Source organism: Sphingopyxis sp. CCNWLW2, from assembly GCF_037095755.1.
Taxonomy (GTDB): Bacteria; Pseudomonadota; Alphaproteobacteria; order Sphingomonadales; family Sphingomonadaceae; genus Sphingopyxis.
Map to the genome: position 1 here is coordinate 57,672 of NZ_JBAWKJ010000003.1, position 230,686 is coordinate 288,357.

195 protein-coding genes, 3 tRNA genes, 1 other RNA gene and 3 pseudogenes (2 of these 202 only partly in view) are annotated in these 230,686 nt (G+C 64.5%); 110 read left to right on the forward strand and 92 right to left on the reverse strand.

All coding sequences use genetic code 11. From position 1 onward, the window contains the following. Positions 1–603: the final stretch of a 4-hydroxyphenylacetate 3-hydroxylase family protein gene (locus V8J55_RS17775; RefSeq protein ID WP_336447577.1), read on the forward strand. 906 nt of this gene lie to the left of the window's left edge; the window shows 603 of its 1,509 coding nt (coding positions 907–1,509); the start codon falls outside the window, past its left edge; its stop codon occupies positions 601–603. A gap of 331 nt (positions 604–934) precedes the next feature. On the opposite strand, the gene V8J55_RS17780 is transcribed toward V8J55_RS17775, so the two are convergent. Both V8J55_RS17780 and V8J55_RS17785 read right to left on the reverse strand, forming a co-directional pair. Further along, positions 935–2,482 carry a class I adenylate-forming enzyme family protein gene (locus tag V8J55_RS17780; RefSeq protein WP_336446940.1) on the reverse strand — a complete coding sequence of 516 codons (1,548 nt, stop codon included), beginning with the start codon at positions 2,480–2,482 and terminating at the stop codon, positions 935–937. Between the two features lie 46 nt (positions 2,483–2,528). Continuing rightward, positions 2,529–3,314: an SRPBCC family protein gene (locus tag V8J55_RS17785; protein WP_336446941.1), complete on the reverse strand. Its 786-nt coding sequence runs from the start codon at positions 3,312–3,314 to the stop codon at positions 2,529–2,531. Positions 3,315–3,432: 118 nt separating this feature from the next. On the opposite strand from V8J55_RS17785, the gene V8J55_RS17790 reads away from it, so the two are divergent. Genes V8J55_RS17790 through V8J55_RS17815 form a run of 6 tightly spaced genes read left to right on the forward strand, consistent with a single transcriptional unit; the run spans position 3,433 to position 9,462 of the window. Further along, positions 3,433–4,194 carry an enoyl-CoA hydratase-related protein gene (locus V8J55_RS17790; RefSeq protein WP_336446942.1) on the forward strand — a complete coding sequence of 254 codons (762 nt, stop codon included), beginning with the start codon at positions 3,433–3,435 and terminating at the stop codon, positions 4,192–4,194. Position 4,195: 1 nt separating this feature from the next. Further along, positions 4,196–5,074: an FAD binding domain-containing protein gene (locus V8J55_RS17795; protein ID WP_336446943.1), complete on the forward strand. Its 879-nt coding sequence runs from the start codon at positions 4,196–4,198 to the stop codon at positions 5,072–5,074. Further along, positions 5,071–5,553 (forward strand): (2Fe-2S)-binding protein, encoded by a 483-nt coding sequence (locus V8J55_RS17800; protein WP_336446944.1) that lies wholly within the window; start codon positions 5,071–5,073, stop codon positions 5,551–5,553. The genes V8J55_RS17795 and V8J55_RS17800 overlap by 4 nt, the downstream gene beginning before the upstream one ends. Continuing rightward, the gene (locus tag V8J55_RS17805) at positions 5,550–6,311 is read left to right on the forward strand and encodes an N-acyl homoserine lactonase family protein (RefSeq protein WP_336446945.1); all 762 of its coding nucleotides are present in this window, start codon (positions 5,550–5,552) and stop codon (positions 6,309–6,311) included. The genes V8J55_RS17800 and V8J55_RS17805 overlap by 4 nt, the downstream gene beginning before the upstream one ends. After that, complete coding sequence (locus tag V8J55_RS17810) at positions 6,308–8,707, forward strand: xanthine dehydrogenase family protein molybdopterin-binding subunit (protein ID WP_336446946.1); 2,400 nt, start codon at positions 6,308–6,310, stop codon at positions 8,705–8,707. The genes V8J55_RS17805 and V8J55_RS17810 overlap by 4 nt, the downstream gene beginning before the upstream one ends. Then, the gene (locus tag V8J55_RS17815) at positions 8,704–9,462 is read left to right on the forward strand and encodes an SDR family NAD(P)-dependent oxidoreductase (protein ID WP_336446947.1); all 759 of its coding nucleotides are present in this window, start codon (positions 8,704–8,706) and stop codon (positions 9,460–9,462) included. The genes V8J55_RS17810 and V8J55_RS17815 overlap by 4 nt, the downstream gene beginning before the upstream one ends. A 180-nt stretch (positions 9,463–9,642) precedes the next feature. Here V8J55_RS17815 and V8J55_RS17820 read toward each other — a convergent pair whose 3' ends face one another. Together V8J55_RS17820 and V8J55_RS17825 are read right to left on the reverse strand one after the other, a co-directional pair. Then, positions 9,643–10,515, reverse strand: coding sequence for an enoyl-CoA hydratase (locus V8J55_RS17820; RefSeq protein WP_336446948.1), 873 nt, complete (start codon positions 10,513–10,515; stop codon positions 9,643–9,645). A gap of 101 nt (positions 10,516–10,616) precedes the next feature. Further along, on the reverse strand, positions 10,617–11,354 hold the full coding sequence (locus V8J55_RS17825; protein WP_336446949.1) for an SDR family NAD(P)-dependent oxidoreductase: 738 nt from the start codon (positions 11,352–11,354) through the stop codon (positions 10,617–10,619). Between the two features lie 284 nt (positions 11,355–11,638). Between V8J55_RS17825 and V8J55_RS17830 the strand changes: the two genes are divergently transcribed. The 3 genes from V8J55_RS17830 to V8J55_RS17840 all read left to right on the forward strand — a co-directional run bounded on the left by V8J55_RS17830 (position 11,639) and on the right by V8J55_RS17840 (position 17,295). Then, positions 11,639–12,844, forward strand: a complete 1,206-nt coding sequence (locus tag V8J55_RS17830) for a cytochrome P450 (RefSeq protein ID WP_336446950.1) — start codon at positions 11,639–11,641, stop codon at positions 12,842–12,844. Between the two features lie 378 nt (positions 12,845–13,222). Next, positions 13,223–15,565, forward strand: coding sequence for a TonB-dependent receptor (locus V8J55_RS17835; protein ID WP_336446951.1), 2,343 nt, complete (start codon positions 13,223–13,225; stop codon positions 15,563–15,565). Positions 15,566–15,660: 95 nt separating this feature from the next. After that, the gene (locus V8J55_RS17840) at positions 15,661–17,295 is read left to right on the forward strand and encodes a long-chain-fatty-acid--CoA ligase (RefSeq protein WP_336446952.1); all 1,635 of its coding nucleotides are present in this window, start codon (positions 15,661–15,663) and stop codon (positions 17,293–17,295) included. Positions 17,296–17,336: 41 nt separating this feature from the next. On the opposite strand, the gene V8J55_RS17845 is transcribed toward V8J55_RS17840, so the two are convergent. Continuing rightward, positions 17,337–17,810, reverse strand: coding sequence for a MarR family winged helix-turn-helix transcriptional regulator (locus V8J55_RS17845; RefSeq protein WP_336446953.1), 474 nt, complete (start codon positions 17,808–17,810; stop codon positions 17,337–17,339). Between the two features lie 161 nt (positions 17,811–17,971). On the opposite strand from V8J55_RS17845, the gene bktB reads away from it, so the two are divergent. Continuing rightward, on the forward strand, positions 17,972–19,153 hold the full coding sequence (gene bktB / locus V8J55_RS17850) for a beta-ketothiolase BktB (RefSeq protein ID WP_336446954.1): 1,182 nt from the start codon (positions 17,972–17,974) through the stop codon (positions 19,151–19,153). An 11-nt stretch (positions 19,154–19,164) separates the two neighbouring features. Then, entirely contained in the window at positions 19,165–21,465 is a 2,301-nt protein-coding gene (locus V8J55_RS17855; RefSeq protein WP_336446955.1) for a 3-hydroxyacyl-CoA dehydrogenase/enoyl-CoA hydratase family protein, read from the forward strand. Positions 21,466–21,665: 200 nt separating this feature from the next. On the opposite strand, the gene V8J55_RS17860 is transcribed toward V8J55_RS17855, so the two are convergent. The 7 genes and pseudogenes from V8J55_RS17860 to V8J55_RS17890 all read right to left on the reverse strand — a co-directional run bounded on the left by V8J55_RS17860 (position 21,666) and on the right by V8J55_RS17890 (position 27,683). After that, positions 21,666–22,685, reverse strand: coding sequence for a winged helix-turn-helix transcriptional regulator (locus V8J55_RS17860; protein WP_336446956.1), 1,020 nt, complete (start codon positions 22,683–22,685; stop codon positions 21,666–21,668). 54 nt (positions 22,686–22,739) lie between these two features. Continuing rightward, the gene (locus tag V8J55_RS17865; RefSeq protein ID WP_336446957.1) at positions 22,740–23,330 is read right to left on the reverse strand and encodes a nucleotidyltransferase family protein; all 591 of its coding nucleotides are present in this window, start codon (positions 23,328–23,330) and stop codon (positions 22,740–22,742) included. Beyond that, positions 23,331–24,257, reverse strand: a complete 927-nt coding sequence (locus V8J55_RS17870) for an XdhC family protein (protein WP_336446958.1) — start codon at positions 24,255–24,257, stop codon at positions 23,331–23,333. 23 nt (positions 24,258–24,280) lie between these two features. Continuing rightward, positions 24,281–25,770 (reverse strand): annotated as a pseudogene (locus V8J55_RS17875) (NAD-dependent succinate-semialdehyde dehydrogenase). 3 nt (positions 25,771–25,773) lie between these two features. Next, positions 25,774–26,364, reverse strand: a complete 591-nt coding sequence (locus V8J55_RS17880) for an NADPH-dependent FMN reductase (protein ID WP_336446959.1) — start codon at positions 26,362–26,364, stop codon at positions 25,774–25,776. Positions 26,365–26,439: 75 nt separating this feature from the next. Next, positions 26,440–27,267, reverse strand: coding sequence for an SDR family oxidoreductase (locus V8J55_RS17885; protein WP_336446960.1), 828 nt, complete (start codon positions 27,265–27,267; stop codon positions 26,440–26,442). Beyond that, a complete protein-coding gene (locus tag V8J55_RS17890; protein WP_336446961.1) occupies positions 27,264–27,683 on the reverse strand; it encodes a carboxymuconolactone decarboxylase family protein in 420 nt (139 codons plus the stop codon). Before V8J55_RS17890 ends, V8J55_RS17885 begins: the two co-directional genes overlap by 4 nt. Positions 27,684–27,951: 268 nt before the next feature. Here V8J55_RS17890 and V8J55_RS17895 point away from each other — a divergent pair, with 268 nt between their 5' ends. The 4 genes from V8J55_RS17895 to V8J55_RS17910 are packed head-to-tail and all read left to right on the forward strand — an operon-like array spanning position 27,952 to position 31,016. Next, a complete protein-coding gene (locus V8J55_RS17895) occupies positions 27,952–28,263 on the forward strand; it encodes an NIPSNAP family protein (RefSeq protein WP_336446962.1) in 312 nt (103 codons plus the stop codon). Between the two features lie 31 nt (positions 28,264–28,294). Next, positions 28,295–29,089 carry an alpha/beta fold hydrolase gene (locus tag V8J55_RS17900; RefSeq protein ID WP_336446963.1) on the forward strand — a complete coding sequence of 265 codons (795 nt, stop codon included), beginning with the start codon at positions 28,295–28,297 and terminating at the stop codon, positions 29,087–29,089. A 35-nt stretch (positions 29,090–29,124) separates the two neighbouring features. Then, positions 29,125–30,054: a LysR family transcriptional regulator gene (locus V8J55_RS17905; protein WP_336446964.1), complete on the forward strand. Its 930-nt coding sequence runs from the start codon at positions 29,125–29,127 to the stop codon at positions 30,052–30,054. A 38-nt stretch (positions 30,055–30,092) separates the two neighbouring features. Next, entirely contained in the window at positions 30,093–31,016 is a 924-nt protein-coding gene (locus tag V8J55_RS17910; RefSeq protein WP_336446965.1) for a LysR family transcriptional regulator, read from the forward strand. Positions 31,017–31,039: 23 nt separating this feature from the next. Here V8J55_RS17910 and V8J55_RS17915 read toward each other — a convergent pair whose 3' ends face one another. Further along, entirely contained in the window at positions 31,040–32,041 is a 1,002-nt protein-coding gene (locus V8J55_RS17915) for a 3,4-dihydroxy-2-butanone-4-phosphate synthase (RefSeq protein ID WP_336446966.1), read from the reverse strand. A 433-nt stretch (positions 32,042–32,474) separates the two neighbouring features. On the opposite strand from V8J55_RS17915, the gene V8J55_RS17920 reads away from it, so the two are divergent. The 4 genes from V8J55_RS17920 (at position 32,475) to V8J55_RS17935 (ending at position 37,329) form a co-directional block, all read left to right on the forward strand. Then, complete coding sequence (locus tag V8J55_RS17920) at positions 32,475–33,743, forward strand: serine hydrolase domain-containing protein (protein ID WP_336446967.1); 1,269 nt, start codon at positions 32,475–32,477, stop codon at positions 33,741–33,743. Between the two features lie 56 nt (positions 33,744–33,799). After that, positions 33,800–35,053: an LLM class flavin-dependent oxidoreductase gene (locus V8J55_RS17925; RefSeq protein WP_336446968.1), complete on the forward strand. Its 1,254-nt coding sequence runs from the start codon at positions 33,800–33,802 to the stop codon at positions 35,051–35,053. After that, positions 35,050–35,856: an alpha/beta fold hydrolase gene (locus V8J55_RS17930; RefSeq protein ID WP_336446969.1), complete on the forward strand. Its 807-nt coding sequence runs from the start codon at positions 35,050–35,052 to the stop codon at positions 35,854–35,856. Before V8J55_RS17925 ends, V8J55_RS17930 begins: the two co-directional genes overlap by 4 nt. Before the next feature lie 153 nt (positions 35,857–36,009). Then, complete coding sequence (locus V8J55_RS17935; RefSeq protein WP_336446970.1) at positions 36,010–37,329, forward strand: MFS transporter; 1,320 nt, start codon at positions 36,010–36,012, stop codon at positions 37,327–37,329. A gap of 102 nt (positions 37,330–37,431) precedes the next feature. On the opposite strand, the gene V8J55_RS17940 is transcribed toward V8J55_RS17935, so the two are convergent. From V8J55_RS17940 to V8J55_RS17965, 6 genes are all read right to left on the reverse strand, one after another. Further along, a complete protein-coding gene (locus V8J55_RS17940) occupies positions 37,432–39,624 on the reverse strand; it encodes a TonB-dependent receptor (protein ID WP_336446971.1) in 2,193 nt (730 codons plus the stop codon). A gap of 420 nt (positions 39,625–40,044) precedes the next feature. Beyond that, the gene (locus V8J55_RS17945) at positions 40,045–40,545 is read right to left on the reverse strand and encodes a flavin reductase family protein (protein WP_336446972.1); all 501 of its coding nucleotides are present in this window, start codon (positions 40,543–40,545) and stop codon (positions 40,045–40,047) included. Beyond that, positions 40,542–41,369 (reverse strand): 3,4-dihydroxy-2-butanone-4-phosphate synthase, encoded by an 828-nt coding sequence (locus V8J55_RS17950; RefSeq protein ID WP_336446973.1) that lies wholly within the window; start codon positions 41,367–41,369, stop codon positions 40,542–40,544. Before V8J55_RS17950 ends, V8J55_RS17945 begins: the two co-directional genes overlap by 4 nt. Beyond that, the gene (locus tag V8J55_RS17955; RefSeq protein ID WP_336446974.1) at positions 41,260–42,207 is read right to left on the reverse strand and encodes a C-terminal binding protein; all 948 of its coding nucleotides are present in this window, start codon (positions 42,205–42,207) and stop codon (positions 41,260–41,262) included. The genes V8J55_RS17950 and V8J55_RS17955 overlap by 110 nt, the downstream gene beginning before the upstream one ends. Before the next feature lie 120 nt (positions 42,208–42,327). Next, positions 42,328–43,779 carry an APC family permease gene (locus V8J55_RS17960; protein ID WP_336446975.1) on the reverse strand — a complete coding sequence of 484 codons (1,452 nt, stop codon included), beginning with the start codon at positions 43,777–43,779 and terminating at the stop codon, positions 42,328–42,330. Between the two features lie 72 nt (positions 43,780–43,851). Next, complete coding sequence (locus tag V8J55_RS17965) at positions 43,852–45,384, reverse strand: aldehyde dehydrogenase family protein (protein ID WP_336446976.1); 1,533 nt, start codon at positions 45,382–45,384, stop codon at positions 43,852–43,854. A gap of 253 nt (positions 45,385–45,637) precedes the next feature. Between V8J55_RS17965 and V8J55_RS17970 the strand changes: the two genes are divergently transcribed. From V8J55_RS17970 to V8J55_RS17995, 6 genes and pseudogenes are all read left to right on the forward strand, one after another. Next, a complete protein-coding gene (locus tag V8J55_RS17970) occupies positions 45,638–46,906 on the forward strand; it encodes an aminotransferase class III-fold pyridoxal phosphate-dependent enzyme (protein WP_336446977.1) in 1,269 nt (422 codons plus the stop codon). A gap of 35 nt (positions 46,907–46,941) precedes the next feature. Continuing rightward, the gene (locus tag V8J55_RS17975; RefSeq protein WP_336446978.1) at positions 46,942–47,823 is read left to right on the forward strand and encodes a fumarylacetoacetate hydrolase family protein; all 882 of its coding nucleotides are present in this window, start codon (positions 46,942–46,944) and stop codon (positions 47,821–47,823) included. A 113-nt stretch (positions 47,824–47,936) separates the two neighbouring features. Continuing rightward, a complete protein-coding gene (locus tag V8J55_RS17980; RefSeq protein WP_336446979.1) occupies positions 47,937–49,058 on the forward strand; it encodes an LLM class flavin-dependent oxidoreductase in 1,122 nt (373 codons plus the stop codon). A gap of 90 nt (positions 49,059–49,148) precedes the next feature. Beyond that, positions 49,149–49,898 carry an SDR family NAD(P)-dependent oxidoreductase gene (locus V8J55_RS17985; protein ID WP_336446980.1) on the forward strand — a complete coding sequence of 250 codons (750 nt, stop codon included), beginning with the start codon at positions 49,149–49,151 and terminating at the stop codon, positions 49,896–49,898. Positions 49,899–50,153: 255 nt separating this feature from the next. Then, positions 50,154–51,971 carry a sigma-54-dependent Fis family transcriptional regulator gene (locus tag V8J55_RS17990; RefSeq protein ID WP_336446981.1) on the forward strand — a complete coding sequence of 606 codons (1,818 nt, stop codon included), beginning with the start codon at positions 50,154–50,156 and terminating at the stop codon, positions 51,969–51,971. A gap of 272 nt (positions 51,972–52,243) precedes the next feature. Beyond that, a pseudogene (locus V8J55_RS17995) lies at positions 52,244–52,348 on the forward strand (bifunctional 5,10-methylene-tetrahydrofolate dehydrogenase/ 5,10-methylene-tetrahydrofolate cyclohydrolase); the annotation flags it as partial. Positions 52,349–52,513: 165 nt separating this feature from the next. On the opposite strand, the gene V8J55_RS18000 reads toward V8J55_RS17995, so the two are convergent. Continuing rightward, the gene (locus V8J55_RS18000) at positions 52,514–53,773 is read right to left on the reverse strand and encodes a TetR family transcriptional regulator (RefSeq protein ID WP_336446982.1); all 1,260 of its coding nucleotides are present in this window, start codon (positions 53,771–53,773) and stop codon (positions 52,514–52,516) included. Positions 53,774–53,926: 153 nt separating this feature from the next. Here V8J55_RS18000 and V8J55_RS18005 point away from each other — a divergent pair, with 153 nt between their 5' ends. From V8J55_RS18005 to V8J55_RS18020, 4 genes are all read left to right on the forward strand, one after another. Beyond that, positions 53,927–56,167 (forward strand): TonB-dependent receptor, encoded by a 2,241-nt coding sequence (locus V8J55_RS18005; protein WP_336446983.1) that lies wholly within the window; start codon positions 53,927–53,929, stop codon positions 56,165–56,167. Positions 56,168–56,181: 14 nt separating this feature from the next. Then, a complete protein-coding gene (locus tag V8J55_RS18010; protein ID WP_336446984.1) occupies positions 56,182–57,285 on the forward strand; it encodes a serine hydrolase domain-containing protein in 1,104 nt (367 codons plus the stop codon). A gap of 620 nt (positions 57,286–57,905) precedes the next feature. Then, complete coding sequence (locus V8J55_RS18015; RefSeq protein ID WP_336446985.1) at positions 57,906–58,316, forward strand: hypothetical protein; 411 nt, start codon at positions 57,906–57,908, stop codon at positions 58,314–58,316. 446 nt (positions 58,317–58,762) lie between these two features. After that, entirely contained in the window at positions 58,763–59,593 is an 831-nt protein-coding gene (locus V8J55_RS18020) for an SDR family NAD(P)-dependent oxidoreductase (protein ID WP_336446986.1), read from the forward strand. A gap of 329 nt (positions 59,594–59,922) precedes the next feature. Here the strand turns inward: V8J55_RS18020 and V8J55_RS18025 are convergent, their stop codons facing one another. Next, complete coding sequence (locus V8J55_RS18025) at positions 59,923–60,342, reverse strand: hypothetical protein (RefSeq protein ID WP_336446987.1); 420 nt, start codon at positions 60,340–60,342, stop codon at positions 59,923–59,925. A gap of 132 nt (positions 60,343–60,474) precedes the next feature. Further along, positions 60,475–61,533 carry a poly(ethylene terephthalate) hydrolase family protein gene (locus V8J55_RS18030; protein ID WP_336446988.1) on the reverse strand — a complete coding sequence of 353 codons (1,059 nt, stop codon included), beginning with the start codon at positions 61,531–61,533 and terminating at the stop codon, positions 60,475–60,477. Between the two features lie 842 nt (positions 61,534–62,375). Here V8J55_RS18030 and V8J55_RS18035 point away from each other — a divergent pair. The 4 genes from V8J55_RS18035 to V8J55_RS18050 all read left to right on the forward strand — a co-directional run bounded on the left by V8J55_RS18035 (position 62,376) and on the right by V8J55_RS18050 (position 64,243). Further along, positions 62,376–62,699, forward strand: coding sequence for a DUF736 domain-containing protein (locus V8J55_RS18035; protein WP_336446989.1), 324 nt, complete (start codon positions 62,376–62,378; stop codon positions 62,697–62,699). A gap of 89 nt (positions 62,700–62,788) precedes the next feature. Continuing rightward, positions 62,789–63,718: a HEPN domain-containing protein gene (locus V8J55_RS18040; RefSeq protein ID WP_336446990.1), complete on the forward strand. Its 930-nt coding sequence runs from the start codon at positions 62,789–62,791 to the stop codon at positions 63,716–63,718. Between the two features lies 1 nt (position 63,719). Next, on the forward strand, positions 63,720–63,884 hold the full coding sequence (locus V8J55_RS18045) for a hypothetical protein (protein ID WP_336446991.1): 165 nt from the start codon (positions 63,720–63,722) through the stop codon (positions 63,882–63,884). Positions 63,885–63,967: 83 nt separating this feature from the next. Beyond that, positions 63,968–64,243 (forward strand): HU family DNA-binding protein, encoded by a 276-nt coding sequence (locus V8J55_RS18050; RefSeq protein ID WP_336446992.1) that lies wholly within the window; start codon positions 63,968–63,970, stop codon positions 64,241–64,243. A 380-nt stretch (positions 64,244–64,623) separates the two neighbouring features. Here the strand turns inward: V8J55_RS18050 and V8J55_RS18055 are convergent. Beyond that, a pseudogene (locus V8J55_RS18055) lies at positions 64,624–65,166 on the reverse strand (OB-fold nucleic acid binding domain-containing protein); the annotation flags it as partial. A gap of 319 nt (positions 65,167–65,485) precedes the next feature. On the opposite strand from V8J55_RS18055, the gene V8J55_RS18060 reads away from it, so the two are divergent. The 3 genes from V8J55_RS18060 (at position 65,486) to V8J55_RS18070 (ending at position 67,607) form a co-directional block, all read left to right on the forward strand. Next, positions 65,486–65,671 (forward strand): helix-turn-helix domain-containing protein, encoded by a 186-nt coding sequence (locus V8J55_RS18060; RefSeq protein WP_336446993.1) that lies wholly within the window; start codon positions 65,486–65,488, stop codon positions 65,669–65,671. Between the two features lie 109 nt (positions 65,672–65,780). Beyond that, positions 65,781–65,975: a hypothetical protein gene (locus V8J55_RS18065; RefSeq protein ID WP_336446994.1), complete on the forward strand. Its 195-nt coding sequence runs from the start codon at positions 65,781–65,783 to the stop codon at positions 65,973–65,975. A gap of 21 nt (positions 65,976–65,996) precedes the next feature. Further along, positions 65,997–67,607, forward strand: coding sequence for a recombinase family protein (locus V8J55_RS18070; RefSeq protein WP_336446995.1), 1,611 nt, complete (start codon positions 65,997–65,999; stop codon positions 67,605–67,607). Here V8J55_RS18070 and V8J55_RS18075 read toward each other — a convergent pair. From V8J55_RS18075 to moaA, 3 genes are all read right to left on the reverse strand, one after another. Then, positions 67,593–67,667 (reverse strand) — tRNA-Asn (locus tag V8J55_RS18075). The two genes, V8J55_RS18070 and V8J55_RS18075, sit on opposite strands and share 15 nt — an antisense overlap. A gap of 83 nt (positions 67,668–67,750) precedes the next feature. Beyond that, a complete protein-coding gene (locus V8J55_RS18080) occupies positions 67,751–68,521 on the reverse strand; it encodes an NAD kinase (RefSeq protein ID WP_336446996.1) in 771 nt (256 codons plus the stop codon). A gap of 30 nt (positions 68,522–68,551) precedes the next feature. Continuing rightward, positions 68,552–69,568 (reverse strand): GTP 3',8-cyclase MoaA, encoded by a 1,017-nt coding sequence (gene moaA / locus V8J55_RS18085; protein ID WP_336446997.1) that lies wholly within the window; start codon positions 69,566–69,568, stop codon positions 68,552–68,554. Between the two features lie 59 nt (positions 69,569–69,627). Here moaA and V8J55_RS18090 point away from each other — a divergent pair, with 59 nt between their 5' ends. Then, positions 69,628–70,833, forward strand: a complete 1,206-nt coding sequence (locus V8J55_RS18090; protein WP_336446998.1) for a GGDEF domain-containing phosphodiesterase — start codon at positions 69,628–69,630, stop codon at positions 70,831–70,833. Positions 70,834–70,931: 98 nt separating this feature from the next. Here V8J55_RS18090 and mfd read toward each other — a convergent pair whose 3' ends face one another. Further along, positions 70,932–74,426 carry a transcription-repair coupling factor gene (gene mfd / locus V8J55_RS18095; RefSeq protein WP_336446999.1) on the reverse strand — a complete coding sequence of 1,165 codons (3,495 nt, stop codon included), beginning with the start codon at positions 74,424–74,426 and terminating at the stop codon, positions 70,932–70,934. Then, entirely contained in the window at positions 74,423–74,683 is a 261-nt protein-coding gene (locus V8J55_RS18100) for a succinate dehydrogenase assembly factor 2 (protein WP_336447000.1), read from the reverse strand. The genes mfd and V8J55_RS18100 overlap by 4 nt, the downstream gene beginning before the upstream one ends. A gap of 157 nt (positions 74,684–74,840) precedes the next feature. Here V8J55_RS18100 and recG point away from each other — a divergent pair, with 157 nt between their 5' ends. Continuing rightward, positions 74,841–76,907, forward strand: a complete 2,067-nt coding sequence (gene recG / locus V8J55_RS18105) for an ATP-dependent DNA helicase RecG (protein WP_336447001.1) — start codon at positions 74,841–74,843, stop codon at positions 76,905–76,907. A gap of 129 nt (positions 76,908–77,036) precedes the next feature. On the opposite strand, the gene V8J55_RS18110 is transcribed toward recG, so the two are convergent. Beyond that, the gene (locus V8J55_RS18110) at positions 77,037–77,378 is read right to left on the reverse strand and encodes a PilZ domain-containing protein (protein WP_037516333.1); all 342 of its coding nucleotides are present in this window, start codon (positions 77,376–77,378) and stop codon (positions 77,037–77,039) included. Positions 77,379–77,452: 74 nt separating this feature from the next. Then, positions 77,453–78,679 (reverse strand): tyrosine--tRNA ligase, encoded by a 1,227-nt coding sequence (gene tyrS, locus V8J55_RS18115; RefSeq protein WP_336447002.1) that lies wholly within the window; start codon positions 78,677–78,679, stop codon positions 77,453–77,455. A gap of 53 nt (positions 78,680–78,732) precedes the next feature. Here tyrS and V8J55_RS18120 point away from each other — a divergent pair, with 53 nt between their 5' ends. Genes V8J55_RS18120 through V8J55_RS18130 form a run of 3 tightly spaced genes read left to right on the forward strand, consistent with a single transcriptional unit; the run spans position 78,733 to position 81,730 of the window. Continuing rightward, the gene (locus tag V8J55_RS18120; RefSeq protein ID WP_336447003.1) at positions 78,733–79,269 is read left to right on the forward strand and encodes a DOMON-like domain-containing protein; all 537 of its coding nucleotides are present in this window, start codon (positions 78,733–78,735) and stop codon (positions 79,267–79,269) included. Then, positions 79,266–80,471: an exo-beta-N-acetylmuramidase NamZ family protein gene (locus V8J55_RS18125; RefSeq protein ID WP_336447004.1), complete on the forward strand. Its 1,206-nt coding sequence runs from the start codon at positions 79,266–79,268 to the stop codon at positions 80,469–80,471. The genes V8J55_RS18120 and V8J55_RS18125 overlap by 4 nt, the downstream gene beginning before the upstream one ends. 8 nt (positions 80,472–80,479) lie before the next feature. Then, entirely contained in the window at positions 80,480–81,730 is a 1,251-nt protein-coding gene (locus tag V8J55_RS18130; protein ID WP_336447005.1) for a M24 family metallopeptidase, read from the forward strand. On the opposite strand, the gene V8J55_RS18135 is transcribed toward V8J55_RS18130, so the two are convergent. From V8J55_RS18135 to V8J55_RS18150, 4 genes are read right to left on the reverse strand one after another with little or no spacing between them, the layout of a single operon-like run. Next, positions 81,727–82,575 (reverse strand): DUF817 domain-containing protein, encoded by an 849-nt coding sequence (locus tag V8J55_RS18135; RefSeq protein WP_336447006.1) that lies wholly within the window; start codon positions 82,573–82,575, stop codon positions 81,727–81,729. The genes V8J55_RS18130 and V8J55_RS18135 overlap by 4 nt on opposite strands. Then, the gene (locus V8J55_RS18140) at positions 82,568–83,374 is read right to left on the reverse strand and encodes a lipid II flippase Amj family protein (protein ID WP_336447007.1); all 807 of its coding nucleotides are present in this window, start codon (positions 83,372–83,374) and stop codon (positions 82,568–82,570) included. Before V8J55_RS18140 ends, V8J55_RS18135 begins: the two co-directional genes overlap by 8 nt. A gap of 41 nt (positions 83,375–83,415) precedes the next feature. Continuing rightward, the gene (locus tag V8J55_RS18145) at positions 83,416–84,108 is read right to left on the reverse strand and encodes an immunity protein Imm33 domain-containing protein (RefSeq protein ID WP_336447008.1); all 693 of its coding nucleotides are present in this window, start codon (positions 84,106–84,108) and stop codon (positions 83,416–83,418) included. An 8-nt stretch (positions 84,109–84,116) separates the two neighbouring features. Next, on the reverse strand, positions 84,117–85,295 hold the full coding sequence (locus V8J55_RS18150; protein WP_336447009.1) for a vWA domain-containing protein: 1,179 nt from the start codon (positions 85,293–85,295) through the stop codon (positions 84,117–84,119). A 127-nt stretch (positions 85,296–85,422) separates the two neighbouring features. On the opposite strand from V8J55_RS18150, the gene V8J55_RS18155 reads away from it, so the two are divergent. Continuing rightward, on the forward strand, positions 85,423–86,820 hold the full coding sequence (locus tag V8J55_RS18155; protein WP_336447010.1) for a methyl-accepting chemotaxis protein: 1,398 nt from the start codon (positions 85,423–85,425) through the stop codon (positions 86,818–86,820). A 156-nt stretch (positions 86,821–86,976) separates the two neighbouring features. Here V8J55_RS18155 and V8J55_RS18160 read toward each other — a convergent pair whose 3' ends face one another. The 3 genes from V8J55_RS18160 to V8J55_RS18170 all read right to left on the reverse strand — a co-directional run bounded on the left by V8J55_RS18160 (position 86,977) and on the right by V8J55_RS18170 (position 89,253). Further along, positions 86,977–87,822, reverse strand: coding sequence for an AAA family ATPase (locus tag V8J55_RS18160; protein ID WP_336447011.1), 846 nt, complete (start codon positions 87,820–87,822; stop codon positions 86,977–86,979). 199 nt (positions 87,823–88,021) lie between these two features. Further along, positions 88,022–88,693, reverse strand: a complete 672-nt coding sequence (locus V8J55_RS18165; protein ID WP_336447012.1) for a DUF6975 family protein — start codon at positions 88,691–88,693, stop codon at positions 88,022–88,024. A gap of 269 nt (positions 88,694–88,962) precedes the next feature. Further along, positions 88,963–89,253: a PspC domain-containing protein gene (locus V8J55_RS18170; RefSeq protein ID WP_336447013.1), complete on the reverse strand. Its 291-nt coding sequence runs from the start codon at positions 89,251–89,253 to the stop codon at positions 88,963–88,965. A 198-nt stretch (positions 89,254–89,451) separates the two neighbouring features. Between V8J55_RS18170 and V8J55_RS18175 the strand changes: the two genes are divergently transcribed. After that, positions 89,452–89,721, forward strand: coding sequence for a hypothetical protein (locus V8J55_RS18175; protein ID WP_336447014.1), 270 nt, complete (start codon positions 89,452–89,454; stop codon positions 89,719–89,721). 52 nt (positions 89,722–89,773) lie between these two features. Here the strand turns inward: V8J55_RS18175 and rpoD are convergent, their stop codons facing one another. The 4 genes from rpoD to V8J55_RS18195 all read right to left on the reverse strand — a co-directional run bounded on the left by rpoD (position 89,774) and on the right by V8J55_RS18195 (position 94,660). After that, a complete protein-coding gene (rpoD, locus tag V8J55_RS18180; RefSeq protein ID WP_336447015.1) occupies positions 89,774–91,798 on the reverse strand; it encodes an RNA polymerase sigma factor RpoD in 2,025 nt (674 codons plus the stop codon). A gap of 29 nt (positions 91,799–91,827) precedes the next feature. Continuing rightward, entirely contained in the window at positions 91,828–93,717 is a 1,890-nt protein-coding gene (gene dnaG / locus V8J55_RS18185) for a DNA primase (protein ID WP_336447016.1), read from the reverse strand. Continuing rightward, complete coding sequence (locus tag V8J55_RS18190; RefSeq protein WP_336447017.1) at positions 93,714–94,103, reverse strand: endonuclease domain-containing protein; 390 nt, start codon at positions 94,101–94,103, stop codon at positions 93,714–93,716. The genes dnaG and V8J55_RS18190 overlap by 4 nt, the downstream gene beginning before the upstream one ends. 104 nt (positions 94,104–94,207) lie before the next feature. Further along, the gene (locus V8J55_RS18195; RefSeq protein ID WP_336447018.1) at positions 94,208–94,660 is read right to left on the reverse strand and encodes a GatB/YqeY domain-containing protein; all 453 of its coding nucleotides are present in this window, start codon (positions 94,658–94,660) and stop codon (positions 94,208–94,210) included. 131 nt (positions 94,661–94,791) lie between these two features. Here V8J55_RS18195 and carA point away from each other — a divergent pair, with 131 nt between their 5' ends. From carA to V8J55_RS18220, 5 genes are all read left to right on the forward strand, one after another. After that, positions 94,792–95,964: a glutamine-hydrolyzing carbamoyl-phosphate synthase small subunit gene (gene carA, locus V8J55_RS18200; RefSeq protein ID WP_336447019.1), complete on the forward strand. Its 1,173-nt coding sequence runs from the start codon at positions 94,792–94,794 to the stop codon at positions 95,962–95,964. Continuing rightward, a complete protein-coding gene (locus V8J55_RS18205) occupies positions 95,961–96,701 on the forward strand; it encodes a hypothetical protein (protein ID WP_336447020.1) in 741 nt (246 codons plus the stop codon). Before carA ends, V8J55_RS18205 begins: the two co-directional genes overlap by 4 nt. Continuing rightward, complete coding sequence (gene carB, locus V8J55_RS18210) at positions 96,702–100,022, forward strand: carbamoyl-phosphate synthase large subunit (protein ID WP_336447022.1); 3,321 nt, start codon at positions 96,702–96,704, stop codon at positions 100,020–100,022. A 95-nt stretch (positions 100,023–100,117) separates the two neighbouring features. Next, entirely contained in the window at positions 100,118–100,594 is a 477-nt protein-coding gene (gene greA / locus V8J55_RS18215) for a transcription elongation factor GreA (RefSeq protein WP_037516308.1), read from the forward strand. Between the two features lie 13 nt (positions 100,595–100,607). Further along, positions 100,608–101,243 (forward strand): rhomboid family intramembrane serine protease, encoded by a 636-nt coding sequence (locus tag V8J55_RS18220; RefSeq protein ID WP_336447023.1) that lies wholly within the window; start codon positions 100,608–100,610, stop codon positions 101,241–101,243. Here the strand turns inward: V8J55_RS18220 and V8J55_RS18225 are convergent. The 4 genes from V8J55_RS18225 to V8J55_RS18240 form a co-directional block, all read right to left on the reverse strand. Then, a complete protein-coding gene (locus V8J55_RS18225) occupies positions 101,240–101,785 on the reverse strand; it encodes an NUDIX hydrolase (protein ID WP_336447024.1) in 546 nt (181 codons plus the stop codon). The two genes, V8J55_RS18220 and V8J55_RS18225, sit on opposite strands and share 4 nt — an antisense overlap. Positions 101,786–101,897: 112 nt before the next feature. After that, positions 101,898–102,584, reverse strand: coding sequence for a TPM domain-containing protein (locus V8J55_RS18230; protein WP_336447025.1), 687 nt, complete (start codon positions 102,582–102,584; stop codon positions 101,898–101,900). Positions 102,585–102,596: 12 nt separating this feature from the next. Beyond that, positions 102,597–103,430: a TPM domain-containing protein gene (locus V8J55_RS18235; RefSeq protein WP_443030842.1), complete on the reverse strand. Its 834-nt coding sequence runs from the start codon at positions 103,428–103,430 to the stop codon at positions 102,597–102,599. 7 nt (positions 103,431–103,437) lie between these two features. Then, complete coding sequence (locus tag V8J55_RS18240; RefSeq protein ID WP_037517941.1) at positions 103,438–104,034, reverse strand: LemA family protein; 597 nt, start codon at positions 104,032–104,034, stop codon at positions 103,438–103,440. A 142-nt stretch (positions 104,035–104,176) separates the two neighbouring features. Between V8J55_RS18240 and mscL the strand changes: the two genes are divergently transcribed. Together mscL and ssrA are read left to right on the forward strand one after the other, a co-directional pair. Beyond that, positions 104,177–104,590: a large conductance mechanosensitive channel protein MscL gene (gene mscL / locus V8J55_RS18245; RefSeq protein ID WP_336447027.1), complete on the forward strand. Its 414-nt coding sequence runs from the start codon at positions 104,177–104,179 to the stop codon at positions 104,588–104,590. A gap of 25 nt (positions 104,591–104,615) precedes the next feature. Continuing rightward, positions 104,616–104,972, forward strand: a transfer-messenger RNA (tmRNA) gene (gene ssrA, locus V8J55_RS18250). A gap of 52 nt (positions 104,973–105,024) precedes the next feature. On the opposite strand, the gene V8J55_RS18255 is transcribed toward ssrA, so the two are convergent. Next, a complete protein-coding gene (locus V8J55_RS18255) occupies positions 105,025–105,435 on the reverse strand; it encodes a MerR family transcriptional regulator (protein ID WP_336447028.1) in 411 nt (136 codons plus the stop codon). A 70-nt stretch (positions 105,436–105,505) separates the two neighbouring features. Here V8J55_RS18255 and V8J55_RS18260 point away from each other — a divergent pair, with 70 nt between their 5' ends. Continuing rightward, on the forward strand, positions 105,506–106,129 hold the full coding sequence (locus tag V8J55_RS18260) for a cation transporter (protein WP_336447029.1): 624 nt from the start codon (positions 105,506–105,508) through the stop codon (positions 106,127–106,129). 6 nt (positions 106,130–106,135) lie between these two features. On the opposite strand, the gene rhaT is transcribed toward V8J55_RS18260, so the two are convergent. The 3 genes from rhaT to V8J55_RS18275 are packed head-to-tail and all read right to left on the reverse strand — an operon-like array spanning position 106,136 to position 109,777. Next, entirely contained in the window at positions 106,136–107,197 is a 1,062-nt protein-coding gene (gene rhaT / locus V8J55_RS18265; protein WP_336447030.1) for an L-rhamnose/proton symporter RhaT, read from the reverse strand. A gap of 22 nt (positions 107,198–107,219) precedes the next feature. After that, complete coding sequence (gene lldD, locus V8J55_RS18270) at positions 107,220–108,362, reverse strand: FMN-dependent L-lactate dehydrogenase LldD (protein ID WP_336447031.1); 1,143 nt, start codon at positions 108,360–108,362, stop codon at positions 107,220–107,222. Next, a complete protein-coding gene (locus V8J55_RS18275; protein ID WP_336447032.1) occupies positions 108,359–109,777 on the reverse strand; it encodes an FGGY-family carbohydrate kinase in 1,419 nt (472 codons plus the stop codon). The genes lldD and V8J55_RS18275 overlap by 4 nt, the downstream gene beginning before the upstream one ends. A gap of 115 nt (positions 109,778–109,892) precedes the next feature. On the opposite strand from V8J55_RS18275, the gene V8J55_RS18280 reads away from it, so the two are divergent. The 11 genes from V8J55_RS18280 to V8J55_RS18330 all read left to right on the forward strand — a co-directional run bounded on the left by V8J55_RS18280 (position 109,893) and on the right by V8J55_RS18330 (position 128,730). Beyond that, on the forward strand, positions 109,893–112,007 hold the full coding sequence (locus V8J55_RS18280; protein ID WP_336447033.1) for a bifunctional rhamnulose-1-phosphate aldolase/short-chain dehydrogenase: 2,115 nt from the start codon (positions 109,893–109,895) through the stop codon (positions 112,005–112,007). A 15-nt stretch (positions 112,008–112,022) separates the two neighbouring features. Next, on the forward strand, positions 112,023–113,318 hold the full coding sequence (gene rhaI, locus V8J55_RS18285) for an L-rhamnose catabolism isomerase (RefSeq protein WP_336447034.1): 1,296 nt from the start codon (positions 112,023–112,025) through the stop codon (positions 113,316–113,318). A 60-nt stretch (positions 113,319–113,378) separates the two neighbouring features. Then, a complete protein-coding gene (locus V8J55_RS18290) occupies positions 113,379–114,164 on the forward strand; it encodes a DeoR/GlpR family DNA-binding transcription regulator (protein WP_336447035.1) in 786 nt (261 codons plus the stop codon). Positions 114,165–114,374: 210 nt separating this feature from the next. Further along, the gene (locus V8J55_RS18295; protein WP_336447036.1) at positions 114,375–117,020 is read left to right on the forward strand and encodes a TonB-dependent receptor domain-containing protein; all 2,646 of its coding nucleotides are present in this window, start codon (positions 114,375–114,377) and stop codon (positions 117,018–117,020) included. A gap of 70 nt (positions 117,021–117,090) precedes the next feature. After that, a complete protein-coding gene (locus tag V8J55_RS18300; protein WP_336447037.1) occupies positions 117,091–120,288 on the forward strand; it encodes a family 78 glycoside hydrolase catalytic domain in 3,198 nt (1,065 codons plus the stop codon). Beyond that, a complete protein-coding gene (locus V8J55_RS18305; RefSeq protein WP_336447038.1) occupies positions 120,288–121,751 on the forward strand; it encodes a carboxylesterase/lipase family protein in 1,464 nt (487 codons plus the stop codon). The genes V8J55_RS18300 and V8J55_RS18305 overlap by 1 nt, the downstream gene beginning before the upstream one ends. Beyond that, entirely contained in the window at positions 121,751–122,614 is an 864-nt protein-coding gene (locus V8J55_RS18310; RefSeq protein ID WP_336447039.1) for an alpha/beta hydrolase, read from the forward strand. The genes V8J55_RS18305 and V8J55_RS18310 overlap by 1 nt, the downstream gene beginning before the upstream one ends. Next, positions 122,611–124,209, forward strand: coding sequence for a tannase/feruloyl esterase family alpha/beta hydrolase (locus V8J55_RS18315; RefSeq protein ID WP_336447040.1), 1,599 nt, complete (start codon positions 122,611–122,613; stop codon positions 124,207–124,209). The genes V8J55_RS18310 and V8J55_RS18315 overlap by 4 nt, the downstream gene beginning before the upstream one ends. Continuing rightward, positions 124,206–125,879, forward strand: coding sequence for an AMP-binding protein (locus V8J55_RS18320; RefSeq protein ID WP_336447042.1), 1,674 nt, complete (start codon positions 124,206–124,208; stop codon positions 125,877–125,879). Before V8J55_RS18315 ends, V8J55_RS18320 begins: the two co-directional genes overlap by 4 nt. Next, a complete protein-coding gene (locus V8J55_RS18325) occupies positions 125,879–126,202 on the forward strand; it encodes a hypothetical protein (RefSeq protein WP_336447043.1) in 324 nt (107 codons plus the stop codon). The genes V8J55_RS18320 and V8J55_RS18325 overlap by 1 nt, the downstream gene beginning before the upstream one ends. Then, entirely contained in the window at positions 126,202–128,730 is a 2,529-nt protein-coding gene (locus V8J55_RS18330) for a beta-glucosidase H (protein ID WP_336447044.1), read from the forward strand. The genes V8J55_RS18325 and V8J55_RS18330 overlap by 1 nt, the downstream gene beginning before the upstream one ends. 39 nt (positions 128,731–128,769) lie before the next feature. Here V8J55_RS18330 and V8J55_RS18335 read toward each other — a convergent pair whose 3' ends face one another. From V8J55_RS18335 to V8J55_RS18350, 4 genes are read right to left on the reverse strand one after another with little or no spacing between them, the layout of a single operon-like run. Further along, entirely contained in the window at positions 128,770–130,719 is a 1,950-nt protein-coding gene (locus tag V8J55_RS18335; RefSeq protein WP_336447045.1) for a serine hydrolase domain-containing protein, read from the reverse strand. A 12-nt stretch (positions 130,720–130,731) separates the two neighbouring features. Next, the gene (locus tag V8J55_RS18340) at positions 130,732–132,216 is read right to left on the reverse strand and encodes a serine hydrolase domain-containing protein (protein ID WP_336447046.1); all 1,485 of its coding nucleotides are present in this window, start codon (positions 132,214–132,216) and stop codon (positions 130,732–130,734) included. A gap of 25 nt (positions 132,217–132,241) precedes the next feature. After that, positions 132,242–133,282, reverse strand: a complete 1,041-nt coding sequence (locus tag V8J55_RS18345; RefSeq protein ID WP_336447047.1) for a DUF1611 domain-containing protein — start codon at positions 133,280–133,282, stop codon at positions 132,242–132,244. Beyond that, positions 133,282–134,427 carry a dipeptidase gene (locus V8J55_RS18350; protein WP_336447048.1) on the reverse strand — a complete coding sequence of 382 codons (1,146 nt, stop codon included), beginning with the start codon at positions 134,425–134,427 and terminating at the stop codon, positions 133,282–133,284. Before V8J55_RS18350 ends, V8J55_RS18345 begins: the two co-directional genes overlap by 1 nt. 320 nt (positions 134,428–134,747) lie before the next feature. On the opposite strand from V8J55_RS18350, the gene V8J55_RS18355 reads away from it, so the two are divergent. Then, positions 134,748–137,528 (forward strand): TonB-dependent receptor plug domain-containing protein, encoded by a 2,781-nt coding sequence (locus V8J55_RS18355; protein WP_336447049.1) that lies wholly within the window; start codon positions 134,748–134,750, stop codon positions 137,526–137,528. Positions 137,529–137,603: 75 nt separating this feature from the next. Here the strand turns inward: V8J55_RS18355 and V8J55_RS18360 are convergent, their stop codons facing one another. The 3 genes from V8J55_RS18360 to V8J55_RS18370 form a co-directional block, all read right to left on the reverse strand. Next, positions 137,604–137,951, reverse strand: coding sequence for a RidA family protein (locus V8J55_RS18360; RefSeq protein WP_336447050.1), 348 nt, complete (start codon positions 137,949–137,951; stop codon positions 137,604–137,606). Positions 137,952–138,092: 141 nt separating this feature from the next. After that, positions 138,093–138,168, reverse strand: a tRNA-Thr gene (locus V8J55_RS18365). A gap of 77 nt (positions 138,169–138,245) precedes the next feature. Beyond that, a complete protein-coding gene (locus V8J55_RS18370) occupies positions 138,246–139,115 on the reverse strand; it encodes a hypothetical protein (RefSeq protein WP_336447051.1) in 870 nt (289 codons plus the stop codon). A 63-nt stretch (positions 139,116–139,178) separates the two neighbouring features. Between V8J55_RS18370 and V8J55_RS18375 the strand changes: the two genes are divergently transcribed. From V8J55_RS18375 to V8J55_RS18415, 9 genes are all read left to right on the forward strand, one after another. After that, positions 139,179–139,754 (forward strand): NifU family protein, encoded by a 576-nt coding sequence (locus V8J55_RS18375; protein WP_336447052.1) that lies wholly within the window; start codon positions 139,179–139,181, stop codon positions 139,752–139,754. 25 nt (positions 139,755–139,779) lie between these two features. Then, positions 139,780–140,373, forward strand: a complete 594-nt coding sequence (locus V8J55_RS18380; protein WP_336447053.1) for a malonic semialdehyde reductase — start codon at positions 139,780–139,782, stop codon at positions 140,371–140,373. A 15-nt stretch (positions 140,374–140,388) separates the two neighbouring features. Beyond that, complete coding sequence (tsaB, locus tag V8J55_RS18385) at positions 140,389–141,006, forward strand: tRNA (adenosine(37)-N6)-threonylcarbamoyltransferase complex dimerization subunit type 1 TsaB (RefSeq protein ID WP_336447054.1); 618 nt, start codon at positions 140,389–140,391, stop codon at positions 141,004–141,006. Continuing rightward, on the forward strand, positions 141,003–141,485 hold the full coding sequence (locus V8J55_RS18390; RefSeq protein ID WP_336447055.1) for a GNAT family N-acetyltransferase: 483 nt from the start codon (positions 141,003–141,005) through the stop codon (positions 141,483–141,485). The genes tsaB and V8J55_RS18390 overlap by 4 nt, the downstream gene beginning before the upstream one ends. Before the next feature lie 108 nt (positions 141,486–141,593). Then, on the forward strand, positions 141,594–142,028 hold the full coding sequence (locus tag V8J55_RS18395; protein WP_336447056.1) for a MucR family transcriptional regulator: 435 nt from the start codon (positions 141,594–141,596) through the stop codon (positions 142,026–142,028). Between the two features lie 148 nt (positions 142,029–142,176). After that, positions 142,177–142,602, forward strand: a complete 426-nt coding sequence (locus V8J55_RS18400; protein ID WP_037518006.1) for a Fur family transcriptional regulator — start codon at positions 142,177–142,179, stop codon at positions 142,600–142,602. Then, the gene (locus V8J55_RS18405; RefSeq protein ID WP_336447057.1) at positions 142,571–143,359 is read left to right on the forward strand and encodes a lysophospholipid acyltransferase family protein; all 789 of its coding nucleotides are present in this window, start codon (positions 142,571–142,573) and stop codon (positions 143,357–143,359) included. Before V8J55_RS18400 ends, V8J55_RS18405 begins: the two co-directional genes overlap by 32 nt. A 7-nt stretch (positions 143,360–143,366) precedes the next feature. Next, complete coding sequence (miaB, locus tag V8J55_RS18410; RefSeq protein ID WP_336447058.1) at positions 143,367–144,704, forward strand: tRNA (N6-isopentenyl adenosine(37)-C2)-methylthiotransferase MiaB; 1,338 nt, start codon at positions 143,367–143,369, stop codon at positions 144,702–144,704. Between the two features lie 130 nt (positions 144,705–144,834). Further along, positions 144,835–145,842 (forward strand): PhoH family protein, encoded by a 1,008-nt coding sequence (locus tag V8J55_RS18415; RefSeq protein ID WP_056369187.1) that lies wholly within the window; start codon positions 144,835–144,837, stop codon positions 145,840–145,842. A 359-nt stretch (positions 145,843–146,201) separates the two neighbouring features. Here V8J55_RS18415 and V8J55_RS18420 read toward each other — a convergent pair whose 3' ends face one another. After that, a complete protein-coding gene (locus V8J55_RS18420; RefSeq protein WP_336447059.1) occupies positions 146,202–146,708 on the reverse strand; it encodes a nuclear transport factor 2 family protein in 507 nt (168 codons plus the stop codon). Positions 146,709–147,047: 339 nt separating this feature from the next. On the opposite strand from V8J55_RS18420, the gene V8J55_RS18425 reads away from it, so the two are divergent. Beyond that, positions 147,048–149,318 (forward strand): TonB-dependent hemoglobin/transferrin/lactoferrin family receptor, encoded by a 2,271-nt coding sequence (locus V8J55_RS18425; RefSeq protein ID WP_336447060.1) that lies wholly within the window; start codon positions 147,048–147,050, stop codon positions 149,316–149,318. Positions 149,319–149,340: 22 nt separating this feature from the next. Continuing rightward, entirely contained in the window at positions 149,341–150,318 is a 978-nt protein-coding gene (locus V8J55_RS18430) for a DUF6607 family protein (RefSeq protein WP_336447061.1), read from the forward strand. Positions 150,319–150,388: 70 nt separating this feature from the next. Here V8J55_RS18430 and V8J55_RS18435 read toward each other — a convergent pair whose 3' ends face one another. Continuing rightward, on the reverse strand, positions 150,389–150,682 hold the full coding sequence (locus V8J55_RS18435; RefSeq protein ID WP_336447062.1) for a hypothetical protein: 294 nt from the start codon (positions 150,680–150,682) through the stop codon (positions 150,389–150,391). Between the two features lie 17 nt (positions 150,683–150,699). Continuing rightward, positions 150,700–151,080: a DoxX family protein gene (locus tag V8J55_RS18440; protein WP_336447063.1), complete on the reverse strand. Its 381-nt coding sequence runs from the start codon at positions 151,078–151,080 to the stop codon at positions 150,700–150,702. Positions 151,081–151,218: 138 nt separating this feature from the next. Between V8J55_RS18440 and V8J55_RS18445 the strand changes: the two genes are divergently transcribed. After that, entirely contained in the window at positions 151,219–151,674 is a 456-nt protein-coding gene (locus V8J55_RS18445; protein ID WP_336447064.1) for a carboxymuconolactone decarboxylase family protein, read from the forward strand. Further along, the gene (locus V8J55_RS18450) at positions 151,674–152,549 is read left to right on the forward strand and encodes a sigma-70 family RNA polymerase sigma factor (protein ID WP_336447065.1); all 876 of its coding nucleotides are present in this window, start codon (positions 151,674–151,676) and stop codon (positions 152,547–152,549) included. The genes V8J55_RS18445 and V8J55_RS18450 overlap by 1 nt, the downstream gene beginning before the upstream one ends. Before the next feature lie 3 nt (positions 152,550–152,552). Here the strand turns inward: V8J55_RS18450 and V8J55_RS18455 are convergent, their stop codons facing one another. Genes V8J55_RS18455 through V8J55_RS18465 form a run of 3 tightly spaced genes read right to left on the reverse strand, consistent with a single transcriptional unit; the run spans position 152,553 to position 154,996 of the window. Continuing rightward, a complete protein-coding gene (locus V8J55_RS18455) occupies positions 152,553–153,044 on the reverse strand; it encodes an anthrone oxygenase family protein (RefSeq protein ID WP_336447066.1) in 492 nt (163 codons plus the stop codon). Continuing rightward, positions 153,034–153,921 carry a TolB family protein gene (locus V8J55_RS18460; RefSeq protein ID WP_336447067.1) on the reverse strand — a complete coding sequence of 296 codons (888 nt, stop codon included), beginning with the start codon at positions 153,919–153,921 and terminating at the stop codon, positions 153,034–153,036. The genes V8J55_RS18455 and V8J55_RS18460 overlap by 11 nt, the downstream gene beginning before the upstream one ends. 1 nt (position 153,922) lies before the next feature. After that, a complete protein-coding gene (locus V8J55_RS18465) occupies positions 153,923–154,996 on the reverse strand; it encodes a hypothetical protein (RefSeq protein WP_336447068.1) in 1,074 nt (357 codons plus the stop codon). 88 nt (positions 154,997–155,084) lie between these two features. On the opposite strand from V8J55_RS18465, the gene V8J55_RS18470 reads away from it, so the two are divergent. From V8J55_RS18470 to V8J55_RS18480, 3 genes are all read left to right on the forward strand, one after another. Continuing rightward, positions 155,085–156,023: a LysR substrate-binding domain-containing protein gene (locus tag V8J55_RS18470; RefSeq protein WP_336447069.1), complete on the forward strand. Its 939-nt coding sequence runs from the start codon at positions 155,085–155,087 to the stop codon at positions 156,021–156,023. 165 nt (positions 156,024–156,188) lie between these two features. Further along, positions 156,189–156,695 carry an rRNA maturation RNase YbeY gene (gene ybeY, locus V8J55_RS18475; protein ID WP_336447070.1) on the forward strand — a complete coding sequence of 169 codons (507 nt, stop codon included), beginning with the start codon at positions 156,189–156,191 and terminating at the stop codon, positions 156,693–156,695. An 18-nt stretch (positions 156,696–156,713) separates the two neighbouring features. Next, a complete protein-coding gene (locus tag V8J55_RS18480) occupies positions 156,714–157,652 on the forward strand; it encodes a hemolysin family protein (protein ID WP_336447071.1) in 939 nt (312 codons plus the stop codon). A gap of 9 nt (positions 157,653–157,661) precedes the next feature. On the opposite strand, the gene V8J55_RS18485 is transcribed toward V8J55_RS18480, so the two are convergent. Next, positions 157,662–158,381 carry a hypothetical protein gene (locus tag V8J55_RS18485; RefSeq protein WP_336447072.1) on the reverse strand — a complete coding sequence of 240 codons (720 nt, stop codon included), beginning with the start codon at positions 158,379–158,381 and terminating at the stop codon, positions 157,662–157,664. Between the two features lie 245 nt (positions 158,382–158,626). Between V8J55_RS18485 and V8J55_RS18490 the strand changes: the two genes are divergently transcribed. The 6 genes from V8J55_RS18490 to V8J55_RS18515 all read left to right on the forward strand — a co-directional run bounded on the left by V8J55_RS18490 (position 158,627) and on the right by V8J55_RS18515 (position 164,689). Beyond that, a complete protein-coding gene (locus V8J55_RS18490; RefSeq protein ID WP_336447073.1) occupies positions 158,627–159,619 on the forward strand; it encodes a hypothetical protein in 993 nt (330 codons plus the stop codon). 44 nt (positions 159,620–159,663) lie between these two features. Beyond that, positions 159,664–160,821: a glycosyltransferase family 4 protein gene (locus tag V8J55_RS18495; protein ID WP_336447075.1), complete on the forward strand. Its 1,158-nt coding sequence runs from the start codon at positions 159,664–159,666 to the stop codon at positions 160,819–160,821. Between the two features lie 7 nt (positions 160,822–160,828). Continuing rightward, positions 160,829–162,148 (forward strand): replication-associated recombination protein A, encoded by a 1,320-nt coding sequence (locus tag V8J55_RS18500; protein ID WP_336447076.1) that lies wholly within the window; start codon positions 160,829–160,831, stop codon positions 162,146–162,148. 76 nt (positions 162,149–162,224) lie between these two features. Then, positions 162,225–162,971 (forward strand): hypothetical protein, encoded by a 747-nt coding sequence (locus V8J55_RS18505; protein WP_336447077.1) that lies wholly within the window; start codon positions 162,225–162,227, stop codon positions 162,969–162,971. Positions 162,972–162,984: 13 nt separating this feature from the next. After that, positions 162,985–163,338, forward strand: a complete 354-nt coding sequence (locus tag V8J55_RS18510) for an MmcQ/YjbR family DNA-binding protein (protein WP_336447078.1) — start codon at positions 162,985–162,987, stop codon at positions 163,336–163,338. Further along, positions 163,268–164,689 (forward strand): serine hydrolase domain-containing protein, encoded by a 1,422-nt coding sequence (locus V8J55_RS18515; protein WP_336447079.1) that lies wholly within the window; start codon positions 163,268–163,270, stop codon positions 164,687–164,689. The genes V8J55_RS18510 and V8J55_RS18515 overlap by 71 nt, the downstream gene beginning before the upstream one ends. On the opposite strand, the gene V8J55_RS18520 is transcribed toward V8J55_RS18515, so the two are convergent. Further along, complete coding sequence (locus V8J55_RS18520) at positions 164,690–165,106, reverse strand: GFA family protein (protein ID WP_037518039.1); 417 nt, start codon at positions 165,104–165,106, stop codon at positions 164,690–164,692. Positions 165,107–165,238: 132 nt separating this feature from the next. On the opposite strand from V8J55_RS18520, the gene V8J55_RS18525 reads away from it, so the two are divergent. The 3 genes from V8J55_RS18525 to V8J55_RS18535 are packed head-to-tail and all read left to right on the forward strand — an operon-like array spanning position 165,239 to position 169,024. Further along, positions 165,239–166,369, forward strand: coding sequence for a glycosyltransferase family 2 protein (locus V8J55_RS18525; RefSeq protein ID WP_336447080.1), 1,131 nt, complete (start codon positions 165,239–165,241; stop codon positions 166,367–166,369). After that, positions 166,287–167,060 carry a class I SAM-dependent methyltransferase gene (locus tag V8J55_RS18530; protein ID WP_336447081.1) on the forward strand — a complete coding sequence of 258 codons (774 nt, stop codon included), beginning with the start codon at positions 166,287–166,289 and terminating at the stop codon, positions 167,058–167,060. Before V8J55_RS18525 ends, V8J55_RS18530 begins: the two co-directional genes overlap by 83 nt. Further along, positions 167,057–169,024, forward strand: a complete 1,968-nt coding sequence (locus V8J55_RS18535; protein ID WP_336447082.1) for a GtrA family protein — start codon at positions 167,057–167,059, stop codon at positions 169,022–169,024. Before V8J55_RS18530 ends, V8J55_RS18535 begins: the two co-directional genes overlap by 4 nt. Positions 169,025–169,035: 11 nt before the next feature. Here V8J55_RS18535 and ptsP read toward each other — a convergent pair whose 3' ends face one another. The 3 genes from ptsP to V8J55_RS18550 all read right to left on the reverse strand — a co-directional run bounded on the left by ptsP (position 169,036) and on the right by V8J55_RS18550 (position 173,179). Beyond that, the gene (ptsP, locus tag V8J55_RS18540; protein WP_336447083.1) at positions 169,036–171,333 is read right to left on the reverse strand and encodes a phosphoenolpyruvate--protein phosphotransferase; all 2,298 of its coding nucleotides are present in this window, start codon (positions 171,331–171,333) and stop codon (positions 169,036–169,038) included. An 87-nt stretch (positions 171,334–171,420) separates the two neighbouring features. Further along, a complete protein-coding gene (locus tag V8J55_RS18545; protein WP_336447084.1) occupies positions 171,421–172,143 on the reverse strand; it encodes a hypothetical protein in 723 nt (240 codons plus the stop codon). Between the two features lie 31 nt (positions 172,144–172,174). Then, positions 172,175–173,179, reverse strand: coding sequence for an NAD(P)H-dependent flavin oxidoreductase (locus V8J55_RS18550; RefSeq protein ID WP_037518227.1), 1,005 nt, complete (start codon positions 173,177–173,179; stop codon positions 172,175–172,177). Positions 173,180–173,383: 204 nt separating this feature from the next. Between V8J55_RS18550 and V8J55_RS18555 the strand changes: the two genes are divergently transcribed. Then, positions 173,384–173,554, forward strand: coding sequence for a YezD family protein (locus tag V8J55_RS18555; RefSeq protein WP_081940683.1), 171 nt, complete (start codon positions 173,384–173,386; stop codon positions 173,552–173,554). A gap of 91 nt (positions 173,555–173,645) precedes the next feature. Continuing rightward, a complete protein-coding gene (locus V8J55_RS18560) occupies positions 173,646–176,135 on the forward strand; it encodes a TonB-dependent receptor (RefSeq protein WP_336447085.1) in 2,490 nt (829 codons plus the stop codon). Positions 176,136–176,205: 70 nt separating this feature from the next. Here V8J55_RS18560 and V8J55_RS18565 read toward each other — a convergent pair whose 3' ends face one another. Next, on the reverse strand, positions 176,206–176,361 hold the full coding sequence (locus tag V8J55_RS18565; protein WP_156419693.1) for a hypothetical protein: 156 nt from the start codon (positions 176,359–176,361) through the stop codon (positions 176,206–176,208). 361 nt (positions 176,362–176,722) lie between these two features. Here V8J55_RS18565 and katG point away from each other — a divergent pair, with 361 nt between their 5' ends. Further along, positions 176,723–178,924, forward strand: coding sequence for a catalase/peroxidase HPI (gene katG, locus V8J55_RS18570; protein WP_336447086.1), 2,202 nt, complete (start codon positions 176,723–176,725; stop codon positions 178,922–178,924). Positions 178,925–179,065: 141 nt separating this feature from the next. Here the strand turns inward: katG and V8J55_RS18575 are convergent, their stop codons facing one another. Continuing rightward, positions 179,066–179,491, reverse strand: a complete 426-nt coding sequence (locus V8J55_RS18575) for a hypothetical protein (protein ID WP_336447087.1) — start codon at positions 179,489–179,491, stop codon at positions 179,066–179,068. Positions 179,492–179,723: 232 nt separating this feature from the next. Next, entirely contained in the window at positions 179,724–180,380 is a 657-nt protein-coding gene (locus V8J55_RS18580) for a hypothetical protein (RefSeq protein ID WP_336447088.1), read from the reverse strand. 208 nt (positions 180,381–180,588) lie between these two features. Here V8J55_RS18580 and V8J55_RS18585 point away from each other — a divergent pair, with 208 nt between their 5' ends. Then, positions 180,589–181,173, forward strand: a complete 585-nt coding sequence (locus V8J55_RS18585; RefSeq protein ID WP_336447089.1) for an inner membrane-spanning protein YciB — start codon at positions 180,589–180,591, stop codon at positions 181,171–181,173. Between the two features lies 1 nt (position 181,174). On the opposite strand, the gene V8J55_RS18590 is transcribed toward V8J55_RS18585, so the two are convergent. Next, on the reverse strand, positions 181,175–182,422 hold the full coding sequence (locus V8J55_RS18590) for an aspartate kinase (RefSeq protein WP_037518270.1): 1,248 nt from the start codon (positions 182,420–182,422) through the stop codon (positions 181,175–181,177). A gap of 160 nt (positions 182,423–182,582) precedes the next feature. Here V8J55_RS18590 and ubiG point away from each other — a divergent pair, with 160 nt between their 5' ends. Beyond that, a complete protein-coding gene (gene ubiG, locus V8J55_RS18595; protein ID WP_336447091.1) occupies positions 182,583–183,308 on the forward strand; it encodes a bifunctional 2-polyprenyl-6-hydroxyphenol methylase/3-demethylubiquinol 3-O-methyltransferase UbiG in 726 nt (241 codons plus the stop codon). Further along, on the forward strand, positions 183,296–183,898 hold the full coding sequence (locus V8J55_RS18600; RefSeq protein ID WP_336447093.1) for a YdeI/OmpD-associated family protein: 603 nt from the start codon (positions 183,296–183,298) through the stop codon (positions 183,896–183,898). The genes ubiG and V8J55_RS18600 overlap by 13 nt, the downstream gene beginning before the upstream one ends. A 145-nt stretch (positions 183,899–184,043) precedes the next feature. Here V8J55_RS18600 and V8J55_RS18605 read toward each other — a convergent pair whose 3' ends face one another. The 7 genes from V8J55_RS18605 to V8J55_RS18635 all read right to left on the reverse strand — a co-directional run bounded on the left by V8J55_RS18605 (position 184,044) and on the right by V8J55_RS18635 (position 194,440). Next, entirely contained in the window at positions 184,044–184,715 is a 672-nt protein-coding gene (locus V8J55_RS18605) for a glutathione S-transferase family protein (RefSeq protein ID WP_137893423.1), read from the reverse strand. Positions 184,716–184,792: 77 nt separating this feature from the next. Beyond that, entirely contained in the window at positions 184,793–185,218 is a 426-nt protein-coding gene (locus V8J55_RS18610; protein WP_336447094.1) for a hypothetical protein, read from the reverse strand. Between the two features lie 153 nt (positions 185,219–185,371). Next, positions 185,372–189,901 (reverse strand): glutamate synthase large subunit, encoded by a 4,530-nt coding sequence (gltB, locus tag V8J55_RS18615; RefSeq protein WP_336447095.1) that lies wholly within the window; start codon positions 189,899–189,901, stop codon positions 185,372–185,374. Positions 189,902–189,920: 19 nt separating this feature from the next. Further along, positions 189,921–191,078 (reverse strand): DUF2059 domain-containing protein, encoded by a 1,158-nt coding sequence (locus tag V8J55_RS18620; RefSeq protein WP_336447096.1) that lies wholly within the window; start codon positions 191,076–191,078, stop codon positions 189,921–189,923. 22 nt (positions 191,079–191,100) lie between these two features. Further along, positions 191,101–192,543, reverse strand: coding sequence for an NAD(P)-dependent oxidoreductase (locus V8J55_RS18625; protein WP_037518249.1), 1,443 nt, complete (start codon positions 192,541–192,543; stop codon positions 191,101–191,103). A gap of 158 nt (positions 192,544–192,701) precedes the next feature. After that, entirely contained in the window at positions 192,702–193,502 is an 801-nt protein-coding gene (locus V8J55_RS18630) for an undecaprenyl-diphosphate phosphatase (protein WP_336447097.1), read from the reverse strand. Then, positions 193,502–194,440: a complex I NDUFA9 subunit family protein gene (locus V8J55_RS18635; RefSeq protein WP_336447098.1), complete on the reverse strand. Its 939-nt coding sequence runs from the start codon at positions 194,438–194,440 to the stop codon at positions 193,502–193,504. The genes V8J55_RS18630 and V8J55_RS18635 overlap by 1 nt, the downstream gene beginning before the upstream one ends. A gap of 200 nt (positions 194,441–194,640) precedes the next feature. Between V8J55_RS18635 and V8J55_RS18640 the strand changes: the two genes are divergently transcribed. Both V8J55_RS18640 and V8J55_RS18645 read left to right on the forward strand, forming a co-directional pair. Continuing rightward, positions 194,641–194,727 (forward strand) — tRNA-Leu (locus V8J55_RS18640). Positions 194,728–194,813: 86 nt separating this feature from the next. Beyond that, complete coding sequence (locus tag V8J55_RS18645) at positions 194,814–195,269, forward strand: DUF6538 domain-containing protein (RefSeq protein WP_336447099.1); 456 nt, start codon at positions 194,814–194,816, stop codon at positions 195,267–195,269. Positions 195,270–195,595: 326 nt separating this feature from the next. Here the strand turns inward: V8J55_RS18645 and V8J55_RS18650 are convergent, their stop codons facing one another. After that, on the reverse strand, positions 195,596–200,617 hold the full coding sequence (locus tag V8J55_RS18650; RefSeq protein ID WP_336447100.1) for an autotransporter domain-containing protein: 5,022 nt from the start codon (positions 200,615–200,617) through the stop codon (positions 195,596–195,598). Between the two features lie 397 nt (positions 200,618–201,014). Between V8J55_RS18650 and V8J55_RS18655 the strand changes: the two genes are divergently transcribed. From V8J55_RS18655 to V8J55_RS18670, 4 genes are all read left to right on the forward strand, one after another. Beyond that, positions 201,015–202,169: a helix-turn-helix transcriptional regulator gene (locus V8J55_RS18655; RefSeq protein ID WP_336447101.1), complete on the forward strand. Its 1,155-nt coding sequence runs from the start codon at positions 201,015–201,017 to the stop codon at positions 202,167–202,169. 208 nt (positions 202,170–202,377) lie between these two features. Beyond that, positions 202,378–203,124, forward strand: a complete 747-nt coding sequence (locus V8J55_RS18660; protein ID WP_336447102.1) for a hypothetical protein — start codon at positions 202,378–202,380, stop codon at positions 203,122–203,124. A 29-nt stretch (positions 203,125–203,153) separates the two neighbouring features. Further along, positions 203,154–203,408 (forward strand): hypothetical protein, encoded by a 255-nt coding sequence (locus tag V8J55_RS18665; RefSeq protein ID WP_336447103.1) that lies wholly within the window; start codon positions 203,154–203,156, stop codon positions 203,406–203,408. A gap of 4 nt (positions 203,409–203,412) precedes the next feature. After that, entirely contained in the window at positions 203,413–203,976 is a 564-nt protein-coding gene (locus V8J55_RS18670; protein WP_336447104.1) for a hypothetical protein, read from the forward strand. Positions 203,977–203,994: 18 nt separating this feature from the next. Here the strand turns inward: V8J55_RS18670 and V8J55_RS18675 are convergent, their stop codons facing one another. From V8J55_RS18675 to V8J55_RS18700, 6 genes are all read right to left on the reverse strand, one after another. Beyond that, positions 203,995–204,729, reverse strand: coding sequence for a LytR/AlgR family response regulator transcription factor (locus V8J55_RS18675; protein WP_336447105.1), 735 nt, complete (start codon positions 204,727–204,729; stop codon positions 203,995–203,997). Positions 204,730–204,737: 8 nt separating this feature from the next. Continuing rightward, positions 204,738–205,844, reverse strand: a complete 1,107-nt coding sequence (locus tag V8J55_RS18680; RefSeq protein WP_336447106.1) for a sensor histidine kinase — start codon at positions 205,842–205,844, stop codon at positions 204,738–204,740. Positions 205,845–205,951: 107 nt separating this feature from the next. Beyond that, the gene (locus V8J55_RS18685; RefSeq protein ID WP_336447107.1) at positions 205,952–208,156 is read right to left on the reverse strand and encodes an esterase/lipase family protein; all 2,205 of its coding nucleotides are present in this window, start codon (positions 208,154–208,156) and stop codon (positions 205,952–205,954) included. A 101-nt stretch (positions 208,157–208,257) separates the two neighbouring features. Beyond that, on the reverse strand, positions 208,258–208,467 hold the full coding sequence (locus V8J55_RS18690) for a hypothetical protein (RefSeq protein ID WP_336447108.1): 210 nt from the start codon (positions 208,465–208,467) through the stop codon (positions 208,258–208,260). 215 nt (positions 208,468–208,682) lie between these two features. Beyond that, positions 208,683–209,429, reverse strand: coding sequence for a LytR/AlgR family response regulator transcription factor (locus V8J55_RS18695; protein WP_336447109.1), 747 nt, complete (start codon positions 209,427–209,429; stop codon positions 208,683–208,685). Further along, a complete protein-coding gene (locus V8J55_RS18700) occupies positions 209,426–210,517 on the reverse strand; it encodes a sensor histidine kinase (RefSeq protein WP_336447110.1) in 1,092 nt (363 codons plus the stop codon). The genes V8J55_RS18695 and V8J55_RS18700 overlap by 4 nt, the downstream gene beginning before the upstream one ends. A 206-nt stretch (positions 210,518–210,723) precedes the next feature. On the opposite strand from V8J55_RS18700, the gene V8J55_RS18705 reads away from it, so the two are divergent. The 5 genes from V8J55_RS18705 (at position 210,724) to V8J55_RS18725 (ending at position 215,608) form a co-directional block, all read left to right on the forward strand. After that, positions 210,724–211,695: a retroviral-like aspartic protease family protein gene (locus V8J55_RS18705; protein ID WP_336447111.1), complete on the forward strand. Its 972-nt coding sequence runs from the start codon at positions 210,724–210,726 to the stop codon at positions 211,693–211,695. Between the two features lie 14 nt (positions 211,696–211,709). After that, on the forward strand, positions 211,710–212,066 hold the full coding sequence (locus tag V8J55_RS18710; RefSeq protein ID WP_336447112.1) for a hypothetical protein: 357 nt from the start codon (positions 211,710–211,712) through the stop codon (positions 212,064–212,066). A 36-nt stretch (positions 212,067–212,102) separates the two neighbouring features. Then, positions 212,103–212,870 carry a hypothetical protein gene (locus V8J55_RS18715; RefSeq protein WP_336447113.1) on the forward strand — a complete coding sequence of 256 codons (768 nt, stop codon included), beginning with the start codon at positions 212,103–212,105 and terminating at the stop codon, positions 212,868–212,870. Between the two features lie 111 nt (positions 212,871–212,981). After that, complete coding sequence (locus tag V8J55_RS18720) at positions 212,982–214,901, forward strand: TonB-dependent receptor domain-containing protein (RefSeq protein ID WP_336447114.1); 1,920 nt, start codon at positions 212,982–212,984, stop codon at positions 214,899–214,901. A 38-nt stretch (positions 214,902–214,939) separates the two neighbouring features. After that, the gene (locus V8J55_RS18725) at positions 214,940–215,608 is read left to right on the forward strand and encodes a hypothetical protein (RefSeq protein ID WP_336447115.1); all 669 of its coding nucleotides are present in this window, start codon (positions 214,940–214,942) and stop codon (positions 215,606–215,608) included. Positions 215,609–215,653: 45 nt separating this feature from the next. Here V8J55_RS18725 and V8J55_RS18730 read toward each other — a convergent pair whose 3' ends face one another. Next, entirely contained in the window at positions 215,654–216,322 is a 669-nt protein-coding gene (locus tag V8J55_RS18730) for an alpha/beta fold hydrolase (RefSeq protein WP_336447116.1), read from the reverse strand. A gap of 290 nt (positions 216,323–216,612) precedes the next feature. Between V8J55_RS18730 and V8J55_RS18735 the strand changes: the two genes are divergently transcribed. After that, the gene (locus tag V8J55_RS18735; RefSeq protein WP_336447117.1) at positions 216,613–217,467 is read left to right on the forward strand and encodes a DMT family transporter; all 855 of its coding nucleotides are present in this window, start codon (positions 216,613–216,615) and stop codon (positions 217,465–217,467) included. A 143-nt stretch (positions 217,468–217,610) separates the two neighbouring features. On the opposite strand, the gene V8J55_RS18740 is transcribed toward V8J55_RS18735, so the two are convergent. The 6 genes from V8J55_RS18740 to V8J55_RS18765 form a co-directional block, all read right to left on the reverse strand. After that, a complete protein-coding gene (locus tag V8J55_RS18740; RefSeq protein WP_336447118.1) occupies positions 217,611–218,474 on the reverse strand; it encodes a crotonase/enoyl-CoA hydratase family protein in 864 nt (287 codons plus the stop codon). A 14-nt stretch (positions 218,475–218,488) separates the two neighbouring features. Beyond that, positions 218,489–219,310 (reverse strand): SDR family NAD(P)-dependent oxidoreductase, encoded by an 822-nt coding sequence (locus tag V8J55_RS18745; RefSeq protein ID WP_336447119.1) that lies wholly within the window; start codon positions 219,308–219,310, stop codon positions 218,489–218,491. A gap of 5 nt (positions 219,311–219,315) precedes the next feature. Continuing rightward, entirely contained in the window at positions 219,316–219,879 is a 564-nt protein-coding gene (locus V8J55_RS18750; protein ID WP_336447120.1) for a carboxymuconolactone decarboxylase family protein, read from the reverse strand. Between the two features lie 21 nt (positions 219,880–219,900). Continuing rightward, complete coding sequence (locus V8J55_RS18755) at positions 219,901–220,773, reverse strand: alpha/beta hydrolase (RefSeq protein ID WP_336447121.1); 873 nt, start codon at positions 220,771–220,773, stop codon at positions 219,901–219,903. A 188-nt stretch (positions 220,774–220,961) separates the two neighbouring features. After that, on the reverse strand, positions 220,962–222,209 hold the full coding sequence (locus V8J55_RS18760; RefSeq protein ID WP_336447122.1) for a TetR/AcrR family transcriptional regulator: 1,248 nt from the start codon (positions 222,207–222,209) through the stop codon (positions 220,962–220,964). Positions 222,210–222,282: 73 nt separating this feature from the next. Further along, positions 222,283–224,082: a flavin-containing monooxygenase gene (locus tag V8J55_RS18765; RefSeq protein WP_336447123.1), complete on the reverse strand. Its 1,800-nt coding sequence runs from the start codon at positions 224,080–224,082 to the stop codon at positions 222,283–222,285. A 350-nt stretch (positions 224,083–224,432) separates the two neighbouring features. On the opposite strand from V8J55_RS18765, the gene V8J55_RS18770 reads away from it, so the two are divergent. The 3 genes from V8J55_RS18770 to V8J55_RS18780 form a co-directional block, all read left to right on the forward strand. Then, a complete protein-coding gene (locus V8J55_RS18770) occupies positions 224,433–226,601 on the forward strand; it encodes a TonB-dependent receptor (RefSeq protein WP_336447124.1) in 2,169 nt (722 codons plus the stop codon). Between the two features lie 23 nt (positions 226,602–226,624). After that, positions 226,625–228,175 carry an amidase gene (locus V8J55_RS18775; RefSeq protein ID WP_336447125.1) on the forward strand — a complete coding sequence of 517 codons (1,551 nt, stop codon included), beginning with the start codon at positions 226,625–226,627 and terminating at the stop codon, positions 228,173–228,175. 242 nt (positions 228,176–228,417) lie between these two features. Then, on the forward strand, positions 228,418–230,686 hold the 5' portion of the coding sequence (locus V8J55_RS18780; RefSeq protein ID WP_336447126.1) for a WD40 repeat domain-containing protein. The gene runs 1,661 nt beyond the window's last position; only the first 2,269 of its 3,930 coding nucleotides appear in the window; the start codon lies at positions 228,418–228,420; its stop codon lies beyond the right edge, outside the window.

The following is a 230,686-nucleotide window of genomic DNA, read 5'->3' on the forward strand; positions in this document are numbered from 1 at the left end:
ACCACCTATCATCGTGCAAGCTACATATGCAAAACGGGGCTGGGCGATGTCCTCACGGGGGCCGCGGCCGCCATCGCCGAATATAATGGAGCGGAAGGGGCGAGCCATGTGAAGGACAAGCTCGTCGAAATGACGCACCTCAACGAGACCATCTATTCCTCGGCGATCGCCTCGAGCCATGAAGGGAAGCAACTGGCGTCGGGCGTATTCATGCACGACCCTATGCTGGCGAATGTCTGCAAGCAGAATGTCACGCGTTTCCCATATGAGATATCCCGTATCGCCCAGGATTTGGCGGGAGGACTTATGGTGACCATGCCGTCCGAACAGGAGTTCGACCATGCGTTGACCGGCCCGATGCTACGAAAATATCTGCAAGGTCGTGCCGATTTCCCGACGGAATATCGGCAGCGCATTCTTCGGTTGATCGAAAATATGACGCTCGGCCGCAATGCTGTCGGTTATCTTACCGAATCGATGCACGGTGCTGGCTCGCCGCAGGCCCAGCGCATTCAGATCCAGCGCGGCATGGAAGTCGAGAAGAAAAAGGATCTGGCGAGGAAACTCGCGGGGATTGGCGGCGGCGGATCGGGCGACGGTTAGGACATCCGGCCCGCAAACCCATACCCGTCGATCGGGACTCCGATGCGGTTTTCGGCGGACGATCTTCCATCGCGGTCGTCGCGGCTTTGGCGGGGCACTGTCTGCAGGGCGGCCATGCGTATCGTTACGCAAATGTCCACGATCGCGCCGTCCAACTCTATCACAGGCGGGGCAGCCGGCAGAATTGAAGTGATGCAAAGTCGCCCGCAGACGATTTTCGCTGGCTTCATCGAGGAAGCGAGGCAGGGCGGTTCCTGTCGGCACGTCAAGCCATCAACGCCATCTTGTCCACGAGGATTGCCAACCTTCTGCTGGCGTCTCGCGCCTTGGGTCAGGAGCGGACATTGGCGGCCTCCCAGGCCTCCCGCAGTTCGAAACGGACGATCTTTCCCGACCCGGTGCGCGGGATTTGCTCCACTATCTGTACGACGGTGGGAACCTTATAGGCCGACAGGTGATTCTGGCAGTGACGCAGAAGGTCAACGACGTCGAGGCCGCTGACACGCGGTACGACAAACAGTCCCGGGACTTCGCCGAGCGCCTCATGCGGAAGGCCGACGACCGCGCAATCAACCACAGCCTCATATTGCAGCGCAATCTCCTCGATCTCGGCCGGCGCGATATTCTGGCCGCCGCGAATGATGACCTCCTTGATGCGTCCCGTGATTGTCAGAAATCCGTTGCGGTCAGTACGCGCCAGGTCGCCCGTGTGATACCAGCCGTTGCGCAGGGCCTTGTCGGTTTCCTCCGGCTTGTGAAGATATCCGAGCATGACATTGGGGCCGCGCACGATGAGTTCGCCTTCCTCCCCCGGATCGACATCGCGCAGGCTGGCGGGATCGACGATGCGTACCGACAAGCCGGCAATTGGCATGCCGCACGAGCCGGCGATCCTGTCACTCGAAACGCCGTTCATCGACACCATTGTGGACGTCTCGGTGATGCCATAGCCATCGAGGAGCGGAACGCCAAAGCGCCTTTCGAAAGCTTCGCCGAACGTCGGCGGCAGGATCGCGCCGGCGCTGACGCAGGCCCGCAGGCCCTTCATGACGGCGGCTTCGTCCGCTGTTTCGGCAAGATAGTGGAAAATTGTCGGGACGCCTGGGAAGATGGTGAAACTGCCGGTTGCGAGCAGCCGTAGCGCCTCGGCGCTCGAATATCGTTCCATGAAATGGACCGCGGCACCAGTTGCCAGAACCGAAATGATGCAAAGATTGAGCGCATAGGAATGATAGAGGGGAAGCGGTGATAGGAGCGTGTCCTCCTCGTCCAGCCCGAGCAGCGGCGACCAGCATGCGGCGGTCACCCAGGTCATGCCGCGGGTGCTGAGCATCACCCCCTTGGGCTTGCCCGTCGTGCCGCTCGTGTAGACGAGAAAGCTCGGAGCATCGAGATTCTCCGGGTCGCGGGGCGGGGCGGGCGGGGGCACCTCCCCCAGTCGTCGAAAATCGATCGCTGCTTCGTCGCGCGGCTCGACGCAGAGGATCGCCGCTGGCTCGGCGGACGAGGCAACGATCTGTTGGATCTGCGCAAAATGCGCGCCTGAGGTGACGATGAGCCGGCAGGCGGAATCGGCGAGGCGATAGGCGATCTCGGCCGCGGGCGCATCGGTGCTGATCGGAACGGCGACACCCCCCGCCCTCACGATCGCGAAACAGGCTTCAACCCAATCTACTGAATTGGGGAGGTGAATGGCGGCGCATTCGCTCTCCGCCAGCCCCATCGCCGCCAAATGACCGGCGAGATTCGCGGTCCGACGGTCGATCTGGCCATAGGTCAGCCCTCGTGTCGCATCGACAAAGGCGGTTTTGTCGCTTCGCGCCGCAGCATGCCTACGGAGCAGCTTGGGGATGGAGCAGACAAGGCTTGCCTGGAACATGGGTTCTTCCTCTCTCTATCCGGTCAGGCGAGCAGGGCGACCGAGGTTATGGCCGGATCGATTGGCGACCGAGCAGGTAGAAGAGGCCTCCCACCAGCAGCATCTGGATCGCGACCAACATTTCGGGTGACAGGGACGTGGCGGGCGTGGATACCGCTCCGGCCCTCCGCAGCCAGAAGACCATCGCCGCGCCGAGCAGCGCGCCAGCGGCGAACGGGATCGCCGGCCTTTCGCTGCCCAAAGAGTGCGACGTGCCAGGGCGCTGTCCGCGCGGTGTTACCGCCGTGTTGGGCAGCTGCGCGACGGGCGCTGGTGCCGCGGACGCCGGCTCCAGCGCTTCCGCGAACTTTCGGAAGAAGGCCGCCGAGAGCGACTTTGCGGTCGCATCGATCATTCGCCCACCAAGCTGGGCGAGCCGTCCCCCGATCTGGGCTTCCACCTCATAATGCAAAAGGGTGCCGCCTTCGCTTTCGGCCAGGCGCACGGTGGCGCCGCCCCGCGCATGGCCGGCAACGCCCCCCTGACCCTCGCCCTGAATTCGATAGCCATGGGGAGGATCGAGGTCGCCCAGTTCGATGCGGCCCTGGAAGCGCGCCGAAATCGGCCCGACCTTGACGACCGCCACGGCCTCCATCTCCGTATCGGAGATTCTAACCAACTGTTCGCACCCGGGCACACATTGGCGGAGGATTTCGGGATCGTTCAGTGCGTTCCATACTGCCTCTTTCGGGGCCGCAATAAATTGTTCGCCGGTCATCTCCATCGCGTCGTCTCCCAGGCTGTGCGGCAGGGTGCCGCTCCTCGTGCCGTCAAGATCGCTTGACGAGTCCATATGCAGTCCAGTAATGATAGTAACTGGAAATGAGATCAAGTGCTGATTGTCGCGGCCCGTCGCGACGGCGGGCGCAACCAGCGAACAGAGGGGAGGAAGCATGGCGTGGGAGGGCATCTTGGTTACGCGGGACGGCTGCATCGCCACGGTCACGCTCGATCGTCCGGATTCCCGAAATGCCGTCGACCTTGAGATGTGGCGTGGCCTTGCGGAGATTTTCACCCAATTGCGCGCCTCTCCGGATCTGCGCGGTGTCATTCTGACGGGGGCGGGCGATTGTTTCTCGTCGGGTGCCGACATCGGGGATTTCGAGGAAACGCGCGCGACGGTCGCACAGGGTCTGGGTTATGAAGCGGATGTCGATCGGGCATGCGATGCGATCGCGGGGCTCGGCTGTCCGGTGATCGCGGTCATTCGAGGCTATTGCTATGGCGGTGCCTGTCACCTGGCGATGGCCAGCGATTTCCGCTTCGTCGATGAAGCGGCCCTCTTCTGCATTCCTGCCGCGCGGCTCTCGATCGTGTACAGCGCGAGGGGAATGGCGCGCCTCGTCGCACTCGTCGGTCTCGCGGAGGCGAAGCGCATATTCTATTCGGCGCAGACCTTCGGGGCGCGCGAGGCAGTGGTATCCGGCTTTGCCGATCGCGTCGAGGTCGACCCGCTTGCGGCAGCGATGGCGTGGCTTCGGTCCATCGCCGACCTCGCGCCGCTCTCGATCGCGGGTGCGAAGACCATACTCAACATGGTCGCCATGCCGGGTGAGCCATATGATGCGGCTCTTGCCGATGCGGTGACGCTCCGGGCGCTGGCCAGCGCGGACTATGCCGAGGGTCGCCGTGCTTTCGCGGCGAAGCGGTCGCCGCAATTTCGGGGCGCATGAGATGAAGCCCGCCGCATTCGACTATGTCCGTGCCGAAAGCCCGGCCCACGCTGTCGAGATACTTGCTGCTGTGGGAAGTGACGCGAAACTGATCGCGGGCGGGCAAAGCCTGATGCCGATGATCAACTTCAGGCTCGTCCAACCCGCGATTCTCGTCGATATCAACGGCATCGCGGGGCTCGAGCAGATCGAGGACCAGGAGCATCGCGTGACATTCGGCGCGCTCGTGCGTCATCGCATGACCGCCGCCAGTGTGCTGGTCCGCGAGCGGATACCGGTTCTGCACGACGCCATGCGGCATGTCGCGCATCTAACCGTGCGGAACCGGGGAACCTTTTGCGGAAGCATTTGCCACGCCGATCCGGCGGCAGAAATGCCGATGCTCGCCTTGCTTCTCGAAGGTAGGGTGCAGATGATCTCGTCCCGCGGGACGCGCGAGCTGGCGATGGATGATTTTCTTCAATCGTCGCTTACGACCGCGCTCGAGCCCGACGAAATGGTGACGGGCATCACGATCGACAAGCCGGCCGCGACCAGCGGCTGGGCGTTCGCCGAATTCGCGCGGCGCCACGGCGACTATGCGCTTGCCGCGGTTGCTGTTCTGCTGACCCGGGGAGAGTATGGCGCCCGCGGGGTTCGTATCGCAATGATGGGCGTCGGCGACCGGGCGCGGCGCATGATTGCGGTCGAGCGCATCGTCGAGGGCAGCCAAATCGATCCGGTGACAGTCGCGGCCGCCGTCGAGCAGCTTCGCGTCGATATCGAGCCGCCATCGGATCTCGGGGGTTCGTCCGAATATCGGCGTTATCTGGCCGGCGAGCTTCTGGCCGGAGCTCTGCCGCTTGCCTGGTCCCGCGCGACGGACGGGCGCATCTCATGACCGCGCGGACCGATATCCATGTCGTTGTGAACGGCGTCGCCTATCGCCGCGCCGTGGAGCCGCGAATGTTGCTCAGCGATTTCCTGCGTCATGAAATCGGCCTGACCGGGACGCATGTAGGCTGCGAGCATGGCGTGTGCGGCGCGTGCACCATCCTGCTCGACGGACGCAGCGCGCGCTCCTGCCTGTTGCTTGCGGTCCAGGCGGAAGGGGCCGAAATCGCGACCATTGAGGGCCAGGGAACGCAGACGCAACTGGGCCGCATCCAGACAGCCTTTCGCGATCATCACGGTCTCCAATGCGGCTTTTGTACCCCTGGCTTCATCATGGCGATAGCCGACATGCTCGCGCATCATCCGCTCGAATCCGACGCGCAAATCCGCGACGCGCTCTCGGGCAATATCTGCCGGTGCACGGGGTATCAGCATATCGTCAATGCGGTGCGCGAGCTGGCGAACGAACGGGGGCCCCTGCCATGAAAATGCATTTCCTCTCGGGCGGCCGCCTGCGGATGCGGCGCTCAATCTATTATCCGGGCGCGGCGCGCGATGCGACCGTCGAACTTCCCGTGATCTGCACGCTTCTCAGGCACGCGCAGGGCAATATTCTGTTCGACACGGGCTGCAGTCCGGAGGCGGCGATCGATCCGGAGGCGCGTTGGGGCGGGGTGGCGCGGGCGATGGCCCCCATATTCGCGCCCGAGCAGGCAGTCGTCGGCCAGCTCGGCTTGGCCGGCCTTTTGCCAGACGATATTGATGTCGTGGTCTGTTCGCACCTTCATCCCGACCATTGCGGTTGTAACGATCACTTCCCGCGCGCCACCGTCATCTGCCACGCGGCCGAGGTCGCGGCGGCACGGGCTCCCGATGGCGCGGCGATGGGATATCTCCCCCGGGAATGGGACAATCCGCAAGGGTTCGATACGTTCGAAGGCCAGCGCGACTTGTTCGGCGATGGTCGCATCATCCTGCTCCCGGTTCCCGGGCACACGCCCGGCATGACCGCCGCGCTCGTTGCCCTCGACGGCGATGGCGAATTCCTCCTCGCGTCCGACGCTATCGCCGTCGAGGCCAATCTGCGCGAAGGCTATGCGCCCAAGAACAGCTGGGACCTCGGCCTGGCAAATGAGGCGATCGACGCGCTGCGGCGGATCGGCGAGAAGGGCGCGACCGTCATTTTCGGGCACGATGATGCGCAGTGGCAGACGCTTCGGCGCGGTAGCGATTATTACGCATGACCGCCGACCGCCCACCAGTCGAGCGCCGGCCGGGTCTGGTGGGAACTCGCGTCAAGCGTACCGAAGATCCCCGATTGCTCTCCGGCACCGGCCAATATGTCGATGACATGAACCCACCGGGCCTGCTCCATGTCGCCCTTTTGCGCAGCGATGCGCCGCACGCGCGCATTCGCGATATCCGGATCGACGCCGCGATCGGTGTTGCCGGCGTCGTCGCCATCTTCGACGCATCGGATTTCGAGGGCGATATTCTGCCGGCGCGCGCCACCTCGCGGATGAAGGGCTATTATGCGACGCCCTATTGGCCGCTCGCCCGCGACAAGGTCCGCTATGTGGGGGAGCCCGTGGTCGCGGTCGTTGCCGAGAACCGGTACGCGGCCGAAGATGCCGTGGGCCTCATCGAAATAGACTATGAGCCTTTGCCCTTCGCGGCGGACAAGGAAACCGCCGCCCGCGACGATGCCCCGCTTCTCCACGAGGAGGCAGGTACGAATGTCATCGTCGCTCGCGAGTTCGCGCGCGGCGAGGTGGAGGACGTTCTTGCGCTTGCGCCAATCACCGTGCGCGGCCGCTTCCGCATGACGCGCAAGGTGCCCACTGCGATGGAGCCACGCGCTTATCTTGCGGAATATGACCGCCGCCGGATGGCGCTGACGCTCTACAGCGCAACCAATATCCCGGGCATCATCCGTGACGTGCTCGCGCAGTGCCTCGACATTCCCGGTAGCCGGCTTCGCGTCGTGGCGCACGATGTTGGCGGCAGTTTCGGCGGCAAGGGATCGCTCTATCATGAGGAAATGCTCGTCTGCCTTTTGGCCCGGCGGCTCGAGCGGCCCGTAAAATTCACCGCTGACCGCCTCGAGGAACTGCTCGCATCGAGCCAGGCTTTCGACGAACTCATCGACGCCGAGCTTGCCGTGGACCGGGACGGCACTTTTCTTGGCCTTCGCGCCGACGTGCTCGGCGACATCGGAGCCTATTCCATCTATCCTTGGACCGCCGCCCTTGAACCTGTCCAGGTCATCAGTTTCATGCCCGGGCCGTACAAGATCGAGCATTATCGCGGGCGCGTGCGCGGGGTGCTCACACCCAAGCCTCCGACGGGACCCTATCGCGGGGTCGGTCGGCCCTCATCGACCTTCGCCATGGAACGGCTGGTTGACATGGCGGCCAGCCGTCTCGCCATGGATCCGGTGGAGATCCGGCGCCGGAACCTGGTGAGCGACGGCGATTTCCCTTATCGAACCGCGCCCGGAATCATCTGGGATCAGTCGGCGTTTCAGCAGTGCCTCGAGGCGGCCTGCACCTGCGCCGATTATCCTGCGCTCCGGCAATGGCAGAAGGATGCGCGCGCCGCCGGTCGCTGGGTCGGAATAGGGCTCGCGAGCTATGCCGAGCTGACCGGGATTGGCTCGCGCATCGCCGTCGCACCCGGCATGCCGATTAACACGGGTACCGAAACATCGACGATAAGCCTTGATTCGACGGGAGCGATAACGGCAGCCTTCGGTATCGCATCGCACGGCCAGGGGCTGGAGACGACGCTAGCGCAGGTGATCGCGGACGAGCTCGGCTGCCGCTTCGACGATATCGTGGTCCTCCAGGGAGACAGTTCGCTCGTGCCGGTCAGCAGCGGCACCTATGCCAGCCGGTCGGCGGTCCTGGCGGGCGGTGCCGCAACTCTTGCCTCGCGAACGCTGAAGGCGAAGCTCCTGCGCGCCGCCGCCTATCTTCTCGACCTTCCGGTCGAGGATCTCGATGTCGGCGAAGGGCTGGTCCGCGCCCGCTCGTCCAACGCGGTGATGAGCATCAAGGAGATCGCACAGGCGGTCTATTTGCAGATGGGACGCATCCCGCCTGACAGGCGCGAGGATCTGGTCGCGACCGAGACCTATGATCCTTATCTCGGCACCGCCTGCTCTTCGACGCACCTCGCGGTTGCCGAAGTCGATCCGCATAGCTTCGGGGTCACGCTCCATCGCTATGTGGTCGCGGAAGATTGCGGACGCATCATCAATCCGCTCATCGTGGACGGACAGGTTCATGGCGCCGTCGCGCAAGGTATCGGCGCGGCGCTTCTCGAAGAGGTAATCCACGACGAACAGGGGCAACTGAGTACGGCGAGCCTCGTCGACTATCTGTTGCCGCTTGCCTCGGATGTCCCCGAAATCGCGATCGTCCATATCGAGGCCGAACTGCCGAATAATGTCGGCGGTTTCCGGGGAATGGGCGAGGGCGGCACGATCGGCGCTCCAGCCGCTGTCGCCAACGCGATTTCGGACGCCCTGTCCGCCTTCGACATCGGCATCGACACGCTGCCGGCCACGCCGGAACGGTTGTTCCGCCACTTCCAGAACAAAAACCAGATATCGGACAGAAGGGAATTAACGTCATGACGAAGCCGCTTGCAGGAAAGGTTGCGCTGGTCACCGGCGCGGCGCGCGATGTGGGACGGGAAATAGCCTTTCTGCTGGCATCACAGGGGGCCGCGGTCGCGGTTAACTATCATGCGAGCGAGGATGCGGCGCTGAAGATCGTCGCCGACATCGTGGCCGCCGGAGGGTCGGCAAGGCAATGGAAAGCCGATGTCGGCGATTATGAGGCCGTCGCCACGATGGTCGATGCGATCGTCGAAACGTTCGGGCGGATCGATATTATCGTCAACAATGCCGGTATTGCTCAGCGCGCGCGCTTTCTCGAGACCACCTGCGAGCAGTGGCGCCGGCATATCGATATCGGCTTGATGGGAAGCGTCAACACAGCGCGGGCGGCCCTGCCGCATATGGTGGCCGCGGGAAGGGGAGGGCGCATCGTCTCGCTCGGTGGCGACAGCTCGCGCGTCGGCGAGGCCAATCTCTCGATGGCGGCGGCTTCGCGGGCCGGCGCTATCGCCCTCGTCAAGTCGCTGGCGAAGGAGTTCGGCCGCCACGACATCACTTGCAATTCGGTGATGCTGGGGATGATCCAGTCGGCGCATTCGGACCCGAAATGGCTCGACGAGATGCTTCCCAGGATGGTCAAAAATTATCCGCTCAAGCGCATCGGCCAGCCAGCGGACGTCGCGCCGCTCGTGGCGTTTCTCGCCTCGGACGATGCAAGCTGGATCACCGGCCAGACTATCAGCGTCAACGGGGGGTTTGCAATGCTGTGAAAGTAGCCGGGGCCCCGCCATCATGCGCCGAGCCCCGGCAATCGCCAGCGAGCATGGCGAAGGAGGCGGGGTGGTCCATTGCGCGGGCGGAAGATCATGGCGCGTGGCAGGCAGACCAGCGCGCGGCAGGCATCGACATATCGATATCTGTTCTTCCCGAGCTCCGCGCCGCTTGGGCGTCTAGCCGCGAGCGGTATAGGCTGGCGCCTTCGACAGCTTCGCCGCCGCCGAGTTCGGGTCGATCAGCATCCCGTGGGTCTGCATATTGTGCGAATGCCCGAGATTGTGCAGCGCGAACTGGGCGCTCATCACGGTCGAGCGCCCTGCAGCATCCTGCGCATTGTTGACGGCTTCCTTGGCACATTTCAGCGCGAAGAGCGGCATCTTGGCGATCCGCGCCGCCAGGTCGAGGGTGAAAGCTGTCAACTCCGCGCGCGGTACGACATGATTGACCATCCCGAGGCGATGAGCCTCTTGTGCGTCCCACCAGCCAGCCGTGAACAGCAGCTCTTTGGCCTTGCGGATTCCGAGTTCATAGGGATGATTGAAGAATTCCGCGCCGGCGAGTCCCATGTCGACCGTATTGTCCATGAACCGCGCGTCGTCCGAACAGACAATCAGGTCGCACGGCCAGATCAGCATCAACGCACCCGCGATCGCCGCACCCTGGACCTCGGCGATCGTCGGCTTGGAAAAATTGCGCCAGCGTTCGCTGAACCCGAGGTAGATTTCCTTCTCGCGCTGGAAATGGCCCTCGGCGCCCGCGCAGCCGAAGCCGCACCAGGTCCCGACCGGAGTGAAAGAGGAATAATCGACGCCGCGCGGATCTTCGTGCAGATCGTGACCGGCTGAAAAATGCTTCCCTGCCCCAGCGAGAATGACGACCTTGATTTCGTCGTCGCGCGCTGCGCGGTCGAAGGCGCAGTTGAGCTCGTAGAGGAGCCGCGTGTCCTGCGCATTGATCGCGTCGGGGCGATTCAAAAGAATCCTCGCCACATGTGGAGCGGGGGTTTCATAGATGATGTGGAGAAGCTCCATATCCTTGCTGCTCATGACATTTCCTTCGTGAAGAGTTCGGACGCGCGATGAAGGCGGGCCCTAGGGAGAGGCTGCGTCGGGCATAGGCGCGAGCCGCTTTCCGCGAGGCGGGGACGCTAATGGTAGGTACGGCCCCCGTCGGCGGCGAGCGCGACGCCGGTTATGAAGGAGGACTCCTCGCTCGACAGGAACAGCAGGGATCGCGCCATCTCATCGGCTTCCGCAATGCGCTTTAGAGCGTAGTTGGCGACAACCGCGGATGCGGTATCGACGGGCGCCATCGGCGTCCGGGTGAGCCCGGGGCAGAGCACGTTGGCGCGGATCGCGGGGCCGAGCTCGGCGGCGAGCGCCTTGGTGAATCCGATCAGGCCGGCCTTCGACGCGGCATAGGCGGAGGCGCCGGGCAGGTTCGGCAGAAGGCCCTGCGCGGACGCGACAGTGACGATCGTTGCCGATGTTTCGCGCTTGAGCCACGGAAGCGCTGCCTTGCAAATGCGAAAAGCCCCGTTGAGATTAATGTCGATCGTAGTTTCCCACTGCGCGTCGGTCGTATCCTCGAGCCGGGCCGGGAACGCCACGCCGGCGCAATGGACGACGCCGTCGATCCGGCCGAGTGCGTTGCCGAGCCGGTCGACGGCCTGCTTGGTCGCGTCGCGATCGCCAAGGTCGCACGAGGCCGCGGGCATCGACAGCTTCTTCGACAAAGCGGACAGCATCGGGCCGTCGAGGTCGAGGAGCCCAACCCTGGCGCCTTCGGCCACGAAAAGTTCCGCGGTGGCGCGTCCGATACCGGAAGATGCCCCCGTCAGGATTATGGCCCGCCCCTCGACTTTTCCAGATACCGTCCTTGTCATCTCTTTCTCCCTTGCCGGACCTGTAGGTCTCTGTGCCCGATGGTGAGCGGCCGCCACGAACCCCGACGCTAGCGGGCGATTGCCGCGGCGCACGAGACTCGAATAGGTGATGCCGTCGATAACAGAATTCGCGCTTACGCTTGGCGCCGCCTGGTCCTACGCCGATCCTCGGGCAAAAAAGACAAGGTCGGGCCCGACCGATAGGCGCTCGCCAATAGATGCTTCGGCTGTCGGCCGGCCCTGGCCAGCGACTTCGGGAGCGTCCGGGCGCGGAGGGAGAGAGAATGGCTAATTTGGAAGAGCGAACCCGTGCGCCGTCGCTGGACATCGACATTTTCAGCGAGGCCTATCTGTCCGATCCGGTGCGTCACTATGACGCGATACGGGATGCGGGTCCCGTAGTCTTTCTCTCCAAATATGGCGTTTACGGGGTGACCCGGCACGCCGAGGTCATGGCGACGCTCAAGGATTTCGATAGCTTCTGCAACGGACGCGGCGGCACCATGACGGACCTTGCGAAAGAGAGCGGATGGCGCAAGCCGTCGTTGCTTGTCGAGAATGATCCGCCGCAGCACCAGCATCTTCGCGCCATGATGAATCGCGTCGTGTCGCTGCAGGACCTCAAGGGACGCCGGGCCTCGTGGGAGGAGCAAGCGAACAGGCTCATCGCCGATGCGGCTGCGCGCCGACACATCGATGCGGTTCCCGATATTGCCCAGGCCTATCCGATGATGATTTTCCCGAACCTGATCGGGGTCGCGTCCGAAGGGCGGGAGATGATGCTCACCTATTCGGCCGCGCTGTTCAACTCGATCGCGCCCGATACCGAATTGTTCCGCCGGAGCAGCGCCGCCGCTGTCACCGCGATCGAGTGGGTGGCCAATGCGTGCCGGCGGGAAAATCTCAGTGATGGCGGATGGGGACTCAAGGTCTTCGAGGCAGCCGACCAGGGCCTTTGCACCGAGGAGGAGGCTGAACAGCTGGTTCGCTCCTTTGTCTCCGCCGGTGTCGATACGACGGTCAATGCGATCGGCAGCTTGATTCTTGCACTCGCACGCGCGCCCGATCAATGGCAACTATTGCGCGCCAACCCCTCGCTGGCCAAGCGGGCGGTCGAAGAGTCGCTTCGTCTCGATTCTGCGGTCCAGGGCTTTTTCCGGACAACGACCCGGGAGGTCGAGGTTTCGGGAACATGGCTCCCCGAGGGGGCGAAGGTCTATCTGTTTCTGGGCGTCGCCAACCGCGATCCGCGGCGCTGGGACGATCCGGACAAGTTCGAAGTAATGCGCAACTGCAGCGGTCATGTCGCATTCGGTTTCGGTATCCACCAGTGCCTCGGGCAGATGGTGGCCCGTCTCGAGGCGGAGGTGATACTAGACGCGCTTCTGCGACAGGTTTCCGAAATCCGCCTGACGGCCGACCCGGTGCCCGGTTTGAACAATGCGGTACGGGGCTTTCACTCGCTTCCCGTCGAGCTGGTTCCGGCCTGATCCCGCCCGGCACATCGGTGACAGGAAGACAGTAATGTATCCGATCCGGCTCGCAAAAGGGATGGCACGCGTCCGGCCACCCTGATTGGGGCGGCCCCGCACTGCCGCGACCATGATCAGGCTGCCGTGGATCGTATAGGGCGCAAAATTCTGCTGTAAATAACCTGGGGAAGTAAAGTTACTTTCGCAGGATTTGTAGTATAAATTTAGAAATTTAATATTATACTATGTCGTTATCTTAATGGTGCCAATAAGTAAAACATGTATTCTTATCCAATTGCCTTGTCGAATAGCATATTGGGCACGCTGCGTTGACGTTCATCGGGGTTTATCCATTCCCGGGTGCGTGCGGCCAAAATATAAGACAGGGAGGGTGATATGAACAAGACGTCCTATTGGTTACGGCTCTTCGCGCTTGGCTCGGTCTCGGCCATGGCCGGTGCCGCCCACGCGCAGACGGCCGAAGTGCCGGCGGATACGGAGGAGGCATCGCCTGCCGCTGGCGAAATCATCGTGACCGCCCAGAAGCGATCGGAGCGGCTGAACGACGTGCCGATGGCGATCACCGCAGCCACCGGCGATGATCTTGCCGCGCGCGGCGTGACTTCGATCGAGGATCTCGCCAAAGTCGTACCCGGCTTTCAGTACACGCACACGACCCTCAATCCCGTCTACACGCTGCGCGGTGTCGGCTTTTTCGATACGTCTTTCTCGGCGCGCGGCGCTGTCGCGGTCTATAACGACGAGATCGGGCTCCCCTTCGGCGTGATGACCCAGGGCATCCCCTTTGATCTCGAGCGGGTCGAGGTTCTCAAGGGACCCCAAGGAACACTCTACGGCCAGAATTCCACCGGCGGGGCCATAAACTATATCTCGGCGAAGCCGACCGACAGCTTCAAAGCGGGTATCAGCGGCGAAATCGGGCGCTTCCGCTGGGGCTATGTCGAGGCCTTCGCTTCGGGGCCGATTACGGACACGCTGAATGCGCGCGTTGCGGTCCATCAGGATTTCGGCGGCGACTGGCAGCGCGGCTTCACCAATGACCGGACAAGTGGCAGCCGGAACGCGATCGCGGGACGCTTCCTGCTCGACTGGAAGCCGACCGACCGTTTGAGGATCAGCAGCAATTTCACGGTCACCCACATCGATTCCGATCCGCAAATGCCGCAGATATCCTCCTTCTGGTCGATTGTAGGAGGCGCTACCCGGCCGCCCGCACTCGTTGGTTACCCCTTGCCGTCCAAGTCGAACCGCGCGGCGGATTTCACGCCCGGGCAAGCCTATTACAAGCGCGACCAGATGCTGATGGGCGCGGTGCGGCTCGATTATGATCTCTCCGATACGTGGCAGGTCACCTCGCTCTCATCCTATGCCGACTATGACCGCGAAAACCGCAATGAGCGCGACGGTACGACCGTCTACAACAATTCCTTCGCCAACAGCGGCGGACTCAAGGTGTTTCAGCAGGAGCTTCGGCTGAGCGGTGAGATGGGGGACCGCGTGCAGTTGCTCGCCGGGCTCAACTACGAGCGCGACAAGGCGGTCCAGATCGACGTTTCGGCCTTCACCGACGGCTCGGTGACACGCGTCTACAACGCGCTGGTGCCCAACGATCCCTTTCTCGGGAATATGTCGGACACCCGCAGCCGCTATACGAGCAAGGCGATCTTCGGAAATGCCGAAATCGAGCTGACGCCGACACTGACCGCCCAGCTTGGCGCGCGTTACACCGACTATCGCGGGACGGGCAGCAATTGCACCGGGCCCGATGAGCGCAATGTCCTCGGCCGGGCATTGACGATCATCTACAACGGACGCCGCGCCGCGCTCGGATTGCCGCCGATCGCGCCGATCCAGGCGGGCCAGTGCGTCGCTGCGGACCTCGCGACCTTCACCCCGCAGGAACTGACCCAGCGGCTCAAGGAAAATAATGTCTCCTGGCGCGTCGGGATCGACTGGAAGCCGTCCCCCGATTTCATGCTCTACGGCAATGTCAGCCGCGGCTACAAGGGCGGCAGCTTCCCTTCGGTGCTTGCGAACTTCGATTTCCAGTTCGCACCGGCGCTGCAGGAGGCGCTAACCGACTATGAAGTTGGCTTCAAGGCGAGCCTCTTCGACCGGACGCTCCAGGTGAATGGCGGCGCTTTCTATTATGACTATCAGAACAAGCAAGTGCAGGGGCGCATCATCAACTCGGCGGGCTCGCAGCCCAAGCTCGTCAATATTCCCGCCTCCCGCCTCAAGGGAACGGAGCTCGAGATACACTGGTCGCCGAGCCGGCACTTCACGCTGGGGGGCGGGATCACCTATCTCGACAGCCGCACCAAGGGCCGCTTCGTCAACTTCGAGCCCCAGGGGACTCCCAATGATTTCGGGGGCGAGCGCTTTCCCTACGCGCCGAAATGGCAGGGCACGGTCGACGCGGAATATCGTGTCGATCTTGGCGACAGGCTTGAGATGTTTGCCGGAGCATCGCTGCGTGCCCAGAGCCGCACCGTCGCCGCTTTCGGGGACAATCCGAACTTTGATATCGACGGATATGCCTTGCTGGACCTTCGGCTGGGCATCGAAGACAAGGACGCCGGTTGGCGGGTCGCGCTGTTCGGCCGCAACGTGACCGACACCACTTATTGGACGAGCACGATCCGCGGGCTCGATACCAATGTGCGATATATGGGCATGCCGGCGACCTACGGTATTTCCTTCTCGTTCAAACCCTGACCTCGCGGCGGTGCCGGCTGCGCGCTCTGCCGGCACCCGCGCCCTCCTCTCGCGCTCGTTCAATCCCCCCAGGGGCCGGATCTTCGGAGATGCCAATGCTTGGATTAATGCAGGACTGGCCGTTGACGGTCGACAAGCTGATCGATCACGCCGCACGGTGGCATGGCACTACCGAAATCGTGTCGATCGATGCTGATGGCTGTTCGCACCGCTCGACCTACGGGGCTATCCATCATGACGCCAAGCGCGTTACCAACGCGCTGCGTCGCATGGGCGTCGAACCGGGCGAACGCATCGCGACGATGGGGTGGAACAGCGCGCGCCACCTGGCCGCTTGGTATGGCATCCAGGCGATGGGGGCGGTCTGCCATACCCTCAACCCCCGGCTCTTCTTGGAACAGATCGTCTATATCGCCAACCACGCGGGGGACCGGGTCCTGATCGCCGACCCGTCGGTCGCCGATATCGTCGACCAGTTGCTGCCCCTGGTCCCCTCGATCGAGCAAGTGATCTTCTTTTGCGACCCGGTCGATCTCCCCTCCATCGGGCGCGGGGCCATCGCGTTCGATGACTGGATCGCAGGCGAAAGCGGCGAGGCCGCGTGGGGCGGCTTCGACGAGAAGAGCGCGTGCGGTTTATGCTATACAAGCGGCACGACAGGCGATCCCAAAGGCGTCCTCTACTCGCACCGTTCGAGCTATCTCCACGCGCTGATGACGCTTCAGGCCGATGCGCTGGCGCTCAACGCGCGCGATTGCGCCTTGCTCGTGGTGCCGATGTACCATGCCAATGGCTGGGGCGTGGTCTATTCGGCGCCGGCGGTCGGTGCAAAGCTTGTTCTGCCGGGGCCGCGCCTCGACGGGGCTTCGCTGCAGCGCCACATTGTCGAGGAGGGCTGCACCTATTCTGCGGCTGTACCGACGGTGTGGCAGGCGCTTCGTACCTATCTCGACGAAAGCGGCCTTGGCTTGGGACAATTGCGGCGTGTCTCGATCGGAGGTGCGGCCTGCCCCGAACCCATCATACGTTCGTTTCGCGACCAATATGGGGTCGACGTGATCCAGGGATGGGGCATGACCGAAACCAGCCCGCTGGCAACGATGTCTGTTCCCAACATCGCCGTCGCTGCGATGGATGGCGACGCGCAGATCGCATACAAGCTCAAGCAAGGGCGACCCCTGCCCGGGCTTGATCTCAAGATTGTCGACGACGGGGGCAATCCGCTGCCGCACGATGGCGGCACGGCTGGCCGCCTGCTAATCAAGGGACCGACGGTCTGCTCGGCCTATTTCGGGGACGAGGCGGGTTCGGCGCTCGACGACGAGGGATTTTTCGATACGGGCGATGTCGCGACGCTGGACGCGCTTGGCTATATGCAGATCACCGACCGGGCGAAGGATGTCGTAAAGTCCGGCGGCGAGTGGATTTCTTCCATGGAGATCGAGGCGATCATCATCGGTCATCCCAAGGTCGCGCTCGCCGCCGTGATCGGCGTGGCCCATCCAAAATGGGACGAGCGGCCCATTCTCATGATTCAGCTTCGCGAGGGCGAGCATGCCGAAGCAGACGAATTCCGTGACTGGCTCGAGGGCAAGATTGCTCGCTGGTGGATGCCCGATGACGTGCTCATCGTTCCCGAAATTCCGCTTGGCGCGACCGGCAAGGTCGACAAGAAGCGGATACGGTCGGGATTGACGGAATATAAGCCCGCATTCGAGCCGTCGCGTTAGCGATGCCGCGTTATGGAAGCAGCTGCCGTCTGGCGCCTGGTTCAGCTCCCGGTGTCGGCCAGGATGTGGAGCGCGCCGATCAACTGCTGCGCCCGCTCGGAACCCAGCCTGTCGACAAGGCGCGCCTCGTGACGCGCAAATCGGGTCTTGAGATCGACCAGCGCTGCTTCTCCGGCTGCCGTGAGATGGAGGCGCCGCACACGTCGATCGGCCGGATCCGTCATGCGATGCGTCCATCCGCGCGCCTCGAGCGCATCGATCATCGGCACGACGCGTGGGCGATCGATATCGAGCGCAAGCGCAAGCTCGGCCTGGCTGATCCCGGGATTGTCGGAAATCACCGAAAGCGCCGAAAATTGCGCAGGCGTGACCGCGAGACCGGCGAATGCAGAGCCGATCTCACGAAATATGGCGAGCTGGGCCCTGCGAAGCCCGAAGCCGATCGCCGCGTCCAGATAGGAGCGATCGATCATCGGGCGTCCAAGTTCATCCCGCTCAGACATGGCTTTTCCCAATCGTGCCTCCCCGGACTCCATCGGCAAAGCCTAGGCGGCTGCGGCCGAAACTGCGACTTCCAAAATAGATACTAGATATAACTATTATATAATGTAATTAAAACGACAAGCCCGTCATCCCTGCGGAGACCGGCTCCGATCAGCAAAATTGGGAGGCCCCGATGAAGGACGTCTATATCATGTCGGCGGCGCGAACCGCGATCGGCGCATTTGGCGGTTCGCTGAAGGATATGTCGCCGACCCGGCTCGGTGCCGCTGCCGCCCGCGCTGCGATCGAGCGCAGCGGCCTGGCAGCGGCCCATGTCGATCATTCGATATTCGGCACGGTCATTCCGACCGAATCCGCCGATCTCTTTCTCGGCAGAACAATAGGCATCCATGCGGGGCTGGCCCAGCAGTCGATGGGGCTGACCGTGAACCGGCTTTGCGGCTCTGGCGCGCAGGCCATCATCACCGCGGCTTCGATGATCCAACTGGGAGACGCGAAGATCGCGCTTGCGGGCGGCGCGGAAGCGATGAGTCGCTCGCCTTATGCCGTCGAGGGTGCCCGATTCGGCCGAAGGATGGGGAATGGCCTCCTCTACGACTGGCTCGCGAACACGTTCGCCGATCCGTTCGGCCATGGCCATATGGGGTGCACCGCGGAGAATTTGGCCGACATATATAACATCTCGCGCGAGCGTCAGGACATCTACGCTCTCGAGTCCCAGCGTCGCGCGGCGCGCGCGCAGCAGGAGGGGCGCTTTGACGAGCAGATCGTGCCGGTCGAGCTCGAAACGCGCAAGGGAGCGGAGTTTTTTGCCCGCGACGAACATCTGCGGGCCGACACCAGCCTTGAGGGACTCGCCCGGCTGACGCCGGCCTTCCGTGAAGGCGGCACGGTGACCGCGGGCAATGCGTCGGGCATCAACGATGGAGCGGCCGCTCTCCTTCTCGTGAGCGATAGCGTTCTGAAGGACCATCGCGTGACGCCCGTGGGACGGATCGTATCCTGGGGACTTGCGGGCGTTCCGCCCGAAATCATGGGTATCGGTCCGGTGATGGCCGTGCCGATCGCGCTCGAACGTGCCGGGTTGAAATTGACGGACATCGACGTGATCGAATCGAATGAGGCCTTCGCCGCCCAGGCCATCGCCGTCGCCGACTGCCTCGGCTTCGATCCTGAAATAGTCAATCCCAATGGCGGCGCGGTCGCGCTGGGACACCCGCTCGGCGCGACCGGCGCCATATTGACGACCAAGGCCCTATACGAACTTTTGCGGACGGGCGGGCGCTACGGCCTCGTAACCATGTGCATCGGCGGTGGGCAGGGAATTGCCCTCATCATCGAAAATCTGAGCTGAGGAACCTCGAAATGACGATTCACGCAGAAGATCTGGCTCCCATTGAACTGCGACGCGTGGCGGTTATCGGCGCCGGAGCGATGGGGGCGGGCATCGCCGCCCATGTGGCCAATGCAGGGGTTCCTGTTCTGCTCCTCGACACTGCGGCGGACGGCCCCCAAGATCGCGACGTCCGCGCGAAGGCCGGCATTGCACGGCAACTCGCGGCGGGAGGATTCATGCATCCCGATCTTGCCTCATTGGTCGAGACCGGGACCGTCGAGGAAGATCTGGCCGCAATCGCCGACTGCGACTGGATCGTCGAGGCCGTATTCGAGGATATTGAGGTGAAGAAGGCGCTTTACCGGCGGATCGAAGCGCTGCGCCAGGACAGGTCGATCATCTCCTCCAACACCTCGACGATACCGCTGGCACAACTGATCGACGGCATCGGCGATCGCTTCGCGGGCGATTTCGTCATCACCCATTTCTTCAACCCGCCGCGGTTGATGCCGCTGCTCGAACTTGTCGGGGGACGCGCGACCCATGCGGACACGCTAGTGCGCGCCAAGGCGATCTGCGAGCGCAACCTTGGCAAGACCGTGGTCACCTGCAACGATACGCCTGGTTTCATTGCCAACCGCATCGGCAACTACTGGATGTCTCTCGCCGCGATGGAGGCGTTCCGCCAGGGATTGACGGTCGAGGAGGCGGATGCCGTGATGAGCGCGCCCTTCGGAATTCCGCGAACCGGGGTTTTCGGCCTTTTTGATTTCGTGGGGCTGAATCTTGTACCGCTCGTGTGGGGCAGCTTCATGCAAAATCTGCCGGACCACGACGACCACCGTCGGTACGACATCACTAATGATCCCCTGTTCAAGACCCTGCTCTCGCGCGGTTTGACCGGCCGCGCCGGCCCCGGCGGCTTCTATCGCCGCCGGCAAGCCGACGGAGCCCGTACCGATGAAGTGTTCGATTTTTCCCTGATCGATTATCGGCCCCGGCGTGAACCGGATATGCCTGAGCTGGCGGAAGAGCTCGGCGTCCTTCTCGCCGGAGAGGGGCGGGCGGGGCGCTATGCCTGGACCGTCTTTTCAGGCCTCATCGTCTATTGCGCGAAGGTTGCCGAAGAGATTGCGGGTTCGCTCGCTGACATCGATCTTGCGATCCGCCTTGGCTATAACTGGCGCTACGGGCCGTTCGCGCTCGCCGATCGCGTTGGCGCGCGCAGCATCGCGGACCGGCTCGAGGCCGAAGGTAGCGACGTACCGTCCCTGCTGGCACAGGCCGCGCGAGCCGGTGGCTTTGCAGCCTTGTCGGGGATCGGCAGCGGCGCCGCAATCCCCGCCCGGTCGGTAGCCGCCATCCGGCGGTCGGGGTCGCCTGTCGCGGGCAATGCCTCCGCTTCGGTCTGGGATCTTGGCGACGGCGTCGCCTGCCTCGAAATCCATACGAAGATGAATGCTTGCAACAGCGATGTCGTCGCGATCGTCGAAGAGGCGACGGCATTGGTGGCGAGAAAATTTTCGGCGCTGGTCGTCGCCAACGACAATCCCCGCGCTTTTTCGGCCGGCGCCGATCTTTCGGCCTTCATCGCTTATATACAGGCCCGCGACTGGGAAGGGCTTTCGACCTTTGTCGCGCGCGGTCAGCGGGCATGGCAGGCTCTCGCCGAAGCCCGGTTTCCCGTGGTCGCCGCATTGCGCGGCCTGGCGCTGGGCGGGGGCGCCGAACTGGCGATGCATGCGACGCGCGTCGTTGCGCATGCGGAAGCGCAGTTCGGCCTGCCGGAGCGCAACGTCGGTATCCTGCCGGGATGGGGCGGCTGCTACCAACTGCTCGCGCGCGCGTCCGAGATCCAGGCCGATCCGGTCGCAGCGGCTCGTGCAGCCTTTGCGACGATCGCCGTCGCGACGCCGTCGCGTTCGGCGCTGGAGGCGCGGGATATGGGTTTTCTGCGCATGTGCGACCCGATCGTTATGAACGGATCGCATGTGCTCCCAACGGCCGTGCGTCTTGCGCGCGAGCTTGCCGCAACTGACACCTGCTCCGTCCACCGGCGGATTGTCGCGAGCGGCGAGGCCGGTCGGTTCGCGATGCACGCGACAATCGACGAGGGTGTCGCGGACGGGCGATACACGGCGGTGGACAAGGGAGTGCTCGAGGTCGTGGCCGAGGTCCTGTCAGGAGGTGGAGCAAAGGAAGGCGACGAACTGGATCATGCGGCGGTCTGCCGCGCAGAGCTCGAAGGCATGATGGAACTCGCGCGCCGACCCACCACCCTCGCGCGGCTCGAGGCGATGCGGAGCAGCAACCGGCCGCTGCGCAACTGACGGATGAGCGCCCTGTCCTATGGCCCGCCCTCCGACAAGGCATTGTTTTACTTCACACATTGTACTTTCACCTTGCGCTGCGCCGCGAGGCGCCGTCTCGCACCGCGTTGAGAGGCGGGTCGCGACGACCGCACAGCGATCGGGTCACCTCCGCGGGCGCGCCATGCCGACCGAGGTGCGCGTGCGATTCGAGGGCAGGCTCACGGGACGGGTACGCGCGCGGACACCTTGTCGTCTTCGGTGAGTGCATAGTTGAGATCGTAGCGCATATTCCGCGCTTCGATGTCCTCGCCGCAATGATCGCACGCCACCACCGGGTGGAAATCCTCGCCGCAGTCGAGATGGGTCAGGATGAGCGGAGCAGGAAACCCGAGCCACTTGTCACCCCATCGAAGCATCTGGATCAGTGGCAGATAAAGGTCGCGGCCCATGGGGCTCAATCGATATTCGTGGCGGGGCGGCCTCTCGGAATATCGGACGCGGTCGACGATGCCGTTCGCCACGAGGCGGTTCAAGCGGCCGGCGAGTATATTCGGGCCGATTCCGAGCTGCCTCTGAAACTGGTCGTATCGCTTTTGCCCGAAGAAGAGCTCGCGTATGAGAAGGAAGGTCCAGCGATCGGCGAGAATGGCGAGGGTGCGCGACACCGACGATGGACGGTTCCGTTCGAACGCCCCCTCGGAGGCGGAGCGCCGCTGCTGTCTGGCCGTCGCCGGCGGCGAGCGTCCGGCGCCGGGGCCGTCGCGAAAGCGGACCCGGCCAGCGGTGACGGGCTGCCGGCACGCTGAACAGAGGGTGGTCGGCCGGCATCTATGGCCGCATTTCCTGTGGACCAGGTAGAGCGGTGGTGCTTCGCCGCCATGCAGATGATCGTCCCCGAAGCGGAGCATGGTGAGCATGACCAGATAAAGATCACGACCTGGCTCGCTGAGGCGATATTCGAATCTCTTGCCGTCGCGGCCGGCCGCATGGCGCTCGATCAGCCCATTGTCGGCGAGCCGCTTCAGACGGTCGCTTAGCGTGCTGCGCGGCAGCCGGAGCATATTCTGAATCTGTTCGAAGCGCCGGGCACCCATGTAGAATTCGCGCAGCACGAGAAAGGACCAGGCGTCGGAGACGAGGTTGAGGGTCCGTTCGACGGAGCAGTTGCGGACGAGCGGTGCACTACCTGGCTGCTTTGGCATCTGCTCGGCATAACCGCTTGTGGTCCGGATATTCAACTGCAGAGGTCGCTATGCTCGGTATCGCCAGGCAATGCAGGCGGGGCGGGGCAGTCAGCCGGGTTTTTCTCGTCGGGCTTGCGCCGCGCGGAGCCGGCCGATGTCGGCCAGCCTGTCGACGTCGATGAGTTCGTCCGGCATCGGCGCGACCCGGATCGCTTGCCGGCGAAGCGCTTGCTTCAATGACGCCCGATGATCGCGGATCCAGCCGGCGGCCGCCGCCCAGGGAGGACCCGTCCATTCCGGGGAGACGGAGAGCGCCGGGCGGGCGGGCGTCATCGCGCGGGCAAGTGCTTGGAAATGGACGGCCGAGACGGCGGGCATGTCCGCGAGAGCCAAAAGCACACCATCCGGCGATCGCTCGAGAGCCATATCGATCCCGGCCTGGAGCGATATTTCCTGCGAACCGTCGGCGCGCGGCGGGACGACGAGGCGATAGCCTTGGTTTGAAAGCAGCAAGGCGAGTGCGGGAGAGCTTTCTCCGACAACCGCGATATGGCAAAGAAAATCCATGCTCCGGAGGGTCTCTGCCGCTTTCACAATGAGGGGATGCCCCCCGAACTCGTAAAGCAGTTTGTCGCCCGCTTCGAAGCGCCTCGACTGGCCGGCGCACAGCAGAATGGCAGCCATTCGGGCGATGTCCACCTAGCCCTCCCCGGCAATCTGAAAGATCTGAGCGAGCGCCGAGACCGCGAGCGAGCGCGGATCGCGCGCCGGTCCGAACAGCCCGATGGGACAGACCAGTCGATCGAGCGCTGCTTCGCTCACTCCGCGCGCTCGCAGCGTCTGGAGACGCTGGGCCTGTGCTGTCCGGCTGCCCATGGCGCCGACAAAAAAGGCGGGCGAGCGCAGGGCTTGTTCGATCAGCGGCGGCTCCCAGTCATGATCGTGAAAGAAAAAGGCTACGGCGGTGCGGGCATCGCAGGCGATGTCGAGAGGCGAATCGGGACTCTTCAACAATATCCCGTTGCCCGCGTCGCCGAGCGCGTCGAGCACGCATCGGTCCGGCGACCCGATCGTAACATCGAGTCCGGCCGATCGCGCGAGCTTGGCAAGGCTCACCACTTCTCCGCCGCTGCCGAATGCCAGCAGTCGCACCGGGGGCTGAAGCAGCCGGCGGCATATCCGGCCGTCCCAGCTCGTCTCCTGGATCGGTTCGGCAATACGGATTCCGTGCTCCACGCTAAATTCGACGGAAACCGGACGACGCGCGCGCAAGCACGCGATCATTGCCGTCAAAGTACCAAAATCCGGCCCCGGCAGAATCAGCAGCTCGAGCCCGCCGCCGCACGGCAGGCGAATATCGATCCATGGCGAGCCTTGGCCAAGCCGAAGGATCCGTGGCATGCGATCCGAAATGGCCTCGACCGCCTCGGTCGTTATCGAGGCATCGAAACAGCCGCCGCTGATCGAACCCGCACGCCGCCCGTCCTCGCCAATAGCCATGATGGTTCCGACGGATCGCGAGGTGCGTCCCTTGCACGAGACGATCGTGATGAGGGCGCTGGCAAGACCAGATCCCAGCCAGTCGGCCAGACGTTCGAGTATGATTCCCGGCGGTGCGTCAAACATGACGGCGGCGGCGGGTCACGCGATCAGTCGGGAACAGCGTCGAGGCTGGCGACGAGCAGATATTTCTTCTCCAAATATTCCTCGATTCCATCGTGAGATCCCTCGCGCGAATGACCGCTCTCCTTCACGCCGCCGAAGGGTGCCAGTTCGGTGGATATCGAGCCCGTATTGATGCCTACCATGCCGCATTCGAGCGCATCGGAAACACGAAATATGCGATCGAGGCTGCGGGTGAACATATAAGCCGCGAGGCCGGAGGTGGTCGCGTTCGCCGCCGCGATGACGTCCCTTTCCGACTGGAATCGGAATATCGGGGCGATCGGGCCGAATGTCTCGTTTTGCGCGAGCATCATTGCATGCGTGGCCCCGGTGACGATCGTCGGCTCGAAGAATGTACGACCGAGCCGATGGCGCCGACCGCCGGCGACGATGCGGCCGCCCTTGGCGATGGCGTCCGCCAGTTGTCCCTCCACTTTTGTAACCGCTGCACAATTGATGAGCGGTCCCTGCGTCACGCCGGCTTCGGTTCCCGCTCCAACCGTCAGTGTCGCAACGCGCGCTGCGAGCCTTTCCACGAAATCGTCATGGATGCGGTCCTGGACATAGATGCGGTTCGCGCAGACGCAGGTCTGACCCGAGTTTCGAAACTTCGCGGTCATCACCCCGTCCACGGCGACATCGAGGTCGGCATCGTCGAAAACCAAGGCCGGCGCATTCCCTCCCAGCTCAAGCGCCAGTTTCTTCACGGTCGACGCGCATTGACGCATGAGGCGCTTTCCGACCTCGGTCGATCCCGTAAAGCTCAAAAGGCGTACCGCAGGGTGCGATGTCAGCACCTGCCCCCGATCGCCTCGGCATCGCCAGTGATGATGTTGAGCACACCTGGCGGGATTCCCGCCTGTTCGGCGAGGGCGCAGAGCGCAATCGCCGACAAGGGCGTCTCGGGAGCCGGCTTGACCACGACCGTACAACCCGCGGCAAGCGCGGGCGCAACCTTGCGCGTGATCATCGCATGCGGGAAATTCCAGGGCGTGATCGCTGCGACCACGCCGACCGGCTGGCACGCGACCATGATTCGGGCGTCGGCGCGGTGGCTCGGTAAAATCTCGCCGCGGACGCGCTTGGCCTCTTCGGCATAATATTCCACATAGGCGGCGCCATAGCGAATCTCGTCCTGGGCTTCGGCGAACGGCTTTCCCTGTTCTGCGGTCAGCAGGCGTGCAAGATCGTCGCTTGACGCGCTGATAAGGTCGAACCAGCGGCGCAGGATCTGCGATCGTTCCTTCGCGGGCCGTCTCGACCAAGATGGAAAGGCCGTCGCGGCGGCCTCGACCGCCGCGGTCGCCTCCGCAGTTCCAAGGCGGGGAACGCGGCCCACGATCGTGCCGGTGGCGGGATCCTCGACGGCATCGACGGGCTCGCCGACAAATTTTCCGTCGATATAGGCCTGCTCCTTGAGAAGGCGGGTGTCCGCAAGCTGCAGGCGGACATCGGATCGCGGTGCGTCGATCATCGGCTAACCTGCCGGGGCCAGGCAAAAGCCCATGATCTGTAAGGCCTGGGTGCGAACCGCTGCAAGGATCGACGGGTCGGCGAGCGATCCGTCCTCGGCAAAGGGACGCTGTTCGACCGAATTGATCGCGACGCCCACCGGCGTCGGCCAGCCGCGCATCGCATGAACCACGTCGCGAAGCGCGGATAGCGTCGTTCCGCATGCTGGCCAGCCGGCTGCGGTCACCACCAGTCCGACCGGCCGGCCATCGAAATAGACGCGGTCGTCGGCTCGTAGATCCTCGAGGAGGTCGATGGCGTTTTTGACGAGGCCTGAATATCCCCCGTGATAGCCAGGGCTGCCGATGACGATGCCGTCCGCGCCGCTGACCGCTTCCACCAATTCGCTCTGCGCGCTCGTGCGGCCGCTGCCGGCTTCCGGGTTGAAATGCGGAAGCGCGGCGAGCTGCGCACCGCTGAACATTTGCGTGCGTGCGCCGAGCCGCTCGCATTCGAGGAGCACCGCGCGCACGAGGCGCTCGCTCGTCGACTGCGCCGAGAAGGTGCCTCCGATGCCGACGATGGTGCGCGGCTGATCCGATAATGTCGATTGCATCATATTCTCCTGTCGGGGCTGGCCTGACCCGGGATGAGCGACGACCGTGACGCCCACCCTGTTCCCCGCGCGGCTTTAGTCCGCACCCGGGCCATGCGATTGATCGAAGGCCACCATGAGTCTTTCGTGCCGCGCCGCAATCTGGCCGCTGAATTCCGGGTGGGTGGCAATGTAGAAGCGCTTCGCCTCGACGGCGTCGATGACCATGGCCGCCACAAGCACCGGGTCCATTGCGTCAGGCGAGGCTGATCCCATGCGTGAGGCCTCCGGAGGACTGCTGACGTCAGCAAGCTGCAAGGCACCTCGCGAGGAACGCCATAGTTCCGAGCGGACCGGGCCGGGGCAGAGGACCGATACGCCGATGCCTGTCTCGCGCAATTCGAGCTCGAGAACTTCCGAAAGGGCGACGACCGCCGACTTGGTCGCGGCGTAGGCGGCGGCGCCCGGAAGAACCAGGCCGAGCCCCGCGATCGAGGCGGTATTGACGACATGTCCTGTCAGCCCCAGCCGGCGCAAATTCCTGACAACCGCCTGCGTGCCGAGAAGGACGCCCGTCAAATTGATCGCGACGACGCGCTGCCAGTAGTCGGTGGTCATGTCCTCGACCGTGACGCCGAGCGCGCTGACCCCGGCATTGTTGAACAGGAAGCGGACCGGCCCGAGCCTGTCTTCGATCCGACCAAGGGCCGATGACCATTGCCCCGCATCGCTCACGTCGAGCTCGACTTCGAGGGCCTCCAACCCACGCCCGGCGAGCGTCGCGCCCGCGCGGCGCAGCGCTTCGCGATCCCGGTCGGCGATAGCGATACGGGCTCCCGCCTCGGCGCAGGCAGCCGCGAGCGCCAATCCGATCGCGCCAGCACCCCCGGTTATGAGCGCCACACTGTCCTGCAATCGGGTCACTCCGCTGCGCCTGTTTCCCGATCGAAGGCCTTTTGCTCTTCGAGGACAGCATTGGCCACTTTGAAGGCCTCAAGTCCGGCCGGGACGCCGCAATAGATCGTTGCCTGGAGAAGAATTTCCCGAATTTCATCGGCGGTAACGCCATTGTTGAGGGCGCCGAGTACATGCAGTCGCAGCTCTGCCGCCCGGTTCAGGCCCGTCAGCATGGCAAGGTTTATCATGCTGCGCGTCCGCCGATCGAGGCCGGGGCGGGACCAGACATAGCCCCAGCACCAGGTGGTCGTGACCTCCTGCATTGTCATCATGAAATCATTGGCCGAGGCGAGCGACTTGTCGACATAGTCGGCGCCCAGCACCTCCCGGCGCAGTGCCAGCCCCTGGTCGAACAGCTCGCCGACGCTCTTGTCCTTGTCCATGTCTTCCTCCTCCCGCTGTGGCGCACCGGTGATGCGTCCCTTGTTGGTTCGGGAGGCTAGCCTTGCCCAGGGGGAGGCCGAAATGCAGGATTGCGCTATGGCCGGCATAAGCTGAGCTGGACTCGCCGGTACCGCGGCGCGCGACCGCTGGCGCACAGGGCCGGACTCGCCGGCATTCCCTATGACCCATATAAGCGATTCCGGCCTTTCAATCGCGATCGGTATCTTCGAAGTCGGCGCCAATCACACAGCAGCCGGGAGATGACCGTTGATCCACGAATATCGAGTTTACAAAGCGATTCCGGGCAAGCTGGACGCGGTCCGGGACCGGTTCCTGCAGCACACGCTGCGCTTTTTTTCGCAGCACGGCATCGAGGTCACCGGCATCTTTCAGCCCGATGGCGTCGAACATGAGCTTCACTACATGACGCGCTTTGCTTCGCTCGCCGCCCGGGACGAGGCCTTTGCCGCATTCCAGGGCGACGCGGAATGGCAGAAAATCAAGCGTGAAAGCGAAATCGATGGTCCCCTGCTCGCCGAGCAGACCGTCACGCTTCTCACTCCGGTTTCGCGCACCTAGCCCTCTCTTTGCACAGTAAGGCCAAGGCGCCATGTTGATCGAACTCGAGCAGGCCACGCTGCAGGTCGTCGTCGAAGGTCCGGAGGATGCGCCGGTCATCACTTTCAGCAATTCCCTGATGACGGACATGCGCCTCTGGGCGCCGCAGGTCGGCGCCCTTGCGGGGCGATATCGCATCCTTCGATATGACCAGCGCGGTCACGGCCGGTCGACCTCGCATGATCCCGCCTATGATCTCGATGATCTTGCGGGCGACATCATCGGGATATGGGATCGGCTTGGTATAGAGCGCAGTCATCTGGTCGGCCTCTCGATGGGCGGGATGACGGCCTTGGGCCTCGCACTCGACGCGCCCGAGCGCTTGCTGACATGCACATTGTGCAGCATGCGCGCGGACGCGCCGGATTCGTTCCGGAACAGCTGGGACGAGCGGATCGCGCTTGCTCGGGAAAAGGGCATGGCTGCACTCGCCGGACCGACCGAAGAGCGATGGTTTCCGCAATCTTTTCACGACGGGGCGACACGCAGCCTTGTCCGGCAGATGGTGGCAGAGACGCCGCTCGCAGGCTTTCTCGGCGGCGTGGGCGCGATCCGCGGTCTCGATTATGCGGGCCGTGTCGGCGAGCTTCGCCTGCCCGTGCAATTTCTCGCGGGCGGGCGCGACGGTGTCTTGCCCGAGGCGATGGAGAGCCTTGCAGGACAGGTCCCGCAGAGCCTGTTCAAGCTCTTTCCGCATGCCGGACATCTTCTCAATCTCGAATGCCCTGAGGAGTTTGCTGGCGCCATTGCCGAAATGGTGGACCGGCACCATGGATTACTGACATAATGATCTGATCGAATGGGAGAGGAGACCGGTTTCGGTTGCGGCATTTGGAAATCAAGGCGCTCCTCTATTTCATGGCCGTCGTCGAGCAGGGCAGCTTTACCCGCGCGGCGAAGCAGCGCGGCGTCACGCAGCCGGCGCTCAGCTTTCATATCAGCGAACTCGAAGACGAGTTGGGCATGGCGCTCCTCGAGCGGACGCGCGAGGGGGCAAGGGCGACCGTTTACGGACAGATGCTCTACGACGAGAGTCTGCCCATCGTTCGCAATCTGGTCGGCGCGGTCGAGCAGATCGCGACGGACGGCGACACCACCGCTGGGGGTGTCGTGCGGCTGGGCTTGCCGCCGGCGCTTTGTCAGCATCTGCTTCCGCCTATTCTCGATGACTTTTATCGCCAATATCCGCAGACCCTGCTCGAGGTTCGCGAGGGGTTCAGTTCCGCCCTGAGCAGCGATGTGGAGGCGGGAGTTCTCGACTTCGCGGTCGGCGGCTGGACGCCCGCCAACGCAGGACTGCGGCTCGAATTTGCCTATGAAGAGGATCTGCATCTCGTGAGCGGCGGTGAAGTCGCCGGCCTGTCGGGCACTGCCTGCCGGCTCGATGAAATTCCGGATCTGCACTTGGCTCGCGTCGCCCAATCGAACCCCCTTGGCGCCCTGATCGCGTCCCATATAGCGCGAGGCGACATTCGCCCGGCGCGGACCATGGTCCTCGACGGCATCGCATCGGCCGGCGCCGTGCTGAAGAGTCACTGGGCCTCGATCATACCGACCAGCGCCTTGCGTGCGATCGGACCGCAAAATATTGCGTTCGTCCACCCGATCGAATTTCCCCGCATCAGCTATCAGGTCTATGGAATAAGCAACAGCAAGGTTCCCCTTCGCCCGGCTGCCCAGCTGTTCAAGGACAAGCTGGTGGAAGGACTTGCCGCGGCTGGCATGGGCCGCCTGTCGGTTCGCGGACAATGAGTTGGGTTTCCGATATCGAACCGCTCAGCGCGCGGAACATGCGTTATTTCGTTGCGCTGGTCGAAATTGGAAGCATGCGCGGCGCGGCCGAACGTCTCAACCTCTCGCCCGTTGTGCTTCGTTCGCGCATGAAGGCGCTCGCGAAGGGGTTGGGCTTTGCGTTGCTCGAACGGTCGAAAACAGGCCTCCGCCTTACCTCGGCAGGCCAGCAGATCTACGAGCTTTGCCGCGAGAGCCTCGATGCCCTCGATGGGGTCGAACGCAAGCTCAAATCCAGTATCGCCCAAGGCATGGTGGCGGGACGGGTTCGGTTCGCGATCCATCCGGGCCTCGCCCGCACGATCATGCCGGCGATCCTTATCCCTTTGCTCGATGCGCACCCGGGCCTCGAGATTGTTGCATATGAGGTCGAGGGTGCCACGATGCTTTCCTGGCTCGAGGAAGGGGCGGTCGATATCGTGATCGGCGCGCCCGCCGTCCACCACTGGTGGCTCACCGAACTGGCCGGGATCGAGGAACATATCGTCCTGTGCAGCAAGAAACCGCTAGCTTTCGCGCCTGATGAAATGGCAAAGCTCGATCTTGCCGGGCTGGACCTCGACACGCACAATATGTCGGCTTCGCTCCCACCGCTTCCCGAAGGGTTGGCGCGCGATCCCGCCGCCTGCAGACCGCTCCTGAAAATGAACGGCCTGCTGGCCGCAATTGCCATCGTCCGCCGTACGGACTGGTGCAGTATCCTGCCGCTCACCGCGGTCATCGACGAGGTGGAGGCCGGCACCCTTTTTGCCTGTCCCGTCGCGGGTGGCATGCACCGGCTTATCGTGGCCCGTCACACCGAGCGGTCGCTTGGCGATGCTGCCGAGGCGCTGCTTGCGGTCCTTCCCCAGGCCCTTGAATCGCTGGCAACGCGTTCGGCGGCCCTCATCGCGCGTCTTCGGCATCCCGGCGGGCTCGACTGACGCCATCGCGCGACCGATAATGATTAGGCGGTTTGCAGGAGCAGCGCGGACGACGATCCCGGTGCCGCGTCGCTGCGCTTCAGTTCGGCAAGTATCTGTTGAACGACGAAGGCGGCATCCTCGAGCGGCGCGGCGCAACCGGTCTTTTTCGGACCCGATCGGTCCGGCCGGCGGTTGTTCGGCGAGGCGAAGGCGATGACCGTCGGGCCGGCCTGACCCGCCTCGCGCATGATTTGGTGCAAGGTTGGAGAGCCTTTCGTCGCGCGACCGATCAGTTCGTCGAGCAGCGCGACATCGTGCCAGGCCACCGTCATCGGCAAGCCGGATCCGGCAGACCCGAAACGAAGCGCAAGAAATTCCCGTCCGTCGATCGCCTGGAAGCGAACGAGCCGCCAGCCGCTGCCGGCACTTGAATCGAACGTCTCCTCGGCGACGAAACGAAGCGCGGGGTCCGTCTCCGCCCGCCAGTCGGCTATGTCGCGGCATGCGATGACGTCGAGGTCATATGTGCGAGCGAGTTCGCGATAATCGGCTTCTTCAGCGAGCCCGCCTTCCTTGCCCAATATCTCGCAAAAGACACCCATGGGAGCAAGACCGGCGAGGCGAGCGAGATCGACCGCGGCCTCGCAATCGGCGAGCCGCTCGAAAACACCGCCGGCGGCGGCGATGACCGGGAAGACATGACCGGGCGTGACGAGACTCGCGGAGCTGCTGTCCGGGTGGACTGCAACCGCGATCGTCCGCGCCCGATCATAGGCGGAAATACCCGTCGTCACTCCCGACCGCGCCTCGATCGAAACGCCGAAATCCGGCTGCCGGCCGTTATCGACGCTCCGTGGCTGGCGTAGAATTCCGAGTTCATTGGCACGCGTTTCAGTGAGGGCGAGGCAGACGAGGCCGCGCGCGTGTTTCGCCATGAAGTTCACCGTTTCACTGGTGACCCTGTTCGCCGCGACGAAAAGTGATGCTCGGCCGGCCCCGTTGACGAGGATCGACATTCGTCCCTTGCGGATCCGCGCAATCATGTGCTCGCGCCGGTTTGCGTCGCCGCACGGGATCGGCATTGCGTGGCCTGTCATCACCTGGCTTGTCATCCTGTAAATCCTCTTCACCCATTTGCCGGCCTGCCGTGAGGGGGCCGCTTGTTGTGCGATGACCGGCATATGGACCCGGGCGGTCGAAGGGCAGGTTCAAAACGGTGATGCAGCGCATAAGGCGCCATTGCCATTGCGCGCTCCTCGCCTGGCGGACGCCGGAAGGGGAATGGGGCATAAGAACAGCCGAGGGCGGCGCGCCCGGCGCTCCGGCCGGTCAAGCGGGACTTTGCGCAGCCGGCAAGAGCGCGTCCAGTACGCCGCTTCGCGTTATGCCCCGCATAAAGCCGATGCGGCTTGAGCGCCTCGGGGTCTTCCATAGGATTTTGGCCAGGACAAGCCGGCCGAAAAACGGAGATGGGAGATGAGTTTGCCAAGCATGATGATCGAGGCAGGGGAGCAACGCGTCGGCGCAGGCGCGATCGCGAGCCAGGGCACAAAAGGCTTGGGGCCTGCCCGCGCCGGGCTTGAGCATTTCAAGAGCCTTACGGCCAACGGCGCGCCCGTCGAAGGCTGGTTCCGGCCGGACCTCGCAAAGCTCCGGGACGTCTTCATCGGTCTCCATGCCGGTGACAATCCCGAACCCGAAATCGGGTCGGCGGTCGCCATCTACGCCGGTGACATATTGATTGCCGACATGTGGGGCGGCTGGAGCGACCGGGACCGCACCCGGGCTTGGGAAGACGACACGCTCGTCCAGATCCAGTCGGCGATCAAGGGCATTGTCGCCACCTGTATTCACATTCTGGTCGATCGCGGGTTGCTCGCACTCGACGAGCCTGTCGCAACCTATTGGCCTGAATTCGCCGCCAATGACAAGGGTCGCATCAAGGTCAGCCATATTCTCGCGCAGACATCGGGACTGATCTATGCCGAAGGCGTCGCGCCTGGCGATTTCTATCGGCCCGATGCGATGGCGGCGGCGCTTGCCGCCCAGCCCGCGCTCTGGGAAGCAGGAACGCAGGCCGGCTATCAGATGGTTACCCAGGGTTTTCTCCTGGGCGAATTGGTACGGCGCGTGGACGGGCGGACAATCGGCCGCTTCATAGCCGAAGAATTGTCGGGGCCGCTTGGCGCGGACCTGCATCTCGGTCTCGACAACGAGCAGATTTCGCGGACGGCCGACCTCGTCTTCCCCGAGGCCTCGCCGCAGCTGTCGATCGATCCGCAATCGCTCGCGTTCAAGGCCATGAGCGGCATACCCGGGCCGCCGCCGCTCATCTCGAACGCGCCCGAGTGGCGGAGGTCCGAGATTCCGGCCGCTAACGGCCACGCGACTGCCCGCGGCCTCGCGCGCATCTATGCAGCCGTCGCCGGTTCATGGGACGATGACGGGTTATTTTCCCGCGCCACGCTCGAGAATGCGATCGAAGAGCAGCATGACATGGTCGAGATCGTGCTCGGGCGGCACTATCACACGGCGGCCGGCTATATTCTCCATTCCCCGCCGATCGTCGAACTCGGCGGCAGGCCGACGGCTTTCGGCCATCACGGAATGGGCGGTTCGATCGGCTTCGCCGATCTCGATGGCGCCATCGGCTTTGCCTATGTCACCAATCGTTTGCATGCGCGCCCGACCAACGGGCCGCGTTCGACAGCGCTTATCGAAGCCTTTTACGAGGCGCTCGACTGAATCGCGCGCCGCGAAAAGACAATCACAGCGAATAAGGAAAGGCGGTCGGCAAGACTATGGTGAAAAGCATCTATTTCCATCTCCAGGCATATCGAAAACTCCCGGAGGACTTCACCGAGCGGGAGCGCAGCGTCTGGGTCACCGCGTCCAACGCTACCTATTGCGACCCCGAGGAATATGGCCGCGGGCTCAACGATTCGCTCTCTGAATATGAATATGCCGCGGAGCTCGGCTATGACGGGCTCGGCATCAACGAACATCACGAAAATGGCTATGGAGGCTCACCGGGCCCTGCGATGACGGCCTATCTGCTTGCGCGCAGGACCACGAAGGCGGCGATCGTGCTGATGGGGCAGACCCTCCCAACTCATCAGCCGCTGCGCGCTGCCGAGGAGATGGCCCTTGTCGATTGCGTCAGCGGCGGTCGCCTCGTGGCGGGAATGCCGACCGGTACGCCGATGGATACGGCCGTCATTGCCGGACTGCCGCCCGCCCAGATCCGTGACCGTTATCGCGAAGCCCATGACCTGATCCTCGAAGCCTGGAGCCGCCCCGGCCCGTTCGCCTTCAATGGCAAATATACCAAGCTTCGCTACGTCAATCCTTGGCCCCAGCCGATCCAGGCGCCGCCGCCGATCTGGATCGCGGGCGGCAGCTCGAAGGAAACCTACGAGTTCGCTGCCGAACATAATTATATGTATTCGAATCTCAGTTTGCGTGGAATCGACGCAGCACACAAGCAATTGCAGCAATATTGGGACACGGTCGAACGCTTCGGGCTCGACGATAACCCCTATCGGGCCGGGATGGTCCTCTCGGTGGCGATCGCGGAAACCGATGCCGAGGCCGAGCGCCTCTACGCCCCCCATTTTCCTCGCTTCTTCCAGATTGCCGGTCATGTCACGCCGGGCCTTTCGACCCCGCCCGGCTATATGACCAAGGACACTTTGCGCGGGGTCGTGAAGCAGATCGGCACCGTTTCCTATTATAAGCCCCCGATCGCGCCGACCTGGAAGTCGCTGGTCGACTCCGGCACGCTCATCGCGGGGAGCCCCGAAACCGTCGCCGAGCGCATCGTCGAGATCGTCAAGAAACTGCGCGTGGGCCATCTCGTGGTCAGCCCGCAGACGGCGACGATGCCAGTCGAACTTTCCCGATACAATGCGAGACTCTACGCCGAGAAGGTCATGCCGCGCCTGCGCGGCCTCTGGGACGACACGGGCTATGAGAACCACTGGTGGCCCGAGGCATGCGGGGGCACTGGCGCCGCGGCCGGCGCCGCGCGAGCAGAAAAGGTGATTGCAGAATGAGCAACGACAATCCCTATCGGGTCACCCAGGTGCCGATCAGCCAAGGCGTCAGCAAGACCAATCGCGTCTATTCGGCAGGGGAGGGCGAGCCGCTCGTCTTCCTGCACGGCCCCTTTGGTCAGGAATGGCCGTCCATCCTGACCAGCCTTGCGAAGCAATATCGGGTGATCGCCCCTGAAATTCCGGGCGCCGACGATCCGAGAGACCTCACCGCGCTGCTCAGCCATTGGGACCTGCTCGTCTACTATGACGAGTTGTTCGACAATCTTGGCCTCGAAACCTTCACACTGGTGGGCCATTCCTTTGGCGGCATGATCGCGGCCGAATATGCCGCGATCTTTCGCAACCGGGTCCGCAAGCTTGTGCTGATCGATCCGATGGGTCTCTGGCTCGACGAATATCCGGTGGCCGATTTTGTGAGCGGCGACATCGAGGAACTGCGCCAGCTCATGTGGGCGGACGGCGCGCCATCGGAGGCTGATCGTTTCCGGCCGCGGACCGATATCGATCCGGACGACGCGACCGAGGAATTGCTGCGCAACTTTCTCTCGATCGCGGCCGCCGCAAACTTCGCGCATCCGATTCCCGATCGGGGCCTCAAGACGCGCCTCCACCGGATTTCGGCGCCTACTCAACTGCTGTGGGGTGAAAGGGACGGGTTCGTGGACCCCGCCTATGGCGCGGGCTTTCACGACAAAATACCCGATGCGAGGCTCAAGATATTGGCGGGCGCCGCCCATCACCCGCACATCGAACGCGAGGCGGAATCGTTCGAGCTTCTGAGTGCATTCTTCGCCGACTGACCTTCCGGGACAAGCCCGGATGGGATGATTTTTCCATTCGGGAAGTCCGGTCTTGGCAGGCGCCCGGTCTCGCATGACGACGAAGGCACAGCGGTCGATCGCGTCGTCCGCACGGGACGTAAGTCGAAAAAAACAACGGGATCGGGAGAAAATATGGCGGGCTTGCAGCGTCCAGTCGGCGTCCCCGCCGAGACAATCGGACCGGCGGCCGCTTGGCGGACGGTCGCGCTTTTCTGTCTCCTCTATGTGTTTTCCTTCGTCGATCGGCTCGCGCTCAGCCTCCTGATTTCAGATATTGGCAGTGCGTTCCAGATGTCCGACACCGAGATGGGGTTCCTGATCGGGACGAGCTTTTCCGTCGTCTATGCAATATCGGGCCTCCCGATCGCCCACTGGCTCGATCGCGCAAATCGCAAACGGATCATATTGGCAGGAATCTTTCTGTGGGGCAGCATGACGATCCTTTCGGGTTTCGCGCCATCCTTCGCATTCCTCGCTTTTTGCCGGGCCGGGGTCGCGCTCGGCGAAGCGGTGCTGACGCCCGCCGCCATTTCCATGATCGCCGATCTTTTCCCGCACGAGCGGCGCACGCTTCCCACAGCTCTTTATGCGTCGATGGCGACCTTCATGTCGGTCGGCGGCCTGGCGGTCAGCGCCGCAGCGCTCCAGGCGGCGCAGGGCCTTGAATCCCAGTTGGGTATGGAGGCGTGGCGGCTTACCCTGGTTTTCGTCGGACTGCCGTCGCTCCTGCTCGCCGCTATCTTCGCCGTCGCGGTTCGCGAGCCGCCGCGCGGACATTATGACACCGACGCCGACCGAAGCGGAGGCGCAGGGCTCGGCGAGTTTCTGAAGCACGCCGCCGTCCACATCGGCTTCTATGCGCCTTTGCTGATCGCAACCGCCCTGTTCACGATCTTCCTTTTCGGCGTCGTCAACTGGGCACCATCCATCATGGCGCGAACCTATGGCATATCGATGAGCGAGGCGGGCTTCCTGTTCGGGGGGCTCGGCGCAGGCGTCGGCCTCGCCGCGGCATTGTTCTGGCCGGCTCTTGTCGGCCGGCTGGGTCGAAAGTCGGTCCACGCGCCCTTGCTGATCGGATTGATCGCGGGAGCCGTCCTGTCGCTGGGCGTCGGCGTTATCGCCCCGCACGCTGCCGAACTGCGGCTTTTCCTCGTCGGTTTCAGCCTCGTCCTGTTCGGAGGCAATGCCGCGTCGATGTTGCTTCCGCTGGTCATGCAGTCCCATACTCCGCCGCGGATGCGTGCGAGCGGGATGGCCGTCCTCATGCTGGCGCAAAGCCTTGTCGGATATGGCGCAGGCCCGGTCGTCGTGGCGTTGCTGGCGGCGCATTGGCAAGGAGCCCCCGCCGGTCTGGCTTATGGTCTTTCGGCCACCGCTGCCCTGGCGTTTCCCATCGCGGTGGCCGGATATTGTCTCGCCCGGCGCGCTGTCGGAGCGGCGCCACGCTGAACCGTTGCGTCGCTCGTTCGGACCCGGCCGGCGATACCCGAGCGGTTTGACGCGATGGACCGGACGACGCCCCGAGGCGCTGCGACGTCCGGTCCCGCCGCATCAAAAGGTGAGGCGTGCCCCGAGCCCATAGGTACGCGGCGGCGCATAGGATGCGATGGCTATGCTCGCGAAGGACAGGTCATAGGCGAAGCTCTTGCGAGCCGTATTGCCGATGTTGCGCACGAAGCCGTAGATCTCCCATCCGGCCTCATCCTTGCCGAATGTGATCCTCGCATTGTGCATCCAGCTCGAGGGCAGTTCGGTGATCGGCGAGGGGAAGAGGTTCGCCCTGTTCTTCGATTGATAGTCGAAGTCATATTGCAGCTTGAGTTGATAGGCGCCGATATCGAAGCGCTTGGAGATGATGCCGTTCAAGGTGAAGTGCGGCGCCTTGACCGGCTCGGTGTCGATGACGGTACCGAGCGCGGTATTATAGTCCTTCACCTTCCCGCGAAGGAACGCCGCGCCGAGAGACAGGTCGAGGCCGTCCAGCGGATTGGCCGTAAACTCGACCTCGCCGCCATAATTATAGGCGGGATTGTTGGAAACCGAGCCCGCCGTGCCGATGAAGTTGAAGGCCTGATAGTCGCTATAATCATAGTAGAAGGCACTCGCCCGGAGATTGGCGCGATTGCCGAAAAGACGCAGCTTTGCGCCGCCTTCATAGGCGATGACCGTCTCGCCTCCGAAGGGGGTTGCGGCATAGCTGATTGCGCCATCGGGGGAGGCGTTGAAGCCGCCGGCGCGAATGCCGCGACTGACACCGGCGTAGAGAAGCACATCGGAGTTCGGTTTATATTCGAGCTGGATCTTGCCGGTCCAGTCGCCCTTGCTCATCCGTGCGAGGTCGCCGACGGCGGGATTCGAGCGGCTGAAGTCGTATATGACCGGCGACCCGGGAGCGGTGAGGTCGAATACCTGGGAGTCGAAGGTCTTGCGATCATGGGTGTAGCGCCCGCCCAGCGTCAACTGCAGACTGTCGGTCAGCTCATATTCGAGCTGGGCGAACGCGGCATATGTGCGTGTGCGCTGGCTGTAGACACTTGCCGTATGGAAGGGCGTGGTGCTCGCGAGGAACGGGAAGTCGAGGTCGATATAATAGTCGCCCCGGATATCGAGGAAATATACACCCGCGGTCCAGTTGAGCCGGTCACTGCTACCGCTGAGGCGAAGCTCCTCGCTCAGTTGCTTTGTCGTGCCGCCATTGCCGAAGACATTGACCGCAGCAGGCGTCCCGTCCGAGTCTTCCGAATAGTCGAGATGCCCATAGGAATAGTTTCCGACCGAGGTCAGCGTGGCACCGCCCACCGGTCCCTCAATCTTGAGCGTCACATAGTTGAACTGCTTACGCAGTGAGCCGACGCTGCTGTCGAAATTGGCGTCCCAAACGCTCTTGAACGGATCGCGATAGCCGAATTGATCGTTGCCGGCCCCGGTTCCGTAGAAGTCGACGTTGGCAGGGAGATATTGCGGCACCCCATTGCCGTCCACAAAGGCGGGCGACGCCTTGTACACGCCCTCCCGATGCTTGGGCGACTTGTTTACGGATCCGGTCACCTGCGCCGTCCAGTCGCCCAGTTCGGCGCGCAGCTTGCCCCTGATTCCGAAAACATTGGTCTCGAAGCTGTCGCGTCCGCCAGGGAAGTGGTTTTTGAAGATGCCGTCGGACTTGTTGATCATGCCGGCGAGGCGAAAGCTCAGCCCTTCTGCGATCGGTCCGCCGACTGCGCCTTCAAGGCGGATATTGTCATAACTGCCATAGCTGGCATCGAAATAGCCGCGATAGCTGTCGCTCGGATCGGTCGTGATGAACTGGAGCAGGCCGCCCGTAGAATTGCGGCCGAAGAGCGTGCCTTGCGGGCCCCGCAGCGCCTCTGCGCGAGAAATGTCGTAGAGCGGAAAGCCCACCATCGACGGCGTTGGCACATAGACTTCGTCGAGATAGACGGCATTTGGCGCTTCCTGATGTTCGGCTGGATCGACCTGCGAGACGCCGCGAATGCTGACGAAGGCGTTGACACCCCCGCCGCTGCCGCTGTCGAAAAGCAGGCCGGGCACATGCGCGGCGATGCTCTGGGCCGAGGTCGCCCCCAGATCCGCCAACGTGTCCCCGGAGAGCGCGGTGATCGAAACGCCCACATTCTGAATCGATTGCTCGCGGCGCTGCGCCGTGACGACGATGTCACCGCCCGGTCCCGTTTCGGCCGCTGCCGCTTCCCCGCCGACCGGAGCGTCCTGGGCGAACGCAGGCATAACCCAGAATGGCGCCGTAGCGGCGCAGGCCATGAGGGCCGCTCGCTTCATCAGTTTCCCCTTGATTGTCATCTTATGTCTCCATCGCTTCCATGTCATGGCTTGGGATTGCGAACGCCGATTTTTCCGTTCGGCGAGGGCCTTGGTCGATGGCAGTGCCAAGTGGCGCGCGCGACGGGGAAGCCGTGCTCGACCCTTCGCTCCATTTGCGCTCATGCGTCCCAGCCATCACATCGCTTCCTCGAAGAGTGCGTTGATTGTGGAAGTTTAGAGACAGCGCGGCTGACGAACTGTGTCAGTTCGCGACACACGCGCTTTTTCTGCCCGCGCGCCTTCGAGCCACGGCGCAGATGTGGTCGTCAGGCGGAGGCGTCGGGGGAACGGCTGGGTTGCCGGGTCAGATCGTCGACGAGCCGGGCCTTAGAGATCCGCAGCCGTCCGGAACCGCCGCCGATGCCATACGAGGCAATCCGCCTCGTCGGCTTCGCGGGAAATGAGTTGTTCGACAACGCCGATGAGGATCGTGTGCGAGAACCCGTCGATGGCGCGGTTCAGGCGGCAGTCGAGTGCGACCAGGGCGTCGGCGAGAATGGGGGCGCCCGTCGTCAGTTCTATCCATTGATGGCTGGCGAAGCGGTCGACGCCTTTGCTCGTGAACAATTCGGCGGCATCCTGTTGGCTCGGATGCAATATGTTGACGCCGAAGCAGCCGTTTTCGAGCAGAAAGTCGTGGGCGGAGGCCGATTTGTTGACGCACACGATGATCGACGGACGATCCGCGGACAGGCTGCAGATCGACGAAGCCGTCAGGCCCATGCGCCGGTCGCCATGTCCCGTCGTGATGAGTGACACGGGACCGGGTAGCGCCGACATGGCCTCGAGAAAGTCGCCGCGGGCGACGCCGGGATGATCTGCTGTCATGCGGCGGCGCAGGCCCGCATCGCCGGAACACCGGCGGCCAGGCTTCGGCCGAAAAGATCGCCGGGAAGCGAGCCGGGCGGGGCGCTGCGCAGCACCTCTTGGAAAGGGCGCGCGGGCTCGGGGGTCCGGCGGGCGATGCTGCTTGCGTCGATCACCGGGCAGCCGAGTAGTGCTCCCAGCTCGGCGCACCGTTCGGCCGAGGCGACCTCGCCCGCCACATCGAGAATGTCGCACCAGGCAACGGCGGCGACGCTGGTCAGAAGCGAGGCCAGCTCGAGGGCAAGCGCGAGCAGTGATTCGCTGCCGGGATCGTCGGGCACCAGGCAGGGCATGACATGGCCCGGGCTGCAAAGGTCGGCGGCGCGGGCCGCCGGATTCCCGAGGACGCGGAGGGTTTCTGCCCGGTCGGCGGCCGAAATGCCCGTGTCGAAGCAGCTCGCCGCCTCGACGCTTGCGAGATATTTGGGCATTCCCGGGCGGCGGATGCGCCCCGGCATCCGCTGAAGGCCGAGGTGAAAAGCGCGTTCGGGATCGACGCCGCAGGCGATCAACCCGCGTCCCGAGCGTGCCATTTCATTTACGGTTCCAGGAAGGATGTCCCGCGCGGGCGCGAAGAATATTCCCCGCGACCTTTCGCTCGGTGACCCGGGGTGAACAAGAATACAAAGATCATGTCTCATAAGCGCCATGGCAATTCTCCATTCGCAAAAAGGCTCACTGCGTGACGATGTCGGGCAGCGGCTCGGCGCGCAGCGCGCGACGCGCGCGATCGACCGCGCCCTGCTGGAGCGCGCCGAGCGAAATGTTCGAGCGCCAGGCAACATGCGGAGTCAGGATCGTGTTGGGTGCGTCGCGCAGCGGGTGGCCGGAGGGGAGCGGCTCCTCGGCGAACACGTCGAGCGCCGCGCCTGCAATATGACCCGACCGCAGCGCATCGACGAGGGCTTGCTCGTCGACGAGGCCGCCGCGCGACACATTGACGACGACCGTGCCCTTGCGCATCTTTCGCAGCGTCTCGGCATTGACGAGATGCCGGGTTTCGGACGTCAGGGGCAGGTGCAGCGAAATGACGTCCGAATGCTCCAATATTTCCTCGATGCTCGCCGAGGCGATTGCGGAATAGCTGGCAAAGGGATCGTGGGCACGGACTTGCGCACCCAGCGCCGCCCACCACTCGGCGACAAGGCGGCCGATCCGGCCCATGCCGAGAATGCCGACATCGAGGTTCGACAGTTTCGGCGCGTCATAGGCAATCGTTCCCGCCCAGCGCCCGTCGGCAATCGCCGCCTGGCCCTGGGGAATGCGCCGCGCCAGCGCCAGGCCCGCCGCGAGAGCATGGGCTGCGACCTCGTCGGTCGAGGCGTCGGGTATGATCGAGACCGGAACACCCGCAGCTGTGGCGGCGCGAGCGTCGATATTGTCATAGCCGATGCCATAGCGGACAATCGCCTTGCAATGTGTCAGAAGTGCAATCTCCTCCGCTTTCACCTTCGCGTAGGGGGTTACCAGCACGATTGCGGCGTCCGCCATGCCGGCGCGGAACTGGTCCTGGTCGGCAGCTGCGACAAGTTCGAGGCCGAATTCCTCGGCGAGCGCGCGTTCGCGCTCCAGGTCGGGAAACTGGTGGGGCGCAACGAGCAGGGTGCTGCGGGTTCGGGTCATCTGTGAACTCCTTGGGAAATCGCTCTATGCAACGATCATGGCGCGCGCCGAGGCTCGCCAACTGTGCCAATGAGAAACAAGCGCCAGGTGAGGAGGAAATCCCGTAGCCGTCCAACCGGGTCAATCGACGCGGCGGCCGATGCGCTCGTAAAGCGGGGAGCCCTTGCGCTTCAGCCACCAGGCGACGCCGATGCCGAGCAGAAGCGCGGCATAGCTGATCGAGGCAAGCGTCCAGACGACTGTTGCGGGACCGATGATCAGCAAGGGCAGATTCATCGTGGCGATCACCAATTCGGTGCCGATGCCCGCAACGGCAATCGCGGGCGCCACGAGAATTTTCCACGCCGACACGGCGCCGCGATCCGCCCGGAAATAGAAGATCACCGCGAGCGCCGTCAAAAACAGGAGCAACAGCATGCCGTAGAAGGCGACGCCGGCCGCAGCGCCGTAAAGATCGAGCTCATTGGCGCCCGACAGGATGAGCATTGCAAGCATGACGAGCTGGACCGCGCCGACGGTGAGCGCCGAACGGTGCGGCGAGCCATGACGCGGATGTACGGCGGCGAGCGCGCGCGGGAAAACGCCGTCGACGCTGAGCGAATGCGTGTAACGCGCGAGGATATTTTGAAGCGCAAGGGTCGAGGCGAACATGCTCGTGACAAGAAGCACGGCGATAAGCTGGTTTGCGAAGGCGCCGAAATAGACGAGAAGCGCATGCGGCATCATCTCGGCGGGATTTTTGAGCGCCGCGGCCACCGCTTGCGACGAGCCTTCCGAGAGGATCAGCGCGTAGGACGAGGCGGCGTAGAAGAGACCGAGGAAGAGGATGGCGAGATAGGTCGCGCGCGGAATGGTCTTCTCCGGGTCGCGAACCTCGTCGCGATAGATGGCTGTCGCCTCGAAACCGTTGAACAGACCGACGCTGAAGAGAAGAAGAAGCCCGATAGATGGAGTGAGAAGACTGGCGGGATTCCACGGTGCGAAGCTGTGGCCCTCCGGCCCGCCATTGGCGATGAGAACCGCGTCGAAAACGAGGATGGCGATCACTTCGAAGACCAGAACCGTCGAGAGCAGCTTGGCCGAAAATTCGACGTTGAAATAGCTGCACATCCACACGAGCGCGAGCATGAGTAGCGACCATGCCCACCAGGGCGCCGAAAGATCCGTATGAAAGCTCCCCATGAGATTGTTGATCGCGATACCCGAAAAGACGAGCGCGGCGGCAACATTGAACCCGTAGGTGGTGAGCGCGAGAAAGGAGCCGCCGAGGCCTGCGGGCCGACCGAGCCCGGCAGCGATATAGGTATAGAAGGCACCGGGACGCGCCACCCGGCGGGTCATGTTCGTAAAGCCAACGGCGAAAAGCAGCATGAGAGCGGTTGCGCCGAGAAAGGCGATCGGAACGCCGATCCCGAACCTTATGTTGAAAGACAGGAAACCGAAGACGACGCCGAGCGGCGCGGTAAACGCAAGCACCGTGAAGAGAAGATCGACCGTGCCCATATTGCCCCGCAGCGCGAATTGCGATCCGGATCTGGCGGACTCGGCAGGGGCAGGCGAATGATCGGTCATTACGACATCCATATATGAAGATCGTCCTTCAACGAGCGAAATTGGTGGGACCCGGCTTGAGCGGCGGTGGCGTCAGCTCGCGATCAGGCCGGCCAGCGCCGCGGGTGCCTTGCGCGCCTGCTCGCGTCCGAACTGGGGGATATACCATTTGCCAAAGCCCTGCTTCCCGCTTGACCCGCTCGCCTTCCACCCGCCGAACGTCTGCGGCCCTGGCCACCAGCCCGTCGTCGCGTGGCCTGGAACATTGACGTTCACGCAGCCGGCCTCGATGCCGTCGAGGAAGAGCCGCGCCTCCTCGAGATCGCCCGTGTAGAGGCCAGCGGTCAGCCCCATCGGCGTCTGGTTGGCAAGCGCGAGCGCTTCCTCGAACGAGGCGACGGGGCTGATCGTGAGAAAGGGAACGAAATGCTCGGTCGTCGCAAGCTCATGATCGCCGGGGACTGAAGACACGACGGCCGGGCGTACGAAATAGCCCTCGCGATCAAGACGCTCGCCGCCGGCGACGCAGAAGCCCTCATTGCGCGCATCGGCTGCGATCGCCTCGAACCGGGCGAGGGCGACAGGATCGACCAGCGGGCCGGCAAAGGCATCGGGCGCCGCCGGGTCCGCCACGACGAGCCGCGCGGCGCGCTCCGCGACGAGCGCCGCCAGCCGATCATGAATCTCCGCCGCCGCGAGGACGCGCGACAGCGCGCTGCACTTCTGGCCCGAGAGATCGAAGGCGGAGAAGACGATACCGTCGGCCGCAGCTTCGAGATCGGCCGTGGCGGTGACGATGACCGGATTTTTTCCCCCCATCTCCGCAATGACAGGGCGCGGATAGAGCCCTTGCGAAAGTTGATTCATGATGGCCTTGCCTGCCGCGACCGACCCTGTGAAGGAAATCGCGTCGACGTTCGAGGCCGAGAGAGCACGGCCGGGATCGTCCGCGCCGTGCACGATGTTCACGAGCCCTGCTGGAAGATCCATGGCAGCGCACATCTCGTGGATCGCATGCCCGGACCAAGGACCCTGATGTGACGTCTTCACGACGACGCCATTGCCGACGAGTAGGGCAGCGATTGTCGGACCCGCCGCTTGCACTATCGGATAATTGAAGGGCACGATGACACCGAACACACCATAAGGGCGCAGCAGCGAGACATTGGCGAGACCTGCCGGGTCCATCCGGCGCGGATCGTCGAAGGCGCCGGGTTCCAGGGCATAATCGAGAAAGAGGCGGAAGATATCGAGAACCTCGCGCGCTTCGGCGACGGCAGGGCTAAAGGGCTTTCCGATTTCGAGCGCTACGCGCACTGCCCAGTCCCCGACAGCATTTTCGACATGGTCGAGCGCGGGACGCATGCGTGCGATGCGCTCGGCTGTGGAGAGTTTGGCCCACTCTCGCTGCGCCGACCGGCTTGCAGCGACCGCTTGCGCGACAAGCGCCGCCGGTGCGTCGTGGCAGCGGCTCGCAACCCGCCCGGGTTCGCTCGGATTCTCGCGCTCAATGAGTCCGCCTTCGAAATAGGGCACCCCGCCGATCATATGCGGCACCGTGACGGGCGGCGCTGTGCGGCGGGCGGCGAGCGCTTCGGCAAATTTCGACTGATCAACGCTGGTCATGGGTGAGTTCCGTCATCCTCGCTTGCCTGGCGCAGGTGCGTCCGGCCGTTCAGTGCATCTGCCTAGGAGCGGCTGGCGAACGGCGACTGTGCCAAGCTGACGCAGCGTTGACTCCCCCCGGAGATATCTGCCGCCCGTTCTCGGCATCCCGGGCGTGTACCATGTCGGCACAGTAGGGGGAGCGAGACAGGGCCAGAATGGCATCCGGCCCGGACAAGACGGACGGATCCCTTCAGGAGGCTTTCAGGCGATCATGGCTCAGCAACATGCGATCGGTGCGGCAGGCGGACCGGGAGGCGATCCCCATATCAGGCGCGGAGCCGGCGGGCTGCCGTTGCTGCCGGGTGGAATCGGTCGCTCGGCCTATTTTACCGGCGCGCCGACGCCTTATGCGATGCGCGGCGAAGGCTGCCGCCTGTGGGACGATCGCGGCCGTGAGCTGATCGATGCCAACAATAACTTCACGACGCAGATTCATGGCAACGCACACCCCGCACTGATCGAGGCCGCGATCGGTGCGATGCACGCGGGAAGCTGCTGGGGCATACCCAATCTCCACGAATGGGACCATGCCGAGCTGCTCCTCGCGCGCATGCCGGGGCTCGATCAGGTGCGCTATACCAACTCCGGGACCGAGGCGGTGATGACGGCGATCCGGATCGCGCGCGCCGCGACCGGGCGCGAGGGATGCCTGTTGATCCGTAATGGCTATCACGGGTCGTCCGACATCGCGCTTTGCACCGGCGCGGCGAAGGATCGGCGCGGCGTGCCGAATGGCGTGGCGCGCGACGTCACGCTCGTCTCGCTCAACGACGTTGAAGCGCTGGCTGAGGCCGTGGCGGCGCGCCCGGATCATTTCGCTGCCATCGTGATTGATCTGCTCCCGAACAAGGCTGGCCTCATCGGCCAATCACGCGAATTCGTCTCGGCCGCCCGGGCGATCGCGACCCGCCACGGCATTGCGCTCATTATCGACGAGGTCATCAGCCTGCGGCTCGGCGCGCACGGGCTTTGCGGCGAATATGGTGTCACGCCCGACCTCCTCACCACCGGGAAGCTTATCGGAGGTGGCTTCCCGGTGGGTGCGGTCGCAGGGCGCGAGGCGTTGATGCGCGAACTCGACCCGGCCCGGCCGAATGCGATACCCCAGTCCGGTACCTTTTCGGGCAATCCCGTCAGCATGGCGGCCGGAGCCGAGTCGCTTCGGTTGCTTACCCCCGAGGTTATTTCGCGAATGAACGCGCTGGGGGATGCAGCGCGCGCCGCCCTGGGCGAGCGTGTGGCCCGGGTTGGCTGGGAATGCCGCGGTCGCGGGTCGCTGCTGCGTCCCTTTCCAGGCGGTGCCACCGGCTATGACAACGACGTCCAGCATCGCCTTTGGTGGGCCGCCTATGAGCGGGGTCTGCTTCTTTCGCCGGCAAATCTTGTTTCCCTGTCCTCGCCGATGACCGCGGCGGACGTCACGGAGATTACCGAGCGCCTCGCCGATGCGGTGCTCAGCGTCGCGGCGAGCGCCAGCTGAGGGCCACCCATTCACATCGAAGAAGGACAATTAGGATGAAACTCGTAAGCTATGAAGCCGACGGTCTGTGGCGGCCCGGCATGATCGTCGGGACTACGGTCTATGATGTCGACAGCCTGCTCGCCGCCGATAATGCCGCGCCGGCGGTCGGGTCGATCCGGGAGCTTTTACGCCGACATGGAGAAGAGCTCGGCGTCCTGTCGGAAAGACTTGCGGCGGCGGCGGCGAACACGCCCGACGCCGCGGCGGGCAACATCGACTCGCTTCGGCTCGGCCCCCCGGTTGCGGATCCAGGCAAGGTGCTCTGCATCGGCCTCAACTACAAGGATCATGTCGCCGAGACCGGCCGCGCGCTTCCTGCCTTTCCCGATGTCTTCGCGAAGTTCGCGTCGAGTCTGATCGGGGCAGGGGACGAGATCGCGTGCAGCGACGTAACATCGAACCTCGACTTCGAGGGCGAGCTCGCGATCGTGATCGGACGTTCGTGCCGGAATATCGCGCCCGCTGAGGCGCTGGGAGCTGTGGCGGGCCTGATGGTCCTCAACGACATCACTGCGCGTGACCTCCAGTATCGTGGCACGCAGTGGCTTCCGGGAAAGGCGGTCGATCGATCGACACCCTGCGGGCCTGCACTCGTGACGCTCGACGAGGTTGGTGATCCGCAGACCCTCGAGATCCTGACGCGCGTCAATGGCACCGAAATGCAGCACTCGAACACGCGGCACATGATCTTCCCGCTCGCCGATCTGGTCGCTTATGTCTCGACCTTCCTCGAACTGTCGCCTGGCGACATCATCACGACCGGCACGCCCGAGGGAATCGGCGCGAAGCGCCAGCCGCCGGTCTGGCTGCAGCCCGGCGACCTTGTTGAGGTCGAAGTCGAGAGGGTCGGGGTGCTGCGCAATGCCGTGCGCTGACGAAATCGGGCGCTGCTCCAAGCTGGGACAGTCGCCCGGCCTGTGCGCGTGTCATCCGGTGGCTACCGAAACGATTCGCCTCTCGCGAACGTCAGATATCAGAGGATTTTGAGATGGATATTGGTCTGTTCGTCGTACCCTTCCGGACTCCCCAGACCGACCTCCATGCGGGGTTTGAATGGGACATGCAGGTCATCCGCTGGGCGGAGGAGTTCGGCCTGTCCGAGGTCTGGGTCGCAGAGCATAGCACGATGCGCTGGGAACCTGTCTGTAGCCCCGAACTTTATCTGGCGGCCGCTGCGGTACAGACGAGCCGGATCCGCCTCGGGACGGGCGCGAACATCCCCGGCAATCATAACCCGATGGCGCTTGCGCACCGTCTCATGCAACTCGATCTCATGACGAAGGGGCGCCTGATGGTGGGAATTGGTGCCGGCGCTTACGCGACCGACCACCTTATCCATGGCAATGACGATCCCGGGGGAAAGATGGCCGAGGGCGTGAAGATTCTTCACGACATCTGGGAGAAGAAGGGCCCCTTCAAGCATGAAGGCAAGAACTGGTCATTCGAGATTCCGGCCTATGACGAGGTGCAGATGGGTCCCTTCATGGAGCCCTACCAAAAGCCCCATCCGCCAATTGCGATGGCCGGCCTCAGCCCCAACTCCTCGACGCTGTCGCAGGCGGGCAAGCTCGGCTGCATTCCGCTGAGCTTCAACGTCGGCCGCGAATATCTTGCGGGCCATTGGTATCGCTACATGCAGGGTGCCGAAGGGGCCGGCCGACAGGCCGACCGCAATGAATGGCGCATCGCGCACAATATCCTCGTGGCGGATACCGACGAGGAGGCGATGGATCTGGCGATCAACGGCGCAATGGGCCAGACCTATCGTGAATGGATGCTTCCCGGATACGAGCGCGGTGGCTTCTTGCCCCTGATGGTGCCCGAACTCGGAGTAACGCGATCGGAGGATGTTCCGCTCGAATATCTTGCTCGCGAGAAATGGCTTGTCGGCTCGCCGGACACGGTGATCAAGAAGCTTCAGCGTGACCTCGATGCATCGGGCGGCTTTGGGACGATCATCTCCTTCACGTTCGACTATCTCGATCAGCCCGAACGCTATCGCCGGCACTTCGAGCTTCTGGGAACCGAAGTTCTGCCGCGGATCAAGGATATCAAGCACCGCACCGAACCGCTCGCCGAACTCGCGCGGCCTGCGGGCATCACGGATTGACGAAAATATGCTGCCCGCGAGACATGGGGTTTCGCGGGCGGTAAGCTTGCAGGCGGCTGCGCCGTCATGGATAGGGTAGAGGAGTAGAGGATGGGCCGCGTTGAAGGCAAGGTCACGATCATCACTGGCGGCGCGCGCGGGCAAGGCGCGGCGCACGCCCGCCTGTTTGCGTCGCAAGGCGCGCATGTCCTGATCACCGATGTTCTCGACGAGCAAGGGGAGGATGTGGCCCGGGAACTGCGCGATGCGGGTTACGATGTACTATACCGCCGTCTCGACGTCACGTCCGAAGCGGAGTGGGCAGAGGTGCTCGGTGAGGCCGAACGGCATTGGGGCCGCATAGACATTCTTGTCAACAATGCGGGAATCGTGGGCTCGATGAAGGGCGCGGATGAGGAAGAGCTTGCCGCCTGGTCCAAGCTTACCGCAATCAACCAGCAGGGCGTGTTCCTGGGCCTTAAGCATGTGGTCCCCGCGATGCGCCGGGCCGGCGGCGGGTCGGTCGTGAACATCTGCTCGATCAGCGGTTCGGTCGGGGCGCCCGGCTTCTTCTCCTACCAGGCATCGAAGGGCGCGGTCGGTATGATGACGCGCGCCGCGGCGATCCATTATGTCGCCGACGGCATTCGCGTGAACGCGGTGTCGCCCGGCTTGGTCATGACGCCGATGGCTGAAGAAGAGGGAGAGGAGTCGAACCGGGCCTTTGCTGCGGCCACACCGATGAAACGCGGAGCGCGGCCCGAAGAGGTGAGCTATTGCGTGCTTTTTCTTGCAAGCGACGAGGCCAGCTATGTGACGGGCGCCGACCTGTTCGTCGATGGAGGATATACTGCGCAATAGCTGCGGACTTCGCGTTGGGGCGAGCTCAACTCCGCCGGGACGCCGTTGCCGCCTTTCTGGCGCGCGAAAGCCGTTTCGAAACACGGGAGCGCAACCGCGAGCGGTTCGGACAGCTCGCTTGACAGCGGCCGATTGGGGCATAAGCTCTGTGAAAATCGGCCGATCGCCAGACGAAGGCGGATCGGGCCGGTTCGGGGAGACGAGCCTGAAGCCCTCCAGACTTTCGGTTGCCTTATGCGACCGCAGGAAACGCCTATGAGCATGAACTCGGATCTGACGCCATGGCAGAGGAGCAAACCTCCCGGAAAGTCCGATCGCGACATGCTCGAAGCTCTGCGTGCCCGCTTCATTGCCGACCCGCAACAAACCGATCTTTCAGCCGTCAGGCCGGTCATCGCCCGCTCCTGGAAGCGCAGCGCGATGTGCAACGTAAGTACGGCGAGGGGCATGATGGAGGTCACCGCAGAGCCGCAGATCGACGAACAGTTTCTTCGCTGCGCCGATCCGGTCATCGCCGAACTCGAGCGGCTGTGCGTCGATGCCCATGGCTGTGTCAGCCTGGCTGATCCTACTGGAACAATTTCGCTATTCCGCGGTGAACCGGCGATGGTCCGCTGGGCCGAGAAGACTTTTCCAACCGTCGGCGGCGCCATGTCCGAGGAGCTTGTCGGCACCAATTCGGACGGCACCGCGATCGAAGAAGGTGCGGCCGTCCAGGTGTGGGGCGGCGAGCATTATAACGAGGCGCTGCAAGACAGCTATTGCACGTCCGTTCCGATCATCGATCCGCTCCGTCGCTCGATCCGAGGCGTCCTGAGCCTGACGCTTCCCGAACAGCTCGTGGTCGATCTCGATCCCCGCACGATCCTCATGATCGTTCAATCGGCCGGAGCGGAGATTGCCCGTGCGCTCCGCGACCGGCTTGCTCCACGCGAGCAGGCGTTGCTAACGGAATATCTTCGCGAGGTCCGTAAGCGCGGATCCGAGGCCGTCGTTGCGATGGACGAGCATACGACGATCATGAATCGCGGCGCGATGCAACTGCTCGATCAGAGCGACCATGCTGTCCTCGCGGCCTATGCGCGTGAGGCTGGGGCCCATGCGCGAACCGCCGAGCATGAAATATTTTGCGCGGCGGGCCGCATCCTTCAACTTCAGGTTCGACCGGTCGCCGAAGGCGATCGCACGTCGGGCTCGGTAATGCGCCTCCGGCAGATCAGAACGCCGCCGCGCCTCGTCGCGATGCCAGCGCTTCCGGCACGGCGGCCTTTCGACGAAATGATCGGCGAAAGCCCGGCGCTTCGCCGCGCGCTCGATGCAGCCGACGCAGCGTTCGTCCAGCGCCTCCCGGCCTTTATATTTGGCGAGCCGGGCACCGGAAAAACCCGCCTCGGAAGATTGCTTGCCGAGCGAATGTCGGCGGACGCATCCGTTGCCGAGATCGAGTGGCGGGACAGCCGGACAGGTGACGCAGTGGCCGCGTCGTTGCGAAAAGGTGCGGCGGTTCTTCTCGGCCGCGCCGAGCGTATGGACGAGGATGATTGCGCCCGGCTCGCCGAGGCATTCGAGGGCATGGAAGGACCGCGGCTGGTTTTCACCGGCACGCACTTCTCCGATGCCATCTTGCCGCTGGTTACCATGCTCCGAGGTGTCGAGGTCCGCATGCCGCCTTTGCGCATGCGCCGCGAAGACATCGCGCCGCTTGCGGCCTATTTTCTCGCTGGCCTCGATCGCCCGCGTGCGGCGGCGCCGCGTCTCATGGAACAGTTGGCGGCTGCCGAATGGCCAGGAAATGTGGCCCAGCTTCGCGAGGCGGTCGAAAGTGCGGCGCTCCAGGCGCCCGGCCGCGACGTGCGAAGCGAAGATCTTACGGCGATCCATCGACGGGCTCTGGCACCAAGCCATCTGAGCCGCTTGCAGAAAGCGGAATTGCAGCAAATCCGGGAGGCGCTCGATGAAGCCGGGGGCAATCGTCTCCGAGCGGCCGAAATCCTCAGGATCGGACGCTCGACCCTTTATCGGCGCTTGGACTATTATACGAGCCGGGGCTTCGACTTGACCCCGGACTCCTGAACAGGCCTGTCGCGGCCAAACTTGGCCCGCGGTGACCCGATATCTCGCTCCGCCTTAGCAGGCCCGCTCGCGTCATCGCCTACGCGCTCCTATCCGATAAAGAACGCAACTGTTGCTAAGTCGCAACCTGAGCCAAATGTTCTGACGAAGGACACAAGCCCGGAATTTATTCGAGCGCGTAGGCAATGACATCGTCTCCGATCTTTTTGCTGCGCGGGGCACCACCTGCAACGACCACCAGAAACTGTTTCGCGGACGGCCCTCCCGTCGGCGCTGTCACTCCCGTTCCTGGCGGCGTCGGCCCGATGACCATCGCCTGCCTCTTTGCCAACACGGGCCGGGCCGGCAAGGCGATGATTGGTAATCACATGGTTTGAAAAGGCGATGTCGGCAGCAATGCAGATTCTGCATGTCGCTTGAGGCGGGCCGCATTCGATACCTGGCGAACGTAGCGAGTGTTCGAGACGTGACGTCTCGAATGTCTTTCGGGCAACTGCCCGAATGCGGCTCATCGATTTTCCAGGACCGCTATCTGCCGGCAATTATCTGGCCGTCAAACCTTGGCGCATGATATCGCAGATTTGGTCGGCGAGCGAAATCGGGTCGGTTGCGCCCGTGGCGGGCAGCCATTTCGGCAACCAGAAGAAAGCGCCCGCGCTGACCATCGTCAGGTCGGCGACCGAGATTGCCCGGCAACTTCCATCGGCGAGGCCCTCCGCCACATAATCCTGGCAAATCGACCAGATATGCTGCGCTTGCGCCATGAGGTCGGTGCGCGTTTGATCGGGGAGCGTGAACAACCCCGGCTGCGGCATCATCGGCGGGGCGGCGCCGGCCTGCGCCTGGCAATTGAGATGCATCACGATCAGCGATTTTTCAAGGCCGTTGGCGCCAGTCTCGCCTGCGGTCAGGGCGAAATGCCGGTAGCGATCGAAAGCGCGTTCGTAACAGCGCGCGATGAAGCCCGTCTTGTCGTCGAAATAATGATAAAAGGCGCCCTTGGTCGCGCCAAGGCTCGCGCCAATGTCGTCGAGCGATACACCATCGCAGCCGCGGCGGTTGAACAGCCGTGATGCCGCGTCGATGAGCTGCCGGGTCTTTTCCTCACCGGCCTGCGCCTTGTCGAACGCGTTGATCGAGCGGCGCTCCAGATTCTCGACATGGAGCGGGCAGGTGAAGGCGGCCTCGGGATCGGCGGCGAAACCATGGAGCAAGATGTCGAGGATGGTCTGCGCGATGCGGGCCCGATCGCCGATGGCGTCGCCGAACGCGAGCCAGAGCTGCGCCAGCTGGGCCCAGTTCATCATGCCGAGAAGGCATTCGGCCGCAATCCGCGCATTCACCGGCCTGAACTCGCCCGCGTCGGCACCTTCCGCAATGATCTGCGCCAGCGTTTCGACCCGGCGGCGCGCGATGTCGGCAATCGCCGTGCGTTGCGGATCGGGAAGAAAGTCGAGGTCGGCGAGAACCGCAAGCGGCGGCTGCCGGTCGAATGTGCGCACAACGAACGCGCTCAGCCGCGCGGCGGCCGAGCCATGGCCTTCGATCGCGGCGTCGAGATCCTCCTCCATCGTCTCGCATCTGCGCAGATAGCAGCGGAAAATGAGGTCGTTGGTGTCGCTGACATAATAATAGAGCGCGTTGCGCGTGAGGCCCACGGTTTCGGCGATGAGGTTCAGGTTCAGCGCCGCCGCGCCGCGCTCGTTGATCTGGCGCGCAGCCTCGTCGAGCAGCATGGCCCGGCGACCCGCGCGGCGCGGCGTCGGTCCGGGCTTGGCGGGGGGAGGCATGATGTCGCTCATCGCCGGCCAACTTAGCGGCTTGCGCGCGCCTGTCCACAAATCATCGATCCGACATGCAGGCATACCACAAGGTAAAATATCGCTTGTCGTGACGGACTTGTTGTGTTGATATGCTTGCATACCCAAACGTCGAAACAACATGGGGGAGAGATTATGCAGAATTTTCAGGCGTCATTGCGCCGTGCGGGCAGGGGACTCGTCGGGGTTTCCATGCTGGGCCTGGCGGCCCCTGCTTTTGCGCAGGCGGTTCCGGCCAGCGAGGAGAGCGATGACGGGGTGATCATCGTCACCGCCCAGAAAAGGGCTCAGAACAGCCTCGACGTCGGGATCAACGTGTCGGTCATCGGCAGCGAGGCGATCGCCGAGCGCCGCCTTGAAAGCGTCTCCGAACTGGCCGGCGCGGCGCCCAATGTGACGGTGAAGGAAAATGTGCCCGGGCTGCTGCCCGTCGTCACGATCCGCGGTATCGGGCTCAACGATTTCAGCGCCACCAACAATCCAAGTGCCGGCGTCTATGTCGATGAGGTGCCGCTCAGCTCGCTGGCGCTGATGAACTTCAACTTCTTTGACATCGACCGGCTCGAGGTGCTGAAGGGGCCGCAGGGTACGCTTTATGGCCGCAATTCGACCGCCGGCGCGCTCAATATATTCTCCGCGCGTCCCGAATTTTCCGGCTTCTCGGGCCGTGTCGCGGCATCGCTCGGCAATTATCAGGCGAAGGATTTCGAAGCTGCGCTCAACATCCCGCTCGGCGACACGATCGCGCTGCGCGCCGCCGGCAAGGTTATCGCGCAGGACAAGGGCTATTGGTTCAATGAGCGCACCAGCGAGAATTTCGGCGATCGCAATCTCTTGCTCGGCCGGCTTCAACTGCGCGCCAGACCATCCGACGCGGTCGACATCAACCTGAAGGTCGAGGCGCAGCGCGGTCGCTCCGATCTGGGTCAGCCCGCCTTTTTCGGCGCGCTGCCGGCGTCGGGGGCGACTTGTCCCGGCTCGCCGGCTTGCAGCGACTTCTTCGGTTACCGCGACACCGACAATGATCCCTTCCGCGGCGCCTGGTCGATCGATCCCTTCTATGATTACAACCAGCTCAACCTGACCGGGCGGGTCGAGGTCGACCTCGGTTTCGCGACGCTCACCTCGGTGACCTCGCGCATCGATTTCGACCGGCAGTGGGGGATCGACACCGACGCGACGCCGTTGCCGCAGACCGATTTCTATACCGACGACAAGGTGAAGCAATTCTCGCAGGAACTTCGGCTGTCGGGCGAGGATGCGATCGTCGACTGGCTTGTGGGAGGCTTTTACACGCGCGACCATGTCGTCACGAGCTACGACGGCCGGCTGCAGGCGCTGTTCAACACGACCAGCTTTACCCAGTCGGACCAGGTAACCAAATCAGCCGCATTTTTCGCCAATGGTGAGTGGAGGCTTGCCCCGACACTCAGCGTCGTGACCGGCCTGCGCTATACGTCGGAGAAGCGCCGCAATACCGGTTCCACCGTCGACCTCGTCTCGCTCGCGCCCGGAAGCCTGCTGTCCGGCGCGCCCTTCGGGTCTCCGCCGGTGACGGTCGCGTCGGTCGATGGGCGGATCAGCGACGAGAATCTGTCGTACAAGATCGGGCTGAACTGGAAGCCGTCGCCGCTCGTGCTCGTCTATGCGAGCGCGTCGAAGGGCGTCAAAAGCGGCGGCTTCTTCGCCGGGGTTGCGACCAGTTCGGCGCAGCTTCAACCCTATGGCTCGGAGACGCTCTACGCCTATGAAGCCGGCATCAAGGGCCGGCTGGCCGACGTCGGCCTGTCCTATAGCCTGAGCGGCTTCTATTATGATTATCGCGATGTCCAGACCTTCATCCGCGATGTCGCCGGCGCCCTGCCGATCCAGCGCCTGGGCAATATCGACAAGGCGAAGGTGAAGGGGATCGACGCCGATCTCATCTTCAATCCGCGCGCGCTGCCCGGGCTTACGGCGACGCTGGGGCTTGGCCTGCTCGACAGCAAGCTGGGGGCCTTTGCCTCTTCGGGCGGGGCGATAGCGGCGGGCAACCGCTTGCCCGATGCCCCAAAGACGAACATCAATACCAGTCTCGCCTACAGTTTTCCGGTGGCGGGCGGCGTTGACGCGCGGCTGGCGATCGACGGCCAATATCAGTCGCGCACCTACCGCGATGCGCTCAACGACCCGATCATCGCATCGGACGGCTATTGGGTGTGGAATGCGCGCGCGTCGGTGCTGCGCGACAAGGGCTGGGACATCTCGCTCTTTGCGAAGAACCTCTTCGACAAGCGCTACGTCGCGCAGGGCGTCAACCAGCTGGTGCTCGGCTTTGGCTACCGCGTCTACGGCGCCCCGCGCACCTATGGCGTCAGCGCCTCGTTCCAATTCTGATCGAAAGGCTTCTCATGACGGACATCCATGGCGAGGTCGCACCGGGTTACGAACCCCTGCGCGACGCTTTCGCAGCCAATTTTGCCGAGCGTTTCGAATATGGCGCGTCGATTGCGCTGGTCAAAGATGGCGATCTGGTCGTCAGCCTGTGGGGTGGCCGCGCCGATGAAGCGGGGAGCCCATGGGAGCGAAACACGCTCGTCAACATCTGGTCGACGACCAAGGGCGTCACGGCGATCTGCTTTGCGATGCTCGCGAGCCGCGGTCTGATCGACTACGACCGGCCCGTCGCCGATTACTGGCCGGAGTTTGCGGCGCACAGGAAGGCCGCTGTCACGGTGGCGATGCTTTTGTCGCATCAGGCGGGGCTGACCGGCTTTCGCGAGCCGGCGACGCTGGCCGATCTCTACGATGCGCCGCGCGCCGCCGCGAGACTAGCGGCGGCTGAGCCTTTTTGGGAACCGGGCACACAGAGTGGATATCATGCCATCAGTATGGGGCTACTCGCGGACGAGCTGTTCCGCCGGGTTGAGGGGCGTTCGCTTCGGCAATTCATCGCCGAGGAGCTTTCGGCCTTTGACATCAGCATCGGCCTGCCCGCCGCGCGCGCGGCGCGTGGCGCCGTGATGTTCGCACCCGGCGATCTTTCGTCGGCACCGCAGGCGCGGGAGCTGTCGGCCGCGCAAATCGCTGCACTCGCGAACCCGCCGCTCGATCCGGCCGTCCCCAACAGTGATGATTGGCGTGCAGCGGAAATCCCTTCGGCAAATGGATTCGCTGCTGCCGAGGGGCTGGCGCGGCTTTATGGCGCCTTCATCGGGGGCCGGATCGCGGACGAAGCCGCGGTGACGGCGGCGACCTCCGTTCGCATCGAAGGCGTCGATGCGGTTCTTGGCATTCCGGCGCGCTGGGCGAGTGGCTTTCTGGTCAATGTGATGGGCCTTTATGGCAGCACGCCCAACAGCTTCGGGCACTCGGGCTGGGGCGGCTCTTTCGCCTTTGCGGACCCGGAGCGAAACCTCGCATTTGCTTATACGCCGAACCAAATGGGAACTGAGCTCGCTGGCGACCCTCGTGCACTCGCCTTGATGGAGGGATTGGAAAAAGCCCTGGTTTGAAGGGGGCGCCCTACGCGGTTTCCAGCTTCGCTTGGTGAACGACTTTGGCTCCACCCGCGAAGATTGCAGTCTCGGCTAGCGGGCGCCGCGTCGGTGGGTGCGACAGCGGGGCTGTTGATCGCGACGCTCACGTTCTTCATCGCCGTGAGGAATATGGACGCCGCTCGGCGTGGTCATGAAAGATCTATTTCGCCTTGGCGCGCGCGTTTACTTTCTGCTTCTACAATTCCTCGACAATACCCGGATATCCTTAGGGAATCAGCCGATCGGCGGCTGGCTGGCTCCCATAGGGAAGACCTCGCAGGCCTTACCGTTGAAACTTGTTTGCATTGAATGATGAAGCGCGGGGGGGGGGGGGGGGGGGAGTCCCGAATTCCAGATGAACGTAGTGCGGCCATAGCGTCGCGCATGTCGGCTAACACGAACAGGCGTCCATAATGCCCGTCAGCTACCGACCGGTTGCGGTCGTTCTTCTCCTTCTCACGGCGGCCGAAAATGCCGGTCACCAAGGGCTCGGTCGATCAATCGACTCGCTCCGCCGCAAAACCCGGCCTGGTCGCTTGCGAGCGCGGGATCGCGTTCATAGGGTCCGCCCGATCCATCAAATCACGGGGGACACCTTGTCAGTTTTCAAATCGGCTGCGCTCGTCGGCGCGCTTTTCGTCCTGACCTTTCCTGCGGCGGCCAGCGCCGAGGGCGTCGCGATCGAAGGCAATCTTGCGCGCGCGCAGGGTCATTGGGGCGGCGAACTGGGAGCGGGCTATGGCTTTCGCGCCGGGCCGATTACATTGCGCCCGATCGGCGGGCTGCTGATCCATTCGGACAATGACGAGCGCGAGGTAAAGCCCTACGTCAAGGCCGAGGCGACGGTGACGATTCCGGCGCTCGCCGAACTTGGGGCGGGTGCGCGTATCAGCGGCGACCGCACGCGAATTTATGGCACGGCGGCATTTGATCTGCTCCCGAAGCTGAAACTGAAGGGCAATCTGGGCGACCGCTATGCGGCAATCGGCATCATGGGAGAGTTTTGACCGGCTCGGGCAGGGGCGCGGCGAGGCCATCGCGACCATGGCACGCCTGACTGGCCGATATCCCTGGGGCGACGAACGGCAGCTGACGTAAGGCATGTGCGCCCCGGCGAAAGCCGGGATCCAGAATTCTGACCCGAGGTTAGTTTACAGGCGCTCCGGGCCCCGGCTTTCGCCGGAGTGCACGGAGTTAGCCGAACGATAGCTAACCGCCCCATTTCGTTCATCCGTACGGCGCGTGAAGCGGTGCGCATCCAGAGGGCAATAGCGAAACGGCAATGCGCATCTTCGCCGTTCGCGCTGCATCATCATTCCAATGACTTAGCTGAAATCCGCTGGTACGCGAAGATTCACGGCAATCACATGGCAATCACCGAAATGCGTTTCGCGCAGGGGCCGTCCGGTCGAACTCTCTGGCCCTTATGCGCAAAGGAAGAAGGAGAAGTGCGATGATTCACGCTGCGATCGAGAGGGGTAAGACCGCCGTCATCACCGGCGCCGCCGACGGCATCGGGCTCGCCGCCGCCAAGCGGCTGGCGAGCTTGGGGATGCATGTCGTGCTTGCGGATAACAATGCGTCCCGACTGGCCGAAGCTGCGGCAGCTGTGCCCGGGGACAATTTGGCGGTCGAAACCAATGTTGCCGATCGCGGCTCGGTGGAGGCTCTCGCTGAGAAGGTGCGGGAGCGCTTCGGTCCGGTGTCGCTTCTCATGAACAATGCCGGGCGAGGCGGTGGCGGCGACGCCCTCTCCAATCCCGAGGGTTGGGAGGCAGTCCTCGGCACCAATCTGTTCGGCGTTCTGCACGGCGTGCAGGCGTTCGTCCCGGAAATGGTTAAATCGGACGAGCCGGGGCTGGTCATCAACACGGGCTCGAAGCAGGGGATCACGCAACCGCCCGGCGATACGGCCTACAACGTCAGCAAATCGGGCGTAAGGTCTCTCACAGAGGGCTTGGCACACAGCCTGCGCGAGCAAACGAAGGGGCGCATCAGCGCGCATCTTCTCATTCCCGGCTTCACCTATACCGGTATGATGACGCGCCATTTCTCTCAAAAGCCGGCGGCGGCATGGGATCCCGAGCAGGTCATCGACGCCATGTTCGAGGGCCTCCGACGCGGCAGTTTCTATCTCTGGTGTCTCGACAACGAAACCACATGGGAAACGGATTGCCGGCGGATACTCTGGAACGCGGCAGATATTGTCGAGGACAGACCGGCTCTCTCCCGATGGCATCCGGATTACGCGGACGAGTTTGCAGCCTATGTGAAATCAGGCTGACCTCAAGGGCGGAGACCGGTCTGGCTCGCCGCCGCCCGACTTCGTTGAACCCACGTCGTTCGTTCCGGCGATCATTTGCAGCGTCGGAACGTCGGGCGCAACGCGCATGTTACTCACGTGAATGGAGAATACGATGCTGGGCAAGCAATCGAACGACACGAAAGAGCTCGATCCGAGCTCTTCGCTACATTCCGCTCGTCCATCCGAGTTGGCGTCCGGATGCCGACAATGATCGCGCGTCCGCAGCGGGACGCCAACCGGGAGAATTCTGAAAACGTCTTGGGCTTTAAGCTTCGCGGACCCCTTGTGGGATCGGCGATGGGTCGGTGTCAGCGTGCAGCGCATGCGGTGGCGCTGATCCTGCGGAAGTCCTGGCTCCCATCATCCACGAACCCGGTCTTGGCTGACGCTATATAGACAAAGCGGCGGAACCCACGAGCATCCTGCGAACTCGCGACTTCACCGCACGTCACGCCGTCGTCGGAATCGGAAGTCACGCCTCCGCGCAATACCGAATCTGCAGGAAGATGGAGTGCTGCCAGCACTTCGGTTGAGGCCGGGAAAGGTGCTGATTTTGGTATGCTCGACGGTTGCTCGCCCCCCGGGCGAGAATTTGTCGGCTGCGCCGCGATCGTAACCAGAAAGGGTGCGGACTCTTCATTCTTGGCAGTGGTCATCAGCCAGATGCCTCCCGATGCGGCGAGGACCGCGATCAGCATCAGCCAGCGGTGGACTGGTTTGGAGATCATGTTGCGTCGTCTTTCTGGTCACCTGGCATGGCAGCCCCGCCCCTCGATGGTCGCGCCGTCACAGGGCAGCCCTTTCCGGCCAGGAGGCAGCCCACCGCTAAAAACAATGTCATGAGGGGCTGGCCCCCGCTGCTATTGGACGTTGCTGAGCCGCATCGTCCAATCGGGATTGCTCAGCTGGAACTTGGCGTACTCGCCGCCTTGCCGGAAGATGGATCCGGCGTCTTGGACGCCGCGCAGTTTCCACAACATCCACGCGACACCGAGACCGCGATACGGATTGCGCGCACAGGCTTCGGCCGTCGTACAACCCGGATTGCCGAGAACCGTTGTATGCGGATAGCTGTCGAGCACGCCCATGACCTTGTCGATCTGGTTCGATGTCGTGAGATAATAAGTGAGATTGGTGTCGATGCCGGAGACCGGGAAATCTGTCGTGCTGCCCACGTAAAAGATCGACCCTTTCGACACATTGACCAGCGAGAGGAGGCCCGTCGACATGGGGTTGTCGAGCGTATAAATGCTCAGGATAGCCCCAAATAACTGGCCCACGCCTTGTCCGCTGATGTAGGTCTTGAAACGCGGATTCTGGGCCGCCAGCAGGGCCGCAGCCGAGCCGCCGCCTTGAGAAAAGCCCATCATGCCCATGTTTGCCGTGTCCAGTTTGCGGTAAAACCGGCTACCGGGTTGATCGTTTTTCGTGACCATATAATCAGCCGCGTCGGACACGGTTTCGCCTGTCGACGTCCAGCCATCGCGAGTCAGGACAACCACGAAGCCCCATGAAGCGAGATGGCGCAGATACTGGTCATAATTGGAGACATCCTGAAGTGGCCTCGGGTCGGCCGTGGTCCCCGTCGTCGTGCCACCCGCGATCGAAATGACAGGATGTTTGAAGCCATATTCGCCCGTCTGTGCGTTGAAGCCGAGCCTGGTCGGATAAAAGATGGCGCACGGGCTCCCTTCGCGGTCGCACGCATCGCTGGTTTCGACGAAGCTGGTGGCCCAGGGACCCGTGTGCGCATATTTTGCCTCGATAGGACCCTGAAAAGTATAATTCGGCATGGGCGGTGGCGGTGGGCCAGGAAGCGGGATGTCGGGTAGCGGAATCAACTGGGCACCGCTCAATACGGACGTCCCGACTGCCGCCGCAACGGCCAGGGCGGCCGCGGCGATACGCTTCTTGGGCATCGACGAATCTCCTCTCCAGATTGGCGATAGCTTTATGTCTATTCGCCTGCGCACCGTAACCCGAACGGAATTAACAAACAAGACTGACTGTCTTATAAGCTGATGCGGTCAATTCCCGTCTCGTGGCGCGGCGATCGATCCGGTCGATCTGCAAGTCCCCAAGTCGCGACGAGGAAGGATAATTGGCCGGGCACAAGCCCGGACGTGATGGCGGAACGCTATGGGTCTGGCGATCACGCCTCGGGTAGGCGGCAGAACCGGACAGTTCGCGTTTGCCTTCCTTCAGTTTCCACGACCGGCCCTGGCGCGCCGGCATCGAAGAGGCGGCGGCGTCATATCCCGAAGGGCTCGGCAATACCGACCGGAACATCTTGCTCCGAGGCGACAGCCTGATCCGGGCAGATGGTCTCTCTCGGCTTTAAAACGTTCGAGCGTCTGCCTTGCGGGCGAAAAAAGACGCCCGCCTGACCGAGCCGGGCGGGCGTCAGATGAAGATCTCTGTTGTCCTGAAAGGAAGAGCTCTTCTGGGTCGCACGGCGCGATTAGCGTCGCGGGCCGACCGATAGTTTTACGGGAGCGCCAAAAACGAGGCCAGTCGTACGGGCAATCTGGTCATTGCTTCCGCTCTCGTTTTCCAAACGATTTTGCCCCGACTTCTGTGGGAGCGCTCCGACGGCCCATTCCGGTCCCCGCTCCACTGTAGTCGGCGCGCCGTCGCGCGCAACGGCTCCGCCGTCCTTCGCTTCGCTGCGGCCCTGCGGGTGCGCCCGCCGTCTGTAGCGCCGCCTGAAGGTCGCGCGAAGCTCGGGAATGGCCCGGGCTAAGACGCGAGGAGAAGGATCATGGCTGCGATCGGTATTGTCACCGGCACGATCGAGACAGGCTTTAACGGACAGCTGCGAACATTGTCGGTCCGTGCGGCGATTGAAATTCGCTGTAACCGCAACAAGTCGGCCGACGTTCAGCCAGACTATCGGATTTACGCTGACGACGCAGAGATCGGCGCAGGCTGGATACGGCTCAGCGAAATCTCCGAGAAGACCTATGTGTCGCTCAGCTTTGCCGCCCCCGAATTCGGCCCGCGCCGCATTTATGCGAACCTCGGCCGTGCCGCCGGCCAGGATGACGACAATTGCTATGCGATCCTCTGGAATCCGGTGGATTGATCTCATGTATCGCCCGATCAGCCCCTTCGCATCCGGATTGGCGACAATCGGGGTGCAAGGGTGCCGACACCTTGTTAGGATGACCCGTAATGCGTAGCAGTCTTGATCATCTTCCAGCTCAAAAGCAGCGCGAGCTCGAACGCGTCGTTCAGATCATCTTCGAAGAATTCGAGGATGCGCTGGCGCTTGCCACCCAGGACTGGAAGCGCAAGGGCCGCATTTCCAAGATCATTCTCTATGGCAGCTATGCCCGCGGCGGCTGGGTCGATGAGCCGCACACCGCCAAGGGCTATCAGTCGGACTATGATCTGCTCATCATCGTCAACGACAAGCGCCTGACCGATCGCATCGAATATTGGTCGAAGCTCGACGATCATCTGATGCGCGAGTTCGGTATTTCAAAGGCGATCCGGACGCCGGTGAACTTCATCGTGCACAGTGTCGACGAGGTGAACGCCGGGCTTGCCCACGGTCGCTACTTCTTCATGGACATCGCTCGGGACGGCATTGCGCTTTATCAGGCCGTCGATGATGAACTGCCGGAACCGCAACCTAAAACGCCCCATGCCGCGGCGGACATGGCGCAAGAATACTATGACGAATGGTTTCCAAGCGCCGCGGAATTTCTAGACGATTATAAATCGAATTTCGACCGAGGGAGGCTGAAGAAGGCAGCCTTTGAACTCCATCAAGCGGCGGAGCGATACTATCATTGCGCCATGCTTGTATGCACATTTTACACGCCACATAATCACAACCTGGCTTTCCTTCGAACACAAGCAGAGGGTCACGAGGGCCGATTAATCGAGGCATGGCCGCGCGAGCAAAAGCGCGATCGCGCGATGTTCGAGAAGCTGAAGGAAGCCTATGTGAAGGCGCGCTACTCGAAACATTATCGCATCTCGGAGGAGGAACTGAGCTGGCTCGGCGAGCGCGTATCTGCGCTGGCCGGCATCGTCGAGACGATCTGCCGCGAGCGTATTGCGCAGCTCGAAGACACGGCACGGGCTGCAGGCTGAGATGGAGGCGCCGCCGACCGCCGCCGAACTTTTTGCCGCTCTTCGCGTGCTCGTGGCGATCGACGAGGAGCGCGGCCTGTTTGATCGCGAAGCGCCCGAAGGCGGCTACCGATCGGAAGCGTTGGAGCGTGCGCTCGATATTGTTCGCGCGGCGATCGCGGGATAGCATCTGGATATGGCGAACCCATGGCGCGCCGCCTATAGCGTCGGCCCGTTCGGGATCGGCCCGGACGTTTCAGGAGATTTTACATGAACCATGCCGAACTTTCGGACAACGTTGCAACCTCGCTCGGTCTTTCGAAGGCCGAGGGCAAGAAGGCCGTCGACGCCGTGTTCGCCGCGATCGTCGACGCCGCCGCCAAGGGCGACGAAGTGTCGGTGAATGGCTTCGGCAAGTTCAAGGTCAAGGAATCGGCAGCCCGCGAAGGCCGCAATCCGTCGACCGGCGCGGCGATCCAGATCGCGGCTTCGAAGAAGCTGGGCTTTGGCGCGGCGAAGGCGGTCAAGGATCGCCTGAACGGCTGATGGCTCACTCCCCGCCGGCAAGCCGGCGGGGAATAGTGCGCGGCATCTGATGGGCGCGCTCTGGCGGCGGCAGGCGCCGCCAGGGGTCGCGTGCCTTGTCCGGGCCGCGCGAGCGCGCTTGGCTCGCTTTCCTTGCGGCGCGGCGGCTAGGCCCTTGGCCCGCATCGCACGCCGCCCCGCTGCGGGCTCGCCAAGAGCGCGTTCTTTTGGCCCTGCGGGCCGGGCGGCTTTGGTGATCATCAGGTCTCGCGGCTCCGATGTTCTTGCTGGACCGCGGCGGCTCTCGCCGGTGAGAGACCAACCTCTACGCCAGCAATCGTCGCGGATGAATATTGAGAGCGCTCATGGGGGCTAGCAGGTCACTGGAAGTTCCGGCTGCTCGCGCCGTCGCCGCGACCGGGCGCGAGGGCAAAGCCCGTGCGGCCAATGCGGCCGAGCATGTCATCCCGATTGATGATGCGGTCGGCGATGACATGGATGATCTCGCCCTCCTTCTGTACGCGGCCGCGCATCGCGATCATCGAGGCGGCTATGATCGGCCGACGGTAGATCTCGAAGCGGTCGGGCCAGAGGATGCCGTTGGCGATGCCGGTCTCGTCCCCGATCGTGGCGAACAGCACGCCCTTGGCGCTGCCGGGACGCTGACGAACGAGGATGATGCCCGCCACTTCGATATTCTTGCCATTCGGGACGTGCTGGAGGTCGCGACAGCGCAAGATGTCCATGGCGTCGAGTTCGTCCCGCAGGAAGCTTAGCGGGTGCGCACGCAGGCTGAGCTGCGTCGCGCGATAATCTTCGACGACCTCGCGTCCCTCGGTCATCGCCCTCAGCATCGTCGGGGGCTCGATGCCCTCCGGGCTGAAGCGCGCTTCGCGCTCGTCGGCTGCCTGAAAGAGGGGAAGCGGGGCTTCGCCGAGGCCCCGATCGCGCATCGTTGGCGCTCGCTCCGCGCGGCCTCTATCATCTCGCCGGCGAGGCGCGGCGCGATCGGGAACATAGCATTGCCGAAATGCCCGCGCCGCTTTGGTCGATCACCTTTCGCAGCCTCTGCCGGAACGCGTCGTTCTAATCCATTCCGGAGCAGTTCGCGCGAGCTGGGGTAGTGCACTGCACTAGCGCGCCTGATAGTGTCACCGGGATATTGACAGGATGAGGAACCGATGGCGTGGGTTTTGGACATTGCGCGTGAAAGCAGGCCGGCAATCGCGGACTTCGCGACCGAATATCCTGCCGGAGATATCGGTGCGCGACATTCGAATGCGTCAGGGGCTGACGCAAATTGCATTCGCCCGGCGGTTTGGCCTGAACATCCATACGCTTCGCCAGTGGGAGCAGGGGCTCCGCGAGCCCGAAGGCCCGGCGCGCACCTACCTTGCCGTTATCGACCGCATTCCCGCCGCCGTCGCGAGCGCGCTGGAGACTGCCTGATGTACGCCGTTCCGTACCGCAAGGAGCCGGGAGCTCTCCTGGCTTTGTTTCTCTTCGCCAGAGTACCCAAGCCCTTTTTTGCCAAAACGGCGTCGCCAGATAGCCGGTCATGGCTACGCGGCAAAAGCGCTACACGATACGATCCAGCGACCGGCGCCGCATGCGAAGGAGCGCGGCGAGCGAGGAAAGCTGGGTCGTTGTCGATGACCTCCCGCAGCGGCTCTCTTTGGGCGCAGCCGAGATGGATATCTTCGAGGCGATGTTTGGCGATATTCTCGACGATCTCTTGCGGGGCGACGTCTAGGCACGGAACAGGAGGCCCGCGATGACCCCTAAGTTGCGCGCGGCGCTCTATCTTCGCGTCTCGACCTCCAAGCAGGCCGAGCAGGACGTCTCGATCCCCGATCAACGCCGTCAGGGCGAGGCCTATTGCGAATCGCGTGGGTTCGATCTCGTCGAGACCTACGTCGAGCCTGGCGCTTCGGCGACGACCGATCGCCGCCCGGAATTCCAGCGTATGATCGAGGCCGGGATGGCAAAACCGCCGCGGTTCGACCTGATCGTCGTTCACTCGTTCAGCCGCTTCTTTCGCGATCATTTCGAGCTCGAATTTCATGTCCGCAAGCTCGCCAGGAATGGCGTCAAGCTCGTGTCGATCACCCAGGAAATCGGTGACGACCCGGTCCATGTCATGATGCGTCAGATCATGGCGCTGTTCGACGAATATCAGTCGAAAGAGAATGCCAAGCATACGCTGCGGGCGATGAAGGAAAACGCCCGGCAGGGATTCTGGAACGGCGCTCAGCCACCCATTGGCTATCGCCTCGTGCTGGCCGAGCAGCGCGGCTTGCGCGCAAAGAAGAAGCTGGAAATCGATCCGCTCCACGCGGAGACCGTCCGGCTGATGTTTCGCCTCGCGAATGTGGGCGATGGCGACGGACCGCTCGGCGTCAAATCGATTGCCCACTATCTCAACTCGAGAGGAATGTTCACGCGCTCGGGCGGACGCTGGGGTGTGGGGACCGTCCATCAAATTCTGACCCGGCGCAGCTATATGGGCGTGCACGAATTCAATCGCATCGCGAAAGGCGGCCGCGTGAATCCGGACGCGGAGGTGATCACGATGCCGGTGCCGCCGCTCGTAGACCCGGAACTCTACGACGCCGTGCAGGCGCGCCTTCAGTCGCGCCGTCCCGACAGGATGAATCCGGCATTGGCGGGGACCGCCACTCTTCTGACGGGCATACTTCGCTGCGCTGCGTGCGGCGGCGCAATGACGGTGATGACCGGAAAGCGCGGACGCTACCGTTATTACTCTTGCGGCAATCGCCGCCGCCAGGGCCCGACTTCCTGTGCCGGCCAGCCTGTCCGCCTTGATCATCTGGACGAGGTCATGTCGCGCTTTGTCGAGGATCGCTTGCTGGACGCGGTCGAGATGGAAGCGATTCTGGAAGCGCTGCTCGATCGAAAGCGCACGCGGGTGGCGGAACGCCAGCATCATATCGGCGAATTGAACCGGCGCGCTGCGGAGGCGCAGCAGCGATTGAGCCGACTTTACGAGGCGATCGAGAACGGCGTCGCCGACCCAGCCGACGCCGATCTGGCCGGACGGATAGATTCGTTGAAAGCAGCGCGCGATCTGGCGAATGCAGAAGCGGCCAAGGCGGGAGATGTCCTCAAAGCGTCAGGCATCGGCGCGGTATCGCCGGAGACCCTCGCTGAATTCACAATGCGCGCCCGGAAACGTGTGCGTGCCGGCGGTCCGAAGCAGCGCCGGGACCTGCTGCACCGGTTCGTCCAGAGAATCGAAGTTCACGACCGACTGATAAGGGTCGGAGGAAAACGAGAGTCGCTGCTGAAAACGGTGGTTTCGCTAGGAAGTGAAGACGGCAGTGGGCAAGTGCCCTCTGCTGTACTGAAATGGCTCCCCGGGTAGGATTCGAACCTACGACCGATCGATTAACAGTCGATTGCTCTACCGCTGAGCTACCGAGGAACACGCCGCCGAAGCGGACAAGGCGGCCCCTTTGCCGCCAACCGACAACTTTATCAAGGGGCTTTTATGGCCTTTTGTGACTCTCAGACGATAAATTGTTCCATCGCGATGCGTTCGTCGAGGCCCTGGTCGGGATCGAACAGCAAAGTCAGCGGCCGGCTGCGGTCGGTGGTGACCAGAACCGTCTTCACATCGCGGATCTCGCGCTGGTCGGCGACCGCGCTGACGGGGCGTTTTGCCGCCTCACGGACATTGAAGCGGATGCTCGTCGATTCGGGAACCAGCGCGCCGCGCCAACGGCGGGGGCGGAAGGGGCTGATCGGCGTTAGCGCGAGCATTTCGGATTCGAGCGGCAGGATGGGGCCGTTGGCGCTGAGGTTATAGGCGGTCGATCCCGCCGGGGTCGACACGAGCACGCCGTCGCACGCCAGTTCCTCGAGCATCGTCTTTTCGTTGATCATCACCTCGAGCTTTGCCGCCTGGCGCGTTTCGCGCAGCAGTGAAATCTCGTTGATCGCGGGCAGGATGTGCCGCTCGCCGCTGATCGTCGTGATGTCGCCCGACAAAGGATGGATCAGGAACGGGCGCGCCGCGGCGAGCCGGTCGACGAGACCCTCGATCCGGAACTCGTTCATCAGGAACCCGATCGTGCCGCGATTCATGCCGAAAACGGGCATGCTGCGGCGCTGATCGAGCAACTGGTGCAGCATGTGCAGCAGGAAACCGTCACCGCCGAGCGCGATCAGCAGGTCGGCCTCGTTCAAGTCGACAAAGTCATAGAGCGGGCGCAGTTCCGCCTCCGCCTCCATGGCCGCGGGCGCGTTCGATGCGACGAGCGCGATCTTGCGATGCATATTGGTCCGGTTCCCCTAGCGGGCTGCCTGTCAGCCGCCCGTTGCACTCATATGACGCGCGACCGCCGGTTTGGACTTTCCATCGATATGAAAGTCATGCGCGCGGGGTTTGCCAGCCAAAGCGGCATCAATCAACCCATCGACGTCGCCGCCATCGCGCAGCGCGGCGCGCAGGTCGACATGATCGTCCTGGCCAAGGCACATATAGACGCGGCCCTCCACGGTCAGGCGGATGCGGTTGCAGGTCGCGCAGAAATTGTCGCTGAGCGGGGTAATCAGCCCGAGGGTCACGGGGCTGTTTTCGACCGCGAAATAGCGCGCCGGGCCGCCGGTGCGTTTGTCGACCGGATAGATGGCGCGGGCTTCGCGAAGCGGTGCGATGAACTGGTGAAGCGGGATATAATGATCGCTGCGGTCGTCCGCGACCTCGCCGAGCGGCATCGTTTCGATGAGCGTCAGGTCACAGCCGTTTGCGGCGCAATAATCGAGCATCGCCCCGAGCTGATCTTCGTTAAGTCCGGCGAGCGCGACCATGTTGATCTTGACCGCCAGTCCGGCGGCGCGCGCCGCATCGATGCCGCGCAGCGCGACATCAAGGTCGCCGACGCGGGTGATGTGACGAAAGGCCCCGGGGTCGAGCGTGTCGAGGCTGACGTTGATGCGGCGCACCCCCGCCGCGGCGAGCATTGGCGCATGCTCGGCGAGGCGCATCGCGTTGGTGGTGAGCGTTAGTTCGTCGAGGCCGCGGCCGATCATCGCCCCCAATCGCATCGCGAGCGTATCGATCCCGCGCCGGACCAGCGGTTCGCCACCGGTCAGGCGGATGCGGCGGATCCCGCGCGCAACGAAGCGCTCGGCAAGTTCGCCCATTTCCTCTATGCTGAGCACCGCCGATTTGGGCAGGAAGGTCATATCCTCGGCCATGCAATAGCGGCAGCGCAGGTCGCAGCGATCGGTAACCGACAGGCGTAAATAGCTGATCCGACGGCCATGTCCGTCGATGAGCGGCGCCGCGGGCAGGGCGCTATGGGAAAATGTGGCAGCCACGCGCGCATATTGATGCAAAAGGCAGGAACTTGGCAAGCAAAGCCTGCTAGGGGAATGCGATGAATCGCCTGTCCGAGACCCTTTCCGCCTGCGCCCGCAAACTCGAAGCCCTGCACGCGCGCTATGATGCCGACGCCGGCGTCATCCTGGTCCAGGTCGACCAGATGGCGCGCATCAACAACAGCGCGGGGACGGCAACGGGCGATTCGGTGCTCGAAGAGATCGGGCGGCGGCTCGAAAATTTCGCGAGCGACGAATTCGGGCAGGGATCGTGCGTCGACCGGCTCGACGGCCCGCGCTTCCTGATCGTCCCGTCGACACCGATGTCGCTCGGCGCCCTGCGCGCGCAGGAACGCGCGCTGCATGTCGCGCTGGCCGAACCGATCGTCGGCGATCCGAACGGCCGCCTCTCGATCCGCATCGCGGCGGCGCTAATCACACGTGATGATTCGGTCGCCGAGCAATTGCGTTCTGCGTGCGATCAGCTGGCGCGGCCGGCATCGGCGCGCGACGGGGTGATGGTCCATGCCGCGCTGTCGCAGAACGAGGTCGTGATCCACTACCAGCCGCAATATGACGTCGCGACGGGGGAGATGACGGGGGTCGAGGCGCTGCTGCGCTGGCAGCATCCCGAACTCGGCCTGCTCGGCGCGGGACCGCTGGTGACCGCGGCGCGCGCGGCCCGGCTCGAATGCGAGCTCACCGAACATGCGCACCGCGTCGCGCTCGCCGAAATGGCGAGCTGGCCGAAGGCGCTGGCGAAGCTGCGCGTCTCGCTCAACATCACCGCCGCCGATCTGGGCGATCCCGAATTTGCTGGCCGATTCGCGGCGATGGCAAAGGCGGCGAAGGTCGATCCCGACCGGCTGACGCTCGAGCTGACCGAACAGGCGATGCTGAGCGACCCCGCGAGCGCCGCAGACCAGCTGGCGCAGATCCGCGCGCTTGGCGTCGCGGTCGCGATCGACGATTTCGGCACCGGCTATTCCAGCCTGTCGCTGCTCGCGCGGCTGCCGATCGATTATCTGAAGATCGACAGCGGCTTTACCCGCACGATCGACGGCAGCGACCGCGACCGCATCGTCGTGCGCGCGATCGTCGACCTCGCGCGCGCGCTGGGCCTGCTCGTGGTCGCCGAGGGGATCGAGAATGAGCGCCAGCTTGCCCGATTGACCGAGCTGGGGGTTGCGACCTGGCAGGGGTTTTTGAGGTCGGGGCCGGTGCCGGCGGATCAGTTGCTGGGATTGCTTACCGCTCAAAAATAACTGTGCCCCAGACTTGATCCGAGGTCCATCGTGTGGGCGTGGTTCTTGCCGCAGCGGCGGGAGATGGGCCCCGGCTTTCGCCGGGGTACGGCATTTTCCTAGGCGACCTGCTTCGCCAGTTTCCCCAAACCCTTCGATAGCTGCAGCGCGCCGTTCAATCGTGCGCCGGTGCTCATCCAGTCGCCGCTGATCGACAATTTGTTGTCGGGGCGAATGCGCGCACGGCCCTTCAGCCGTTCGACATAGGCTATGAGGCCGGGGACGTTGGCGAACTGGTCGCCGTGGAAGCTGACGAGCGCGCCCTTGGTCCCGACGTCGAGCTTGGCGATGCCTGCGAGCTTGGCGTTCGCCTTGATCTCCATCAGCTGTACGAGGTTGGCGGTTTCGGGCGGCAATGGGCCGAAGCGGTCGATCATCTCGGCAGCGAACGCATCGAGCGCCGGGCGATCCTGCGCATCGTTGAGGCGGCGATAGAGCGCCATGCGCAGCGGCAGGTCGGGAACATAATCCTCGGGGATCAGGATCGGCGCGTCGACGGTGATCACCGGCGACAGCGCCTCGCGCGGCGGCAGCTTTCCGGCGCCCTCGGCCTTGGCGACCAGAATCGCCTCTTCGAGCATCGACTGGTACAGTTCGAAGCCGACCTCGCGGATATGCCCCGACTGCTCGTCGCCGACGAGATTGCCCGCGCCGCGAATGTCGAGGTCATGGCTCGCGAGCTGAAAGCCCGCACCGAGCGTATCGAGATCGCCGAGCAGCTTGAGCCGTTTTTCGGCAGTGTCCGTGATCGCGCCGCCTTCGAGCGTGGTGAGATAGGCGTAAGCGCGCGTCTTCGACCGCCCGACGCGGCCGCGCAGCTGGTAAAGCTGCGCGAGGCCGAAGCGGTCGGCGCGGTGGACGATGAGGGTGTTCGCGCTCGGAATGTCGAGCCCGCTTTCGACGATCGTGGTCGAGACGAGCACGTCATATTTACGGTCGTAGAAGGCGCTCATCCGCTCCTCGACCTCGCCCGGCGCCATCTGGCCGTGCGCGACGACATATTTGATCTCGGGAACGCGCGTGCGCAGGAATGCCTCGATGTCGGGTAGGTCCTTGATCCGCGGGGTGACGAAGAAGCTCTGCCCGCCGCGGTCATGCTCGCGCAGCAGCGCCTCGCGGATCACGACGGGATCCCATGGCGCGACATAGGTACGCACCGCGAGGCGGTCGACCGGCGGCGTCTGAATAACACTGAGTTCGCGGAGGCCCGACATCGCCATCTGCAGCGTGCGCGGGATCGGCGTCGCGGTGAGGGTCAGCACATGGACGTCGGTCTTGAGCTGCTTCAGCCGCTCCTTGTGGACGACGCCAAAACGCTGTTCCTCGTCGACGATCACGAGGCCGAGATTCTTGAACTCGACCGATTTGGCGATCACCGCATGCGTGCCGACGACGATATCGATCTGTCCGCTCGACAGGCCATCGCGCGTCTTCTGCGCTTCACCCGCGGGGACGAGGCGCGACAGGCGGCCGATGTTGATCGGGAAGCCTTTGAAACGCTCGGCGAAGTTCGTGTAGTGCTGGCGCGCAAGCAGGGTGGTGGGTACGACCACCGCGACCTGCACCCCCGCCATCGCCGCGACGAAGGCGGCGCGCAGCGCGACCTCGGTCTTGCCGAAGCCGACGTCACCGCAGACGAGCCGGTCCATCGGGCGCCCCGACGCCATGTCGGCGAGGACATCGCCGATCGCGCGGTCCTGATCGTCGGTTTCCTGATAGGGGAAGCGGTCGGCGAAGGCCGGATAGGCGGCATCTTGCGCGAGCAATTCGCCCGAACGCAGTGCGCGCTGCGCCGCGGTCGCGAGCAGTTCGCCCGCGATCTCGCGGATGCGCTCCTTCATCCGCGCCTTGCGACGCTGCCATGCTTCGCCGCCCAATTTGTCGAGGCCGACGCCCTCGCTCTCGCCGCCGTAGCGCGAGAGGACGTCGAGGTTTTCTACCGGGACATAGAGCTTGTCGCCGCCCGAATAAGTGAGCGCGACGCAATCGTGCGGGCTGCTCCCGACGGGGATCTGGGTCAGTCCCTCGTAGCGCCCGATGCCGTGGTCGAGGTGGACGACGAGGTCGCCGACGCTGAGCGTCGCAAGTTCGGCGAGGAAGGCGTCGGCGCTCTTGCGGCGTTTCTGGCGGCGGACAAGGCGTTCGCCGAGGATGTCCTGTTCGGTGAGCAGGCTGATCGCGTCGGACGCGAAGCCATGGTCGAGCGGGAGGACGACCATCGCGGTCGCGCCGCCACTTTCCGCCGAGGCGGTGCCGAGCGCATCCTGCCAGCTGTCGGCGGGGGCGAGCGAGGTGACGCCATGGTCGCGCAGCAACCCCGACAGGCGCTCGCGCGCGCCGCCCGAATAGCTGGCGATGATCGTGCGCCGCCCCTTACGGCGCTCGTCCGACAGATGGTCGGCGACCTTGTCGTAGACATTAAGGTCGGCGGTGCGTTCGGGGGTGAAGTCGCGCGCGGCGAAGGTTTCGAGATCGACGACCGTCGCGGCCGGGGGCACATCGAAGGGCGTGACGATATGGATCGGACGAGTAGAAGAGGCTCCGGCCCATTCCTCCTCGGTCAGATAGAGCGTCTCGGGCGCAAGCGGGCGATAGCTGCCGGGCGATTCGCGTTCGGCGGCGACGCGGTTGGCGTGATAATCGGCGATCGCGGCGAAGCGCGTCTCGGCGGTCGCCTCGGTGCGGTGGCCGCGCAGCACCGGGGTTGCCGGGTCGATATGGTCGAACAGCGTCGCGAGCCGTTCCTCGAACAGCGGCAGCCAATGGTCCATGCCCGCCTGCCGCCGCCCTTCGCTGACCGCCTGATAGAGCGGATCGCCGGTCGATTGCCCGCCGAACAGGTCGCGATAGCTGGAGCGGAAGCGCTTGATCGTCGCTTCGTCGAGCAAAGTTTCGGACGCCGGGAGAAGCTGCAATGCCTTCGCGGGGCCAAGGCTGCGCTGGTCGGCAGGGTCGAAGCGGCGGATGCTCTCGATCTCGTCGCCGAAGAAATCGACGCGGAGCCCCGTTTCTTCGCCCGCGGGGAACAGGTCGAGGATGCCGCCGCGCACCGCGAACTCGCCCTGGTCGGCGACGGTATCGACGCGGCTGAAGCCGTTCGACACGAGCAGTTCGGCGAGCGCATCGCGGTCGATCCGCTGCCCCGCTGCGAGCGTCGTCGCGAGCTGGCGGATGCGGAACGGCGTCAGCGTGCGCTGCGTGATCGCGGCGACGGTGGTGAGGATCAGTTCGCCGCGCTTCGGCGGCTGTTGCAGCGCGGAGAGGGTCGCGAGACGGTCGGCGCTGACGCGCATCGACGGACCCGCGCGGTCGTAGGGCAGGCAATCCCATGCCGGGAAGCGGTGGACGATCAGGTCAGGTGCGAAAAACGGCGCCGCGTCGGCGATCGCCTGCATCGCGGTGTCGTCGGTTGCGACATAGACGAGGCGCTTGTCGCTCGCCCGCGCGAGGTCGGCGAGCAGCAACGGCAGGAAGCCATCGGCGGCGCGCGCCAGCGTCAGCGGCACCGACGCCGATCCGATCGCGGCAAAAATGTCGGCGGCGCTTCGGGTCATGGCAGCGGGATATAATCCAGGCGGCGCATCGCGGCGATCATCTCCGGCCGGTCGAGATGCGCGGGCGGCTGACCGGTGCCGAGCGCCCACGCCATGATATCGACATCGTCTTCCTCGACAACGGCTTCGTACCAGCTCAGCTCCTCGTCGCCCCATTCGCTCGCATAGCGGTCGAAGAAGCCGCCGATCATATAATCGGCCTCGCGCGTGCCGCGGTGCCAGGCACGGAATTTCAGGCGTTTGAGGCGGTCTTGCATGGCGGGCCTTGTTTTCTTCTCTCGAATTTCTTCAACGGTCATCCCGAAATCCGTTCGCATCGAGCGAAGTCGAGATGCCCATCGGTCCGGCGCAAACGCGGGGTGTCTCGACTTCGCTCGACACGAACGGAATGTGGGGGCTAGACACGCCCTAGCCATGCGACCCGAGATACTCAATCCGCTCTTTGCCGCGCTCACCGACCTGAAAGGCGTCGGGCCGCAGCTTGCCAAGCCGCTGACGCGGCTGGGGCTAGAGCGCGTCGTCGATGTGCTCTTCCATTTGCCGACGGGACTGATCTCGCGCTTTCCGGTCGACCGGCTCGATCAGGGGCAGGTCGGGCAGGCGATCATCGTCGAGCTGACGGCGCAGGATTATCGCCCCGGCCGATCCCCGCGAGCGCCCTTCGGCGTCGAGGCGTTCGACAGCGCGGGCGACCATGTCCGGCTCGTCTATTTCGGGCGCGCGTCGGGGCTGGCGCGAAAACTTTTTCCCTTGGGCGAGACGCGGCGCGTGTCGGGTCGGCTCGATATGTACGGCGACATGCGCCAGATCGTGCACCCCGACCATGTCGCCGAGCCGGGCGACGAGGACGGCATCGCGGTGCACGAACCCGTCTATCCGCTGACCGAAGGCCTTACCAACGCGCGGTTGTCGCAGCTTGGCGCGGTGGCACTCGAACGGCGGCCAGAGCTTGCCGAATGGATCGATGCGCCCCTGCTCGCGAGCCGGAACTGGCCCGCGTGGAGCGACGCGGTGGCGCGCGCCCACGCCAGCCCGCGCGACGAAGCCGCGCGCGACCGGCTCGCCTACGACGAGATTTTCGCGAGCCAGGTCGCGCTGATGCTGATCCGGCAGGGCCTCCGCACCCGCAAGGGCAGGGCGATCCGTGGCGATGGCCGGCTCACCGACGCGCTGAAGCTGCCGTTCGGGTTGACGGGGGCGCAGGAGCGTGTTGGGCGCGAGATTGCGGGCGATATGGCAGAGGACACGCCGATGCTGCGCATGCTGCAGGGCGATGTCGGCTCGGGCAAGACGCTCGTCGCGCTGCGCGCGATGCTGGCGGCGGTCGAGGCGGGGACGCAGGCGGCGCTGCTCGCCCCGACCGAGATTCTGGCGCGTCAGCATTTTGCGACGTTGCAGCGGATGCTTGGCGGGCTGCCGGTGAACCTCGCGATCCTCACCGGGCGCGACAAGGGCAAGGCGCGTGAATCGACGTTGATGGGCCTCGCCGACGGCAGCATCGATATCCTCGTCGGCACGCACGCGATCTTCCAGCAGGCGGTGACGTACAAGGATCTCGCGCTGGTCGTCGTCGATGAGCAGCATCGCTTCGGCGTCGCGCAGCGATTGATGCTCACCCAAAAGGCGTCGCGCCCGCCGCACCTGCTCGTGATGACCGCGACCCCGATCCCGCGCACGCTGCAACTCGCCAATCATGGCGAAATGGACGTGTCGCAGATCGACGAAATGCCGCCCGGACGCACCCCGATCGATACGCGCGTCATCTCGCTCGATCGGCTCGACGATGTCGTGGACTCGCTCGACCGGCACCTTGCGACGGGCGCTCAGGCCTATTGGGTATGCCCGCTCGTCGCTGAAAGCGAAGGAAGCGAGCTTGCCGCCGCCGAAGATCGCGCGGCGTTGCTCCGCGCGCGGCTGGGCGACCAACGGGTCGGACTGGTGCATGGGCGGATGAAGGGGCCCGAGAAGGATGACGTCATGGCGCGTTTCCAGGCGGGCGAGATCGGGGTGCTCGTCGCGACGACGGTGATCGAGGTCGGGGTCGATGTGCCTGCCGCCAGCCTGATGATCGTCGAGCATGCCGAGAATTTTGGGCTCGCGCAGCTCCACCAGCTGCGCGGGCGGGTCGGGCGCGGCACCGCGAAATCGGTGTGCCTGTTGCTGCGCTCGCAGAATCTGTCCGAAACTGCGCGCGAGCGGCTCGCGTTGATGCGCGATACGAACGACGGTTTCGTGATCGCCGAAAAGGATCTCGAACTGCGCGGCGGGGGCGAATTGCTCGGGCTCAAACAGTCGGGGGATGCCGACTACCGGCTCGCGACCCCCGAACAGCTCGTCCGGCTGCTGCCAGTAGCGCACGATGATGCGCGGCTGTTCGTCGAGCGCGATGGCGGGATGGACGGCGCGCGGGCGGAGGCGGTGCGGCTCTGCCTCTATCTGTTCGAGCGTGATGCGGCGGTGCCGCTGCTCAGGAGCGGTTAGCGATTCCCCTCCCGCTTGCGGGAGGGGCTAGGGGAGGGCATGTTTTCTCCCACACAATTTGCGCAGACAGACCTCCCCCGACCCCTCCCGCAAGCGGGAGGGGAGAAGAAGCCGATCTCTGCTAAATGCTTAGTTCACATCCCCGCGCGCGCCCATGGCGCGGATCATCGGCAGATAATCTTCGACCGAGATTGATTTTTCGAACTGCAAACCCGTCTTGCCGGCGAGCGACCAGACGACCTTCGCCGAGGTGCGGCCGATGATCGGCATGCGGAGCACGACAAGGTCGCCGATCTCCAGCCCGCGTTCGAAGCGCATGAGCATACCGTCGGCGCTGATGTTGACGCAGGTGCACATTTCCTGCCGTCCGTCGGGCATGACGAAGGGCAGGCGGCAATAGACGTCGCTACGCGGAGCGATCCGCTGGTCGAGGCCGACATAATGGGCCTTGCTCGTGTCGATCTTGCGCATATTGGTGGACCTTGTTGATTTTGCCATGACGATCCATCCGATTGCTGAAGAAGTGGTAAACGTTTTTTTGTGCGTTACCGCGTCACAAGGCCATGTTTTTTTGACCCGAGGCTGAGCGGAACGGGATCTGTGCCGGGCTGGATCAGATGTTGCGGGTCGCGAATGACGACGCCGTCGACCTTCACCGCGCCCTCGTCGAGCTTGCGGCGCGCCTCCTTGTTCGACGTCGCGAAGCCCAGTTCGCGCAATGCATCGACGACGCTGATCCCCTCGGCGGGCGCGACGGCCTGCGGAAGGTCGCCACCGACCTGCCCCTTTTCAAAGGTTTGCGTCGCGGTCTCGGCGGCCGCCTTTGAGGCGTCCGCGCCGCGGCACATCGCGGTCGCTTCGTTCGCGAGGATCTTCTTCGCCTCGTTGATCTCCGCGCCCTCAAGCGCTTCGAGCCGCGCGATCTCTTCAAGCGGCAGGTCGGTGAACAGCTTCAGGAACTTGCCGACGTCGCGGTCGTCGGTGTTGCGCCAGAACTGCCAATAGTCAAAATGGGACAGTTGTTCGGGATTAAGCCACACCGCGCCGGCGGCGGTTTTGCCCATTTTTGTTCCCGCAGCGGTGGTCAGCAGCGGAGTCGTGAGGCCATAGAGGTCGGCGCCGTCCATGCGGCGGCCAAGCTCCATCCCGTTGACGATATTGCCCCACTGGTCCGACCCGCCCATCTGGAGCCGCACGCCGCGCTCCTTCGACAGATGGCGGAAATCATAGCCCTGCAGGATCATGTAATTGAATTCGAGGAAGGTCATCGGCTGTTCGCGCTCGAGCCGCAGCTTGACCGAATCGAAGGTCATCATGCGGTTGATTGTGAAGTGCGTTCCGACTTCCTGGAGCAGTTCGATATAACCGAGCTGGCCGAGCCAGTCCTGGTTGTCGACCATCACCGCGTCGGTCGGGCCGTCGCCGAAGGTCAGATATTGCTGGAAGATGCTGAAGATCGACGCGATATTCGCGGCGATCGTTTCGTCCGACAGCATCTTGCGGCTTTCGTCGCGGCCGGTCGGGTCGCCGATCCGCGTCGTTCCGCCACCCATCAGTACGACGGGCTTGTGCCCCGTCTGTTGCAGGCGGCGCAGCATCATAATCTGAACGAGGCTGCCGACGTGCAGCGACGGCGCGGTTGCGTCGAAGCCGATATATCCGGGGACGACCTGTTTCGCGGCGAGCGCATCGAGCCCTTCCGCGTCGGTCGTCTGATGGATATAGCCTCGCTCGTCGAGGAGGCGCAGCAGGTCGGATTTGTAACTGGTCATAGCGGGCGGGCGCTTAGCATGGGGTTTGATATTTGGATAGCATGCGCAGGGAATTGATCTGTCATCCCGGTACGCCGGGCAAGGCCGTGCGCGCCGTTGCGGTCGAAGTGTCGCTGTCGTTCGACGACGGTTTCGCGTTGCGCTTCATCGTCGATGGCGCGACCGCGGCGCTCGTGCTGCCCGACGGGCAAGGCGAGCTTGTGATCGCCGACAGTGCGACCGATGGCCTTTGGGAAAGTACTTGCTTTGAGGCGTTCCTGACCGAGGACGGCGAGCCCGATTACACCGAGTTCAATTACTCGCCCGATGGCCGCTGGGCCTGTTACCAGTTCGACGATTATCGATCGCTGCTGCGGACCGACGATCTCGCGCCGTGGGAAATGGCGGCGGAGAAGGGCGATCAGAGCTATGCGCTGCGCGTCGAGCCGGGCATCTTTCCCGACAATGGCGCCAAACTCGCGCTGTCGGCGGTGATCGAGGAACTGGACGGCACCAAAAGCTATTGGGCGCTCGCGCACCCACCGGGCAAGCCTGACTTCCATCATCCCGATTGCTTTGCGCTCACGCTTGGGGCACCCGACGCGGCATGACTGTTCACTTCGGCATCGACCGCCTGCTCGCCGACCCGGCGCTTCGCAAACCGCTCGAAGGAAAGCGCGTCGCGCTGCTCGCGCACCCCGCCTCGGTCACCGCCGACCTGACGCACAGCCTCGACGCGCTCGTCGCTTCGGGGCTCGACATAACCGCGGTGTTCGGGCCGCAGCATGGCGTGCGCGGCGACCTTCAGGACAATATGATGGAGTCGCCCGACTTCACCGATCTAACCTATGGCATGCCGGTGTTCAGCCTCTATGGCGAGGTGCGCCGCCCGTCGGGCCAGTCGATGCACACCTTCGACGTGATCCTGGTCGACCTGCAGGACCTCGGCTGCCGTATCTACACCTATGTGACGACGTTGCTCTACATCCTCGAAGCCGCGGCGCAGCATGGCAAGGCCGTGTGGGTGCTCGACCGCCCGAACCCAGCGGGGCGCCCGGTCGAGGGCACGCGGCTTCTGCCCGGCTGGGAAAGCTTTGTCGGCGCGGGGCCGATGGTGATGCGTCATGGCCTCACGATGGGCGAGATCGGGCACTGGTTCATCCGTCACTTCAATCTCGACGTCGACTATCGCGTCATCGCGATGGACGGATGGGACCCGAAAGGCTCCGGCTTCGGCTGGCCGGAGGGCCGCGTGTGGATCAACCCCAGCCCCAACGCCGCGAACGTCAATATGGCGCGCGCTTATGCCGGCACCGTGATGGTCGAGGGTGCGACCTTGAGCGAGGGCAGAGGCACTACACGCCCGCTCGAACTGTTCGGCGCGCCCGACATCGACGCCAAGGCGGTGATCGCCGAGATGCAGCGGCTGGCGCCCCAATGGCTCGGCGGGTGCAAGCTCCGCGACATCTGGTTCCAGCCTACCTTTCACAAGCATGTCGGCCAGCTCAACAGCGGCGTCCATATCCACGCCGACGGGCCGTGGTACGACGACGCGGCATTCCAGCCGTGGCGCGTGCAGGCGCTGGGGTTCAAGGCGATCCGCGGCCTCTATCCGGACTATCCGATCTGGCGCGGCAAGGATTTCAAATATGAATATACCGACGATGTGCTCGCGATCGACGTGATCAACGGCGGTCCGGGCCTGCGCGAGTGGGTCGACGATGCGGGCGCGACAGCGGATGATCTCGATGCGCTGGCGCTGCCCGATGAGGCGGCGTGGCGCGAGGAAATCGCCGATCTGCTAATCTACTGACGAAAGGGATGATGATGCACCGAAGGCAATTCCTCGGCACCGCGGCAATTGGCGGGCTGGCAGCGGCTTTGCCCGCGCCGGTGTTCGCTGCCGATACCGCCGGCCTTCCCAATCTCGCCGCGAAGGCTGTCCCGATTGGCAAGGCAGAACGCATGGCGCGGATCGCCAAGGCGAAGGAACTGATGCGCGCGAACGATATCGGCGCCCTGCTGATCGAGCCGGGGTCGAGCCTCATCTATTTCACCGGGGTCGAATGGTGGCGCAGCGAGCGGCTGACCGCGGCGGTGCTGACGCGCGAAGGCGAGTTCGCGGTCGTTACGCCATTTTTCGAAGAACCATCGGTGCGCGAGAGTCTGGGCGTCGACGCCGACGTGCTGACGTGGAACGAGGATGAGAACCCGCTCGCGGCGGTCGCGGCGTGGCTCGGCAAGCGCGGGCTGACCAAGGGCAAGATCGGCGTCGAGGAAACAGTGCGCTATTTCGCGGTCGATGGCCTCGAAAAGGCAATGCCCGGCGCGCAGGTGGTCAACGGCGCGCCGGTCGTGCGCGGCTGCCGGATGCACAAGTCACCGGCCGAAATCGCGCTGATGCAGATCGCCGCCGACATCACGCTCGCCGCCTACCGCCACACCGCGCCGCGGGTCGAGGCGGGAATGACCCCCGCCGACATCGGGGCAATTATGAAGGCCGCGACCATCGCGCTCGGCGGCAAGAGCGAGTTCGAGCTGATCCTGCTCGGCGAGGCGAGCGCCTATCCGCACGGCAGCGGCAAGCCACAGGCGGTTAAGAGCGGCGAGGTCGTGCTCATGGACTGCGGTGCGACGGTGCATGGCTATCAATCCGATATTTCGCGCAGCTTTGTTTATGGCAAGGCGACGGCGCGCCAGCGGCAGGTGTGGGACCAGATGCGCAAGGGACAGGATGTCGCTTTCGCCGCGGCAAAGCTCGGCACGCCCGCGGGTCAGGTCGATGACGCGGTGCGCGCCTATTATGAGAGTCTCGGCTGGGGACCTGGCTACAAGCTTCCCGGCACGTCGCACCGCACCGGCCACGGCATCGGGCTCGATGGGCACGAGCCGGTCAACCTAGTGCGCGGCGAAACGACGAAGCTCGCGCCCGGCATGTGCTTCTCGAACGAACCCGGCATCTACATTCCCGGCGAGTTCGGCATAAGGCTGGAGGACTGTTTCTACATGACCGACAGCGGGCCGAAGTGGTTCAGCGAGCCGCCGCCGTCGATCGACAAGCCGTTCGGTTAATCGGGCGTCCTCGGCCGCTGGACCAAGCTGACGAGCACGAACGAGATGATCATCAACAAATACCAGCTGCCGAGCTTTTCGAGCCCGACCATGTGCCAGCCATCGTTCTGGCTCGGATAGGTCCAGGCGCGCGCGAAAGTGCCGATATTCTCGGCGAACCAGATGAACAGCGCGACGAGCCCCCAGCCGACGAGCAGCGGCATGCGGCGGTGGATGTGGAGCGGCCGGAACCACACCTGACAGCGCCAGAAGAGCAGCGCGGTCGCGGCAAAGAGGAACCAGCGGATATCGTACACCCAATGGTGCGCGAAAAAATTGACGTAGATCGCGGCCGCGAGGGTGTAGCTTGCCCACGCAGGCGGATAGCCCGAATAGCGGAAGTCGAAGATGCGCCAGACGCGGGCGATATAGCTGCCGACCGCGGCGTACATGAAGCCCGAGAAGAGCGGCACCGCGCCGATGTGGAGCAGGCTCGCCTCGGGATATTGCCACGACCCCGCGGCGGTCTTGAACAGCTCCATCACCGTGCCGACGATGTGGAAGATCAGGATGACGAGCGCCTCTTTCGGCGTCTCGAGCCGGAAGGCGAGCATGCCGAGCTGGATCAGCACCGCACCGATGGTGATCGCGTCATAGCGGTGGAGCGGCGCATCGTCGGGCCAGAAGAGATGCGTGCCGAGCAAGAGCGCGAGCATTAGGCCGCCGAACAGGCATGCCCATCCCTGCTTGAAGCCGAAGACGAGAAATTCGAGAAACCAGCCGCGCGGCCCGGGTGTTACCGCCATCGCCTCCAGCCGCCCTCGGACGGCATGGAAGCGGCTGTGGCCGCGCTGCGTGTCAGACATGCACGGCGACGTAAGCGATCAGCAGCGCGGCGGGCAGCAGCAGCGCCTGCGCCAGGACCGTGCCCGCTAGGCGGCTCAGCGAAATCAGCGTGATCGCGCGGCGGAAGTCGGCCTCGTCGACTTTGCCCTCGACCGCATCGTCGGTCATCACCGACAATTGCGGGTCGATGAAGGCGAAGAGCAGGATCGTCGCGAAACCGTTGATCAGCGCCGAGAGCTGCGACGCGGTGACGCGAAATTCGGGGGCGAGATAGCCGGCGTAGAGCGACGCGACGACGCCGACCGCCAATAGGGATTGCGCGAGGCAGTTCGCGATGAGCACGCCCCAGCCGATCCCCTTTGGCATCCGCCAGCCCTTGAGGTGCGACAGGCTGGGCAAGGTCAGCGACCGGCCCAAGGTGCGCAGGCCGCTCGGGCTCGCGGCCTTGAGCGCGAGCTTCGTCGTCGATCGGTTGTTCTGATACCAGCCGATGGCGGCGGCGAACATGCGCTGGCCGGTCGGCACCAGCAGGATGCCGATCAAGGTCGCGACGCTCGCCGCGGCGAGCACGAGCTGCATGTCGATGAAGAGCTGGGCGCCGCTGCCGTCGTGGATGCGCGTCTCGATCCGCTTGGCGAGGAAGGGGCCGAGGAAGCTGTTCGAGGTGCGCGAAAAGAGCACGAGGATGTTGAACAGCGCGAACGACATCGCGATGCGCCGTGTGCGGACGCCGGCGATGCGCGCGGCATAGGCAAGCGCGCCGATCAGGTTGATGAAGCCGGTGAGGAGCAGGATGGTGACGAGGGGGAGGTCGATCATCTTCGGGGATTAGCCGGAGGGGCTGGTGATTTCGAGCGATTTCACTCGGAGTCGTCGATCGGCATTTCGGCCGGGACGAACTGGCCCGTGCCCGGGTCGCGCTCGAAGGCATTTCCGACCGGTTCGTCGATCAGGTGCAGCCAGCTATCGTCGCGGTTCAGCACCGCGCCGAGCGCAACATAGCTGAAAGGCGGACTGCTGCTCTCAATGTCGGACAACTCGGGCGGGTCACTCTCGATCCGCCAGCCGCTGTCGGGAAACTTATCACCCTCGCGCGGCGGTTCGGGTTCTTCGCGATACAGAAACTCGACCTTTCGCCGGCCGTCGAGGATCGCATTGTCGACGAAACAGCGGTCCCAATAGTCGCGGCTGCGGGGGGAGGGCGGCGGCGGTGTGACGCAATCATCGTCCCATATGATATCGATGATGTGGTCGCGACAGAAATTTATGCGGTCGCCGGCCTTGAGCTGCGGCATGTCGCTTGGTTCATTGTCGAGCGTCCCGGCCATATTCGCGCCATCGGCGTCGGTCACGATGACCCACATGCGCTCGGTTTCCCATTCACCGGCCGGAATCGACCGGAACAACAGCTTGACGAGGTCGCCAGGCGCGACCGCGAGCAGCTCATTCTCTGACGGAAGTTCGAAAGTATAGGGTGATCCCGCGGCAATCGGCCGCGGATCCTTGATTTGGTAACGGCCGAACCAGCGCTGATATTGCCGGCGAAGCGTCATGCGCCGCGTCAATGCTTTCGCGTCAGCTCGCGCATCGCATCGTCCAGCCCGGCGAGGCTGAGCGGATACATGCGGTCGTTCATCAGCTGTTTGATCAGCTTCACCGACTGGGTGTAGCCCCAATGCGCCTCGGGCACCGGGTTGAGCCACACCGCGGCGGGATAGACATGCGTGATCCGCTGGAGCCAGACCGCGCCCGATTCCTCGTTGAAATGTTCGACGCTGCCGCCCGGATGGGTGATTTCATAAGCGCTCATCGACGCATCGCCGACAAAGATCACTTTATAATCATGGCCATATTTGTGGAGGATGTCCCACATCTGGTGGCGTTCGGACCAGCGGCGCTTATTGTCCTTCCACACGCCTTCGTACGGGCAATTGTGGAAATAGAAGAATTCGAGATTCTTGAACTCGGTCGTCGCGGCGCTGAACAATTCTTCGCAGAGCTTGATGAACGGGTCCATCGATCCGCCGACGTCGAGGAAGAGCAGCAGCTTCACCGCGTTGCGCCGTTCGGGGCGCATCTTGATATCGAGCCAGCCCTGCCGCGCGGTGCCGTCGATCGTGCCCAGAATATCGAGCTCGTCGGCCGCGCCCTCGCGCGCGAATTTGCGCAGGCGGCGGAGCGCGATCTTGATGTTGCGGGTGCCGAGTTCCTTGGTGTTGTCGAGGTTCTGGAACTCGCGCTTTTCCCAGACCTTCAGCGCGCGCTTGTGCTTGCTCTCGCCGCCGATCCGAACACCTTCGGGATTATAGCCCGAATTGCCGAAGGGCGAGGTGCCGCCGGTGCCGATCCACTTGCTGCCGCCCTCGTGGCGTTTCTGCTGTTCCTCGAGCCGCTCTTTCAGCGTCTCCATGATCTTGTCCCAGTCGCCGAGCGACTCGATCGCCGCCATTTCTTCTGGCGTCAAAAATTTCTCGGCGACCGCCTTCAGCCAGTCGGCGGGGACGTCGACCGGGTTCTGACCATAGTCGGAGATGATGCCCTTGAAGACCTTGTTGAACACCTGGTCGAAACGGTCGAGCAGGCCCTCGTCCTTCACATAGATCGCGCGGCTGAGGTAATAGAATTGCTCGGGGCTGCGGTCGATCACTTCGCGGTCGAGCGCCTCCAGCAGCATCAGATGCTCTTTCAGGCTGGCGGGAATACCCGCGGCGCGAAGCTCGTCGAGAAAGCCGAAAAACATGGCGCAGGCGTATCGCGTTCGGGCGCGGCGCGCAACTTACTTTACGTTCGCGTAAAGTGCCGCGGGTTGACCCCGCGTTAACCATTGTCGGGCATAGCATCGCGATCAATTTGATGTGGGTGGCGCAATGAAATTCGATCCGATCAATCCGGCGGCGCAGATACTCGACCAGTCGGTCGCGAGCGACTGCGGCGAACTCGCCGTTGGGTGCAGCGACGCCGCGGGCCGCATCGAGCGGGCGACCGACCAGATGGAACGCCAGATCGCCGAACTCGGCCGGCTTGAGGAATATGTCGTCAGCCTCGAGGCCGACCAGCGCCAGATCGCCGATTCGACCGACGAGGCGAAGTTGCTCTCGGCGCGCGCATGCGAACAGCTCGACACCGGCGCTGAGCGCGTCAACGCCGCGGTCAGTGAATTCCGCTCGGTCATCGACCTCATTGCGCGGCTCGGGACGCATGTTACCAATTTCGCCGCCGTGATGGAGCAGGTGCAGCAGGTCAGCCAGTCGATCGAACAGATTGCCAAAACGACGAACATGCTGGCGCTCAATGCCGCGATCGAGGCCGAACGCGCCGGCGATGCCGGGCGCACCTTCGCCGTCGTCGCCGCCGAGGTGAAGAAGCTGGCACAAAACACGCGCGGCGCGACCGACGAGATCCGCCGCAGCATCGGCAGCCTCGCCGCCGAGGCGAGCGGGCTTGTGACCGAAATCCAGTCGGGGGTCGAACAATCGAGCCGCGCCGAGGCGCAGTTCGAAACGATCACCGACGCGCTGCACGACGCGACGCACCTCGTCGCGCTGCTCGACGACCAGAGCGACCGCATCGCGCAATCGAGCGCGATGGTGCATGCCAATGGCGCGAAGGTGCGCGACGCGCTCGACAGCGTCGTTACCTCGGTTCGCGACAATAGTTCGACCCTGGTGGGCACGCGCGATTCGATCCTGTCGATGGAGCATGTGTCGAACCGCATGTTCAACGCGGTGATCTCGGCGGGGGTCAGTCCGCAGGATTCGGCGATCGTCGCCTTGGCGGCGAAGGTGCGCGATGAATTCGTCGGGCTGGCCGAAGCCGCTGTTGCGCGCGGCGAGCTGTCGATGGAACAGCTCTTCGACACCGATTATGTCCGCGTCCCGAATTCCAACCCCGAACGTTTTCGCACGACGCTCAGCGACTGGGCCGACGCGCACTGGCGTCCGCTGTTCGATCGCATCGTGGCGCAGCATCCCGAGATCAAGATGTCGTCGGCGGGCGACATGAACGGCTTTCTGCCGACGCATATCACCGAATGTTCGCGCGCGCCGACCGGCGACCTCGAGCATGACACCGCGCATTGTCGCAATGGCCGCATCCTGTACGACGCGACCGACGCTGCGGCGAAGCGCAGCACTGCGCCCCTTTTTATGACGGTCTATCGGCAAGAAGGCGACGGCATCAATTATGTGACCGTGCGCAACGTCTATATGCCCGCGATCATCAACGGCCGCCGCTGGGGCGATGTCGAGGTCGCGTATCAGTTATAGAGATTGATCCTCCCTGTCGCGAAGCGATGGGGAGGGGGACCGCGCCCATCGGGGGCGTGGTGGAGGGGTGGCGTGGCGACGTCGCGCTAATACCCCTCCGTCAGCGCTTCGCGCTGCCACCTCCCCATGCCTTCGGCACAGGGAGGACATTGAGGCCTAACTTCCCTGACGGCGCGCCATGAACGCCAGCTTTTCGAACAGCATCACGTCCTGTTCATTCTTGAGCAACGCGCCGTGGAGCGGCGGGATCGCCTTGCCGACGTCGCGGTTCTGCAGGACTTCGAGCGGCATGTCTTCATTCAGAAGCAGCTTGAGCCAGTCGATCAGCTCGCTCGTCGACGGCTTTTTCTTGAGGCCCGGCACGTCGCGAACCTCGTAGAAGATGTCCATCGCGCGGCTGACGAGCGTCTTCTGGATGCCCGGGAAATGGACCTCGACGATTTCGGCCATCGTATCGCGGTCGGGGAATTTGATATAGTGGAAGAAACAGCGGCGCAGGAAGGCGTCGGGCAGTTCCTTTTCATTGTTCGAAGTGATGACGACGATCGGGCGTTCCTTCGCGGTCACCGCCTCGTCGGTCTCATAGACATGGAACGCCATGCGATCGAGTTCCTGGAGCAGGTCGTTCGGGAATTCGATGTCGGCCTTGTCGATTTCGTCGATCAGTAGCACGGGCAGCTTGGGCGAGGTGAACGCCTCCCACAATTTGCCCTTGCGGATATAGTTGCGGATGTCGTGGACGCGCTCTTCGCCGAGCTGGCCGTCGCGCAGGCGCGCGACCGCATCATATTCGTACAGGCCCTGTTGGGCTTTCGTGGTCGATTTGATGTTCCACGTGATCAGCGGCGCGTCGAACGCTTTCGCGATTTCCTCGGCGAGCACGGTCTTGCCGGTGCCGGGTTCGCCCTTCACGAGCAGCGGACGGCGCAGCAAGGTCGCGGCGTTGACCGCGACCTTCAGGTCGTCGGTGGCGATATAGGCGCTGGTGCCTTCGAAACGCATCGGCTCTTTCCCTTAACGTGAACGTCAAGCTGGCATAGCGGGGGGAGGGAGAGGGTGCAAGCGAGTCTCCCTTCCCGCTTGCGGGAGGGGCTGGGCCGAGCGAAGCGAGCAGCTGAGGTGGATCGGTCCACCCCGCTGCGACTAGCGGACAAGTCCGCAAGTCTCGCTACCTCTCCCGCAGGCGGGAGGGGAGGAAATGTCAGGGATGCAGGCGGCTCGCGGCGCGCGCGGCCATCAGGTCCCACAGGCCACTGTGCTGGGTGATCAGCTGCTGGGCGCCGAATACCATCGCGCGTTCAACTGCAGACGTTCCGGCGACGGTTGCGGCGAGCCGGGCGGTTTCGCGGAGGTCGGGGAGGGTGCAGGTCGGGGGACTGAGGTCGAGCCGAAGCGCGCTGATGTCGAGCAATACGCGGATCGTCCGCCAATCGAGCGTCAGCGCGATCGCGGCGCCGAGCGCGCACCCGTGGCGGTCCGATTCGGCGAGCATGTCGATCGCCTTGCGCTGCGCGGCGACCGCGGCTTCGCATTGCGCCTGGCCTTGCGTGCTCGGCACCGGGCCGACCGCCGAGGCGATCTTGGTCAGGAAGGCACGTTCCTGGACGAAGGCATCGGCCGCCTGGGCCATCCACTGGCGCGACGCGGGGTCGACCGCCTTGCGCGCGGCATTGTCGATCACGCCCGGATAACGGCCGTGCAGCAGGCAAAGAAAATGCACCGCGTCGGCGAGGTTGCGCATCGCCTCGGACCCGCTCGACAGGGCGCCCGAGCGGACGTGCGGATGCGCGCCGGTGCCGTCGCTGGCGACCAGCGCATCGAGCAATTCGGCGACGCCGCGCGTCTGTGCTTTGGGCTGGGGCGACTGGCTCAAGGCTTGATCCTCGCTGTGGCGGGGCGCCGGAGCCCAAGCCAGTGGAATTACAGCGATCGGTCATAGATCAACGTCGTAAACGACGCGTTTATAAGCGGCGCTTTGATTTGCCGCGGGGCTGTTCCAGTCAGGGACAACAGGAGCAAGGAAACCAAAGAGACCGGCAAGCCCCGGGGAGAAGCTTGCCGGTCCCATCGATATGGCGCCGGGGGGACGCCATTGGAGCGGGGTGGCCGGACTCAAGGGAGAGAGTGTCCGGCCGGCCCTGCTCAAGCTGCGAGTGCGAGTTCCTCGGTCTTTTTAGCCTGCGGCGCGGCGACGTCGATCGCGTTCGGCGCGGGCTGGGCCGCCGCCTTGGCGGGGAAGATCAGGCGCGAGGCGAGCACGACCAGGCCAAGGGCGAAATAGCCGATGAAGGTCTGGACCGGGAAGAAGAAGAGCGGCGCGACGAAGGCGAGGCGCAACCACAACGGGTTGAAGCCAAAATCCTGGCCAACGGCCTCGCAGATACCGAAGAAGGTATCGCGGCGGCGGAAGAGGTTGGTGGTTTCGTTTTCCATCTTTTTTGTCTTTCCCTTTGGCTGCAGGCACTGCCCCGCGCCGATGCCGAATGCATCGCAAAGGTCGTGCCAATTTTCGCGAGCCCCAGATTTCCGAGCTTTTTTGTATCAGCCGCGTTGGGCGGCCTGCTCTGGATCGTGAATCAATCCCACCTTGTGGGAATGATTGCCATTTGATGGGTGGCGCCTGAACCCTTCATGAAGCGCTCTGCATCGCGTGACGAGCGCTATCTGGTGGACAAATATGAAGATTTAAAGATCGCGGGACAAAAAAATTGTGCATCGCAACATTCGGGCGTGGCTGGTCTCAACCTGAAGGGACTTATCAATCATCGTCACCCCGGACTTGATCCGGGGTCCAGCTTGAAGTCGAAGCCAGTCGGTGGCTCAAAAAGCGGGCTCCCGGATCAAGTCCGGGATGACGAAGGATGTGAAGCAACGACGGCTTCCAATCTCGCAAAGGCATAGAAAAGGGGCGGCCCGTCACCGGACCGCCCCTGAAATTTCTCTGTCTTCGGCCTTACTGGTCGAGGAAGCTGCGCATCTTGCGGCTGCGGCTCGGGTGCTTCAGCTTGCGGAGCGCCTTCGCCTCGATCTGGCGGATGCGTTCGCGCGTCACGCTGAACTGCTGGCCGACTTCCTCCAGCGTGTGGTCGGTGTTCATCCCGATGCCGAAGCGCATGCGCAGAACACGCTCCTCACGCGGGGTCAGCGACGCGAGGACGCGCGTGACCGTTTCCTTGAGGTTCGACTGCACCGCGGCATCGACCGGGATGACGGCATTCTTGTCCTCGATGAAATCGCCGAGATGGCTGTCTTCCTCGTCGCCGATCGGCGTTTCGAGGCTGATCGGCTCCTTGGCGATCTTCATCACCTTGCGGACCTTTTCGAGCGGCATCGACAGACGCTCGGCCATTTCCTCGGGGGTCGGCTCGCGGCCGCTTTCGTGGAGGAACTGGCGGCTGCAACGGACCAGCTTGTTGATCGTCTCGATCATGTGGACCGGGATGCGGATCGTGCGCGCCTGATCGGCGATCGAGCGGGTGATCGCCTGACGGATCCACCAGGTCGCATAGGTGCTGAACTTGTAGCCGCGGCGATACTCGAACTTGTCCACCGCCTTCATCAGGCCGATATTGCCTTCCTGGATCAGGTCGAGGAATTGCAGGCCGCGGTTCGTGTATTTCTTGGCGATCGAGATCACGAGGCGCAGGTTCGCCTCGACCATTTCCTTCTTGGCGATGCGCGCTTCGCGCTCGCCCTTCTGGACCATGTTCACGACGCGGCGGAATTCGGTCAGGCTCATGCCTGCCGCCTGCGCGATTTCGCTGATTTCGATGCGGATGCGGTCGACCGCGCCGGCTTCATTCTCGGCGAAGGCGGCCCATTTCTTGTCGAGCCCGCTGACGCTCTCGATCCAATTCTCTTCGAGCTCGCGCCCGACATAATTGTCGAGGAACGACTTGCGCGGCACCTTGTGGCGCTCGGCCAGGCGCAGCATCTGGCCGCCGAGCGCGGTCAGCCGGCGGTTATAGCTGTAGAGCTGGTCGACCAGATATTCGATCTTGGTGCCGTGGAACTGCACGCTCTCGACCTGCGCGGTGAGTTCCTCGCGCAGCTTGTGGTATTTCTTTTCCGACGCCGACGGAAATTCCTCGCCGCCCGAGAGCGCTTCGAGGCGCGCTTCCTGCAGCTTCGAGAAGGCCTTGAAGCTCTTGGTGATGTTCGCGAACTTTTCGAGCGCGTCGGGCTTCAGCAGCTCTTCCATCGCCGCGAGGCTGAGGGTGTTGTCTTCCTCATCCTCCTCGAAGCTTTCGCGCTTGCCCGACGAGCCTTCGCCGTCCTCGTCGTCGCCGTCAGCCGAGGGTTCTTCCTCGACTTCGTCCTCGTCCTTGAACGAAACGCCGGCGGTCTTTTCGCTGATCTCGCCGTCGTCCTCGGCGCCCTCTTCGTCCATATTCTCGGGCGCGGGGTCCTTCGAGAGCATCGCTTCGAGGTCGACGATCTCGCGCAGCTGCATGTCGCCATTGTTGAGCGCGGTCGACCAGTCGATGATCGCGTTGAAGGTCAGCGGGCTTTCGCACAGCCCAAGGATCATCGTGTCGCGGCCCGCCTCGATGCGCTTCGCGATCGCGATTTCGCCTTCGCGGCTGAGCAGCTCGACCGCGCCCATTTCGCGCAGGTACATGCGAACGGGATCGTCGGTGCGATCGACCGTTTCCTTCTTCTTTTCGATCGCGGGGTTCGAAACCGAACCGGTGCCGGCGCTGACATCGACTTCGTCGTCGGGCTCCTGGTCGGCCTCTTCCTGCACATCCTCATCGCTTTCTACGATGTTGATGCCCATGTCGGAAATCGCCGACATGATATCCTCGATCTGCTCGGACGACATCTCGTCCTGCGGCAGCGCCGCGTTCAGCTCGTCATAGGTCAGGTAACCGCGCTTCTTGCCGCGTGCGATCAGCTTTTTGACGTCGGCCTCGTTGAGGTCGATCAGCGGGCTGTCGGTGTCGGTATCGGTGTCGGCGGTGCTTTTGGTGGCCATTCGTGGTTCCTGCCTAAGGGCGTAATCGTTCAGCTCTGGTTGCTGTCTTCGGACAGCGCAGCCAGGCGGCGGGTCAATTCTTTATCCATGGCGGACAGCTTCTGCTGCCGCGCGAATCCTTCGTCGTCCATCGTGCGCTGGAAATCCGCGGTGGCTTCGGCAAGCCGCTCCCGGATTTCGGGCTGGGTCACCAGCACACCGATATATTCATCAAGGTCGCGAAGCGCCGTTTCCCGCGCCGCTGCGGCCTCTTCCTTGCTTTCCAGCCTGCGATTGAACGAGAAGTGCATTCCGTCGGCTCTGAGCAATGTCATCGCCCTATTATACACTTTCATTGGCTCCAATATGGCAAGCAACCCCTCGCAATCAAGCCCTTCCTGACGCATCGCGCTGTCAAGCATTACGCCGAGCAGTTCGGCGTCGCTTGAATCGCTCACCGGCAGCCGCGTCAGCGCCTCCTCGTTGCGCCGGAGCGCCTCGGGGTAACGCAGCAATCCGCCGATCAGCGCCGCGACATAAGGCGCCGAAATCCCGGCCTGCCCGATGGAACGCGTCTCGTCGGCCGGAGGTTGCAATCGCGGGTCGGGGCCGAAGCGGCGATTGCCGCCTCCACGCGGCGGGTTCGGCGTCCAAGGCTGGCGCTGAGGGCGCTCGGGCTGTTTGCGCGCGAACAGCATATCGAGCCGCTCGCGAAACGCCTCGCGATAATGGTGGCGGACGTCGGCATCCTCGATCGCATCGGCATGCGCGAGCAGACGCGTCTTGAGCGCGGCGCGCTCCTCAGGGGTCGCAAGCGGCCCCGCTGCGACCTCATGCGCCCAGAGTCGCTCGACGAGCGGCTGCGTCTCGTCGAGGATCGCGTTGAAGCCCTCGGAGCCGCGTGCGCGAACAATGTCGTCGGGGTCCTGCCCCGCGGGCAGCGTGGCAAAGGCAAGGCTGAAACCCGGACGAAGCAGGGGGAGCGCGCGCATTGCGGCACGCATCGCCGCTTTCTGCCCCGCTGCATCGCCGTCGAAGCAGAGCACCGGCACCGGCACCATCCGCCAGATCAGCCCGAGCTGCGCCTCGGTCAGCGCGGTGCCGAGCGGCGCTACGGCGTCGGCGATCCCCGCCTCGGCGAGCGCAATCACGTCCATATAACCTTCGACGACGATGATGCGGTTCGTCTGCCGCGACGCCGGCGACGCCTTGTCGAGATTATAGAGGACGCGGCCCTTGTCGAAGAGCGGCGTGTCGGGCGAGTTCAGATATTTAGGCTCGCCGTCGCCAAGAATGCGCCCGCCGAACGCGATCACCCGCCCGCGCGCATCGCGGATCGGGATCATCAGGCGGCCGCGGAAACGGTCGTAGGGCTCTTTCTCTTCGACCGCGATCAGCATCCCCGATTCGACGAGCATCGCGGTCGGGAATTTCTTGAGCGCCTCCTTAAGCGCGCTGCGGCTGTCGGGCGCGAGGCCGAAGCCGAATGCCTTGCGCGTCGCCTCCGAAATGCCGCGCTTCGCGAGATACTCGCGCGCCGGGGCGCCGTTGCTGCTGCCAAGTTGCTGCGTGAACCAGTCGGCGGCGCCTTGGACGACGTCGCGCAGGCTCGCCGCCTCCTCGGCCTTTTTCGCGGCGCGCGGGTCGGCGGCGGGAACTTCCATCCCGGCTTCGGCGGCGAGTTCCTTGACCGCGTCCATGAACGACAGTCCGCGCTGGTCGGTCATCCAGCGGATCGCATCGCCATGCGCCGAGCAGCCGAAACAGTGGTAGAAGCCCTTTTCGTCGTTGATCGTGAAGCTGGGCGTCTTCTCGTTATGGAAGGGGCAGCAGGCTTTATATTCGCGCCCCGCACGCGTGACCTTCACCGTCCGCCCAATGAGCGTCGACAGCGTGATCCGCGAGCGCAGTTCGTCCAGCCATTGCGGGGTGAGGGTCAAGAGTCCCCCTCCCGCTTGCGGGAGGGGTTAGGGGAGGGGATGTCCGCAAGCGCTCGTTCGATTTCGCCCACGACGCCCTCGATCCGTTCCAACACATCATTGTTCCAGAAACGGATCACCTGATAACCCTGTGATTGTAAATAGGCCGTCCGCGCCTCGTCTTTTTCTACATCAACTGCATGCTGCCCACCATCGACTTCGATAACGAGTTTGGCGGTGCGCGAGACGAAATCGCAGATGAAAGGGTCGATGGGGAATTGGCGGTTAAAGCGAATGCCGGAGACTTTGCGAGCGCTCAGTTGCGCCCAGAGCTTTCGTTCGGCATCGGTCGCGTTCAGCCTTAGCTCGCGGGAGCGCATTGTCGGTCGTTTATAGCCCTTGTCCAAACAGGCCCTCCCCCGACCCCTCCCGCAAGCGGGAGGGGAGAATATACGCTCGCGGCCACCTTGTCCCCCTCCCGCTTGCGGGAGGGGTTAGGGGAGGGCATGTCTCAGGAGAGCGCCGCCTTCACCCAACCCGACGCCTTGCTCATATCAAGCTGCGAACCCAGCCGGTCCTTTACCGCCGCCATCACCTTGCCCATATCCTTCAGGCTTTCGGCACCCAGCTCGACCACGATCGCCTTGATCGCGGCGGCAGCATCGTCGTCGTTCAGCTGCGCGGGCAGGAAATCCTCGATCACGACAACCTCGGCCGCCTCGATGTCGGCAAGCTCCTGACGCCCACCCTGTTCGTACATGGTGATCGATTCGCGGCGCTGCTTGACCATTTTCTGGAGCACGTCGGTAACGAGCACATCGTCGTCGGCCGGCGCGGTGCCGGTGCGCAGCTCGATGTCCTTGTCCTTGATCTTGGCCAGCATCAGCCGGATGGTGCCGAGCCGCGCCTTGTCGCCGGCCTTCATCGCCGCGACCTGCGCAGCCTTGATGTCGTCACGAATCATGCGTGTCCCCATGCGCTGCAAATTTCGGAAAGGCCCTCTCTAGCGAGAAGTTTCCTAATCCGATAGCTTGTGAATCACTTTTTTGCCTCCTACTTGGTCGGCCGTTTAGCCCCCCGTCCGGAGCATGTTGAATGGCACCTGCCAACCCCTCTGCCGCGCCCAAAAGCCAGCCATCTGGCGCGACTGGCGTCCTTGTCCTCGCCGATGGCACGATCCTGTGGGGCGTGGGTTACGGCGCGAGCGGCGCCGCTGTGGGCGAGATTTGTTTCAATACGTCGATGACGGGCTATCAGGAAATCCTGACCGACCCCAGCTATGCGGGTCAGATCGTCACTTTCACCTTCCCGCATATCGGCAATGTCGGCGCGAACCCCGAGGATATGGAGCGCGGCGTGCACGGCGCGCTCGGCTGCATCACGCGCGAGCTGCCGACGCAGCCCAGCAACTTCCGCAGCGTGCAGACGCTCCCCGAGTGGATGATCGAACAGGGCGTCATCGGACTTGCCGGGATCGACACGCGCGCATTGACGCGCCGCATCCGCGACGCGGGTGCGCCGAACGGCGTGATCGCGCACAGCCCCGACGGCAAGTTCGACATCGACGAGCTGCTCGCCATGGCGCGCGGCTGGGCGGGGCTCGAGGGCATGGACCTTGCGAAGGCGGTCAGCCGCACCGACACCGGCGACTGGACCGGCGGCGCGTGGACGCTGGGGCATGGCTATGCGACCGAAGAAGGCGGCGAGCGGCCGCATGTCGTCGCGATCGATTATGGCGCGAAGGACAATATCTTCCGCAACCTGGTAAAGGCCGGCGCGCGCGTCACCGTGGTGCCCGCGACCGCGAGCCTCGACGAGGTGCTGGGGCATAATCCCGCGGGCGTGTTCCTCTCGAACGGCCCCGGCGACCCCGCGGCGACGGGCGACTATGCGGTGCCGGTGATCCAGGGGCTGCTCGAACGCGACGTGCCGATCTTCGGCATCTGTCTCGGCCACCAGATGCTGGGCATCGCGGCGGGCGCAAAGACCGTGAAGATGCATCAGGGCCACCGCGGCGCGAACCATCCGGTGCAGCGCGCGGAAGACGGCGTGGTCGAGATCACCAGCATGAACCACGGCTTCGCGGTTGACGCCGCGACGCTGCCCGTCGGCGTGGTCGAAACGCACAAGAGCCTGTTCGACGGATCGAACTGCGGCATCGCGATCACGGGGAAGAACGCGTTCAGCGTGCAATATCACCCCGAGGCAAGCCCGGGGCCGCAGGACAGCTTCTATCTGTTTGAGAAGTTTGTCGGGGGGCTGAAGTGACGCTTCCGCCAATCGAGCCTTATGTTGAGTCCTTCTTTTGGCAGACGTCTTCATGGAAGAAGGACATCCCTGCGGGATATGTCCGCCGAACCGCAATCGTTGAGTGGATTTCGGAACGAATAACCGTGTCGGTGGAACGCTTCGGACCTGAAGTGTGTCGGCCATACCTTGGGTTAGCTTCGGATATTTTCGATCGGATGATTGAAAGCGGCAATGTGGCCATTCAGCATCATCCGGTTGCTGGCGAATATTATTGCGTCGATTCTGAAAAACTCACGAAATTTCGTGCTCAAACTTTACAAAATGATGAAACCACCAAACAGTATCAAACTGTTGGTGCGCATCTTTTTGACGATATTTTTGGTGCCTACTCACGTGAGAGCGATCTAAGCGCGATTGAAAATGTAGAATCTAGTCTAAAGATTCCTGCGTCCGATCGCGTTGTGCATTTGAATGACAACGAACGCAAAGCAATCGACGAGACAGCCCAACAACTTGCCAGCTCTCTTAAGAAAGAGAACTCCGTCGATGGTGATGTCGATCTGAGGGATCGGTTCGTTGCCCAACTTGCCGCGGCGAGAGAACTCGTTCGTGCTGACTCAGTACGAGCTTACCTCATGTACGAAACCCTTGTTCGGATGCTGGGGATGCTAATCCAAAAATACCAAGGGCACGTGATCGGCGCTGCCGCTCAGAAGCTTTTAGATTTAGTCATTCAGCACATCTTTGGAAAATAAATGCCCAAAAGAACCGACATCCAATCCATCCTCGTCATCGGCGCCGGCCCGATCGTTATCGGTCAGGCGTGCGAGTTCGACTATTCGGGGACGCAGGCGATCAAGGCGCTGAAGGAGGAGGGCTATCGCATCGTCCTCGTCAACTCCAACCCCGCGACGATCATGACCGATCCCGACCTCGCCGACGCGACCTATGTGGAGCCGATCACGCCCGAGATCGTCGCGAAGATCATCGCGAAGGAGCGCCCCGACGCGGTGCTGCCGACGATGGGCGGGCAGACCGCGCTCAACACCGCGCTGGCTTTGTTCAACGACGGGACGCTGGAGAAATATGGCGTCGAGATGATCGGCGCCGATGCCGAGGCGATCGACAAGGCCGAGGACCGGATCAAGTTCCGCGACGCGATGGACAAGATCGGGCTGGAAAGCGCGCGCTCGGGCATTGCGCACACGCTCGACGAGGCGTTCGCGGTGCTCGAACGCACCGGCCTGCCGTCGATCATCCGCCCCAGCTTTACCATGGGCGGCACCGGCGGTGGCATCGCGTATAACCGCGAGGAATTCGAGCATATTGTCCGCGGCGGCCTGATCGCCTCGCCCACCACCGAAGTCCTGATCGAGGAATCGCTCCTCGGCTGGAAGGAGTTCGAGATGGAGGTGGTGCGCGACCGCAAGGACAATTGCATCATCATCTGCTCGATCGAAAATGTCGATCCGATGGGCGTCCACACGGGCGATTCCATCACCGTCGCGCCGGCGCTGACGCTGACCGACAAGGAATATCAGATCATGCGCAACGCGAGCATCGCGGTGCTGCGCGAGATCGGCGTCGAGACGGGCGGGTCGAACGTCCAGTTCGCGGTGAACCCCAAGGACGGCCGCCTGATCGTGATCGAGATGAACCCGCGCGTGTCGCGTTCGTCGGCGCTCGCGTCGAAAGCGACGGGCTTTCCGATCGCCAAGGTCGCGGCAAAGCTCGCGGTCGGCTACACGCTCGATGAGATCATGAACGACATCACCGGGGTCACCCCCGCGTCGTTCGAACCGACGATCGACTATGTCGTCACCAAGATACCCCGGTTTGCCTTCGAAAAGTTCAAGGGCGCCGAGGCGACGCTGTCGACCGCGATGAAATCGGTTGGCGAAGTGATGGCGATCGGCCGTACGATCCACGAAAGCCTGCAAAAGGCGCTGCGCGGCCTCGAGACCGGCCTGAGCGGCTTCAACTTCGTCGACCGCCTCAAGGGCGCGACGCACGACCAGCTGCGCAGCGAACTTGCGAAGCGCACCCCCGACCGGCTGCTCAACGCCGCGCAGGCGATCCGCGAGGGGCTGCCGCTCGCCGAGATCAACCGCGTCGCGGGTTACGACATGTGGTTCCTCGAACGCATCGCCGAGATCGTCGCGGCTGAGGTCGAGGTGTGCAAAAACGGCCTGCCGCGCGATGCCGAAGCGCTGCGCAAATTGAAAGCGATGGGCTTTTCCGACAAGCGTCTGGCCTATCTGGCGCTCCAGTCAGCGAACCTCCACCCCGGCACGCGCCGTGCGACCGCGCGCGGCAGCGGGCTGATCCACGATGCGGTGAAGGCGATGACCGGCGGCGTCACCGAGGCCGAAGTGCGCGCGCTGCGCCACAAGCTTGGCGTGCGTCCGGTGTTCAAGATGATCGACACCTGCGCAGCCGAATTCGCTGCAAAGACCCCCTATCTCTATTCGACCTATGAAGCCCCGACCTTCGGCGAGCCCGAGAATGAGGCGAACCCGTCGGATCGCCAGAAGGTCGTCATCCTCGGAGGCGGCCCGAACCGGATCGGGCAGGGGATCGAGTTCGATTATTGCTGCTGCCACGCCTGCTTCGCGCTCGAAGAGGCAGGCTATGAAACGATCATGATCAACTGCAACCCGGAGACGGTTTCGACCGATTATGACACGTCGGACCGCCTCTATTTCGAACCGCTGACCGCCGAGGACGTGCTCGAAATATTGCACGTCGAAATGTCGAAGGGCGAACTCGTCGGCGTGATCGTCCAGTTCGGCGGGCAGACGCCGCTGAAGCTCGCGCAGGCATTGTCCGACGCGGGCATCCCGATCCTCGGCACCTCGCCCGACGCGATCGACCTCGCTGAAGACCGCGAGCGCTTTGCGGCGCTCGTCAACAAGCTTGGCCTCAAGCAGCCCGAAAACGGCATCGCGCGCAGCCGCGAGGAAGCCGTCGCAGTCGCGGCGCGCATCGGTTACCCGGTGCTCACGCGCCCGAGCTACGTGCTCGGCGGCCGCGCGATGGAGATCGTCGACGACCAGGCGCAGCTCGAAAATTATATCGAGACCGCGGTGCAGGTGTCGGGCGATTCCCCGGTGCTGATCGACCGCTATCTGCGCGACGCGATCGAGGTCGATGTCGATGCGCTGTGCGACGGGACCGATGTCGTCGTCGCGGGCGTGCTCCAGCACATCGAGGAAGCCGGCGTCCATTCGGGCGACAGCGCCTGCTCGATCCCGCCGTACAGCCTGTCCGACAAGATCGTCGCCGAGATCGAACGCCAGACCGAAGCGCTCGCACGCGCGCTCGAAGTTCGCGGCCTCATGAACATCCAGTTCGCGGTCAAGGGCGACGAGGTCTTCCTGATCGAGGTCAACCCGCGCGCCAGCCGCACCGTACCCTTCGTCGCCAAGGCGGTGGGCTCGCCGATCGCCAAGATCGCGGCGCGGGTGATGGCGGGCGAAAAGCTCGCCGACCTGCCGAAGATCAACCGCGACATCGCGCATGTCGCGGTGAAGGAAGCGGTCTTCCCCTTCGCGCGCTTCCCCGGCACCGATCCGGTGCTGTCGCCCGAAATGAAGTCCACCGGCGAAGTCATGGGAATCGACAGCAATTTCAACCTTGCTTTCGCCAAGGCGCAGCTCGGCGCGGGCGACCGCCTGCCGACCGAGGGGCGCGTCTTCGTGTCGGTCAAGGACAGCGACAAGCCGCGCATCATCGGCGCGGTGCGCCAGCTGACCGACTGGGGCTGGAAGGTGATCGCGACCGGCGGCACCGCCGACTATCTGATCGAGCAGGGCATTGAGGTCGAGCGCGTCAACAAGGTTGCCGAAGGCCGCCCGCATATCGTCGACCGGATCAAGGACGGCGACGTGCAGCTGATCTTCAACACCACCGAAGGGTGGCAGTCGCTTCAGGACTCGCAATCGATCCGCGCGTCGGCGCTCGCGGCCGATATCGCCTACTACACGACGGCTGCGGCGAGCGATGCATCGACGCAGGCGATCGGCGCGCTCCGCTCGCACTCTCTTGAAGTAAAGCCGCTTCAGGACTATTATTGAACCACCGCTCCACCCCCCGACATTGACGGAACAGCGGCGCAGCCGCCCGGCGAAACTTCGCTGGCGCTGGATTATTGACGAAGGACAACAGGATAATGGCAAGCGTTGAAAAGGTGCCGATGCTGGCAGAAGGCTATGAGAAGCTGAGCACGCAGCTCACCGCACTCAAGGCCGAGCGACCGTTGATCGTCGATGCGATCGAGGAAGCGCGCGCGCATGGCGACCTTTCGGAAAATGCCGAATATCACGCCGCGAAGGAGCGTCAGGGCCAAGTCGAAGCGACGATCGGCGACCTCGAAGATCGTCTGTCGCGCGCACAGGTCATCGACCCGACGACGCTGTCGGGCGACCGTATCGTGTTCGGTGCGACCGTCACCCTCGCCGACGAGGACGACAAGCCGGTGAAGTATCAGATCGTCGGTCAGGCCGAGGCGGACGCCAAGGACGGCAAGATCAGCTATAATTCGCCGCTCGGCCGCGCGTTGATCGGCCGCCGCGTCGAGGACGAGATCGAAGTCACCGTGCCCGCGGGCGACAAATATTATCTGGTGAAGAAGATCGAATTCATCTGATGGATTTTTGACGATGAAGCCGCACGACGCGCCGCTGGTCACGGGCTATGCGCTCGTCTGCGTCATCGTCTTCGTCCTTCTGTCGATCACCGGATTTCAGGTCGACGCGATCGTGCGCGCGGGGTTTATCCCTGCGCGTTTCGGCAGCGAGCTGATCCTGCCGCCCGGGACGATGGTGCCCTTCATACTGACCCCGCTGACATCGGCCCTGCTGCACGGCGGGGTGCTGCACATCGTCTTCAACGTCATCGTACTACTTTTCATCGGGCGCCAGCTTGAGGCGCCGCTCGGGGCGAAGGCGATGGCGGTGGTGCTGCTCGCCGGCGCTTATGGCGGTGCGCTCGCGCAATTTCTTTCCGACCCGCAATCGGCGGTGCCGATGATCGGCGCCAGCGGTGCGATCTCGGCGCTGATCGCGGTGTATGCCCTGATCTTCAGCCGCTCGCAGGCGACCGCGATCGGACCGATCCCGGGGCATTGGGTGCGCGCGCTATGGCTCGCCGCGGCGTGGATCGGGCTTCAGCTGCTGCTTGGTTTCGCCGGCGGCGGCGGTTTTGGTGCGGTGGCGATCTGGGCGCATGTCGGCGGGTTCCTTGCCGGCCTGCTGCTGGCACGCCCGTTGCTGCGTTGGCGATTCGGCGCGCGCTAAAGTCGGAGCAATCCGCCCGCCAGCAGCATCGCGACACGCACATCGATCCCGCAGCCTTCGGCGCGCTTTGCCGCGACGAAATCGGCGACGCTGTCCAGCGGCACGCGGTGGACGAGGATGTCCTCGCCATCGACCCCGCCGCCTTCGCCGACCCTGGTCAGCCCGGTCGCGATCAGCAGCGTGAAGCTTTCGCTGACCATGCCAGGCGAACTGTAGAATTCGCCGACGGTGCGCCAGTTGGCGGCGCGATAGCCCGTTTCCTCCTCAAGCTCGCGCTGCGCCGCGATCTCCGATGCCTCGCCCGCGGTGTCGTCGCCGACCAGCCCAGCGGGCAGTTCGAGGCAGTTGATCTTGAGCGGTACCCGATATTGTTCGACCAATATGACGTGGCGACCATCATCGCCCTCGTCGATCGCGAGGATCACCGCGGCGTGAATGCCGCGGGCGCGCGAGACATATTCCCAATTTCCCTGCTGCTTGACGGAAATGAAGCGGCCTTCCCATCGCGTCTCGATGGGGGCGTCGGGGGAGGGGCGGGTCATATCTGTCCTTATCGTCATTGTGACTCCGGCGAAGGCCGGCGGAAGCAATCCAGAGAGGCCTTGCACCGCTCTGGATTGCCACGGGCCTCCGGCCCTCGCAATGACGACAGGCCTAAAGTTCGATCAGGCGGTCGGGAAGTTCGTTGGGATTTTCATCGCCCTTGGGGAAATGTTCGGCGAGGACGATGCCCATCTGGCGCACCGCCTCGGCCATGCCTTCGCCGGGCTTGCCGACGCGCACGCGCTCGATCAGGCCGGCCATCGCATTGCCCCAGATTTCGGGCGTGACCTTTGCGGCGATCGCTTCGTCGGCGACGATGTCGGCGCGATGCTCTTTCAGGCTGAGGTAGAGGAGGACGCCGGTGCGGCCGAGCGTCTTGGCCTCGGTCCCGACCTTGAACAGGTCGATCGCGCGCGCGCGGACACGCTGCGCCTTGATCGCGCGCGGGGTCAGCGCCATCCGTAGCGGCCGCCACAGCAGAATCAGCCACATGCCGATCCATTTGAGCACGCCGACGGCAATTACCGTTCCAAGCCATTGATTGGCGGTGAGATCGTGCCCCCAGCCGCCTGTGAGCCGGTCGTACAGGCCGCGGTAAAAGTCGGGGAACAGCGCGATCACCGACATCGCAATAAAGGCGATGACGCTCGCCCAGACGAGCGCGACATCGTCATAATCGTTCGATTTCGCCGCGACGACGGTGACGATCTCGCCGCTGGTGTGCGCCTCGGCCGCGGCGACCGCCGCGGTCACGATGTCGTGATCGGCTTCGCTCACATGGCTGACTTTATGTGGCATATCCTGCGTCCCCTACCAGCCGCCGGAGGCGCCGCCGCCCCCGAAGGAGCCGCCGCCGCCCGAGAAGCCGCCAAAGCCGCCGCCACCGCCGCCCCATGAGGAACCGCCGCCACCGCCCCAGCCACCGCCGCCCCAATGGTCGTCGTCGCCGCCGCCCCAGATGATGATCGGCGCATCCCAGGGCCGGCCCTTGCCCCGTTTCTTCCCCCGCCGCCCGAGGCGCGAGAGCATCGGCAGGACGAAAAAGATCAGGATGATGAAGCCGACGAAGAAAAGCCCGCCGAAATTGCCGTCGTTGGCGCGGTCGCGCTCGGCGGCGTCTGCCGCTTTCGCCCGCGCCGCGGCTTCTTCGGGCGGCAGCTGGATCTGCTGCGCGATCGCATTGACGCCGTCCTGGATGCCACCCGGCATGTCGCCTGCCTTGAACTTGGGCGTCACGACGTCGCGGATGATCCGCCCCGACAGCGCGTCGGTCAGCACCGGTTCGAGCCCGAGGCCGACCGCGATATTCATCCGCCGTTCGTTCGGCGCGATCAGGAAAACGACGCCGTCGTCCTTCGCCTCGTCGCCGATCCCCCAGGCTCGGCCCAGCTTGTAGCCATATTCCGAAACATCATTGCCTTCGAGGTCGCTGACCGTCGCGACGACGAGCTGGTGCCCGGTCGTCTTCTCGAGGTCGAGGAGCTGCGCGTTTAGCGCCGCTTCCTCGGCCGCGGGGATGATGTCAGCCTGATCGACGACCGGATTGCCCGCGAGCTTGGGAAAGGTCTGCGCAGCGGCGGGTCCCGCCAGTACCAGCAGCCCGGTCAGGGCCGCTGTTACCAGTGGACGCAAAAGGGCGGTCAGGGCCACTTTATTTGCCGAAATCGACCTTCGGCGCCTGGTTGGCGTTGGGGGTGATCGCCTTGTACGGGGTCATCGGCTGCGCGCCATGGACGATCTTGGCGCCGATGATGTCGGGGAAGGTGCGGATCGTCGTGTTATAATCCTGCACCGCGCCATTATAATCCTGGACCGAGACGTTGATCCGGTTTTCGGTGCCTTCGAGCTGGGTCATCAGGTCGGCGAAGCGCGCCTGGCTCTTGAGGTCGGGATAGGCTTCGACCGTGGCAAGAAGGCGGCCGAGCGCGCCCGAAACCTGTCCCTGCGCCTGCTGGAACGCCTGCACCTTGGCGGGATCTTCGAGGTCGTCGGTGCTGAGCTTGACCTGCGTCGCCGAGGCGCGCGCCTGGATCACGCCTTCGAGCGTCGACTGCTCGATCTGCGAAGCGCCCTTGGCGGTTTCGACGAGGTTGGGGATCAGGTCGGCGCGGCGCTGGTACGCGGCTTCGACATTCGCCCATTTGGCTTTGGCGGCTTCTTCCTTGGTGGGAACGCTGTTGATGCCGCAGGCGGACAGCGACATCGCGGCGACGGGCACAATCAACCAACGGGCGGAACGCAAAGTCATGGTCGGACACTCCCTCCGCGCGGCAGGGCGCCGCGCCAACTGGTTTAATATAGTAAGACGCTTCGCACCCCGCAATCATTGACGCGGATAATCGTGTCATGCACTCTGGGTGGGCAGGCGCAGCGACCAAAGGGGTTGGTATATGATCAAGGATTTCAAGGCATTCCTGAACCAGGGTAATGTGATGGGGCTGGCCGTCGGTGTGATCATCGGCGCGGCGTTCGGGACGATCGTCAAGTCGCTGACCGACGATGTGCTGATGCCCTTCATCGGCTTCGTCACCGGCGGCGGGGTCGATTTCACCAACCAGTATCTGGTGCTGTCGGGCGGCGACAAGGTGGCCGCGGGCATGACGCTGGCGGCGGCGAAGGCGACCGGCGCGAATGTGATGGCCCTCGGCAGTTTCGTCACCGCGGTGATCAATTTCATCCTGCTCGCCTTCGTCGTGTTCCTGCTGGTGCGGCAGGCGAGCAAATTCATCAAGCCGGCCGAAGCAGGCCCGACCGAGATTGATATCCTTACCGAAATCCGCGACGAGCTGAGAAAGAAGGTGTGACCTATCCACGATGAATTGCACGCGCGCCCTTTCCATCGGCGTGCGGACACCCTATATCACTCGTGCCGGTTTCGGCCGGCTATGGTGATAAATGGTGTCGTGGAATAGACACAGCGGACCCGGGGGCAGTACCCGGCGGCTCCACCACAAACCCGCGTTTCTTTGATGGGCGCGCGGGTTTCTGACGGGGCCGAACCAGGATCGACGTGTGTTCAAAGACGATATTTTTGCCCGGGCTGAGTAACCCGTTCAAGGCTCAAAACCAATAGGTGCTAACGATAACGAAGCACTCGCTCTGGCTGCCTAACCGATAAGCCTCACGGCCTAAGGTTAGACAAATAGAACGCGGTTCGGACCGAACCGGGCAACAGAATCGGATACCAGCGGCTGGGGACGAGCCGGGCAACAGAATCGTCCCACCTTATTTCCCTAAATCAATGCGCACTTTCGCAGTGGCGATGATCGCCGAGTGCCTCGATCACGCGGCAATCGGCGGCGACTCCGCCGCGGCAGCGCCCGACGATACGCGTGAGCTCGTCGCGAAGAAGCGCCAGCTGCGCGATCTTTTCCTCGACCTGTTCCAGATGCCGCGTCGCGATGCGGTCGGCCTCGCTGCAGTCGCGTGTCGGATCGTCCGACAGGTCGAGCAGCGAGCGGATTTCCTCGATCGTGAAGCCCAAGTCGCGCGAATGGCGCACAAAACTCAGCCGCGACCGGTGCGTATCGCCATAGCTGCGGTAATTCGCGGCGGTGCGATCGGGCGCGGGAAGCAGCCCGATGCGCTCATAATAGCGGATGGTTTCGATATTGGTCCCGGTCGCCCGCGACAGTTCGCCGATTTTCATCGCTTGACCCTGTAGTTGCTACAGGGTGCATATAGGGTGCCGACTCGAAGATAACAGGAGAATTTCGGCGATGGCCGATCAATGCTGTGCCGGAAAAAGCGGCAAGACCGCGCTCAATGACCCCATTTGGCGGCGCATCCTGTGGATCGCGCTCATCATCAACGCCGCGATGTTCGGGGTCGAGATTGTCGCGGGTGTCGCGGCGGATTCGCGCGCGCTTCAGGCCGACGCGCTCGATTTCCTCGGCGACAGCGCCAATTATGCGATCAGCCTCGGCGTCGCGGGCATGGCGCTCGCGTGGCGCGCGCGCGCCGCCTTGCTGAAGGCAGGGACGATGCTCGTCTTTGGCCTGTGGGTATTCGGATCTGCGGTCTGGGGCTTCATCACCGGATCGGCGCCGCACGCCGAGACGATGGGGCTGATCGGCGCGCTCGCGCTTTCGGCGAACGTGGTCGTCGCGCTGATGCTCTATCGTTATCGCACCGGCGACGCGAATATGCGCTCGGTGTGGATCTGCTCGCGCAACGACGCGATCGGCAACATTGCGGTGATGGGCGCCGCGCTCGGCGTCTTCGGTACGGGGCGCAGCTGGCCCGACCTCGCCGTCGCGGCGATCATGGCGGCGCTCGCGATCTGGGGCAGCATCGAGGTGTTCCGGCAGGCGCGCGGCGAACTCGCCGCCACGCCCGCCTAGAACACCTTACGCCAGACTGTTGCCAAGGCCGATCACGACGGTCGAGGCCATCAGCACCGCGATCCCGAGCCAGACGAGCGCGCGCGTGCGCTGGCCTGCGGGCGCCCATTCCTTGAGCGCGAAGCCCCAGAGCGTCGAGAAGAGGATGATGCTCGCCATGTGCAGCGTCCAGCTCGAAAAGCCGAAGCGCCCCATCTGGCTTTCGCCCATCGTGTAGAAGAAGAACTGGAAATACCACAAAGTGCCGCCGAGCGCGGCGAGGCCATAGTTGAGCGCCAGCGGCGGCTTTTCGGTCGCGCCGGGCGCGGGCTCGCCGGCGAACTGGCGGACGCTGCGGTTGCGCGCGATGAGGATGCCGCACCAGATCAGGTTGGTCGTGAGCCCGCCAAGTAGCACGACGCAGAGCACGGGCAGACCCTGCCACAGCGGGTCGGTCCCGGCGGCCAGCGTCAGCGCGCGGATCGGCGCGCCGGCGTCGAGGCCCCAGGCGAAGCAGCCCGACATGATGCCCGAGAAGACCGCGATTGCGAGCCCCTTGCGCAGGTTGAACTCGGATTTTTCGGCCTCGGCGATCGTCGCGCCCATCTCGCGTTCCTTGCGGCGTCCGGCCTGCGCGACGATGACGATCCCGACAAGCGTGATTGCGATGCCTAGGAAGACCGTCTGCCCGCTGCTCGTCGCGAAAAGCTCGCCCAATGTGCCGCGAAAGATCGGCGGCCCCATAGTGCCGATCACCGTCGTCAGCCCGAGCGCCACCGCCATGCCGAGCGACAGCCCGAGGTAGCGCATGGTGAGCCCGAAGGTCAGCCCGCCAAGCCCCCACATCGCGCCCCAGAACCAGCACCAGAACCAGATATCGCCGGGCGTGCGGCTCAGCACGCCGATCAGGTCATGTGTCTGGATCGACGCGAAGAGCCACGGCGCGATGAGCCACGAGAAGATGCCGCCGGTGATCCAGAAAATCTCCCACGACCAGGCGCGGATGCGCTTGTACGGCACATAGAAGCTCGCCGACGACAGCCCGCCCAGCCAGTGAAAGAACACGCCAAGCAGCGGGTTCGCATCCATCCTCTTTCTCCCCTCGTCCTCGTCAGGCGGCTAGTGTCTCCGGCCCGATCCTGTCCACCCCGGTTGCGCCGGTGAGCGCCATTGCGACGCGCATTTCGGCTTCGATCAAATCGAGCACATGGCGCACACCGCGCTCGCCGTCTGCGGCCAGCGCAAACGCCCAGGCGCGGCCGAGCAGCACGCCCTTCGCTCCGAGCGCGAGCATGCGCACGACGTCGAGCCCCGATCGCACCCCGCCGTCGGCCAGCACCGTCAGCCGGTCGCCGACCGCATCGGCGATCGCGGGCAGCGCACGCGCGACCGACGGCACCCCGTCGAGTTGGCGCCCGCCATGGTTCGACACGATGATTCCATCAACTCCGGCCTCTGCAGCGCGGCGCGCGTCATCGGCGTCGAGAATGCCCTTGACGACGATCGGCCCTTTCCAGTGCGCGCGCACGAAATCGAGGTCGGCCCAGGTGACGCCCGGATCGAAATTATCCTTCATCCAGCCGAGGAAATCCTCGAGCCCCGATTTCGGCCCGAGAAGCGGCGCGACATTGCCGAGCTGGTGCGGCCGGCCGTTGAGCCCCACGTCCCATGCCCAGCCGGGGCGGGCCATGGCCTGACCCACACGCCGCGCCTGTCCGCGCCAGTTCGCGGCGCCCGAAAGCCCCGAACGGACATCGCGATAGCGCGCGCCGGGCAGCGGCATGTCGACGGTGAATACCAGCGCCGGGCAGTGCGCTGCGCTCGCCTCGTCAAGCAGCGACCGCATGAAACCGCGGTCGCGCACCATATAGAGCTGGAACCAGAAGGGCGCCGGCGAGCCGCGCGCGACCTCGGCGAGCGAGCAGGCCGACACCGTCGATAGCGTGAACGGCACGCCCTTCGCCGCCGCGGCACGCACCGCCTGCACCTCGCCGCGCCGCGCCGCCATCCCGGCAAGCCCGATCGGGCCGAGCGCGACGGGCATCGCGAGATGCTGGCCGAACAATGTTGTTGACAGGTCGATCGCCGACACGTCGTTCAGCACCCGCTGGCGCAGCGAGATATCCTGCAGATCCTCGATGTTGGCACGCAGCGTGCGCTCGGCATAGGAGCCGCCGTCGAAATATTCGAAGAGGAAGTGCGGCAGACGCCGCCGCGCGGCTTCGCGATAATCGCCGATCGATGCAGGTTTCACGCGGCTTCTTCCACCCGTTCGGCTTCGCGCCGCCAACGATCGCGATACGGCGCGAGGTCGACGTCGAGCGGCGCCACCAGTTCGAGCGGTTCGGCCGGCGGCAAGGCGGCATCGATCAGGCGCAGCGCGCCATAGGATACGTCATTATGTGTCTTGCCGACATAGACGCGCAGGTCGGGCCGCAGCGCTGCCAGCGCGCGCACGAAAACCTGACCCTCGGCAAAGCGCCCTTCGATCAGCAGCCGTTCCTGCGTGCCGATCAGGTCCAGCGAGGCGTCGGTGACCAGCGCGGCATAGAGCGATACCGCGGCGCGGCGTGTGGCATGATCGTCGGGCCTTTTGACCCAACGCCCGCGCCCGTGCGGAAAGGGACCGAAGCCCGGCGCGAAGGTCGGCAGCACCATCGCGCCGCTCGCCAGCACATCGGGAAGCGCCGCGAGCAGCGCGGGCTGGTCGGCCGCAATATCGATCTGCCGTGTGTCGAGGCCGATCAGCGTCTCGATCTCGCGCCCGCCCATGAAGCGCGCCGACGGGATGGGCTTGCCGAACGCATCGACATTGATCAGGCAGTCGCGCGCCTCGTCGAGGCCGCTCGTATCGATCGACGCCGCGTCCTTGGGTGATCGCATCGCGACGAACCAGGTGCCTGTCGACAGCACCGTCGATTCCCTGTCGGCAATCTCGGCAAAGCCGCGCGCCGCGAGCAGCGCCGCGTTCGAATCGTGCAGCCCGCAATGAACCTCGGTATCGGCGGGCAGGCCGGTGCGCTGGACCCATGCGGGCGTCAGCGTGCCGAGCACTTCGCCGGCTCCGCGCAGCGGCGCGAGCCGTGCGGCCCATCCGCGCCGTTCGGCAAGCGCCGAAGCCGTGCCAGTCAGCGGGTTCCAGAGGTCGGTGTGACAGCCGAGGCTGGTCACCTCCGACGCCGCGACTCCGCTTAGCAGCCAGCTCCAATATTGCGCCCATGGGAGTATTTGTGTGTGGCGCGCGAGATCGGGATCGAGCGCCTCGAGCCGGAAGATCTGCGCGCCGAGGTTCAGGCCATCGGGAAGATAAGGCGAGCCGGTCTCCGAAAAGGCGTCGCGCTCGGCTTCGTAGCACGCGCGCAGGCTCTCGGGCATCGCATCTTCATAGTCGAGCGGCGGGCAGGCAAGGCGGTCGCCGCGGATGATCGCCGCCGCGGCGCCGTGCCCGACGGGGATGATCGCGCCGACATCGGCCAACTTGGCAAAGTCGCGCAGCACCTCGGCGACCCACGCTTCGATACCCGCCGCGTCGAGCGCGACATAGGCGCCCGTTTCGATGCGCGCATTGGCGCGGACGCGGCGTTCGATCATCGCGCCGTCGGCGGACCAAAGGCTCAGCTTTGCCAAGGTTTTACCGCTATCGAGGACTATGGTTGCGCGACCCTTCATCCCTCTCCCTTTGCTTCGTTGCGACCGAATTTGATCGAACTTTATCGAAACTGATTGCAGAGCGCCAGCGATTTCGATACATGTCCCCGCATAGTCGAAACAACGAGTTTCCTTCATGCCCGATCTTATGGACGTCACACCCCGATCCAACGCCGCCGCGCTGCTGTTCGCTATCCCGGCGAATCGCTGGTCGGACGAAGAGGCGGCGGGGAAGTCGCCCGAAGATCTGCTCCTCTATCGCTCGAACCGCCTCGGCTCGGACCTCACCGTGACCAATTTCGGCGGCGGCAACACCTCGGCCAAGCTCGAAGCGCGCGATCCGCTCACCGGTGAAAGTGTGCAGATTTTGTGGGTCAAGGGGTCGGGCGGCGATATCGGTTCGATGAAGCTCGACGGATTTTCGACGCTCTACCAGGACAAGCTGCTCGGCCTCGAAAAACTCTATCGTGGGCTGGAGCATGAGGATGAGATGGTCGGCTATCTGCCGCACTGCACCTTCGCGCTCAACCCGCGCGCGGCGTCGATCGATACGCCGCTCCATAGCTATCTGCCCTTCGCGCATGTCGACCATGTCCATCCCGACGCGATCATTGCGCTCGCCGCATCGAGCGAAGGCGAAACCGCGACCAAGGCGATCTGGGGCGGCGCGGTCGGCTGGCTGCCCTGGCAGCGCCCGGGCTTCGATCTCGGGCTGAAACTGCGCGATTATGTTGCCGCGCATCCGGGACTGCGCGGCGTGATGCTCGCGGGGCATGGCATCATCTGCTGGGGTGACAGCGCCAAGGCCTGCTATGACAACACCATCGCGCTGATCACCGACGCCGCGAATTATCTGAACGCAAAACTGGCCGGGGGGCCAGCGTTTGGCGGCGAAGTCGCATCGCCGCGCTCCGCCGCCGACCGCGCATCCGCCGCAGCGAAGTTGATGCCATTGCTGCGCGGGCTGATGGGCGGGCGGCGTGTCGGCCATTTCGCCGACGATGCCGAAACGCTCGAATTCACAGGCAGCCGCGACTTCGCGAAGCTGGCCGCGATCGGTACCTCGTGCCCCGACCATTTCCTGCGCACCAAGATTGCGCCGCTCGTACTCGACCCCGCGCGGATCGACGACAGCGCCTATCTCGCCGAACGGATCGATGCGTATCGCGCCGACTATGCCGCCTATTATCAGCGGTGCGCGCGGCCCAATTCACCCGCGATGCGCGATCCCAATCCCGTCGTCGTACTCGTTCCGGGCATCGGCCGCATGACCTTTGCCGGCGACAAGACGACCGCGCGGCTTGCAGGTGAATTCTACGCGAACGCGATCAACGTGATGCGCGGCGCCGAGGCGATCGGCGCCTATGTCGGGCTCGACGAACAGGAAGCGTTCGACATCGAATATTGGCTGCTCGAGGAAGCGAAGCTCCAGCGCATGCCGAAGCCGAAGCCGCTCGCGGGGCGCATCGCGCTCGTCACCGGCGGCGCAGGCGGGATCGGTGCCGCGACCGCCGAGCGCCTTGCCGCCGACGATGCCTGCGTGCTGCTCGTCGACCGCGACGCCGATGCGCTGACCAAGGCCGCGCACGAACTTGAAGGCCGCTTCGGCCGCGACCGCATCCGTTCGGCAGTGTGCGACGTCACCGACGAGGCGCAGGTTGCCGCCGCATTCGCGACATGCGCGCGCGAATTTGGCGGGCTCGATATTCTCGTCGCCAATGCCGGCATCGCCTCGTCGGCACCGATCGAGGAGACGACGCTTGAGCTGTGGCAGCGCAATTACGACGTGCTCGCGCAGGGCTATTTCCTCACCGCGCGCGCGGCCTTCCCGCTGATGAAGGCGCAAGGCAGCGGTTCGATCGTCTTCATCGGCTCGAAGAATGGCATCGCTGCGGCGACCAATGCGTCGGCCTACGCGTCGGCGAAGGCGGCGGCGTTGCACCTTGCACGCTGCCTTGCGCTCGAAGGCGCGCCCTTCGGCATCCGCGTCAACACGGTCAATCCCGACGCGGTGATCAAGGGATCGCGCATCTGGGACGGCGACTGGCGCCGCGAACGTGCGGGCGCGCACGGGATCGATTCGGGCAGCGAGCTCGAGGAACATTATCGCAACCGTTCGATGCTCAAGCGCGACGTATTGCCCGAGGATGTCGCCGAAGCGGTCTATTTCCTCAGCTGCGATATGTCGGCAAAGTCGACCGGCAACATGATCAACGTCGACGCGGGCAACGCGCAAGCATTCACACGCTAAGGTACGGAGAGTTTTATGGCTGGCGATCTGCCGCTCGCACAGGATGATATCGAGCGGCTGAACGCCGGTCTGACCGACGCGCTCGACGATGATTATGGCAGCCTCGGCCGCCAACTCGGCCGGCGCGGGATCGACATCGATGGCGTTAAGGCGAAGGTCGCGGGCTTTTCGGTCGCGGTGCCGAGCTGGGGTGCAGGCCGCGGCGGCACGCGTTTCGCTAAATTCCCGATCGCCGGCGAGCCCACCAATATCCATGAAAAGCTCGAGGATTGCGCGGTCATCCAGCAGCTGGGCCGCGCGACCCCGCGCGTCAGCCCGCATTTCCCGTGGGACAAGGTCAGCGACTATCGCGGCCTTCGCGAGGAAGCCGCCGCGCTCGGCCTCGGCTTCGACGCGGTGAACAGCAACACTTTCCAGGACCAGCCGGGGCAGGCGGTGAGCTATGCTACCGGCTCGCTCTCCTCGACGCGTGCCGAGGTGCGCGAGCAGGCGGTCGCGCACAACATCGAGTGTATCGAGATCGGCAAGCAGCTCGGCGTCACCGACCTCACCGTGTGGGTCGGCGACGGCACCAATTTTCCAGGGCAGCAGGATCTTGGCCGCAGCCTCGATCGCTATCTCGACGCAGCGGCTGAGGTTTATGCAGCGCTCCCCGCCGACTGGCGGATGCTGATCGAGCACAAGATGTTCGAGCCGGCCTTTTATTCGACCGTGATTTCGGACTGGGGCAGCTCGATCCTCGTCGCGCAGGAACTCGGCGACAAGGCGAAATGCCTCGTCGACCTTGGGCATCATGCGCCGAATGTGAACATCGAACAAATCGTCGCGCGGCTGCACCGCTTCGGAAAGCTCGGCGGTTTCCACTTCAATGACAGCAAATATGGCGACGACGATCTCGACTCGGGCTCGATCAACCCGCACCAGCTGTTCCTCGTCTTCAACGAATTGGTCGAGGCCGAGATGAACCCGCGCGGCGATTTCCGCCCCGCACACATGATCGACCAGTCGCACAATGTGACCGACCCGATCGAGTCCATGCTCTCGTCGGCCGAAGCGATTGTCGCGGCCTATGCCAAGGCGTTGCTCGTCGACCGCGAGGCGCTGCTTGCCGCGCAAGAGGCAAATGACACGATGATGGCGTTCCAGGCGCTGCGCACCGCGTACCGCACCGATGTCACGCCGATCCTCGCGGCGGCGCGCGCCGAAGCGGGCGGGGCGATCGACACGATCGCCGCCTATCGCGCGAGTGGCTGGCGCGATCGTAAGGCGCAGGAACGGCGCGCCGCGGGAGCGGCCGCGGGGATCGTCTAATCATTCGATTGCAACTCGGCGCAGCTCCCGTCAAATAGACGCAATCAGACAGGGACCCATATGCACGCAGCCGAACGCGAAAAAATGATCCTCGACAGCCTGGGCGAAAGCGGCTTCGTCTCGTTCCGTGACCTCGAAAGCCGCGTCGCCGCGTCGCCCGCCACCATTCGCCGCGATCTCGACCGGCTCGAAGAAGCCGGCGTCATCACGCGCGTGCGCGGCGGGGCGAAGCGCGTCGGCGGGGGAGATGGTGCGCCGGCTGCATCCGAAGACGGCCTGTCGGGCATTCCCTTTCACGAGAATATCGGCCGCAATCGCGCCGCGAAGGAAGCGATCGGACGGGCGGCGGCGGGGCTCTGCATCCCCGGCGAGGGCGTGATGATCGACGGCGGCTCGACGACGCTGCAAATGTGCCCGCACCTCGATGGCCTCGCGCTGCAGGTTCTGACCAACTCGCTCCATATCGTCAGTGCGCTGCTGCCGCAGCCGACGACGCGCATATTGGTGCCGTCGGGGCAGGTGTTTCGCGAACAGAATATCGTCCTCTCGGCGGCGGGCGACGACGGCATGCCGCGTTTCCATGCGCCGAAACTGTTCATGGGCGCGGCGTCGATGGGCCCCGCCGGGCTGATGCAGGCCGACGTCATCCTTGTCGCCGCCGAACGCCGCCTGATCGAGCGCGCCGACGAGATCATCGTGCTGGTCGACAGTTCCAAATTCTCGGGCCCCTCGGGCAATGTCGTGTGCTCGCTCGACGAGATCGACGTCGTCGTCACCGACGCCGGAATCGAACCGCACCATGTCGCGATGATGGAAGCCGCCGGTATCCGCGTCATCATCGCCTGAATTTCCCAAAGCCTTCGAACCAAAACCGCGGCCCGCCGTGCCGTTCGGGTTTGAATGATTGAATTTGATCGTTGACGTGATTGATAAAGACAAATAATGAGCATTGATGCAGAAACGCTCATCGAAGCGTGGCATCGGAGGAACAAGATGGCCGGACAGGCGCCTCCGTCAAAAGGGACAACTCGCGAGGGCGAGTGCAGGGAGGATGCGATGAAGGCGATGACGACTGCAGGGTTGGGTATGGTTGCGCGGCGGAACGCGTGGCGGCGGGGCATTTCGGCAATGGCATGCGCGGGCGCGCTGCTCGGCGCGGCGAGCGCCCATGCCCAGGATGCCGATTCCGAAGCCCCGACCGATGCGGATATTGTCGTCACCGGCACCCTGCTGCGCGGCGTTGCGCCGGTCGGCACCAATGTCGTCGCGGTCAGCGAGGCCGATGTCGTTGCCTCGGGCGCGGCCTCGGCGAACGATCTGCTCGCCTCGATCCCGCAGGTCGGCAATTTCGGAACGATCCCGGCGGGTCTCGGCAATTTCGGCAATCCGATCGTGCGTCCCAATATCCGCAATCTCGGCGCAAGTGGCGGCTCGACGACGCTCGTGCTCGTCGACGGCCACCGCATGGTCGGCGCGGGCATTCTGCAGACGAGCTTCGATCCCTCGGTCATTCCGCCCGATGTGATCAAGCGGGTCGACGTCATCCCCGACGGCGGTTCGTCGATCTATGGTTCGGACGCGATCGGCGGCGTGATCAACTTCATCACGCGCGACCGCTATGACGGCATCGGCGTCAACGCGCGCTATGGCTTTGCCAAAAATTACCAGACGATCGACGCCAGCGTCATTGCGGGCAAGGATTGGGGCTCGGGCTCGGCCTATATTTCCTATTCCTACGCGTGGCACGACGATCTGATCGGGCTCGACCGCGACTATGCGACCGCGAACCAGACCGGCCGCGGCGGCGGCGATTTCCGCAGCACCGCCTGCGCGCTCGCCAACATCACCGTCGGCACGACGACCTATGCGCTCCCCGGCCGTGCGCCGGGGGTCAATCGCTGCGACCAGACCGATTATGCGGCCATCTATCCGCGCGAGGAACGCCACAGCGTCTTCGCCGGGCTGACGCAGGATCTCAGCGATTCGGTCGCATTCAAGCTGTCGGCCTATTGGTCGAAGCGCGACACGCTGCACCGCAGCGCGCAGAGCAGCATGAGCGGGACGATCACCGCCGCGAACCCCTTCTTCCGCCCGATCGGGACCGAGCTTGCGCACAGCGTCGCCTTTGCATTCGACGATGTCTTCGGACCGAGCAACGACAGCCCGTCCAGCTTTACCTCCTATGGCATCACGCCCAGCTTCGATTTCGAGCTCGGCGGCGGCTGGCAGCTGCGCACAATGGCCAACTTCGGACGCAGCGAGAATGAATCGACCGAGCGGTCGTTCAATTCGACCGCGGCGACGATCGCGCTGGCCGGCAGGACGACGGCAACCGCGCTCAACCCCTATAATCTCTCGGCGACGTCGCCCGCGGTGCTCGCGGCGATCGACGATTTCGTCAACTATGGCGAAGCGACGCAGGAGCTCGCCGAAGGGCGCGTCGTGCTCGACGGCCCGCTGTTCGCGATGTCCGGCGGCGACGTGCGCCTCGCGGTCGGCGGCGAATATCATTACGAGAATATCCGCTCGTTCACCGGCAGCGGTCCCGAGGCTGCGGTCACCGGATCGAACGTCTATGCCGCGCGCAATGTGAAGTCGCTGTTCGGCGAATTGCTGATCCCGATCTTCGGCGCCGATAACCGCACCCCGGGCTTCTACAGCCTCGAGCTGTCGGGTTCGGTCCGCTACGACGATTACAGCGACGTCGGCAGCACGACCAATCCCAAGATCGGCGTGACCTGGCGCCCGTTCGAGGCGCTGACGATCCGCGGCAATTACGGCACGTCGTTCCACGCGCCGAGCCTCGCCGACCTCGGCAATTCGGTCGACGCGCGCGTTCAGGTGCTGCCGTTCAGCCCGTTCCGTGCGCCGAACAGCTCGCCCTTCGACGCGCTGCGTCCGACGATCGCGATCGCCGGCGGCAACGCCAATTTGAAGCCCGAGACCGCCGACACCTGGTCGCTCGGCTTCGACCTCAAGCCCGCGGCGATCGAGGGCTTCGTCGCCAGCGCGACCTATTTCAACGTGAAGTTCAAGGATGCGATCGCGGTCCCGCCGTTCACGTCGCCTTTGCTGTTCACGACCCCGGCATATGCGGATTTCTTCATCCTCAATCCGACGCTCGCGCAGGCGCAGGCGGCGGCTGGCAATCTCCGCGTCGACGGCGTTCCGAACCTCGCGACGCTTTTCGCGATCAGCTCGCCCTATGTGCTGTTCCTCGCGCAGCGCGCGAACCTCGGCGCGGTGAATGTCGACGGGATCGACTTCAATCTCGCCTATAATCGCCCGACGGGCTTCGGCTCGATCCATGCGAATTTCACCGGCAGCTACCTGCTAAACCGCGAGACTCAGGTGGTACAGGGCGGTCCGGTCAACGACGACCTCAAGAACGGCACCGGGCGTTTCCTCTTCACCGCGGGGCTCGGGGCGACGGTGGGCGATTTCACCGCGCGCGCGACGCTCAACCATCGTAGCGGCTATCCGATCATTGGGCTGCCGCCGCAGGAGCGTGTGTCGGCGTTCGACACCGTCGATCTCTTCTTCAGCTATGATCTCGGCGACATGCTCGCGAATACGCTGCTGACGCTGAACGTCGACAATGTCTTTGACGAGGACCCGCCGTTCCTGAACAGTGCATCGGGCTATACCAATGGCAGCACGCTCGGCCGGCTGGTATCCTTCGGTATTCGCACCAAATTCTGACGGGGAGGTTGGGTTGCCGCTGATCGGAAGCTTGCGAGGCCTGTTTTGGGGTGCGCTCGCGGCCATTGGCATGGCGACCTCGCCTGCGTGGGCGGCCGAGCCGGCCCCGGCGGTGCTGCGGACCGAATATGCCGCAGCGCCGCTGGGCCTCGACACCGCCGCGCCGCGTCTCGCGTGGCGGTCGCCGGTGGCGCGGCAGAGCGCGTACCGCATCCGCGTCGCGACGTCGGAAGCCGGCCTCGATCGCGCGCCTCTGTGGGACAGCGGCAAAGTCGCCTCGGTGGACAATGTCCAGATCGCCTATGCCGGGCCCGCGCTCGCATCGCGCCAACGCTATTGGTGGCAGGTGCAGGTGTGGGACGCCGATGGGAAGGTCACCGGATGGAGCGCGCCCGCCTGGTGGGAGATGGGACTGCTCCGCGCATCCGACTGGCAAGCCCGATGGATTTCGGGACCCGCGCGGCGCGACCATGACTGGGGCGACTTGACGCTCGATGCCGAGCTGACGCTGACGGGCAAGAGCGTCGATATATTGTTCCGCGCGCTTCCCAACGGAAAGACCTATGGCGACGCCTATGTCTGGACGCTCGCCGACGACAAGAACGGGCCCGAACTGATCCAGACCGTCCGCCGCTATCCGGGCGGCACCAGTTCGGCGATCAAGATGGAGCGGTTGGCGCAGGTCAAATTGCCCGCGCCGATCAAGGGGCGCCGCATCGCGCTGTCGATCCGCGCCGAGGGTGGCCGCATCGTCACGCGCATCGACGGGGCGGTCGTCGCGACGGTCGACAATGAGGCACACAAGCACGGCACGATCGGCTTTGCAGGTAAGGAAGCCAGTGCCGCTATAATTCATTCGGTCCGCGTATCGGGCACGCAAAGCCCCGCGGTCGCGTTCGATTTTGCGGGCGGCGACAATCCGTTCACCGGCGGCAGCGTTGCGAAGGATGGGCTCGTCGTCGCCGGCGGCGTGCCGGGCGTCGACCTGATGCTCCCGATCGAAGCACCCGCGCCGCTGGTTCGCCGTGCTTTTCGTCTCACCAAGCCGGTCGCGAGCGCACGGCTCTATTATGCGGGCGCGGGTATGCCGCGTCTGTCGGTCAACGGCACCGTCGTCGGCTCGTCGCTCGGCGTAGGGTTCACCGCCTATGACAAGCGCGTTCTCGGTTATGCCCTCGACGTCACCAGCCTGCTGCGTCGCGGCGAGAATGTGATCGGCGCCGAACTCGGGCGCGGCTGGTACGGGCTGACCGATCCGAACGAATGGTATTTCCACGCGGCGCCCTGGCACGCCGAACCTGCGCTCAAGGCACAGCTTGAGATTACCTACACCGATGGAATACGCGAAACCGTCGTGACCGATGGCAATTGGCGCACCTTTTCGGGCCCGACGCTCAATGACTCGGTCCATCGCGGCGAACGTTTCGACGCGCGGCTGGTGCCGGCGGGCTGGGATCGTGCGAGTTTCCGCGACCGCAAATGGCAGGCGGCGCCGGTTGTTGCAGGGCCGGCGGGGCAGCTTGTCGCCGCCACCTCCGAAGCGATCGAACCGGTCGAGGCAATTTCGCCCGTCGCGATGAAAGAAGTCGCCCCCGGCGTCCATGTCTATGACTTCGGCCGCATCGTCGCGGGCTGGCCGGTGCTCAAGGTCAGCGGCCCGCGCGGGCTCACCGTCTCGATGGTCGCGAGCGAACGCGTCGCCGACGACGGCAGGGTCGTCCCCGCTGCGGGGCTGATCGATGCGCAGCTCCAGACCGACCGCTACACGCTCGCGGGCAAGGGCGCCGAGCAATGGGAACCGCGCTTCGGCTATCGCGGCTTTCGCTATGTGCAGGTTGAGGGTTTTCCGGGCACGCCGCCCGAAGGCGCGCTCACCGCCCGCATCGTCCATTCGGCGGTCGCGCGTACGGGCAGCTTTGCCAGCGCTAGTCCGCTGCTGAACCAGATCGATTTTGCTGCGATCGCGTCGATCCTCAACAATCTCCACGGCTTCCAGACCGATACGCCGACCTATGAAAAAAATGGCTGGTCCGGCGATGCGCAGGCGTCGGCGGGCGCCGCGGTGCGCAGCCTCGACATCGCGCGCGTCTGGACCAAATGGCTCGCCGACTTCCGCGATGCGCAGTCGGACAAAGGTGAAGTGCCCGAGATTGCTCCGACGACGCCCTTCTACGGCTATGAGAACACCCCCGGCTGGAACGTGATCTGGGGGCCGACGACGCCGTGGGACGCGGCGGCGATGATCCTGCCGTGGGAATTATACACGACCTATGGCGATACGCGCGTGCTCGCGGACAATCAGGACATGCAGCGCCGGCTGGTCGATTACACCGCGACCTTTATAAAGGCGCCCGATTACCAGCGGTCGGCGGGACTCTCCGAATGGGCGTCGGCGGGCGGGATGGATTACAGCAATGCGCGCGGCGGCGGGGTCGATGCGGTGACGACCGCCTATTTCTTCCATCAGGCCGACCTGCTGGCCAAATCGTCGGCGATCATCGGCAAGGCCGACGATGCGACGCGCTATGCCAGGCTCGCCGAGGATATCCGCGCCGCCTATAACGCGCGCTACTGGAACGGCGCCATGGGCTGGTATCGCACCATCGACAGCAAGGGAGCGGTCGGCCGGCCGACGCAGGTGCAGAATATCTTGCCGCTCGCGTTCGGCATGGTGCCGACGGGACGCGAGAAGAACGTCGCGGCGGCCATCGCAAATGACGTCAAGGAACAGGGGCTGCTCACCGGCGTCTATGGTGCGCGTTACCTGCTCGAAATCCTGAGCGACTATGGCTACGCCGACCTCGCGTATCGCGTCGCGACGCGCACCGACGAGCCAAGCTGGGGCTGGTGGATCAAGAACGGCCACTCGACGATGTTCGAAACGTGGAGCCTGAACAGCCGTTCGCGCGATCATCACTATTTCGCGTCGATTTCCGACTGGATGCGCCAGCGGCTGGCCGGGCTGCGCCCGGGCGCGCCGGGGTACAAGGTCGTGCTCGTCAAGCCCGCGATCCCCGACGGGCTTGCGGGCGCAGAGGCCGCTATGGAGACGGTCCACGGCCGCGCCTTCTCGGGCTGGAAGGTCGAAGCGGGCAGGCTGTCGCTCACCGCCGACGTGCCGGCGAACACGACGGGCGAAATCTGGGTGCCGAAGCGCTTCGGGGCGATTGTCGCCCCTGCGGGTGCCGAAGCCGTGCGTCAGGCGGCCGGCTATTCGATCTATCGTACCGGCCCCGGCCGTTTCATCTTCACCACCGGAGGCAAATAATGATCCGCGGCGTATTGGTTTCGGCTGCACTTTTGGCGTCGCCGGTCGCGGCGCAGCAGGTGGCGATCGACAGCGGCACCGTTGCCGGCGCGACCACCGAAGGCGTCGCGGCGTTCAAGGGAATCCCCTATGCCGCGCCGCCCGTCGGCGCCCTGCGTTGGGGTGCACCCGCGCCCGCCCAGCCTCGGAGCGCACTGCGCGACGCGACCGCTTACGGCCCCGATTGCATGCAGAACCCGCTGCCGGGCATCCAGCCCGGATCGCGGTCGATGAGCGAGGATTGCCTGACGCTCAACGTCTGGACGCCGAAGCCCGCCAAGGGCGCGAAGCTGCCGGTGATGGTCTGGATCCACGGCGGCGGTTTCGTCGGCGGGTCGGGCACGCTGCCCGAAACCGACGGCGGTCTGCTCGCGAAGCGCGACGTCGTGGTCGTCAGCTTCAATTACCGCCTCGGCCGCTTCGGTTTCTTCGCGCATCCCGCGCTGGGGCAGGATGGCAACTGGGGGCTGATGGATCAGATCGCGGCGCTCAAATGGGTGCAGCGCAACATCGCGGCGTTCGGAGGTGATCCGGCCAAGGTCACGATTTTCGGCGAGAGCGCCGGCGGGGAATCGGTATCGCGTCTGATGGCGTCGCCCGCCGCGAAGGGCCTGTTCGCGCGCGCGATCGTCGCCTCGGGCGGTGGCCGCGACGACTGGCCGACGCTGGCTGAGGCGCAGGCGAAGGGGCAGGCGTTCGGCGTGCGTGCGGGAGCGGCCGACGCGGCGACATTGCGCGCGCTGCCCGCCGAGAAGGTTCTCGGTAGCCTCGCGCTGATGAGCAAGGAAGAGGATCGCTATTCGGGGCCGATGACCGACGGGACGATCGTCCCCGCCGGCGCCGAGACGATCTTCGCCGAGGGCAGGCAGGCGCGCATTCCCTATATCATTGGCAGCAACGACGACGAACTCGGCTTCATCCCCGCGCCGTTCCGCGCGATGGTCAACGGCCCGGTCGAAAAGGGACTGGGTGCTGCCGCTGCCATCGTGAAAGCGGCCTATGCGAGCGAGGACGAGGCGAACCGGCGGCTCGGCGGCGACGCGATCTTCGCCGAACCCGCGCTCGCCTTCGGCCTGTTGCAGGCGCGCGCGGGGGCGCCGACCTTCCTCTATCGTTTCGGCTATGTGGCCGAGGGCCAGCGCAAGCCCGACGTCGGCGCGGTCCATGCGTCGGATGTCGCGTTCCAGTTCGGCAACCTGCCCGCCGATGCCACCGCCGCCGACCGTGCCGCCGCCAAGCAACTCGGCGATTACTGGACCAATTTCGCGAAGACCGGCGATCCGAACGGCGGCGGGCTGCCCGTCTGGTCTCGGCTCGACCCCGCGGCGCCGCAGCTGCTGTCGATGGGACTCGAGACAACCGCAATGGCGCCCGCAACCACACCCGCGCTCACCGCCATCGCCGCCGCACGGGACGGAAAATAATGAAAGCCATGACCATGCGTCTCTCCGCCGTCCTTGCCGGTGCGCTCGCCATCGTTGCAATCCCCGCTTGCGCGTGGGAGGTGATCCGCCTGTCGTCGGCCCCGGTGCCCGCGACCTCGAAGGAGGTGCGCGAAACAGGGCCGTTCGGGACGATCGTGCGCAACGTCTCCGATGCGACGCTCACACCCTATGTCGCCGAAAAGCCCAACGGCACCGCGGTCATCGTCGCGCCCGGCGGCGGCTTTCACATGCTGTCGATCGACAATGAGGGCGAAGCGGTCGCCAAATGGCTGAACAGCCAGGGCGTTACCGCCTTCGTGCTCAAATATCGCCTGCTCGAAACCGGCGCCGATTTTCCGCTCCAGATGATGCGCTATCTCGCCAATATTCCTTCGCTGCGCACCGCAGTCGAACCGCTGCGCCCGCTCGCGACCGCCGACGGCGAAAATGCGGTGAAGTGGGTCCGCAAGAACGCCGCCCGCTATGGCATCAAGCCGAACCGCGTCGGGCTGATGGGTTTTTCGGCGGGGGGCGCGGTGACGGTGTGGACGCTCGCGGCGAACAAGCCCGCGAGCCGCCCCGACTTCGCGATCGCCATCTATCCCGGCCTGCTGCCCGACGCGATTGCGGTGCCGAAGAAGGCGCCGCCGCTGTTCGTCGCGGCGGCGAAGGACGACAAGCTGGCATATGCCGACAGCGTCCGCCTTGCCGCGGCGTGGAAGGATGCCGGCGCGAGCAGCACGATCGTCACCTACGAGAGCGGAGGCCATGGTTTCGGCATGAAGAAGAGCGGCAAACCGAGCGATGCATGGACCGATGCGATGAGCGACTGGATGCGCGGGCAGGGACTCGTCGGCAAATGAGGGCCGCGTCGCTCCTCTTCCTCGCCGGCGGATCGCTGCTCGCGGCCTGCACCGCGAACGAACCCGCACCGGCGCCGACGCCCGCTGTGCAAAAGATCGGCAGCTGCGAAGGGCTGACCGGTTTGGCGCTGAAGGACGGCAAGGTCGACGCCGCGAGTTCGCTCGCGGGCGGCGCGATGGTCAATCTCGAGGCCGGCAAGCCCGGCCTACCGGCGCCCGCCGCTTTCTGCCGCGTGCAGGCGACGCTGTCTCCGGTGCCCGGATCGTCGATCAAGGTCGAGGTGTGGCTGCCCGAACGTCAGGGCTGGAACGGCAAGCTGCTCGGCGCAGGCAACGGCGGCTTCGGTGCGAACATGCTGCTGCCGTCGCTCCTGATGCGCGGCGCGGTGCAGAAGGGCTATGCCGCGGTTGGCACCGACATGGGGCATGTCAGCGAGGCCGATGTCGACGCGAGCTGGGCGCTGAACGCGCCCGAGAAAATCCGCGACTATGGCTGGCGTGCCAACCATGTCGGCGCCGAGACGGCGAAACAGGTGATCGCTGCCTTTTATGAAAATCCGCTGTCGGCGAGCTATTTCCACGGCTGTTCGGATGGCGGGCGGCAGGCGCTGACGCTCGCGCAGCGCTACCCCGCCGATTATGATGCGATCATCGCGGGCGCCCCCGCAATGCCGTGGACGCGCATGGCGAGCGCCTTCGCGAACAATGCCGTCGCGGCGAGCAAGCCCGGCGGCGACCTGTCGATAGCGAAATTGAAGCTGCTCCAGACGGCATCGCTCGGGCAGTGCGATGGGCTCGATGGCGTGAAGGACGGCGTGATCGACGATCCGCGCTCCTGCCATTTCGATCCCGCCAAGCTCGCGTGCAAGGGCGGCGAGGGCACTGATTGCCTGACACCTGGCGAAGTCGCGACCGCGAAGCTGTTCTACGAAGGACCAAAAACCGCTGACGGCAAGAGCTTCTACCCCGGCTTCGCGCCCGGCGCCGAGGCCGAGGCGGGCACCTGGTCGCAATGGCTGACCGGCAAGACGTCGCAGCATGTGAAGTTCGGCACCGCCTTCTTCCGCTATTTCGTGCACGCCAATCCCGACTGGAAAATGTCCGACTTCAACCTCGAGCGCGACTATGCGCTGGCAAAGGCACGCGTCGGCGGCGATCTCGACGCCGACCGCACCGACCTTGGCGCTTTCTACAAGCGCGGCGGCAAGCTGATCCTCTATCACGGCTGGAACGACGCCGGGATCCCGGCGCAGAATACCGTCGATTATTACGAGCGTCTGGTCGCCGCCAACCCGCGCGCCGCGGCGACCTCGGTGCGCCTGTTCATGGTGCCCGGCATGTCGCACTGTCTTGCGGGACCGGGGCCGAACAATTTCGATCCGCTCGCTGCGCTCGACGGCTGGCGGCAGGGCGGACCCGCGCCCGAGCGGATCATCGCGACCAAATATGACAACGATCTGTTCGCCTATATCGGCCTCCCCGCAAAGGCCGGGCGGACGCGGCCGCTCTGTGCATTCCCCAAGGTCGCGAAATGGGACAGTAAGGGTTCGACCGACGATGCGGCGAGCTTTACCTGCGAGGCACCCGGAAAATGACGAGCCATGTTCACGGAGCAACCGAACCGCCGCTGATCGAACACACGATCGGTGACGCGCTCGCGCTCGCCGCGGAGCGCTGGGGCGGCCGCGACGCGCTCGTTTCGGTCGCGCAGGGGATCCGCTGGAATTTCGCAGAACTGCTCGAACGGTTCGACGCCTTCGCCGCCGGGCTGCTCGCGCTCGGGCTGAACCCCGGCGACCGCATCGGCATCTGGGCGCCCAACTGCGTCGAATGGACGCTGACGCAGTTCGCCGCGGCGCGCGCGGGGCTGATCCTCGTCACGATCAACCCTGCCTATCGCCTGTCCGAGGTCGAATATACGATCAACAAGGTCGGCTTGTCGGCGCTCGTTGCGGCGACCAGCTTCAAGACGAGCGACTATCCCGCGATGATCGAGGAACTCGCGCCCGAGGCTGCTGCGAGCACGCCCGGCGAGCTTCGCGCGGCGCGCCTGCCGACGCTGCGCTCGCTGATCCTGATAGGTGCGGACGCGCGTGCGGGTTGGCTGCGCTTCGACGACGTGACGGGGCAGGGAAGTGATACCGACCGCCAGCGCCTCGCCGCGATCGGGCCGACGCTCGATCCCCACGATGCGATCAACATCCAGTTCACCAGCGGCACCACCGGCTTGCCGAAGGGCGCGACGCTCAGCCACCGCAACATCCTCAACAACGGCTATTTCGTCGGGCACACGCAGGGGCTGGGGGAGGCCGACCGCATCTGCATCCCGGTGCCGCTCTATCACTGCTTCGGCATGGTGATGGGCAATCTGGCCAGCATCACCCACGGCGCGGCGATGGTCTATCCGTCGGAGGGCTTCGACCCCGAAGCGGTGCTGCGCGCGGTCGAGGCCGAACGCTGCACGTCGCTCTATGGCGTGCCGACGATGTTTATCGCCGTGCTCGCGCATCCGCGCTTCGACGAGTTCGACGTCTCGTCGCTCCGCACCGGCTGCATGGCGGGCGCGATTTGTCCCGAACCGCTGATGCGGCGGGTGGTCGAGCGGCTCAATATGCGCGACGTGACGATCGCCTACGGGATGACCGAGACGAGCCCGGTGAGCTTCCAGACCGCGCCCGACGATCCGTTCGAGCGCCGCGTCGGCTCGATCGGCCGGGTGCAGCCGCATCTCGAATGCAAGATCGTCGATGTGGACGGCAACATCGTGCCCTCGGGCGAGCCCGGCGAGCTTTGCACGCGCGGCTATTCAGTGATGATCGGCTATTGGGACGAGCCCGAACGCACCGCGGATTCGATCGACGCCGACGGCTGGATGCACTCGGGCGATCTCGCGACGATCGATGCCGAAGGTTACGGCAATATCGTCGGCCGCCTCAAGGACATGGTGATCCGCGGCGGCGAGAATATCTACCCGCGCGAGGTCGAAGATTACCTCTATCGCCACCCCGCGATCGAGGATGTCGCGGTGGTCGGCATTCCCGACGAGCGCATGGGCGAGGAGCTGTGCGCGTGGGTGCGTTTGAAGCCCGGCGCGGACGTCAGCCCGGACGATATACGCGAGTTCTGCCGCGGCCAGATCGCCCACTATAAAGTCCCGCGCTACGTGCGTATCGTCGGCGAATTCCCCACCACGGTGACGGGAAAAGTCCAGAAATATCTGATCAGAGAGGCGATGGTCGCCGATCTCGGAAAGGAAGAAGAATAATGAAAATTGCCATGTTTGTTGCGGCGCTGATGGCCGCCGCCCCCGCCTTTGCCCAGGGCACCGCCGCTCCCGCCGCGCCAGCACCGGCGCCGGCCGCGCCCGCCAGCGATGCGAAATTCAACCTCGACACCCCGCTGCAGGACATCGCCGCCGACGAAAAGGGCAAGGCGGTGATCGAGAAGCATTTCCCCGGCATGATCGCATTGCCCGAATATGAGATGTTCAAGGCGATCAGCCTGACGCAGCTCCAGCCCTATTCGAACGGCAAGATCACCGACGAGATGCTCGCCGCGACCGCCAAGGATCTGGCGGAGATCAAGTAATGATGCGCCGGACAGCCTATCTGGCGGCAACTCTGCTGTCTTCCACGGTGGCGCTGTCCGGCGCACAGGCGCAGGATATGATCTACAAGGACAAATCGGCGCCGATCGAGGCGCGCGTCGACGACCTGATGGGGCGGCTGACGATCGACGAAAAGATCCTGCTGCTCGCGGGCGAAAGCTCGATGACGCTGAACCCGATTCCACGGCTCGGCATCCCCTCGCTCCGCATGACCGACGGGCCGACCGGCGTGCGCTCGCCCGACGGCAAGCCCGCGACGGTGTTCCCCGTCGGTGTCGCAATGGCGGCGACGTGGAACCCCGACCTCACGGCCAAGGTCGGCGCGGCGATCGGCAAGGAAACGCTCGCACATGGCGCCGACGTCCTCCTCGCGCCGACGGTCAATATCGTGCGCACCCCGCGCTGGGGCCGCAATTTCGAAACCTATTCCGAAGACCCGTATCTCGCGGGCCAGATCGGGCTCGGCTATGTGAAGGGCGCGCAGGGCGCGGGCATCGGCGTCTCGCTCAAGCATTTCGCCGCGAACAATCAGGAAACGAACCGCTTCATCGTCGACTCGGTGGTCGATCCGCGCACGCTGCGCGAAATCTATCTGCCGGCGTTCGAGACGGTGATCAAAGGGGGTGATCCCTGGTCGGTGATGGCGGCGTACAACAAGATCAACGGCACCCATGCGGCCGAGAACCGCTGGCTGCTGACCGACCTGCTCAAGAGTGAATGGGGCTATAAGGGCTTTGTCGTGTCGGACTGGGGCGCGGTCCATTCGACCGCGACGACCGTCAATGCGGGCATGGACCTCGAAATGCCGGGGCCGCCGAACCATTTCGGTCCCAAGCTCAGAAAGGCGGTCGAGGAGGGCAAGGTCACGGCCGCGCAGCTCGACGACAATGCGCGCCGTATGGTGCGCCTGATCGTGCGCAGCGGAGCGATCGAACGCGGTGTCGTCCGCCCGGTCGCCGGGCAGACGCCGCGCAATGCCGCGCTCGCGCAGAGCGCGGCCGAGGAAGCGATCGTCCTGCTCAAGAACAGCGGCGTCCTGCCGCTGCCGCCGTCGATCAAATCGCTCGCGGTGATCGGCCCCAACGCCGACGTCGTGCGCATCCAGGGCGGCGGCAGCTCGGCGGTGGTGCCGTTCGAGACGAGCACGCCGCTCGCCGCGCTCAAGGCGGCGTTGCCGGGCGTCCGGATCGACTATGCGCGCGGCGTCGACAATGAAGAGACGCCGCCGGGTGCCAGCGCCAAGCTGTTCAGCCCCGGAACCGACCGCAGCGTCACCGGCCTTGCGGCGACCTACTATGCCAACGCCGATATGAGCGGCGAGCCGGTGAAACGCGAAACCGCGACGAGCTTTTTGAAGCGGATCAGCGGCAATATCGCCGGGCCGCAGGTTACCGGCTATGCAGCGTTCCGCTGGGAAGGGCTGTTCTGGCCCGACAAGAGCGGCACGTATGAATTCAGCACCCGCGGCACCGGCAACGCGACGATCATACTCGACGGCAACACCGTGCTGTCGAAAGCAAGTGCGTCGAAGCCCGACATCCGCGACGTGCTCGGTTTTCCGATCCCGCGGCGGACGGTATCGGTCCAGCTCGAGGCGGGGCGCAGCTACCCAATCCGGCTCGATTATGTGAACGGTCAGACCCCCTATGAATATCTGAGCTTCGGTATTCGCGAGCCGCTTCCGTCGTTCGACGAAGCGGTCGCCGCGGCGCGCGGCGCCGATGCCGTGCTGCTGTTCGTCGGCTCGTCGTCGACCACCGAGGGCGAGGGCTATGACCGCACCTCGCTCGACCTGCCGGGCGGCCAGAACAAGCTCGTCGAGGCGATCCTCGCCGCCAATCCGAAGACCGCGGTCGTCGTCAACGCTGGGGCGGCGATGACGATGCCCTGGTCCGACAAGGCGCCCGCGATCGTCGACATGTGGCTGCCGGGCGAGGGCGGCGCCGCCGCGCTCGCCAATGTCCTGACCGGTAAGGTCAACCCGTCGGGCAAGCTGCCCGTGACCTTCCCGGCGCGGACCGAAGACGATGCGATCAACCTCAAGGGCGCCAAGACGCCCTATTCGGAAGGGCTGCTCGTCGGTTATCGCGGCTATGTCGCAAAGGGCGTGAAGCCGCTCTTCGCCTTCGGACACGGGCTCAGCTACACAAGCTTTGCCTATTCGGCGCTGTCGGCGCCCACGCGCGTCAAAGGCGGCGAAGCGGTTTCGGCGAAACTTACCCTCCGCAACACCGGCAAGCGCGCGGGCAAGGAAGTGGTGCAAATCTATGTCGCGCCGCTCGCACCCGCGGCGGGTGATCCGCCGATCGCGCTGCGCGGCTTTGCCAAAGTCGACATCGCGCCCGGCGCGCGCCGCTCGGTCAGCGTGACACTTGACCCCCGCGCCTTTTCGCAGTTCGACGCCGAACGCGGCCAGTGGCGCGTCGTCCCCGGCCGCTACCGGATCATGGCCGGGTCGTCGTCAGCCGATATTCGCCAGCAGCGCGAGATCGACGTGACGGCCGAGTGAAATGGGACCGCGATCGGGGGTATGCGATAGCTGCCCTGATCAATCCTCGACGTATAGATACTGGGTCTGCTGGCCGTCGTTGATGTTGAGCGTGCGCTTGCCATCCTTGGTGCCGACCAGCGCATCGACTCCGATATTGCCGGGGCCGACCGAGACGATCGACATGCTGCCGTCGGCGTTCTTGCGCGTGGCGATCGGCCCCTCGACGAAGCCGGCCTTGATCCATTTCTGGCCGTTCTTCTCGCTGATGCTGATCTGACCGACCGAGGGATCGCTATAGTGTCCGGCGAGGCCCGCGAGCACCGCGGGATCGCCCGGATAGGTCAGCCGCTCGCGCTTCGCACTGGCCTGCGCCTTGATCCGCGTCGCGGCGGCGGTGATGTCGCGCGCTGCCTCGGGCTGGCCGTCGTAGAGTATTTCGAGCAGGCGGCGGAGTGTCGGCGCAAGCATCGACGCACCCGGATCGCTGTTGACCAGGATCACGAGGCCGACGCCGGACTCGGGCAGCGCAAACCATGTGCTGTGATAACCCATCAGCGTGCCGCCATGCGTGACGACCTGCACCCCCGAGGCGTCGCGCTGGAACAACCCCATGCCGTACCAGCTGTCGGGTCCCACCTGCACACCCTTCTCGCGCCGCGCGAGCAGGTTGGTTTCGCTCACCACGCGCTTGCCGTCGAGCATGCCTTTGCCGAGTTCGAGCTGGACGTAGCGGACCATATCGGCGGTGGTGGAAAAGGCCGCGCCCGCCGGACGATAGGGATAGGGCGCCCAGTTGAAGTCGTTCGACATCAGCGTCACCTTGCCGTCGATGTCGAGGCCGTGCGGTGCCGCCCAATTGCCCGCCATGCCCTCGGCATAATCGAAGCTGCTGTCCTTCATGCCGAGCGGCTGGAAGACCTTTTCTTCCATCGCGCGGTCATAGGCGGCGCCGAATTCCATCTTCGGATAGAGGATATGCCCGCCGACATAGCCCGCCGCTGAGGCGAGCTGGTTGTTATACTGGAACAGGTCGCCGAACTTGCTGGTCGGCATGGTGGCGGCAAGCTGCGCAAAGGTGTCCGCGGCCGGCTGGCCCTTGTCGGCGAGGATGAAGCTGAAGTCCTTGCGCGGCAGGCCGGTGCAGGCGCAGATCAGATGCTTGACGAGCACCGACTTGGTGACCTCGTCGTTGCCGAGGCGGAATTCGGGATAGAGATCGACGACCTTCTCGTCCCAGCGCAGCTTGCCCTCGTCGGCGAGCGTCGAGAGGAGCAGCGTGGTCATCCCCTTGGTGTTCGACGCGATCATGAATTTGGTGTGTTCGTCGACCTTTTCGGGCGAGCCGAGCGCACGGACGCCGAAGCCGCCCTGCCAAAGCACCTTGCCATCATCGATCAGCGCAAAGCCGACGCCGGGGACTTCGAGTTCCTGCCGGCTCTGCTCGACGAAATCGGTGAGCAGCTTGACGCGCTCGGGCGTGAGTTCGTGCGCGGTCTTGCCCGCGAAGCTTTCCTTCTGGAAACCGGCGGGGCGCAGTCCCTGCGCGACCACCGACATCGCGGCCGAGCGCTTCGCGGCGGTGCCCGCCGAGCCGTCGACGATCAGCACGGTCCACGCGGTGCCCTTGCGCAATGCGGTCGCCGCGCGCGCGGCGCGCTCGGTGGGCAGCGTGTCATAGGCGAAACTCACGCGCTCTTCCCAACCGTCGGCCGGGGGAGCGGCGGTGCTGGTGCGCAGATCCGGCGCGGCGCCCGGGCGGACGATCGCCCACGCCTTTGCGGCCGCGTCCTTGGCATCGGCGGCGGTTCCGACCTCGGCGACGACGATGCGAAGGTCACCCTCGGGCGAGGTGAAGACGAGCGCGGGGCCCTGCTTCGATGCGGTCCAGTCCTTGGGCTGGACATATTGCACGCCGCTGGCGAGCTTGCCGGGCGTGTCCGCCGCGACGGTCTGCGCAAGGGCGGCGACGGGCGCGCAGGAGAGCGCGAGGGCGATCAACAGCTTCATGATGGCTTCTCCTCAGGGCTGGACGAAATGATAGAGAACATGCGGTTGCGACGTGAACGACAGGCGCCAGCGCCCCTCGGCGCCGTGGAATAGCAATTGCTCATAAGGGCCGCCGGCGCGCGCGCCGGTGGCCTGTTCGAACCGCATCGGGCCGACGCGTTCCCAATAGCTGGTTTTCCCGTCGTTGGTGACGGTGACGGCATTCGGGCCCGCCGCGGCGATCTTCAGGTCGCGCTCGGGATTGGGCGCGCGCGCATAGTCGCGCCGGTTTACGCGATAGGCGCCGAGCGGCAGTGTCTCGTTGGCGGGCGCGGCGACGCGCGGGGCGGGAGCGACCGGGAACAGCCGGCCGATCAGCGCCTCGGTCAGTTCTGTGCGCCCGCCATAGCTGCCCTCGCCGCCGGTCTCGGAAACGAAGAAGCCCAGCCCCGCCTCGGGCGCCAGGATCATGTTCGAATGGAAGTCGCCGGTGTTGCCGCCATGGCCGACCATACGCGGGCCCTTTTCGCGGACGACGAAAAAGCCGTGCGCCATGCCGGGCAGCCCGGGGGCGTTGGCGACCGAGTTGGTCATCAGCAATTTGACCGAGGCGGGTTTCAGGATGCGCGCCTTGCCGAGCGCGCCGCCGTTCATCATCGCCATCATGAAGCGCGCCATGTCGGGGCCGCTGCTCGTTCCCGATCCCGCGGGCATCACCGGGCTGAACAGCTCGAACGGATCGGCGACGAGCCGCCCGTCCTTGACCTGATAGCCCGACGCCATGCGCGGCGCGAGCGCGGCGGGCAAAGGTTCGCGAAAGGTTGTGGCGTTCATCCCGAGCGGCGAAAAGATATGCTTTTCGACATAATCGGGAAAGGCTTCGCCCGACACGCGCTCGACGATATAGCCCGCGAGCACCGATCCATAGTTCGAATAGGAGGTCTCGGTCCCCGGGGCCCAATGGCGTACCGGAATATGCGTCTTCATCCATTCGACATAGGGTTGGATCTTGTCGGGCGTCGGCGCGGTGAGGCCGCCGACGTCGCTCATCCCCGGCGTGTGCGACAAAAGATCGCGCACGCGGATCGGCTTGCCCTCATACTCGGGGATTTTGAAATCGAGATATTTGTTCACATCGGCGTCGAGGTCGACGCGGCCTGCTTCGACCTGTTGCAGCAGCGCGGTCCAGGTGAACATCTTCGACACCGATCCCGGGCGGAACAACGTCTGCTGCCCGTCGACCGCGATGCCCTTGTCGATATCGGCAAAGCCATAGCCGCGCGAGAAAAGCACTTTGTCGCGATAGACGACGGTGACGATCGCGCCCGCGACCTCGCGCGTCGCGATCTGCTGTGCCATCACGCCGTCGACGAAATCGGCAAGCCCGCCGATCCGGTCCTGCGGGATGCTATCGGTGGCTTGTGCGGCGGACTGCGCCGTGGCGACGGAGGGCAGGGCGATTGAGCCGAGCAGCGCGGCGGCGAATGCGGTGCGGCGCAGGGCCGGGAGTCGGGTCATGCAAGGTCTCCGAAGGGCAGGGGTTTCATGCGAGGCAGCTGTCGACGAGCGCGTCGAATGCGGGCCCGCCGCGGATGGGGTCGGCGACCGGCAAGCCGAGCCGCGCGCTCTCGCGCGCCATCAGTTCGGTTGCCGCCGCTTCGCCCAGCGCCGACGTGTTGAATGCAAAGCCGCCGCAGCGGATCGCGGGATTGGTCCGGCGGCCGAGCAGCAGGGTGAGCTCGACGATCTCTTCGACGCTGGTCAGCGTATAGCCCGCGGTGCCGAGCATCTCGGTGCGGCCGGGCTCGTGACAGACGACGAAGACGTCGGGCTGGCTGCCGTGGAGCAGGCCGAGCGACACCGCCGCATAGGCCGGGTGCGTCAATGCCCCCTGACCCTCGATCACGTCCCAGTGCCCCGCGCGCGCGTCGGGCGACAAGAGTTCAGCGGCGCCGGCCTCGAAATCGGAGACGACGGCGTCCATCGCGATGCCGCCGTCGGCGATCATGATGCCCGTCTGGCCGCTCGCGCGGAAATCGGTGTCGACGCCGCGCGCCACGAAGGCGCGGGCCAGCGCCAGCGCGGTATATTTCTTGCCAAGCGCGCAGTCGGTGCCGACGGTCAGCAGTCGTTTTCCGCTGCGCTTGCGCCCGGTGCCGACGGGGATCTGCGGCGGCGGCACGCGCACGTCGATCAGCTGGCGACCGAGCCGGTGCGCGGCTTCGGCAAGTTCGGGGATGTCGGAGAGGCGCATGTGCATGCCCGCGATCAGGTCGAGCCCCGCCTCCAGCGCCTCGACCAGCGACGCGCGCCAGTTCGCGGGGATCACGCCGCCGAGGTTGGCGACACCGATCACCAGCGCACGCGCGCCCCGCGCCCGCGCTTCGGCGGCGGTGAGCGCGTCCAGCCCCGTGGTGACCGTGGCGCCGGGCAGCCGTAGTTCGCCGACACATTTGTCGGGCGCCCAATCCTTCAGCCCGAAGGCGGTCTTTGCGAAGCCCGGGATGGTCGTGTCGCCAAGGAACAGCACATAGGGCTGCGGCAACAAAAGCGCCCCGGCGATGCGATCGGTCAGCGCGTTCATCAGCCGCCCCACGTTGCGGTCAGGAGCCGCTGGAAATTGCCGCCGAGTACCGCGAGGATGTTCGCGTCGGAATATTTGCGGCGCAGCAGTTCTTCGGTCAGGTCGAACATCTTAAGCGGGTGATCGAACCCGTCGACGTCGATCTTCTCGCGAAAGGCGTAGCTGTCCTTATAGGCGCCGCGCAGCATCTTGTTCATCTCGGGCGAGGTGTCGTCATAGCCATAGAGGTCGGAATCGGTGCCGACGCCGACATGATCGATCCCGACGAGCTTCACGACATGGTCGATATGGTCGACATAGTTCACGATCGTCGTCGGATCGGTCTTGCTCACGAAATTGCGCACCCCGGTGATGCCCATCACGCCGCCCTTGGCAGCAAGCGCCTTGATCGCCTCGTCGGTCTTGACGCGCGGATGGTCGATCAGCGCGCGGCAATTGCTGTGCGTGATCGCGATCGGCTTCGGCGAAATCTCGATGGCGTCGAGCGTCGTACGGTCGCCGCTGTGCGACACGTCGACGAGCATGCCCACCTCGTTCATCGCCTTGATGATCTCGACGCCGAAATCGCTCACGCCGCCATCGACGCGCTCGGTCGACCCCGATCCGATGCGGTTCTGCGAATTATAGGTGAGCTGCGCGCAGCGCTGGCCAATCTCGTAGAAGGTCTTGACGTCGGCGGGGCGGTTGAAATGGTCGGCGTTCTGCAGCCCCATGATGACCGCGACCTTGCCGTCCTTCTTCGCGCGCAGGATGTCGGCGAATTTATCGACCCCGGTGAAGACATGGCTGTTGCGCGCGACGAAATTGCCCCAGATCGCGAAGAAGCTGAGCGCCTGTTCCTTCGCCGTCGGGCCGCCGATGCCCACCGCATGGTGGATGGCGTTGATGCCGCTGGCGCGAAAGTCCGCGGTTTCCTTTTCGCTCAGCGCCTTGGTGTAATAGCTCGGATCGAAGTCGATCTTGATCGGTGCGAGCATGTCGACGACGACCGCGCGCTGGACCAGCTCGATCGCGCGCTTCGAATAGGCGCGGTTCGTCGCCGGATTGATCTGGAAATGCGCGCGCGCAACATAGGGAGCGGCGAGGGGGGCAGCGAGCGCCGCGCCCGCAGCGCAAATCGCCTGCCGTCGAGAAAATAGCATCATCATCCCCTGCTTTGTAATTTTCTGATTAGGACGATATTATCCCATTAGGGCTTCGTCAATCCGTCGCTTTCGAATCCTGAAAAACCTCTTCGCGTTTCACGCGAGCCGCCAGGCTGAGTGCCATAGCCGCAAGTCGTCGTCCCGGCTTTCGGCCCGATTCGGCACCCGAGGTCGATCGGCTTCAACGGAACTCATGGCAATTATGAGCCTAATTTCTCTTAAAAGAAATATATTGTCCTATATAGGACATTGTGGCAGCTTCGACGCGGGGAACCAAAAAAGGCCGCCATCGAGCGGTCCAGCCAAAGGGGTGGATTGATATGCGTAAGGACAGTGACAAGCTCGGTTACCGGCTCGCGCGCGGCAGCAGCATTGCGGCGTTGGCGGCCGGATTATGGCTCGCCGTGCCGGCCGCGGCGCAGACCGTCGCCGAAACCGAGGCCACGGCCGACGAGGAGATTCTCGTCACGGGATCGCGCATCGCGCGCGCCGGTTTCGATCAGCCGACCCCCACGACAGTGATCGGCGAGGATGAACTGCGCCTCGGCGCGCGTCCGAACATCCAGCAGGTGCTGAACGACCTTCCGCAAATCCGCCCGACGACCACGCCGACCGTATCGAACGGCAACACCTCGACCGGCACCGCGCCCGTCGACATGCGCGGCCTGGGTGTCAACCGCACGCTGGTGTTGCTCGACGGCCGCCGCTTCGTCGGCGAGGGCAATCTGAATTTCATCCCGACCAATCTGGTCGAGCGCGTCGAAGTCGTGACCGGCGGCGCCTCGGCCGCCTGGGGCTCGGGCGCGGTCGCGGGCGTCGTAAACATCCTTCTCGACAAGGATTATGACGGCCTGTCGATCGGCGGCAATGTTGGCGTTTCGTCGCGCGGCGACGGGTTCCGCTATGGTTTCGATGCGAAATTCGGCACCGGCTTCGCCGACGGGCGCGGCCATTTCATCATCGGCGGCGAATATGTCAAAGACCGCGGCGTGATCAACCGCAGCACGCGGCCGAACCTCAACAGTCCCGATTTCATTCCGTCGGGCACGGGGTCGGAACTGGTCCGCGACGTGAACTTCGGCAATGTCACGCTGGGCGGCCTGATCACCAGCGGCGTGCTCGCGGGACAGACGTTCAACGCCGACGGCACGCTGCGTGCTTTCGATCGCGGCACGAGCGTCGGCGCGGGCGCTTTCCCGCTGCGGATGGTCGGCGGCGCGGATGGCATCAACCTCTATGACACCATTCCCGTCTCCTCGCCTTTCGAACGGCTGAGCACCTATGCCCGGCTGAGCTATGAGGTCGGCGACGCGACCTTCTGGGTCGACGGCAGCTATGCGCGTTCGCTGTCGAACGCGCCTTTCTTCGGCGACTTTACGGTCGGCGGGGCGCTCGGCCTGCCTTACCTCACGATCCAGGCGAACAACCCCTATCTGTCGACCGCGATCCGCGATCGCCTTGCCGCCGCGGGCGAGACGAGCTTCACCTTCGGCCGCTATTTCAACGACATCCTTCAACTGCAGTTCCGCGGCGAGCGGGTCAGCAAGGAAGGAGCGATCGGCGTCGACGGCACGTTCGGCAAGGGCTTCCGCTACAAGGCCTGGTACAGCCACGGCGAGGTCGAGAGCGAACAGTCGATGGGCAACTCGCGGTTGGTCCGGCAGTTCAGCAACGCGATCAATGCGGTGTCGAGCGGCGGGCAAATCGTCTGCGGCATCAATGCCGACGCGGACCCGACCAATAATGATCCCGCGTGCCGGCCGCTCAATCCCTTCGGCGCATTGAACGCGTCGCTCGAAGCACGCGACTATGTCACCGGGGCGCAGCAATCGTTCGAAACCCGAAAGCTCGATTCGGTGGGCGCCGAAGTTCAGGGCGATCTCTTTTCCTTGTGGGCCGGCCCGGTGACCGTCGCGATCGGCGCCGAGGCACGCTGGGAGGAACAGGTCTCGTCGCGCGACGATTTCACGATCGCGAACGCCAGCAACTTCGGCATTCTCGTCTTTTCGACGCCCACGTCGGGCGGGTTCAACGTCAAGGAGGCGTTCGGCGAAGTCCTGTTCCCGCTGCTCAAGCTCGAAAATGCGGTCGAAATCGACCTGAGCGGCGCCGCGCGCTATTCGGATTACAGCACCAGCGGCGGCATCTGGACGTGGAAAGCCGGGGGCACGGCGCGGCTGTTTGGCGACCTGCTCCTGCGCGCAACGCGCTCGCGCGACATCCGCTCGCCGGGCATCGGCGAATTGTTCGCGCTCCGCGCGATTAACATCGGGCCGCTCAACGATCAGGACAGGGCCGGGCGAGCCGCGGCCAACCCCGCATATAATCCGCAGCCGTCGACCGTGACGACATTCACCGGCGGCAACCCCAATCTGGTGCCGGAAGTGAGCTACACGACGGCGATCGGCGCAACATATTCGCCGTCCTTCCTGCGCGGCTTCAGCGCTTCGGTCGATTATTACAAGATCAAGATCGACGGTGCGGTCACGGCGCTGAACGGATCGAACCTCACGCTCCTGTGCTCCCGCGGGGTCACATCCGCCTGCGATAGCATTACGCGCGATGCAACGGGGACGGTTACCCAGGTGGCCGCCACCCAGCAGAATATCGCGAGCTTCGAGACGAGCGGGCTCGACATGGAGGCATCCTATGTCGTCAACCTGTCGAACGTCAGTGCGGGCCTGCCGGGCAGCCTGCGCATCCGCGCACTGGCAACCTATGTCGACAAGCTGGTGTTCGATACCGGGGTTACCCGCGTCGAGACTGCGGGCGATGTCGGCGATTCGGTGCTGCGCGCGACGCCGAAATGGCGCGGGACGCTCAGCGCGACCTATGAGGATGACAATGTCGGGTTCGACATCCGCGCGCGGTATATCGATGGCGGCAATTTCGACCGGACACGCACGACCCTGATCAACAACAGGATCGCGTCGCGGACCTATGTCGACCTCGGCGCGCGGTTCAAGATCGACGATCGCTTCATGCTGTTCGGCAATGTGAACAATGTGTTCGACCGCGATCCCCCGCTCATCACCGTCAACAGCACGCTGTACGACGTCGTCGGCCGCTACTTCACCGTCGGCGCGAAGGTCGATTTCTAATCGGATCCGTTTTCGGGGCAGTTCGAAGCAAGGTCACGCAGTCCCGGCCTTGCTTCGGCTGCCCCGAGGAGGGCGTCAGGGCCGGGCGGCGGTGACGATGATTTCCACGCGGTAGTCGGGCGTTGCCAGACGGACTTCGCCGGTCGCCCGCGTCGGCGCATTGGCGCCGCCGATCCATTCTTCCCAAACCACGTTCATCGCGGCGAAATCGGCCATGTCGGCCAGCCAGACCATGGCCGTGAGCAGGTGCGACTTATCGGTGCCGGCCTCGGCGAGCAATTCGTCGATCGATGCGAGAATGGCGCGCGTTTGCTTCGTCGCGTCCTCGCCCGGCGCGCCAACCTGGCCAGCCAGATAGACGATGCCGCCATGGATCACGGCCTGGCTCATGCGCGGGCCCGAATGCAGGCGTTCGATGCTCATAGGAATCTCCTTTGTTGGGGTTTGTCGAGGGGCGGATGACAGGTCAGGGCCGCTTCGGCAATTTGATCCTGCGTGCGGTGCCGTCGCGTCGCGGACCGGCGGCGCCTGCAAGGCGCTTCTGAAGCCACTGAAATAGGCTGATGGTGCCGGCTACAGGATTCGAACCCGTGGCCCCCTGATTACAAATCAGGTGCTCTACCAACTGAGCTAAGCCGGCACGGCTGACCGCCCCTTAGCATTTTTCGGCCGGATGGAAACATCCGACATCGGGAAAATACGGCGAGCATGAAATCTTCAGATGATGCCAAAGGTCCAGCCCTCGGTTTGCGCGAGCCGGCCCGTCAGCGGCGACGGCGACCAGGGCGCGGCGTCGCCGGCGATCGCGCGCAGCCAGGCGGCGGTCAGCAGCGCGTCGCTCGCATGGTCGCTGACCGGCCCCGTCAAGCTGCACGGCGGCGAACCCAGCGCGGCGAGCGCCGCGTCGAGCGCCGCGCCGTCGCGGATCTTGCTGCGCCCCGGCGGCAGCCCGGCCGCGCGCGCGGCGAGGCTGGTGTAGATTTCGACCAGCATCGGTCCCGTGGCGGGCACCGGATCGCCGGGCCACAGCGGGATGCGGCGCGACAGCCGGTGAAGCAGGCGCATTCCCGACAGGCTGGCCTTGCCGACCTGCGCCGCGCCGACAAGGTTGAAATTGCTGACGCTCGCCGCCTGTTTCGTCGCCCGCTGGTGATGCTCGACGACGCGCGGCCGCCCCGCGCCGGCTTCGAACCGGTCGCCCGCCTCGCCGCGGTGGCGGAAATGCCGGCGCGCCTCGGAGTGCGTTAGGAATCCGCCCGTTTCATAATGCGGATCGCCGCCCGCCAGATGTTCGACGAGCGCCCACAGCGCGCGCATGTCGGCCGGACTTTCCGCCCAGCCGGGGAAATAGGCGCCATGGTCGGCAAAGGCGAAGGCGGCTGAAAAGTCGAAACCGATCAGCATATTCTCGCGGGCGGCCGCGACACCCTCCAGCCAATCGAGGATTTCGGCCCGCGACCAGATATGCCCTCGCCGCACCAGTGCGGGCGCTGCGCTGCCGCTGGCGACCGCCAGGGCGATCCCGCGCTGGCGCGGACCCCGTGCGCCCGACCAGTCGAGCGCGGCAAAATGGGTGAAAGGACGCATCGCCGCGCCTTAGCGCATCCATGTCATCTTGCACAAAGCCTCGCTCCGCCCCACATGCACGCCATGCTGATCGAAACCGAATCGACGCCCAATCCCGCGACGCTCAAATTCCTGCCTGGCCGGGCGGTGATGGAGGCGGGAACCCGCGACTTTGCGAGCCCTGAAGAGGCCGAGGCATCGCCGCTCGCCAGCGCGCTTTTCTCGCTTGGCGACGTAACGGGCGTCTTCTTCGGCCGCGATTTCGTGTCGGTGACGATCGCGCCCGGCGCCGAATGGGCCGATGTGAAGCCCGACGTGCTCGGTATCGTGATGGACCATTTTCTCGCCGACGTACCGCTGTTCAACGCCGCAAGCGCGGGCTTTTCGGTGCCGCCCGAGGATGAAGCCGGCTTCGCCGACGATCCCGCCGACGCCGACATCATCGAGCAGATCAAGGAGCTCATCGAAACGCGCGTCCGCCCCGCGGTCGCCAACGACGGCGGCGACATCGTCTATCGCGGTTTCGACAAGGGCAATGTCTATTTGAAGATGCAGGGCGCGTGCGCCGGATGCCCGTCCTCGACCGCGACGCTGAAGAATGGCATCGAGTCCCTCTTGAAACATTATGTTCCCGAGGTAACGGCAGTTCACGCCGTCTGACCAAAATCATTTCAGGAGATCTCCCATGAGCGAGCCGCTTTCCGACAGCGCTCTCGACCAGCTGTTTCGTACCGCGCGCACCTATAATGGCTATCTCGACAAGCCGGTTTCGGAAACGCAGCTGCACGCGATCTGGGATCTGGTGAAATTCGGCCCGACCAGCGCCAACAGCCTGCCGGCGCGGATCGTCTGGTGCGTGACCGACGAGGCGAAGGCGAAGCTCGCCGAGTTCGCGATACCGGGGAACGAGGAAAAGATCCTGAAGGCGCCGGTCACCGCGATCATCGCGAGTGACAATGAATTTTACGAAAACCTGCCCGAATTTTTCCCGCATACCGACGCGCGCAGCTGGTTCGTGGGCAATGAGGCGCTGGCGCAGACGACCGCTTTCCGCAATGCCACGCTCCAGGGCGCTTATTTCATCCTCGCCGCGCGCGCACTCGGGCTCGATACCGGGCCGATGTCGGGGTTCAACAACGCCGGGGTCGACGAGGCCTTCTTTGCCGACCAGCCGAATGTGAAGAGCAATTTCATCTCGACCCTCGGCTATGGCGATGCCGCGACGATCTTCGATCGCAGCCCGCGCCCCGATTTCGCCCGCTTCAACCGTATCGCCTGAGCGCGTTCCACCACTATGCGGTATCTGGTCATCGATTCGGCGAGTGAGGCCTGTTCGGTGGCGCTGCTGGAGGCCGGAGCGGTCGGCGACCATCGCCACGAGGTGATCGGCCGCGGCCATGCCGAACGGCTGGTTCCGCTGATCGCCGAACTTGCAGGCGGCGGCCGCGCCGACGTCATCGTCGCGGGATGCGGCCCGGGCAGCTTTGCCGGGGTCCGGATCGGCGTTGCGGCGGCGCGCGCGCTGGCGCTCGGCTGGCAGGTGCCCGTGCATGGCTTTTCGACACTCGCGCTCGTTGCGGCCGGCGCCGCCGACGAGATCGCGGCCGCCGGCGGCGCGCTGGTGGTGATGGAGGGCGGGCACGGCCAATACTTTGTCCAGCCGTTCGCGGCCGACCTGACGCCGCGCGGCGAGATACGCTCGCTCCTTCCCGAGGACGCCGTCCTGATTGGCGACGAGCTGGTCGTCGGCAATCGCGCCGAGCCCTTTGTCGCGCGCCGCGGCACCGGGCGCGCGCTGGCGGCACTGCCCGACGCGCGCGCCTTCCTGCGGCTGCCGACTGCCCTGCTGATCGATCAACCAACCCCGATTTACGGCCGCGCGCCCGATGCCAAGCCGATGGCGCCGGCATGAGTGGCGCCATCCGCCTCGCCACCGCGCGCGTCGGCGATCTCGCCGCGGTGATGCGCGTGATGGAGGCTGCGTTCGAACCCGCTTATGGCGAAGCGTGGAGCGGCGCGCAGCTTTTGACTTTGTTCGCGCTGCCCTCGGCGCGCGTGTGCCTCGCGTGGGACGGCGATCATGCGTGCGGCTTCTCGGCGGCGCGCATTGCGGGGCCCGAAAGCGAATTATTATTGCTCGCGGTCGACCCGCAGTTTCGCAGCCGCGGTATCGGTGCATTACTGATCGACGACTGGCAGGCGTGGGCGGCCGAACAGGGTGCCGAAGACTATTTTCTTGAAATGCGCGCCGATAATGACGCGGTTCATCTCTATGGGAGTGCGGGGTTTGCAGAGTGCGGCCGACGGCCGGCCTATTACCGCGGTAATGACGGGGTGGTTCGCGACGCAATTACCATGCGCAGATCGACGCGAGGGCAAAAGCCGGACTGATCGGTCATTGCGGAATTCCATCCAAAGTGGCAGTATTCTGGCTGGCGGAAGAACAAATCCAATATTCGCCGGCATGTCTTCTGGGTAAAATAAACAAGGAATAGTCTCATGTCCGACCAAGCCGATACCAACGAGATGCTCGTTACGCTTACTGCTGACATCGTCGCTGCGCATGTCAGCAACAACAGCGTCGCCATTTCTGACCTCTCCATTTTGATAAATAATGTGCACGCGGCGCTGTCGGGTCTCGGCACCGAACCGGTCGTCGAGGAAAAGCTGGTGCCGGCGGTGTCGATCCGCACCTCGGTCAAGCCCGACTATATCGTCTGTCTCGAGGACGGCAAAAAGCTCAAGATGCTGCGCCGCCACCTGATGACGCATTATGGTATGACCCCCGACGATTATCGCGCGAAATGGGGCCTGCCCGCCGACTATCCGATGGTCGCGCCGAACTATGCCGAAAAGCGCCGCGCGCTGGCGAAGGAAATCGGCCTCGGCACCAAGGGCCGCGGCGGCGGGCGCAAGCGCAAGCCCAAGGTCTGAACCTTAGGGTCTGGGCCTAAGATAAATCGCTCCATCCGGAGCAGGGAAGGGCGGCGTCGTAGGGGTGCCGCCCTTGTCCTATCGGCGGGGCGTGCCTATACAGTTTGTAACAAACATAGACACGGCTGCATCTGCAGGAAAGGCAAGCATGTCCGGCAATATCGATCTCGAAGCCCTGTGCCATGAAAAGGGGCTGCGCATCACCGAACAGCGTCGCATCATTGCGCGCGTCATCTCGGATTCGGAGGATCATCCCGACGTCGAGACGCTGTATGAACGCGCGTCAAAGGTCGACAGCGGCATCTCGATCGCAACCGTCTACCGCACCGTCCGCCTGTTCGAAGAGGCGGGCATCCTCGACCGCCACGATTTCGGCGACGGCCGCTCGCGCTACGAAGCCGCGCCCGAGGCGCATCACGACCATCTGATCGACGTCGAAACGGGCAAGGTGATCGAATTCGTCGATCCCGAGCTCGAGGCGTTGCAAAAGGTGATCGCCGAACGACTGGGCTACCGCCTCGTCGACCATCGCATGGAGCTTTATGGTGTCGCCATCGATCGCAAGCGCGACTGATCGCGCCTCGATCACCTGGCGGACAGTCGCCCGTCTCGCCTTGATGGTGCTGACGCTGCTTTTTCTGATCGTCCCGCACCTCCTCTATCGCGCCGCCCGTCGCCCGTCGCCGATGGTCATGGCCTTCCTCAACGCCGTCGGCTGGATCGCCGGGCTGCGCATCCGCACGACGGGGACGCGGCTGCGGCGTAATGTCCTGTTCGTGTCGAACCATGTCAGCTGGCTCGACATTCTTGCGCTCGGCGGCGCCGCACGCTCGGCGTTCGTGTCGAAGGCCGAGGTCGGCGAAACCCCGCTCGTCGGCTGGCTCGCCGACCAGAACCACACCATCTATGTCCAGCGCGAGGCGCGGCGCGAGATTCACAATCAGGCGAACGAGCTGCGGGGCGCGCTCGCGCGCGGCCGTCCGGTGACGCTCTTTCCCGAAGGTACGACGGGGCCGGGTGACGGTCTGCTGCCCTTCCGCGCCTCGCTGTTCCAGGCGGTGATCCCGACGCCGCCGAACCTGCGCGTCCAGCCGGTATTTCTCGATTATGGGCATGAGGCGAACGATATCGCCTGGCTCGATCCCGAATCGGGGCTCGATAATTTCAAGCGGCTGCTCGCGCGCAAGCGGCCGATCCATCTGACGATCCACTATCTCGATCCCTTGCCCGATATCGTCGAGGGCGACCGCAAGCTGCTCGCCGAGGCCGCGCGCGCCTCGATCGCGGCGGAAATTGCACGGTCTTCCGCCAGCGCGCCGCATCGCCTATAGCGCGCCGATGAAATCCGACTCCCCCAAGACTTTTCACGTCAAATCCTTCGGCTGCCAGATGAACGTCTATGACGGCGAGCGCATGGCCGAGATGCTGGGCGCCGAGGGCTATGTGGCCGCCGCCGACGGCGCCGACGCCGACCTTGTCGTACTCAACACGTGCCACATCCGCGAGAAAGCGGCCGAAAAAGTCTATTCGGACATCGGCCGGCTGAAGCGCGCCGACGGCAGCCGTCCGACGATCGCCGTCGCGGGCTGCGTCGCGCAGGCCGAGGGCGCCGAAATCGCGCGCCGCGCGCCGACCGTCGATGTCGTCGTCGGCCCGCAGGCGTACCACCGCCTCCCCGACCTGATCGCCCGTGCCGCGCGCGGCGAGAAAGCGGTCGACCTCGACATGCCGGCCGAGAGCAAGTTCGGCGCGCTGCCCAAACGTGCGGGCGGCCAGCGCCCGACCGCCTTCCTGACCGTGCAGGAAGGCTGCGACAAATTCTGCACGTACTGCGTCGTGCCCTACACGCGCGGCGCCGAGATCAGCCGGCCGTTCGCCGACCTGATCGCCGAGGCGCGCGCGCTGGTCGCCGGCGGGGTGCGCGAAATCACCTTGCTCGGCCAGAACGTCAACGCATGGGACGGCGAGGACGACAAGGGCCGGGCGATCGGCCTCGACGGGCTGATCCGCGAGCTCGCGAAAGAGGATGGGCTGGAGCGCATCCGCTATACCACCAGCCACCCCAACGACATGACCGACGGGTTGATCGCCGCGCATGGTGAGATCGACAAGCTGATGCCCTTCCTCCACCTGCCGGTGCAGGCGGGTAGCGACCGCATCCTTGCCGCGATGAACCGCAGCCATTCGGTCGAAAGCTATCTGAAAATCATCGAACGCGTTCGCGCCGTCCGCCCCGACATTGCGATTTCGGGCGACTTCATCGTCGGCTTCCCCGGCGAAACCGACGCCGATTTCGAGGCGACGCTCGATATCGTCCGCGCGACCAATTATGCGATGGCGTACAGCTTCAAATATTCACGCCGCCCCGGCACCCCCGCCGCGACGATGGACGGCCAGATCGACGAAGCGGTGCTGAACGATCGCCTCCAGCGGCTGCAGGCGTTGCTCAACGAACAGCAGCAGGCGTTCAACGAGGCGACCGTCGGCCGTACGACGCGTCTTCTCCTCGAGCGCAAGGGCAAGCTCGACGGCCAGCTCATCGGCAAGTCGCCCTGGCTCCAGTCGGTGCACGTCATCGCGCCGGGGCTGAAGATCGGGGACATGATCGATGTCCGCATCATGTCAGCCGGGGCCAACAGCGTCGGCGCCGAAGCGCTGACGGAAGAGGTCGCCTAGTGCGCTTGGTGGAACCTGTCTCCCCGAAGACACACTCCGCCTCCTTCCGTCGCATTCCCCGCCTGCAAGTCATGGACTCACGTCTTGGCGGGAGTACAGTCATGTCGTCGATCGAAGGAGCCTTGCTTATATGTCCAAACGCCCGCTGACCGCCTCCACCCCCGCCGAACCCGGCGACCGCGTCCGACTGACCGCGGAATTTGAGCGAACGCAGCTTTTGGGCATTCTTTTCGGCGAGTTCGACCGCAACCTCGTCGCGATCGAAAACCGCCTCGGCGTCTATATCTCGGCTCGCGGCAACCGCGTCCAGATCGAGGGCGAGGCCGAAGCCGCGGCGCGTGCCCGCGACGTGCTCACCGAACTCTATAACCGCATCGAACAGGGGCAGGAGGTCGACACCGGCCTCGTCGACGGCGTGATCGCGATGTCGGCGCAGCCGACGCTCGCGGGCATCATCCGCCACGACAAGGACGAAGCGCCGCCGATTATGATCCGCACGCGCAAAAAGACGATCGTCCCGCGCGCCCCGTCGCAGGTCCCGTATATGCAGGCGCTCGCGCGCGACGACGTGATTTTCGCGCTCGGCCCGGCGGGCACGGGCAAGACCTATCTGGCGGTTGCGCAGGCGGTCGCGCAGCTGATCACCGGCAGCGTCCAGCGCCTGATCCTCTCGCGCCCCGCGGTCGAGGCGGGCGAGAAGCTCGGCTTCCTTCCCGGCGATATGAAGGAAAAGGTCGATCCCTACCTCCGCCCGCTCTACGACGCGCTCCACGACTGCCTGCCCGCCGAACAGGTCGAGCGCCGGATCGCGAGCGGCGAAATCGAAATCGCGCCACTCGCCTTCATGCGCGGGCGCACGCTCGCCGATGCTTTCATCATCCTCGACGAGGCGCAAAACACGACGATCCCGCAGATGAAGATGTTCCTGACGCGTTTCGGTATGAACAGCCGCATGGTCGTCTGCGGCGACCCCAAGCAGGTGGACTTGCCGATCCCCGCAACCTCGGGCCTCGCCGACGCGGTCGGCCGGCTCGAAGGGCTGGAGGGCATCAACGTCAGCTACTTCACCAGCGCCGACGTCGTCCGCCACCCGATCGTCGGGCGGATCGTCGATGCCTATGAGGGGCCGGGGGCTTAGCGCGCGGAACAGCGTCGGCTTGGAGGTAGTGCACCTCTACGGCCTTCTTTCGTCGTCCCGGGTTGGATCCGGAATCCGGTCGGCGCAAGGGCCGCGCGATATTCCAAAGTTCAGTAAAGTTCAGCTCTATGTGCGCCCCGATTTGGATCTTGCGGCGTGCCGGACGCGCCCGGCGCGCCGCTCCGTGTCGCACCGGCAAGCCGGGCAGCGACCGCTTTTATCCAACAGATGAAAGAGCCGGTTGAAGGCTGGCACGGCTGGATAATGTAGGAAAGGCCTATTTGGGGGCGATGCCTGCTTTGGGGTGGTGAGCGGATATAAGGCGGATCGGCCGATCGCTCGGTCTTCGTCGGGTCCAACTAGCGTGGGGTTTCACGTGCCATCATGGTATCGGCGTGACGGTGAATCACGCGCCACTGCCCCGCCTCTCTGCGAAGCGCGGTTGTGACGCGATAGTGCCGTTCTGATTCCGTTTGCGAACCCGGCGGGTAGAACCAGATATGCTCGTACTGCACCACGAGGGCAAAGTCCCCGGCGCTCGTGACCCGGACCCGCTCATTCTGTTGACGACCTCTGGTATATTGTGCGCTCGCCCATCGCAGCCGAGGACTCACATTGTCCCAACCCATCTCAATTTTTCCTCCGGCGCCGCCCGTCAGCGTCACATCGGAAGCGTGGGACCAGATGGCCATGGAGGGCTCAGGGTTTCCATTGTGGAACGCAATGTGAGCCGCATCCATCCTCTCGAGCGTTGCCTGCAGGTCAGGATCTTCCGCTCTGACCCCTTGGGCGTGTGCACACTCCAATGTCGCGATGCTACCGGCAAGAGCTATCCCGACACCGATGAGAAACGAGCCGCGGTTCATAAACACCTCCAAGAAGGGTGCGATCGCTACAGAGTGCCTAGTCGATATACCTGGCAAAGTGGGGTGTCCATGGGCCAGATTCCGTGGCGCGACGGCACCTTGTTGAGGCGATGCGTCAGGTTCACACGAATGATGTGACTTATTGTCCGCAATCGGCCGAAGCCCGTCTTGCATGGTTCCGAGCTTGTTTCCGCGTCACTGCGCTTTGGGCCGGTGGTCGTGCGCTGCCATGGGTTGTCATTTTTCGAGAACGATTTGCAATAGCATATTGACCCCCCGATTTTGCACGCCTAGATGGCCGCTATTGCGAGTCAGTCGCAATTATTCAGGGGAAGAAAATTGACCATCCGACATTTGCCGTCCGTATCCCGCCTCGCCGCAGGCAGCGCGCTGGGCCTCGCGCTCGCCGCGACCGCTTCGCCGGCCTTTGCGCAGGACAATGACGGCGAATATTGGGTATCGCTCAAGAATCGCATCGTCGTCACCGCGACGCGCACCGCCGTGAAGGCCGAAGACGTCCCGGTCACCGTCACCGTGAAGAGCGACGAGCAGATCGCCGACGAGATGGTCACCGACATCCGCGACCTCGTCCGCTTCGAACCCGGCGTCAGCGTCCAGCGCCAGCCCGCGCGTTTCGGCGCTGCGCTCGGCGCGACGGGGCGCGCCGGCAACGACAGCTTCAACATCCGCGGCATCGGCGGCAATCGCGTGCTGATCCAGGTCGACGGCGTGCGCGTTCCCGATGGCTTCAGCTTCGGCGCGCAAGCGTCGGGGCGCGGCGACTATGTCGACCTTGGCCTTGTCAAATCGGTCGAGATCCTGCGCGGCCCGTCGTCGGCGCTCTACGGCAGCGACGGCCTTGCCGGTGCGGTCAGCTTCATCACTTCCGACCCCGTCGATTTCCTCGAAGAGGGCAAGAATTTCGGCGGCCTCCTCCGCGCCGGTTACAGCAGCGCCGATGAGGAATTCAGCGAAACCGCGATCCTCGCGGGGCGCAGCGGCGACTGGTCGGTGATGGCCGCCTATACGCGCCGCGATTACAAGGAACTCGAAAATCAGGGCAGCCTCGGCACCGCGAACGGCATCGGCGCGTCACGCACGCTTGCCAACCCGCAGGACGGCCGCTCGGATGCCGCGCTCGCGCGCATCGTTTATGATCCCGCGAACGGCCACAAGCTGCGGCTGACCGGCGAATATCTCGACACGCGCCTCTATACCAACGGGCTCAGCGGCCTCGGCCCGAACGGCCTCGGCGCGACCGTCGACCGCCTCGAAGGCTTCGACACCGGGACACGCAAGCGCGTCTCGCTCGACTGGAGCTGGGAAGGCGAGGGCGCGATCGATTTCGCGCGTGTCGCGCTCTACTGGCAGGATGGCGAAGATCGGCAATATACCGAGGAAGACCGCACTCCGTCGGCCGACCGCACGCGCCTCAACACCTTCGAAAACCGCGTCTTCGGCGCCTCGGCAGACGCGCGCGCCGATTTCACCACCGGCGCGATCACGCATCGCCTCGTCTTCGGCGGCGACATCAGCAAGACGCGTCAGCAGGGGCTTCGCGGCGGCACCGTGCCGCCGGCGGGCGAGACCTATCCGACGCGCGCCTTCCCGAGCACCGACTTCACCCGCGCCGGGCTGTTCGTGGGCGACGAGATCGCGGTCGCCGACGGCCGCCTGCTTCTCTACCCGGCGCTGCGCTTCGACTGGTACGATCTGTCGCCCGACAACGACCCGCTGCTGCCGACCTTCCGCGGCGCCAAGCAGGACGGCTCGCGCGTGTCGCCCAAGTTCGGCGCGGTGTGGAAAATCACCGACGACGTCCGGCTGTTCGCCAATTATGCGACCGGCTTCAAGGCGCCCGAACCCGGACAGGTCAACCAGTTCTTCGAAAACCTGACTTCGCCCTTCTTCTCGTACCGCACGCTCCCCAATCCCGATCTCGGACCCGAGCGCAGCGAAAGCTTCGAGGGCGGCGTGCGCTTCTCCAGCGACGCGATCAGCCTCGACGTCACCGGCTTTTCGGCGCGCTACAAGGATTTCATCAGCCAGGAACAGGTCGGCGGTGTCGGCACGATCGCCAATCCCATCCTCTATCAATTCGTGAATCTCGATCGCGTCCGGGTCAAAGGGGCCGAGGCGCGGTTCGAGGGGCGAGCGTCGTCCGGCCTGTATACGACGCTCGCCCTATCCTATGCGAAGGGTGACATCATCGACCCCGAAGGCGTGCGCTCGCCGCTGTCGTCGATCGATCCGCTCAAGCTCGTCGCCGGCGTTGGCTACCGCGAGCGCGAAGGGCGCTTCGGCGGTCAGATCATTATGACGCACGCGGGCCGCAAGGAAGCGTCGCGCACGACGGGGTTCTGCACCCCCACATGCTTCCGCCCCGATGCCTTCACGATCCTCGACGCGACGGCGTTTGTGCGGGTGATGGATGCGCTCACGCTGCGCGCGGGTGTCTTCAACATCCTCGACAAGAAATACAGCTGGTGGAGCGATGTGCGCGGCCTCGCGATGGGCGGAACGGCAACGGCGCCGACGCTCCCGGCGAGCGCCGACGCCTATACCCAGCCCGGCCGCAACGCGAGCGTGTCGCTGAGCTTCCGCTTTTAAAACAGAAAGAAGGACTGCACCGATGAAAACATATCGCAAGATTGCCGCCAGCCTGTTGCTGCTGACTGCCGCGCTGCCGGTCGTCGCTTCGGCGCATCCGCCGATCGCCGCCGAGGCCGCCGCCGCCAATTTCGAACAGGACCGCGCCGACATCCTCGCGATGGCGGGCAATTACCGCGTCAGCTTCAACATGCAGGAATCGACGCGCTGGGATCCGACGTATGAGGTGCTCGAGCCCAAGCGCTCGGGCGGTAACGAGGTTGTGCGCGTGATCGAGGATAGCGGCCGCAAGATCAGCCTCCAGCATATGCTCGTCATCACCGGCGACGACGACAAGAGCATGATCATCAAGCATTGGCGCCAGGACTGGGAATATGAGCCCGCGAAGGTGCTGGTCTACTCCGATCGCAACGCGTGGACGTGGGAAGAGGTGCCTGAAAAGATGCGCACAGGCCGCTGGTCGCAAACGGTCTATCAGGTCGACGACAGCCCGCGTTACGGCGGCTGGGGGCAGTTCGAAACGCAGGGCGGCGTGCGCCGCTGGCGCTCCAACTGGACGTGGCGCCCGCTCGCGCGCCGCGATGCTGTGCGCAACCCGGTCTACGACCGCTACCTGTCGATCAACCGCCACCAGCCGAGCCCCGACGGCTGGGTTCATTGGCAGGACAATACGAAAATGGGGACGAAGGACGGCAAACTCGTGCCGATCGTCCAGGAATATGTCCTCAACACCTATATCAAATATGACCAATATGACGTGAAGGCCGCCGACGATTATTGGGCCGCGACCAAGGATTATTGGGCGGCGGTGCGCGCCGAATGGGACCGCGTCGCCGTCGCCAAGGGCGGCATCGCGATCGACGAAAAGGCCGACACCGGCACCGTGATCAGCGGCCGCCTGCTCGAAATGGCCGACGAGGTCCAGGAAAAGAAGCTGACCACAGCCAAGGCGATCGCCGAGGCGAAGAAGCTGATCGAAACGAACACGCGCAAGCTTTGACGACCTTCACCATGTGAAGCCCGAAACTGGGGGCAGTGCCACAAGGCACTGCCTCCGCTTTTGCCAAGAGTCAGGGCGCACGCTTCGTCTTGCGATTCCTGAACAACGCAAAAATACCGGTCACCAGAGCCACGGGGGCCAGCAGGCCGGCAAATGTACCGAAAACACCCATCCACAGGCCCGCGACAAGTTCGGACTGCATCAGCGCGGTATCGCCAAGCGCGAGGCCCAGGAAAATGCCGCCCCAGCCAGCAACCGACAACAGGCAGCCCGCAATTATCAACGGCTTTGGAGTTGGCCGTTTAGGAAACAGGAAAAATGCGATGACCATCGTCACGGTGATCACGACAGGAACGGCTTCCACCGCGGCGTTCCCGCTCCCTATTTCTTCGCCGCGCCGTCGACGCTCCAGATGCCCGCGCCGCGCGTCGCGATGAACAGGAAGATGAAGCAGTAGAGCGCGATCGTCTCGCCGCCATTGGCGATCGGAAAGGCGCCCCGGCTGCCGTGCGCGACCCAGTAACCGACCGCCGCCATGCCGCTGGCGATGAACGCCGCGGGGCGGGTGAACAGGCCGATGACGATCAGGCCGCCGGCGACCAGTTCGATTACCCCTGCGGCTTGCAGCATCGGATTGAGCTCCATCGGGAACTTGACCGGGAAATTGAAGAATTTCTGCACGCCATGCGCCATGAACAACAGGCCCGCGACGATGCGCAGCAATGCATAGGCCTGTTCGCCGAAACCATCGAGAAACTTCATGATTTTCCCCCTCATTCCGATTGTCGAGGCGGGGAGGCTAACCGATTTTTCGGCCGACGCGAATTTTTTTCGTGTTTCATGTCACACGCGCCGATCCTGTCTCGTCATGTCGGTACAACCGCTTAAAGGAGACATGACATGACCAAGGTAACCGACCCCTTCGCCGCCGCGCCGCAGCTGATGAAGCAGTGGATGGGCGTCTCGCTCGCGGTGCAGGACAGCCTCGAAGCAAGCCTGATCGAGCTGGTCAAGATCCGTTCGTCTATCCTCAACGGCTGCGCCAACTGTATCAACATGCACACCGTCGAGGCCCGCGCGAAGGGCGAGAGTGAACAGCGCATCTACCTGTTGTCGGCGTGGCACGAGGCGCCCGTCTTTACGCCGCGCGAACGCGCCGCGCTGGCGTGGACCGACGCCTTGACCCGCCTGTCGCAGGGGCACACACAAAGGCAAGCCAAGGACGAGCTCGAAGCGCATTTCACGCCGGAGGAGCAGGTGAACCTCACGCTGATGATCAACGTCATCAACGGCTGGAACCGTCTCGCGGTCGGCTTCGACCTCTGGTACGAAGTCCCGGCGGCCAAGGCGGCCTGATGACCCCCGAGGGCATCCAGAGTGCCGCGGATGCGGCGGACGCGGCGGCGAGTTTCGACCCGCTGCGCCCGCTGCTCACCCGCGTTGCGTACCGCATGCTCGGTTCGGTCGCCGACGCGGAGGATGTGGTGCAGGATGCCTTCATCCGCTGGCTCGCCGCCGACCGCGATGCGGTGCGCGAGCCCGCGGCCTTCCTTCGCCGCACCGTGACGCGGCTCTGCCTCGACCAGATCAAGTCGGCGCGAAACCAGCGCGAGACCTATGTCGGCCCCTGGCTCCCCGACCCGCTCGTCGAGGAGGAGGAAGAGGATGATGTCACGCTGCCGCTCATGCTCGCACTCGAACGCCTCTCGCCCTTGGAGCGCGCGGCCTTCCTGCTCCACGACGTCTTCGGCGTGGGGTTCGACGAGGTCGCGAAGACGATCGACCGCGATCCCGCCGCGACGCGCCAGCTCGCGGCGCGCGCGCGCACCCACGTCCGCGACGCGCGCCCGCGCTACAAGCTCGAGAAAGAGCAGGGGCTTCAGATCGCCAACGCCTTTTTCGCGGCCTCGCGGAGCGGCGACATGGGCGCGCTCGGCCAGCTCTTGGCCGCCGATGTCGGCATGTGGGCCGATGGCGGCGGCAAGCGCCCCGCCGCGATGGGGCCGGTGCTGGGGTACGACGTCGTGCTCAAGCTGCACCGCAGCCTCGCGGTGCTGTTCGGCAAATATGGCTCGACGCTCGTCCACGCGGGCACGATCAACGGGCTGCCGGGCTTCGTCACGCGCGAAGCCGACGGCGAGCTGCAAACCACCGCGCTCGAGATTGCGGACGGCAAGGTCACCGCCATCTATGTCATGCGCAACCCCGACAAGCTCAAGCACATGCATTGACGGTCAGGCGGCGCGGCATACCCCCGCGGCGACGAACAGGATCGCGGCGGCAAAGCTCGCCGCGGTCCGCACCGAGTTCCAGAAGGTCCAATCCCTGAGATAACGCGTCCACAGTGCCGCGCCCTCGGGCGTGCCGACCGGTGTGGCGGTGAGCGCATTGTTGAGCGGCACGTTCAGCGCCATCGTGATCCCGTCGCAGCCGATCACATAGAGCAGCGCCGCGGCGAGGATCAGCTTGCCGTCGAGCGTGCCGAGCGACCCCAATGCCATCGCCGCCGCGATCAGGCACAGTAGCCCGGTGCCGAACAGCGCGGTCATAAAGGCGGGGTTGATCACCGTGACATTGATCGAATTCATCGCGGTCGCACCCTGTTCGGGCGAAAGCCTTCCGAGCGCCGCCATGACGAAGTTCGAAAAACCGAAGAAGACACCGCCGACCAGCGCCGCGCCGCCCGCGGCGGCAAAGCTGAGGCCGGTCAAAAGATCATCGGCCATGCTGCCCTCCCGACGCGCTGCCCAATACAAGACGATAGGTGATGCGGTACAACTCCATCGATTGCGCTCCTCCCCTCTGGCTCGAAAAGGTCAGCCGGTCCGGCGCCGACCAGTCGAGCATCGGCCCGTAACTATCCTTGACCGGATCGTTCACTGCGAGGGGTAATATCATTCCCGCACCGTAGCGGCCACCATGCGATGTCGCGGCGAACAGGTCGACGCGGTCGTCCTTCATGCTCGGCGCGCGCGCGAAGACCAAGGTCCGGCTGTCGGCGAGAAAGCTCGCGTCGAATTCGTCGGCGGGGGTGTTGATCGCCCCGGGCAGCGGCGCGGCGGCGGCAAAGCCGCGCCCTTTCGACCGCGCGGTGTAAAGATCATGGCGCCCCGCGCCGCCCGGCCGATCGCTCGAAAACAGCAGCCGCCGGCCGTCGGGCGACAGCATCGGAGCATATTCGCTCGCCGCGCTATTGACCTGCGGCCCCAGATTTTCGGGTGTGCCGAACCCCGTCGCGGTCACCGCAACGCGGTAGAGGTCATCCTTGCCGATCCCGCCCGGCCGGTCCGAACAGAAATAGACGAAGCGTCCGTCGCGCGAGAAGGCGGGGTCGAAATCGCGCCCCGGCGAATTGAACGAAACCGGCGTCGCGGGCGCCCACTCGGTTCCCTCGCGGCGTGCTATCCAGATGTCATAGCCGCCGGGTCCGCCGGGCCGGTCGCGGCTGAACCACAAGGCGGTTCGGCCATCGGGGCTGATCGTCAGGCGGATTTCGGCATGATCGGTCGAGGCGATGCCCGGCGCGAACAGTTCGGCCTCGCCGACGATCTCGACCGCGGGCGTAACGGCGAGCAGCGACAGCGCGAGGGCAAATGCCGCCATCTCACGCCGTCCGTTCGAAATCGCTGATCCAGTTCGTTTCCCAGCTTTGGCCGCCGTCGGCCGACGATGCCTGCTCCCAGCGCGCCGAGTTTGCGGTGATGCGCGACCATAAAACGCGCGTCTTGACCGGCCCGCCCTCGAAACTGTCGTCGCCGATGAAGGTGCCGACCCCGCCCGCGAAGCCGCCGCGCACCGGCGGCGCGATGCTTGTTGGGCTGCGCCCGTCGAGCCACCAACTCAGCCATTCGCCCGTCGCCGGATCGAGCGCGCGGATGCCGACCCCGCGAAACGGCGCATCGGGAAAGTTCATCACATTGTCGCCGACATTGCCGCGCCCGCCGAGCACGGGCCAGTTCACCAGCGTCCCGTCGAAATCGATCCAGTCGCGGTTTCCCGCGAGCCGCTTTGCCAGCCGCCGGTGCCGCACCTTCCAGCTGCCGACCAAAAAGGCGAAGTCGCGGGTGTTCGGCGCCTCTTCGGCAAGCAACGGCAACGGTGTCGGCGTGGTGCCGGTGCGCGTGAAATAATTGCGCCAGTTGATCTCCCACGTCTTGCCGCCGTCGGTCGAAAACCCCTGATCCCAGTGCGGCCGCGGGCCGTGGACCTCATGCCAGCGAAACCGGACCGCGATCTCACGTTCCTTGAATGTGTCGCGCCCGGTAAAGACCCCCTCGTCGCCGTCGAAACGTCCGATCACCGGCGGATCGATGCGCGTCGGGTTGCGTCCGTCGACCCACCAGATCGCCCATCGCTGCGTCGCGGCGTCGAAGGCGCGGATTCCGAAGCCGCGATATTCGCCGCCGGGCAGGTCGAGGATATTATCGTCGATCGTCCCGAGCCCGCCCAGCGTCAGCCAGCACGCGCTCCTGCCGTCGAACTCGGCCCAGTCGTCGCTGCCCGCGAGCCGTTCCTTCAGTCGCCGGTGCCAGACGTCCCAATTACCCACCAGCCATTGCCAGTCGGTGCGATGCGCGTCGTGGCCCCATGCTGGCAGGCCGAAAGCCGCTGCGCCACCGGCGAGGATCATCGTTTCGAGCAGGCGGCGGCGGTCGAGCGAAATGGGAAGATGGGTCATCGGGCCTCCGGCGAATGGGTGGCTGGGTTTGCCCCGCGCGCGACGCTTTGAGGATGCGAAGAATGGAAGGAGAGGCTAAGTCATATTTATGGTCCGCTCCGACAAGCTTCCGCCCTTGCCCTCGATCCGCGCCTTCGAAGCGGCGGCGCGGCTGGAGAGTTTCGCCCGCGCCGCGCAGGAGCTCGGCACCACCGCCGCGTCGGTCAGCTACCATGTCCGCCAGCTCGAACAGCAGACCGGGCTGCACCTGTTCGTCCGCCATCCGCACAAGGTCGTGCTGACCGCCGCCGGTGCCGCGATCGCGCGCGAGGCGACGGCCGCCTTCGCGGCGCTGCACGCGAGCTTCGTAAAGGTACAGGACCGCGACGAGGCACGGCTGTCGCTGACGACGCTTCCGACCTTCGGGACGAGCTGGCTCACCCCGCGGCTCGGGCTGTTCCGCGCGCGCCACCCCGACATCGCGATCGAACTCGAATTGTCGGCCGAGCCGCAGGCGCTGGGCGATGGCCGGTTCGACGCCGCGGTCCGCCACGGGCTTGGCGACTGGCGCGGCCTCCGGAGCGTTCGGCTGTTCCCGGTCCTGTTCATGCCGCTTTGCGCGCCCGCACTGAAGGTCGCGGCGGCCGGTCTGGAGGATCCCGGCAAAGCGCTCGACGTCCCGCTGCTCGGCCGGCCCGACTGGTGGGCGCTGTGGTATCGCGCGCTCGGCATCGCCCCGGGGCCGCCACCCGACCGCTTCGGCACCAGCCTCGCCGCCGAGCATATGGATATCGCCGCGGCGATCGCGGGCCACGGGATCGCGATCGGCTCGCCGATCCTGTTCCGCGACGAAATCGCCGCCGGGCGCCTTGTCCCCGCGCACGACCTCGTCGCGGGCGACGGCCGCGCCTTCTGGTTCGTCTATCCGGTCGCGCGGCTGCAAAGCGCGAAGATCGCCCGCTTCCGCGACTGGCTGAGCGAGGCGGCCGCCGCCGAACTGGCGCACGCGCGGGCCCTTGCCGGGCGTGCGATCATTCTCGACCCATGATGCGGCCAAATATCGCTGTCCTACATAATCCCGCCGCGATAACGAGGCGGTGATGACCTGCCTTTACCCAACCTTCGCCATCCGCCGTCCCGATCGCCGTCGCAAAACGCGAATCGCGAATGAAGTTACGCAGTTTTCTGCCGATTTTCCTTCTCCGGATTTTTCATGCTGAGCGTCGAAACCCACGCCGCGACGCCGTGGCCCGATCCGCTCGACTGGGAGGTGCGGGCAGGGGAGGCGGTCGCCGCCGCGCTCGCGCTGACGCCCTACGCCGAGCTTGCCGACGCCGCGCCGCTCGTCGAGGTCTCGGTGCGGCTGACCGACGACGCCGAGGTGCATATACTCAACCGCGATTTCCGCGATAAGGACAAGCCGACCAACGTCCTGTCCTTTCCGCAGGTCCAGGAGGATTTGCTCGAAAGCCTCGCGAACAGCGACGACGGGGAAATTCTGCTCGGCGATATCGTGCTCGCGCGCGAGACCTGCGCGCGCGAGGCGGAGGAGAAGAGGATTTCGATCGCCGATCATGCGACGCATCTGATCGTCCACGGTACGCTGCATCTCGTCGGTTACGACCATATGGACGATCACTCGGCCGCCGCGATGGAGGCGCTCGAGGTGAAAGCGCTTGCATCGCTGGGCATCGCCAATCCATATGCGGAACTCGACTAGCAGGGAAACGACACGCACATGCCCGACGACCAGGGATCTTCGAGCCGATCGGAAGAGGACAGTAGTAGACCCGGACTATTGTCCGGGCTGAAGAATCTTTTGTTCGGCGGTGACAAGGAACCGTCGCTGCGCGAGCAGATCGAAGAGGTCATCGACGAGGCTGAGGAAGAGGGGCAGGAACGGCGCGGCAGCAGCGTCGTCGGCGACCTGTCGCAGACCGAGCGCAAGATGCTGCGCAACCTCCTCCACTTTGGCGAGCAGACCGTCGACGATGTCGCGGTGCCGCGTGCCGATATCATCGCGATCCCCGAAAGCGCGAGCTTTGCCGAGATCGTCGCCTTGTTCGCCGAAGCCGGGCACAGCCGCCTGCCGGTTTACCGCGAGAATCTCGACGAGGTCGTCGGCATGATCCACGTCAAGGACGTGTTCGCGGTGCTTGCTGAGGGGCGCACCCCGCCGCCCTTGCTCGACCTCATTCGCCAGCCGCTTTACGTCCCGCAATCGATGGGCGTGCTCGACCTGCTCGCCGAGATGCGCGCGAAACGCACCCACCTTGCGATCGTCATCGACGAATATTCGGGCACCGAGGGGTTGCTGACGATCGAGGACCTGGTCGAGGAAATCGTCGGCGAGATCGAGGACGAGCATGATGACGAGCCGACCGCGCTGTTCGCGCCCGGCGAGGGCGGTTGCTGGGAAGCTGACGCGCGCGCCGAACTCGACGACGTCGGCGAGGCGATCGACTCGCGGCTTGCCGAGATCGAGGAAGATGTAGACACACTGGGCGGCCTCGCCGCGGTGCTCGCGGGCCATGTCCCCGAGGTCGGGGAAATCCTCGTCCACCCGAGCGGCTGGCGCATCGAGGTGACTGAGGCCGACGAGCGCCGCGTCCACCGCCTGCGCCTCCACCCGCCGGTGGTGATCGATCTCGAGGCACCGTCGGAAACCGGGGACTAGCTTTTTCCGCTAATCCGGGTCGATGTTGACCACATTATATTTGAGCGCCTCTTTCCGCGTCAGGCATCGCCGTGTCGACCGGTCTTCCCCGGTCGCGATCGATTTCTGCCGGTACATGATATCGGACAGCAGGTCGCGCGAGACATCGAGCCGGATGAGCAGATCATTGTCCTCGGTCGCCATCAGCGCGGCCTCCCGTTCGACGTCGCTGATCAACTCGGTGGTGGACTCGGTGCCCAGCGCGACGCTCGACTGAATGGCGTTCTTGTCGCCGGTCATGGTGAACATATGGACCATGAAGTACCCGCCCGGGTCGATCGTGCGGGCGCGGCCGCCCATGAAGACGAAATTGCAGGCGCTGAAACAGGTCCATCCCGACGGGATGCGGGTCACCATCTGACGCTCCTTGCTGAACTTGCGGATCAGCAATCCCGCCGCATTTCCGGCGCGGGCGTCGCCGCCCGGCGACCGGATCCAGATTTCGCTGATCGACGGATTGTCGGTCAGCACCTTTTCAAGGCGCGCCGGAAGTTCGCTGTCGACGCGGCCCTCGGCCAGCAACACGGTTTCGCCGCTACGCTGGAACGGGGTCAGCACCATGGTCTTATAGTCGGACCAGCTGGGATTGGCGGGGCAGGTCGGGTTGTCGGGGTCCATGCCGGGCGGCGTCGCGGCGGTGCACGCGAGCGCCCCGACAAGCGCAGTGACCGATTTGATCCAATGGTTCATACGATCATCCCCACATGAGGCGGACCCCTAACCGCAGATGCGATCATGCTATGTCATCGCCACGGTCAAAACAATATCACGACGCGCAGTTCTGGCGGTGTGATCCGCGTCATTGACCCCGCTTGTGAGGCCGTCCATTCGGGCTTAGCCTTGGAGACAAGGGATGGGAGTCAGCCATGCGGGCAAAGCTGCGATATCGGTCAGGGGTCGGCGCCATTTTTTTGGTGCTGCTGTCGAGCAGCGCTGTGGCCGCAGCTTGGCAAAGCGCACCCAGCGAAGGCGACAAGGCCTTTGTCCCTGCACCGGTCGCCGAACCGGCACTACCCGATCTTCCCGAGCGCCCCGCGCTCGACACCCGCAGCTATCCCAAATGCCGTGAGGATTATAAGAAGATCGACGCGCCGTTCGACAAGGCGGCAGCCATCAACCGCTGCACGGTGGCGATCGATACATATTATTCGCAAAAAATGCTGCCGTATCGCGAGGCGATGATCGTCTATCAAAACGCGCTGTCGTCGCTTTATACGGCCAAGGTCGGGGGAAATATGCGCTATTCGCCGGCGACCCAGGACCGTTTCTATAAAGCCGTCATGGCGGAACATGCGGCCTCCGGTCCTGAAGGCGCAAACCTCGCTGCCTATCGCGGGCTTGAGGCGCAGTATCAGACCGACCGCGCCTACCTCGCCGATCGGTTCTGCTTCAACACCGGCTGCAACGGTTATCCGGTTCCCGCAGCGGGCGTCAAAATCGCCGCGCCCGAAGCCACAGGGAAACCGCCAAAAAAGAGGGGCGACGAGACAAAGCGCGCCAGCAGCGATGCGCCCGATCCGAAATGCAAGAAGGCGCGCAAGCGTGGCGGGGCGCTCGGCGGGCTGCTTGGCGGTGTCGCGGGCAGCGCCGTGGGGCTCAAGGGCGTCGGCACGCTCGTGTCGGGACTGGTTGGCGCGGTGCTCGTCGCCGAAATCGCCTGCCAGCTCGACGAAAAGGAGCAGAAAGTCGCGGCCGAGGCGACCGTGGCGGTCACCAAAAAGGAAGAAGTCGGCGCGACCGCCAAATGGACAAGCCCGACGCGCGAAGGTGTGGCGGGATCATCGACGATCACTGCGCTCAACACCGAGCCCAATGGCAGCAAATGCCTGTCGATCACCGACATTGCCATTGTTGAGGGCGAGGAAACGCGCGTGTCGAAACGCATGTGCCGTTCGAAGCCGGGCGAACCATATAGCATCATGGCCTGACGGCGGCGTTGCGTTTGCGCCGCGAGGGGATTAGCGCAGGCGCGATGGACGTCTCCGACCTTCGCATCGCCCTGTTCAGCGGCAATTATAACATGACCACCGACGGCGCGAACAAGGCGCTGAACCGTCTGGTCGGCTATCTTCTGGCCCACGGCGCCGCGGTTCGCGTCTATTCGCCAACCGTCGCGCACCCCGCTTTCGAGCCGACGGGCGATCTGGTCAGCGTGCCGTCGATCGCGATTCCGGGCCGCAGCGAATATCGCATTCCCGTGTCCTTCTCGTCGCGGGTCCGCGAGGACATCGTCAATTTCGCGCCCAATATCGTCCATATCTCCAGCCCCGATCGCGTGGCGCGGCAGGCGGCGGCCTGGGCGCGGCGCCGGCGGCTCCCGGTCGCCTGTTCGGTGCACACGCGCTTTGAAACCTACGTCCGCTATTATAATCTGTCGTTCCTCGAACCCGTGATGGTCGCCTGGCTGCGCAAGCTGTACCGCAAATGCGATGCGCTCATCGCGCCGTCCGAAAGCTTTGCGCAGGTGCTGCGCGAGCAGCGGATGAATTACGACATCGGCATCTGGACCCGCGGCGTCGAGCAGTCGGTCTTCAATCCCGGCCGCCGCGACATGGCATGGCGCCGCTCGCTCGGGATCGAAGATGACGTGCCCGCCATCGCTTTCCTCGGCCGGCTGGTGATGGAAAAGGGACTCGACGTGTTTGCCGACGCGATCGACGTGCTCCAGCGGCGCGGCGTCCCGCACAAGGTGGTGGTGATCGGCGAGGGCCCCGCGGGCGAATGGTTCGAATCGCGCCTGCCGAACGCCAACTTCGTCGGCTTCCAGGGCGGCGCCGATCTCGCGCATGCGCTGGCGTCGTGCGACATTTTCTTCAACCCGTCGGTGACCGAAACCTTCGGCAATGTGACCCTCGAGGCGATGGCGTGCGGCCTGCCCGTCGTCGCGGCGCGCGCGACCGGCAGCGCGAGCATCGTCAAGCATGGACAGACGGGTTATCTCGTCGCGCCCGGTTCAATCACGGGCTTTGCCGACCATCTCCAGCGCTATTGCCGCGACATCCAGCTGCGCGCCGAGCATGGCGCGGCGGCGGTGCTCGAAAGCGGCGCCTATCAGTGGGACGCCATCAACCAGGCGGTGGCCGACACCTATATCCGCCTGATCCGCCAGAAACAGCGGCGCCGGAGCTGAGCGTCTGATGGCCGGGGACCTGTTCGGCGAAGACGTGCCCGCGGCCAGGCAGGGTGGTGCCACCGGCCCTGTCCCGCTCGCCGAACGGCTGCGCCCGCGCGGGCTCGCCGACGTCGTCGGGCAGGAGCATCTGACCGGACCCGAAGGCGCGATCGGCCGGATGGTCGCGGCGGGGCAATTGTCGTCGATCATCCTCTGGGGACCGCCGGGCACCGGCAAGACGACGATCGCGCGGCTGCTCGCCGAAGCCGTCGGTATGCGTTTCGCACCGCTGTCGGCGGTCTTCTCGGGCGTTGCCGACCTCCGGCAAGCCTTCGCCGATGCCGAGAAGATGGCGGCGGCGGGCAAGCGCACCTTGCTCTTTGTCGACGAGATCCATCGCTTCAATCGCGCGCAGCAGGACGGGTTCCTGCCCTATGTCGAGCGCGGCACGGTGGTGCTCGTCGGCGCGACGACCGAGAACCCGAGCTTCGCGCTCAACGCGGCGCTCCTGTCGCGGGCGCAGGTGTTGGTGCTGAACCGCTTGGGCGAAGGCGCGCTGGCGACGCTGGTTGAGCGCGCCGAGGCGGAGGTCGGGCGAAGCCTTCCCGTCACCGACGACGCCAGCGCGGCGCTGATCTCGAGCGCCGACGGCGATGGTCGCTTCCTGCTCAACCAGGTCGAAACGCTGTTCGCGACCGCGATCGACACCCCGCTCGACCCCGCCGAACTCGCGCAGTTCCTGCATCGCCGCATGCCCGTCTACGACAAGGATCGCGACGGCCATTATAACCTGATCTCGGCGCTGCATAAGGCGCTGCGCGGGTCGGACCCGCAGGCGTCGCTCTATTGGCTCGCGCGCATGCTGGTGGCGGGCGAGGAGCCGCTTTACGTCCTCCGCCGAATCGTCCGCTTCGCGAGCGAGGATATCGGCCTCGCCGACCCGCAGGCGCTCGTGCAATGCCTCGCCGCAAAGGATGCCTATCAGTTCCTCGGCTCGCCCGAAGGCGAACTCGCGATCGTGCAGGCGTGCCTCTATTGCGCGACCGCGCCCAAGTCGAACGCCGCCTATGCGGCACAGAAAGCGGCATGGGCGGCGGCACGCGAAACCGGCAGCCTCGCGCCGCCCGCCAATATCCTCAACGCCCCGACCAAGCTGATGAAAGACTTGGGTTACGGCGAGGGCTATAGCTACGACCATGATGCGCCCGACGGTTTCTCGGGCGACAATTATTGGCCCGACGGCATGGCGCCGGCCGGCTTCTATCGCCCCGTCGACCGCGGTTTCGAAAAGCGGATCGCCGAACGCCTCGCCTGGTGGGACGAACGGCGCCGCGCGAGGAGCTGACGCCGACCTTGCCTCGATGGGCGCATGAGTATAGTTTTGGGACAAGTCGGGTCGCGCCGGAACTGGGGTAGTCATCATGGCATTGGCGCTTGTCCTTGCCGCCGCAGCGACACCGATCCTGTCCTGTCCAGGCGGCACTATCGAAACCAAATGTACCGCCGCGGAGGTGACAGCGAAGATCGCGCTGACGCGCGCGCGCGTCACCAATATCGCGCAGCGATGCCTCTACGACTTCGGCGGGAAATGCAGCGTCGAGGCGAGCGGACGGATCAACGGCCGCGATCCCGGCACCAGCTTGCTCTGGCAGAAAATGCGCCTTGCGCCGCGCGACGGGCCGCAGGCACGGATGCTTGTGCTGCTGTCGCAGGACAAGGCAGGGAAGGCGGCGCTTGCGGGGTTCGCCGAAAGCTCGGGATCGATCGGGACGCCCGATCTGGTGGTGGACGATGACAAGCGCCGGATGATCCATGTCGGCGGTACGCTGGCTGGCAGCGGCGGGGGCAACGCCGATGCGCTGTTCGTCAGCGAGGCCGCCGCGCCCAAATGGCGCCGCGTCGACCTGTCCGACTGGTCGGAGCAGGGTGGCAAGCTGCTGCCGACGGGCTATTGGCTGCGTGGGCCCGCGCAATTCGCCTTCGACGAGATGTTCGCCTCGGTGCCCGTGGCGCGCGACGGCGACGGCAATTGCTGCCCGCGCGGCGGCAACGCCTTCTATGATCTCGATATTCAGGGCGACCGGCTGGTGTTGACGCGCCTGCGCTTCCAGCCCATGCAGCCGTTGGGGCGCGACATAGAGGTCACCGCCGGGACATTGGAAGACTGATCTGCACCGGGATATGGCGCTGACATTCGACAGTTGGGACGATGTGGTCGCGTTCGCGTGCGCGCTTCCCGATGTCGAAATGCTTTCCTTTTATGGCACCCCCTGTCCGAAGCTTAACGGCAAGGCGCTCGCCTCGCCGGGGCGCGAGCCCGGCAGTTTTGCCGTGATGTGCAAGCCCGACGAAAAGGAAATCCTGCTTGAAACCGATCCCGACACCTTCTGGCAAACGCCACATTATGAAGGCTGGCACGCGCTGCTCGTCCGCTTCGGGTCGGACGATCCCGATCGCGTCGCCGATGTCATCCGCCGGGCCTGGTGGGATAGCGCCAAGAAAGCGCAGCGGCAGGCTTTCGGCGATCGCCCCTGACCTGCTGCGCGTCCTCGGCGCCGCGCTGCTTGCCGGTGCCGTGCCCGCAGCGGCGCAGGCGCCGAAACCCAATGCCGAGCTGAGCCGCGCATGGGCGGCGGGCTATCGCGCGGCCTTCGTCTGTTCGTCGCTGTGGAACGGTGCGGGCAAGCCGATCGAGGCGATCGAACGCGACGAGCTTACGGGCATCTATCCCGAGATCGAGGCCGATGTCCGTGCGCTGAAGGCCGATGTCGACGCCGGCGCGAAGCGGGTGAGCGTTCGCTATCGCGACGATATGCCGCCGCGGATCGCGCAATGGAGCGGGCGCGAAGGCTGCGTCACGCTGCCGATCGGCGCGCAGCCGGCGGCGGCGCCCGCCGTCGGCCGTCGCCTCGACCTCGACGCCCGGCCGTGGCCGACCGGCGACAGGGCCGCGCGCCTGCCGGTCCCGAAGGGCGAGAGCAAGTTCGAGCAGACGGCAACGAACATCGCCGGGTTCGGCGGCCGCACCAGTTCGCTGCTGATCGTCAAGAACGGCCGGATCGCGCTTGAACGCTATTGGGGCGGGCACGATGTTCACACCGCGCAGCGCACCTTCTCGGTCGCCAAGTCGATGGCCGCGACCTTGATCGGCCATGCGGTGCAGCAAGGCTCGATCGACGTGACGCAGCTCGCGATGATCGCCGAATGGCAGTTGCCGGGCGACGCGCGCGCGGCGATCACCACCGAGCAGCTGATGCGCATGGCGAGCGGCCTCACCAGCGATACCGCGGGCAATCGCAGCGACGCCATCTATATGGGCGGCGCTTCGGTGCGTCAGTGGACGACGCAATGGCCGCTGCTCAATCCGCCGAACACGCATTATCGTTATGCCAACAATGACACATTGCTCGCGACATTGTCGCTGAAAGCCGCGCTGCAAAAGGCGGGGACACCGCTTGACCCCGCCGCCTTCTTCGACCGGCTCGGCATGACGCGCACCTTCGTCGAGCATGACAAGGATGGCGACTATATATTGTCGAGCCAGGTGTGGACCACCGCGCGCGACCTCGCGCGGCTCGGTCTCCTCTATCAGAACGACGGGATGTGGCAGGGCGAGCGCCTGCTCCCCGCCGACTGGCGCGGCTTCGTCACGACGCCCAGCGGGCCGCAGCCCGACGGCGCGTTCGGCTATGGTGCGGGCTTCTGGCTGCTGGGCAAGTCGGACGGCATCCCCGCCGACGCCTTTGGCGGCTTTGGCAACCGCGGCCAATATGTCATCGTCATCCCGTCGCGCGAACTGGTGATCGTGCGGCAGGGTTATGACGACGACAAGGCCCGGCTCGACATCGCAAAGCTCGTCAAGGCGGTCGTCGCCGCCGACCGCTGATTATTCGAAGGGCGGGTAGCGCTCGAACGCGGGCAGGTCGTTCAGCTTTTCCATCCAGCCGATGCGTTCGGCGGTCTGGATCTGCGCCTGCGCGGGGATGAGGTCGGGATCGTCGAGCGTTGCGGTCTGCACGTCGATCTGGCCCGGAAAGATCGCCTCGTTCGAATAGAAGAGCCCGGTGCCGCAATCGGCGCAGAAATGGCGGCGGCCATGCTCGGACGAGGCGTAGATCTTCGCGGTGCCGTCGATCTCTATTTCATCGTTTCCGACGAGCGCCCAGCCGACGAGCGGCGCACCCGAATGACGGCGGCAGTCGCTGCAATGGCACAGCGCATGATGCTGCACCGCGGTGGTCATCGAATAACGGATCGCGCCGCAATGACATTGGCCGCTGGCACGGGGGGCTTGCTCGCTCATCACTCTCTCCTCGAGGAATCGAATGAAGAACATATCATAAACAAAAGGCAAGTCCAGTGCTCACGGGGCGTTGTTGTAGGGTTGTTAACCACATCTGTTTAGACCGCTCGCTGACCACAGCGAGGGATGCAAATGCTGATTACTGCCTCGAAATCCTCCGCCCACAGCGCGCCCGATCGCTGCTCGGTTGATGAGAGCAGTCGCGGGAATTTTGCCGGCGAGATTGACTGCGGTGCTGCGCCTTCGGCCAATGTACGGCTGCTGTCGGTGGTCGTCCCCTGCTACAACGAAGTGGAGGGACTGGCTGAACTGCATCGCCGGGTAACTTCGGTCTGCCGGGAGGTGGTCGGCGATGCTTATGAACTCATCCTCGTCAACGATGGCTCGCGAGATGCGAGTTGGGAGATGATGGCCGGCTTGGCGAGCGACGATCCGCGGCTGACATGCGTCGATCTTTCGCGCAATCATGGACACCAGATCGCGCTGACTGCCGGACTCACGGTTGCGAGGGGCAGCCATATTCTGATCCTTGACGCCGACCTTCAAGATCCCCCCGAACTTCTCGGCGCGATGCTCGATCGCATGGGCGAGGGTTATGACGTGGTATACGGCCAACGTCGCTCCCGCGCCGGGGAAAGCATGTTCAAACGCGCTTCGGCAACGCTCTTCTATCGCCTGGTCGATGCGATGTCGGACGTAGCCATTCCGCGTGACACCGGCGATTTTCGCCTGATGAGCCGCCGGGCGCTTGATCGTTTGCTCGCCATGCCCGAGCATTTCCGCTTCATTCGCGGGATGGTCAGTTGGATCGGTTACCGCCAATCGCCGTTGCTGTTCGACCGGGACGCACGATTTGCGGGGGAAACGCACTATCCGCTTCGGCGCATGATCAGGTTCGCCATCGATGCCGTGACCAGTTTCTCGATCGTACCGCTGCGCCTGGCATCCCATCTTGGTATCGTCGCGGCGGTCTGCTCGATCGCCATGATCGGCTTTCTGATCTTTGCGTGGGCGTCCGGGGATACGGTGCCGGGCTGGACCAGCATCGCTGCGCTGATCTTGTTTATTGGCGGTATCCAACTGTTTATGTTGGGCGTGATCGGCGAGTATCTGGGCCGGATGTATCTGGAAAATAAGCGGCGCCCGCTCTTTACGATCCAGTCCATCGTGGGCGCCGACGATGCGGCGGCCGAAGGGCCCGCCCGGGAATTGCAGCGTTCGGTACGGGCGCGCTTGGAGACAGGCGTGGCGCGCCATGGATAGAGCCGAATTCGACGCTATCGCCGCGGATTATAGGCAGCAACATGCCGCCAGCATTCGCCTGTCGGGAGAAGGCCCCGACTATTTTGCCGAATATAAGATCGCAGATGTCGCGGGTGGACTGGCCGATATCGGCATCGCACCGAGCGAAATATTGGACTTCGGTTGTGGTATCGGTGAGTCGCTGCCGTTCCTGCATCGCCATTTCCCCGCCGCGCGCCTCTCTGGCGTCGATGTAAGCGGCGACAGCCTGGCACTTGCGGCTGAGCGTTTTGGGACGATGGCATCGTTGACGCGCTATGACGGCGAGCGGCTGCCCTTTGCCGACGCCAGCTTCGACCTCGTCTTTACCGCTTGTGTCTTCCACCACATTCCGCCTGCCGATCACGCGCGCTTGCTCAAGGAAATCCACCGGGTTTTGCGACCGTCCGGGCATTTCTTCTTGTTTGAACATAATCCCTGGAATCCCGCGACGCGCCATGCGGTGGCCAACTGCCCCTTCGACGCCAATGCCATCCTGATTTCGGCCCCCGATATGAAGCAGCGGATGGCCGAAGCCGGCTTCCCCGCCGTCCGTTATCGCTACCGCCTGTTCTTTCCGCATCTGCTTCGGTGGTTGCGGCCGCTTGAACGGCAACTGACTTGGCTCCCGCTTGGGGCGCAATATTTCTGTTGGTCACGGGGGGCGGCGTGACGCCAGCCGCGGCGCTGATGCAACAAGGACGGCGATTTGCCGTTGTCGGCGCGCTGAATAGCGTTGTCGGCTATGCCGTGATTGTCGCCGCGCTCATGCTGGGCGCCTCGGACTATCTGGCCAATATATTTGGTTATGCGGTCGGTCTCGGTAGCGGTTTCCTGTTGCACCGCCATTGGGCCTTTGCCGGATCGGATCGGCCCAGGCGGTCGGCGGGATCGCGTTACATGATCGCCTTTGCGATCTCCTATTCGGTGAATATCGCGATCGTTGCGGTCGCGCGCCGGTTTGGAATGATCGATATGCCGATCACGCATATCGCGGCCATGGCCGGTTACAGCCTGTGCTTCTTCTTGCTTGCTCGCCACTATGTTTTTTCTCGAGCCGACGAGGAAGTCGGGGGAAGGGGGCTGTCCGGTTGGATTCCCGGGGCGCTCCGTGCCGCGGCGATTGTTGCCTGCGCCACTGCCTATTTTGCCGTGGTTCTCGCGAATCCCACCACCCATGACGTGGCTTGGCAATTGTGGATTGGTGACCGACTGTACGGCGGTTCGCGCCTCTATATCGACATCATGGAAATGAATCCGCCGCTCTGGTTCTGGATGGCGCAGGGGGTTGCCGCCGTTGGCGACGTCCTGTTGCTGGAAAGCCGGACGATTTTGGTTGCGGCTATCGTGCTGTGGAGTGCCGCCGCGGCGAATCTGGTTTTGCGCCTGTTGTCGGACCTTCCGGGCGCGCGTGTTTTTGTCGCATTGCTCTGCGCCATGGTGGCGGCATATAGTCTCCGCTATTTCGGACAGCGCGAGCATCTCGCGCTGCTCGCCGCGGTCCCCTATGCGGTTCTGATTGCCCGACGCCGCGGAGGCGAGCCCATCGATGTGCGCTTGGCGATCGTGGTTGCGCTACTCGGTAGCGCGGGTTTTGCACTCAAGCATTATTTTATCGCCATTCCCGTCTTGCTTGAACTCTGGCTCGCGGCCGGGCTGATCGGCCGACGTGGTTATGCCTGGCTCCGGCCTGAAACGGCGATACTGGGCGTCTGCGCCCTTTGCTATGCGATCGCTGCGCCGTTGCTGACCCCCGATTTCTTTCGTGTCATCGTGCCGATGGTGGCTCTGGCTTATCACGGTTTCAACGCGGCCGATTGGTATACCCTCCTAATTCAGCCTCAACTGAGCTTCAGCTTGATTGCGATTATCCTTGTCCGCAGCATCGCCCGCCGCGACCACGGCGGCGGCCGCCAGATTTGCGAGGCGCGCGACAATATCGTCATCGCTCTGGTCCTCACGACGATTGGTTTCGTTTTTTCCTTCCTCGCCCAGAAAAAGGGCTGGTCCTATCATGGCTTGCCGATGATACTTGCGGCGTTTTCCGCTTTGGCTGCGGCGCTCACGCTCGGTGATCGGCTCTCCCGCCGTATTTCATCCTATCCCTTGGCGGCCGCGTTGATCGGTTTTCTCCTCTATTTGGGCGTCAGCTCGGGCGCCTATTCCAATCCTGTGAGTGGCAGCGTCGAGCGCATGATCGCGCAGGTTCCCCAGAAAGAACCGGTTGCAGCTCTCAGCAGCGATCCAATGATCGCTTGGCCGATGGTGACGGAACGCCGCCATCCTTGGCCGCTTCGCCATTACTCGCTGTGGATGCTCGGGACGCTGGTCGAAAACGAAGCGCGTGCCAATCCCGATCCCGATTTGCTTCGCCTTGGAGACCGGATCCGGCGTGAAACCGCGATCGATCTTGCGTGCCGGCCGCCGCGTTTGATTCTGGTTGATGACGCCGAAGAACGGCTCGGCCTTTCCGAGGGCTCATTTGACCTGCTTGACTGGCTTAATCGCGATCCGCGCTTTGCGGAGGTCTTCAGCCATTACCGGTTGGTGAACTCGGGCGACTTCGGCGTTCGCGCTTTTGCCACGTCTGCGCCGCTCCATCCCCGGCCTTCGCCCGACTGTCGGCGCTTGCCCTGATCGCGGCCCATTCAATCGCCCAAATCGACCTGATGTTGCTGCGCCCATGCCTGATACTGGCCGCGCGGGTCGGATGAAGGTTGCGCCAGGATCGCCGCCATGTCGGCGCGCAGCGCGCCGAGGTCGAGCGAACGGATCATCGCCTTCACCGGGCCGACGCCGGCGGGGGTGATCGACAGGCGCTCGATGCCGACGCCAAGCAGCGCCATCGCCTCGAGCGGGCGGCCGCCCATTTCGCCGCACACGCCGAGCGCGACCTTCGATCCCGACACCGTGCGGACGACGCGCGCGAGATAGCGCATGACCGTCGGCGACAGCCAGTCATAGCGTTCGGCAAGCCGCGGGTGCGCGCGGTCGGCGGCGAACAGGAACTGCGTCAGGTCGTTGGTGCCGACCGACAGAAAGTCGAGGTGCGGCAGCATCAGGTCGAGCGTTTCGAGCAGGCCCGGGACTTCGAGCATCGCGCCATAGCGGATCGCGACCGGTAATTTCTTGTTGTGGCTCGCGAGCCAGGCCCGCTGGCCGACGAACAGGTTACGCGCGGCTTCATATTCCCAGGGTTCGGACACCATCGGGAACATCACGTTGAGCGTGCGCCCGGCCGCCGCCTCCATCAACGCGCGTGCTTGGACCTTCAGCAACCCTTCGCGCTCGAGCGCCAAGCGGAGCGCGCGCCAGCCCATCGCCGGATTTTCCTCATGCGCGCTGTCACCGGCATTCATATAGGGCAGCGCCTTGTCGCCGCCGATGTCGACGGTGCGAAAGATCACCGGCCGGTCACCCGCGGCGTCGAGCACGTCGCGATAGAGCCGCTGCTGGCGGTCGCGCGAGGGCAAGGTTGCCGACACAAGGAACTGGAATTCGGTGCGGAACAGCCCGATCCCGCGTGCGCCGGTGAGGTCGAGCGCGGCGATATCTTCGCGCAGCCCCGCGTTGATCATCAACTCGATCGGTACGCCGTCCTTAGTGACCGCGGGCAGATCGCGCAGCGATGCGAGGTTGGCGCGGCGCTTTTGCGAAATCTCCAGCTTGGCGTCGAACGCGTCCTGCACCGCCTGCGTTGGCCGGACATGCACTGTTCCCGCAGCTGAATCGAGCAACAGCAAATCGCCTTCGCGGATCGACGCGCGCACGTCGCTGACGCGGCCCATAACGGGCACTCCCATCGCGCGCGCGACGATGATGACGTGTGCGGTGAGCGATCCTTCCTCAAGCACTACGCCCTTCAGGCGACGGCGGTCATATTCGAGCAGCTCGGCGGGGCCGAGGTTGCGCGCGATCAGGATCGAATCCTGCCGAAGGCCCATTTGCGCCGCGGTGCCCATCTGCCCCGACACGATGCGGATCAGGCGGTTCGACAGATCCTCGAGGTCGTGCATGCGGTCGCGCAGCAACGGGTCGTCGATCTGGCGCATCCGCATGCGGGTGCGCTGCTGGACGCGCTCGATCGCCGCCTCGGCGGTCAGGCCGCTGTCGATCGCTTCGTTGATGCGCCGCGACCACCCCTCGTCATAGGCGAACATCTTGTAGGTCTCGATGACCTCCTCATGCTCGCCGCCGACGCCGAAGTCGGCCGAACTCGCCATGCGGTCGATCTGCTCGCGCATCTTGTCGAAGGCGGCGTAGACGCGGTGGCGCTCGGCCTCGGTGTCATCGGCGACCGTGTGCTCGATCGTGATGCGCGGCTGGTGGAACACCGCGACCCCGGCGCCCATGCCGTCGACCAGCTTCTGACCGTTCAGCCGCTGCGCCGACTGGTCGGCCGCGGCGGCGTCGGTGCGCGCGGCGGTGTCGACCAGATCGGCGTTGGCGATCAGTTCGGACAGCACCATCGCGACGGTCTGTAGCGTTTCGATCTCGATATCGTCATACCGCCGCGGATCGCTGTGCTGGACGCACAGCACACCGACCGCGCGCTCGCGCCGGATGATCGGCACGCCGGCAAAGCTGTGGAACAATTCTTCGCCGGTTTCGGGGCGATAGGAAAAGTCGGGGTGCGCGGCGGCTTCGTCGAGGTTCAGCGTCTCGATCTGGTCGGCGATCATGCCGACCAGCCCTTCGCCGAGGCCGAGGCGCGTGACGTGCACCGCCTCCTGCTTCAGCCCGCGGGTCGCATAAAGTTCGAGCGCGCCATCGCGCAGCAGGTAGATCGAGCAGACCTCGCTATCGAGGCATTCGCCGATGATGCCGACGACCTGATTGAGCTTGCCCTGCGCATTGGAACGCGATGCCATGACCTCGTGCAACCGAGTCAGGATGGTGCGCGCCGACTGGGCGGCCGACGAGGGCGGAGGCGGGGCGTTGGTCATCGCAATCCTGCTAACAGAAGGATGCGGTGCGCGCCAATACCCCGCGCGCGATTGGCCAATCTATTCCTATGCAGTCCGAAACCGGCGTCAGTGCTTGCTGGTCGGAACAGTCACGGAAGCGGTCGGGCCGACCGGTGATGCTGGCGCCGGGGTATTCATAATCGCCGGCCTCGGCGCATATTTCGCGTCCCACGCGACAGCGTCGACCTGATATTGGGCATAGGCCTGATAAAATTCGTTGAAGGGCTCGTCGAGCCGCGCGAGATGTGCGGGTGCCTGTTCGACGAGCTGCGCGGTCGGGGTCGACGACACGACCTGGGCGATCTCGTTGGCGCGGGCGCAGAAACCGCGCTGCGCCGGCGGCTGTGCGAAATAGTTGAACAGCTGCGTCGAAAGGCGGTCGCGCGGCGCGATGCCGTTGTTCTTATGTTCCTTGCCGAGCTGGGTGATGACGCTCTTTTCGGTCGATTTGATCACCTTGCCGTGCGTTTTGATGATGTTGTTGTACGCCGAAATGAGCGTCGTTTCCTCGATCCCGCGGCAGCCGATCGCTGCAACGTTGAGCCCGATCTTGAGCTGCCAGAAAGCCTTGTCGCCGGTCACGCCGCTGTTCGCGGTGACGAAGCGTCCGTCGATCCCGCGGCCGGGCAGGATCTGCGTCACTGCAGCATTGCCCGGCGGCATCGGCCGCGGCGGGATGACGGTCGCCACGGGCGGCGGCGGGGGCGGCGGCGGCGGCGGGGGCTTGGGCGCACAGGCGACGACGCTCGCCAGCAGACCGGCTACGATGATCTTACGCGACAGTTTCATGACCCACTCCCCATCCGCATATTATGCGGGATCAACCCCGAGCGTGCAACGCCGCTTCGGCCTGTTGCACCAGAGATGCGACGATTGCTGCCGCGCTCTCTTCTTCCGATACCATACCGACAGATTGCCCTGCCATTAACGAACCATTTTCGACGTCGCCGTCGATGACCGCGCGGCGCAGCGCGCCCGCCCAATAATGCTCGATTTCCAGCTGTGCTTCCATCATGTCGACGTCGCCCTTGTCGAGCTTGTTCGCGACTTCGCGCTGCTTGGCGGTGAAGGCTTCGGTCCCCGCATTTTTGAGTGCGCGGACCGGGATCACGGGCAGGCGCGGGTCGATCTGGACGCTCGCGACCGCTTCGCGTGCCGAGGCGCGCATGAATGCCTTTTTGAAATTGGGATGCGCGATGCTCTCGGTCGCGCAGACGAAGCGCGTGCCGAGCTGGACCCCCGATGCGCCCATCTCCAGATAGGCGGCGATCGCCTCGCCGCGGCCGATGCCGCCCGCGACAAAAACCGGAACTTCATCGGCCAGGGTGGGCAGGATTTCCTGCGCCAGCACGCTCGTCGACACCGGGCCGATATGGCCGCCGGCCTCCATTCCCTCGATCACCAGAGCATCGACGCCCGAACGAACGAGCTTTTTAGCGAGCGCGAGCGTCGGGGCGAAGCAGATGACCTTGGCCCCCGATGCCTTGATCGCCTCGAGGCTGCCCTTGGGCGGCAGGCCGCCCGCGAGCACGACATGGCCGACCTTGTGCTTCGCGCACACGTCGATCAGTTCGAAGAGCTGCGGGTGCATGGTGATCAGGTTGACCCCGAAATTGCGCTTCGCCAGCGCCTTGGTCGCCGCGATTTCGGTGTCGAGAAGCTCGGGCGTCATCGCGCCGCACGCGATCACGCCGAACCCGCCGGCATTGCTGATCGCGCTGACCAGATGGCGTTCGGAAACCCAGCTCATCGCACCGCAGAGAATGGCATAGTCGCTGCCGAGAAGCTCGGTTCCGCGGGCCATCAGATCGTTAATTTTGCTCATTGAGCCAGCCTTTGCCAGCACTGGGACTCGCGCGCAATCCCTGGCGTCGTTGCGGGCGTCGGCCCGTCGCATGCCTGAATCCGTTCGGCGCGGTCCGTTTGGCGCAACAACCCAACCTTTCGGCGCAGAAAGCAAATCAATCATTGTCTACTAAATTACTTGGCATATGCTTGGCCGACGAATCCACGAGGGAAAGGAATTACCATGAGCGCTATCAACGAAGTCGCCAAAGGCGGCTCCGAAGACGTGCCGCGCGCCATTCAGACCGTGCTCGAAGCACTCGACAAGCTGAAGTTCGGCGCGATCCAGCTGACCGTGCACGAGGGCCGTCTTGTGCAGGTCGATGTGACCGAGCGGCACCGCTACCCCAACTGAGTTTTTGAGCTCCCAAAGGGGACATGCGTCCCCACTTGCCGCAGACCGGACCGCCGGATGTGGTGATTTCTTATGCAACAGGAAATGACCCATGACTGCGAAATATCCTTCGGTCCGCCGCCGCGTGCGGGCCTCGTCGCTTACCTTGTCCTTCTTGCTCGCGTGCGCCGCGACGCCCGCCGCCGCCAACGAGGCTGCGGTGACTGACGACGCCGGGGCGGCAACGTCGGCGGCCGCTGACGATGCCGCCGCGCAAGCCGAGGGCGGCAGCTATGGCGGCGAAATCATCGTTACCGCGCGCCGCCGCCTGGAAACCGCGCAGGATGTGCCGATCGCCATCTCGGTCGTCGCGGGCGAACAGATCGACAATACGGGCAGCTTCAATGTCGGCCGCCTGACTCAGCTGGCGCCGACGCTGCAATTCTATTCGTCGAACCCGCGCAACACGGCGGTCAATATCCGCGGTATCGGCGCGCCGTTCGGCCTGACCAACGACGGGATCGAGCAGGGCGTCGGCATCTATGTCGACGACGTCTATTATTCGCGCGTCGCGTCCTCGACCTTCGACTTCCTCGACGTCGCACAGATCGAAGTGCTGCGCGGTCCGCAGGGCACGCTTTACGGCAAGAACACCACGGCGGGCGCGATCAACATCACGACCAACCAGCCGACCTTCGACTTCGAGGGCAAGGCCGAGGTCAGCATCGGCAATTTCAATTTCAAGCAGGCGAAGGCCGCGATCTCGGGTCCGCTGTCCGACACGCTTGCGGCGCGCATCGCGGTGTCGTCGACCAGCCGCCGCGGCACGATCTATAACGTCACCAGCGACCGCTGGACGCAGAGCCAGGATAATATCGGCATCCGCGGGCAATTGCTGTGGCAGCCGAACGACGATCTCAGCATCACGCTCTCGGGCGACTGGAACAAGCAGGACGCGGTGTGCTGCAGCTCGGTCTTCGTCCGCACCGGTGCGACGCAGCGCCCGCTGAACCGCCAATATGCCGCGCTCGCTGCAGCACAGAGCTATGTGGTGCCGAGCACCAACCCCTATGACCGGGTGACCGACCTCGACGCGAACCTCAATGCCGGCAACGAGATCGGCGGCGCCGCGCTGCGCGTCAAATGGGATATCGGCCCGGGCACGCTGACTTCGGTTACAGCGTGGCGCTATTGGGACTGGCAACCCGAAAACGATCGCGATTTCACGGGCTTGCCGATCGTCACCAAATCGCAGAACCCGTCGCAGCAGGACCAGTATACACAGGAACTGCGCTACAACTACACCGGCGACCGCTTCGATTTCGTGATCGGCGGCTTCTATTATTACCAGCGCATCGACACGCAGGGCACCGAAGCGCACGGCCCGGCGTCGAGCCGCTGGACGCTCAACCCGACCAGCGCGCTCGCCAATAATCCGGCGGTGCTGAACGGGCTGACCGCGATCAACACCCAATATCTGAAGAACACCAGCGCGGCGCTGTTCGGGCAGGCGAGCTGGAAGATCACCGACCAGTTCACGATCCAGCCGGGCGTGCGACTGAACTATGACAAGAAGGACGGTTTCTATCAGCGCCGCGTTTTCGCGGGCGATGGCACGCCGGTCGTCTTTGGCCCGACCGACGCGATCACCGTCGCGCGGCTCGGCGTGTTCGCGCCGCAGGAAATCTCGCCGTCGTTCAGCGACTGGAACTTCAGCTACGACCTGACTGCGACGTACAAGGCGACCCAGGATCTGCTGTTTTACGCCACCTATGCCAAGACGTTCAAATCGGGCGGCATCAACCAGAACGGCGTTCCGAGCGACGCCGCGAACAACCCGATCCTCGACGCGGCAACGGTGAAGCCTGAATCGGTCAACCATTATGAAGCGGGCGTCAAAGCCGAATTCCTCGATCGCGAGGTGACGCTGAATCTCACCGCCTTTCGCACCGACATCAAAAATTATCAGGCCAATGTGAACAATGGCCAGTTCGGCGTGCTGCGCGGCTATCTCGCCAATGCGGGCAAGGTGCGAACGCAGGGTGTCGAGTTCGACTTTTCGGCGCGTCCGAGCGAGCGGTTCCGTTCCTATGTCAACGGCGCCTACACCGACGCCAAATACAAGCGCTTCGTCGACGCGCCGTGCCCCCCCGAACTTTCCGGCGGGACCACCGTCGGCGCGGGGCAGACGCCGGGTGCGCCCGGCCGGCCCGGCCTCAGCCCCGCGAACTGCGACATTTCGGGCCAGCGCCTGCCGGGCGTGTCGAAATGGGCTTTCTCTTTCGGGGCGGAGGCGAATGCCGAATCGAAGCTGTTCGGGCAGGATGGCCAATTTTATCTGGGATATGACGGCAGCTATCGGTCGCGCTTCTCGTCGAACCCGTCGCCGTCGGCCTACACCTGGATCGAGGGCTATTCGCTGTCGAACTTCCGCGCCGGGTTCCGCACGGAGAATGGCATCGACATCTTTGGCTGGGTCCGCAACGCGTTCGACAAGAAATATCTTGAGCAGCTGAGCGTCGGGCCGGGCAACACCGGTTTGATCGTCGGCCTGCCGGGCGACCCGCGGACGTGGGGCGGGACGATCAAGGCCAGCTTCTGATTTCGCGTTTCGCGCACAAAAGAAAAGGGCGGCCCCGCGGGGCCGCCCTTTCTCATGCAGGCTGACGGCGTCAGCGCTGCTGCGGGTTCTGGCGGCCCTGATCGGGACGCTGGTCGCTGCCGGGCTGGCGGTTCTGGCCGCCCTGCTGCTGTTGCTGGCGGCGCTGCTCTTCGTCGCGGTCCGCCTGCGGTTTCTTTTCATTCGGCTGGTTGGGGGTGTTAGCCACTTTCCATCTCCTTTTGCCGCGTAAAACATAATCATGCGGCATTGGGGCAACCCGCCCCGCCAAGCCGATGTTCCACCACTCGTCGCATTTTCGCCGGGGCGTTGCGGTTGTGCGACAAGGTCCGCGAACATCTTCGCGGCTGCGGCGTTGTAATCGGACCACTCAATCACTGAATTCACCTTATTCGTTTAGGTCGATTGGCCAGCGCGGCCTATCCTCCCCTGGTCAGAGCGAAAGGATGGTGTGACCGACTCGGTGCTTGCCTGCGCCGAAACCACCCGGCGACCTCGAAGTCGTCGGCTCGTCATGCGCCGGTCATCCGGCCGCGTCAGCATTCCCAAACCATAAAAGGAGAGACTGCATGAACGACCCCACCCCCATCGATCCCGCGGGCGGCTGCCCGATCCACCAGCCCGGCGGCGCGCGTGCGCTGCTCGGCCGCACCAACAAGGACTGGTGGCCCGAGATGCTGGCGACCGAGATCCTCAACCCCAATGGTTCGTCGAACCCGCTGGGCGACGATTTCGATTATGCCGCGGCGTTCAAGTCGCTCGACTATCAGGCGCTGAAGGATGACCTCACCGCACTGATGACCGACAGCCAGCCCTGGTGGCCGGCGGATTATGGCCATTATGGGCCCTTCTTCATCCGCATGGCGTGGCACGCCGCGGGCACCTATCGCACCGCCGACGGCCGCGGTGGCGCGAACAGCGGGCAGCAGCGCTTCGCGCCGCTCGACAGCTGGCCCGATAACGGCAACCTCGACAAGGCGCGCCGCTTGCTGTGGCCGATCAAGCAGAAATACGGCAACAAGATCAGCTGGGCCGACCTGTTCATCCTCGCCGGCAATGTCGCAATCGAAAGCATGGGCGGCCCGGTATTCGGCTTCGGCGGCGGCCGCGCCGATGTGTTCGAGCCCGAGCGCGACATTTATTGGGGCAGCGAAGACAAATGGGTGAACCAGGGCGTGCAGACGCGCATCGCCCCTGAACATGGCTTCCACGAGATCGAAGGCCCGCTCGCCGCGATCCAGATGGGCCTGATCTACGTCAATCCCGAAGGGCCGCAGGGCAATTCGCACGACAATGAAGGCATGGCGCGCGACATGAAGGAAACCTTCGCGCGGATGGCGATGAACGACGAGGAAACGGTCGCGCTCACCGCGGGTGGCCATACCTTCGGCAAGGCGCACGGCAATGGTGACGCGTCGCTGCTCGGCGCCGCGCCCTCGGGCGGCGACCTCGCCGCGCAGGGCTTCGGCTGGGTCAGCGGGCATGAGAGCGGCGGCATCGGCGAACATACCGTCACCAGCGGCCTCGAAGGGGCGTGGACCAACACGCCCGACAAATGGACCGACAATTTCTTCCGCCTGCTGTTCGACTATGATTACGAGCTGGTGCAGTCGCCCGCGGGCGCCAACCAGTGGCAGCCGATCGACCAGAAGGAAGAGGATATGGCGCCTGCGGCGTGGGATCCGAACCTGAAGGTCCCGACGATGATGACGACCGCCGACATGGCGCTGAAGCGCGATCCGGCGTACCGCAAGATCAGCGAGAAATTCCGCGACGACCATGACGCGTTCCGGGACGCTTTTGCACGCGCGTGGTTCAAGCTGACGCACCGCGACATGGGCCCCAAGATCCGTTACCTCGGGCCCGAAGTCCCCGCCGAAGACCTGATCTGGCAGGATCCGATCCCCGCGGGCAGCAAGCCGTCGGATGCCGATGTCAAGGCGGTGAAGGACAAGATCGCCAATAGCGGGCTGACTGTCAGCCAGTTGATCAAGACCGCCTGGGCGTCGGCGAGCACCTATCGCAAGTCCGACTTCCGCGGCGGCGCCAATGGCGCGCGCGTCCGTCTGGCGCCGCAGAAGGACTGGGAAGTCAACGAGCCCGCCCAGCTCGCCAAGGTGCTCAGCACGCTCGACGGGCTGCGCGGCAATCTGTCGATCGCCGATGCGATCGTGCTCGGCGGCGTGGTCGGTCTGGAAAAGGCGATCAAGGATGCGGGCTTCAATGTCGCGGTGCCCTTCACCGGCGGCCGCGGCGATGCGACCGACGAGCAGACCGACGCCGACAGCTTCGCGGTGATGGAGCCCGAGGCCGACGCCTTCCGCAACTATCTCGGCAAGAAGAAGCTGGCGGTGAAGGTCGAGGAGATGATGCTCGATCGCGCCTCGCTGCTCGGCCTGTCGGTGCCCGAAATGATAGTGCTCATCGGCGGGCTGCGCGTCCTCGGCGCCAATCACGGCGAGCGCGGGCATGGCCATTTCACCAAGCGGTCGGGCAAGCTGACGAACGACTTCTTCGTCAACCTGCTCGACATGACCAATGTGTGGAAGGCCGTCGACGGTTCGGACGATCAGGAATATGTCGCGACCGACCGCAAGGGCGGCGGCGAGACCTGGCGCGCGACGCGCGCCGACCTGATCTTCGGTTCCAACGCCGAACTGCGCGCGGTCGCCGAAGTCTATGCCGAGACGGGGCATGAGGAGAAGTTCGTCAAGGACTTCGTCAAGGCGTGGACCAAGGTGATGAACGCCGACCGTTTCGACCTCGCCTGATCCGGCGCCGCCGGTCCTGCATCATGCCGCGGGACCGGCGGCGGCCAAAGGACGACGGGTCGCGGCCCGCCTCCGGGGACATGGGCCCGGGGGCGGGTCTTCTTTTGGGCTTAAAGCGACAAAAGATACGCATGCGCGCGTTCATTCTGTCTCCTTTGTCGCTTTAGCGAAGCTCTCGTCGCGCAGGATAGCATTCACGATCGCCATGTCGGGGCCGCCGCTGACGTCGATCGCGCCGCCTTTGAATACACGGACCACTGTGACGCCGTTGAGCGCGCGGTCCATCGCGATGCTGAACTGGTGTATGCGGCCTGTCGCGATCGCGCGATCCCATGCGCACGCGAAACTTGCGGCGTCGGGTCGTTCGCGCAGGCGGTAAGCCGAGGCGCGGCCCATGCCGACAGCGCGCGCGGCCTTGCCGACCGAGCCCATCGCTTCGAGCGCGCGGATGAAATTCGCCTGCGTCACGGGCGTCCAGCCGTCGGCGCGGCACCGCTGCTGCGGAACAGGGGTGAAGGCGAGGCAGGTGTCGGCGAGCAGCGGAGGAGGCGGCGTGAGTTGTTCCATCGGCCAGTATGGAGCACGGCCGGATAATGTAGGAAAGAATTATTCGAAGTTGGTGTCGGCTTGGGGGTGGGGGCTGCTCCTTGTGCACCCCGGCGAAAGCCGGGGCCCATTGCGGAAATGCGCAGGTTCGCGTTGGAATTCTGGACCCCGGCATTCGCCGGGGGCACACATCTTATCCGCGGCTCCCGGTCGAAACCGGACCTGCTACCATCATCGTCGCCGCGAAAGCCGCTCAGGCATTCAAACTGCCGACGCGTTCCATTTCCGACTTGAGGCGTTGCACATCGAATGCGTGCTGCTCGAATTGGCCACCGCGTTCGACCCAGAACAGAAAAAGATGCGCGGACCATTGGTTGGGATTGGGCATGGTTCGGCCGTGGCGCAGATCTATTCCGCGATACAGGACGGCGTCACCGGGCTCCATTTCGACCGCGGAAAAGGGTTCGTCGCCGAAATCCTCGGTGCACGGGCCCTCTCCGGTCACGCGTGTCGAGCCGACTTCGAGCGGCCATGGCAAATCGTCGCTATAAGCCAGCGTGAGCGAGACGCTGTGTTCGCATGACGGGCGGTCCGAATGGACGCGGCAGATATCGTCCTTTTGATAGATGCGAAAATAGTCGTAGCTCGGCAGCAAGTCCGCCCCGGTGAGCTCGCACATGATCGGCGTGAGGCCCCACAGGAAGGTTGTCAGCGGCCGGTAGAAATGGCCCGAAATCTCGATGGTCGGCTGCCTTGAGAGGGCGTGCGACTGGGCGAAGGTTTCAAAAGATTTCCCCGCGGCTTGAAGGTCAATCTGGATCTGCCGGAACAGGTTCGAGGCGACCTCGGGAGGGATCAGGCCCCTGATTGTCGCGTAACCGTCGCTGTTATAGTCGCCTTCGATTCGCATGGCGTTGCTTACCTTGCTTTGGCCCATTCCCGAAGCCTGAGTTTTCAGGCACGACTTCGCCGTCCCTGCAGTGGGGTCGCCGCGTGGCTGATCGCTGCGACGCCACGGTCCACCGCTCTCAATGTTAACAACGTAAATTTCTGCTTGACCCCGGTCCGCGTTGCGATCAATGTTTACGTCGATAACATTGAGTCGGAAGGACAGGCGGATGAAAACCTTGCTCTACGCTCTCGGGCCGATGCTGTTCGACTCGCTCGGTGTGCTCGTTTTTGCGGTGCTGCTCGTTGCCGGTGCGGGGATCGTTCCCGCGACGATCGCGGGCACCGTCGTCGCACTTGCGGTCGTCGGCTATGAACTGGTGCGCGGCAAGAAGGTCGCGGCGCTGCAATGGATCAGCCTGGCGTCGGTGCTTTTTACCGCCGCGGCGACGCTCTTTACCGGCGACCCGCGGTTCGTGATGGCGAAGCCGACGATCGTCTATCTGATCGTCGGGTCGGTGATGCTCCGCCGCGGCTGGCTCAATCGCTATATATTGCCCGAACAGCTCGCGATCGTCGGCGACGTGATGGACCGCTTTGGGATGATCTGGGCGGCGTTGATGTTCACGAGCGCGGGATTGAACCTCGTCATCGCGCTCTTCTTCACCGCATGGTGGCCGCTGTTCATCGGGATTTTCCCGCTGGCGTCGAAATTCGGGCTGTTCGCGATCCACATCGCGGTGGTGCATGTCATCACGCAGGCGCGGCTACGCCGCCGCGCGGGCGGCGGGCTGCAACCGCTGGTGGCCGAATAGCTTACTCGGCATCGAGCCCGTAAGCGGTGTGCAGCACGCGCACCGCAAGTTCGGTCTCGTCCTCGTCGATCAGCACGCTGACCTTGATCTCGCTGGTCGAGATCGCCTGGATGTTGATGCCGCGATCGGCGAGCGCGCGGAACATCGTGCTCGCGACCCCGGCGTGGCTCTTCATGCCGACGCCGACGACACTGATCTTCGCGACCTTGTCGTCGCTGATGATGCGGTTGAAGCCGATCTTGTCCTTCGCGCTCTCGAGCAGGTCGATCGAGCGGAGAAGGTCGATGGCGGGAACGGTGAAGGTCACGTCGGTCTCGCCCTTTTCGCGGCCGACATTCTGGATGATCATGTCGACGTTGATCCCGGCCGCGGCGAGCGGGCCGAAGATGTTCGCGACCGCGCCGGGCTTGTCGGGCACGCGCGTGACGATGATCTTCGCTTCATTCTTGTCGTGGGCGATGCCGGTGATCAGCTGCCGTTCCATCTGATGTTCCTCTATTTCCTCGTCGCTGACGATCATCGTGCCTTTTTTGGGAGCCTCGTCGCCCTCGACGAAGCTCGAGAGCACCTGCACGCGCACGCCCTCTTTCATCGCGAGCCCGACCGAGCGCGTCTGGAGCACCTTGGCGCCGACGCTCGCGAGTTCGAGCATTTCCTCATAGGTCACATAGTCGAGCTTGCGCGCGCGCGCGACGATGCGCGGGTCGGTCGTGTAGACGCCGTCGACGTCGGTGTAGATGTCGCAGCGATCGGCCTTGAGCGCTGCGGCAACCGCGACCGCGCTGGTGTCCGAACCGCCGCGGCCGAGCGTCGAAACGCGGCCGTCGTCCATCAGGCCCTGAAAGCCGGGGATCACCGCGACCTCGCCCTTTGCCATCGCGGCGCCGAGCGCGCCGGTGTCGATGTCGGTGATGCGCGCACGGGCGTGCGCTTCTTCGGTGCGGATCGGGAGCTGCCAGCCGAGCCAGCTGCGCGCGGGGGTGCCCATCGCCTGCAAGGTGAGCGCGAGCAGCCCCGAGGTGATCTGTTCGCCCGCGGCGACGACGACGTCATATTCGGCGGGGTCGTAGCGCGGGTTTGCCTCGCGGCAGAAATTGACGAGCCGGTCGGTTTCGCCCGCCATCGCCGAGACGACGACCGCGACTTCGTTGCCATTGGCGACTTCGCGCGCGACGAGTTTCGCCACGGTGCGAATCCGCTCGGTGCCCGCCATCGACGTGCCCCCGAATTTCATCACGATCCGCGCCATGTCGCCCCGCTTTCCTGAATAAGTTTCTGCCGCAACTTTTCCGAGCATTTCTGCGGCGCTCGCGTCGTTAGGCAAGGGGGAGGGCGATGGCAAGCGCGCGAACGTATGCGCGCGATAGAATTTCTTGCATGGCGCGAGGCACGGTGCCACATCGCAGGGCATGAGTGCCGCCACGATCAATCCGCACGAAGCCGCCCATTTCGGGGCGCTCGCCGCCGACTGGTGGGATCCGCATGGGTCGTCGGCGATGCTGCACAAGCTCAATCCGGTACGCCTCGCCTATATCCGCGACCAGATCGACGCGCACTGGCATGTCGATGCGCGCGAGCGTTATGCGCTGGCCGGACGGAGCGCGATCGATGTCGGTTGCGGCGCCGGCCTGCTCGCCGAGCCGCTCGCGCGGATGGGCGCCACGGTGACGGGTGTCGATGCGGCGCCCGAGAATATTGCCGCCGCCCGCGATCATGCCGCCGGGCAGGGGCTGGCGATCGGCTATTTCGCCGGCGAACTCGCCGCCCTGCCGCGCGCGACCTTCGACCTCGTCACCTCGATGGAGGTCGTCGAGCATGTCGCCGATCCCGCGGCGTTCATCGGCGAACTCGCGGCGCGGCTTGCGCCCGGCGGGCTGATGATATTGTCGACCCCCAATCGCACGATGCTGTCGAAACTGCTGCTCGTCGAGGCCGCCGAGCGGATTGGCGCGGTACCGCTTGGGACGCACGACTGGGACCAGTTTCTGAAGCCCGAAGAGCTGACCAGGCTGCTCGAAGGCGCGGGGCTGGAGGTCGTCGACCGCACCGGCCTGTCGCCGTCAGCGGCGAAGGGCTTCAAGCTCGGCGGCAGCGAGGCGCTCAACTATCTGGTCGCGGCGCGGTGGCCGGGCTGACCCGCGACCCGCGCGTCGACGCCTATATCGCGAAGGCGCAGCCCTTTGCGCAACCGATCCTCAATCACCTTCGCGAACTGGTCCACAAATACGCCCCGGGCGCGGAAGAGACGCTGAAATGGGGCGTGCCGGCCTTCGTGCTGAAGGGGCAAAATCTGGCGGGCATGGCGGCGTTCAAGGGCCATGCGACCTTTGGCTTCTGGCGCGACGAGGAGGTCACCGGATCGCCGCGCGATACCGGCGCGATGGGCAGCATGGGACGGCTGGCATCGCTCGCCGATCTGCCCTCCGACACCGAGATGGCGGCGTTCATAGTCAAGGCGGCGGCGCTCTGCTCCGAGGCCAAGCCCAAACGCCCGGCGCCGAAACCCAAGGCGGCGCTGGACCTGCCAGCCGATCTCGGCGCGGCGCTGAAGGCCAATGCCGCGGCCCAAGGCCATTGGGAAGCCTTCTCGCCCGGCAAGCGCCGCGATTATATCGAATGGGTGCTCGAAGCGAAGCGCGAGGAAACGCGCGTCAAGCGCATCGAAACGATCGTCGCGCAGGTCGCCGAGGGCAAGGACCGGAACTGGAAATACAAAGGGTGCTGACTAGCGCGTCGCTCCCGCGAAGGAGTGAAGGGTCGGGTTGTCCCCCGGACAACCCTTGGACATGCGGGGCATGTCCAACCCTTAACTGGCCGCTATCGGTGCGGCGCAAGGCTGCAAGCGGCCCCTGCCTTCGCAGGGGCGACGGTCAAAAGTCGACGTCTTCGTAGTATTTCGGCGGGCTGACGATTTCCATCCGCTCCGCCAGCAATGGCCGAAAACTCGGCCGCGATTTCAGCCCCGAATACCAGCCCTTGGTTTGTTCGTGCCCCGTCCAGTCGATCCCGCCGAGATAGTCGGCGACCGAGATATGCGCGGCGGCGGTCAGGTCGGCGAGGCTCATCGTCGCGCCGGCGAGCCAGGTGCGGTGGTCGATGAGGTAATCGACATAATCGAGATGGTTGTTCGCGGCCTTCATCGCCTCGCGCAGCGCGCCGCCGTCGGGCGGCTGGCGGTGGACGATGCGTTTTTGCATGCGTTCGAACAGCAAGGGGCCGGTGACTTCATAATAGAAATCATGGTCGAACCATGACGTCAGGCGGCGGATCTCGGCGCGGTTCGCAGCGGTGCCGTTGATCATCGCCTTGCCTTCGACGGTTTCCTCGAAATATTCGGCGATCGCCATGCTGTCCATCAGCAGCTGGCCGCGCGCCTGATCGACCATCACGGGGGTTCGCCCCGCCGGGTTCAGATCGATGAACTCGTCGCGGCGCTCCCACGGCGATTCGCGCACCAACTCATAACCGACGCCCTTTTCGCCCAGCAAAAGGCGGACCTTGCGCGAGAAAGGACAGAGCGGGAATTGATAGAGTTGCCACATGCCCCCGGCATAGCGGCAGCGGGGCGCCGCGCGCAACGGCTATGGCGCGCCGAGGCCCGGCGATTGTGGATTAAGCGTCAGCGGCGCGACGCTTCGCGCTCGCGTTCCCATTGCGCCGCAAAGTCACGCGCCATGTCCTTGAGCACGGGCGCATATGCCGCGAGAGCCGAGGCGGCGTGCCCCGCCATTCGCGTGCTCGCACGGACGTCGGCGCCCATGCGCTCGGCATATTCGGGGTCGCGGCCGGTCACTTCGCCGAGCGTGGCATCGGGCGGGATATAGGCGGCGTCGGATTCGGGATCGATCTGCGCCACGGCTTTCGCGAGCGGCCCGATCTGCATTTGCATCAGCGCGCCGACCATCGCGGTGATGGTGTCGGCCATCCGATCCTGCGCCACGGGGTCGTTGAGCGTCGCGACGGCGCCTTGCATTTCATTCGCGGCGGCCGGAAGCGGCGCGGCGAGCGCGAGCAGGGGGAGGGCGATCAGGGCAAAACGGGTCATGGCTCCATCCTTTCGAAGGACGTCAGGTTCAGCAAAGCGGCGTTTATAGGGAAGCGACGCTTTCACTGGGCTGAACGGGTGCCGCGATGCGATAAGGCGCCTCGGGAACGCGGCAAAATACCGTTGCCCCTGCCGTCGCAGGGGCAACGTGCATTACTCCGCCGCAACGACCTCGGCTTCGGCATCGCTCAGCGGATGCGCCAGCCTCGTCAGCATTTCCTTCGGGCAGACCTGCCAGAACTGGTCCCGCCAGCGGTCCCAGTCGGCGAGGACTTCGCTCGACCATTTGCTGCCGGTGGCCTTGGCGTGGTCTTCGACGAGTTCCTTCAGCACGCCTTCCCAATGCGCGCTGTCGAGCCGCTGCCACACGATCGATTCGGCGTTGGCGCGCCGTTCGAACTGGCCGTCGGTGTCGAGGATGAAGGCCATGCCGCCGGTCATGCCCGCGCCGAAGTTCGAGCCGACGGGGCCGAGGATCACCGCGGTGCCGCCGGTCATATATTCGCAGCCGTTCGCGCCGCAGCCTTCGACGACGACCTTGGCGCCCGAATTGCGGACCGCGAAGCGTTCGCCCGCCTGACCCGCCGCGAGCAGCGTGCCCGCGGTCGCGCCGTAAAGGACGGTGTTGCCGATGATGCTGTTATGCTGGCTGACGAGCGGGCTCGACACGGTGGGGCGCACGACGATGCGGCCGCCCGAGAGACCCTTGCCGACATAGTCGTTGGCGTCGCCGAATACCTCGAGCGTGATGCCCTGGCACAGGAAGGCGCCCAAGGACTGGCCCGCGGTGCCGCGCAGGCGCACCTGCACATGATTGTCGGCGAGTCCCTTCATGCCGAAGCGTGCGGTGACCTCGGCCGACAGGCGGGTGCCGACGGCGCGGTGGGTGTTGCGGACGTTGTACGTCAGCTGCATGCGCTCGCCGCGCTCGAACAAGGGCTTGGCGTCGTTGAGGATCTGCGCGTCTAGGCTGTCGGGAACCGGGTTGCGGAAGCTCGGCCCCTGCGAACGGCGTTGATCGTCGGGTGCGTCGACCTTGGCGAGGATCGGGTTGAGATCGAGGTCGTCGAGATGCTCGGCGCCGCGGCTGACCTGACGCAGCAATTCGGTGCGGCCGATGACCTCGTCGAGGCTGCGGCAACCGAGCTTGGCGAGGATTTCGCGCACCTCCTCGGCGATGAAGGTCATCAGGTTGATGACCTTCTCCGGCGAGCCGGTGAACTTCTGGCGCAACTTCTCGTCCTGCGTGCAGACGCCGACGGGGCAGGTGTTCGAGTGGCACTGGCGCACCATGATGCAGCCCATCGCGACGAGGCTCAAAGTCCCGATGCCATATTCTTCGGCGCCGAGGATCGCGGCGATCACGATGTCGCGCCCGGTCTTCAGCCCGCCGTCGGTGCGGAGGCGAATGCGGTGGCGAAGCCCGTTGAGTGTCAGCACCTGATTGACTTCGCTGAGGCCCATTTCCCACGGCGTACCGGCGTATTTGACGCTGGTTTGCGGGCTGGCACCTGTGCCGCCGGTGTTGCCTGCGACGAGGATGACGTCGGCGTGCGCCTTCGCGACGCCCGCCGCGACGGTGCCGATGCCCGCCGAGCTCACGAGCTTGACGCAGACGCGCGCCTTCGGGTTGATCTGCTTCAGGTCGTAGATGAGCTGCGCGAGATCCTCGATCGAATAGATATCGTGGTGCGGCGGCGGCGAGATCAAAGTCACGCCCGGGGTCGCGTGACGCAGGCGGGCGATGAACTCGGTGACCTTGAAGCCCGGAAGCTGGCCGCCTTCGCCGGGCTTGGCGCCCTGTGCGACCTTGATCTCGATCTCGTCGCACGCGCCGAGATATTCGGCGGTGACGCCGAAACGGCCGCTCGCGATCTGCTTGATGTTGCTGTTGGCGTTGTCGCCGTTGGCATAGGGGCGATAGCGCTCACTCGCTTCGCCGCCTTCGCCCGACACCGCCTTGGCGCCGATGCGATTCATTGCGATTGCCAGCGTCTCATGCGCTTCCGGGGAAAGCGCGCCCAATGACATGCCGGGGGTGACGAAGCGCTTGCGGATCTCAGTGATCGCCTCGACGCTGTCGAGCGCGACGCCTTGCGCCGGATAGTTGAACTCCATCAGATCGCGCAGATAGACGGGGGGCAGGTCGGCGACCCCGCGCGCGAATTGCAGATAGGTCGAATAGCTGTCGGTCGCGACCGCGGTTTGCAGCAAATGCATCAGCTGCGCCGAATAGGCGTGCGTCTCGCCGCCCGCGCGCTGGCGATAGAAGCCCCCGATCGGCAGCGTGGTGACGCGGCTGTCGAACGCCGCGCTATGCTTGTCGGTCGCGTTGATGAAGAGCGACTGATAGCCTTCGCCCGAGATCTTCGCCGGCATGCCGGGGAAGAGGTCGTTGACGAGCGCGCGCGACAGGCCAACAGCTTCAAAGTTATAACCGCCGCGATAGGAGGAGATCACCGCGATCCCCATCTTGGCGAGGATCTTCAGCAGCCCGTCGTCGATCGCCTTGCGGAAACGCAGGCGGCAGTCGTCGAGCGAGAGCTCACCGAACAGCCCGCGCGCCTGACGGTCGGCGATCGCCGCTTCGGTCAGATAGGCGTGGACGGTCGTCGCGCCGACGCCGACGAGCACGGCGAAGGCGTGGGTGTCCAGAACCTCGGCCGAACGGACGTTGATCGAGGCGTAGCTGCGCAGTCCCTTGCGGACGAGATGCGTGTGGACGGCGGCGGCGGCGAGCACCATCGCCATGCCGACGCGGCCTTCGCCGATCGACTGGTCGCTGAGGAACAGTTCCGAGCGGCCCGCGCGCACGGCGTCTTCGGCCTCGCGGCGAACGCGTGCGATCGCTTCGCGCAGCGTCGACGCATCGCCGCCCGCGGCAAAGGTGCAGTCGATGTCGGCGACCGCATCGCCGAAATAGGCGCGGAGGCGATCCCAGTCGTCGCCGACGAGCACGGGGCTGTCGATCACGAGGACGTGGTCGCTCTGCCCCTTTTCATCGAGGATATTCGCAAGGTTCGCGAAGCGCGTCTTCAGGCTCATCACATGCCGTTCGCGCAAGCTGTCGATCGGCGGGTTGGTGACCTGGCTGAAATTCTGGCGGAAGAATTGCGCGACGTGGCGCGGCTTGTCGGAGATGACCGCGAGCGGCGTGTCGTCGCCCATCGAGCCGATCGCTTCCTTCGCATCCTCGACCATTGGCGACAGGATCAGCTCCATATCCTCCATGGTCAGCCCCGCGGCGACCTGACGGCGCAGCAGTTCGCTCCGGTCCCATTGCGGCAGCGACGCCTTACCGCCCTTGGGCAGGTCGGCCATCGTGCGGAAGCCCTTGACGCGCGAGCGATAATCCTGCGCGTCGGCGATCTTGTCCTTGATCGCGAGGTCTTCGTAGAGCGTGCCGTCGTCGAGATCGACCGCGATCATCTGGCCGGGGCCAAGGCGGCCCTTCTTGCGGATGCTCGCCTCGGGCAGCAGCACCATCCCGCTCTCGGAGCCGACGACGAGCAGATTGTCGGCGGTGAGCGTGTAGCGCAGCGGGCGGAGCGCGTTGCGGTCCATGCCCGCGACCGCCCAGCGGCCGTCGGTCATCGCGAGCGCGGCGGGGCCGTCCCACGGCTCCATCACACTGGCGAGGTACGAATACATCGCGCGGTGGTTGTCGGGGACGTCGCATTCGGTCGTCCACGCCTCGGGGACGAGGATCAGCTTCGCCGTCGGCGCGTCGCGGCCGGCGCGGCACAGCGCCTCGAACACCGCGTCGAGCGCGGCGGTGTCCGATGCGCCCGCCGGGATCACGGGCTTGATGTCTTCGCTATGCTCGCCGAACGCGAGGCTCGCCATCTTGATCTCGTGGCTCTTCATCCAGTTCTTGTTGCCACGGATCGTGTTGATCTCGCCGTTATGCGCGAGGCAGCGGAACGGCTGCGCGAGCCACCATTGCGGGAAGGTGTTCGTCGAATAGCGCTGATGGAAGATCGCGACGCGGCTCTCGAACAGCTTGTTCGTGAGGTCGGGGAAAAAGTCCGCAAGGCTCTCGGCGAGGAAAAGCCCTTTGTAGATGATCGAGCGCGCCGACAGGCTGCAGATATAGAAGTCGGCGATCTGCGCCGCGATCACCTTTTTCTCGATCCGGCGGCGGACGAGATAGAGCTGCTTTTCGAACTCGGCGATCGACTGTTCGTCGGGCAGAGGGCCCGCGATCATGATCTGCTCGATCTCGGGGCGCGTGCGCTGCGCCTTGTCGCCGATCACCGACACGTCGACCGGAACCTGGCGCCAGCCATAGATGGTGAAGCCCGCGTCGATGATCTCGGCCTCGACGATCGTGCGGCATTCCTCCTGCGCGCCCAGATCGGTGCGCGGCAGGAAGACCATGCCGACGGCGAGGCGGTTCGGGCGCACCTTGTGCCCCGACGCCGCGATCGCATCGTCGAAGAAACGGACGGGCAGGTCGACATGGATGCCCGCCCCATCCCCGGTCTTGCCGTCGGCATCGACCGCGCCGCGGTGCCAGACGGCACGCAGCGCTTCGATCGCCGCCTCGACGACGCGGCGCGACGGCTTGCCGTCGGTCGCCGCGACCATGCCGACGCCGCAGGCATCGGATTCCATGTCGGGGCGATACATGCCTTCGGCTTCGAGCCGTGCGTGATCGGGGGTGGGGTAGTGGGTCATCATCTTCGTCCTGACGGAGTGTTTAGTCGGGTAGCTTCTTGCGCGCGTTTTCGGCCGCTTCTTCGGCGGCCTGCTGCGCGGCGAGCGAGGCGTTTTCGTAAGCGAGCTCGAGGTCTTCGACGCGCTTGAGGTCGGCGGCCGACCAGTTGCTGCGGTCATAGGCGGGGTCGGCGACCGCGGCATCGGCCGCGTCCGCCGCCGCGGTCGCAGCATCGGCAGCCGCGTCGACCGCATAATCGTCGGCCGCCTCGACCGCGACCGCCTCGGTCGCTTCGGCGCTGTCGGTCTTCCACATGTCGCGCTGTTCTTTCAGCACTTTCACATCGACCTTCATCAGCTTGGCGAGCTTGCCGAGTTCTTTGTCGTCGAAGTCGGAGAGCTGCTTTTCCTTCGGCAGATCCTTGAAATCCTTCTCGAGCTCGGGCGCGCGGTCGATGAATTTGGTGATCAGCGGCGGCACCGCCTTGATCACCGCCAGCATCACTTCGGGGTCGGCCTGCAACGCCATCCATTCGCTCGCATAGATATTGCCGGTCGGCGTCGCGAGGAAGGTGTTGAGGTCGGTAAGCTGCGCGCCGGTGAATTTGCGCGCATAGGCCTTGGCGAGCCCGCTCCGCATCGGCGGTTCCATGTCGGCGAGCGCTTCGCTGATCAGCGGCTTGATCACCTTGGTGATCTGGTCCTCGCGCTCCTTGCGGTGCGGGTCGAACATGTCGGCGACCTTGCCCTTGGTCGCCTCGTCGAGCTTGGCGATCTGTTCGCTTTCGACGCCGGTCTGGATCGAGAGCATCAGGTCCGACTGGCCGCCCAGCTCGCCCATGATCGTCTTGAACATCTTGCCGTAGAGATTGTCGACCATCTTCTCGACGCTGCCGTTCGGGATCAGCGCGGCGGTGGTCTGCTGCGCGAGCGTCAGGCGTGCGGGATCGATCGGCGGCAGGCTGCTCGTGTCGAACATTTTTTCGACGAGCGCGATCGCTTCGTCCATTTCTTTCTGCATCTTGGCCTTTGCCGCTTCGGCAGAGGCTTCGCTGTCGAAAGGAGCGGCGGCTTCGTCTTCGGTTGCGGGCGCCGCCACGGTTTCGGCGACCGGCGCTTCCTTCTGCGCGGCATGGGCGGGCGCGCCGAGCGGCAGCATCGCGGCGGCACCGGCAAGCAGGATCGATTGGAACGACGGCATCATATATTTCCTTCCCTGTTGGTCATGCCGCCTTCTTTTCGCTTTTTGCCTTCACCTTCAACCACTTTGCCATCTGCTCGCTAACATCGCGGCCGTCGCGGATGCCCCAGACGACCAGGCTGGCACCGCGCACGATGTCGCCTGCGGCGAAAACGCCGGGCAGGCTGGTCATCATCGTCTGGTGATCGACGCGCAAAGTGCCCCAGCGCGTGACCGACAGGTCGGGCGAACCGAACAGATGCGGCAGTTCCTCGGGGTCGAAGCCCAGCGCCTTGATCACCATGTCGGCGGGCACGTCGAACTTGCGGCCGGGGTCGGCTTCGGGGCTGCGGCGCCCGCTCGCGTCGGGGGCGCCGAGGCGCATGCCCGCAACCGCGACCTCTTTCACATGCTTGTCGGCGGTGAAGCTTTCGGGTGCCGAGAGCCAGACGAACTCGACGCCTTCTTCTTCGGCGTTCGCGACCTCGCGCTGCGACCCCGGCATATTCTCGCGGTCGCGGCGATAGAGGCACTTCACCGACTTCGCGCCCTGGCGCACCGCGGTGCGGACGCAGTCCATCGCGGTGTCGCCGCCGCCGATGACAACGACATGCTTGTCCTTGGCATCGAGGCGGCCGTCGTCGAACGCCGGAACCGCGTCGCCAAAGCTCTTGCGGTTCGACGCGATCAGATAGTCGAGCGCCGCGATCACGCCATCGGCGCTGTTGCCGGGAACGTTGATCTCGCGCGCCTTGTAGACGCCGGTCGCGATCAGGATCGCGTCATGCTTCTGGCGCAGCGCGTCGAGCGTCGCATCCTCGCCGACCGCGAAGCCGAGGTGGAAGTGGATGCCGCCCTCGACCAGCCGGTCGATACGGCGCATCACGACATCCTTTTCCAGCTTGAAGCCGGGGATGCCATAGGTGAGGAGGCCGCCGGCGCGATCGTGGCGGTCATAGACATGCACCTCATGCCCCGCGGCGCGCAGATATTCGGCCGCGGTCAGGCCCGCCGGACCCGCGCCGATCACGCCGACCGACTGGCCGGTCGCGGCGCCGACATGCAGCGGCTCGACCCAGCCCTCGGCCCAGGCGGTGTCGGTGATATATTTCTCGACGCTGCCGATCGTCACCGCGCCGTGACCCGAAAATTCGATGACGCAATTACCTTCGCACAGGCGATCCTGCGGGCAGATGCGGCCGCAGATCTCGGGCATCGTCGAGGTCGCGTTGCTGAGCTCATAGGCTTCGCGCAGCCGGCCTTCCGCCGTCAGCCGCAGCCAGTCGGGAATATGATTGTGGAGCGGGCAATGCACCGAGCAATAGGGCACGCCGCATTGCGAGCAGCGTGCGGCCTGCGCGTCGGCATCGGGCGCGGCGTAGCGCTCGGCGATCTCGCGAAAGTCGCGCGCGCGTTCTTCGGCGGAGCGCTTGTCCGGATAGGATTGTTCACGCTCCACAAACTGGAGCATGCGATCGGAAGCCATGCAGTATCCCCTTCTGGAGCGGGGAATTGCATCGGCGAAATCGGCCTGTCACGGCCAAATTGCAAGTTAGGACAGCATTACTAATCTAAAATGGAGGGTGAATTTGCCTCAAAACAGGTCCGCGCAATTATCTTTCGTCAATTAATACCGTGCCGGCCCTATCTCATGCCGAGCCAGATCAGTGCAGCGACGCCCGCGATGATTCGATACCAGGCGAAGGGGGCAAAGCCGTAACGCGTGACGACGGCAAGGAAGGCCTTGATCACCGCCCAGGCAACGACGAACGAGACGAGCGAGCCCACCGCAATCAGGCCGAGGTCGTTCGTGGTGATCGCATCGCGATGCTTGAACAGCTGGAGCACGGTCGCGCCGGTCAGCGTCGGGAGCGCGAGGAAGAAGCTGAACTCGGCGGCGGTCTTGCGGTCGACTCCGAACGACATCGCGCCGAGGATCGTCGCGCCCGAGCGGCTGACACCCGGGATCATCGCGATGCACTGGACCAGCCCGACGAGCATCGATTGCCGCGCCGACACATTCGCGACCCCGCCGACGTCCGTCGTCTTGGCGAAACGCTCGACGAGCAGGATGGCAAAGCCGCCGATGATCAGCGCCCAGGCGACGACGACGGCATTTTCGAGCAACAGCTCGATATAATCGCCGAAGGCGAGGCCGAGGATGACCGCGGGGAAAAAGGCGAGCAGCAGATTGCGCACAAAGGCGATCGCCACCGGATCGCGGCGGAAAAAGCCGGTGAACATCTCCCAGAATAATTTCCGGTACAGGACGACGATCGCGAGGATCGCCCCCGGCTGGATCGCGATATTGAAAACCGCCCAGCGCGCGGCGTCATAGCCGAGCAGCTCGGTCGCGAGGATGAGGTGCCCCGTCGAGGAGACGGGCAAAAACTCGGTCAAACCCTCGACGATGCCGAGGATGATTGCGGTCAGCCAGATACCCATTATCGCGAAGCGAGCTCGGCGAAACGACCATGGCGGCGATATTGGACGAGCCAGCCGTCGGCGACCGAGGCGAGCGAGGTCGGCGTGACGCCGAGTTCGGCCAGCCCCGCGGCGCCCTCGGCGACGACATTGTCATGCTGGAGCATCAGCCACTGATCCTTGGTGATCGGCGCGCCGGGCGCCCAGCCAAAACCGCTCGCGAGCGCCGAGGCGACGAAATCGGGAACGTCGACGAACAGCGGGCTGCGGCCGGTCGCATCGGCGACCCAGCGGAGCAGTTCGGCCATCGTCAGCACCTGCGGCCCGCCAAGCTCGAAAGTCTTGCCTGCGGCGTAGCTACCGAGCGCCGCGACGACCGCATCGGCGACGTCGCCGACATAGACGGGCTGGAACTTCGCATTCGGCGCGATCACCGGAACGACCGGGGCCATGCGCATCATCCCCGCGAAGCGGTTGATGAAATGGTCCTCGCGGCCGAACAGGATCGACGGGCGCAGGATCGCGGCGTCGGCAAAGGTCGCGCGAACCGCCGCTTCGCCGTCGCCCTTGCTGCGGCCGTACGCCGAGGCGCTCGCGGAATCGGCGCCGATCGCCGAGACATGGACGAGCGCGCCGGCGCCCGCCGCCTTCGCCGCGGCGGCAACATGGCCCGCGCCGTCGGCCTGCACCGCCTGCATGTCGCCGAACGCGCCGACGAGGTTGATCACCGCATCGCTGCCCTGCACCGCGCGGAGGGCGCTGGCGGGATCGCGGACATCGCATGCCACGAACTGTGTCTGGCCGAGCCCGCCGAGCGGCTTCAGGAAGGTCGCCGCGCGCGGTTCGCGCTGCGCGATGCGGACGCGGGCGCCGCGCGCGAGCAGACGCTGCACGACATAGCGGCCGAGGAAGCCGCCGCCCCCCAATACCGTGATCAATTGCCCGTCGAGTTTCTGCATGTCGTCCGCCTGTGATCGATTCTCTGGATGGCGCGGGGCGCGCCGACGGCCTTCCCATGCCGCGAAGCGGGGAGGGGAGCAAGGGGCGAGCAGGGCATTATGACGCGAAACCGACGGCTTTGCGATAAAATGCACTCTGGCTCGTCCGATGCGGTTGACAAGCCGACACACGCGCCGCTAAGCGCCCGCTCCTACCCCGTGCCCAGATGGCGGAATTGGTAGACGCACCAGCTTCAGGTGCTGGCGATCGCAAGGTCGTGGAGGTTCGAGTCCTCTTCTGGGCACCATTCCTTCCTAAGTGGTTGGAAATGCTTTGAAACAGCGGAAAACTGCGGGTTTAATCCAGTCAGCTACTCCAATTGGAGTACTGCCGATGACCCGTATTCAATATCTTGATCGCGTAGATTCAACCTACTGGTTTCGCCGTGCAGTGCCGCCCGATGTGCGCGGCATGATCGTCGGCGCGAAGGGGAAGCCCATCACCGAATGGCGGTATTCGCTGGGGGTGAAGTCGCAGGAACGGGCGAAGCGGTTGTTACCGGCGCATGTCGCGCGGTCGAATGACGAGATTGACAAAGCGCGGTCGATCCGAGGGCGCGGCGTGGCGCCAAGGGCTGATCGGGCCGTCAATGCTAGCCCTGAGGCCGTGCGGCGTTCGCAAGCCATTGCGGACGATATAGAGCGCGCCTCAATGGAGGCTGCGGAATTGGACGAGGCCGACTGGGAAGCGACCGAGGCGAGGGCCGAAGCGGACCCGGCCTTTGCTGCCCAGCTCGCGCTAAAGGCGGCTGCGGCTCGCCTTGACCGGGAACGGGGGCACTTGCCCTAGGCCGGGAGTTGCGCGCCGAGGAGGCCCGCAAACCCGGTATCGGGATTATGGAGCTATTCGACCGTTATGCCGCCCAGCCGGGCCGCAGCGCGCGCACGGTAGCACAATGGCGAAGCTACTTAGAAAAGCTCGTGGAGTTCTCCGGCATTACAGATGCGCGCCGCCTGACAGCCCGGCATGTTCAAGATTGGCGCAACCACTTTCGTGACGTGGCGACACACAAGGGCAAGCGGCTTCCGGGTGACGGGACTGGCCCGAAGAATGCCCCGGCTCCGGCGGCTTGCTGGCACGGTGAAAAACGCAAGCCGTGGAGCCGGGGCGGTCGGTTACCAGCGGAAGGTGATGCCGCCGGAGACCGAATGGGCGGTCAAATGTTCGCGGGCTTCCAATCTGTAGCCGACCCTGAAATCGGCGCCCGCGATCGTGCCGATCAACCCCAGATCGGCCCGACCGACGGTGCGCCCCGGTTCGAGGCCATCGACCCTGAAGCGGCCGACCCCGCCGATCATTTGCGAGGAAACCGACCAGCCGTGTTGAACGAAATCATGCGCGAGCGCGAGATTGGCAAAGGCCTTCACGCTGCCACCGTCGACCTTGATCTCGCCGATCAGGTCGAGCCCGATCGTGCCGGTCAACGCTTCATATTCGGCGTTGCCGACGATCAGTCCGGCTTCCTCGGCGCCCGTTTCGACGAAACCGTTCTGGTTCACCCGCGCATAGTCGAGGCCGAGAGTCGGTCGGAGAGACACGTCGCCGAAGCCGCGTGTGGTGCCCGCCTTGACCGCGGTGCGGAACTCATCCGCGCCGGTGTCCGCGCCCGCCTGGCGTGACGCATTGTTGCCGGTGATGATCCTGCGGCTGGTGCGTATCTCGTGCCGCGCATAGCCGAGCTGAGCGTCGACGAAGAGATCGTCCGCATCGACCATCGCATAGGCACCGACATGATAGCTATCGATAGCGCCATTGGACGCCGTGCCAGCCTGGTTGAAGTCGGTGCTTGAATAGCCGCCCGCGATACCGAGGCGCGCCGTTTCGTCGACCTGGCGGTCGGCACCGATTGCCAGGCCCTTGACATCATAGCCGTAGCCAGAGGCAAAGGCGCCTCCGTCGACATCGCCGAAGGTGCCGATACCCTGCATCCAGAATGCCGTGCCATGGCCCTTGTCGTCGGATCGTTGTTCGGCGTCGGCCAACGAATAACCCGAACGTTCCGCGGTCATGCGGCCTTCGATCAGACCCGCAAACTGGCGCCCCGCCTGCGCCGCGACGGCGGGCGTCGCGCCATGCACCTCGCCCGAGAAGGAGTCGAGAGCTGCGGCAGCCCGTGCCGGATCGATGATGTTGAGCGACGCACGCACTGCTGCCAGATCGGAGGTGAACGCTCCATCGGCAAGAAATGCGTTCCGCACTGCCGTCTGGTTGGGCGTCAGCCCAGCGATTACCGGGATGATTGGTGGCGTCGGCGTCGGCGTCGGCGTCGGCGTGGGAGTTGGAGTTGGGGTGGGAGTTGGCGTTGGAGTTGGAGTTGGAGTTGGAGTTGGAGTTGGAGTTGGAGTTGGAGTTGGAGTGGGTGTCGGTGTCGGCGTCGGTGTTCCCGAACCCGTCTTGGTCACGTTCACGGAGACCTGATTGGCCTGGCTGTAATCCACGGCGTAGGTGAATAGCAGCCCCTGCTGCGCCAGCGCCTGGTCGGGATTGACCGAGGCGAACTGGCCGGTGACCCCGCCGTTCGCGACGAGGAAGGTGTAGCGGCCGAGCGTGGCGGCATCGAGCGGGATGAACTGTACCGCGCCGTCAAGGCGGGCCGCCCCACGGATGTCGAGCAGATCGGAGAGTCCAGGCGCGCCGAGTTCGATGTTGAGCTGGCCGCCCGCACCCTGTGTGAAGTCGCCGAACACGGTCAGCGTCCCGATCGAGTTGCCGGGTGCCACGATCCCGCCATTGGTCAGGTTGTGGCGGGTGCCCGCGGCGAACAGCGCGGCGCTGCCGATCGCGCCGGTTCCCGTCAGCATCCCGGTGGCCTCGACCGTCACATTGCCGATATTCGCGCCGTCGAGCGTGTAGCTGCCTTGGGTGCGCACCGTCGTGCCACCGTGCAGAGCACCGCCCGCGGCCAGCTCGAGCTGGCCGGACCGGACAAGCGTGGAGCTTGCCGAATTGCCAAGCTGCCAATCGCCCGTGAGTATCGTTGTGCCGCCAGAGTCCTTCACCAGTCCTTCGATATTGGCGAAACGCGCGGCGTCCCAGGTGCCGGTATTGCCGTAGAAAGTCACGATATCGGTGCCTCCGGCACCGCCGTCGATGATGCGGCCGGCGGCAATCGTCGCCGCGCCGATGATCCCGAACTGGTCGTTGCCGTCACCCAGCAGGACATTGCCGTTCACCGAACCCAGAACGTCTACCCGGTCGTCTCCGGCGCCCGTGTCGACGGCGCCGGTCACCACGCCGTCCAGCGTCAGGAGATCGTCGCCCGCGCCCGATTTCACGTCACCGCCGATCGTCGCGCCCTCGCGGTTTTCGATGATGTCATAGCCATCGGCGGTCTCGATATGGCCGGCGATCGTGCCCCAGTTGGTGACGACGTCGTCGCCGCGGCCGGTCAGGATCGCGCCGTCGATCAGCATCGGACCGGCCAACGCGCCGTCATTTCCGCGCAGGCCGTTGGTGATTTCGGCGCGTTCGGCGCCTGACAGGTCGAGCGCGCCATGTATGCGGCCGGCATTCTCGACCACGATGATGCCTGCGTTGGCGGCGCTGACCGCGCGGATATTGGTGCTGCCCTGCTGGCCGATGGTGCCGCTGGCCTCGTTCCGGAGCGTGCTGATCTTGCCGGGCGCGCTGGCGAAGCGGATGATCGCCGTATTCTGGCCGGGTGACGCATTGGGCGTGTTAATCAGACCGGCATTGGTCAGCCGGTTGGTTTCGCCCTCCATCGCAAGCGCCGCGCCCGCTTGATGCTGGTTCACGATGCCCGCGCCGGCCGCCACCGAGAGGATTGCGTTGCTGCCCGTCGTCCGGATCAGCGGATCGGGCGAGAGATAGTCGAGCGCGCCTTCGACCTTGATGGTCAGGTCTTGCGCGGCGAACAGATAGGCTTGGTCGACCGGCGGTTTGCAGATCACGGTCTGGCCCGATGTCGGGTTGGCAGGGGTGCAGGCCGTCGGCGTCGGGGTTGGTGTGGGCGTCGGCGTGGAGCCGGTCTTCACGACGTTCACCACGGCCTTGTCGGCCTGATAATCGACGGCGTAGGTGAAGAAGAGCCCCGGAGTCGCGGCGCCACTGGTGACCTGATCGAAGGTGCCGCTGCGCGCGGCGTAGGTCATGAAAGTATAGGCGCCGGACCCCGCCAGATCGAGCGGGATGAAATTGACCGTGCCGGCGAGCGTCGCGGTACCGCCGACGGCGAGCAGGTCCGAGGTTCCCGGCGCCCCCAGCTCGATGTCGAGGCGGCCCGTGGCGGTCTGGGTATAGTCGCGCAGCAGCGTGAGCGTGCCGATGCCCTGACCGGGCGAAACGACGCCCGCATTGGTCACCACCGCATTGTCGAGCGTGATGTCGCTGACGCGGCCGATGCCTGCCAATACGCCGCCTTGGGCGATGCTGATGTTGCCGATATGGGTGCCGTTCAACACATAGGTGCCGCGGTTCTCGACCTCCATATCGCCGAACAGCTCATTGTCCGCGCCTTCGGCAAGCGTGAGCCTGCCAAATGTTTCCATCCCGGCCGAAAAGGCGCCCCAGCCGCCGGTGAGGGTCGTCGCGCCCTCGATCCGCAGCCGCTCGAACCCCTGAAACTGTTCGGCATCCCAGGTTCCGCTGTCCCCGTTGAATACCAGCAGATCGGCGTCGCCGCCTTCGGCCTGGATGCGGACATTGCCCGCGACGGTCGGGCGGCCGACGATTGTGAGATAGTCGTCGCCTGAACCCAGCAGCACGTCGCCGCCGATGGAGCCGCCGACGAAGATGAGGTCGTTTCCATCCCCCATGTTCACGATGCCGTTGATCGTGCCCGAATTGTCGATGCTGTCCGCGCCGCCCCCGAAGTTGAGATTGCCGTTGATGGTGGCACCGCTGCCGTTGGAGAGGCGGTTGCCGGGATCTGCGAGCGATCCGGCGCCGCCCGCGCCGAAGGTCAGGTTCCCGTTGATCGTTCCCCCGGCGAGATTGTTCACCCGGTTGCCGCCGTCGCCAAGATTCACATTGCCCGAAATCGTCCCCGCATTGCGAACGACATCGTCCTCGGCGGTCAGCCAGATGTCGCCGTCGATGAGGCTGGGGCCGGCAAGGGCCGCACCTTCACCCTCGACACCGTTGTAGATCGCCTTGCCCTCGCCGTCCTCCATGCGGATGTCGCCATGGATGCGGCCGCTGTTCTGCACGACAACCTTGCCCGAATTGCCCGAGGAGATCGCGCGGGTTCCGTCGGCTATCCCCGCGTGGCCGATCGTGCCGGTTGCATCGTTCCTGATCGTACCGGTCGTCCCCAGGGTGGTATTGAATGTGATGACCGAACCGTTGGCATCGATATTCGGCGCGTCGATGACGCCGCCATTGGTCAGCTGATTCTGTCCGAACGTCATCACGACCGCCGAGGCGGCGCCCGAATTGGTCAGCGAACCGCCCGCGCGGTTGATCAGCGTCCCGCTGCCGCCGAAGGCAACTGCGTTGCGTGTGCCGAAAATCTCGGCTGCGTTGTCGAGCGTCGAGCCCGCGCCAAGCTGAACGCCGATACCATCGGACTCGGCCCGAATCGAAGCGGAGGAGGTCACAATACTATTCGAACCTACGAACACGCCGTAGCCTTGCGCTCCGGTGTTGCGGATCGAGGCGGCGGTGCCTCCGTGCGTGAGGCTGCTGTCATTGCCGACCGAAATGCCGCGCGAATGCTGGCCCGCCGTCGCAATCGTGCCGCTATTTTCGATGGTGGCCGAACCGGCCACGACGATGCCATGCGCCCCGACGCTATCCGCGGCCGAAACCGTCCCCGAATTGACGATCTTGCTGCCCGCGCGCATCCCGCCGACGCTGATCGCGTGCAGACCGGGCGTGTTGCTGGCGCGTGCGGCGATCGTTCCGTTGTTCGTTATGGTCCCGGTGTCGGTGCCCGCGATCAGCGCCACGCCCGCTGCGGCGTCGATCGTCCCCTCATTGACGAAGACATCATTGCCCGAGCCGATGTTGGTCGCCGGGCTGGTATCGGTGCAGGTCACCGTCTTCTTGCCGTCGGCGCCGGTGGTCGTCGTGCAGGCGGCATAAGCCGGCTGGCTGCTTAAAAGAACAAGGCTTCCGCACAAGGCGGAGGCACAAAGAAGGAAAGGTTTGGCGATCATATGTTCATGCCGGCGCATGCCGGCCCCCTGTGATTGAGTTGTCATGAGAATGGCGACCGAAGGGCATTCGATTGCTTTGGGAAGGATCGGATCGACACCGATCCCGATCAGGCGGCTTCTACAAAGGTGGACCCGTGTAGATTGCCGTGTTCGTTCCTCCGACTATGCGCTCGGCGCCCTTTTCTGAGCGCCCCATAGTCGGGGTGGTAAAGGCCGCGCCCCATACGAACGTAGGGGAGGTGAAGATTTTTAGTTCACCCCGTTCGGGTTGGAAAAACATTGAAATTATGTAATGAAGAGGGCGATTGGCCGAGAAGCTCGCAGGAGCGCGCCAAGTAAAATCCGCGATACATTCTTGATTTTATTCGTAAACCAGATGGTAGTTGGTGTCTGGGCAAGCTCTGATCGGTTGGCAATGCGTTCTATTTCAGGTGCAGACGGCGGCGTCCCCGCCATAATCGACGCCATTTATGAGGCGTCGCTTCACCCCGAGGGATGGGGCAGCGTCGTGCTTGCGCTGGAGGATGTGCTCAAGGGGCCGACCGCACTCGTTGTCCAGCGCGACAGGCCGGTCGGAGCGATCGCCGCGGCATCGGCCGCCGAAGAGCGGCACATCAGAAGTTATCTCGACCATTACTGGTCGGGCGATCGCGCGATGATGCGCATGCGGGCCGCGCCCGTGGGAGAGATTCTGCGCGACAGCGAACTCGTGACGGACTCCGAACGCGGACGTCTCGAATTCTACAGCGATTATCTCGGCGAGATCGACGCGCATCGCGGCATCTATGCGTCGGTGCTGAAGTGCGGCGAGGAGACGATCACGCTGGGCGCGCATCGCCGCCGCGCGCAGGACGATTTCGATCAGGAGGACAAGCGCCTGCTCGGCCGATTGCTGCCGCACCTGAGCCGGAGCCTGAAGATTCGGCGCCAGATGGAAGCGGTCGCTCTCGAACGCCATTCGTCGGTTCAAGCGCTCGATCGCGCGGCGATCGGGCTTGTCATCGTAAGCCGCGACGCGAATATTCGATATGCGAACCGCATCGCCGAAGATCAGCTGCGCGGTAGCGGCCTTGGCGTGAATCGAAACCGCCTTCGCGCGTCGACGCCGTCGGCGACGCGCGACCTGCATGCGGCCATTGCGGGCGCCGCGAGCCGGCCGGGCGGTGTCGCGGCATCGGTCACGATTCCCGCGCTCGACCCGTCGGCGGCGATCCACATCATCGCCGCACCTGTCCAGGCGGAGAGCGAGATCGGTTCGTTTGCCGAGCCGATGGCCATGCTTATCCTCGGCACGCCGACGGGGGCAACGATTCCCGACGATCGGCTGAGGAAAGCCTATGGCTTGACGGCGGCGGAGGCGCGGCTGCTGAGCGCACTCGTGACCGGCGAGCGCCTCTCGGCCTATGCCGAACGAACGCGGGTGAGCATCACGACCGCAAAGTTCCACCTCTCCGCCTTGTTTGCGAAGACCGGCGTCCGCCGCCAGACCGATCTCATCCGGCTGGCGCTGGCCGACCCCGTTCTCCGGTTGCACATCGACACGCCGCCCGAGGGTTTTGCCGACAGATAGAGGGCGCGACGATATCCGGCGTTTACGTCGGCTCCAGGCCCGGTGCCGATACGCTGATTGTCCAAGGACCGGAGTTTCGTCGCGCGAGATGCGGCTTTTGTCGCGAATCCTCGTGTCCGGCGCTCGTGGAGCCGCCCCAGTCGCGTCGACCGCGACGCCGCCCCGCGCATTCTGCATCGTCCGGATCGACAGATTCGAGGAGGATGATGTGAAATATTCGATGATCGCCGCTTTGCTGGTGGCGGGAACGACGACCGCCACTTTCTACCCCGCCGCCGCGCAGGCTGGCGAAGGCTGCGCGGCGCAGACTGCGAAGAAGAAGCGCGGGGTCGGCTTGCAGCTCGCGAGGGGACTGAAAGGTTCGATCGAGGGGGCGCTGCGCGGCGATGGCGATCTCGGGTCCGATTTGCAGGGCACCGCCGGGCAGGCGGCTGAAAGGAGTTCGCGCGATGCGCAAGGCGCAGCCGAATGCGACAAGGCACCGCCCAGGGAGAGCGCGTCCAACGCATCCGCGCCGGAAACCGCGACCCAGCGCGCGCAGCGCAAGATGGCGGCGAGCGACGCCAAATATCCGAGCCGCATGACGATCCCCGACGACTGGAAAACCGCCAAGGCGGCGTATGACGAATTCGGCAAGGTGAAATGCATGAGCTGCGAGGGCGGCTATGGTTATTCGGGCTGGCCCGATTGGCCGCGCGACGAATTTTCGGGCAAATATAACGGCACCGAAAAGCGCCTGTCGCAATTCCCGGTCGGCCATGTCTATCGCTGGTCGTCGAACGGCTTTGCCGGAACGCTGACGGTCGATGGCGAGGAGCAGGTGAACGGCTTCCGCTGCCGCAAGATGACCTATCGTCTCGAAAAGGGCGGCAAGAGCGCCGCGCGGCCCAGCCTGATCTGTTGGGGCAAGGCCAATGAATATGCCGGTAGCGATAGCTGGGTCGGCGTTTTCTGAACCGCCTGCACAGCCGGAGGAGGTCCGTCATGTCTTTGCCCACGCTCGCGGCTACCGCCGCCGCGGTCCTGCTTGCCGTCGTCGGCTCGGCGGCGCCGCGCCATGACGGCGAGCGCTCCGGTCGCGCATCGGCGCATCCTATGGATGATCGGCCAGCGCACATCGCGCCCGCAGAGCTCGCGCATTTCGCCCCGGCTCAGGCGGACGAACCGCATCGCAAGCGGCACGCCGGACGTGGCGTGCGCCGCCCGGCATTCGCTGATTTCCCGAAAATGAAAGGCTAGTCCGATGAAGAAGATTTCCGTCCTCCTCGTCATCTCCGCGGCCGTCTCCGTCGCGGCGACTCCCGCGCTTCATGCCCAATCGGCGCCGGCCGGGGTCGCCGGCCGCTGGACGCAGGCAAGCAGCGGCAAGGAGCTCGTGCTCGCCCCGCGCGTCAAGCTCCAGCCCAATGTCGGCCCGTCCTATGGCACCAATCTGGGCGGCACCGTCGGCTATGGATCGATGACGCGCACGACGATCGTCACCGAACCCGTGATGATCGATGTCGCCCGTTCGATGACGCTCGCGATCGAGGCCGACGGCCGGTTCAAATGGACGATCGTCAAGCGCCATGGCGATCGCGAATATTGCAAGGTGACGACGACGCAGGTGAAGCAAGGCCGTGTGGTGCAGGGCGGCGGCAAGGCGACCTTTGCGATCGAGGGTGGAACCGAAAGCTCCACGTCGAGCTGCGGCCGTCGCGGCGCGTCGCAACTCGGAAAATCGACCGAACATTATGATGTGCAACTTGCAGGGAACCGCATTGTCCTGAGTGGCGGGTCGAGCCGCTGGACCTTCACCCGCAGCTAGGTTCCGGCAACCCGCCGATCAGTCCGAAAGGGCGGTGGTGACGGCCTTTGCGTAATTCGGGCCCACCGCCACTTCGGCGCCATCGCCGAGCACCAGCGTGACCAGCCATTTGTCGACCCGGCGTATTTCGGTGACGCGCGCCAGCCGGACGAAAGCCGAGCGATGGACGCGCATCAGCTCGGCGGGATCGATCCGCTTTTCGAGCGCCGACATGGTCGTGCGCAACAAATGGCTGCGCAATGACGTATGCAGCATCGCATAGTCGCCCGCGGCTTCGATCCAGTCGATTGACGCTACCGGCACGCGTGTTTGTCCTTCGCGCATCGGCACCCAGATCGCATCGTCGAACTCCGACGCCGCGGTCGGCGCGACCGCCAGCAAGGCTGCGCGCCGGCCCGTCTGCCGGCGCTTCGCGCGCTCGACGGCCTGGCGCAGCCGGTCGAGCCGCACCGGCTTCAGCAGATAGTCCGCCGCCTCGACCTCGAACGCGTCGGGCGCAAATTGTTCGAAGGCGGTGACGAAGACGATTTCGGGCCGCTCGTCGAGGGGCAGGGTGCCGGCGAGCGCCAGCCCGCCCATTTCGGGCATCTGGATGTCGAGCATCACCAGATCGGGGTGCAGCCGCTCGATCGCCGCCTGTGCCTCGATCCCGTTGACTGCGGTGCCGACGACCTCGGTGCCGGGAATATTGGCAAAAAAGGCCGCGAGCCGTTCGATCGCCGGGGGTTCGTCATCGACAAGAAGGACGCGCATGACCCCGTTCACTCCGCCACCGGAAAGCGCACGCAGGCGCGAAAACCGCTATCCGTCGGCGCGGCATCGAGCGAGGCGGCCGTGCCATAGATCGCCGCGAGGCGCTCACGGACGTTGGCGAGGCCGAGCCCCGTGCCGGCCGCGACCGGCGTTCGCGCCGCGCCGCCGGCATCGTCGGTGACGCAAATGCGTACCCCATCGGCGACCCGCGCAACATCGACCGACAGGGCGACCGGGCGGCTGGTCGAGCCGACGCCATGCTTGATCGCATTTTCGACCAGCGGCTGAAGAAGGAGGGCGGGAACGGGCACCTCGCGCAGCTCGGGAGGGCAGTGCATCTCGACGTTCAGCCGGTCGCCCAGCCGCGCACCCTCGATCGCAAGATAATCGGCCAGAATCTGGAGCTCGCCTTCGATCGCGACCATGCCGCCTGCCGGGGCGGTCAATGTGGTGCGCAGGAAGTCGCTGAGTTTGCCCAGCATCGTCTCCGCCGCGTCGGCGCGTCCGGTGACGACCGATGAAGAGATGGCGTTGAGCGTGTTGAACAGAAAATGCGGGTTGAGCTGGTAACGCAGGGTTTCGAGGCGCGCCGACGTCGCGGCGCGTTCGGCCTCGGCGGCGGCGAGCGCCGCGCGGTTTGCGGCCTCGCGCGCTACCGCGACCTCGCGCGCGTGCGCTGCCAATTGCTCGTTGTGGATAAGGATCAGGTAGATGGCGGCGATCAGCGCGAACAGCGGTGCCCAGCCGGCGAGGTTCGCGAGCGCGCGAAACATCACGCGCTCGGGCGCCATGTCGGGATTGAGAAGGCGCATCAGCCAGGCGCCCTTATAGGCGTCGAACATCGTCACCACGCCGGCGACCGCCATGGCGATCGCCCCGGTCATCACGTACCGCCGCGAGGGCGGCGCATCGCGAAATCTGAGGGCGCCCCGGAAGATGATCGCCGAGATCGGAATGCCGAGCGCGACGGTGCTGCCGACCCCCGCCAGCATCGATGCGGGCATAGGGTCGCCGAGCAGCATCGGCGGCAGCAGGAACAGCCCGGCGGTCGCGACCCACAGGCCGATTGTCAGCAGCGCGGCCTGGCGGGAGAGGGTGTGGTGAGTGGATCGCATCGGCCGCGATCGTAGCCTGCCGCCAGCCGCAGCGCGAGAGTGCCGGTCGCGCCGAGGTCGGTTTTTATCGCGCCTACCGGGGGCCGGTTACGCGGGGACCTGCGTCTTCATCCTGCCTTCGACCAGGTCGACAGGACGATTTCGCGCTCGCTCTGGTCTTCGTTTTGCAGTTTCAGCGTCCAGTTTCCCTGGGCGACCGGGCGCTCGACGAACAGCGACCGGAACATCTGGCCGGCTTGGGGCGAACCCTTGAGGTTCGTCGCCGCGACCGAACCCTTGTCGTCGATCAGCGTTGCCGACACCATGCTCGCGGCGACGAAGGTCAGGCCGAAATTCAGCGCCTGCTTGACCGGAATCGCCACGTCGACGGTCTGGCCCGGGCCGAGTTTCAGGATCTTCGAGAAATCGGGCACGGGTGACCCGGGGGCGGCGGGGTCCTCCGCTCCCATCAGCATCAGCCGGCGCGCCTTCGAGCCGCCGCTTCCTCCCCCCGACGATCCCTTCTGCTTGGCCGGACCGATCGCGACGCGCGGTTTCACGAAGGACGAGAAGACCGCGGCGGTGGCCATATTGGTGTGGATAACGTCCTGCTGCGCCTGGTCCTCGATCGTCCAGGTCGCGGACGGCACGGTGACCACGCCGTCGTTGCGGTCGAACATATAGCAGACCGCCGGTAGCGGGTTTCCGGCGAGGATCGAGAATTCCACGCCCTTGCGGTTCGTGTGCTCGGCGTTGAACTGCGCGACCACGCTCGGCCGCAGCTCGCGCAGCGCGTTCATCGTCCGGTCGGTCGCCTCTAGCGGCGCGCTGATGATGTCGGCGCAGCGGCTGCCCATGTTGGGCGTGCCGAGCATGACGAGATGCGACACCTGCGGCTTGCCGTCGGGATAGGTCGGCATCGCCGCATGGATGTAGCGGCGGCTGATCAATCCGCCCATCGAATGCGCGACGATGTCGATGTGCCAGGCGTTGCGGTCCTTCTGGGCATAGTTGATATAGCTGCGCAGTTCGCTGGCATTCTCGGCGATCGTGTTGGTCGGCCCGAGATTGGCGAGGAATTCGCCGGTGCTCATCTTGCCATGCTCGGGTTTTTGACCCACCGGGAACGCCTTCCAGTCATAGCTATGACTGGTTGTCAGGATATTCTGCCAGCTCTCCCAAGCCGTCCAGTTCGACCACAGGCCGTGCACGAGCACGACCGGCTTCGGCGCGACCTTCAGATTCTTCGTTGCCTCGTCGACCTTCTTGCCCGCATCGACCACCTCGGCCTTGATCCGCTGCGTCGGCCGCGGGCGCCCGTCGTCGTACCAGGCATAGCCCGTGCTATCCCATTCGAACGTCACTTCGCGTTCTTCGCCCGGCGGCACCGTGACCGAAAGCTCCTCGATCAGCCCGTCGGGACGCGCACCGTCCCATTTGTCGCCCTTGTACGTGTCGCGAAACTTGACCGACGCCATCTTCTCTTCGGGGCCGTCGTTCGCGACGACGGCGGTGATCTGGACCAGATTGCCGTCGATCGTGCCGGTCTGCTCGACGATTTCCGCCCAATCGCCCCAATTGGGAAAGCGCATATGCTCGAACTTGACGTCGACGAGGCGCAGCGCACCGCCGCACCGGCTCAGGTTCCAGCGCAAAGTTTCGGTCACGCCGTAAGAGGTCACCGAATGGCTGCCCGACAATCGGTCGGGGCTGGACGGATTGACCCGGTCCTCGCCGCTGCTGGCGAAGCGCACGCCGTCGACGCTCGTCGGCATGTCGGCGATATTGTTGCTCACGCCCTGTTTGGCGGTGCACTGGCCGCTGAAGCTTGATGACGTCGATCCCGACACGGTCCCCGGAACCTCTGGAAGCCGGACGCCGACGGTATAAGCGCCATCAGAATCCATCGAGATGTCGACATCCGCCTCCAGCCCGCTGCCACCGGCTTTGGTCTGGCTCTGCGTGACGAAGCTGCCCGACATCGAGCGCGGCGTGCGCTCGTGGGGGCAGATATACCGGTCCTCCGCGCTCTTGCTCTCGCTCGAGGTCGAGGTCATGCTGATGCTGGCGCGGCCGGTGCTGACGTCGGGGTCGGGTGTCGCGCGGACCGCCACCTGCGCCGAATATTCATAGTTCATCGACCAGTTCGTCGACTCGGTGCCCTTGCCCGACACACGCTTTTCGGTCTTGGAATCGCTGTTCGACTGCGACCGCGAATATTGCACCGCTCCGGCCCAGCCGCTTGCGCACTGTGCCGCCGCCGCGGCAACCGGGGCGCTGCCGCCCGACAGCATCAATCCGGCTGCCAGCACGGGAAGATTGCGCAAAACCATCGTTTCCATTCCTTTTTGTCGCGGGTCTCGCCGCGGTGTGCGGGCGAGGTGGAGTGCCGGGGGAGGGGTCGATCTCTCCGGCACTCCTTTTGCCGTGGCGATCAGCCCTCGGGCTTCGCTTCGGCTTTCGCGCGCGCCTCGGGCTTGGCTTCAGCCTTGCCGCGGGCTTCGGGCTTCGCCTCGGCTTTGCGCGCTTCGGGCTTGGCTTCCGCCCTGGCGCGGGCTTCGGGCTTGGCTTCAGCCTTTGCCGCCAGCGCGGGCATCGGCAGGCCGAGCGCGATCGCCGCGGCGAGGAGGGGCAGTTTGCTCATCATATGTCTCCATGGACGTGAGGGAGAGCAGAGACGCCGACCGCTCGCCGCAAGCGGCGGTGGACGGGCCGGTCGTCTCTGCTCGCGGCTGGATGCCGCACCCTCACGCTATGGCGGCGCGCTCTCCGGCGCGCTGACCTTGCTTTGAAACCCGATCATCGCGCGACCTGGGCATCGCGGCGTCGATAAAAGCGGACGCCGGTGCGACGAAGGCCTCAGGGCAGGCCAAGCCGGTCGAGGACGGCCCTGATATAGCTCGGCCCGACTTGCACGACCGCGCCATCCTCCATCTCGAGCGCGATCAGCCCTTTGCCGATCCGCTGGACGGCCTTCACCAGCCCGAGCCGAATGAAGGTCGAGCGATGCACGCGCATCAGTTGCTGCGGGTCGAGGAGCTGTTCGAGCGCAGCCATCGAGATGCGGTGGATGTAGCTGCGCGTCGCGGTATGAAACAGCACATAGTCGCGCGCCGCCTCGATCCATTCGATCTGGGAGACGGGGAGACGCAGATTGCCACTGGCGATCTGGACCCAGATCGCCTCTTCGCGAATTTCGGCCGGCGGCGCGCTGGCCAACCGGTCGGCGGCATCGCGCATCGCGCGGCGCCGTCGCGCGCGTTCGACCGCCTGCCGCAACCGGTCGAAGCGGACGGGTTTCAGCAGATAGTCGGCGGCATCGACCTCGAACGCGTCGGGCGCATATTGCTCAAAGGCGGTGACGAAGATGATCTCGGGCCGCGGGTCGGCGGCAAGGTCGGCGGCAACGCGAATGCCGCTTTTCCGGGGCATCGAGATGTCGAGCATCACCAGATCGGGGCGCAGTGCCGCGATTCGCTCCTCGGCCTCTTCGCCGGTCGACGCGGTGCCGATCACCTCGACATCGTCGATGTCGCCGAACAGCGTTTCGAGGCGGCGAAGCGCGAGCGGCTCGTCATCGACGAGCAGGACCTGGAGCGTGCTCATGCCGCGGCCTCGCTGCGCCGCTCAAGCGGCAGGCGCGCGATCGCGAGGAAGCCGCGCTCGCGTTTCAATGTTTCGAGGCTGCCCGCGGCGCCATAAAGCGTTTCGAGCCGCTGGCGGACGTTCGCGATGCCCACACCCGTGCCGGGCCGCGCATCCACTTCCTGGCTCACGCCGTCGTCCTCGACCGCGATGAGCAGCACATCGTCGTCGCTCGATGCTTCGACTTTGATCGTGACGGGAGCGGTCGACGGCGCGAGCGCATATTTGATCGCATTTTCCACCAGCGGCTGGAGGAGGAAGCCCGGCACCAGCGCGCCGTTAAGCGCGGGCGGGCAGACGAATTCGACCGCGAGCCGTTCGCCAAAGCGGACGCTTTCGATCTCCAGATAATGCTGCAATGTCACAAGCTCGTCCTCGAGCGGCAGCAGGGCGTCGGGTTCGGACGACAGCGTTGCCCGCAGGAACTCCGACAGCTTGGCGAGCATCGCGTCGGCCGTCCCATACTCCTTCGTGACAATCAGCGACGAGATGGCGTTCAGCGTGTTGAACAGGAAATGCGGGTTGAGCTGGTAACGGAGCGCCGCGAGGCTGGCGGCACTCGCGGCCGCTTCGGCCCGGCTCGCGACCTCGCGCGCAACCGCGAGCTCCAGCTCGCGTTCGCGCGTCAGCTTGTTCGCCTCGATCACGGTGAAGGCCGCGCCGAGCAATGCGAACTGCCAGACGAGCGCGATGAAATTGTTGGTGGCGCGCAGCGCGAAGGGGGCGGACTTTTGCGGCGACACGACGAGCCGTCCGATCCACTCGCCCGTCGCCGCGTCGATGAGCGCGAGCACCCCCGATGCGAGAAATACCGCCGCGCCCATCGCGGCGAGCCGGACCATAGTATTGCGTCGGCGTGTCGTCCGTACCGCCCAATAGACACCTCCCGAAAGCAGCGCCCCCATCACGCAGATGTTGATGACCGAGATCGTGACGTAAAAGCTGGCACCGCTGAACAGATGATAGGGGATGAGATAGAGCACCCCGGACAGGATCCAGGTCGCAGCAACCAGATAGAGGGTCTGACGATGTTCGGGCTTCAGCGGCATGGCGATTCCATTGTGTAGTTTGTGCCAAGCATAAAGGAAGTGCGGCCGGCTGACGTCCTTCCCCGTCGCACCGGGGTCGGCCTTCGTCGCGAGCAGGCCCGCTCGGGCGAGAGGGTATCGGCTTTCGTCGCAGCGGCGTGGAGCGCGCCCGGAACCCGCCATAGTCGCCCTCCTGTTCGCGGCACCCCGCCGCCAGGAGATCAAGCATGGCACTCGCCCGCTACCGTCACAGCCTGCTCGCGTTCGGCCTGCTCGGCGCGCTCATCGTTGTCGAACAGGCACGCGCGACCGCGACCGAGCAACCGTCGGCGGTCGCTGCCCCTTCGGCGGCAATGCAGCCGCTCGAAATACTGCCCTCGGGCCATCCGGTCGTGCAGGTCAGCATCGATGGCTCGGTGCCGAAACGCTTCGTCATCGACACCGCGGCGAGCAGCACCACGATCATGCCAAAGCTGCGCGCCGAAATGCCCGGCCTTGTCGCCAAGCTGTCCGACGATCCGCTCGATGGTGCCGCGGGCCGGAGCGATGTCGAAACGGCGGTGGTCAAGCAGGTCGAGGTCGCCGGGCATGTCTTCCACTCGCCCGAGTTGATGCTGCTTCCGCCCGGGCCGACCGACCGGCTTGGCACCGACGGGATCTTGGGCGCCGACATTATCGCCGACTTCGCAGTCGAGTTGGACATGCCCGGCCGCCGCTGGCGCATGACGCGCAAGGTCGAGGCCGGAATGCTCGACGGGCTTTCGGTGTCGGTTCCCTTCGTCCTCGACGACATGCGCGCGCCGCGGCTGATGATCCGCCTCAATGGCGTCGAAGTGCCCGCGATCCTCGATACCGGCGCGCGCGGGACGATCATCAACTGGGCCGCGGCGAAGGCGATCGGGCTTTCTCCCGATAGCCCCGGGCTTGCCAAGGCGTCGGACATCAAGGGCGCGACGAACCATGTGACCGCGAGCGTCGAGGCGCCGATCGATGCGCTGACCATCGGCGAAGCCAAGGTCGAGGGGCGCAAGGTGCGGATCGCTGACCTGTCGGTGTTCAAGGCGCTGGGCTTCACCCTCGACCAGCCTGCGGTGATCCTGGGAATCGACATGTTCGCCGACCGGCGCTTCGTGATCGATCATCCGGGGCTGCGTCTCCACATCTCGCCGCCGGCCGCGCCGGCCCCGAAACAGCCCTGAGAGGGAATTCCGACATGAAAAAGATGATGACCGGCGGCGCCGTCCTGAGCGCGCTCGCCTTCGCCGCCGCCGCCCTTGCACAGCAGGCGCAGAAGCCGAAGATCGAGGCGGTCTATTGGCTGTCCGCCGAAACGGTGTCGGGCATGGCGACCGGCCAGCCCGCCGGCGTGGCGAAGAATCTCTCGCTCCAACTCGGTTCGGCGCGCCGCAGTCCGACCCCGAGCGCCGAACATTTGCCGCCGCAGACGCTGCGCGCCGGCGACCGCCTGCCGCTCGTCACGCCGACCGGCGCCGCCCCGAAGGAAGACGGCAAGCCCGATTACCGGCCCGGCCCGGCGGACGCGCCAAAGGGGCGGATCGAACTTTACTGAGGCTGCGGCGAAAATGCGCCCGCGGGCCAGCCGGTCGTGATCGACCTTGCGGCGATGAAGCCCGGGGCGGCGTCGCCCTTTGGTGCGATCCCCAATGTGAAGGCGATGGTGCCGCCGTCGGCGGGGCGTCACGCTACCTATGGCGAATGGCCGGGTGGTAAGAACGGCACGCGCGTACCGCGCGCCGCCTCGCTGGTCGGCGATCATGTCGTGCAGGGCAATTATTCACCCGAGATGCGCTTTGCCGTTGCGGGCGGGAATGATTTCCTCGCACCGCTCGCGCCGCGCAATGCCGAGCTCGCGTCGGGCGCGGTCAAAGTCAGCTGGCCCGCGCTCGCTAATGCCCGCGGCTATATCATCACGGTGACCGGTGCGCGCGAAGACGGCACGATCGTGATGTGGACGTCGAGCGCGGTGCGCATGCCCGGCATGGCGCTGCCCGACTATCTCGAGCAGTCCGACATCGCGCGCCTCGTCCAACAGCGCATCCTGCTCGCCCCCGAAGCGACCGAATGCGTCGTCCCGTCGGCTGTCGGCAAGGCATCGGAATCGGCGATGCTGATGATGACCGCCTATGGCCCCGAGGCCAATTACGGATCGCCCCGCGACGTCCCCGCGGGCTGGGCCGTCAAGTTGCGCACGAAGGCCACGCATATGGGCATGCTCGGCGTCGACCTGGCATCGCTGATGAGCGGGGGCGGCGATGATGCCGACAGCGATGCGCCCGAAGGTGCCGCCAAGCCGAAAAAGAAGCGCGGCCTGCTGCGCGGGATCGTCGGCGGCGCGCTCGGTCTGCCCGGCTGATCGCCCGTCCATTCGGAAAGCTGAAACCATGAAATCCTTGTTCAAGTCCGCGATTGCGGCGTCGATGGTCACGACCGGCCGGGACGATGTTCGCATGAAGGCGGCGTCGTGATGCGCCGCGTTTCCTGCACCACGCTCGCGCTCGCGTTTGCCGCCATGCCCGCTGCCGCCTTTGCCCAGCGCGCGGACGACAATGCGACGACGAGCGCCGAGGATGCCTTCGGCACCTCGATCGGCGGCGAACAGATCGGCATCTATAATCCCAATTATGTGCGCGGATTTTCGGCGGCCGAGGCGGGCAATATCCGCCTCGACGGTCTCTATATCGATCAGCAGGCAAGCTTCACCGACCGGGTGATTGCGGGGCTCCAGATGCGCGTCGGATTGTCGGCGCAGGGTTATCCCTTTCCGGCGCCCACCGGCATTGCCGATTACGACCTGCGCAAACCCGGCGCGAAGCGGCTGCTGAGCGTCAGCGGGCGCCTCGGCCCGCTCGGGTCGACGGCGCTCGAACTCGACGGGGAACTGCCCCTTACCGACCGGCTTTCGATCGGCGCGGGTTATGGCATTTTGTCCGATCGCAACCACACGGGTGGCAGCGCCCACTTCCGCACCATGGCGCTCATCGCGCGCTGGGAGCCCGTCGACGGCGTCGAGATTACGCCCTTCTGGAGCCGTATCGGCATCAGGGACGAGGAACTGCCGCCGCTGTTGCTGACCGCTGGCGACCACCTGCCGCCGCGGATCGAGCGGGTGAAGCGGCTCGGGCAGAAATGGGCGGCGAACAATGGCGAGACGATAAATGCCGGGATCGTGACGACGATGAGGCGCGGCGACTGGACGCTGAAGGCTGGCGCGTTCCGCTCCATCCTCGACCTCGACCGCGCGCACACGCAGCTGTTCCTCAACGTCCGGCCCGACGGCACCGCCGACGAGGTGGTGATCGCAGAACCGGGCCGGCGATCGGCGTCGACGAGCGGCGAGGTTCGCCTGTCGCGCCGGATCGAAGACGGGCCGCGCCTGCACACGTTGCACCTGTCGCTGAAAGGGCGCGACCGGTCGCGCACCTACGGCGGCGGGCGCGAAATATTCGTCGGCAATCATCCGATCGAAGACCCGGTGGTCTTCCCCGAACCCGTCTCGGTCTTCGGCACCAAAACGCGCGACACCGTCCGTCAGTGGACTGTGGGGTTCGCTTATGAAGGGCGCTGGAAAGATGTCGGCGAGGTCAGCGTCGGATTGCAGAAGACCAATTACCGCAAGCGCGTCTTCGGTCCGGGCCTGCCGGTCGTCACGACGAAGGACGCGCCGCTCCTGCTGAATGCGACCGCTGCCGTCCACGCCTCGCCGTCGCTCGCTTTCTATGGCGGTTATACACAGGGGCTCGAGGAGAGCCCGGTCGCCCCCGGACATGCGGTGAACCGCGACGAGGCGCCGCCCGCGATCCGGACGCGGCAGGTCGACGCCGGCCTTCGCTGGTCGATCACGCCCGCCATCCGCCTCGTCGCGGGCGTATTCGAAGTGCGCAAGCCCTTTTACTCGCTCGACGCGGGGCGGGTCTTCCGCCAGCTCGGCAACGTCCGCCATCGCGGCGCCGAATTCTCGCTTTCGGGCCAGATCGCGCCGGGGCTGACGGCGATCGCCGGCACCGCATTGATCGACGCCACCCTGTCGGGCGATGCCGTCGACAGCGGCCTCGTCGGCCAGAAGCCGCTCGCAAGCTTTGGCCGGCTGTCGACCGCGGTGCTCGATTACCGGCCCACCTTCGCGCCCGCTGTCTCGGTTGACGTCGTTGTCGAGAGCACGTCGGACCGGGTCGCAAGCGCCGACGGAAAGCTCGTCATTCCTGCGCGCGCGATCGCGTCGGTCGGCGGCCGCTACCGGTTCAAGCTTGGCAAGGCGCCCGCGACGCTGCGCGTGCAGCTTGCGAATATCGCCAACAAATTCGGTTGGGCGAACGGGCCGTCAGGGATCTACCTCTACAATTTTCCGCGCCGGCTCACCGCGACGCTCACCACCGATTTCGGCTGACCGGCCGCGATCGACACCACCCAAATCAGGAGCTTTTCATGCGACATGCATTTCGCACCGCGGTTGCCGTCACGGCCCTGCTGGGCATTGCCCATGACGCGCAGGCGCAGGGGTTTTTCAAGCGCCTGGCCGACCGCGCGATAGAGGAGGTCGAGCAGCAGACCCAGACCGTCATCAGGGATACCATCGAGAACGGCATCCGCGGGGGAGACCGCAAAGAAGCCGAACCCGATGAAGCACCGCTTCAGGCGCAAAGCGATGACAGCCCCGGCGTCGAGGCGCCGCCGCCTGCGGCCCCGGCCCTGCCGAAGGCTCCGGCTTACATAGACGGCCTGAACGTGCCGGCGGATGTCGAGGTGAAAAAGGCCGCCTACAACAAGTTCGGTGAAGTCAACTGCAGCGATTGCGAAGGCGGGATCGACTTCGACGGCCGTCCCCAATTCCCCTATGACCAGTTCAGCGGACAATATGGCGAGCGGGCGAAACGCGCCGGCAGCTGGTCCGTCGGCCATGTGCATCGTTGGCAAGGGAAGGCGTCGACCGGCACGCTGACGGTCTTGCGCGAAGAAGAGGTCGACGGGTTCCGTTGCCGCAGACTCGAATATCGGCTGATGAAAGGCTCCGCCTCGACGAGCCGTCCCGGGCTCATTTGCTGGGGACTGGCGAACCGATCGTCGGAGATCGAAAATTGGCACGAGATATATTGAACGGTATATTCTAAAAGCCGACGGTCTGTTCCCGGCCAAATGCCCTCATGCAACGTGCATTGAAAGGAGAGGCTGCAATGCAGCTATCAATTCCGCTGGACGTTCCAGCGGTATGAGGTGACCAGTCCCTTCAATGATTGTCATGGTCGAATTCGGAATATTCTCGTGCAGCGTCCGGCTTTCGTCGATCGACCGTAGCTCGTCTTCCGCTGCGGCAACCACGACGGTTGGGCAGGCGATCTCGGACAATCGTTTCGTATCGTCTTCGCGCTGAAGCCGGGATTGCAAAAAGAAAGCGTCGCCGCCGAGACGCCTGCTCATATGCTGCACGCGCTCGATGCGTTCGTCCGAACGGTGCTCGGGGTGCAGCGACCGTACGACTGCGCTTCGGCTGAGTTCCCGAAAGCCGTTCGCCGCAGACCTCGTTATCGGTTGCGGATGGCTGCCCCGCGATGATGTCGCGACCAGGGCGAGCCCTCGTACGAGGCCCGGTGCCTTATAGGCGATCTGCCTGGCGACATATCCTCCCATCGAGAATCCGACCACGATGGCGGGCGCGGCGAAGGATGCAAAAGCTCGCGCAGCCATCGCCTCGATCGTCGAATCCTGTGTCGTATCGACATCGATGATATTGCCGAAACGCGCGATCTCAGGGCGGACGTCGCTCCACAGATCGGCGTCGAGCATGAAACCGGGAATCAGAAGGATATCCATGCTTCGCCCTCGCACGCTTGATCCTCGGCGTCACGAACGGATCAGCCGCACTGAACTTGAATTGGCGCCGGTGAGCTTGTAGAGCGCCGAACATGTCGACGCGAACCAACTCGACCCATGACCTTGCGGGTTCGCTGGCATCCGCGTCCCTTGCGATTTCACCACCTGAGGCGATGAAGATCATCGGGCTCGCCGGCGCGCCGCCGCCGCCCGCTGTCTAACAACGCCGGCTGACCAGTCAGCCTCTAAGCCCGCGCTCGCGCGGGCATCTCATTTTCAGGTGATTTACCATGATCAATCGTCATGCGTCGGCGCTTGTGCCGACCACTTTGTTCGTCCTGCTTTGGAGCAGCGGGGCGATCGTTTCGAAAATCGGCCTTCAATATGGGTCTCCGTTCGCGCTGCTTATCGCTCGCTATTTGGTTGCACTGGTAGCGCTGGCGGGGGTTGCTGTATGGAGCGGAATATTCCTTCCCGCGCGTGCCAGCCGTTCACGCGTCATCCTCGTGGGCCTATCGATCGCGGGACTCTACTCGGCCTGCTACCTCCTCGCCCTCGATAACGGGATGACGCCGGGCGCGCTCGCGACCCTGTTGGGCATCCAGCCGATCCTCACCCTGATCCTTACGGAACGGCGAGCGACTGCAGGACGGTTGCTCGGATTGGGCTGCGCACTTGCTGGGTTGCTGCTGGTCGTCTGGGACGGGCTAGTGGCGGCGCGATTTGACATGCTCGGCCTGCTGTTCGCGGGTCTGTCGCTGGCCGGCATCACGACCGGTTCGATCCTCCAGAAGAAAGAGGATCAGGCGCCCTGGATTGTACTTCCGATGCAATATATCGTCGGGCTGGCATTTGCCGGCGCCATCGCACCGTTCGGACCTCTCCACGCGTCATGGGAGCCGGGTTTCGTGTTACCGGTGTTATGGCTGGGGATTGTGATCTCCGTCGCAGCGACCTTCTTACTCTACCGGCTGATTGCACGAGGCAATCTCGTTAATGTGACAAGCCTTTTCTACCTGGTCCCCGGAGTCACGGCGGCAATGGATTGGCTGATCTTGGACAATCCCATGTCGGGCTACGCGATCATAGGATTGAGTCTGGTGGTTGTTGGACTCCTCGCGGTCTTTCGAGAAAGCTGTAGCTAAGGAACTGGGGCGCCTTGCGGTGAGCACAAGGCGCCCCAGCACGTCCGCTTTCGTCATTGCTAAGCTGGGAGCTGATTGTTCGCGACCGGCCAGATCGACCTGATTAGAGCGGGACCACAACGCGCCTGATGTCAGGAGCGCGCCTAAATGAAATTGGGCATTTTCGAAGCGACGCTCGAAAAATTCGGGGGTCGCTTTTCTAGAAACGCCGCCACGCCCTCCTTGCCGTCAGCAATGCTCGTATAGAACATCGCGAGCGAATCGACGTGATGCGCTTCGACGGGATGCCGTGCGGCTGCGTTCCGCCACAGCATCTGCCGCGCCAATGCGACGGCGACCGGAGAGCGGTTGTCGATGAATTTTCGGGCAAGCGCCTTCGCCTCATCGAGCAGCGTCTCGGGCGCGTGAACCGATCGCAACAGGCCGCAGCGCAGCCCTTCCTGCGCGTCGAAGATGTCAGCGGAGAGCACCCATTCCAGCGCTTGCTGCGGGCCGACAAGGCGGGGCAGGAACCAGGTTGAGCAGGCCTTCGGTGTGACACCGAGCCGCCCGAAGACAAAGCCGATCCGTGCCTTTTCGGACGCCATGCGAACATCCATCGCCAACGTCATTGTCGCGCCGATGCCGACCGCAGCGCCGTTGATCGCGGCAATCACCGGTTTCTTGCAGTTGAAGATGGCGAGGGTCACGCGGCCGCCTTCGTCGCGAACACCATTGCGGGCGAGCTCGGCTTCGGTCGCTTGGCGCATCGAAGCCATCGTTGGCCGCTGGCTTTCGTCGAGGCCGAACACGTTCCCATCGGCGCTGAGGTCCATGCCGGCGCAAAATGCCTTGCCCGCGCCGGTGACGATGATCGCACCGACGCTGTCATCTTCGCTCGCGCGGGTAAAGGCGTCGACCAACTCGTCGGCCATTTCGAGCGTGAAAGCGTTCATCTGCTCGAGGCGATCGAGCGTCAAGGTCATCACCCGGGCCTCGACCGCGCAGCTGATCGTCGAATAGGTCATTGCATGTTCCTTGGTTATCCGTCGGCATTGCCGACCCGCGTCGTGAAGCCGCCATCGACCGGCAATAGCGCGCCGGTGATATATTTGGCCTCGTCCGACGCCAGGAACAGCGCGGCATAAGCCGTGTCCCACGCGTCACCCATGCCGCCTTTGAGCGGAACACGGCCGTCGCGCGCGGCGCGAACCTGTGCCGCTGATGCGGATGTGGCCGCGACCGTGGCGTCGATACCCATAGGCGTGTCCATCAACCCCGGCAGGATCGCGTTGCAGCGCACCCCGTGCGCGGCGTTGGAACTCGCGACCGCGAGCGTCAGCCGGTTCACGGCCGCTTTCGAGACCATATAGGCGATCGCGGTATCGCCCGCGACCGACGCCAGCGAGGAGATGTTGACGATCGATCCGCCGCCGCGGTTGCGCATGATCGGGATCGCGGCCTTGATCGTCAGCCACATGCCCTTGAGGTTGACGTCGAGTGTCGTGTCGAATGCGGCCTCCGACGCGATGTGCGGCGGGCCGTCGGATTGGGGGCCGGTGACGCCGACCCCGACATTGTTGACGAGAATGTCGATCTCGCGCCAGCGCGCGAGCGCGGCGTCGAAAATTCCCGCAACATCATCGGCGCGGACGATATCGGCGGCGTGGCTCCACGCCTTGCCGCCCTCGGCGACGATCGCTGCGACGGTGTCGTCGGCACGCGCCAGGTTGCGGTCGACACACATCACGTCGGCGCCTTCGCGCGCGAACAGCATCGCCATCGCGCGGCCGTTGCCGATCGTGTCGCCCGGGGTTTGCCCAGCGCCGATGATGATTGCGGTCTTGCCTTCCAGTCTTGCCATCGTACTTAACCTTTCAGATCGGGATCGAGCGTCAGGCCAGGGTCGAGCTGGACGCCGAAGCTGTTCAGAAACATCGATACCTGCGTGTACTGACCCGCAGTATAGACCGCGTCCATGCACTGGGCTTCGTCGAACTGCGCACGCAGCTGCGCCCAGGTCGCGCCGCTGACGAAATGGTCGGCGATCAGCTCGTCGGCCATGTGTATCAGCGCCGCTTCGCCGGGTTCCCACCCCGCCTCGGCGCCTTGCTTGATGCGTGCGATCTCGTCGGCCGACAGCCCCGAGTGAAGCCCGATCTGCTCATGCTGGGCGAATTCATAGCCTGATTTGCACAAGAAACCGACGCGCAGGATGATGATCTCGCGCTGGCGCGGGGTAAGGCTGCCGTCCGGGGCGAGGATATAATTGCCCCAAGCCAGAAACGCCTTCAGCGCGGCGGGCGTGTGAACAAAGGTCGCGAAAATGTTGAGCAGCGGCATCTGCGCGAGCAGCGGGGCGAGGATCGCGCGCTGTTCGTCGGTCAGTTGGTCTTCGCGCAGCGGCGCGATGCGAGGGGCGTCCAATCGCATGTTGGTCTCCGTCTTCTTGAGTTAGCGGGCGAGCTGGCGCGCGATCCACGCGCTGGCTTCGGCGATCGCCGCGGCCCCCGACACGGGCAGCGCGAGGTGGAACAGCGGCCAGGCATGGACCATCTCGGCCCAGACATGCAGCTCGACGTCGATGCCCGCGAGCGCGGCGCGGTCGGCGAATGTTGTCGAATCGCTCAGGAACAGTTCGTCGGTCCCGACCTGAATGAACAGCGGCGGCAGGCCGGTGAGGTCGGCCTTGATCGGCGATACCAGCGGATCGTCGACCGCCGTTCCGTCGCCGACATAGGCAGTAACGCAGCGGTCGAGCGCCGCGCGGGTAATTAGCGGATCGTGCGGCGCGCGCGCTTCGTAAGATTCGCCAGCCAGCGTCAGGTCGAGCCACGGGCTGAGCAGATAAGCCCCGGCGGGCAGCGGCAGGTCCAGCGCGCGTAGCTTCAGCAGCAAGGCTGCGGTCAGATTGCCCCCGGCGGACTCGCCGCCGACGACCAACTGGTCGGCGGTGAACCCTTGACCCAGCACATAGCGATAGGTCGCAAGCGCATCGTTGAGCCCCGCCGGATAGGGATGCTCTGGCGCCAGCCGATAGTCCATGTTGAACGCAACCACGCCTGCTGCCGCAGCAAGGCGCGACACCAGATGCCGGTGGCTGAGCGCGCTGCCGAAGGTGTGGCCGCCGCCATGATGATAGAGCAAGGCGCGGCTGGCGTCGGCGCCGCGCGGCGTGATGCGTTCGCCGCGCACGCCGTCGGCGACGATCAGCTCGATTGTGCAATTGTCGGCGGGCGGCATCGCGCCATGGAAGGCGTCGAACTGCGCCCGTTCTTCCTCGAAGCTTACAGGCTCCGCCGCGCGAAACGCCGTCATCGCGGCCATTTGTTCCTTGAATGCGGCTATGTCTGGATCAGGCCCGGTCATCTCACCCCCCCCGTGTAGGTATTTTACAATTGAGTGCAAACAGTCTCCTATTTGATATTTCGTGTCAAGCGAATAGACGCAGCCCGGCCCTCCGCGCCGGCGATATGCTGGCGCGGACAGGAAAGCTCAGTTCTTGGCGTGTTGGATCAGACCGCGCGCAGGCCCAGCCGGATCAGATCGGCGATCTCGCGCGGTGCAATTTCGCGCTCGGCCGCCGAAAAACTGTCGTGCCACTTGGGCAGCCACTGAAAAGTTCCGGGGGCTATCGCCATGAAGGCGCGCGCGTTGGGCACCGCAATCGAGCCTTCCTTCTGACCCGCGGCCTGGATTTGCAGATAGGCGTTCATCAACCGGATGGCCGATTCATCGACTTCGGTGCGCGCTTCCACCGGCAGTGCCTCGAAACCCGCGAGTGAGGACAACGGCGCCCAATCCTCGCGCAGGCTGGCTTCGGTATTGGCGTACATCGCCATGCACATCGCCTCGAGCCGCGAGCCGTCGTAGGACAGCGCCGCTTGCGCAATATCCTCCCAGATGCGGAAAGCGCGGCGATTGCAGGCGACGAGCAATGTCTCCTTGTCGCCGACATTGTGATAGATGACCTTCTTGGTCACGCCGACACGCATCGCGATTTCCTCGAGCGACGTCGCATCGACCCCCTTGAGGTTGAAGAGCCATGATGCCGATGCCAGCAACGCCTCCTGTTTCGCCGCGGCCATCGCCTCGGCATTGAAGACATTGTCGGCACGCATCGCGCCGCGCGACATGTCGATCGGGCGATAGGCGATCAGCGCCTTGCGGTCGGCAGCGATGCCGCTGTCGAGCAGCGCCTTGATCGCGGTGACCATGTCGGCCTGCGTCAATTCGGTGTTGGACCCCCAGCGCTTCGCCATCGAAATCCACGACACCAGCCCGATGATCGCCTGCGCGGCGATGCCCGTCGCACAGGAGCGTAACTCGCCGCGTCGTGCGCCGCCGTTCAGGATTTCGACGATGCTGGCAAGGATCGCCTCGTACAGGCCAAGGATCGTGCTGCGCTGGTCGGGATGCAGAAACGCCGCTTCGCTGAGCGAGGCGAAATCGGGTTCGTCGGCGCCGAGCATTCCATCGATGAAATTGTTGAGGATCGTCAGGGCATCGCCGCCGGCATGCGCGGCTTCGCTCAACCGCCGCGCCATCATCTCGCACGAGCGGCGATAGCTTTGGAAAACCAGATCCTGCTGATCCTCGAAATAATAATAGAGTGCGGCGCGTGAGACGCCGATCGTCTGTGCGAGGTCGGCGAGAGAGGTTTGTGAAATGCCGCGGCTGTTGAGCGCGCGCGCCGCCTCTTCCAGAAACAGTGCGCGCTTGCTGCCGCGCGTCGCGCGCGCCTTGCTTTTGGGTGCGGTCATGGGGACGTGTCTCACCACGCGAAATCGCTGACGTCAACACGTCCCATGACACCCATATGTCAGAACCGCGCGCTTATTGCGGCACGCAGATCATCCCCGGCAGGTCGCCGGCGGCGCGCCACGCGTCGATTTTGTGCGTGAACAGAATCGGTCCGCCGCCATAGAATCCGGCGCGCGCGGTCTGGTCCGACGGCATGCCTTCATTGTTATAATAGCCCGGCGTGCATTCCTCGTCGAAGGCGCGGCGCATGCCGGCGAAGGAGAGGACGTCGGCAACCCATAGCTGCTCGGCTTCCACGCTGGGTTCGACCGATGCCAGTTTCTGGTCGGCGCAATGGCGGACGATGTGCGCGACATGGCGGCTGGAGATGTTGAGCATATGGGTGAAATTCGGCGTGTTCGCGGTCTGTGCATTGCCGAGTATGAACAGATTGGGAAAGCCGTGCGTGGTGAAGCCGTGCAGCGTCGAAATCCCGTCGGCCCATTTGTCGGTCAGCGTCAGCCCGCCGCGGCCATAGGTCTGGAACCCGACCCGCCGGGCATAGTCGGTCTGGAATTCGAAGCCGGTGCTATAGATCAGGCAGTCGAGTTCATGCTCGACGCAATCGACGACAACACCCTTTTCGGTGATCCGCTCGACGCCCTGTCCCTTGGTATCGACCAGCGTGACATTGGCGCGGTTGAAGGTCTCCAGATAGGCGTCGTTGAAGCATGGCCGTTTGCACATTTGGTCATAATAAGGCTTCAGCGCCTCGGCGGTCGCGGGGTCGGCGACGATGGCGTCGACACGCGCGCGAATGCGCTCCATCCGCTTGAAGTCGTTCATCTGGATGCGCGCGAGGGCGTCGCCCTGCGCGAGCAATTCGACCCCGACGCCGCCCAAAATCTCGGTCCAGCCGTCGGCGACCAGATCCTCGTCGGCGACCCCGCCGCTGACCAGCGCGTTGAAATTGTCCATCCGCCGCTGTTGCCAACCCGGGGTCAGGCTTTTGGCCCATGCGGGATCGGTTGGCTGGTTGTGCCGCGCATCGACCGACGAGGGCGTGCGCTGAAAGACATAGAGATGGCCCGCGGTTTCTGCGAGATGCGGAACCGCCTGGATCGAAGTCGCGCCGGTGCCGATGATCCCGACGCGCTTGCCGGCGAGGCCGGTCATGCCGCCTGTCGCATCGCCCCCGGTATATGCATAGTCCCAACGGCTGGTGTGGAACATTTGCCCCTTGAAGCTCTCCACGCCGGGGATGCCCGGCAGCTTGGGACGCTGGAGCGGGCCGGTCGACAGGATCACGAAGCGGGCCTTGATCGCGTCGCCGCGATCGGTCGAGACGATCCAGCGGGCGATGGCCTCATCCCAGCGCAGTTCGGTGACCGCGGTCTGGAAACAGGCTTTGTCATAGAGGCCGAAATGGCGTCCGATCGCCCGGCTGTGCGCGAAGATCTCGGGAGCGCGGGCGTATTTCTCGGTCGGGATATAATCGAGTTCTTCGAGCAGCGGCATATAGACATAGGATTCGATGTCGCACGCCGCGCCGGGATAGCGGTTCCAATACCAGGTGCCGCCGAAGTCGCCGCCGCGCTCGATGATCCGCACATCGTCGATGCCCGCCTCGCGCAACCGCGCCGCCGCCATCAGCCCGCCAAAGCCGCCGCCTACGACGACCGCTTCGACTTCGTCCGACAAGGGCGCACGGGTGAAGCCTGGCTCTACGTAGGGATCTTCGAGAAAATGGGAGAAGGCGCCGTCGACCGCGATATATTGCGATGTCCCCTCCGCGCGCAGCCGACGGTCGCGCTCTTCGCGATATTTGGCACGTAGCGCCGCGGGGTCGAAAGCCAGTTCGGCGGCATCGCCGTTATCGCCGATATGCGTCATTTTTCTCTCCTTGATGTGCATTGCCTGACCGGCAATCGATATTTGACAATCAGGTGCATATAATCCCTCTAATTTCCAAAATCGTCAAGGAGGTTGCGCGAGGCGGCGGCGCAGTCCGGACGGGTGATACGTTATGCTGCCGGTATTCGGTTGGTTTTGAGGGGTTTGGTCGGCAAGAGCCGCTGCCATTTCACAATGGCATATACGATATAGAGTTTATATGCACTCATATGTAAAAAATGATTGACTCGCTCCTGACGTTTTGAGGTATGAAGGCCCCAGAATGTCAAAACGTCCGTTAGAGGCGAATCATGGAGAGGAAAGTCATGCGACGCATATCGAGAGCTCTGTTGAACAGCGCGGCCACCATGACGGCGCTGGCGACGCCGCAAATGGTGCTGGCCCAGTCGGCCGACACCGCGCCGGTGGATGCCCCCGCCGATAGCGGCGAAATCGTTGTTACCGCGCAAAAGCGTTCGGAAAGCGTCCAGAAGGTCCCTGCCTCGATCACGGCAATCGGCGGCGAGGCGCTGACCCAGCGCGGGATCACCAGCGCGGCGGACCTGCAATTTGCGGTCCCCAGCATGCAGGCCGGCAAGATTTTGGGCAATACCGCGATCAACATCCGCGGTGTCGGGCTCAACCAGGGCGCGCCGGGCGTCGCAATCCATATCGACGGCGTTTATCAGGCGCAGCCGACGATGGGCGATCTGGCGCAGGCCGACCTCGAACGCGTCGAAGTGCTGCGCGGGCCGCAGGGCACGCTCTATGGCCGCAACGCCACCGGCGGCGCGGTGAACTTCATCACCAAAGCCCCGACCGACCGTTTCGAAGGCTATGCGCTCATCGGCCTCGCCGAATATGACGAAATGAAATTGCAGGGGATGGTCAACGTCCCGCTCGGTGACCGCGTGCGGGCGCGCTTCGTTGCCGACTGGACGCGGCGCAGCGATGGCTTTGTCAAAAATGTGACCCCCGGCGGTCCCGACCTCGACAAGGGCGAAACATTCTCTGGGCGGTTACGCATCGCCGCCGACCTCACCGACAATCTGACCCTCGATCTCAGCGGCGCGGCACTGCATGGAACGGGGCCGAGCCTCTATTTTACGCTGCACAACAAGCCGTCGGTCGATGCGATCGCGAAAAATCCCTATCTGGCGAATGCGATCGTGCCGCTCGATCCGTGGCGCACCAGCGCAAATGGTCCGATCACCTCCGATCGCGACTATGTTTCGGGCGGGGCGACGCTGACGTGGAATGTCGGCGACGCCACGATCAAGTCGATCACCGGCTACGCCAAAAATGATGGCAAATATGTCGGCGACGACGACGGGACCCAGATCGACGCCTTTCCCGTCTTCCGCCATATCCGGTCGAAGACCTTCACCCAGGAATTGAACGTTAGCGGCGAGATCGGGCCGGTGCGTGCGGTCGGCGGCCTCTTTTACATGGCCGACAACAGCTATTATATGCAGGAATATAATTTCAAGCTCGGCATCTTTCCGCTGCCGCCGGGGACAATCCTGCATTTTACCGCGAACAACAATAATACGCGCAGCAAGGCGGCGTTCGCCGACCTGACCATCGATCTGACCGAGCGCTTCCGCTTGATCGGCGGCATCCGCGTGTCGAAGGACACCCAGCGGATCGAGCAGGACAATTATTTCCAGCTCAACATCGGCGGCAACGCACTGCCGCGGACCTCGACCTGTCCGGTGGCTTCGAACGAAGTGTCTTGGTCGTCGACCACCCCGCGCATCGGCGCGCAGTTCGATCTTGCCGCGAACGCCAATGTCTATGCGACCTTCTCGAAAGGCTTCAAGGCGGGCGGCTTCAACGCCTTCGCCTGCAATAACGTCTTCAACCCGGAAAAGGTGACCGCCTATGAAGGTGGGATCAAGAGCCGACTGTTCGACAATATGCTGACGCTCAACGCCTCGGCCTTTTATTATGACTATACCAATTTGCAGATTTCGCAGGTTATCGGCCTGTCGCGCATCATCACCAACGCCGCCGGCGCGCGGGTGAAGGGCTTTGAGCTTGAAGCGACGCTGGCGCCCGACAGCCACTGGACGATCAACGGCAATATGTCGCTGCTCGATGCGGAATATAGCAATTTCAGCAATGTCGATTCGCTCGATCCCACCCTCGGTGTGCAGGATCTGCGCGGCAACCGGCTCAACAATGCGCCCAAATTCTCGGGCAATCTGGGGGTCGCCTATCGCACCGATGCGCTGTCCTTCGGCCGGATCACCGGACGCGCCGACGTCAGCTATCGTTCGACCCAATATTTCCGGGAGTTCAACACCGCGCTGGATTCGCAGCCGAGCTATGCGTTGCTCAACCTCAGCCTGATCTGGGATAGCCCCGACGACAATTACCGCCTCCGCCTGTACGCCAACAATGTCACCAACAAGGCGATCATTGGCCAGCTGCAATCGACCGACCAGTTGGGCGCGCGCTATGTGACCTGGGGCGCGCCGCGCCAGATCGGTGCCGAAATTCGCGCCAAATTCTGACCGCTGCCCCGGAGGCTATTGTTATGACAGACGAAGTTTCGAATAACGTGCTGCAATCGCCGTTCACGCGGCGCCATATGATGAAGGCGGGGGCGGCGGCACTGTCCGCGTCCGCCTTCGTCGCCGACTCCGCTTTCGCTGCGGCGCCGAAGGATGACATTCTTGGCGCCCACGACATGACAGGGCTGGCCGAATTGGTGCAGCGCCGCAAGGCGTCGCCAACCGAGTTGCTTGAGGCGGCGATCGCGCGCGCCGAAACGCTTAACCCGCGCTTCAACTTCATGGCGCAGAAACATTATGACTATGGCCGCGCTGCGATCGCCAAGGGGCTGCCCAAGGGGCATTTCACCGGGGTTCCCTGGCTGCTCAAGGATCTCAACACTTATATTGCCGGTGAACTGACCGAACAGGGCAGCCGTTACTATAAGGGCAACCGTGCGACCGTCACATCGGAGCTGGTCAAGCGCTACGAACGCGCCGGACTGGTGATTTTCGGCAAAACCACCGTTCCCGAATTCGGTCTGAGCGCCACCACCGAATCGCGCGCGACCGGGCTGACTCGCAACCCGTGGAATCCCGACCATACGCCGGGCGGATCAAGTGGCGGCGCCTCAGCCGCCGTCGCTGCCGGGGTCGTTCCTGGCGCGCATGCGACCGACGGCGGCGGATCGATCCGCGTCCCCGCATCCTGCTGCGGATTGTTCGGGCTCAAGCCGAGCCGCGGCCGTGTGCCAATGGGGCCGCCCCGAACCGAAGGCTGGGGCGGCATGTCGATGCATCATGCAGTGACGTGGAGCGTACGCGACAGCGCGGCGCTGCTTGACGCAACCCACGGTATCGAGCCCGGTTCGCGCTATGGCGCCCCGACCCCAGAACGCAGCTTTCTGGAAGAAGTGCTGCGCAAGCCCGGCCAGCTCCGTATCGCGCTCAACGTCACGACGCCGATGGGCACGCCGGTTGATCCCGAATGCGTCGCTGCGGTGCGCGACGCCGCCAAGCTTTGCGAAAGCCTGGGTCATCATGTCGAGGAAGCCGCGCCGAACGTCGATCATGCCGCCCTCGGCCGCGCGGTCTTCACCATCATCTCCGCATCGATTGCCGCTGACCTGCGCGCGCGCGAAGCGACGACTGGCATCGTTGCGGGCCCCGAGATGATCGAGACCGTGACCCGCGCTTTCTATGACATGGGGATGAAGACCAGCGGGATCGATTTCGCCCAGGCGAATAATGATCTGCTCGTCGCCGCGACGACCGTCGCCAACTTCATGGACAATTACGATCTGCTGCTGTCGCCCACACTGGCATCGCCGCCGGTCAAGCTCGGCATCCTCGGCCTCTCGCCTGCCGACATCGCCGCCTATTATAAGGCCGTCACCGAATTCGGCCCGTTCAGCGCTCTATTCAACCAGACCGGCCAGCCGAGCATGTCGGTGCCACTCGCCACGTCGAAAGCGGGGCTGCCGATCGGGGTGATGTTCAGCGCGCGCTATGGCGACGAGGCGACTTTGTTCCGCCTCGCCGGTCAGCTCGAGCGCGCTGCGCCCTGGGGCGGCCGGCGACCGTCCGTCGTGTGAACTCTGGCAAGGCTTCGGGCAGCGAGCCGGGTTCGTCGCTATGACTGTTTCCGCGCCTTGCATTGCCAAATGCAGCCAGTCCGCTACCTGCCAACCACAGTTATTCGTCCAAAGATGCAGATGATCCCAACCGGCGGGATTTGTCGGGTTGGGTAAGGCATCTGCTGTACCACGCACCTCTTCGGTAACCGGATGGATTCTCCTCCGCAGGGATGATAGCCAATCTTCGGGAGGGGGCATCATTGGCAAGGTGGCGGTATCTTTTCGCGTTTGCGTTGCTTGCGGGTCCGGGTACCGCGCATGCCGACCAGATCGCGGGGCTGTCCGCTGACGGACAATTGCTTCTGGCGGGCGACAGCACCGGACGTCTGTCGATCCGATCGATCGAAACGGGGGGAGAGGTCGGCCATGTCGATACAACGCTCCGCCAGTGGCGGGGCCTTTCGGCGTCACCCGATGCAGGATATGTCGTTGCGCTGGGTATCGATGAGCAGAATCGTTTGCGGGTCCTCGTGTGGCGCCGTTCTACAAATTCCGTTCGCGTCTTAGACGCGCCCTTCGCCGATGGCGATCCGTCTCTTGTCGTCGCACCCGTGATATCGCCGGGCAGCGAGACGATCCTGCTTCGGCGCTCTTCGCGAGCCCCGGGCTATCTGCTCGACACGGCCGACGGCCGGATTCTGGCAACGATCGGCAAGGTCGGCCCCTCTCCCTTCTCGCCTGACGGCAACTCTCTGCTTTCCGAAACCGAGGACGGCAAGGGCGTGCGGATTCACAATGCCAGGACCGGGATCGAGGAACGGTTCCTGCAAGCGCCGGTGACGATCGACGCCAGCCAGTTCCTCGATGATGGGACCATCGTCGTGGCGAGCGACAATTGCGGGATATTGCGTCGCCGCATCGATGACATAGCAGAATGGACGCAACTTCGCGAAGCTGACGAAGATTGCGAGTTCAGCGGTTTCGCTGAGGACGGTGAACATGCCGTGATCGCGATCAGCACGGGGGTGGGCACACAGCAGCTATCCGTTCTTTCGCTGGAATCCGGACAGCAAGCCTATGTCGCCGTGGCGAGGCCCTTCGCCCCTGTCGACGTCAATGTGACTGCCGGTACGTTGCTTTCCGACGTCGACAACCGTCCTCTGGTCCGGTCGCTTGACGGTCAGCGTATCCTCGAACTGCCGGTTGCATTCGCCAACTTCAACAATGTCTATCGTTCCAGGCTCGTCGCGCGGGGCCGGCTGCTCGCGATGGGTTGGGACGGGCCGACCCGGATATTCGATCTGCGGAGCGGAACGGAGCTTCTCTGCATTGATGGTGAGATCGCCTGCGATATTGGCCGGCTGCGCGCAGCTTATGAGGTAGCGGTCCGAAGCGGGCGCCCCGCCGGTATCGTGGAAATCCTGACGCGTGCGGATGCCACCGAAGAGATGCTTGGACCCCATTGGGCCGCATCGCGAACCAAGCTGGCGGAAGCCTATCTGGCGCTTGGCCGACGCGCCGATGCCCGTTCGATCCTCGAAGCGGCGATCGCCATGCCCAATGCCGAGGGCAGCGCCCGCGCGCGGCTGACGCTGGCGTTAATGTTGAAGGACGACCGGGAACCGGTGCGAGCAATGCAGCTGGTGGAGGCACTGCTGGCCGACCTGGAGCGGGCGGGCGCGTCAGCCGCCAAAACCGAACGGGTTTTGCAATATGACAGACTTCGCATCGAGCTCGGCCGGGCCGATATCGACGAGCTTGGCCCCTTTCTCGACCGCATCGGCGCCTCGAAGCATCCGGCGGGCGAGGTCATCGAGCTTGACGAGGCGCAATATCTCGAACTGAACAGGCTGTCCGATGTGACGAGCCTCACCGAGCTGGAAACGGTCGGTTTCGCGCCCGGGCTGCAAATTACGTGGCGCCGCTTGTCGCTGTTCCGGTTGACGGCCGAAACCGAAGCTCTGCGCGCATCGCTGCTCTTGCAGCGCAGCCGAGGCGAAGAGGCGCTCGACGGCCCGATCGCCGCGCTCGCGGCGCTCGACCGCTTTTCCACGCTCGTCGATAGAATCCTGCCGCTCACGGTGCGGGTCGGCCGATTGAACCTGCGCGCGGATATCCTGCGCCGCTTGGGCGATCCGCAGAGTGCTGTTGGCGCGCGCCAGCTTGCGCTCAAAGCGCTCGAAAAGTCGGAAACCCCCGACCCGGTCCGTGTCGCCGAAGTGAGCCGGGCTATCGCGGAAGATCGTCTCGCGCTCGGTGCGATCGGCGATGCAGCCGACGATCTTGCCCGTGCCAAGGCTGCGTTGCTGGGGAAATCGCCCGATGATTCGCTCGACCTGTTGACGACGATTGGACTGGCAGCATCGGTCGAGCTGGCGCGGCAAAGCCATACGCCGATGCTGGAGACCGAAGTGGAGGGGGCAATAGCCGCCGGTCGCAAGCGCCTTGCGTCGCGGCGTTCGCAAGGCGCAGAAGTCGACTATCTGAACCTCGCGCGGCTGTTCGAAGCGGGGATCGACATCAACTGGT

Coding starts and splice junctions, on each gene's coding strand:
- V8J55_RS18485 (WP_336447072.1), bottom strand. CDS start 158,381: ATGAACCATTGGATCAAATCGGTCACTGCGCTTGTCGGGGCGCTCGCG.
- V8J55_RS17990 (WP_336446981.1), top strand. CDS start 50,154: ATGAGCATGAACTCGGATCTGACGCCATGGCAGAGGAGCAAACCTCCC.
- mscL (WP_336447027.1), top strand. CDS start 104,177: ATGATCAAGGATTTCAAGGCATTCCTGAACCAGGGTAATGTGATGGGG.
- V8J55_RS18745 (WP_336447119.1), bottom strand. CDS start 219,310: ATGGCAAGACTGGAAGGCAAGACCGCAATCATCATCGGCGCTGGGCAA.
- V8J55_RS18175 (WP_336447014.1), top strand. CDS start 89,452: ATGAAGCGCTCTGCATCGCGTGACGAGCGCTATCTGGTGGACAAATAT.
- V8J55_RS18735 (WP_336447117.1), top strand. CDS start 216,613: ATGATCAATCGTCATGCGTCGGCGCTTGTGCCGACCACTTTGTTCGTC.
- V8J55_RS18430 (WP_336447061.1), top strand. CDS start 149,341: ATGAAAACATATCGCAAGATTGCCGCCAGCCTGTTGCTGCTGACTGCC.
- V8J55_RS18580 (WP_336447088.1), bottom strand. CDS start 180,380: ATGCGAATCGAAGGCGACTATAACAGCGACGGTTACGCGACAATCAGG.
- V8J55_RS18710 (WP_336447112.1), top strand. CDS start 211,710: ATGAAAAAGATGATGACCGGCGGCGCCGTCCTGAGCGCGCTCGCCTTC.
- V8J55_RS18155 (WP_336447010.1), top strand. CDS start 85,423: ATGAAATTCGATCCGATCAATCCGGCGGCGCAGATACTCGACCAGTCG.
- V8J55_RS18145 (WP_336447008.1), bottom strand. CDS start 84,108: ATGACGCTTCGCCGGCAATATCAGCGCTGGTTCGGCCGTTACCAAATC.
- V8J55_RS17815 (WP_336446947.1), top strand. CDS start 8,704: ATGACGAAGCCGCTTGCAGGAAAGGTTGCGCTGGTCACCGGCGCGGCG.
- V8J55_RS18090 (WP_336446998.1), top strand. CDS start 69,628: ATGAATCGCCTGTCCGAGACCCTTTCCGCCTGCGCCCGCAAACTCGAA.
- V8J55_RS18765 (WP_336447123.1), bottom strand. CDS start 224,082: ATGACGCATATCGGCGATAACGGCGATGCCGCCGAACTGGCTTTCGAC.
- V8J55_RS18555 (WP_081940683.1), top strand. CDS start 173,384: ATGAGCGCTATCAACGAAGTCGCCAAAGGCGGCTCCGAAGACGTGCCG.
- V8J55_RS18080 (WP_336446996.1), bottom strand. CDS start 68,521: ATGCATCGCAAGATCGCGCTCGTCGCATCGAACGCGCCCGCGGCCATG.
- V8J55_RS18610 (WP_336447094.1), bottom strand. CDS start 185,218: ATGACCCGTTTTGCCCTGATCGCCCTCCCCCTGCTCGCGCTCGCCGCG.
- V8J55_RS18370 (WP_336447051.1), bottom strand. CDS start 139,115: ATGCGTCCTTTCACCCATTTTGCCGCGCTCGACTGGTCGGGCGCACGG.
- V8J55_RS17980 (WP_336446979.1), top strand. CDS start 47,937: ATGGATATTGGTCTGTTCGTCGTACCCTTCCGGACTCCCCAGACCGAC.
- V8J55_RS18440 (WP_336447063.1), bottom strand. CDS start 151,080: ATGAAGTTTCTCGATGGTTTCGGCGAACAGGCCTATGCATTGCTGCGC.
- V8J55_RS17945 (WP_336446972.1), bottom strand. CDS start 40,545: ATGACAGCAGATCATCCCGGCGTCGCCCGCGGCGACTTTCTCGAGGCC.
- V8J55_RS17840 (WP_336446952.1), top strand. CDS start 15,661: ATGCTTGGATTAATGCAGGACTGGCCGTTGACGGTCGACAAGCTGATC.
- V8J55_RS18775 (WP_336447125.1), top strand. CDS start 226,625: ATGACAGACGAAGTTTCGAATAACGTGCTGCAATCGCCGTTCACGCGG.
- V8J55_RS18725 (WP_336447115.1), top strand. CDS start 214,940: ATGCGACATGCATTTCGCACCGCGGTTGCCGTCACGGCCCTGCTGGGC.
- V8J55_RS18575 (WP_336447087.1), bottom strand. CDS start 179,491: ATGGAACAACTCACGCCGCCTCCTCCGCTGCTCGCCGACACCTGCCTC.
- V8J55_RS18605 (WP_137893423.1), bottom strand. CDS start 184,715: ATGTGGCAACTCTATCAATTCCCGCTCTGTCCTTTCTCGCGCAAGGTC.
- V8J55_RS17915 (WP_336446966.1), bottom strand. CDS start 32,041: ATGATTGCGCGGATCCGCAAGGGACGAATGTCGATCCTCGTCAACGGG.
- V8J55_RS18000 (WP_336446982.1), bottom strand. CDS start 53,773: ATGAGCGACATCATGCCTCCCCCCGCCAAGCCCGGACCGACGCCGCGC.
- carB (WP_336447022.1), top strand. CDS start 96,702: ATGCCCAAAAGAACCGACATCCAATCCATCCTCGTCATCGGCGCCGGC.
- rhaI (WP_336447034.1), top strand. CDS start 112,023: ATGGCTGGCGATCTGCCGCTCGCACAGGATGATATCGAGCGGCTGAAC.
- V8J55_RS17965 (WP_336446976.1), bottom strand. CDS start 45,384: ATGACCAGCGTTGATCAGTCGAAATTTGCCGAAGCGCTCGCCGCCCGC.
- V8J55_RS18645 (WP_336447099.1), top strand. CDS start 194,814: ATGACCCGTATTCAATATCTTGATCGCGTAGATTCAACCTACTGGTTT.
- V8J55_RS17960 (WP_336446975.1), bottom strand. CDS start 43,779: ATGACCGATCATTCGCCTGCCCCTGCCGAGTCCGCCAGATCCGGATCG.
- V8J55_RS18260 (WP_336447029.1), top strand. CDS start 105,506: ATGGCCGATCAATGCTGTGCCGGAAAAAGCGGCAAGACCGCGCTCAAT.
- V8J55_RS17795 (WP_336446943.1), top strand. CDS start 4,196: ATGAAGCCCGCCGCATTCGACTATGTCCGTGCCGAAAGCCCGGCCCAC.
- ubiG (WP_336447091.1), top strand. CDS start 182,583: ATGAGTGCCGCCACGATCAATCCGCACGAAGCCGCCCATTTCGGGGCG.
- V8J55_RS18695 (WP_336447109.1), bottom strand. CDS start 209,429: ATGAGCACGCTCCAGGTCCTGCTCGTCGATGACGAGCCGCTCGCGCTT.
- katG (WP_336447086.1), top strand. CDS start 176,723: ATGAACGACCCCACCCCCATCGATCCCGCGGGCGGCTGCCCGATCCAC.
- V8J55_RS18445 (WP_336447064.1), top strand. CDS start 151,219: ATGACCAAGGTAACCGACCCCTTCGCCGCCGCGCCGCAGCTGATGAAG.
- V8J55_RS18510 (WP_336447078.1), top strand. CDS start 162,985: ATGGCGCTGACATTCGACAGTTGGGACGATGTGGTCGCGTTCGCGTGC.
- V8J55_RS18195 (WP_336447018.1), bottom strand. CDS start 94,660: ATGATTCGTGACGACATCAAGGCTGCGCAGGTCGCGGCGATGAAGGCC.
- V8J55_RS18125 (WP_336447004.1), top strand. CDS start 79,266: ATGACTGTTCACTTCGGCATCGACCGCCTGCTCGCCGACCCGGCGCTT.
- V8J55_RS18420 (WP_336447059.1), bottom strand. CDS start 146,708: ATGAACCGCGGCTCGTTTCTCATCGGTGTCGGGATAGCTCTTGCCGGT.
- V8J55_RS17910 (WP_336446965.1), top strand. CDS start 30,093: ATGCGTTATTTCGTTGCGCTGGTCGAAATTGGAAGCATGCGCGGCGCG.
- carA (WP_336447019.1), top strand. CDS start 94,792: ATGGCACCTGCCAACCCCTCTGCCGCGCCCAAAAGCCAGCCATCTGGC.
- V8J55_RS18530 (WP_336447081.1), top strand. CDS start 166,287: ATGCGGCGGCCGAAGGGCCCGCCCGGGAATTGCAGCGTTCGGTACGGG.
- V8J55_RS18635 (WP_336447098.1), bottom strand. CDS start 194,440: ATGCAGAAACTCGACGGGCAATTGATCACGGTATTGGGGGGCGGCGGC.
- V8J55_RS18020 (WP_336446986.1), top strand. CDS start 58,763: ATGATTCACGCTGCGATCGAGAGGGGTAAGACCGCCGTCATCACCGGC.
- V8J55_RS18050 (WP_336446992.1), top strand. CDS start 63,968: ATGAACCATGCCGAACTTTCGGACAACGTTGCAACCTCGCTCGGTCTT.
- V8J55_RS18325 (WP_336447043.1), top strand. CDS start 125,879: ATGAAAATTGCCATGTTTGTTGCGGCGCTGATGGCCGCCGCCCCCGCC.
- V8J55_RS17985 (WP_336446980.1), top strand. CDS start 49,149: ATGGGCCGCGTTGAAGGCAAGGTCACGATCATCACTGGCGGCGCGCGC.
- V8J55_RS18390 (WP_336447055.1), top strand. CDS start 141,003: ATGAGTGGCGCCATCCGCCTCGCCACCGCGCGCGTCGGCGATCTCGCC.
- V8J55_RS17835 (WP_336446951.1), top strand. CDS start 13,223: ATGAACAAGACGTCCTATTGGTTACGGCTCTTCGCGCTTGGCTCGGTC.
- V8J55_RS18290 (WP_336447035.1), top strand. CDS start 113,379: ATGCACGCAGCCGAACGCGAAAAAATGATCCTCGACAGCCTGGGCGAA.
- miaB (WP_336447058.1), top strand. CDS start 143,367: ATGAAATCCGACTCCCCCAAGACTTTTCACGTCAAATCCTTCGGCTGC.
- V8J55_RS18110 (WP_037516333.1), bottom strand. CDS start 77,378: ATGCGCAAGATCGACACGAGCAAGGCCCATTATGTCGGCCTCGACCAG.
- ptsP (WP_336447083.1), bottom strand. CDS start 171,333: ATGACCAACGCCCCGCCTCCGCCCTCGTCGGCCGCCCAGTCGGCGCGC.
- V8J55_RS17930 (WP_336446969.1), top strand. CDS start 35,050: ATGAGCAACGACAATCCCTATCGGGTCACCCAGGTGCCGATCAGCCAA.
- V8J55_RS18685 (WP_336447107.1), bottom strand. CDS start 208,156: ATGGTTTTGCGCAATCTTCCCGTGCTGGCAGCCGGATTGATGCTGTCG.
- V8J55_RS18310 (WP_336447039.1), top strand. CDS start 121,751: ATGAAAGCCATGACCATGCGTCTCTCCGCCGTCCTTGCCGGTGCGCTC.
- V8J55_RS18335 (WP_336447045.1), bottom strand. CDS start 130,719: ATGAAGCTGTTGATCGCCCTCGCGCTCTCCTGCGCGCCCGTCGCCGCC.
- rpoD (WP_336447015.1), bottom strand. CDS start 91,798: ATGGCCACCAAAAGCACCGCCGACACCGATACCGACACCGACAGCCCG.
- V8J55_RS18280 (WP_336447033.1), top strand. CDS start 109,893: ATGCCCGATCTTATGGACGTCACACCCCGATCCAACGCCGCCGCGCTG.
- V8J55_RS17950 (WP_336446973.1), bottom strand. CDS start 41,369: ATGTTGCCTGGCGCTCGAACATTTCGCTCGGCGCGCTCCAGCAGGGCG.
- V8J55_RS18480 (WP_336447071.1), top strand. CDS start 156,714: ATGCCCGACGACCAGGGATCTTCGAGCCGATCGGAAGAGGACAGTAGT.
- bktB (WP_336446954.1), top strand. CDS start 17,972: ATGAAGGACGTCTATATCATGTCGGCGGCGCGAACCGCGATCGGCGCA.
- recG (WP_336447001.1), top strand. CDS start 74,841: ATGCGACCCGAGATACTCAATCCGCTCTTTGCCGCGCTCACCGACCTG.
- V8J55_RS18025 (WP_336446987.1), bottom strand. CDS start 60,342: ATGATCTCCAAACCAGTCCACCGCTGGCTGATGCTGATCGCGGTCCTC.
- V8J55_RS18455 (WP_336447066.1), bottom strand. CDS start 153,044: ATGGCCGATGATCTTTTGACCGGCCTCAGCTTTGCCGCCGCGGGCGGC.
- V8J55_RS18545 (WP_336447084.1), bottom strand. CDS start 172,143: ATGAAACTGTCGCGTAAGATCATCGTAGCCGGTCTGCTGGCGAGCGTC.
- V8J55_RS18525 (WP_336447080.1), top strand. CDS start 165,239: ATGCTGATTACTGCCTCGAAATCCTCCGCCCACAGCGCGCCCGATCGC.
- V8J55_RS18620 (WP_336447096.1), bottom strand. CDS start 191,078: ATGCCGTCGTTCCAATCGATCCTGCTTGCCGGTGCCGCCGCGATGCTG.
- V8J55_RS18255 (WP_336447028.1), bottom strand. CDS start 105,435: ATGAAAATCGGCGAACTGTCGCGGGCGACCGGGACCAATATCGAAACC.
- V8J55_RS17780 (WP_336446940.1), bottom strand. CDS start 2,482: ATGTTCCAGGCAAGCCTTGTCTGCTCCATCCCCAAGCTGCTCCGTAGG.
- V8J55_RS17855 (WP_336446955.1), top strand. CDS start 19,165: ATGACGATTCACGCAGAAGATCTGGCTCCCATTGAACTGCGACGCGTG.
- V8J55_RS18625 (WP_037518249.1), bottom strand. CDS start 192,543: ATGGCTTCCGATCGCATGCTCCAGTTTGTGGAGCGTGAACAATCCTAT.
- V8J55_RS18460 (WP_336447067.1), bottom strand. CDS start 153,921: ATGGCGGCATTTGCCCTCGCGCTGTCGCTGCTCGCCGTTACGCCCGCG.
- V8J55_RS18630 (WP_336447097.1), bottom strand. CDS start 193,502: ATGGGTATCTGGCTGACCGCAATCATCCTCGGCATCGTCGAGGGTTTG.
- V8J55_RS18505 (WP_336447077.1), top strand. CDS start 162,225: ATGGCATTGGCGCTTGTCCTTGCCGCCGCAGCGACACCGATCCTGTCC.
- tsaB (WP_336447054.1), top strand. CDS start 140,389: ATGCGGTATCTGGTCATCGATTCGGCGAGTGAGGCCTGTTCGGTGGCG.
- V8J55_RS18070 (WP_336446995.1), top strand. CDS start 65,997: ATGACCCCTAAGTTGCGCGCGGCGCTCTATCTTCGCGTCTCGACCTCC.
- V8J55_RS18130 (WP_336447005.1), top strand. CDS start 80,480: ATGATGATGCACCGAAGGCAATTCCTCGGCACCGCGGCAATTGGCGGG.
- V8J55_RS18700 (WP_336447110.1), bottom strand. CDS start 210,517: ATGCCGCTGAAGCCCGAACATCGTCAGACCCTCTATCTGGTTGCTGCG.
- V8J55_RS18300 (WP_336447037.1), top strand. CDS start 117,091: ATGGCGACCTCGCCTGCGTGGGCGGCCGAGCCGGCCCCGGCGGTGCTG.
- V8J55_RS18330 (WP_336447044.1), top strand. CDS start 126,202: ATGATGCGCCGGACAGCCTATCTGGCGGCAACTCTGCTGTCTTCCACG.
- V8J55_RS18730 (WP_336447116.1), bottom strand. CDS start 216,322: ATGGATATCCTTCTGATTCCCGGTTTCATGCTCGACGCCGATCTGTGG.
- V8J55_RS18355 (WP_336447049.1), top strand. CDS start 134,748: ATGCGTAAGGACAGTGACAAGCTCGGTTACCGGCTCGCGCGCGGCAGC.
- V8J55_RS17920 (WP_336446967.1), top strand. CDS start 32,475: ATGAGTTTGCCAAGCATGATGATCGAGGCAGGGGAGCAACGCGTCGGC.
- V8J55_RS18380 (WP_336447053.1), top strand. CDS start 139,780: ATGAGCGAGCCGCTTTCCGACAGCGCTCTCGACCAGCTGTTTCGTACC.
- V8J55_RS18680 (WP_336447106.1), bottom strand. CDS start 205,844: ATGCGATCCACTCACCACACCCTCTCCCGCCAGGCCGCGCTGCTGACA.
- V8J55_RS17900 (WP_336446963.1), top strand. CDS start 28,295: ATGTTGATCGAACTCGAGCAGGCCACGCTGCAGGTCGTCGTCGAAGGT.
- V8J55_RS17975 (WP_336446978.1), top strand. CDS start 46,942: ATGAAACTCGTAAGCTATGAAGCCGACGGTCTGTGGCGGCCCGGCATG.
- V8J55_RS18375 (WP_336447052.1), top strand. CDS start 139,179: ATGCTGATCGAAACCGAATCGACGCCCAATCCCGCGACGCTCAAATTC.
- V8J55_RS18350 (WP_336447048.1), bottom strand. CDS start 134,427: ATGATGCTATTTTCTCGACGGCAGGCGATTTGCGCTGCGGGCGCGGCG.
- V8J55_RS18320 (WP_336447042.1), top strand. CDS start 124,206: ATGACGAGCCATGTTCACGGAGCAACCGAACCGCCGCTGATCGAACAC.
- V8J55_RS18170 (WP_336447013.1), bottom strand. CDS start 89,253: ATGGAAAACGAAACCACCAACCTCTTCCGCCGCCGCGATACCTTCTTC.
- V8J55_RS18760 (WP_336447122.1), bottom strand. CDS start 222,209: ATGACCGCACCCAAAAGCAAGGCGCGCGCGACGCGCGGCAGCAAGCGC.
- V8J55_RS18030 (WP_336446988.1), bottom strand. CDS start 61,533: ATGCCCAAGAAGCGTATCGCCGCGGCCGCCCTGGCCGTTGCGGCGGCA.
- V8J55_RS18495 (WP_336447075.1), top strand. CDS start 159,664: ATGGACGTCTCCGACCTTCGCATCGCCCTGTTCAGCGGCAATTATAAC.
- V8J55_RS17880 (WP_336446959.1), bottom strand. CDS start 26,364: ATGCAATCGACATTATCGGATCAGCCGCGCACCATCGTCGGCATCGGA.
- V8J55_RS18140 (WP_336447007.1), bottom strand. CDS start 83,374: ATGATCGACCTCCCCCTCGTCACCATCCTGCTCCTCACCGGCTTCATC.
- V8J55_RS18005 (WP_336446983.1), top strand. CDS start 53,927: ATGCAGAATTTTCAGGCGTCATTGCGCCGTGCGGGCAGGGGACTCGTC.
- V8J55_RS17955 (WP_336446974.1), bottom strand. CDS start 42,207: ATGACCCGAACCCGCAGCACCCTGCTCGTTGCGCCCCACCAGTTTCCC.
- V8J55_RS18590 (WP_037518270.1), bottom strand. CDS start 182,422: ATGGCGCGGATCGTGATGAAATTCGGGGGCACGTCGATGGCGGGCACC.
- V8J55_RS18305 (WP_336447038.1), top strand. CDS start 120,288: ATGATCCGCGGCGTATTGGTTTCGGCTGCACTTTTGGCGTCGCCGGTC.
- V8J55_RS18500 (WP_336447076.1), top strand. CDS start 160,829: ATGGCCGGGGACCTGTTCGGCGAAGACGTGCCCGCGGCCAGGCAGGGT.
- V8J55_RS18515 (WP_336447079.1), top strand. CDS start 163,268: ATGTCATCCGCCGGGCCTGGTGGGATAGCGCCAAGAAAGCGCAGCGGC.
- V8J55_RS18065 (WP_336446994.1), top strand. CDS start 65,781: ATGGCTACGCGGCAAAAGCGCTACACGATACGATCCAGCGACCGGCGC.
- V8J55_RS18345 (WP_336447047.1), bottom strand. CDS start 133,282: ATGAACGCGCTGACCGATCGCATCGCCGGGGCGCTTTTGTTGCCGCAG.
- tyrS (WP_336447002.1), bottom strand. CDS start 78,679: ATGACCAGTTACAAATCCGACCTGCTGCGCCTCCTCGACGAGCGAGGC.
- V8J55_RS17825 (WP_336446949.1), bottom strand. CDS start 11,354: ATGACAAGGACGGTATCTGGAAAAGTCGAGGGGCGGGCCATAATCCTG.
- V8J55_RS18315 (WP_336447040.1), top strand. CDS start 122,611: ATGAGGGCCGCGTCGCTCCTCTTCCTCGCCGGCGGATCGCTGCTCGCG.
- V8J55_RS17805 (WP_336446945.1), top strand. CDS start 5,550: ATGAAAATGCATTTCCTCTCGGGCGGCCGCCTGCGGATGCGGCGCTCA.
- V8J55_RS18560 (WP_336447085.1), top strand. CDS start 173,646: ATGACTGCGAAATATCCTTCGGTCCGCCGCCGCGTGCGGGCCTCGTCG.
- V8J55_RS17830 (WP_336446950.1), top strand. CDS start 11,639: ATGGCTAATTTGGAAGAGCGAACCCGTGCGCCGTCGCTGGACATCGAC.
- V8J55_RS18405 (WP_336447057.1), top strand. CDS start 142,571: ATGGTGTCGCCATCGATCGCAAGCGCGACTGATCGCGCCTCGATCACC.
- V8J55_RS18360 (WP_336447050.1), bottom strand. CDS start 137,951: ATGAGCATCGAACGCCTGCATTCGGGCCCGCGCATGAGCCAGGCCGTG.
- V8J55_RS18150 (WP_336447009.1), bottom strand. CDS start 85,295: ATGTTTTTCGGCTTTCTCGACGAGCTTCGCGCCGCGGGTATTCCCGCC.
- gltB (WP_336447095.1), bottom strand. CDS start 189,901: ATGATGACCCACTACCCCACCCCCGATCACGCACGGCTCGAAGCCGAA.
- V8J55_RS18585 (WP_336447089.1), top strand. CDS start 180,589: ATGAAAACCTTGCTCTACGCTCTCGGGCCGATGCTGTTCGACTCGCTC.
- V8J55_RS18520 (WP_037518039.1), bottom strand. CDS start 165,106: ATGAGCGAGCAAGCCCCCCGTGCCAGCGGCCAATGTCATTGCGGCGCG.
- V8J55_RS18755 (WP_336447121.1), bottom strand. CDS start 220,773: ATGGCCGCGATGACGGCGTTTCGCGCGGCGGAGCCTGTAAGCTTCGAG.
- V8J55_RS18550 (WP_037518227.1), bottom strand. CDS start 173,179: ATGAGCAAAATTAACGATCTGATGGCCCGCGGAACCGAGCTTCTCGGC.
- V8J55_RS18400 (WP_037518006.1), top strand. CDS start 142,177: ATGTCCGGCAATATCGATCTCGAAGCCCTGTGCCATGAAAAGGGGCTG.
- V8J55_RS18690 (WP_336447108.1), bottom strand. CDS start 208,467: ATGAGCAAACTGCCCCTCCTCGCCGCGGCGATCGCGCTCGGCCTGCCG.
- V8J55_RS18040 (WP_336446990.1), top strand. CDS start 62,789: ATGCGTAGCAGTCTTGATCATCTTCCAGCTCAAAAGCAGCGCGAGCTC.
- V8J55_RS18665 (WP_336447103.1), top strand. CDS start 203,154: ATGTCTTTGCCCACGCTCGCGGCTACCGCCGCCGCGGTCCTGCTTGCC.
- V8J55_RS18010 (WP_336446984.1), top strand. CDS start 56,182: ATGACGGACATCCATGGCGAGGTCGCACCGGGTTACGAACCCCTGCGC.
- V8J55_RS17970 (WP_336446977.1), top strand. CDS start 45,638: ATGGCTCAGCAACATGCGATCGGTGCGGCAGGCGGACCGGGAGGCGAT.
- V8J55_RS18450 (WP_336447065.1), top strand. CDS start 151,674: ATGACCCCCGAGGGCATCCAGAGTGCCGCGGATGCGGCGGACGCGGCG.
- V8J55_RS17820 (WP_336446948.1), bottom strand. CDS start 10,515: ATGAGCAGCAAGGATATGGAGCTTCTCCACATCATCTATGAAACCCCC.
- V8J55_RS18275 (WP_336447032.1), bottom strand. CDS start 109,777: ATGAAGGGTCGCGCAACCATAGTCCTCGATAGCGGTAAAACCTTGGCA.
- V8J55_RS18135 (WP_336447006.1), bottom strand. CDS start 82,575: ATGTCTGACACGCAGCGCGGCCACAGCCGCTTCCATGCCGTCCGAGGG.
- V8J55_RS18720 (WP_336447114.1), top strand. CDS start 212,982: ATGCGCCGCGTTTCCTGCACCACGCTCGCGCTCGCGTTTGCCGCCATG.
- V8J55_RS18220 (WP_336447023.1), top strand. CDS start 100,608: ATGAAGCCGCACGACGCGCCGCTGGTCACGGGCTATGCGCTCGTCTGC.
- V8J55_RS18035 (WP_336446989.1), top strand. CDS start 62,376: ATGGCTGCGATCGGTATTGTCACCGGCACGATCGAGACAGGCTTTAAC.
- mfd (WP_336446999.1), bottom strand. CDS start 74,426: ATGACCCGAAGCGCCGCCGACATTTTTGCCGCGATCGGATCGGCGTCG.
- V8J55_RS18045 (WP_336446991.1), top strand. CDS start 63,720: ATGGAGGCGCCGCCGACCGCCGCCGAACTTTTTGCCGCTCTTCGCGTG.
- V8J55_RS18100 (WP_336447000.1), bottom strand. CDS start 74,683: ATGCAAGACCGCCTCAAACGCCTGAAATTCCGTGCCTGGCACCGCGGC.
- V8J55_RS18230 (WP_336447025.1), bottom strand. CDS start 102,584: ATGCCACATAAAGTCAGCCATGTGAGCGAAGCCGATCACGACATCGTG.
- V8J55_RS18160 (WP_336447011.1), bottom strand. CDS start 87,822: ATGCGTTTCGAAGGCACCAGCGCCTATATCGCCACCGACGACCTGAAG.
- V8J55_RS17870 (WP_336446958.1), bottom strand. CDS start 24,257: ATGTTTGACGCACCGCCGGGAATCATACTCGAACGTCTGGCCGACTGG.
- V8J55_RS17785 (WP_336446941.1), bottom strand. CDS start 3,314: ATGGACTCGTCAAGCGATCTTGACGGCACGAGGAGCGGCACCCTGCCG.
- V8J55_RS17935 (WP_336446970.1), top strand. CDS start 36,010: ATGGCGGGCTTGCAGCGTCCAGTCGGCGTCCCCGCCGAGACAATCGGA.
- V8J55_RS18675 (WP_336447105.1), bottom strand. CDS start 204,729: ATGCGCGTCCTTCTTGTCGATGACGAACCCCCGGCGATCGAACGGCTC.
- V8J55_RS18240 (WP_037517941.1), bottom strand. CDS start 104,034: ATGACTTTGCGTTCCGCCCGTTGGTTGATTGTGCCCGTCGCCGCGATG.
- ybeY (WP_336447070.1), top strand. CDS start 156,189: ATGCTGAGCGTCGAAACCCACGCCGCGACGCCGTGGCCCGATCCGCTC.
- V8J55_RS17925 (WP_336446968.1), top strand. CDS start 33,800: ATGGTGAAAAGCATCTATTTCCATCTCCAGGCATATCGAAAACTCCCG.
- V8J55_RS18650 (WP_336447100.1), bottom strand. CDS start 200,617: ATGCGCCGGCATGAACATATGATCGCCAAACCTTTCCTTCTTTGTGCC.
- rhaT (WP_336447030.1), bottom strand. CDS start 107,197: ATGGATGCGAACCCGCTGCTTGGCGTGTTCTTTCACTGGCTGGGCGGG.
- greA (WP_037516308.1), top strand. CDS start 100,118: ATGGCAAGCGTTGAAAAGGTGCCGATGCTGGCAGAAGGCTATGAGAAG.
- V8J55_RS18705 (WP_336447111.1), top strand. CDS start 210,724: ATGGCACTCGCCCGCTACCGTCACAGCCTGCTCGCGTTCGGCCTGCTC.
- V8J55_RS18295 (WP_336447036.1), top strand. CDS start 114,375: ATGAAGGCGATGACGACTGCAGGGTTGGGTATGGTTGCGCGGCGGAAC.
- V8J55_RS17940 (WP_336446971.1), bottom strand. CDS start 39,624: ATGCCTGCGTTCGCCCAGGACGCTCCGGTCGGCGGGGAAGCGGCAGCG.
- V8J55_RS17810 (WP_336446946.1), top strand. CDS start 6,308: ATGACCGCCGACCGCCCACCAGTCGAGCGCCGGCCGGGTCTGGTGGGA.
- V8J55_RS18340 (WP_336447046.1), bottom strand. CDS start 132,216: ATGACCCGACTCCCGGCCCTGCGCCGCACCGCATTCGCCGCCGCGCTG.
- V8J55_RS18750 (WP_336447120.1), bottom strand. CDS start 219,879: ATGCGATTGGACGCCCCTCGCATCGCGCCGCTGCGCGAAGACCAACTG.
- V8J55_RS18415 (WP_056369187.1), top strand. CDS start 144,835: ATGTCCAAACGCCCGCTGACCGCCTCCACCCCCGCCGAACCCGGCGAC.
- V8J55_RS18670 (WP_336447104.1), top strand. CDS start 203,413: ATGAAGAAGATTTCCGTCCTCCTCGTCATCTCCGCGGCCGTCTCCGTC.
- V8J55_RS18465 (WP_336447068.1), bottom strand. CDS start 154,996: ATGACCCATCTTCCCATTTCGCTCGACCGCCGCCGCCTGCTCGAAACG.
- V8J55_RS17890 (WP_336446961.1), bottom strand. CDS start 27,683: ATGGACAAGGACAAGAGCGTCGGCGAGCTGTTCGACCAGGGGCTGGCA.
- V8J55_RS17800 (WP_336446944.1), top strand. CDS start 5,071: ATGACCGCGCGGACCGATATCCATGTCGTTGTGAACGGCGTCGCCTAT.
- V8J55_RS18470 (WP_336447069.1), top strand. CDS start 155,085: ATGGTCCGCTCCGACAAGCTTCCGCCCTTGCCCTCGATCCGCGCCTTC.
- V8J55_RS18395 (WP_336447056.1), top strand. CDS start 141,594: ATGTCCGACCAAGCCGATACCAACGAGATGCTCGTTACGCTTACTGCT.
- V8J55_RS18655 (WP_336447101.1), top strand. CDS start 201,015: ATGCGTTCTATTTCAGGTGCAGACGGCGGCGTCCCCGCCATAATCGAC.
- V8J55_RS18740 (WP_336447118.1), bottom strand. CDS start 218,474: ATGACCTATTCGACGATCAGCTGCGCGGTCGAGGCCCGGGTGATGACC.
- V8J55_RS18225 (WP_336447024.1), bottom strand. CDS start 101,785: ATGACCCGCCCCTCCCCCGACGCCCCCATCGAGACGCGATGGGAAGGC.